The sequence below is a fragment of the Nioella ostreopsis genome (assembly GCF_004000255.1).
In the GTDB taxonomy this organism is placed as follows: Bacteria; Pseudomonadota; Alphaproteobacteria; order Rhodobacterales; family Rhodobacteraceae; genus Nioella; species Nioella ostreopsis.
Genome location: NZ_RCIQ01000008.1, coordinates 1 through 163806, shown reverse-complemented (window position 1 = coordinate 163806; position 163806 = coordinate 1). Strand labels below are relative to the sequence as shown.

Genomic DNA, 163806 nt, shown 5'->3' with positions numbered 1-163806 from the left:
TTCCGAGATGTTCTGCACGATCATGTCCACGTTCACCCCCGCCTCGGCCAGCGGGCCGAAGATGGCGGCGGAGACGCCGGGGCGGTCGGCGACCGAGACCAGGGTGACTTTCGCTTCATCCTTGGAATAGGCGACACCTGCAACTGCGTTGGCTTCCATGACGTCCTCCTCATCGCAGACGAGGGTTCCGGCCTCGTCCGACTGCTCCTCAAAGGAGCTCAGCACCCGAAGGCGCACCTTGTATTTCATTGCCAGCTCGACCGAGCGGGTCTGCAAGACCTTGGCCCCGAGCGAGGCCAGTTCCAGCATTTCCTCGAAAGCAATGCGGTCGAGCTTGCGGGCCTTGTCGCAGATGCGCGGGTCGGTGGTGTAGACCCCGTCCACATCGGTATAGATGTCGCAGCGCTCCGCGCCAAAGGCGGCGGCGAAAGCGACGGCGGTGGTGTCCGATCCGCCCCGGCCAAGCGTGGTGATCCGGCCCTCGGGGCTGATGCCCTGAAAGCCCGCGACCACGGCCACTTTCATGCCCTCGCCGAACTTGGCGTTGATATTGTCGGTCGGGATTTCCTCGATCCGAGCGGAGGCATGGGCCGAGGTGGTAATGAGCGGCACCTGCCAGCCCTGCCAGCTGCGCGCGGGCACGTCCATTTCCTGCAAGGTCAGCGCCATGAGGCCCGCGGTCACGTTCTCGCCCGAGCTGACCACGGCATCATATTCGCGGGCGTCGTAGAGATGCGAGGTTTCCTCGACAAAGCCCACAAGCTTGTTGGTTTCGCCGGACATGGCCGAGACGATGACGATCACGTCATAGCCATTGGCAACCTCGCGCCCCACGCGCTTGGCGGCGCGGCGGATGCGGTCGAGCGTGGCGACGGAAGTGCCGCCGAATTTCATCACGAGAATGGGCATGGGTTTCCAGCCGTCCCCCTTTGAGTATCGCGCGCTTATTACGGGTGCGCGGGGGGCCTGACAAGGGCCGGAAGCGGGGCTAGGGTGCGGCCAAACACACATGCGGAGGGTGAGCGATGCGGTTTACACGGGACGAGCTGGAGTCAGCGGCGGCACTGGTGCATGGGCAGATGTCGCCGACGCCACAATATCACTGGCCGGGGCTGTCTGCCGCAACCGGGGCGGAGGTCTGGGTCAAGCATGAGAATCACGCGCCCACGGGGGCCTTCAAGGTGCGCGGCGGGATCACCTTCATGGACTGGCTGCGGCGGGAGCATCCCGACAGCCCCGGCATCTGCACCGCGACGCGCGGCAATCATGGGCAAAGCCAGGCGCGGGCGGCGACGGCGGCGGGATTGAGGGCGCTGGTTTACGTGCCGCATGGCAATTCGGTGGAAAAGAACGCGGCGATGCGGGGCTATGGCGCGGAACTGGTGGAGTTCGGAGAGGATTTCGACACCGCCAAGGTGGAGGCGATGCGGGTGGCCGAGGCCGAGGGGCTGAGCGTTGTGCCGCCCTTCCACAAGGAGCTGGTGCGGGGCGTGGCGACCTATGGGTATGAGCTCTTTTCCGCCCTGAAGGATCTCGACACGGTCTATGTGCCCATTGGTTGCGGGTCCGGCATCTGCGGGACCATCCTGGCGCGCGATGCGTTTGGGTTGAAAACCGAGGTCGTGGGCGTCGTGTCGGACCACGCGCAGACGGCGAAACTGTCCTATGAGGCGGGAGCCATGGTGGAAACGAACTCGGCCCGGACCTTTGCCGACGGAATGGCGGTGCGGGTGCCGGTGAAAGAGGCGTTCGACATCTATGGGCGCGGGGCGGCGCGGATCGTGAGCGTCAGCGAGGAAGATATCGCGGACGCCATGCGGCTTTACTACACCGCCACGCATAACCTGGCCGAAGGGGCCGGGGCCGCGCCTCTGGCCGCCCTGATGCAGGAGCGGGAGCGGATGGCGGGCAAGAAGGTGGGGGTGATCCTGTCGGGGGGCAATATCGACATGGGCTGGTTCCGCACCGTGCTGGAGGGGGGTGTGCCGGTCGTGTGACTTGCGCCGGCTTGCGCCGTCGCGGCGGGAGCGCCCCTCCTCAAGCCCCTTCGGGGCCCTCGTCGGGCCGCGTTGCCACGGGATATCTGAGAGGTGCGGTCTGCAGGTTGTGAACGGGTCGCGGGCTGAGAGGCGGCACCTGTCTGCTGAGAGGTCCTGTTGCCGGGATCTGTCCCGTCACAGGACCTTTTCGAGGCTGTGTGCGAGTCGGGTCCGCGTCAAGGCCAAGCCGCCTTCGGCGGGCGCATTCGCGCGCCTTGACCCGGACCCGACTCGCGGTCCTGGTCCCGTTAGGTCAGGTATTTGGCGGCTTCCCTGGCTGCGAAGGGTTTCATCTTTTCCCCGTTCTCGGCGAGGAAAGCCCGTGTGCGCGCGGGGTCTTTCTTCGAGAGGTCCCGCAGCCACCAGGCCACGGCCTTCTGGATGAACCACTCCGGGTCTTCGGTATAGGTGGCGGCCCAGGTGAGGATGCGCTCGCGCGCGGCGGTCTCCTCGGGCTTGGGGTGGCGCTGTTTCGTCCAGGGCAGGGTGAAGACGAGGGCGGCGCGGCGCGTCCAGAGGTGATCGGAGGTGGTCCAGCTTTCGACCGTATCAAGGCGGGTGGGGTCGGCGGTGAGCCTGCGCTGACCGGCCATGGCAACCGCATCGGCGATGGCCCAACTGTCGAAATCGGGGAGCCGCGACTGGATCAGTTGCCAGGTGCTGTCGTCCTCGGGCCTGATCCGCGCCTGTACAAGCAGTTTCGCCGCCGTGATCCGGGCCTCGAAGATGTTCGTCTGCCAGAGCGCATCGGCGAGCGACAGGCGATCTTCCAGCGGGAGGGTTTTGCGCCACTCCGCCGCCAGCGCGTTGCAGACCTCGTTCGACAGGCCCAGGTATGGCCGGTCGATCTTGTGATAAGCGTGCATCTGCGCCGCCCGGTCCTGGTCGGCCTGCGCCTCAAGCGCGGCGAGCGCGTCTTCCGGCGTCATTCGACCGTCACGGATTTTGCGAGGTTCCTCGGCTGGTCCACATCGGTGCCCTTATGCACGGCGGTGTGATATGCGATGAGCTGCGCCGGGATGGAATAGAGGATGGGGGCGAAGATCGGGTCCACATTGGGCATCACCAGCGTCTGCCAGACGCCTTCGCGCGCCATGGAAGACCCCGCCGCATCGGTCACCAGCCAGACCTGACCTTCGCGCGCCATGACCTCCTGCATGTTGCTGACGGTCTTGTCGAAAAGCGCGTCGGTGGGGGCCATGACCACCACGGGTACCGTCTTGTCGACAAGCGCAATGGGCCCGTGTTTTAGCTCTCCGCTCGCGTAGCCCTCGGCGTGGATATAGCTGATTTCCTTGAGTTTCAGCGCGCCTTCCAGCGCTAGCGGGAACATCGCGCCGCGACCGAGGAACAGGACGGTCTGCGCGCGGGAGAGGGCGCCGGTGTGGCGCTTGATCTGATCCTCCAGCGCCAGCGCCTGGTTGATGAGACCGGGAAGGCCGCGCAGCTGCGCCAGCAATTCCGCCTCGCGCGCGGCATCGATGCGGCCCTTCTGACGGGCGGCGAGGATGGCGAGGTTGGCCAGAACCGCCAGTTGGCAGACGAAGGCTTTGGTGGAGGCGACGCCCACCTCCACCCCCGCCATGATCGGCAGCGCCAGATCGCTTTCGCGGGCGATGGAGCTTTCGGGGACATTGACCACAGAAAGGATGCGCGCGGCCTTGCCCTCGCAGTAGCGCAGCGCCGCCAGCGTGTCGGCGGTTTCGCCCGACTGGCTGACGAAAAGCGCGGTGGCGCGGTCCGAGACGGGCGGTTCGCGGTAGCGGAATTCGCTGGCGATATCGACGTCGCAGGGCAGGCCGGCGAGCTGCTCGAACCAGTATTTGGCGACGAGGCAGGCGTAGTTGGCGGTGCCGCAGGCCACGAGGATCAGCCGGTCGGTGTCGGTGAAATCGACCGCGCCTTCGGGGATCTCTACCGTATCGCCGCTGGAGTAATGCGCGAGGCATTCGGCCAGAACCACGGGCTGTTCAAACACCTCCTTGGCCATGAAATGCTTGTGCCCGCCCTTGTCGATCTGGGCGGCCTGTGCGGCGATCTTGCGGATCTCGCGGTTGGCGGGGCGGTCTTCCTGGTCGAAGATTTCCACACCGGTGCGGGTGACATAGGCGTAGTCGCCTTCCTCCAGATAGGTGACCCGGTCGGTCATGGGTGCCAGAGCGATGGCGTCGGAGCCCACGAACATCTCACCCTCGCCATGGCCCACGGCGAGCGGGCTGCCCCGGCGGGCGGCGACGATCAGATCGTCCTCGCCGTCGAAGAGGAAGGCCAGCGCGAAGGCGCCTTCCAGCCGGCGCAGGGTTTCGCGTGCGGCGGCGCGGGGGGCGAGGCCGGTGTCGAGCAAGTGTTCGCAAAGCAGCGCGATGGTTTCGGTGTCGGTATCGGTGGAAAAGCCGATGCCCTTGGTGGCGAGGTCCTCTCGCAACTCGCGATAATTCTCGATGATGCCGTTGTGCACGACGGCGACGCGGCCCGCCTGATGGGGGTGGGCGTTGGCGACGGTCGGCGCGCCATGGGTGGCCCACCTTGTGTGGCCGATGCCGGATTTGCCGCGCAGGGGCTCGTGCACCAGAAGGTCCGACAGGTTCACCAGCTTGCCCACGGCACGGCGGCGGTCGAGGCGGCCGTCGTTCACCGTGGCGATCCCGGCGCTGTCATAGCCGCGATATTCCAGCCGTTTGAGGGATTCGACCAGAATGGGCGCGACCTCGTGGTCGCCAAGAACTCCGACGATGCCGCACATTGCTATTGCCCCTTCTTTTCTGCCTTCATCGCGCGCAACCGCGCCATGAGCCGGGCGCCGAGCCCCGTTTTATTGACCTGCTTGGCGCGCCCAAGGGCCATGTCGCCTGCGGGCACGTCACGTGTGATGACGGAGCCGGAACCGGTCATCGCGCCATTGCCGACAGTCACGGGCGCGACCAGCATCGTGTTCGACCCGATGAAGACATCGCGGCCTACGGTGGTGCGGTGCTTGAAGACGCCGTCATAATTGCAGGTGATGGTGCCCGCGCCGATATTGCTGCCCTCGCCGATCTCGGCGTCGCCGATATAGCTGAGGTGGTTGACCTTGGCGCCCTCGCCGATCTCGGCGGCTTTCACTTCCACGAAATTGCCGATCCTTGCGTCATTGCCCAGTTCCGCGCCGGGGCGCAGGCGGGCATAAGGCCCGACGATGGTGCGTGCGCCAAGGTGGCAGCCTTCGAGATGAGAGAACGCCCTGATGGTGGCCTCGTTTTCCACGGTCACGCCGGGGCCGAAGACCACATGCGGTTCGATCACCACATCGCGCCCGATCCAGCTGTCATAGGCGAAAAAGACCGTGTCGGGCGCGGTCATTGTGACGCCGCCGTCCAGCACCTCGGCCCGTTTGCGGCGCTGGAAGAGCGCCTCGGCCCCGGCCAGTTCCGCGCGCGTGTTGATGCCGAGCGTTTCCGCTTCGTCGCAGGTGACGGCGGTGGCGGTCAGGCCCTTGGTGGCGGCGATGGCGGGCACATCCGTCAGGTAGTATTCGCCCGAGGCGTTGTCGTTGCCGACCTTTGCCAGCAGCGCTATCAGCGTCGTGGCATCGGCGGCCATCAGGCCGGAGTTGCAGAGCGTTATGGCCAGTTCGTCCGGTGTCGCGTCCTTGGCCTCGACGATGCGGGCCAGCCGATCGCCTTCCATCACCAGCCGCCCGTAACGGCCCGGTTCGGCGGCCTCGAAGCCAAGCACCACGATGTCATGATCCGCGCGGGCGGCCAGCATCCGGGCCAGCGTGTCTTCGCAGATGAAAGGCGTGTCGCCGTAAAGCACGATGACATCGCCCTCGAACCCGTCCAATGCCGGGGCGGCCTGAAGAACCGCGTGGCCGGTGCCGAGCTGCTCGCTCTGCGTGACGCAGATGGCATCCTCGTCATGGGCGCGAACGGCTTTCTCCACTAGTGCGCCGCCATGACCCACCACGACCACGGTGCGTTCTGCCGCCAGCGCTGCGCCAGCGTCCATCGCATGCACCACAAGCGGCGCACCCCCAAGCGGGTGCAGCACCTTCGGCAGATCGGAGTTCATCCGGGTGCCCTGTCCCGCCGCAAGGATCACAAGGGCGCAAGGCCGTTCATCTGACTGCATGTCACCTGCTTTCGTTTTCTCGCCCCCGGTATTAAGCAAGCGGGGAAAGGGCGCAAGGCGGGCTGTCGTCAAAAACCCTTACGGATCGTTTCAACCGCAGGCGGAAACCTGCCAAGAATGACGGGAAAAGGGGCAGGCATGCGCACGGTGATCTTCGATCTGGACGGAACGCTGGCCGATACCAGCGGCGATCTGATCGCGGCGGGGAACGCGGCGATGGTGGCCATGGGCTATGCGCCGCAGCTGGAACGGGGGCGCGATGACCCCACGGCGCTGCGTGGCGGGCGGGCGATGCTGACGCTGAGCTTCGAGCGGCTCGGCCATGACGCGCCGGGGCCAGAGATTGACCGGGGCTATCCCATTTTGCTGGAGGCTTATGGGCAGGCGATCGACGTGCACACGGTGATGTATCCCGGTGCGGTGGCGGCGGTCGAGGCCTTGCGGGCGGACGGTATCCGCGTGGGCGTCTGCACCAACAAGCCCGAAGGCTTGGCCGAGACCTTGCTGACGCGGCTCGGAGTGCGGGACCTTTTCGGGTCGCTGATCGGGGCGGATACCCTGCCCACCCGCAAGCCGGACCCGGCGCCCTTCGTGGCGTCGGTCGAGAGGGCCGGGGGGGATGTGGCCCGGTCGCTGCTGGTTGGCGATACGGTCACCGACCGGGAAACCGCCCGCGCTGCCGGGGTGCCCTCGGTTCTGGTGACCTTCGGACCGCTTGGGCAAGGGGTGGTCGCCTTGTCGCCCGAGGCATTGCTGCATCGTTACGAGGACATGCCGGGGCTGGCCCGCCAGCTTCTGGATTGACGAACGCCGCCTCAGACCCCACAACATTCCCCATGAGCACAGTCTTCAAAGGCAGTTTCACCCAGCAGGAGCCGATCCCGGAAGCGGGCATCGAGGCGGCGCTGCGCGTGATGCAGGGCGGGCGTCTGCACCGCTATAACGTGGCGGATGGCGAGGTGGCCGAGACGGCCCTGCTGGAAGAGGAATTCGCAGCCTTCACCGGGGCGAAATATGCGCTGGCCGTGGCCTCTGGCGGCTATGCCATCGGCTGTGCGCTGCGCGCCCTTGGGGTGCAATCCGGCGACAAGGTGCTGACCAACGGTTTCACGCTCGCCCCGGTTCCCGGTGCGATTGCGGCGGTGAATGCGGACCCTGTGTTCGTGGAAGTTACCGATGATCTGACAATAGACCTTGATCACCTTGCGAGGCTGGTGGCCGAAACGGACGCCAAGGTTCTGCTTCTCTCGCATATGCGCGGGCATATCTGCGATATGGAGCTGTTGATGCAGATCTGTGACGGGGCCGGGGTGAAGGTGGTCGAGGATTGCGCCCACACGATGGGTGCGGCCTGGAAGGGCGTGCCCTCTGGCCGTCATGGCACCATGGCCGCCTATTCGACTCAGACCTACAAGCACATGAACTCCGGCGAGGGTGGCATCCTGACCTCCGACGATCCGGACCTGATGGCCCGCGCGATCATGCTGTCGGGCAGCTACATGCTTTATGCCCGGCACCGCGCCGCGCCGCCGCCTGAGGCGTTCGAGCAGATCAAATGGGTGACGCCCAATGTCTCGGGCCGCATGGACAACCTGCGGGCGGCGATCCTGCGCCCGCAACTGGCCGACCTGCCGCGTCAGGTTGACCGCTGGAATGCGCTCTATCGTGCTGTCGAGGACGGGTTGCGCAACACGCCCGGGCTGAAGGTGATCGACCGGCCCGAGGAGGAATGCATCGTGGGCTCGTCGATCCAGTTTCTGTTGCCGGAACTGTCGCCCGTACAGATCGACGAAGTGCTGAAACGCTGCGGCTCTAGGGGTGTAGAGCTGAAATGGTTTGGCGGGGCCGAACCGGTGGCCTTCACCTCTCGCTACGACAGTTGGCGCTATGCCAGCCCGCAAAGCCTGCCCAATACGGATCGTATCCTGTCCGGTCTGATGGATATGCGTCTGCCGCTGACATTCACGGTAGAGGATGCGCGTCTGATTGCCGAGATTGTCGCCGACGAAGTGAAGACAGCAAGCCTGACAGAACAGGTGTGATGCCTGAATAATCTTCCAGAAGATTATTCCGCGGACGAAAACCTGAAAAATCTTCTGGAAGATTTTTTGGACCCTGAAAACTTTTCCGGAAAAGTTTTCCCGTGCCGTTGCGTCGCGGAGGACAGGATTCCTTTGACTCGCGGCATGTGCAGGCGTATTAACTGAACAATCGTTCAATTAAGGAGGAGGGCTGCGCATGTTCATGGCCAGCATGACGTTCGACCTGGGCGAAGACGTAAATGCGTTGCGCGACATGGTGCATCGGTGGGCGCAGGAGCGTATCCGCCCGATGGCACAGGACATCGACAAGCAGAACCTCTTCCCGGCCGACCTGTGGACAGAGATGGGTGAGCTTGGGCTTCTCGGCATCACCGTGCCGGAGGAATATGGCGGCGCGGGCATGTCCTATCTGGCGCATGTGATCGCGGTGGAGGAAATCGCGCGGGCATCGGCCTCGGTCTCGCTTTCCTATGGTGCGCATTCCAATCTCTGCGTGAACCAGATCAAGCTCAATGGCACCGACGAACAGCGGGCCAAGTACCTTCCGCGGCTGGTGTCGGGGGAACATGTCGGCGCGCTGGCCATGTCCGAAGCGGGTGCCGGGTCTGACGTGGTCTCAATGAAACTGCGCGCCGAAAAGCGCAATGATCGCTTTGTTTTGAACGGCACCAAATACTGGATCACCAATGGCTGCGACGCCGACACGCTGGTCGTCTATGCCAAGACCGACCCCGATGCGGGCAGCAAAGGGATGACGGCCTTCCTGATCGAGAAGGACATGGTAGGCTTCAGCACGTCGGAGCATTTCGACAAGCTCGGTATGCGCGGCTCGAACACGGCGGAGCTGATCTTCGAGGATGTGGAAGTGCCCTTCGAGAACATCCTGGGCGAAGAGGGCAGGGGCGTGCGCGTGCTGATGTCGGGGCTCGACTATGAACGCGTGGTTCTGGCTGGCATCGGCACCGGCATCATGGCGGCCTGCCTGGATGAGATCATGCCTTACATGCGCGATCGCAAGCAGTTCGGGCAGCCGATCGGCAGTTTCCAGCTGATGCAGGGCAAGATCGCCGACATGTACACGGCGATGAATTCCGCCCGCGCCTATGTCTACGAGGTGGCCAAGGCCTGCGACCGGGGCGACGTGACCCGGCAGGACGCGGCGGCCTGCTGTCTCTATGCCTCGGAAGAGGCGATGAAGCAGGCGCATCAGGCGGTGCAGGCCATGGGGGGCGCAGGCTTCCTGACTGACAGCCCCGTAAGCCGCATCTTCCGCGACGCCAAGCTGATGGAGATCGGGGCGGGCACGTCCGAGATTCGGCGGATGCTGGTCGGACGCGAGTTGATGGGGACTATGGGGTGAGTCTAGGCGTCCCGAATAAGTCGTGTGCCTCTTTCAAGGGTTTCACGAGCAGCCTTCGTCAATGTGGAGTCCATCCACTGATTGATGGAAATCGCGTTTGCCGCAGCAGCGTCGGAAATCAGTCGATGATGCTCGGGTGTAGTGCGGAACGCCAGTTTGCCAGAGTATGGTTTCTCCGGTTCGATGCCATCTTCCGCACACCATTCCAAGTAGTCGTCCAAGCTTTCATGGAAAGCTGCGGGCAAGTCTTCAGCCGTACGAGCCTGAAAGGTGATCACGTCTTTAATCCCCAGGATCTCGCCATGAAACATCAAGCCGTCTTCATCGAACGAAACGGTGGCACTGTATCCCTTGTAAGGTTTCATGGGCTTATACCTGCTTCTGAAAGGAAGCGGCGTATTGATCGCACCGCGTCCTTTAAGATCGTTGGGCGTGGATGCGGTTCATGGAAAACCATGCGCCGTCCGTTGAGTGAGACACGGATGCGGGAACCCGCGCCTTGTGTTATCTCCGCACCAAGGGCGCGAAGGAGGTTTTCAACGTCGGTCCAGCGGATGTCTGCGCGAACCGGGTTGGCGAAGATCGCCGCGAGGGTGCGGGTGTGTTTCGAAGAAACCATTAAAGTTACTCCCGATTGGGTGGCTTCAGTTGGTTCCCAAGCACACGCCGCACATCGGGGCATGGGTTTCAGGTTTGATTTGGATCTGATTAATAGTATCAAAAAACGATATCGTCAAGAGGTCGCCCAATGAAGCTCAAATCTAGCGTCTTGACCCGTTCCGAAGACTTCGCGGCCAACCGTGCTGCGCATCTCGACGCCTTGGCCGTGGTGCGCGAGGCGGCGGAGGCCGCGGCGCTCGGTGGCGGTGAAAAATCCCGCGCCCGGCACCTCAGCCGGGGCAAGATGCTGCCAAGGGACCGGGTGGCGAACCTGCTCGATCCCGGATCCCCTTTCCTGGAGGTCGGCGCGACCGCAGGCCACGGCATGTATGACGGCGCGGCGCCTTGTGGCGGGGCCATCGCGGGCATCGGCCGGGTGCACGGGCAGGAGATCATGGTCGTCTGCAACGACGCCACCGTGAAGGGCGGCACCTACTACCCGATCACCGTCAAGAAACACCTGCGCGCGCAGGAGATTGCGGAGCAGAACAACCTGCCTTGTGTCTACCTCGTCGACTCGGGCGGCGCGAACCTGCCGCAGCAGGACGAGGTCTTCCCCGACCGCGAGCATTTCGGGCGCATCTTCTACAACCAGGCCAATATGTCGGCCAAGGGCATCCCTCAGATTGCCGTGGTGATGGGAAGCTGCACGGCAGGCGGCGCTTACGTTCCGGCCATGTCGGATGTCACCATCATCGTGAAGGAACAGGGTACGATCTTCCTCGCAGGTCCGCCGCTGGTGAAGGCCGCCATCGGCGAGATCGTCAGCGCCGAGGAGCTTGGCGGGGGCGATGTGCACACGCGCCTGTCGGGTGTGGCCGATTACCTGGCCGAGGACGACGCCCACGCGCTGGCCCTTGCGCGGCAGGCGGTTGCGGGGCTCAATCGCCGCAAACCGCAGACGGTCGACTGGCAGAGCCCGGAAGACCCCGCCTACGACCCCGAGGAAATCCTCGGTGTGGTCCCGTCCAGCCTGACCACGCCCTATGACATCCGCGAGGTCATCGCCCGTGTTGTCGACGGCTCGCGGCTTGATGAGTTCAAGGCGCGGTTCGGGGAAACCATCATTTGCGGCTTTGCCCATGTGATGGGCTGCCCGGTCGGGATCGTGGCCAATAACGGCGTGCTCTACAGTGAAAGCGCCGCCAAGGCCGCCCATTTCATCGAGCTCTGCAGCCAGAGGAACATCCCGCTTGTCTTCCTGCAGAATATCACCGGGTTCATGGTCGGGCGGAAGTACGAAGCCGAGGGGATCGCACGCCACGGCGCCAAGATGGTGACGGCGGTGGCAACCACGAAAGTGCCGAAGATCACGATGCTGGTTGGCGGCAGTTTTGGGGCCGGGAATTACGGCATGGCGGGGAGGGCCTATTCGCCCCGGTTCCTGTGGACCTGGCCCAATTCCCGCATCTCGGTCATGGGTGGCCCGCAGGCGGCGGGCGTGCTGGCGACGGTGAAGCGCGACGCGATCGAGAGGGCGGGCGGCAGCTGGTCGGCCGAGGAAGAGGCGGAATTCAAGCGGCCGACGCTGGAGATGTTCGAACATCAGTCGCACCCGCTCTATGCCTCGGCCCGGCTCTGGGATGACGGGGTGATCGACCCACGCAAGACGCGCGAGACGCTGTTCCTGTCGCTCTCGGCGTCCCTGAATGCCCCGATCGAAGAAACGCGCTTCGGCGTGTTCCGGATGTGACGCGCCATGAAGAATTTTCGGGAAAATTCTTCGGTGCGGCAAAATCCTTCCAGAAGGATTTTGGGAGGTCGGAAAAATCTTCAGGAAGATTTTTCGGGGGCCGGGTGCCCGAAAGAAAGGGGGCAGCCATGACCGGACAAAGCTTGCAACAGATCATCGACGCGAATCCCGAGGCTGAGACGTTTCGTTTCGGGGACAGTGCCCGGCTTTGCGCCGACATCCTCGCGCTCGTGCGGGCGGGAAAGAAGACCGCCACCTGCGAGGCCATGCGCGCCTATACACAAGAAGGCGACGCCCTGCCGGTGGTGGGGCGCCGCGACGTGGCGTTGAACTGGGACGGAACACCGGCACTGATGCTGGAAACGGTCGAGGTGACCACGCGCCGCTTCGACGAGATGGACGAAGAGTTCGTGGCCGCCCAAGGGGAATTCCGCGACCTCGCTCACTGGCGCGAGGGTTACCGCGCCTATTTCACCCGCAACGGTGGTTTCTCGGAAGACATGGACCTCATGTGCGAACGGTTCCGCGTGGTGGAGGATTACGCATGATGTTCTCGAAGATCCTGATTGCCAATCGCGGCGAAATCGCCTGCCGGGTGATCGACACCGCGCGTGCCATGGGCGTCGGAACGGTCGCTGTCTATTCGGATGCCGATGCGGGCGCACGTCATGTGGAGATGGCCGATGAGGCCGTCCATATTGGCGGGCCCGCACCGGCCGACAGTTATCTGAAAGGCGATGTGATCATCGCGGCGGCTCAGGCCACGGGGGCGGAAGCGATCCATCCGGGCTATGGCTTCCTGTCGGAGAACCCCGATTTCGTGGAGGCGGTGGAGGCCGCGGGGCTGACCTTTATCGGGCCTTCCGCCGATGCCATCCGCAAGATGGGCCTCAAGGATGCCGCCAAGAAGCTGATGGAAGAGGCGGGGGTGCCTGTCGTGCCCGGCTATCACGGCAGCAATCAGGACCCTGAGCACCTGTCCGGGGCCGCCGATGCCATTGGTTACCCGGTGCTGATCAAGGCCGTTGCAGGTGGCGGCGGCAAGGGGATGCGCAAGGTCGACCGGCCTGATGACTTCATGAACGCGCTCGCCAGCGCCAAGGGCGAGGCGAAGACCGCCTTTGGCAATGACGCGGTGCTGATCGAGAAATTCGTTCTTCAGCCGCGCCATATCGAGGTGCAGATTTTTGGTGATGGCACCCACGCTGTGCATCTCTTCGAACGCGACTGCTCCCTGCAACGCCGCCACCAGAAGGTGATCGAAGAGGCTCCGGCACCGGGCATGACGACCGAGATGCGGGAGGCCATGGGGCTGGCAGGTGTCCGGGCCGCCGAGGCCATCGGCTACAAGGGCGCGGGCACGGTCGAGTTCATCGTGGACGGGTCCAAGGGCCTGCGCCCTGACGGGTTCTGGTTCATGGAAATGAACACGCGCCTGCAGGTGGAACACCCGGTGACCGAAGCGATCACGGGCGTCGATCTGGTGGAATGGCAGCTGCGCGTGGCCGCAGGGGAACGCCTGCCAAAGCAGCAAGACGAGCTGACAATCACCGGCCATGCCTTCGAGGCGCGGCTCTATGCAGAGGATGTGCCCAAGGGCTTCCTGCCCGCGACGGGGACACTCGCCCATCTGAAATTCCCAGAAGGCGCGCGCTGTGACACCGGGGTCCGGGCAGGCGATACGATCAGCCCGTGGTACGACCCGATGATCTCCAAGGTGATTGTGCATGGCCCCACGCGGGCGGTTGCGCTGAAGCGGCTGGATCAGGCACTTGCGGGCACGCAGGTGGCGGGCTCGGTCACGAATCTCGCTTTTCTCCGGGCCCTTGCCCGGCACGACGACTTTGCGGCGGGCGAGGTGGATACCGGCCTGATTGACCGCGATCTGGAAAGCCTCGCCGCCGATCCTGTGGCCTGCAGCCGGGTGCGGTCGCTGGCTGCTCTGGCGGCGCTTGGGTTGCATCGGGAGAGCCCGGCACTTCAGGGCTTCAGCCTTTGGGCGCCGCTGCGTCAGACTGTGGTCTTCGACGATCGAGACGACCGGGTGAGCGCGGCGGTGGAAACGTTGGCAGCGGGCCGTTTCCGGGTCGAGATCGGTGATGCGGTGCATGACATCACGCGCCAGGCGGGCCGTTGGAGCGTCGATGGGGCGCCCACGCCGGCCGAGGTCGTGACACATACGGCGGGTATCTCGGTGTTCTGGGGCAATGGCTATGGCTTCGATCCGGTCGATCCGCTGGACGTGGCAGCCGAGGGTGCGGTTGCCCTCGGTTTGATCGTCGCGCCGATGCCGGGGTTGGTGAAAGCGGTGTTCGTGGAACCGGGGCAGGAGGTTGCCGCTGGCGACCGGCTGGCCATTCTGGAAGCCATGAAGATGGAGCACACGCTGACGGCGGGCCGGGATGGAACGGTGGCAGAGGTTCTGGCCAGCGCGGGCCAGCAGGTCGAGGAAGGTGCTGCGCTCATTCGTCTGGACGAAGAGGATGAGGCATGAGCGGGGGAAATTTCTTCGAAGAAATTTGGCAAGAATTTTCGAAAATTCTTGTCCCAGGCGGAAAGGTCGCGCGATGATCCGGCTTCACCACGTCCCGCAAAGCCGGTCGATGCGCACCTTGTGGCTGCTCAACGAACTGGGGGTGGCATACGAATTGCAGGTCTGGCCCTTCGACAAGTCGCTGCGCTCTGCCGATTACCTGGCCAAGAACCCCGCAGGCCGGGTTCCCGCGCTTGAAATTGACGGGGAGTGCTGGTGGGAAACCGGCGCGATCACCGAGCTTCTGTGCGAACGGTTCCCCGAGGCAGGCATGGGCCGCGCGCCGGGAGATCCCGAGCGGGCACAATGGCTGATTTGGGTGCATTTTTCAGAAACGATCAGCCAGCATTGCGCGATCCTGACGCAGCAGCACATCATGCTGTATGACGATTCCATGCGCAGCCCGGTGCTGATGAAGCTGGAGGCAAAGCGGCTGGAAAAATGCTATGAGGCGCTTGAAAACCGGCTTCAGGGGCGGGACTACTTGCTGGACAGTGGGTTTTCGGCGGCGGATGTCTCGGTCGGACAGGCCGTTTACATGGCGCGCCACTTCGCTCATCTTGACCCGTTCAAATCCCTGACCGCATGGTGGGACCGTATCACGGCTCGCCCCGGTTTCGCGCTGTCACGCCCCAATGAAGCGCAACAGAAGCTGTACAAACAGCCGTTTTACCCGCCCTGGGAACTCAAGGAAGGTGCCTGACATGGACGACAAATTGCACGTGATCGCACGGATCAGGGCGCATCGCGAAACCCTGGATGAGCTTCTGGAATCGATGCGGGTTCTGGTGGCGGAGGTCCGGGAGGAACCGGGGTGCCTGCGCTATGATCTGGCACAGTCTCAGGACGATCCGTCGGTGCTGATCTTCATCGAGGAATGGGCCTCCCGCGCCGAATGGGAGGACCATATGCAGGCCGAGGCCTTGCAGCGTCACGGGGCGCGGACCCGGCCAGAGATGGTGCTGGATATAGAAGTCCATGCGCTTGACCGGATTGTGTGACGACAATGCCCAACACCGTTGAGATTTTCGAGGTCGGCCCGCGCGACGGGCTGCAGAACGAAAAGCGCCAGATTCCGACGGCAGAGAAGATTGCCCTGATCGATTGCCTGTCCCGCGCGGGCTTTCGCAGGATCGAGGTGGCCAGCTTTGTCAGCCCCAAATGGGTGCCGCAGATGGCGGATTCGGGTGCGGTTCTGGCGGGGATCACCCGCGCGCCGGGCGTGTCCTACGCGGCTCTGACGCCCAACATGAAGGGCTATGAGGGCGCCAAGGCTGCGCGCGCCGACGAAATCGCCATTTTCGCTTCGGCGAGCGAGGGCTTTTCCAAGGCCAATATCAACGCCACGATCGAGGAAAGCATCACCCGCTTCGTGCCGGTGGCGCAGGCTGCCAAGGCCGATGGCATCCCGGTGCGCGGCTATATCTCTTGCGTGACCGATTGCCCCTTCGACGGGCCGACGCCGCCTGCCGAGGTGGCGCGGGTGGCGGCAACGCTGCGCAATATCGGCTGCTACGAGATCTCGCTTGGCGACACGATCGGGCAGGGCCGTCCGGAGACCGTGGACGCGATGCTGGCCGCGGTGCTGGAGGAGGTCGCGCCGGAGGAACTGGCGGGCCATTTTCATGACACCGCGGGCCGGGCGCTGGACAATATCGAGGTGTCTTTGGCGCGGGGGCTGCGGGTCTTCGACGCCGCTGTCGGCGGGCTTGGCGGCTGCCCCTATGCGCCGGGGGCCGAGGGCAATGTCGCCACAGAAGCCGTCGCCGCGCGGGTGGCAGAGCTTGGCTATGAGACCGGGCTGGATATGGGCGTGATTGCCGAGGCCGCGCAGATGGCGCGGGCCATGCGGGAGGGATAAGCCATGGAAACGATTGATATCGCGGTGGATGATCGCGGCGTTGCGGTGCTGATGCTGGACATGCCGGAGCGTCACAACGCACTGGCCCCGCAGATGATCGCGGAACTGACCGAAGCGGCAGAGCGGCTCGGGGCGGATCCCGCCGTTCGGGTCGTGGTGCTGACCGGCAATGGCAAGACCTTCTGCGCCGGGGGGGATCTGGCCTGGATGAAGGACCAGATGGCCGCCGGTGCCGCGACCCGGGCGCGTGAGGCGCGCAAGCTGGCAGCGATGCTGGGGGCGCTGGACCGGATGCCCAAGCCGCTGATTGGCCGGGTGCAGGGGCAGGCCTTTGGCGGCGGGATCGGCATGATGTCGGTCTGCGATGTGGCCGTGGGGGTCGAGGGCGCGAAATTCGGCCTGACGGAAACGCGGCTCGGGCTGATCCCGGCAACGATCGGGCCTTACGTGGTGGCGCGCATGGGCGCGAGCCGGGCGCGGCGGGTCTTCATGTCGGCGCGGATCTTCGGGGCTGCTGAGGCGGTTGATCTGGGGCTGCTGGCCAAGGCCGTTACGGCCGAGGATCTGGATGCGGCGGTGGAGGCCGAGGTCGCGCCCTATCTGGCCTGCGCGCCGGGCGCGGTGGCCAAGGCCAAGGCGCTTGTCGCGGCGCTGGAGCCTCGGGTGAATGATGCCGTGGTGGACATGACCATCGCCGCATTGGTCGATGCCTGGGAAAGCGAGGAGGGGCCGGAAGGCGTGTCGGCCTTTTTCGAGAAGCGCAAGCCAAGCTGGCAACAAAGCTAAGCACTTGCATCAGCGGGCGGGCTGGCGTTTGCTCTGCCCGGTCAACTGGGAGGAGCGTTCATGGCTGTCACCGTCACGCAAGAACAGATCGCGGAGTTCGCCCGCGATGGCGCGGTCTTGATCAAGGGGCTCTTTGCCGATCACGTGGACACGCTGCGCAAGGGCGTGGAGCGGAACATGACGGAGCCGGGGCCTTATGCGGCGGAGAACCTGTTGCCGGGCGAGGGCGGGCGCTTCTTTGACGACTATTGCAACTGGACGCGGATTCCCGAATTCGAGAAGGTCATCCGGCACTCGGATGCGGCGCGGGTGGCGGGCGAGCTGATGCGCTCGGACAGGGTGCAGATTTTCCACGACCACGTGCTGGTGAAAGAGCCGGGGACGTCGAAGCCGACGCCCTGGCATCAGGATGGACCCTATTATTTTGTCGAGGGTGAGCAGACCATCAGCTTCTGGTCGCCGCTCGATCCGGTGACGGATGCGACGCTGCGGCTGGTGGCGGGAAGTCACAAGTGGCCAAAGCCGGTTCTGCCGACCAGGTGGTTGAAAGAAGACGCTTTTTTCCCCGATGAGGGCGCCTATATCCCGGTGCCGGACCCGGATGCGGAGGGTCTGACGGTGCTGGAATGGACGATGGAGCCCGGCGATGCGGTGGCCTTCGACTACCGCACCTTGCATGGCGCGCGGGGCAATACCAGCACGAGCCGCCGGCGGGCGTTTTCCGTGCGGTTTCTTGGGGATGATGCGCGTTACGTGGAACGGCCGGGGCGGACGTCTCCGCCGTTTCCGGGGCATGACATGGTGCCGGGGCAGCGGCTGCGCGAGGATTGGTTTCCGGTCGTCTGGCAGCGCTGAGAAGGCGCGCCGCCTGCTGCGCGCGCGGTGATATCCGGAGCGAAAACAGGCTGTCACTCCCCGTACACCGGGCGTACACCCCCGTGCACCCCCTGTGCATCTCTTTGGCAGGTTTTGGGTTGACCGGGATTTCGCCGTGCCTGCGGCACGTCGATCCGCGCGGCCCGTGCCGGGCCGCGACGAACGCTCTTGAAAGGGCGTTCAAGGGGGGCTCTGCCCCCGTCGCCTTCCAGGCGACTCCCCCGAGGTATTTTGGCCAAGATGAAACGGCAATCGACGCGCGGGAGGACGATGGCGCGCGCGTGGCTGCGCGTCCACGAGGGGGGACGCGCAGATCTGTGGCAGGCCCTGCGGTGATTTTTCCTGCCTTGGAGGCCCCTGTTGCGCTTTGCTTCGGTTGACCCCCGCGCGGTGCGGGCATAAACAGCGGACAGTCCCCGCGCGCAGATGCGTATTGCGGGGGATGACCCTGCGCCGCTTCGCCGTGGCGCCCGCGAGCCGAAGGAGCCAGCCTTGGAAGACCTGCTCAGGGATTATGCGCCCGTTCTGATCTTTCTCGCCCTTGCCATCGGGCTTGGGATTGTCCTCATCCTTGCCGCCGTCATTCTGGCGGTCCGCAACCCGGACCCCGAAAAGGTGTCGGCCTATGAATGCGGGTTCAACGCCTTCGACGATGCGCGGATGAAATTCGACGTGCGATTCTACCTCGTCTCGATCCTGTTTATCATCTTCGACCTGGAGATCGCCTTCCTGTTCCCATGGGGCGTGGCCTTCCCGGAGATGTCGATGCTGGGGTTCTGGTCGATGATGATTTTCCTGGCCGTGCTGACCATCGGCTTTGCCTATGAATGGAAGAAGGGGGCCCTCGAATGGGAGTGATGACCAGCGCCAACACCGCCGGTGTGGACAAGGACGTTGCCACCCGCGCCCTGAACGCGGAGCTGCAGGACAAGGGCTTTCTGCTGACCACCGCCGATGACCTGATCAACTGGGCGCGCACCGGGTCGCTGCATTGGATGACCTTCGGTCTGGCCTGCTGCGCGGTCGAGATGATGCATACCTCGATGCCGCGCTATGACGCCGAGCGGTTCGGGATCGCACCGCGCGCCTCCCCGCGCCAGTCGGATGTGATGATCGTGGCGGGCACGCTGACCAACAAGATGGCGCCGGCGCTGCGCAAGGTCTACGACCAGATGCCGGAGCCGCGCTACGTGATCTCCATGGGGTCCTGCGCCAATGGCGGTGGCTATTACCACTACAGCTATTCCGTGGTGCGCGGCTGTGACCGGATCGTGCCCGTGGATCTTTACGTTCCCGGCTGCCCGCCGACGGCAGAGGCGCTGCTTTACGGCCTGCTTCAGCTGCAGCGCAAAATCCGCCGCACCGGCACCATTACCCGCTAAGCGCCGCCCGCGCTGACCGAGGAGACGACGCATGAGTGAAGATGCCCTTCGCGAATTGGCCGACCTGATTACCCTCAAGCAGGGGGACGCGGTCATCGGCACAGAGATCGCCCATGGCGAGTTGACGGTGGAGATCACGCTGGCCTCGATCCCGGCCTTCATGGACTTCCTGAAGACCGACACCGCCTGCCGTTTTTCCACGCTGGTGGACATCACCGCCGTGGATTACCCGAGCCGCGACAAGCGCTTCGACATGGTGTGGCATTTCCTGTCGATGTACCAGAACCACCGCATCCGGGTGAAAACCCAGATCCGCGAGGACGAGATGGTGCCCTCGATCACCGGTGTCTATCCGGCGGCCAACTGGTTCGAGCGGGAAGTGTTCGACATGTATGGCGTGCTGTTTTCCGGCCACCCGGACCTGCGCCGCATCCTGACGGATTATGGCTTCCGCGGCTATCCGCTACGCAAGGATTTCCCGACCACGGGCTACACCGAGGTTCGCTATGACGAGGCGTTGAAGCGCGTGGTCTATGAGCCGGTGAAGCTGGTGCAGGAATACCGCCAGTTCGATTTCATGAGCCCCTGGGAAGGTGCCGAGTATATCCTGCCGGGGGATGAAAAACCCGAGGCCGCGAAAGGCTGATCAGGCGCATGGCACAGGCGACACTCCTTTTCGGGATCGGCGCGGCAAAGGCGGGGACGACCTGGCTTTACCGCTATCTTGCCGCACATCCCGAGGTGCGGCTGCCCGCCGTCAAGGAATTGCATTATTTCGACACCTGCGAGACCAGCAAGTTCGACCGGCAGGTCACCCGCATGCTGCGCGAGCGCAAGCGCCGCAAGGACCGCCTGCCGACGGGGGACGCGCGGCTGGACAAGCGGCTGCAACGCGAGGTCTGGGCCTATACCGGCTGGCTGAACGTCATCCGCGAGGGGCAGAACGATGCGGGCTATCTGGCGTTCCTGAACCACAATGCCGAAGCGGCGCGGGTGGTGGGGGACATCACCCCGGCCTATGCGACGCTGTCCGAGGCCAGCCTGTCGCGTATGGCGGGCTTGGCCCCGGTGACGCGCTTCGTCTTCCTGATGCGCGACCCGCTGGACCGGTTGTGGTCCAACATCCGCATGGCCGCGACCCGCAAGGGTGGCGATCTGGCGGCGACCGCAGGGGCGCTTCTGGACAAGGTGCTTGGCGGCGAGGATCAGACCATGGCGGCGCGCTGCGATTACGCGGGGACGCTGACGAGGCTGAATGCGGCGGTGGACCCGGCGAAGCTGTTCACGGCCTTTTACGAGACACTCTTCCAGCCCGACACGCTGGCCCGGCTCTGCGGCTGTCTCGGCATTGCCGAGCGGCCTGCGAATACCGAGGCGCGGGTTCTGGCGGGGGAAGACCTGACGATGACCGAGGCGCAGCGCGCCCGCGCGATGGCGTGGCTTGCCCCTCAGTATGATGCGGTGCGCGGGCACATGGGTGCCCTGCCGCAACGCTGGACGGATAACATGGAGGCGCTGGCATGATGGATGGCGGCAAAGGCTTCGAAGACGCCCTGACAGGCGAACAGAAGATCCGGAATTTCAACATCAACTTCGGGCCTCAGCACCCGGCGGCGCACGGCGTGCTGCGTCTGGTGCTGGAGCTGGATGGCGAGATCGTCGAACGCTGCGATCCGCATATCGGCCTGCTGCATCGCGGCACCGAAAAGCTGATGGAAAGCCGGACCTATCTGCAGAACCTGCCCTATTTCGACCGGCTGGATTACGTGGCGCCGATGAACCAGGAACATGCCTGGTGCCTGGCCATCGAAAAGCTGACCGGCGTGGAAGTGCCGCGCCGTGCGTCGCTGATCCGGGTGCTTTATTCCGAGATCGGCCGGGTTCTGAACCACCTGCTGAACGTGACCACACAGGCCATGGATGTGGGCGCGCTGACGCCGCCGCTCTGGGGCTTCGAGGAACGCGAGAAGCTGATGGTCTTCTATGAACGGGCCTGTGGCGCGCGTCTGCACGCGGCCTATTTCCGCCCCGGTGGCGTCCATCAGGACCTGCCGCCGGAGCTGCTGGACGATATCGAGACCTGGGCCAATGAATTTCCGGCCAAGCTGGACGATATCGACGGGCTGCTGACCGAAAACCGCATCTTCAAGCAGCGCAACGCCGATATCGGTGTGGTGAGCGAGCAGGAAGTGCTGGATTGGGGCTTTTCCGGTGTGATGGTCCGCGGGTCCGGCATGGCCTGGGATTTGCGCCGCGCGCAGCCCTATGAATGCTATGACGAGTTCGAGTTCCAGATCCCCGTGGGCAAGAACGGCGACTGCTATGACCGCTACCTCGTGCGCATGGAAGAGATGCGCCAGTCGGTCCATATCATCCATCAGGCGATTGCCAAGCTGCGCGCGCCGGAAGGGCAGGGCGACATCCTGGCCCGTGGCAAGATCACGCCGCCAAAGCGGGGCGACATGAAGACCTCGATGGAGGCTCTGATCCACCACTTCAAGCTCTATACCGAAGGCTTCCACGTGCCTGCCGGTGAGGTTTACGCGGCGGTCGAGGCCCCCAAAGGGGAGTTTGGCGTCTACCTTGTCGCGGATGGGTCGAACAAACCCTACAAGGCCAAGATCCGCGCGCCGGGCTATCTGCACCTGCAGGCCATGGACCATGTCGCGGGTGGCCACCAGCTGGCAGACGTCGCGGCCATCATCGGCACGATGGACGTGGTGTTCGGTGAGATCGACAGGTGAGCCTCACCCTTCTCACGACGATCTGCGGGGGCGTCACCGTTCTGATCCTGGCCTTGCTGGCCTGGGCGTTCTGGACCGACCCCGACAAGGGGTTGGAGCAGACCACGCATCGTCTTGAGAAGTTACCGCTCGTGATGGCCGACCGCTATACGGCCTTCGCCTTTCTGGCGCTCGTCTTCACGATCTATGGGGATCTCAACGTCCTTATCGCCCTTTTCGCCGTCTGCGCCTTCATGGGCTTTGCAGATGGCCTGATCTACGCCCGTGCCGGGTATCCGCATTGGAAGCATACTATTTCGGGTGTGCTGTCGACCGTCGCATTGTGCATCGCGGTTCTGGCGCGGCTCGGGCAGGGTGCTGCTGCCTGACGCGGGACTTGCCAACATGCGGCGGACCGGTCCATCCTTGCCAACAAGGAAGGAGAGCCGTTCATGCCCGCCCTGTTTCACCGTATTTTGGCTGTGCTATTCCTGACCGGTCTTGGCTCTGCCGCGACGGCCCAGGAGGCGCTTTCGCCTGATGACTGGGATCAGGTCCTTGAGACCACCTTGGCAGAGAACTTTCCGTTTTGTTCAACCGGTCCCGGCGGCATGGTCGAAGGGCTGGAGGCGCGCGTTGCAATTCAGGTGATGCTGCAAGATCCGGATGCGTCGGATATGCCGGTGTTGCTGTCCGAAGGAGCGGCAGCCGTGCAGCGCCAGATCGCGGCAGGTGTAGTGATCGCCGATGCTGATGGTGTTCGGCTGGCCAACTGCCCGACCCACGCCACACAGCTGACCCTGCAGTTCCGGCACCAGGCCAATGAACTGCTGCTGTTGGAGGACGGAGATCGGGCCGCTTTGCTGTCCGATATCATCGCGGACTATGGCTGCGTTGTTTTGCCAGAGCAGGAGCAGCCGTTTTTCGTCTTCGCCCTGACCCACATCGCCGCGCACTTCGACCTGCCGCCGCCTGCTGCCCTCGGTGAGGTTGCTGGCATTGGCGATTTCTTCGAGGCGGTCGACATCTTTCTGGCTGGAACACAACGCCGGATGATCGAAAGCGGTGCCTTGGTTTCCGAAGCGAGCGGAACAATCCGCCTGGCTAACTGCGAGGTCAGCCAGTGAGACCCGCCATTGGGACAATTCAGGTCCGGAAGTAAAAAGAGACGCATGGACATTTTGGCGACACTCTGGCAGCAAGCGCAACAACGATATTCGACGGGACCGACCTGATGCTGAGACGCCTCTACCACGACCAGCCCGAAAGCTTTGCCTTCACCCCCGCCAATCAGGCATGGGCCGAGGCGCAGATCACCAAATATCCCGAAGGCCGCGCGCAATCGGCGGTGATCCCCCTGCTGTGGCGGGCGCAGGAACAGGAAGGCTGGCTAACGCGGCCCGCGATCGAAGCGGTGTCCGACATGCTGGGCATGACCTATATCCGCACGCTGGAAGTGGCGACCTTCTATTTCATGTTCCAGTTGCAGCCCGTGGGCGCGATTGCCCATGTTCAGGTCTGCGGCACCACGTCCTGCATGATCTGCGGCGCCGAAGACCTGATTGCCGTCTGCAAGGACAAGATCGCCGCCAACGCGCATGAGCTGTCGGCGGATGGCAATTTCAGCTGGGAAGAGGTGGAATGCCTGGGCGCCTGCGCGAACGCGCCGATGGTGCAGATCGGCAAGGATTACTACGAGGATCTGACCGCCGAGAAATTCGGCTGGATCCTCGATGAACTGGCCGCGGGTCGCGTGCCCACCCCTGGCCCGCAAAACGGGCGCTATGCGTCGGAGCCGCTGTCGGGTCTGACCTCGCTCAAGGATCACGAGGCCGGGCGCGACAGCCTGAACGCCTCGGCCCGTTTGGCCACCGATATCGGCGACACCGTCAAGCGGATCGACGGCACCGAAGTGCCGCTGCTGGCGCCCTGGGGCAAGCAGTCGGGCGGCGACGTCGCTGCACCTGCCGCCGCGACGCCCGCCCCGGCAGCGGAGCCTGCACCCGCACCGCAACCTGCCGCGACCCCGCAAACCCAGGCCGAGACCCCGGCGGAGGTCGAGGAGTCTGAGCCCGAACTGCTGAGCGCCCCGCGCGAAGGCCGCGAGGCGGATGACCTGAAAAAGATTTCCGGCGTTGGTCCGAAGCTTGAAGAACTGCTCAATTCCATGGGCTTCTGGCATTTCGACCAGATCGCCGCCTGGGGTCCGTCCGAGATCGCCTGGGTCGATGCGCGCCTCAAGTTCAAGGGCCGGATCGAGCGTGACAATTGGGTCGCACAGGCGAGCGAACTGGCCGGGTCCTGATCCTCTGCCCTTTGACGAGCGGCCGGAACCCGGCACCCTTGCGGCGCGCGCTGTAGGGGGATGTGCCCTGTCGCGGGCGTCGGGATGGATGGCAGTCACAGGAGGCCGACGTGATTCATGACTATGAAACCATGTTCAAGGGCCATGTGGAGCAGTCGGAACGGCGTCAGGCCAATGCCGATCTCATGGCTGAAATCCTCTGGACCTATGTGCAGCCGAAATCGGTCATCGACCTTGGCTGCGGGCTTGGGTTCTTTCTGAAATCCTGCAAGGCGCGGGGCGCGACGATCAAGGGCGTGGATGGCGATTGGCTGGCCCCGGAAGATAGCGTCATTGCGAAATCCTACCGGCAGACAGCCGACCTCAATCAGCCCTATGCGGCCCGCAAGCGCTATGACCTCGCGGCCACGATCGAAGTGGCGGAGCATTTGTCGCCGGACCGGTCGGAGGGATTTGTCGACGATCTTTGCGCGCTGTCGGACGTGGTGCTGTTCTCGGCGGGCATTCCCGGACAGGGTGGGGCCGGGCATATCAATCTGCGGTTTCAGGGCGAATGGGCGGCGATGTTCCAGGATCGCGGCTATGGGTGCTACGATCCGATCCGCCGCCGCATGGGAGCATTCGAGTTCGTCTTGCCGTGGCTGATGCAGAATGTGCTGCTCTATGTGAAGGATGGGGTAGAGGTCAGCCCGGCCCTGGCCGAGCATCGCATCCATCCCCGTGCGGCCTCTTACGTGTGCGATTGGCACTACAACAAGCGGGTCAAAACGTTTCAGCGCCGCTTGCGGGCCGCAAAACGCAAGTCGTAACCCCTTTTCCAAGAAAATCCTTCACAGATTGGGGGCGGCTGGTGTCTACTTGCCCCAATTTGGGAAACAGGGGAATTGTTATGTCTGCACAGAATGACAGCACCAGCTGCCATACGAACTGCCTGATTGCCGGGGTCGTCCTTGGGGTCTTGCTGTTCCTGATCCTTAAATTCGCCGCCGGGTGGGGCCTCTTGATGGCGCTGATCCTCGGTCTTGTCGTGGCCGTGCTTTTGACCATCGTGCTGCGCATGGTCTTGTGTGTCGAGAGCGGGGCAGGGGCGTCTGCCTCGGCGCCTGCATCTTCGCCCGCGCCAACCCCGACAGCGCCGCCCGCACCGGCACCGGCTGCCGCACCGGAGCCGGAAGCCGCGCCGGAACCGGTCGCGGAAAGCGTTCCAGAGCCGGAACCCGCAGCCGCGCCCGAACCCGAAGTGGCGTCTGAACCGGAACCGGAGGCAGAGCCCGAACCGGAACCGGAGGCGACCCCAGAACCCGAGGCTACGCCGACCCCTGTCGCATCCGCGCCGGAACCGGTTGAGGAAGACGGCACCGCCGCACAGCCCGTCGCCATGGAGGCCGCGCGCGAGGGCGGGCCGGATGACCTGAAGAAGATCAAGGGCGTGGGGCCGAAGCTGGAGCAATTGCTGCACACGCTCGGTATCTATCACTTCGACCAGATCGCCGCCTGGGGACCTGCCGAAGTGGCCTGGATGGATGACAATCTGCAAGGCTTCCGGGGCCGCGTGACCCGCGATGACTGGGTCGCGCAGGCAGGGCTATTGGCCGCAGGTGGAGAGACGGATTTCTCAAGAAAAGTTGACGAAGGGGATGTATACTGACCTCTGGGAGGATGTGTTTGATCATCCAAGAGGACAACCGACATGAAACTTGCAGAAGACATCTGGCTGGGATCTGTCGCGGCCCGTAACAACCTGATTGCGGCCGCGAACTACTCGGCCGCCTTCTACGGAAATGCTGCAGTGCAGAGCTGGTCTTTGGGCCTGACCGCACCGCAGGTTTTCTGGTCCGCCATGGCCCGCGCCTTTGACGACACGCCCGACAATCGCGACGCGGCCCCATCCGCCAGCCCGGTGGCCGAAGCGCCCGTGCTGAGTGTTGTGGACCCCGTGCAGCCCGAGGCCGCGCCGGAGCCTGAGGTGGTCGAGGCTGTTGCAGCCCCCGCGCCGGAGGCTGTTGCGGATGACGTTGCGGAGGTCGTTGCAGAACTACCCGAGACAGACACCCCGAACCCGCTGCTGCTGGACGAGGCGCGCGGCGGCGTCGCGGACGACCTAAAGCTGATCAAGGGCATCGGCGCCAAGCTGGAGGCGGGCCTGAACGAGATCGGGATCTACCATTTCGATCAGATCGCCGGTCTGGATGACGCCGGAATCGACTGGCTGGACGAGCACCTGCCGGGCTTCAAGCGCAGCTGTGCCCGCTTTGATCTGGTCACGGGGGCGGGCGAATTCGTCTGATCGCGGGCCACTCGGTACGAAAAACCAAACGCGTCGGCCCGTCCGGCGCGTTTTTCCGTTCCGGTCGTGTGTTTTGCGCCGCCGAACAGTGGACATTCCCCGTCGCTCTGCCGTAAACCGGGCCAAACCGCTAGCGACCCGAGGCCAGGCCCAATGCCCGACGCCCCCCGGACAGTTCCTCCCCAGGCCCGCAAGGCCCGTATCGCTGCTGCCGTGATGGCGGCGACGATGGTGTTGTGGATGGGGGCGCAGCTTCTGGGTGGACAGCTTGGCCTGCCCGTGCGCTATGTGTTTCTGTTCGACCTTGCGGCAATTGCGGCTCTGGTCTGGGCCCTGATCGTGACGTATCAGGTCTGGCAAGCCCGCCGCGCAGAAAGGGACTGAGAATGCTTCAGGACAAAGACCGGATCTTTACGAATATCTATGGCATGCATGACCGCACCCTTGCGGGCGCCAAGGCGCGCGGCCATTGGGACGGCACCAAGGACCTGATCGGTCTGGGGCGTGACAAGATCGTGGAGATCATGAAGGCCTCCGGCCTGCGCGGTCGTGGCGGGGCGGGTTTCCCGACCGGTCTGAAATGGTCCTTCATGCCCAAGGAATCGGATGGCCGCCCGTCCTACCTGGTGATCAACGCGGATGAATCCGAGCCCGGCACCTGCAAGGACCGGGAGATCATGCGCAACGATCCCCATACGTTGATCGAAGGTGCGCTGATCGCCAGTTTCGCCATGGGTGCGCATGTCAGCTACATCTATATCCGCGGTGAATATATCCGCGAGCGCGAGGCGCTGCAGGCCGCGATCGACGAGGCCTATGAGGCCGGGATGCTTGGCAAGAACGCGGCCGGATCGGGTTGGGATTTCGACCTCTACCTGCATCATGGGGCAGGGGCCTATATCTGCGGCGAGGAAACCGCGCTGATTGAAAGCCTTGAAGGCAAGAAGGGCATGCCCCGGATGAAGCCGCCCTTCCCGGCGGGCGCGGGTCTTTATGGATGCCCCTCGACCGTGAACAACGTGGAATCCATCGCCGTGGTGCCGACCATCCTGCGCCGGGGCGCGGATTGGTTCGCGGGCTTTGGCCGCCCCAACAATGCGGGCACCAAGCTCTTTGCGATCTCGGGTCATGTGAACAATCCTTGCGTGGTGGAAGAGGCGATGTCGATCAGCTTCGAGGAGCTGATTGAAAAGCATTGCGGTGGCATCCGCGGTGGCTGGGACAACCTGCTGGCGGTGATCCCCGGCGGCTCCTCCGTTCCGTGCGTGCGCGGCGAGAACATGCGCGACGCGATCATGGATTTCGACTACCTGCGCAACGACCTGCAATCGGGCCTCGGCACCGCTGCCGTGATCGTCATGGACAAGTCCACCGACATCGTGAAGGCGATCTGGCGCCTGTCGAAATTCTACAAGCACGAAAGCTGCGGTCAGTGCACGCCCTGCCGCGAAGGCACCGGCTGGATGATGCGGGTTATGGATCGTCTGGTGCGTGGTGAGGCGGAGCTGGAAGAGATCGACATGCTGTTCCAGGTCACCAAACAGGTGGAAGGCCACACGATCTGCGCCCTTGGCGACGCGGCGGCCTGGCCGATCCAGGGCCTCATTCGCAACTTCCGCGATGAGATCGAGGACCGGATCAAGGCGCAGAAAGCCGGACGCGTCAGCGCGGTCGCTGCCGAATAAGGATGCATCTGGCCCAGTTCAATATCGGCCGCATGGCCTATGAGCTGGACGATCCCCGCATGGCCGATTTCAACCGCGGGATCGACATGTTGAACAGCATCGCCGAACGGTCCGACGGGTTTGTCTGGAAATACGAAACCGCCTTTGGGGGCGTCGTCCCCGAAGAGGTGGACGGCGATCCCCGCATCCTGGTGAACCTGACCGTGTGGGACAGCGTTGACAGCTTGCGCTTTTATGTCTGGAACACGCTGCACAAGCATTTCGTGACCCGCCGGGCGGACTGGTTCACACCGATGGACGAGGCCCATTTGGTGATGTGGTGGGTGCCGGAAGGGCACCGCCCGGATCTGGCGGAGGCTTTGGCCAAGCTGGAACATCTGCGCCAGAACGGGGAGTCCGAAGACGCGTTCGGGTGGAATACCTTTTCGAAGGCGTGACCGGAAATTGGGGCCATCCCGTCCGATAGGCGGCGGCCAAAAAACTTGTAACTGAAGATAATTGCGCCTAGCATTTAATTCAGATCGGGCCACTGCCCCGATTTGGAATTCGGAGGGCATTTCATGAAATCTCTTACCTTGGCGATGAGCGTCTTTCTCGCAGTCTTCGGTGTGGCGCACGCTCAGGGCATGGATCCTGATGTTGTCTTTGAACGCACCGTACGTGACGATGACCGTGGCGTGCGCGCGGTCATTCGGTATCGGCCAGAGGTGTTCTTTGGTGGACAGGACGAGATTGTGAACGACGATGGCACGGTTTCCATCCTCTTTTGGGATGGGTTCACTGGCGAGTTCACCGCAGAGGTCATCGAGGGCAGTCTGGCCGAGGACGACGCAGGTGCCTTCTTGCGCGAAGCGGTGATTGCCGTCTGTCCCTCGGTCGAGCGGGCGCGGTTGGAAAATGAGTGGGTGAATATCAGGCCGCCTTATTACTCGATCTATTCGCAATGCCCCGAGGTGGACGACCGGCTGGAGTGATCTGGTCGCGGCTGTCGCGTGTGCCGGTGGGTTTGTTGACTTTTTTCGACCGGTAGCTTTGAGTCGTATGGCAGGCGCACGACTAGCCACGGTGAATGCAGTTTGGATCCTGATTCTGACACCAAGTCCCGCAAGGGCTGGCTGACCCGGGAACGCAATGGAATTGCGTCTTTCGCGGATCTGTCGCGCATCCTTCTGGCGGTGATCGCCGGTCTGGTGGCGTTCTGGCAGTTCAACCAGCAATGGCGGATCGAGAATGAACGCGGCGCGAGGGCGGCCTATCGCGAGTTCCTGATCATCTCGATGAACAACCCCGAGCTGTCGCGGCCCGATCTTCTGGACCAGGACGCGACCCCGATCGAGAACGAGCGCTATTTCTGGTATGTCAACCTCATGAGCCAGACCTTCGAAGAGGTCTTCGCCCATGTCCCCGAGGTCGACGCGTGGGTGGCCATCGCGGAAGTCCAGATCGCCTTTCACTGCGGGTTCTACCTTGGCGACGACTATGATCCGGCGCTGTACTCCACGCGTTTCCGGGACACGGTGAACCGGATCATTGACGAGGATCCCCTCGGGTTCTGCTACTGACCTGTGTCCCATCTGCCCAGGAAGCGTTCTGCGGCCCTTTGAAAGCGTTGATGAATCCTATCCGAAAGGGTAGACTGTTTCCAAATGAGCACCCGAAAACGGGGCGAGTGGGTTCCTCTGTGGAGGCGGCAGTGACAGATCAACGTGCATATGACGGCGGCAGGCCGGTTTTGGTCGGTGTCTACCGGGTATGGGTAGTCGCCGTATTCGTGTCCTTCGCGGCGCTTGGCATCTGGCTGGGATATACATGGGGCATAGGCGGTTCCATCCTCGGCACGGTGATCGGGGTGATGCTGGCGGGCATGGTCATGATGGTGCTGAACACGCCGGAAAAACTGGAAGCGGCGATTTACACGACGCTCGGGATCGCGTTCGTGGCGCTGATCATCTACCTGATCATCGCCTATTGGGGCGTGCGGATCTGACCGGGGTGAACCGGCGGGAACGGGCCGATTCACGCGGATAGCAATCGCCTGATATTGAATGTCAGACCGCAATGACCCCATTTTGGCGCAGGGTCCGACTACGCCAGCCAAGGATTTTGCCATATGTACCGATTTTTCCCCCTGTTCGTAATGTGCCTGCTTGTGGCGCAACCGGCCCGCGCCGATGATTGGGATGTGCTGCGCAATGACCCGGTGCTGAGCGAGGGGTTGGTGGCCTTTGCCATCGCACGCCACATCCATAATCGCTGCGACTCGATTTCCGCCCGGCGGTTGCGTGCGCTCGGATTCATCAACAGCCTTGTCGGGCGGGCGACCGAACTTGGCTTCACCCGCTCGGAAATCGAGGATTTCGTCTTCAACGAAGACGAGCAGCAGCGTGTGCGCGCGATTGCCGATGCGCGACTGGCCGAACGCAATGCATCGCCCGATCAACGCGAAGGCTATTGCACCGTCGGCGAAGAAGAAATCAGCGCGAACAGCCAGATCGGCCGCCTTTTGCGGTAACCTTTTCTTTCCAATTTCATGCTCCAAGCCCATGCCCGCCCACAAATGGCGGGCATGCGCGCTTTGGGCGCGGTCATATACCGTTGTATACCGGGTTATCGGCTTGAAAAATGCTGCCATCACGTTGCAAAAGCGCGCCAATCGCGGCACTAGGGTGGCACGGCAATTTTCCGCGTGAATCCGGGCGGGGCTTGCGGTAGACACGCCGCCAACCGGAGCCAAGCGACGCGCAAGGGTGAAGCATGACCGATCTACGCAAAATCATCATCGACGACAAAGAGATCGAGGTGGATCCCGCGATGACATTGATTCAGGCCTGTGAAGAGGCCGGAGTCGAGGTTCCGCGGTTCTGTTATCACGAACGCCTGTCGATCGCCGGCAATTGCCGCATGTGTCTGGTCGAAGTCGTCGGCGGCCCGCCGAAACCCGCTGCCTCCTGCGCCATGCAGGTGCGCGACCTTCGCCCCGGCCCCGAAGGCCAGCCGCCGGTGGTGAAAACCAACTCGCCCATGGTCAAGAAGGCCCGCGAAGGGGTGATGGAGTTCCTGCTGATCAACCATCCGCTGGATTGCCCGATCTGCGACCAGGGTGGCGAATGCGACCTGCAGGATCAGGCGATGGCCTATGGCGTCGATTTCAGCCGCTACCGCGAACCCAAACGCGCGAGCGAGGAACTGAACCTCGGCCCGCTCGTGTCCACCGCGATGACCCGCTGCATTTCCTGCACCCGCTGCGTGCGCTTCACGACCGAGGTCGCGGGCATCTGGCAGATGGGCCAGACCGGGCGCGGCGAGGATTCGGAAATCACCAGCTACCTCAATGAGACGCTCGATTCGAACCTTCAGGGCAATATCATCGACCTGTGCCCGGTCGGCGCGCTGACGTCGAAGCCCTATGCCTTCACCGCCCGTCCGTGGGAACTGACCAAGACCGAGACCATCGACGTGATGGACGCGCTTGGATCGAACATCCGCGTGGATACCAAGGGACGCGAAGTCATGCGCATCCTGCCGCGCAACCATGACGGCGTGAACGAGGAATGGATTTCCGACAAGACCCGGTTCATCTGGGACGGGTTGCGCCGCCAGCGTCTGGACACGCCCTATATTCGTGAAAACGGCAAGCTGCGCAAAGCCAGCTGGCCCGAGGCGCTCTCTGCTGCTGCCAGTGCCATGAAAGGCAAGAAGGTCGCGGGCCTCGTGGGCGATCTGGCCCCGGTCGAGGCGGCGTTTGCGCTGAAAGGGCTGATCGAAGGGCAGGGCGGGACTGTCGAATGCCGCACCGATGGGGCGAAACTGCCCGCCGGCAACCGCGGCGCCTATGCGGGCACCGCGATGATCGAGGATATCGACAGCGCCAAGACCATCCTGCTGATCGGCACCAACCCGCGGGATGAAGCGCCGGTTCTGAATGCGCGCATCCGCAAGGCGTGGATCAATGGCGCGCGGATCGGGCTGATCGGTCCCAAGGCGGACCTGACCTATGATTACTACCATTTCGGCGCATCGCGGAAGGCGCTGACCGATCTGGTCGCCAAGGTCGAGGCCAAGCCCGACACGATCGTGATCCTCGGTCAGGGCGCGCTGCGCGAGGCCGATGGCGAAGCGGTTCTGAGCCAGGCGCTGGCCTATGTCGAAGGCTGCGGTGCGAAGCTGATGGTGCTGCACACCGCTGCCTCCCGCGTGGGCGCGATGGATGTGGGCGCGGTGACCGAGGGCGGTCTGCCTGCGGCAATCGACGGCGCAGAGGTGATCTACAACCTCGGTGCCGATGAAGTGGACATCGCCGATGGCCCCTTTGTGATCTATCAGGGCAGCCATGGCGACCGGGGCGCGCATCGCGCCGATGTGATCCTGCCGGGCGCGGCCTATACCGAGGAACAGGGCCTCTTCGTCAACACCGAAGGTCGTCCGCAACTGGCGCTTCGCGCGGGCTTTGCGCCCGGTGAGGCCAAGGAAAACTGGGCGATCCTGCGCGCACTGTCAGCAGAACTTGGCGCGGCGCTGCCCTACGACTCGCTGGTGCAGTTGCGCAACGCGATGGTGGCCGAGGTTCCGCATCTGGCGATGATCGACGAAGTGCCGATGAACGAGATCGCACCGCTGGAATTGCGTGCACCGGCCGAGGCCGATTTCGTGCCTGCGGTGAAGGACTTCTATCTGACCAACCCGATTGCCCGCGCATCGGCCGTGATGGCCGAGCTGAGCGCGATGGCGAAGGCGCGGTCTGAGGCCGCGATTGCGGCGGAATAGGCGGGGTGCCGGGCGGCGGAACGCTCCGGCCCTTCGTGGGCGGTGGTGCCATGGTTCTGGCGCTGGCGGGCTGTACACCCGACCCGGCGGCCACGCAGGACCGGCATCCGGCGCTGTTTGAGTATCTTGGGGTCGAGACCCGGCTTCTGGATGATGATCTGGTGAATTTCCGCGTAGAGATGCGCGGTGCAAGGGGGCGAGAGGACGTGGCGGCCTATGCCGAATGTGCAGCAGCTCAGTACACGCTGATCCGGGGCTACGGATTTGCGCGACATGTCCGCACAAATGTGGACGAAGAGGCTGGCCTTTGGCACGCAGATGCGGTTTACACCGTGTCACCGGCGCTCCCCCGGGGGGTGCAGACGATAGACGCCGAAGTGGTGGTCGCCGACTGCGCCGAGCAAGGCATACCGACGGTGTGAGGACAGATGGCTGAATTCTTTACAACCACTCCCGGCATCGCGCTGATTATTATCGCGCAGTGTCTTGCAGTGATCGCATTCGTGATGATCTCGCTGCTCTTCCTGGTCTATGGCGACCGGAAGATCTGGGCGGCGGTCCAGATGCGCAAGGGCCCCAACGTGGTGGGGGTCTTCGGTCTTCTGCAATCCGTGGCGGACGCTCTGAAATACGTCATCAAGGAAGTGGTGATCCCGGCGGGCGCTGACAAGCCCGTCTTCATCCTGGCGCCTCTGACCAGCTTCGTTCTGGCGATGATTGCCTGGGCGGTGATCCCCTTCAACGATGGTTGGGTTCTGGCGGATCTGAACGTCGCCATCCTCTATGTCTTCGCTGTTTCCTCTTTGGAAGTGTACGGTGTGATCATGGGCGGATGGGCCTCGAACTCCAAGTATCCGTTCCTCGGCTCGCTCCGCTCTGCCGCGCAGATGATTTCCTACGAAGTGTCCATCGGCCTGATCATCATCGGTGTGGTGATCACCACAGGGTCGCTGAACTTCGGTGACATCGTGCGCGCGCAGGATGGGTCCTACGGCTTCTTCAGCTGGTACTGGCTGCCGCATTTCCCGATGGTGTTCCTTTTCTTCATCTCGGCCCTTGCCGAAACCAACCGCCCGCCCTTCGACCTGCCAGAGGCGGAATCGGAACTGGTGGCGGGCTACCAGGTGGAATATTCGGCCACGCCCTTCCTGCTGTTCATGGCGGGCGAATACATCGCCATCTTCCTGATGTGTGCGCTTGTCACGCTGCTGTTCTTCGGCGGTTGGCTCAGCCCCATTCCGGGCCTGCCCGATGGCGTGCTGTGGATGGTCGGCAAGATGGCCTTCTTCTTCTTCATCTTCGCCATGGTGAAGGCGATCACGCCGCGCTACCGCTATGACCAGCTGATGCGGATCGGTTGGAAAGTGTTCCTGCCGCTGTCGCTCGGTTGGGTCGTGATCGTGGCCTTCCTGGCGAAATTCGAACTCTTTGGCGGTGCCTATGCCCGCTGGATGATCGGGGGCTGATGATGACGCAGATCGACTACACCCGCGCCGCGAAATATTTCCTGCTGGCGGATTTCGTCAAAGGCTTCCAACTGGGGCTGAAGTATTTCTTCGCCCCCAAGGCCACGGTGAACTATCCGCACGAAAAGGGCCCGCTTTCGGTCCGTTTCCGGGGTGAACACGCGCTGCGCCGCTACCCCAATGGCGAAGAACGCTGCATCGCCTGCAAGCTCTGCGAGGCGATCTGCCCGGCGCAGGCCATCACCATCGACGCCGAACCGCGCGAAGACGGCAGCCGCCGGACCACCCGCTATGACATCGACATGACCAAATGCATCTATTGCGGCTTCTGCCAGGAAGCCTGCCCTGTGGATGCGATTGTCGAAGGCCCCAACTTCGAATTTGCCACCGAGACCCGTGAAGAGCTGTTCTACAACAAGGAAAAGCTTCTCGAAAACGGCGCAAGGTGGGAAGCCGAGATCGCCCGCAACCTTGAACTGGATGCCCCCTACAGATGACCAAAGCCCCGCAAAACCCCTTCGCGGCGCTGATGGCGCAGACGCAGGACATGGCCAAGGATTGGGTCAAGCAGGTCAACCCTGCGATGGCGCAATTCACTCCCCAGGGCTTTGAAAAGCTGTGGCCGACCATGCCTGCCGAGATGATGGAGGCGTTCATGGGCAAGCAGTTCAACCCCGATGGGCTGGACGCAAAGACCCGTCTGCTGCTGACGCTGCAGGGGCTGACCATTCAGGGCGCCGTGGCCGAACCGCAGATCCGTCTGACCGTGCGCCATGCGCTGGAGGCCGGGGCCACCAAACAGGAAATTGCCGAAACCATCGCACAGGCCGCCATGTTCGGCGGCGTTCCTGCCATGAACAAGGCGATGGAGCTTGCCCGTCAGGCCATCGACGGAACCGAGGAGTAACCCCATGGGTATCGCCGATTTCACCTTTTACCTTTTTGCCTGCACCACGGTGCTGGCCGGTCTGCTTGTGGTCATCAGCCGCAACCCGGTCCACTCGGTCCTGTGGCTGATCCTTGCCTTTCTCAGCACCTCGGGGCTCTTCGTCCTGATCGGGGCGGAGTTCGTCGCGATGCTGCTGGTCATCGTCTATGTGGGCGCGGTTGCGGTGCTGTTCCTGTTCGTCGTGATGATGCTGGACGTGGATTTCGCCGAGCTGAAGGCGGAAATGGCCAAGTATATCCCCATGGCGGGGTTGATCGGTGTGGTCATCCTGATGCAGCTGTCGATTGCCTTCGGGCCGTGGGCCACCGCTGAAGGGGTGGAATTGCTGGCCACGCCGAATGCCACGCCCGAGGGCGCCGCGCATAACACCGCCGCATTGGGCGCCGTAATCTATGACCAATACTTCCTGCTCTTCCAACTGGCGGGCCTGATCCTGCTGGTTGCCATGATCGGCGCCATCGTGCTGACGCTGCGCCACCGCACCGACGTCAAGCGTCAGAACGTGCTGGCCCAGATGTACCGCGATCCGGCCAAGGCGATGGAACTGAAGGATGTGAAGCCGGGGCAGGGCCTCTGATGGCCTGGTGGGGTTGGGTGGCGATTGCCGTCGCCCTTGCCGCCGCAGTTTATACGACGTCCCGCAAGCGGGGCGGAACCGACCGGAGCTGAGACCGGTCACAAAGAACTCTGGCCGCACCCGTATCGGGGCGGGCGCGATTGAATAACCAAGGGGTGATAGGCCCCGGAGGGACGAGATGAGTATCGCACTGGAACATTACCTGACGGTGGCGGCAGCGCTGTTCGTCATCGGGATTTTCGGGATCTTCCTGAACCGCAAGAACGTGATCGTCATCCTGATGTCGATCGAACTGATGCTGCTTGCGGTCAATATCAACCTCGTCGCCTTCTCCGCCTATCTGGGCGATCTCACGGGGCAGATCTTCACGCTCTTCGTGCTGACCGTCGCCGCCGCCGAGGCCGCGATTGGCCTCGCCATCCTCGTCTGCTTCTTCCGGAACCGCGGCACCATCGCCGTGGAAGACGTCAACGTTATGAAGGGCTGAGCCGACATGGAAACCTTCCTTCTCTTCCTCCCGCTCGTCGGCGCAATCATCTGCGGCTTTTCCTGGCGCCTGATCGGGGAAACGGCGGCCTGTTGGGTGGCAACCGGCGCTCTGTTCCTGTCCTGTATCCTCAGCTGGTTCGTGTTCCTGGGCTTTGATGGCGAAACCTATACGCGCGACCTGTTCACGTGGATCGCCTCGGGCACGCTGGACACCAGCTGGTCGGTGCGCATCGACCGGATGACCGCGATCATGCTGATCGTGATCACCACGGTCTCGGCGCTCGTGCATCTCTATTCCTTTGGCTACATGGCCCATGACGACCATTTCCGCGAGGGCGAGAGCTACCGCCCCCGCTTCTTCGCCTACCTGTCCTTCTTCACCTTTGCGATGCTGTCGCTGGTGACCGCCGACAACCTGCTGCAACTGTTCTTCGGGTGGGAAGGCGTGGGCGTCGCGTCCTACCTGCTGATCGGCTTCTACTTCCGTAAGCCGAGCGCGGGCGCTGCCGCGATGAAGGCCTTCATCGTCAACCGGGTGGGTGACTTTGCCTTCCTGCTTGGCATCTTCGCGATCTACAAGCTGACCGACAGCATCAACTTCTCCGTGATCCTCGCGGAAGGCCCGCATCTGGCAGAACAGACCATCAGCTTCATGGGGCGCGAGCTCAATGCAGCCAACACCATCGGCATGCTGCTCTTCATCGGGGCCATGGGGAAATCGGCGCAGCTGTTCCTGCACACCTGGCTGCCGGACGCAATGGAAGGCCCGACGCCGGTGTCGGCGCTGATCCACGCCGCGACCATGGTGACGGCGGGTGTCTTTCTGGTCTGCCGCATGTCGCCGATCATGGAATACGCGCCCTATGCCACTAATTTCATCGTGATCATCGGGGCCGCCACCGCGTTTTTCGCGGCGACCGTGGGTCTGGTGCAGAACGACATCAAGCGCGTCATCGCCTATTCGACCTGTTCGCAGCTTGGCTACATGTTTGTGGCCGCGGGCGTCGGCGTCTATTCGGTGGCGATGTTCCACCTCTTCACCCACGCCTTCTTCAAGGCGATGCTGTTCCTTGGCGCAGGCTCGGTCATTCACGCGATGCATCACGAGCAGGACATGCGCAACTATGGCGGGCTGAGGAAAAAGATCCCCTTCACCTTCGCCGCGATGATGATCGGCACGCTGGCCATCACCGGCGTCGGCATCCCGCTGACCGGCTGGATCGGCTTTGCGGGCTTCGCCTCCAAGGATGCGGTGATCGAGAGCGCCTTCGCCTTCGGCGGCGGACTGGGCACCTATGCGTTCTGGATGCTGGTCGTCGCGGCCTGCTTCACCAGCTTCTATTCCTGGCGTCTGATCTACCTGACCTTCTATGGCAAGCCGCGCGGCGACAAGCATGCGCATGAGCATGCCCATGAAAGCCCCAAGACCATGCTGATCCCGCTGGCGGTTCTGGCACTTGGCGCGGTCTTCTCCGGCGCGATCTGGTACAACCAGTTCTTCGGCCATACCGATACCGTGGGCCGCTTCTTCGGCGTGCCCTATGCAGTGGAAGGTCATGCGGATGAGGCCGGTCATGGCGAGGAAGCGATGGCCACGGATGGTCATGGTGAAGCGGCAACCGACGGGCACGGCGACAACGCTGCCCCTGCCGACAGCCACGCCACCGAGGATACCCACGCGGCCGCTGATGACGACGGCCATGGCGAGGCGCATTATGTCTTCACCGGCCACGCGGGCGAGGGCGCCATCCATATGGCCCCGGACAACACCGTGATGAATGACGCGCATAGCGTGCCGAAATGGGTCAAGCTGGCGCCCTTCGTCGCCATGGTGATCGGCTTTGTCACCGCGACGCTGTTCTACATCGTTAATCCCAAGCTGCCTGCACGCACGGCCGAGCTCTTCCAGCCCGCCTATCAGTTCCTGCTGAACAAGTGGTATTTCGACGAGATCTACAACTGGATCTTCGTCATGCCCGCCCAGTGGATCGGGCGGACCCTGTGGAAGCGCGGCGATGGCAATATCATCGACGGCGGCATCAACGGGCTGGCCATGGGGATCATCCCCTTCTTCACCCGGCTCGCGGGCCGGGCGCAGTCCGGTTACCTCTTCCACTATGCCTTCGCGATGGTCCTGGGCATCGCGGTGCTGATCACCATCGCAACCTTGAGCTTCGGGGGCTGAGAGCAGAGACATGCAAGACAATCTTCTCTCCATCGTTACCTTTCTTCCCCTGGTGGCTGCGCTCTTTGCGTTGATCCCGGACGGCAAGTCTGAAAGCGGCAAGAAGAACGCGAAATACCTGGCGCTGGCCGCGACGATCGCGACCTTCGTCATTTCGCTGTTCATCCTGGTTGAATTCGACGCTTCGAACCCCGGTTTCCAGTTGCAGGAAGAGGGCGAATGGATGCTCGGCCTGACCTATAGGGTCGGCGTTGACGGCATCTCGGTTCTCTTCGTGATGCTGACCACCTTCCTGATGCCGCTGGTCATCTGGTCGTGCTGGGAGGTGGAGCATCGCGTCAAGGAATACATGATCGCGCTTCTGGTTCTGGAAAGCCTGATGATCGGCGTCTTCGTGGCGCTGGACCTGGTTCTCTTCTACCTGTTCTTCGAGGCGGGCCTTATCCCGATGTTCCTGATCATCGGCATCTGGGGCGGCAAGAACCGCATCTATGCTGCGTTCAAGTTCTTCCTCTACACCTTCCTCGGCTCGGTGCTGATGCTGGTCGCGATGATCGCGATGTATGTGGATGCGGGCACGACGGATATTCCGACGCTGCTGACGCACCAGTTCAGCTCTGACACCATCTCGATCCTGGGCTGGCATGTCGTGGGCGGCTTGCAGACGATCCTCTGGATCGCCTTCTTCGCCAGCTTCGCGGTGAAAATGCCGATGTGGCCGGTCCATACCTGGTTGCCCGACGCGCACGTTCAGGCGCCTACGGCAGGCTCGGTCGTTCTGGCCGCGATCCTGCTGAAGATGGGCGGCTACGGCTTCCTGCGCTTCTCCCTGCCGATGTTCCCCGTCGCCTCCGACCTGATGGGCGAATTCGTGATGTGGCTGTCGGTCATTGCCATCATCTACACCTCGCTCGTTGCGATGGTGCAGGAGGACATGAAGAAGCTCATTGCCTATTCCTCCGTCGCCCATATGGGCTATGTGACCATGGGCATCTTCGCGGCAAACCAGCAAGGCATTGACGGGGCGATCTTCCAGATGATCAGCCACGGGTTTGTGTCCGGCGCGCTCTTCCTCTGCGTTGGCGTCATCTATGATCGGATGCACACCCGCGAGATTGACGCCTATGGCGGCCTCGTGAACCGGATGCCCGCCTATGCACTGGTCTTCATGCTGTTCACCATGGCCAATGTCGGCCTGCCGGGCACCAGCGGGTTTGTTGGCGAATTCCTGACGCTGATGGGCGTCTTCCAGGTCAACACCTGGATCGCGGTCTTCGCCGCGACCGGTGTGATCCTGTCAGCGGCCTATGCGCTGTGGCTGTACCGCCGGGTGGTCTTTGGCGACCTGATCAAGGAAAGCCTGAAGTCCATCACCGACATGACCCCGCGCGAACGCATGATCTTCGCGCCGCTCATCGTGATGACCCTGCTTCTGGGCGTCTACCCGAGCCTCGCCCTCGACGTGATCGGCCCTTCGGTCGAGAACCTTGTCCACCATTACGACCTGGCCGTTGGACAGACCCTGTCCGACACCGCCATCGCCGCCAGCCACTGAGGTCCCGAGATGTTTGCGTCCGATATCGCCATTCTCCTGCCCGAGATCATCCTGTCCGTCTTCGCGATGGCGGGGCTGATCGCTGCGGTCTACACCTCCAAGGACGGGATGGCCCCGGCCCTTGTCTGGATAACCGCCGCGCTTCTGGCGCTGATGGGCATCTATATCGGCCTGACGGGCGAGGGCACCCAGGTGGCCTTCGACGGCATGTTCATCAATGACGGCTTCGCGCGCTTCGCCAAGGTGGTGATCCTTCTGTCGGCGGCGGCGATTCTGCTCATCGGCAAGGATTTCATGCAGCGCGACGACTTGTTGCGGTTCGAGTATCCGGTGCTGATCGTTCTGGCGACGGTCGGCATGATGGTCATGGTGTCCTCGGGCAACCTGATGACGCTCTACATGGGGCTGGAGCTTCAATCCCTATCGCTCTACGTCGTGGCCGCCATGCGCCGGGACAGCGTCCGGTCGACGGAAGCGGGCCTGAAATACTTCGTCCTTGGGGCGCTCTCCTCGGGCATCCTGCTTTACGGTGCCTCGCTGACCTATGGGTTTGCTGGCACCGCCGATTTCGCGGGCATCGTCGCAGCGCTCGAAGGCGGGGCATCGCTCGGCCTGATCTTCGGCCTCGCCTTCATGGTCGCCGGGCTCGCCTTCAAGGTCTCCGCTGCGCCCTTCCACATGTGGACGCCGGATGTCTACGAGGGCTCGCCCACCCCGGTCACCGCCTTCTTTGCCACTGCGCCCAAGATGGCGGCCATGGCCCTCTTGGCCCGGCTCGCCCATGACGCGTTCGGCAGCGTGGTTGGCGACTGGCAGCAGATCGTTGCGCTTCTGGCGGTGCTGTCCATGTTCCTGGGTGCCATCGCCGCGATCGGCCAGACCGATATCAAGCGCCTGATGGCCTATTCCTCGATCTCTCACATGGGCTTTGCCCTGATGGGTCTGGCGGCCGGCACCGAACAGGGTGTCAGCGCCATGCTGATCTACATGGCGATCTACGTGACCATGAACGTGGGCACCTTCGCCTTCATCCTGTCGATGCAGAAGGATGGGCGCCACATCACCAATATCTCGTCGCTGAACGCCTTCTCGACCAAGGAACCGATCAAGGCCATGGCGCTGCTGGTGCTGATGTTCAGCCTTGCCGGTGTGCCGCCGATGGTGGGCTTCTTCGGCAAATACGCGGTGCTTCTGGCCGCTGTGGATGCGGGCCTGAACCTGGTCGCGATCCTGGGTGTCGTGGCCTCGGTGATCGGCGCCTTCTACTACCTGCGCATCGTCTACTTCATGTATTTCGGTGAGGAACGCGAAGGCATCGACGGCAAGATGAGCCCGCTGGCCTATGCCGGTCTGATGGCCGCCGCCGCGATCATGCTGCTTGGGGTGTTCAACCTCTTTGGTGTGGACGGTCTGGCAGAGGCTGCCGCCGCGACGCTGGTCCGCTAAGCGATGCAAGACTGGCCCGAGGGCGTCGGCCGCAGGGTTCTGCAAACGGTCGATAGCACCATGGCTGAGGGCGCGCGCATTGCGCCCTCACTGGCCGGGCCGGAATGGGTGCTGGCGCTGGACCAGACCGCAGGCCATGGCCGCAGGGGCCGGGCCTGGGCCTCGCCCAAGGGCAATTTCTTCGCCTCACTGGTGTTGCAACCGAAGGAAGCCCCCAATCAGGTGGCGCTGCGCAGCTTCGTGGCCGCACTTGCCCTGCGCGATGCCTTCGTGGCGGCGACAGGCCGGGCGGAGGCGTTCAAGCTCAAATGGCCCAATGACGTGCTGCTGAATGGCGGAAAGGTCGCGGGTATCCTTCTGGAAAGCGTCGGTGCGGGGCAGGGGGTGATGCATCTGATCATCGGGATCGGCGTGAACCTTGTGGCCGCCCCCGGGGCCGATCAGGTGGAAGAGGGCGCGGTGCCGCCTGTCAGCCTGCTGTCGGAAACCGGCATTCGTGTCAGCCCGCAGGCGTTCCTCGACCTGCTGGCCGTCGCCTATGCCCGGTATGAGCAACAATTCACCACCTATGGATTTGCCCCCATCCGCGCTGCCTGGTTGCAGGAAGCCGCGCGCTTGGGCGAGACCATCACCGCCCGTACCTCCGCCGAGACCATGATAGGGCGCTTTGAGACCATCGACGACACCGGTAACCTGATCCTGACCACCGCCAAGGGGCAGCGGGCGATTCCGGCTGCCGACATTTTCTTCTGACCACGAGGGGGCGACGCCCATGCTTCTGGCCATCGACACCGGCAACACCAACACGGTTTTTTCCATCTGGGACGGACGACAGATCGTCGCCACCTTCCGCACCACGACGGAACATCAGCGCACGGCGGACCAGTATTTCGTCTGGCTGTCGACCCTGATGGCGCACAAGAAACTGGATGTAACGATCACCGATTGCATCATTTCGTCCACCGTGCCGCGCGTGGTGTTCAACCTGCGCGTCCTGTGCGACCGCTATTTCGACTGCCGCCCGCTGGTGGTGGGCAAGCCCGATTGCCTGTTGCCGATGGCCCCGCGCGTCGATGCGGGTACGCAGGTGGGGCCCGACAGGCTGGTCAATACCGCCGCGGCCTTCGACCGGCATGGGGGCGACCTGATCGTTGTCGATTTCGGCACCGCCACCACCTTTGACGTGGTCGCCAATGACGGGGCCTATGTGGGCGGGGTCATTGCCCCCGGCGTGAACCTGAGCCTTGAGGCGCTGCACCACGCCGCCGCTGCACTGCCCCATGTGGACGTGACCAAGCCGCAGAGCGTCATCGGCACCAACACCGTGGCCTGTATGCAATCGGGCATTTTCTGGGGCTATGTGGGCCTTGTGCGCGGCATCTGTGACCGGATTTGCGCGGAATACGAGAAACCCATGCGGATCATCGGCACCGGCGGGCTTGCGCCATTGTTCTCTCAGGGGGATGTGCTATTTGACCTGATCGAAGACGACCTGACGATCCACGGGCTGACCGTGATCCACAAATACAACAAGGATAACGGGCAAATATGACCTCCTCCCCTCGACTGATCTACCTTCCCCTCGGCGGCGCGGGGGAGATCGGGATGAACTGCTACCTCTATGGCTATGGGCCGCAGGGGGATGAGCGCTTCATCCTCGTCGATCTGGGCGTCAGCTTTCCCGATATGGATGGCACCCCCGGGGTGGATCTGATCCTGCCCGATATCGCCTGGATCGCGGAGCGTGCGGACCGGCTAGATGCCATCTTCATCACACATGCCCACGAAGACCATGTCGGTGCGCTTGGTCATCTTTATCGCCATTTCCGCAAGGTGCCGGTCTTTGCGCGGCCCTTCACCGCCGCCATCGCCACCCGCAAGATGGAAGAGGCGGGGCAGGATCCGGCCATGGTGCAGGTTGCCCCGGTCTGGCCGGAAACCGTGACTGCCGGTCCCTTCACCGTGGGCTTCGCGCCCACTTCGCATTCCATCCCCGAGGCCTCCGCGCTTGTCATCGACAGCCCCGAGGGCCGTGTCGTGCATTCGGGCGACTTCAAGATCGACCCTGATCCGCGCGTGGGAGAGCCCTTTGACCCCGCGATGTGGGAAGAGATCGGCAAGACCGGCGTCCGGGCACTGATCTGCGATTCCACCAACGTGTTCTCGCGCCATGCGGGCCGCAGCGAAAGCGACCTGCCGGAACCGATCACGAAACTCGTGGCCGACGCGCGCGGGATGGTCGTGGCGACGACCTTCGCCTCCAACATCGCGCGGGTGAAGACCCTGGCCGAGGCGGGCCGTGCCGCTGGCCGGTCTGTCTGCCTGATGGGCCGGGCGATGAAGCGGATGGTGAGTGTGGCGGTGGAAACAGGTGTGCTGACCGACTTCCCCTCGACCATCAGCCCCGAGGAGGCCACGCAGGTGCCGCGTGAAAACCTGATGCTGATCGTGACCGGCAGCCAGGGCGAACGGCGGGCGGCGTCGGCGGCCTTGTCACGCGGCAAGTATCTGGGGCATGAACTGAAGGAGGGCGACACGTTCCTCTTCTCCTCCAAGACCATTCCGGGCAACGAGGTCTCGGTCGGGCGCATCCAGAATGCGCTGTCTGAAATCGGCGTCGATATTGTCGATGAACAATCCGGGTTCTACCACGTCTCGGGCCACGCCAACCGGCCCGATCTGGAACGGATGCACGGGCTGCTGAAGCCGCAAATCCTTGTGCCCAACCACGGCGAACATCGCCACCTGCGCGAACACTGCAAGGTGGGCGCTGCGGGCGGCATGACCCCGGTTCTGGCGCCCAATGGGTCCATGGTGGAACTGTCGGGCAACAAACCCGGCATCGTCGAACATGTGGATGTGAGCCGCGCCTATCTCGACGGCTCTCGCGTGATCGGAGCGCTTGATGGCGTGGTGCGTGACCGGATGAAACTGGCGCTCAACGGTCTGGTGATCGTCGCGCTGATCATCGACGAGGAAGACGAGCCGCTGGAGGATTGCTGGGTCGAACTGCGGGGCTTGCCCGAGATGGTGGGCAACGAAAGCCTGTCGGAGATGATCGAGGACCAATTGGCCGAGATGTTCCCGCGCCTGACCCACAAGATGGTGATGCATGACGACAAGCTGCAGGACGAGGTGAAACGCGTCGTCCGGCAGGTCTGCGTGTCCGAGATCGGGCGCAAGCCCGAGGTCACGACCATCATTTCGCGGCTGATGGCGGGCTGATGGCCCTCAGGGTGGAGCACCTTCCCGGCCTGTCCGGGTGGGCGCCCGCCCTGCTGCATGAAACCGCAAACAGCTGGCTCAGCCTGCCGGTGGCCAGCGGCCATGCGGAGTTTTCCATTCGCTTGCCCCTGACCGAACCCGACGTCGCGGCCCTGCGTGCCGACCCGGCGCGCGCCTGGATCATCTTCGGGGCGCTTCACGCACGGCTGCAAACGCTCGGTCCCCGCGTGGGGCAGAGCCTCGCGCCGGACATTGCCGCGGCCATGCTGCCCCGTATTCTCGGGGCCGAGGACCTTGGCCGTCTCTGCGCCGAACTGCGCGCGGAGGTGCCGGATTTCGACAATGCCATCGCCCAGGCGTCCGGCCACGGCTACCATGCGCCCTGACGGCGGGAACGCGACCTTCTGCCGGTCGGAAAAGCGTTAGACCGCGCGCTGTCCCCGGCGTTTCCTGACCGAAACGGCTACGGGAGGACGCCATGTGGACTGCAGATGATCTGATCGACCGGGAACGCTATCCGATCCACGAGGATGGCCCGGCCCGCGATGCGGTGCTGGCCAAGGTGCGCGCCGATCTTGCGCAGGACGGTTGCGCGGTCATCAAGGGGTTCCTGACGCCTGCGGGCGTGGCGGCCCTGGCGGAAGAGGCCGAAGGCGTCGCTGACAAGGGCCACCGCAGCTACAACCGCACCAATGCCTATTTCACCGCCGATGACCCGAGCCTGCCCGAGGATGATCCGCGCCGGCAGTTCTTCGATCGGTCCAATGCCTTCATCCCGGCGGATAATTTCGCCAAGACCGGGTCGTTGCGCACCATCCATGACAGCGCGGGGTTTGACGATTTCATCCGCGACTGCCTGCAGGAAACCCGGTTTTATCGCTATGCCGATCCGCTTGCTGATGTGATCGTGAACGCGGCGGGCGAGGGCAACGGCTTCCCCTGGCATTTTGACACCAACAATTTCACCGTGACGCTGGCCATCCAGAATGCCGAGGCAGGCGGGGCCTTTGAATACGCCCCGATGATCCGCGAGACGGATGAGAATTTCGACGAGGTGTCCCGCGTGCTGGACGGCACGTCAGACCGGGTGACGGTGCTGAACCTCGAACCCGGTGACCTGCAACTGTTCAAGGGGCGCTATTCCCTGCACCGGGTCGCGCCGCTGAAGGGCCATCGCCCACGCTATGTGGCGATCTTTTCCTATGTGGATCAGCCCGACATGGTGGGCGCGCCGGAACGCACCCGCCAGCTCTATGGCCGTACCCTGCCCATCCATCACGAACGGGCCGGGCAGCGCGGGGATGCGTTGATCGACTGAGAGGCGCCTCAGGCGGCGGATTCGCTTTCGTCGCCGTCATTGTCGTCGGCGCTGTCTTGTGGGGTCTCAGTGGACCTTGCAGGGCCTCCGCGACGCTCGTCGAAGCTGAGCGCGATGAAGTCGGGCATGTGGTCGCCCATGCCGACGACCTGATTGCCGCCGCGCCGACCACCGCCGCCGGACCGCTGCCGGGGCTCGGGAGTGCGGCGCGGTTCGCTGCGCTCTGGTTTCGGTGCGGGTTCTGCCTGCGCCTCTTCCACGGGCTGCTCCTTGGCCACGTCGTCGGCCTTGCGGCTGCGGGGCCGGCTGCGGCTGCGCTTGGGCTTGTCATCCTCCGCCGTCTCTTCCCTGGACGTTCTTTGGCGGCTGGCAGCGCCCGCTTCGGGTTGCCAGGGCGCTTCGACACGGGGAACGGGCTGGCCGATCAGCGTTTCGATGGCATTGAGCAGCTTGTCGTCGGATGGCACGGCCATCATGATCGTGGTGCCCTTGCGGCCCGCGCGGCCGGTACGGCCAATCCGGTGGACGTAGTCCTCTGCATGGCCGGGGACGTCGTAGTTCAGCACATGGCTGACATTGGGGATGTCGAGGCCACGGGCCGCCACATCGGAGGCCACAAGAAACTTGATCGAGCCATCGCGGAACCCGTCCAGCGTGCGTGTCCGGTGCGACTGGTCCAGGTCGCCATGAATGGGCTCGGCGTTATAGCCATGCTTTTTCAGCGACTTGGCGACGATATCCACATCGACCTTGCGATTGCAGAAGATGATCGCGTTGGTGCAGGCTTCGCCTTCGCCATTGATGATGGCGCGCAGCATCTCGCGTTTCTGCTTGGCGGTCTGGTCGCGGCGGGTGGGTTTGAACTCCACCAGTTTCTGGGTGATCGTGTCCGAGGTCGTGGACTGGCGCGCGACCTCAATTCGGGCCGGGCCGGACAGGAACGTATTGGTGATCCGCTCGATCTCGGGCGCCATGGTGGCCGAGAAGAACAGGGTCTGCCGGGTGAAGGGCGTCAGGCCGAAGATGCGTTCGATATCGGGGATGAAACCCATGTCGAGCATCCGGTCGGCCTCGTCGACCACCATCACTTTCACATCCGACAAGATCAGCTTGCCACGCTCGAAATGGTCGAGCAGGCGGCCGGGCGTGGCGATCAGTACGTCGACGCCCTTGTCGATCAGCTGGTCCTGTTCCTTGAAGCTGACACCGCCAATGAGCAGCGCCTTGGTCAGCTTTACATATTTGGCATAGGTGTCGAAGTTTTCGGCCACCTGAGCGGCCAGTTCGCGCGTGGGGCACAGCACCAGGCTGCGCGGCATCCGGGCGCGGGCGCGGCCACGGGCCAGCGCAGTGATCATCGGCAGGGTAAAACTGGCCGTCTTGCCGGTGCCGGTCTGCGCGATCCCCAACACGTCGCGGCCTTCGAGGGCGGGGGGGATGGCGCCCGCCTGAATCGGGGTGGGCTCGGTATAGCCTGCCTCTTCAACGGCCTTGAGAACCTTGGGATTAAGGTTGAGATCAGAGAATTTCGTCATATGCGTCCAGTCTGGCGGGGTCATTTGCCCGCGTCATGTGAATGGAGCGCATCTGCCACATCGCGCTCCGCGGTTCGGACATCGCGCGTGTCGCGATGCTGCGAATGCACATAAAACAAAACGCGGAAATGGTCAAATCCAAGCCGATTCGCGGGATTATGGCGTGTCCGATTGTTGCGAACGGGTCGTCATATCGCGGAACAACGCGGCCGGGGCGTGGATCCTGATGCGGCCATACGGGCCGAGAAGCTGTGCGCTGAACCCTTCGCGCGTGGCACGCTCGATTATGCCGGGACCAAGCGCGATGAAGCCGAGCGCGTCGTTTCGGCAATGCCCGTGTGTGCAGCCGAGCCGGTGATCGAGCCGCCGAAAGGGCAGTTCGCGGCCCGAGTGATACGCCTCGGAAATGCGCAATCGGTGCACCCCGTTGCGCCTGTGGCTGATCACCAATGCCCGAACCGGCGCATCGCTGTCATCGGTCAGCGCGACCACATGACCATAAAGGACATGGTGCGGGTGGTCCGAAATCACGACCTGTTGGGAGTATGTACCGGTAATCCCTGTGACTGGTGACGCGAACTCGCCGCCCGCGGATACGCAGGCGGCGAGGCCCACGCAAATCACTAGATACCGGTACATCCGGCCAAGATGCGCATCAAAAGGTAAACAGAAGATTAACAGGGGTTTAGCGGTTACTCTTCACCCCAGTCAGACCATCATTTCCTTTGTCGCGGTCAGCTTCACATCCGGGTAGTCACGGGCCACGCGGTCGATGTCCCATTGCAGGCGGGTCAGGAAGACCGGGTCGCCATCATTGTCCGTCGCCATGTGCTGCTTGTTGGCGGCGGCGAATTTCTCCACCGCCGGGCGGTCGCCCTGCACCCACCGGGCCGAGGTGAACTGGCTGGCCTCGAACCGTACCGGCAGCCCGTATTCCAGCTCGATCCGGCTGGCCAGCACTTCGAATTGCAGCGCCCCCACGACGCCGACGATGAAGCCCGATCCGAAGGTCGGTTTGAAGACCTTTGCGGCCCCTTCTTCGGCGAACTGCATCAGCGCCTTGTCCAGATGCTTGGCCTTCAGCGGGTCGCCCGCGCGGCAGGTCTGCAGCAGTTCCGGCGCGAAAGAGGGGATGCCGGTGAAGCGCAGGGCCTCGCCCTCGGTCAGCGCGTCCCCGATTCGCAGCTGTCCATGGTTGGGGATGCCGATGATGTCGCCCGCCCAGGCCTCCTCCGCCAGTTCCCGGTCGCTTGCCAGGAACAGAACCGGGCTGGAAATGGCCATCGGTTTCTTGGACCGCACATGGGTCATCTTCATGCCACGCTGGAAATGGCCCGAGGCAAGCCGCACGAAGGCCACCCGGTCGCGGTGCTTGGGGTCCATATTGGCCTGCACCTTGAAGACGAAACCGGTGACCTTCTTTTCCTCCGGCGCGACTTCGCGCGGGGTGGCGGTCTGGACCTGGGGTTCGGGGCCGTAGCCCGCGATACCGTCCATCAGCTCCTTGACGCCGAAGCTGTTGATGGCCGAGCCGAACCAGATGGGCGTCAGGTGGCCTTCAAGGAAGCTCTGCTTGTCCAGCGGTGGCAGCAGCTCGCGCGCCATCTCCACCTCTTCGCGCAGCTTGTCCAGCAGGTCGGCGGGGATGTGTTCTTCCAGCAGCGGATCGTCCAGCCCCTCGATCTTGATCGACTCCGCCACCTTGTTGCGGTCGGCGCGGTCCATCAGCTCCAGCCGGTCACGCAGCAGATCGTAGCAGCCGAGGAAATCGCGACCCATGCCAATCGGCCAGCTGGCGGGGGTCACGTCGATCGCCAGGTTTTCCTGGATCTCGTCAATGATATCAAAGACGTCGCGGCTTTCACGGTCCATCTTGTTGCAGAAGGTCAGGATCGGCAGGTCTCGCAGGCGGCAGACCTCGAACAGTTTCTGGGTCTGGCTTTCCACACCCTTCGCCCCGTCGATCACCATGATCGCGGCGTCAACGGCGGTGAGGGTCCGGTAGGTGTCCTCGGAAAAGTCCGAGTGACCGGGCGTGTCCACAAGGTTGAAGCGGTATTTGCCGTAGTCAAAGGACATGGCCGAGGCCGAGACCGAAATGCCCCGGTCCTTTTCCATCTGCATGAAGTCCGACCGCGTCCGCCGCGCCTCGCCCTTGGCGCGCACCTGCCCGGCCATCTGGATGGCACCCCCGTAAAGGAGGAATTTTTCCGTCAACGTGGTCTTGCCCGCGTCGGGATGCGAGATGATCGCAAAGGTCCGGCGGCGGGCGATTTCGGGCGGAAGCTCGGGGCGGTTCGTGGGCGTGTCCAGCATGGCCGCGCGTATAGGCGCAGCCATGAGGATTGGCAAGGAAATCCGGGGGATCAGGCCGGGTGCCCTCGGGTGTTGTCCGTCGTGATCACAGGTCTTTGGCAGGCGGACGTGACGCCAGGGCCTTGTCCACCCACAGGCAACGCCACCCGATAAAGGCACACGGCCACCGGACCATCCTAATCCGTCTGTCCGCGGCTGGCCCGGGTCAGGCGTTCGGCGGGGTCCCCGGCCTCTGTCAGGGCCTTGTCATCGACCTCGATATCGGCCGCCAGCAGGCGGTCGGCATCGGTCTGTTCAATCTCCACATCGTCGGGCAGGGCGGCGCGGGTCTGGGGGGTGACCAGCAGGCTTTCGACCGCCACTCCTTCGGCATAGATGATCTCATGCGCGCCGAAGAGGATCTGGTAGCTTTCGATGAAGCCCCCTTCTTCGCGCCGCACCGTGTCGCCATTGACCAGATGCGCGGCCTTGACCAGCACCTCGGCCCGCCCCGTCCCAAGTTCATCGCTGCGCTGCCAGATGAACAGCCGGTGATGCGGGAACAGCCGCAGGTCATTGGCGGTGTTGAGCGTGCCTTCGCGGATTCGGATCGGGGCCAACGCGCCGGTGGCCCGCTGCACCTGCTGGCCGATCCAGCGAATCTCCTGCGGGCCGTGATCTCGGGTCAGCAGCCGGTCGCCCGCCTGCAATTCCTCCACCGGCACCTGCCGCCCGTTGGCCATCGTCAACCGCGTCCCCGCGATGAAACTGACGCTGGCGATATCGGCCAGCCGCTGCGCGGTCAATGCGGGTTCCGAGGCGACAAGCTCGTATTCCCCGCGCGGGGTCATCGGGGCCAGTGGCAGGAAATGGCGGGCGGTGTCTTCGTCGCCGGTCACGGTCAGGATCAGCAGTTCTACGAAGGTGCCTTCCGGGGCCATCATGCTGTGGCAGACCTCCAGCAGAACCTTGTCGCCGGGTTGCCCGACCTCGGTGCCGTCGGCCACTTCGGTGCCCTCCGGCCCGTCCCAGATCGCCAGAGCCCGTGGCTGCGCGTCACGGGACAGCCGATAGCTGTCACCGGCCACGACGTCCTGCAGGCCACCAATCGGATCGCCCTCATTGGCCCCCCAATGCACGATCAGGTCGCTGGCGGTATAGGTGGGAAAGCTGAACTGGGCGGTACGACGGGACATCACGAATTCCTTTGCGCCTTGGCTAGTCCCGAGGGGGGCGAACCGTCAAGCGGTCAGAAGGTGGCAGGGCTGGCAACAGCATGGTAAGGCACTGGTTAACGAAACATGAACGACGGGGAAGAGGATCATGGATCTGGGAATTTCTGGCAAGCGCGCATTGGTCTGCGCCTCGTCCAAGGGGCTTGGACGAGGCTGTGCCGAGATGCTGGCGGCTAATGGCGTCAACCTGGTGATGAACGCGCGCGGGGCCGAGGCGCTGGAAAAGGCGGCTGAGGATATTCGCGCAGCCCATGGGGTGGAGGTGATCGCCATCGCCGCTGACATCACCACCGAAGAGGGCCGCGCCAAGGTGCTGGCAGCTGCCGGTGACGTCGATATTCTCGTCAACAACGCAGGCGGTCCGCCGCCGGGCAGCTGGCAGGACTGGGAGCGTGAGGATTTCATCAAGGCGCTCGACGCCAACATGCTGACCCCGATTGCCCTGATGAAGGCGCTGATGCCGGGGATGATGGCGCGCGGATGGGGCAGGGTGGTGAACATCACCTCCCAATCCGTGAAGGCTCCGATCGCGGTTCTGGGCCTGTCGAACTCGGCCCGCGCCGGGCTGACCGGCTATGTTGCGGGGACGTCCCGGCAGGTGGCCGGCAAAGGCGTGATCATCAACAACCTTCTACCGGGCATCCATGCGACCGACCGGGCCGTATCGCTCGATACGGCGGCCGCCGCGCAGAATGGCATCACGCTGGAAGAGGCCATGGACCGCCGCGCCGCGACGATCCCGGCCGGGCGCTATGGCACGGCAGAGGAGTTCGGGGCCACCTGCGCATTCCTGTGCTCTCAATACGCAGGCTATATGGTCGGTCAGAACATCCTTCTGGACGGCGGTTCGACGAATGCGACGCTGTAGAGGCGTCTAATTCGACGACTCTGGACAGCGGCGGATGTGAGAGTCCGCTCATAACATCCTGACTCCAAACAAGACTCACTCGTGTCTGCGAGACGGGTGGGCTTGTCTTTCCCGATCAGATCAATGCGGTGATCCCCCCAAGGCGCCAGGGGCTGCCTTGGGGGGCCTTCCGGTATGTGTAAAATTGACTCAAATTAGTGCCAAAAGGTGAGCTGAAGCCATGAGATCAGGTTTCAGGACATGCCATAGCAGTCAAACCGTCGTAAAATGGATTCCAGATTCACGGACTCCAGCAGCGAAATCGAAGCCAACTTACGCAAGAAGATTCCAGAATCGCGATATTCTGCACTGGATGGGGTGATTTTGTAGCCTGTCGCCGTCCAAGAATCTGAGATCAGAAAGTTTTTTTGATCATAAAGGGGATTCTCTGGGTGAAATCCATGAAATCCGAACCACTCAGCTGCTCTGGTCGGTCTTCAAGCGCCAGCAGGACCTCGCCGCGCAGAAAGAGAGGACTGGGTGCCGCTTCACTACATTGATTTCCTGTGGATAACCCTGTGCATTGTTTGGATTCAGTTCTGGATTCCATGATGATACACAAGAAAGCTGAAACAGCACCTTAACACCTCTTGCAGCACAGATTCCTGGACAAGGCGTCAACATGCCCGGATGACAGGAGCTTGAAACATGCGTGCGGGGCTGATAGCTGCGAAATCCGAGACAATTGATCGGATTTGCGCCCGTGCAACAGCCCCCCAGACTGGCCGTTCAGAACCTGTCCTGTGATTTCGCGGGGCGGACGGTCTTGCGGGATGTCTCTTTGCAAGTGGCGCCGGGTGAAGTCATGTGCCTGCTCGGGCCGTCAGGTTGCGGCAAGACGACAACGCTCCGGGTCATTGCCGGGATCGAACGGCAGAGCTCTGGCAGCGTTTCCGTCGATGGACGGGTACTCGCGGATGGCGCTTTGCACCTGCCGCCAGAGGCGCGGGGGGTTGGGCTGATCTTTCAGGACTTCGCGCTCTTCCCGCATCTCAGCGTGGCGCAGAACATCGCTTTCGGCCTGACCGGCACGAAAACCGACAAGGCCAAGCGGGTCGAGGAGCTGTTGACCCGTGTCGATCTGAAAGGCTACGGCGACAAGGCCCCGCATATGTTGTCGGGAGGCGAGCAGCAGCGCGTTGCCCTGGCCCGCGCCCTCGCCCCGCGTCCTGGTGTGATGCTGATGGACGAGCCCTTTTCCGGCCTCGACAACCGGCTGCGCGATGGCATCCGTGACGAAACGCTGGAACTCCTGAAAGAGGAAGGCACGGCCGTGGTTCTGGTCACCCACGAGCCGGAAGAGGCGATGCGCATGGCCGACCAGATCGCGCTGATGCGCGGCGGGCGGATCGTGCAGCAGGGCGCCCCCTACAATATCTACAACGCCCCCTGCGACCGCGACGCGGCGGCGTTTTTCTCTGACATCAACGTGATCAACGGCACCGTTCAGGGCGCCCTGACCGACACTGCCTTCGGCCAGTTCCTCGCCCCCGGTCACCCTGATGGCACCGAGGTCGAGATCATCTTCCGCCCGCAACACGTCAAGATCGACTTCGACCGGGGCGGGCGCGGCCCGAATCCGACGCCGCTCGATGGGGCGCCCGCGCGCGGGGTGGTGGAGCGGGCCCGCTTCATGGGTCATGAAAGCCTTGTGGAATTCCGCATGGATTTCAACAACCAGATCCTCAAGGCGACCGTCCCCGCGGTGTTCCTGCCCAAGCCCGGAATGGCTCTATGGCTGACCATCCGGCGCGACCGCTGCTTCGTTTTTTCCAAGTGAAGACAGTCCCGGTCGAAAAAATCGGCCGTTTTCTGCCTGCATGCGTCAGATTGGGGCTTTGATCCCGCCAGTAGAATCCATACGTATAGACGGTGAAACTCACGGAGGTGGCCGAGACGCCGCCCCGGACAAGGGAGACTGACATGCTCAACAATATTGGCCTGCCGGGCCTTCTGCTTATTGCGGTTGTTGTCCTCGTGCTGTTCGGCCGGGGCAAGATCGCAGGCCTCATGGGCGAAGTGGGCAAGGGTATTACCGCATTCAAGCGCGGCGTCCGCGACGGCACCGAGGAAATCGAGAACGCGGCCAATGAAGATGGCGAAGCGGCCCGCGACGTGACCCCCGAACGTGATCGTGAAAACGCCTGATCCCCGGCGTGGGGTCGGCATAGCCGGGCTGAGGGGCTGCCATGTTTGACATCGGCATGTGGGAACTGATGGTCGTGGGCATCGTGGCGTTGATCGTCGTGGGGCCCAAGGACCTGCCCAAGATGTTCCGGACGCTCGGTCAGGTGACCGGGCGGATCAAGGCCATGGCGCGAGAGTTCCAGACCACGATGAACGCGGCCGCCAGCGAAACGGGCCTCGATGAGCTTTCGAAGGATCTCAAGAAGGCGACCGACATCACCCGCGACCTGCGCAACGTGACCAGCCCGCGCAAGATGGGGATGGAGGCCATGAAGAGGGCCACGTCCTCTGCTCTGACCGGGGATGACGAGGCGGAGGCCGACCGGCCCCTGTCCGAAACCGAGAAACTGGCGCAGCAGCGTCACAAGGAAGCGGAACAGCGCGTGGCCGCCGCCAAGGACCGGGTCGCGGCTCGGACCAACGGAACCGCGGAAGCCGCTCAGGATCCGGCTGCCGTCGCCGAAGATGACCTGCCGCCGCGAGAGCCCCGTACCGGAACCGCCGACACATGAAAAAAGACGAGATCGAAGACAGCTCCGCCCCGCTGATCGAGCATCTGGCAGAGCTTCGGACCCGGCTGATCTGGTCGGTGCTGGCCTTCGTCATCGCCATGGTGGCTTGCTTCACCGTGGCGGAACCGATCCTGGAGTTTCTGTTCCAGCCCATTCGCACCATCCTGCTGGAGCGGGGCGAAGACCCGCGACTGATCTTCACGGCCCCACAGGAAAAGTTCTTTACCCTGATCCGCGTGTCCGTGGTGGTCGGGTTTGGTCTGGCCTTCCCGGTGATCGCCTACCAGATGTGGCGCTTCGTGGCGCCGGGGCTCTACAAGACGGAAAAGAATGCGTTTCTTCCGTTTCTGATTGCCTCACCCCTGCTGTTCCTCGCAGGCGCGTCCTTTGCCCATTTCGTGGTGACGCCGCTGGCGATGCGGTTCTTCATCGGCTTCTCTGACGTGATTCCGGCGCTGACCTCGCTGATCACGGGCATGGAGGCTGGGGTCGAACCCGGCACGAACGAGGAATTGCAGACCATCTTCCTCGGCTCGGTCAAGGAATCGCTGGATCTGGAGCTGAAGTTCATCTTCGCCTTCGGCATCTGTTTCCAGCTGCCCGTTCTGCTGACCCTGATGGGCAAGGCCGGGCTGGTCTCGGCCGAGGGCCTTGGAAACGTTCGGAAATACGCCGTTGTGGGCATTCTGGTGCTGGCCGCCCTTGTGACGCCGCCCGATGTCATCACGCAGCTGATCCTGTTCGTCGTGGTCTATGGGCTGTACGAGATCTCGATCCAACTGGTGAAGCTGGTGGAACGCAAGCGCGAGAAGGACCTGCGGGCCGAGGGGCTTTGGGTGGACGACGAAGAGGATGCCGAGTCCGCTACAGAGACCGAGGCCGAGGACAACGCGAAATGAGCGATGACGGCGACCTGAAACGGATCGCCGAGGCGCTGGAACGCCTGCGTCCAGCGCCCGCTGCGGCCCCGGACTGGAAGGCAGCCTCGGCCTTTGTCTGGCATGCGGATCCCGACCGCTTGGATCCGGTCGAGCAGGTCAATCGCGTGGACCTGTCGCTGCTTCTGGGCATCAACCGGGCGCGCGATATCCTGATGGAAAACACCCGCCAGTTTGCGCAGGGCCTTCCAGCCAACAACGCCCTTCTCTGGGGCTCTCGCGGGATGGGAAAATCCTCTCTCGTCAAAGCGGTGCACGGCGCGCTTGAAGCGCATTTCCCGGAGCTGAAACTGGTCGAGGTTCAGCGCGAAGATCTGCCCTCCATCGGGCGGCTTTTGGCCATCCTGCGCAGGGCACCGGTGCGAATTATTCTCTATTGCGACGATCTCAGCTTCAGCCATGACGACCAGCACTACAAATCACTGAAAGCGGTGCTGGATGGCGGGGTCGAGGGGCGGCCCGACAATGTGATCTTCTACGCCACGTCCAACCGCCGCCACCTGATGCCCCGCGACATGATCGAGAATGAACGCTCCAGCGCCATCAACCCGTCCGAGGCGGTGGAAGAAAAGGTGTCGCTGTCGGATCGGTTCGGTCTGTGGCTTGGCTTCCACCCCTGCGATCAGGATGCCTATCTGGCAATGATCCGGGGCTATTGCGACGCTTATGGGGTGGAGATCGACGACGACACATTGCGCGCCGAGGCCATCGAATGGCAGGCCACGCGCGGCGCGCGGTCTGGCCGGGTGGCCTGGCAGTATTTCACCGATCTCGCCGGGCGTCGGGGCGTGAAGATCTGACGCCAACTGCCTGACCGGAAAAGAAAAGGGCGCCCACTGGGCGCCCGATTTCGTTATTCGATATAGGGTGTCGGATCGACCGACTCGAAGCCCTGGCGCACCTCGAAATGCAGGAAGGCCGGATCGCCTTCCCCCACATCCGCAATGGTCTGGCCGCGCGCAACGGTGTCGCCCCGTTCCACCCGGATATTGTCGATATTGGCATAGACCGTCAGCAGGTTGCCGGGGTGACGCAGCACGAGGATCGGCACCTGATCGGTGTCGCGGGTGATGGCGGCGACTTCACCAGCCGCGGCGGCGCGAACCGACGTACCGGCCGTGGCCGACAGGTCGATGCCTTCGTTGCGGGCGCTGTAGGGGCGCAGGATCTGGCCAGGAACCGGGCGTTGCATCTGCGGTTCCGAATTGGCTGCCGCCGTTTCCTCGGGCGTCGGGGTGGGCGCATCCAATGCCGGGGCCTCGGGCAGTTCCGCGGTGGAAATCGCCTCTGGCAGCGGCTCTGACGCCGATGGCGGCACAGGCGTGGCGGAATTGCCGGGGCCATTGCCGTCCGGGGAGGTCGATGCCTCTTCCAGAACGATCGGGATGATCAGGAACTGACCCTCACGCACCGTCAGCTCCGGCCCCAGCCCGTTCCAATCCGCAAGGGACCGCACAGACACGCCATACAGCCGCGATACGGAATAGGCGGTTTCCCCGCGCGCCACGCGGTGGCGGACGGGTTCGGCCCCGCCCTGAACCTGCAGCACGGGGGCAGAGGACGCCGCTGGTGCATCCGCATCCGCCCGGTCGATGGCCGCCGAGGCGATGGAGGTGATGTCCGTGGTGCTGGCGGACGCCCCCGGCGGGGTGATCCGGCGGGGCAGGGCCAAGACCTCGCCATCGCGCAGGATGTCGGTCTCGTTGCGGCCATTGAAGCGTGCCAGTTCGCTGGCATCCATGCCGATCCGGTTTGCGACCGTGCTCAGGCTGTCGCCCCTGTTGGCGACGACCACCTGATAGGTGGGATAGGTGATCAGCCCGAACTGATCGGGTTCCGGGCGCGCGGCGGTGGCCGCCTCGCTGGCGGGCGTGGCGGCGTTGATGCCGTTGTTTCGGAAATCGAAGTCGAAGCCACCCGGCGTGTTGCAGGCCGCCAAAAGCGGCAGGGTCAGGCCCAGGGCGAGCATGGGAAATCTGGTCATCGGTACTGCAACCTCAATTCTATCTGGTTCAAAAGCCCCTTGGAAACGGGGTCTTGCCGCGGCAATGGTCCCGCAGCTTTTGCAGGGTTTTACACGCGAATCGCCTTGGGTTTCCAGCCCCTAGGCCGTTCAGTCCTGCGCCATGCCCTCGATCAGCGGAACGAAGCGCACCGGGCAAAGCTCGTCATAATGCAGACCTTGCGCGGTCTTGGTGACCTTGATCAGGCTTTGCACCGCGTCCGACTGGCCCACGGGCAGCACCATGATGCCGCCCTCTTTCAGTTGCGCCAGTAGCGGCCCCGGCGGGTCCTCGGCCGCAGCGGTCACGATGATCCGGTCAAAGGGCGCCTGTTCGGGCAGGCCGAAACTGCCATCGCCGGTAATCACGGTGATGTTGTGCAAGCCCAGGGAATGAAACAGCTTTTCCGATTCCCGCGTCAGGCGGCGGTGGCGATCCACCGTGTAGACCCGGCGCGCAAGATGGCTGAGGATTGCGGCCTGATAGCCGGAGCCCGTGCCGACCTCCAGCACCTTGTCGCGCGGTTCGACCTTCAGCGCCTGCGTCATCATCCCAACAACCGAGGGCTGGCTGATCGTCTGGCCGGAACTGATCGGCAGGGGCATGTCGTCATAGGCGCGATCTTCGAAATGGCCCTTCACGAACAGACCACGATCGACCTTCTCCATGGCACCGAGCGTGCGCGAGTCCGTGACCCCCTTCTGACGAAGGTGGAACAGGAATTGCATCTTCTGCTCGGCATCCCAGGTCATTCGAGCCGCGCCTTCAGATCGGCCAGCACGTCATGGGCCGTCAGGTCGGCGCGCAGCGGCGTGACCGAGATATAGCCGTCCAGATTGGCCTGCGCGTCGCTGTCCGGCGCGGTCGGGTTGTGCTGGCTGCCACCCGTGATCCACAGGAAGCGGCGGCCATTCGGGGCGGTGTGCGGCTGTGCGGAAAAATGCGTGCCCCGGCGAAAGCCCTGCCGCACCACGCGGCGGCCCTTGACCTGGCTGGCCGGGACGGGCGGGAAATTGACATTGTAGAAGACGCGATAGTCTTCCTCGTCCCAGTGCCCATGATCCAGAAGCGCGCGAATGGTGGCGGCCCCGTGCTGCAACGCTGCCTCGAACGGGTCATCCAGTTGCAGGTTGTCGGGCCCGAAATACTGCGACAGCGCGACCGATGGCACGCCTTGCAAGGCCGCTTCCATTGCGGCGCCTATGGTGCCGGAATACAAGACGTTTTCAGCGGCGTTGTTCCCCCGGTTGACGCCCGACAGCACCAGGTCGGGGCGGCTGTCCTTCATCACGTCATGAAGTCCCGCCAGAACACAGTCTGCGGGCGTGCCTTCCGCCGCGTAGCGGTTGGCCCCGAGGCGGGAAATCATCGTGGGATGCACATAGCTGATGCAATGGCCGACGCCCGATTGTTCAAATGCAGGCGCGACAGTCCAGACCTCTCCATCCGGGCCTGCGATCTCGCGCGCGATAGCCTCCATCACCTTGAGGCCGGGGGCGTTGATGCCGTCGTCATTGGTGATGAGAATGCGCATGAAACCGCCTTTGAAAACCTGCCGATACGCCCTGTTAGCCGAGGGGGCAGGTCCGGTAAAGGGGCGCAAAGGGGTTCAGGCTATCCGGATGCCCCGCAGGGCCTCCCACACCAGCAGGGCCGCGCCTGCGCCGGTGGCTGCAACAAACGCTGTAGAGCCGCCCAGATTGGCAACGATCACGCCGACCAAAGCCCAGATGGCCGCGACCGCGTAGGCGGGTTGCGGCATCACGCGTAGCATGGCCAAGGCCGTCAGCAGCGCGCCCGCCAGACCGATCCAACTGCCCACCACCGGGGTCAGGGCGGTGAAGCCCACGACAGTGGTCGTCAGCGCCACCCAGGACGCCGCCGTCAGCCAGCCTGCCAGCAGGGCCAGCGGGACGTGCATCCACCATGTCTCTGCCGTTTTCAGGCCGGCACGCAAGGCCAGCAGCGCGCCGCCAAGCATGATCCAGATGGTGATGGTGGCCATGACGGGAGAGACCTGCGCGATCCCGATCCAGGCTGCGCCAATGGCTTGCGTGACGAAGAGCGGCCAGCGCGTGGCGTCCCATTCCAGGTTGGTGTCACGCTTGAGCAGCCCATAAAAGGCGTTCGCAATCAAAGCGATAAAGATCACCCCCCAGATCGAGAACGCATAGCCCGCAGGGGTGAGCGGCAGGTCTTCGACCGGATAGGGGAAAGCCGCCGGATCGAACCCGCCAAAGCCCGAAGACATGGCCGACCCCGCCGCGAAGGCCAGCGCGCCGCAGACGACCGCAATGGCCTTCATCTGACGTTGGCCGCCGTCGTCGCTTTGCACATCAGACAAGGGTGCCATCCTTTGCCAGCCGGGTCTTGCCGCCCAGATAGGGGTGCAGGGCCTCGGGCAGATCGACCGATCCGTCCTCTTGCTGGCCGTTTTCCAACACCGCGATCAGGCAGCGCCCCACGGCCACGCCCGAGCCATTCAGCGTATGGACGAACTCCGGCTTGCCGCCGCCCGTGGGCCGGAACCGTGCATTCATCCGCCGTGCCTGGAAGTCGCCGCAGACGGAACAGGAGCTGATCTCGCGATAGGTGTTCTGCCCCGGCAGCCAGACCTCGATGTCATGGGTTCGCCGCGCGCCCGCGCCCATATCGCCGGTACACAGCACCACGGTACGGTAGGGAAGCCCCAGTTTTTCAAGGATTCCCTGCGCGCATTCAGTCATCCGGTCCAGTTCCGCGCGGGAGTGGTCGGGATGGGTGATCGACACCATCTCCACCTTCTCGAATTGGTGCTGGCGCAGCATGCCTGCGGTGTCGCGGCCCGCGCTGCCGGCTTCCGAGCGGAAACACAGCGAATGCGCGGTGTAGCGGCGGGGCAGGTAGCTTTCTTCGACGATATGCCCGGCAACGATATTGGTCAGCGGCACTTCGGAGGTCGGAATGAGCCACCAGCCTTCGCGGGTCTGGTAGCTGTCTTCGCCGAATTTGGGCAGCTGGCCGGTGCCATACATGGTTTCCGACAGCACCAGAACGGGCGGGTTCACTTCGGTCAATCCGTTCTCAACCGTATGAATATCCAGCATAAATTGCGCAAGGGCCCGGTGCAGGCGGGCGACGCCGCCCGACAGCATCACGAAGCGGGAGCCGGACAGCTTGGCGGCCGTTTCGAAATCCATGCCGTCCTGCGTGGCGGCGAGGTCATAGTGTTCCTTGGGCGCGAAGGCGAAATCCTTGGGCGTGCCCCAACGATGGATTTCCACATTGTCGGCCTCGTCCGTCCCGTCCGGCACATCGTCATGGGGGATGTTCGGCAGCGCTTCCAACAGCTCCTTCAGAGCGGCGTCCTTGGCCTTGGCGTCTTCCTCCAGCCGCGCGATTTCGTCTTTCTTTTCAGAGACTAACGCGCGGAGCCGTTCGAATTCCACCTCATCGCCAGAGGCCTTGGCCCGGCCCACATCCTTGGAGGCCGCATTGCGATCGGCCTGTGCGGATTCCGCCGCCGAGATGCAGGCGCGGCGGGCTTCGTCGAGCGCCAGAATGGCGGGCGATTGCGGCGACAGGCCCCGGAGGGCCATGGCGGCGTCGAAGGCGGCGGGGTTGTCTCGGATGGCGCGGATATCGTGCATTCTGGGCCTCTTTCGGCGGGCGTTTCGCAGGTTCTATGCCCGAATCCGGGGCGGGTTTGAACCCTGAAATGAGGGGGGCGCCCCCCGTACACCCCCCGTACACCCCCTGTGCACCCCCCGTACAGACAAATGACGGTTTTCGGGGCAAGCTGCCCTGCCCGCGAAAGGTGTCATGCCCGCCCCACGGCCCTGCCCGCGAAGGCGGATATCTCTCACCGTCACGCGAACGGCAGGAGGCCCCCGCCTGCGCGGGGGTGACAGGGGGAGCGGCATGGACGACGCGCGTGGGGGGTGAGCAGGCGTCCCGGAAACGCTCCGGGGGAGCTACGCCCACGACCGGGCGGAGCCCCGGGGCCAGACAAGCCGCGCCATCGACGACGCGCGCGGGGGCGATGCTGCCTCTCTTCGGAGCGCTTTATCCCGGCCAAGCCTGGGCGACCTCAGCCGTCTTGTGAGACCTCAGCCAAATCGCCTCCGCGTGGGGGCACGTCATGCCAGAGGCATGCTTCCAGCATGACGATGGCGCGGCGGCTTCGCCTTGATTCCGCGCGGGGTGGGGATTGAGGGATTGTAGGGTGGGCAGTTTGCCCACCATGGTCGGATCGGAGGGTGGTGGGCAGAACTGCCCACCCTACACTTGCTATAAATCAGCAATCTGATCGTGGTGGACTAGGTGTACATTATTCAAGTTGGCTAGTTCAATAGCACTCCTTGTAAATCCGTTGGGCGCAATAACTACACCGACATTCGCGTCGTAAACTGCCATTCCAGAAACAACTTCCTGCACAGCCTTATTTCCAACAGGCCGGGCATATTTTTTGCACTGCGCGACAAGCTTTATAGCACCTTTTTCAGCTACCACATCGACGCCTTGATCAGACGATGCCTTTGTAGCTCTTGCAGTCCATCCACACTTCTGAAACATAGCGGCACAAAAAAGCTCATACTCTCGTGGAGACTTGAAGCTCTTCTGTCGCCTATCTAGCTCTTTAGCGTATAATTCTTCAATATCGCAACGCACTTCGGTAATAAATCCATTTCTAACAACCGTTCTCCAACTGCCGCCATACGCCTCAAAATCATCTATGTGGTTCTTCAGTTCAGAATGCAAAAAGCCTTCTAGGCTTTTTTCAAACGCACGATACTGCTTTACGCCAAACGAGTCTTCTGAAACCTGCAGACGATAAGAGTTAATTACCTCTCTTTTTTTGGTTCTCAATATGGAATCGACGGCCTCCTCAAGGTTTCTTGTAGATAATTCTAGAAGCCTTGAAACTTCAACAGATATTCTCCACGCCCAAATTCTAATCAATATTACTGCGACAATGACTGCAACTGCGGCTATTTGTAATATCGTCACCTTTCCTCCTCCAGTTCAGCACGCCTTAGTTATTTCGCAAACACTTCCTTCTTAACCCACTACCCAAACACCTCCACAAACTCCCGCCATTCGCCCTTGCTCATGCCGGAGCTTTCCTGCGTCACCGCTTCGCCAGCGAGCCGCCGTTTCAACACCTCGACGCCCTTGCCCGACAGCTGCACGCCGCCCATCCGGTAATCCTCGAACGCGCCATAGGCGGCGGGGACCCAGTCCTTCACCATCTCGGCAATCGCCTCCGCATAGACGCGAATCTCATACTGAGCATGAGAATCCGCGCGCAGGCGGAGGAAGTGGAAGAGGTTGTGCAGGTCGGTCTTCCAGTACCATTGCGTGTAGATATTGGCGGGCAGGTTCATGCGGGCGAGCTCTCGCGCCAGACCCTGCTGGCCGTCCTGGCTCAGCATCGACTGATAGTGGTCATAGGCGCGGCCCGCATCGGTCTTCAGCAGTTCCAGCACGCGGGCGGCTTCTTCGCCCTGCAACACCTCGCCCCGGCCCTGATTGTTGACGGTCGACTGCGCGGCCAGCTGTTCGGGGGCGGGGATGTAGAATTCCCGATCCAGGATCGAATAGCGGGCGGAGTATTCGTTGACATTGGCGGTGCGGTGGCGAATCCACTGGCGCGCGACGAAGACCGGCAGTTTGACGTGCAGCTTGATCTCGCACATCTCGAACGGGGTCGAGTGCCAGTGGCGCATGAGATAGCGAATGAGCCCCTCGTCGCTTTGCACATGTTTGGTGCCCGCCCCGTAGCTGACCCGCGCGGCCTGCACGATGGCGCTGTCATCGCCCATGTAGTCGATGACCCGGACGAAGCCGTGATCCAGAACGGGCTGCGCGGTATAGAGGTGCTGTTCCATCCCCGGCGCCACCGCGCGCAAAGTGGGTTGCGCATTTTCGCGGGCTGCGGTGATATCTGCCAATTGATCGTCGCTGAGCGGCATCGTTTTTCTTTCTTCTTCGGGGAATCGCACGGTTCCCCAATATTTTGCCCCACCGGGGCGCAGGACCGCAAGATAAAGGGGCATTTTGAGCATGGCTGATCGCGGAACCGCCTTTCTGGAACGCCGCATGGGGGATTGGGCGCGGACGCGGCTGCACCCTTACGTGGCGGAATTCATCATGTTCGTGCTGAAACAGGGATGGGCCGCGATGTTCGGCATCCTGTTTCTGGTCGCCATCATCGGCACCAAGGCGGTCTGGCAGGAGGATTGGGCGCTGGCGCGGTATGACGCGCTGTTTCTGTTTGCGGTGGCGGTGCAGGTGGCGTTCGTCTGGATGCGGCTGGAGGAATGGGAGGAGGTGAAGGTGATCGCGCTTTTCCACCTGACGGGCACGGTGATGGAGATCTTCAAGCTGGCACAGGGGTCTTGGGATTACCCGGAGCAGGGGATTTTCGAACTGGGCGGCGTGCCGCTGTTCTCAGGCTTCATGTATGCCAGCGTGGGCAGCTACATCGCCCGCGTGATCCGGATTTTCCACATGGAATTCGCGCCTTACCCGCCGTTCTGGACGACGCTGCTGCTGGCCGGCGCGATCTATGGCAATTTCTTCGCCCATCATTTCCTGCCCGACATCCGCATGGGGCTGTTCCTGGCCACGGTTCTGATCTTCTGGCGCACCCGCATCTGGTTCTTTCCGGGGACAGAGCCGCGCTGGCTGCCTTTGCCGGTGGCGGCGGGGCTGGCGGCGGTGTTCATCTGGATCGCCGAGAATGTGGGCACCGTGACGCGCACATGGGCCTATGCGGGGCAGGGGCAGTTCGACATGGTGTCGCTCGGGAAGCTGGGGTCGTGGTATCTGCTGCTCTACGTCAGCTTCGTGACCGTGACGCTGATCATGCGCGATGAGCTGAAACCGCACCCGGTGCGCCCCGCCCCACGAGAAATTTATCGCGGTCCCCACGCGACAAGTGAGGGCAGCCGCGCTACCATTCCCTGAAACGAACAGGGATACGGGATAAAATGGCTCTCAAATATCTACACACCATGGTCCGCGTGAAAGACCTGGAGGCCAGCATGGCCTTCTACGAGCTTTTCGGGCTGAGCGAGATACGACGTTGGGAAAGCGAGGAAGGCCGGTTCACCAATGTGTTCATGGCGGCGCCGGGACAGCCCGAGTGTCCGCTGGAGCTGACCTATAACTGGGACGGCGATGATGGACTGCCCTCGGACAGCCGCCATTTCGGCCATCTCGCCTATGGGGTCGATAATATCTACGAGATGTGCCAGCACCTGATGGATAATGGCGTGGTGATCAACCGCCCGCCCCGCGATGGACGCATGGCCTTCGTGCGGTCCCCTGACAATGTGTCGGTGGAGCTGCTGCAGAACGGCGAGGCGCTGCCCCCGGCGGAACCTTGGGCCAGCATGGGCAATACCGGGCATTGGTGATCCGCGCCGCCCTCCTGGCGCTTGCCACGGCGCTGCTTTCGGGCCCGGCTGCCGCGCAGCAGACCTGTCGGCTGGCGTTGTTGCTGGCGCTGGATGTCTCGGCCTCGGTCGATGAGGCCGAGCATCAGATCCAGCGCAACGGGCTGGCGGCGGCGCTTCTGGCGCCTGAAGTGCTGGACCCTCTGCTCAATGGTCCCGGGCCGGTGGCGCTGGCGATCTATGAATGGTCCGGGCGCTTCCAACAGGACGTGATCTCGGACTGGCGGCTGGTGACCTCGCGCACGCAGGTGCTGGAGATCGTGGAGGAGTTGCAGACCACCCCGCGCACGGCGGGGGAGTTTCCGACGGCCATCGGCTACGCGATCGGCTATGCCGCGACCATGTTCGACCGCGCCCCGCCTTGCCTGTTCCAAACCCTGGACGTGGCGGGGGACGGACAGAACAATGACGGCTTCCCCCCGGCGCTGGCCTATCAGCATTTCCCGCTGGATGGCGTCACCGTGAACGGGTTGGCCATTGGCGGGGCCAGCCGCCGGATTGAAGAATATTTCGAGGCCGAGATCATCCGGGGGCCGGGGTCCTTCGTGGAACACGCGCTCAATCACCAGGAATTCGAAGCCGCCATGCGCCGCAAGCTGGAACGCGAACTGCGGGTGATGGTGCTTGGGTCGCTTGACCCCTGAGCCTTTCATCTTGGTCAAAATACCTCGGGGGAGGCGCCGTCAGGCGACGGGGGCAGCGCCCCCCGGAACCGCTGTTGCAAGCGCGCGGCGAAAGATCTCAGACCGGCAGCAATGCCGCCCCGACACGGCGGCCCTCGGCCAGCAACACGTTATAGGTGCGCGCGGCGGAGGGCGATCCCATCGGCTCCAGCGGCAGATCGGCCGCCTCCAGCACGCGGCGCAGATCGGCGGGCAGGGGGGCCATATCGGCCCCGGTCCCGATCAGCAGCACATCAAGCGCCCCGGCCAGCGCCACCAGCGCGCCCGCATCCTCCAGCCCGCCCCAGGCGCGCACCCCGTCGGGCAGGCACAGAACCGGCCCCTCGAACACCTCGCCGCCGACGCGGAAGAACCCCGGCCCATAGCCATCCACCGGCCGCGCCTCGCCAAAGCTGATTTCGTTCATGCGCATTGCGGTCATCCCTATTCCCAGATCGGCAGTCCGGTGACCAGCGCCAGCCCGATCACCCCGTAGGCGGCCCCTCGATACAGCGTCTCGTGGCGGGGATCAAACAGTGCCTGCCCCATGAGCGAGGTCAGGAAATAGGGCAGGGACAGGATCAGCGCCAGTATCATGACGCCAAGCCCCACGGATCCGCGCAGCAGCAGGTTGCCCACCACCACCACGTCGAGCATCGCCAGAAACAGGATCGTGTTGGCGCGCACCGAGGCGACGCCGCTTTGCCCGGCAAGGTAGAACAGGATCACCGCAGGCCCCGTCAGCCCGGTCAGCCCGCCGATGCCTCCGGCCGCCGCGCCGATGCCCAGAAGGCCCGGCACCGCCACCTTGCCGCGATAGCGCCAGCCCGCGATCAGGGCGGTCAGGGTCACCAGCGCCACACCGGCCACGATCCAGCGCACCGTATCGCGGTCCAGAAGCGTCAGCAGCCACAGTCCAAGCGGCACGGTCACCAGTGCCGCCAGCCCCATCGTACCCACCTCGCGCCGATCGGCCTGGCCCCAGGCGCGCGGCAGAAGTGCCGCCGTGCTGGCGACGCCGGTCAGCGTGATCAGCGCGATGACGATCTGCGGTTCAAGAAAGATCCCTGCCACCGGCACGAAGATCAGCGCCGTCCCAAATCCGGTAAAACCGCGCACGATCCCGGCGGCAGAGATGGTCAGCAATAGCCAGACCAGCCCCGGCGTCGCCAGGGCCGTGGCCAGGATATCAGGCATCGATATTGGCGAACTGGGTGCCGCCCGCGCCGCCATCGGTCTTGGTCCAGTCCCGCGTCACCCCGAGGCGCAGCAGGATGGCCGAGGCCACGAAGACCGAGCTGTAGGTGCCCACCACGATGCCCCAGATCATCGCGAAGACGAAGCCACGGATCACGTCGCCCCCCAGCACGAACAGCGCGATCAGTGCGATCAGCGTGGTGAAGGAGGTCATGACCGTACGGCTCAGCGTATCGTTGATGGACAGGTTCAACACCTCTTTCAGCGGACGTTTCTTGAACTTGCGCAGGTTTTCCCGCACCCGGTCGAAGACGATCACGGTGTCGTTCAGGGAATAGCCCACGATGGTCAGAAGCGCCGCGATGATGGCCAGGTCGAAGCGGATTTGCAGAAGGCAGAAGATGCCGATGGTGAGCGTCACGTCATGGATGAGAGCCGCCACGGCGCCAAGCGAGAACTGCCATTCGAAGCGCAGCCAGATATAGATCAGCACCGCCGCGATGGCGAGGGTCACCGCGATGATCGCGGTTTGCACCAGCTCACCGGACACGGTCGGGCCGACGCTTTCGACCGAGGGGAAGGTGATGGTCGGATCAACCTCCTGCAACACCGCTTCAATGGCGGCGATCGTCTCGGCGCTGACCGATTCCTGCCCGTCCTGTGCCTGCACATTGACCAGGGTCACATGTTCGTCTGACGCAAAGGTAGGGTCGAACACCTCGGTGATCGAGATGTCGCCAAGGTCCAGCCCCTGAAGCGCCTGGCGATAGGCCGCCACATCCACCTCGGAATGGGCCTCGGTGCGGATCGTGGTGCCGCCCCGGAAATCAATGCCGAAATTCAGGCCGATGACGAAGAACAGCACGATCGAGGCCACAACGGCCAGCCCCGACGCCGCCAGCGCAACGCTGCTCAGCCGGAAGAAATCCCAATTGGTTTCGGAGGGTACAAGCTTCAGACGCATCGGATTACACCTCGATCTTCTTGGGGCGGCGGCGTTCGAACCAGAGCAGGATCAACAACCGGGTGACGTAAATGGCCGTAAAGACCGACGTGATGATCCCGAGCCCGAGCGTGATCGCGAAGCCGCGCACCGGCCCGGAGCCCATGACATAGAGGATTACCGCCGTGATGAAGGTGGTGATATTGGCGTCATAGATCGCCGAGCGGGCCTTCTCATAGCCGAGCTCGATGGCGCGGGCAGGTCCCTTGGCGGTCTTCAGTTCCTCTCGGATACGCTCGAAGATCAGAACATTGGCATCCACCGCCATCCCGATGGTCAGCACGATCCCGGCGATGCCCGGCAGGGTCAGCGTGGCCCCGATGGCCGAGAGCAGCCCGAAGATGAGACCCACATTGATGATCAGCGCGATATTGGCGAACACCCCGAACAATCCGTAGCTTCCGATCATGAAGATCAGCACGGCGATGCCCGCGACTACGGCCGCCACTTCGCCCGCCGCGATGCTGTCGGCGCCCAGTTCCGGGCCGATGGTGCGTTCTTCGAGGAAGGTCATTTCGGCGGGCAGGGCCCCTGCGCGCAGCAGAACCGCCAGTTCGGTCGAGCCTTCGACGGTGAAGTTGCCGCTGATCTGGCCGGACCCGCCGCAGATCGCCTCGCGGATCGTCGGGGCGGACAGTACCTGTTCATCGAGCACGATGGCAAAGGGCGCGCCGACGTTGTTCTGGCTGTAGTCGCAGAAGGTCCGCGCCCCGGCGGTATTCAGGCGGAAGGTGACGACCGGCTGCCCGTTCTGGTCGAAGGCGGGCTGTGCATCCGTCAGATCCTCGCCCGACAGCACCGGCGATTGTTCCAGCCGGTAGAGCAGGCTCTCATCCGCCACGTCCGGCAACACGATCTCGCGCGCACCGGCCTCCACGTCGCTGCCGCCGCCGCGCCCGGTAACCGGGTGGAAGGTCAGTTGCGCGGTGGTGCCGATCAGGCGCTTGAGCTCTTCGGCGCTGCCAATGCCGGGCACCTGGATCAGGATGCGGCGGTCGCCCTGGCGCTGGATCGTGGGTTCGCGGGTGCCGACCTCGTCGACGCGGCGGCGCACGATCTCGATCGACTGGCGCATGGTGCGGTCGTCGGTGGCAGCGCGTTCGGCCTCGGACAGGGTCACGATGATCGTGTCGCCCTCGGCCCGGATGTCCAGCGTCATGGCGCCAACAGCGGTGACGCTGCTGACCGGCTGCGACAGCGCGCGGACGGCCGCGAGCGCGGCGGTCATGCCATCGGGCTGGGAAATCCGCACATGCAGCTCATCGGCGGGAGAGGCCTGCCGGCGGATCGTGCCGACCGTGTCACGTTCGTCGCGCAACGCATCGCGGACCTGCGGCCACAGCCCGTCCATCCGCGTGGCATAGACATCTTCGACCTGAACCTCGGCCAGCAGATGCGCGCCGCCGCGCAGGTCGAGCCCGAGGTTGACAAGGGTCGAGGGCAGGTAGCCGGGCCAGCCCGACAGATCCTCGGCCACCTCGTCCTCGGTCGCGGTGCCGGCCTCGATGGCGGCAGCGGCGTCGTTATGGCGTTCCACCCGGGGGTAGAACAGATTGGGCATCGCAAACGCGAGCCCGAGGGCGACGAGGCCCCAGATCAGAACCCGGTTCCAGAGGGGGATATTGAGCATCGTCGCGCCTTCAGGTCTGATTATTCGCTTGCGGGTTCGGTCTTGTTCACGACGCGCGCGATGGTGCTGCGCACGACACGGACCTTGACGTTGTCGGCCAGTTCGATCTCGACCTCTTCATCATCCTTGACCTTGGTGATCTTGCCGATGAAGCCGCCCGAGGTGATCACCTGATCGCCCCGGCGAAGGGCAGCGATCATCGCCTCATGGGCCTTGCGCTGCTGCTGCTGCGGGCGGATCATGAGGAAATACATGATCACGAAGATCAGAATGAGCGGGATGAACCCGGCGATACCTTCCATGGGGGCGTCCTTTTTGTTCCGTGGCGCGGGGCCTGTTCTGGGTCTCTTGCCCCCGCGAAATCGGCGGCACGTTACTGGCGCAAAAGGAGAAGCGCAAGGCGCGCTGGCCGCGTTTGCCCCTCCCCAGAGCCGGTTAATGGGGGATATGGTGTGTGGATGGGGAAACGCAACAACCAAAGGGGCGAATTCGCCCGCGACGAATAGGCCGTTCCATCAGCGGTGGCGCGTCGGATCAGGCCACCACCTGATCGGACGGCATCATGCCCTCAGGGGGCCCAGGCCGCGCATTGGGACAGAAAAACGTTGCTCAATTCCACGCCCGAACTGCTGCGCAGGCTGATCCGCGTCGCAAAGTCGGGATTGATCGCGGTAATCGCCCCGCTGATCCCGGCGCAGGTCACTTCGGTCCCGATCCCCCAGTTATAGGCGCGAACCTCTGACGATTGGGCATAGCCATGGTCGGATTGCATGGTGACATCGATCGTCGTCCGGCTGCCATTGTCGGAAATGAAAAAGCCGGGGCAGTAGTAGCCCTCCTGAAAATCCGAGCGGCGCCCGTCTGATGCACAGGGGAACAGGATCAGTTCGCCTCTTGTAAACGCCGAGGCGTCGGACGCGCCGACAAGCAGTAGCACAGCCGCACAAGCGGCAATCGTGAAGTGTTTCATATCAAGTCTCCTGAAACGGATCCACCCTGCAATAGATGCCGGCGGTCAAACTGCCCCTGCACCAGCCCCGTCAGCTCGTGCCAAGCATCCCTTTCTGCACCCCTCTTTAGGGTACCAATTCTTCGGGTACCAAAAGGTGTAGCAAGCAATTTTTGGCATAGCTAGCTCTTTCACGCCAGCACGCCTTGGGCGTTCGGACCGAACAGCTTCGTCAGATCAGATCCAGTCTGGCCCAGCAGAAACCCACCAAACCGGTGTGTGGAGAGTGCACAGGGGGCGTGCGCATCGCACCGCTCTGTTTTCGGGGCGTGAACCCGCTTTCGCCGCCCCATGAAAAACGCCGCGAGCGGTGTCCCCCTCGCGGCGTCTTTCGTTTTCCGGATCACCGGATGGTTCAGAGCTTTTGCAGCTCCACCGCCGAGGCGCGGCCGTCGCGGCCTTCGCGCAGCTCGTAGCCGATTTTCTCGTTATCGGCGAGGCCGGTCAGTCCCGATCGTTCCACGGCCGAGATGTGCACAAACACATCCTTGCCGCCGTCGTCGGGCGCGATGAAGCCATAACCTTTGGTGGTGTTGAACCATTTTACGGTGCCAGTGGGCATGTCCGTTATTCCTTCTCAAGTCTTCCTTGGTGCCACCCACGAGATGCGGCGGCGCGGTGCCGACAGACACCCCCTGTCTGACGTCCTTGAGAGAGCGGGACAGCGAAAACCTGTTGTCACGGCAGAAAAGATGAGGTGATTTCAGAAAAACGCAAGAATTTTCGTGCGGCTGTCATGGGAATGTCATGGGGCTGCACATGAAGGAGGGTGAAATGGAGCTTTATGGGCTGAAGACCTGCGATACCTGCCGAAAAGCGCTGAAAACGCTGGAGGCGGCGGGGCGTCCGGTGCGCTTCGTGGATGTGCGGGCGGAGCCTTTGGGGGCGGATCAGCTGGCGGCGTTTCTGGCTGCGTTCGGGGATGCGCTGGTGAACACAAGGTCGACCACATGGCGGGGCCTGTCGGAGGAGGAGCGCAAGGGCGCGCCCGCCGATCTGCTGGCCGCGCACCCCGCCCTGATGAAGCGCCCCGTGATCCGGGCGGAGGACGGGACGCTCTACCTGGGCTGGGGCAAGGAGGTTCAGGCGGCGCTGGTCTGAGGCATTGCGCGGGCGCGCAGGGCAGCATCGACCGAGACCGGCCCCGCACCCCGGAAGACCATATAGGCCAGCAGGAATACCCAGAAGGTGCGCTGATCGAGGATCAGGCTGTCGGAGCCCGCATCGAACCACGCGCCGATCACATCCGCGCTGACGCCGTGGCCGACGATATCGACATAGCTTTGCACAAGGACAAAGCCGATCATTCCAAGGGACGCCAGCCGGGTGAAAAGGCCAAGCACAATGAGGGCGGGCAGGATGAACTCGGCCCAGGTGCCCGCGACCACCACCAGCCGCCAGAATGCCCCAAGCTGGCTGGCGTCATAGCCCACAGCCTCTGACATGCGGGGCAGGATCTGCACATAGGCGTTGAAATTGGGCTGGAAGAGACCGGTGAGGCCCTCACCCAGCTTGGTCATCCCGGAATTCCAGTAATAGACCATCAGGGTTGCGGCGAAGACGAAGCGCGCGAGCGTCGGCATCAGGATCGGCGCAAGGGTGGTTTCCAGCGCGGCAAAGAGGCGGTTGTGCAGGGAAACGAGGGTCCTCATTGGTCGGGTCCTTTCTGGAATGTCAGCGCGCCGGAGGTCAGGAACAGCGTCAGAAGCGGCGCGAGGTCGATCCCCGGTGTGGCCTCTATCGAGCGCTCCAAAGCAAGGGCGATTGTCGTGCGGCCATCGAGCGCGCCCGCGAAGGTCGCGCCGCCTGCGGGCAGCAGATGGGGGATCGGGTCGAACTCGGGCCGGGTGATCATGACCGTTTCGGCCACGGGCTGCGGTTTGGGGGCATCGGGCTGCGTATTGCGCCGCCATATGCCGTGGATCGGGTAGGGCGAGGCGACGATCTGCGTGGCGGGGGCAAGGACCGGCGTCTGTTCCATCAGCGTGGCCGGGTCCATGCCCGCTGCGTTCAGCGGGTCCGCATCTGCGGCGTGGTAGGAGCGGCGGATCGCCAGTTCCAGCCGGGCGATATCGGCGAGGTAAGGATAGGCCGCAAGCGGTTCAAATCCTTCCAGAAACGCGGGCATCGCCGCCCCATATTGAGACAGGGCGCGGCTGGTGGGGGGATGGGCGCGGGAGAAGATCAGGGACAGCGTCTTGAAGCTGTCCGCGCCCAGAAGCCTGGCCAATACCGGAAAGCCGGTTTCCAGAGCGTCAGTGAGCGAGGCGGCGAGGTTGTTGCGATAGACGTTGAAGCGTTTGCCCGCTGGGCGGCCTTCCGGGTCCAGCAGTCCGGGGGGCACCGGGGCATTGGGATCGAGGATCGCAGCGGTGAAATCGGATTGCTGCATCGGATCAAACCTGTGCCGGTTGCAGGATCGCATCGGCGCGGGCGGCCTCGGCCTCCAGCACCGGGAAGTCCGGCACGTTGTTGTCCCATTCAATCAGCGTGGGCTTGGCGCCGCCGCGGGCGATGGTGTGGGCATAGAGTGCCCAGACAGGGTCCACCACTTCGCGCCCGTGGCTGTCGATCAGCAGGGGGGCACCATGCTCATCCTCGTCCTCGTCATGGCCGCCCAGATGAATCTCCCCCACCTGCGCCAGCGGAAAGGCGTCGATATAGGCGACGGGATCCCAGGTCTGGTTGGTGGCAGAGACAAAGACGTTGTTCACATCGAGCAGCAGCCCGCAGCCTGTGCGCTTTGCGATTTCCGAAAGGAATGTGACTTCATCCATCGTGGACTCGGCGAAGGCGAGATAGGTGGAGGGGTTTTCCAGCAGCATCGGACGGGAGAGAGCCTCCTGCACCTCGTCGATATGGGCGCAGACGCGGGTCAAAGTGGCCTCGGTATAGGGCAGGGGCAGCAGGTCGTTCAGGTAGGTGTCGCCATGGGTGGACCAGGCGAGATGTTCCGAGAAGCTGGCGGGGTTCAGCCAGTCGCAGAGATGCTTGAGGCGGGCAAGATGGTCTGGGTCGAGCGGGCCTTCGCCGCCGATGGAGAGGCCCACACCATGGACCGAGATCGGAAAGCGATCCGCAAGCGCACGCAGCTGCGCCAGCGGGCGGCCGCCGTCGCCCATGTAGTTTTCGGCATGGATCTCCAGCCAGCGGACCGCGCCGGGTGCGCTGATAAGCGATTGGAAATGCTGGGGTTTGTAGCCGATGCCCGCAAAGTGGGGCAGACGGTTATCCTGCGCGAGGTCATACATGGCGTGTCCCTTGGGTCTTTGGCAGAACCCCCCGGCCCTCTGGGGACCGGGGGTGAAGGTCAGCGCGATCAGCTGTCCATTTCTTCTTCTTCCATCATCTCGTCCATCATCGAGACGTCGCGGTACTGGGCCAGAACATCCTCGGCCAGATCATCGGGAAGATCGCGGGCCAGACCGATATAACCGTCGGCTTCCAGCGAGGCCTCAGATTCGCCCATGCGGCCGTCGGGAAGCTCGATCTCGGCGCAGGTGCCGGCGGGGACCAGCGTCCAGGCGTTGCCCTGATAGTCGATGGTGGAGGACCCGGCGCAGGTGGTGCCGGGACCAGCGGCGCAGCCGTTTTCACCGGCCAGCGATACGCCGTAGCACTTTTCCATGGCCTGCGCCGAAACGGAGGTGGTGGTGACTGCGCCCAGTGCGGCGGCAACGGCGCCCATCAGGGCCAGTGATTTGAATTGAGTCGACATGGGGTAGCTCCCTAAAACTGATATTTTCCGTGTCCCACCCGTCGAGCGGGTGATGGGGAAGTGGTAAGTCGCCGGGTCGATCACTGGCCAGTCACAGGCCCGTCAAGCACGCGTGCGTGACCCGTTGTCAGCGCGGTGTGAGGCGGGCCGGTTGGGTTGGGAGGCGTGATTGTCGAATGAATTCAAATGATTGAGAAAAAGGCTCCACCCAGGGGAAGGTGACGGGTTTCTGCCTGCCGCCATGTGCTGTCCGGGAAATGTTTCAACCGAAAGTGGTGCTTCGGGCTTGGCTGTCCGGCAGATCGTGCCTATCTCGGGGTCCGAACAGGCACGAAGTCAACGGAGAGCCCTCATGCGCAACGCAGCCCTCGTTCTGGGAATCATCGGCGGCATTCTGGGAATGATCGTCGGGTTCTTCGGCTATGGATACGTGACCTTCATCGACACGTTCGGCGAGGTGCCGGATATCGCCAGCCAGGTGGAGAACCCCGATCTGATCAAGGCGGCCAGCATCATATCGCCCATTCTGGCCCTGGCGGGCGGGGCCATGGCGCGGGCGCGGGCGCTGTGGGGCGGGATCTTCCTGCTGATGTCGGCGGCGGGGATGTATTACGCCTTCGGCTTCGGCGTCTTCACCATGTTCCCGATCGCGCTTTGTGGTCTGGGTGGCCTGCTGGCCATCGCGGCAGGGCGGCCGGATGAGGAAGTGAGCCACTTCTGAGGGGTTACAGCACCGCGCGCAGCACCGACAGCGCACCGCGTTTCCATGGCACCCTGTGGGTCACGCCTGCGCCCTTGGCAATCCGGTCTCGGTTCGCCAGATACCAGTCGAAATTCCTCAGCAGGGCGTCGACATTGGAATGGCGCGGCACGAAGCCCAGTTTCTCTCGGGCACGGTCGATGCTGACGAAACTGTCTTTCGACGCGGTCTCGTAGATCCATTTGTAAAGCGGCGAAAGGTGGACGGCTTCCAGCGCCCGCAGGGTCCAGATGGCGGGGGCGGCGGGGATACCGATGACATGTTTGCCATGGCCTGCGCGGTCCAGGACCGATTGAAAGCTGTCGCGCATCGTGCCGAATTCCGCCGCGCCGATATTGAACGTGTCGTTGACGGTGTCAGCCTCGCCAAAGGCGGTCAGGCAGATCGCTTCGTTCAGATCATCCACGTCCAGGAGCTGATAGCGGTTCTGGCCCGATCCCAGAACCGGGAAGTTGTGGCCGGTCGCTGCGAAATCATAGAGCAGTTCGAAGGCTCCGAGCCGTTCGGGGCCGACAAAGCTTTTCGGACGAAGGACCGGCAGGACCAGCCCGTCGGAGCGGAACTGCCGGCAGAGCTGTTCAGCCGCCACCTTGGACTCCCCGTAAGGCCCCACGCCCTGCATCGGATCGGTCTCGATCAGCGGGTGGTGATCGGGAATGCCGTAGACCGCGGTCGAGGAGATATGAATGAAACGCCTGATGCCCTTGCGCAGGGCGGATGCCAGCAGCAGTCGGGTGCCGTCCACATTGGTGGAATGGATCTCTTCAGAGCTGGCCAGCGGCAGGGCGGCGGCGCAATGCACGATGATATCAACCCCGTCGAAGGCGCGGTCATGAAGCGTGCGGTCGCGGATATCGCCTTGCAGAACGTCGATCCGGTCCGCCTCCGGGTAGGTGAAGGGCGCGATGTCCCAACTGCGCAAGCTGTGCCCGCGCGCCAGAAGATAGCGGATCAGGTTGATGCCCAGAAACCCGGCCCCGCCGGTGACGAGGATGGATTTGGGGGTATCGGTGGAAAAGATTGGCGATGTCATTCATTGACTTAAGCCGGGTCTTCGACAGCAGGGAATGACATGGATCAACTGAAAAGGCCGGCCCCTTTCGGAACCGGCCCTGAGTTGCATTGCGCGGATGGTTCAGCGCTGATCAGGCGCGACCGCGTCTGCGGCGAGGCTTGCAACGACCTCGTCCAGTGTCACGACCGAGGTCTGCTTTTCCCCAAGGCGGCGGACGGTTACCGTGCGGTCCTCGACCTCCTTGCGGCCGATGGCGAGGATCACCGGCACCTTGCCCACGGAATGTTCGCGGACCTTGTAGTTGATCTTCTCGTTGCGGATATCGGCCTCGGCCCGCACGCCCTGCGCGGTCAGGGCGGCCACGACCTCCTGCACATAGTCATCCGCCTCGGACACGATAGAGGCCACAACCACCTGACGCGGGGCCAGCCAGAAGGGCAGTTTGCCTTCCCAGTTCTCGATCAGGATGCCGATGAACCGCTCGAAGGACCCAAGACAGGCGCGGTGCAGCATGAAGGGCCGGTGCTTGGCCCCGTCCTCGCCGGTATAGTTCGCATCCAGCCGCTCGGGCAGATTCGGGTCCACCTGGAAGGTGCCGCATTGCCAGACCCGGCCAATGGCGTCGGTCAGGTAGAAGTCGAGCTTCGGCCCGTAGAACGCCCCGTCGCCCGGTTCCAGCGTGTAATCGCGGCCCACGGCCTTGATCGCGTTTTCAAGAGCGGCTTCGACATAGTCCCAGCTTTCATCGCTGCCGACGCGCTTTTCGGGGCGGGTGGCGAAGCGGATTTCAAACTCCGGGAAGCCAAGTTCCGCATAGACATTGGCGAGGAAGTCGATGAACCGCGCGCATTCTTCCTGAATCTGATCCTCGGTGCAGAAGATATGCGCGTCATCCTGGGTAAAGCCGCGCACCCGCATGATGCCATGCAGTGCGCCCGAGGGTTCGAACCGCGCGCAGGAGCCGAATTCCGCCAGCCGCAAGGGCAGGTCGCGATAGCTTTTCTGGCCCTGGTTGAACACCTGCACATGACAGGGGCAGTTCATCGGCTTCAGCGCGTTGATCCGAGTCTCGGCCCGGTTCTTGGCGGACGCATCGTCATTCTCGCCATCGCGGCTTTCATCCACTTCGACGATGAACATGTGATGCTGGTACTTTTCCCAGTGGCCCGAGGCCTCCCACAGCTTGCGGTCCACGACCTGCGGGGTGTTGATCTCGCGGTAGCCCCCGGCGCGCTGCTTGCGGCGCATGTAGTCCTGAAGCGTGGTGTAGATCGTCCAGCCATTGGGGTGCCAGAAGACCTGACCGGGGGCCTCCTCCTGCATGTGGAAGAGGTTCATCTCGCGGCCAAGCTTGCGGTGATCGCGCTTGGCGGCCTCTTCCAGCATCGTCAGATGCGCCTTGAGGTCGTTCTTGTTGCGGAAGGCGACGCCGTAGATCCGCTGCAGCATGGCGCGATTGCTGTCGCCGCGCCAATAGGCGCCCGCGACGCTCATCAGTTTGAACGCATCAGCCGGAACCTGCCCGGTATGCTGAAGATGCGGGCCACGGCAGAGATCCTGCCAATGCCCGTGCCAATACATGCGCAGGGGTTCACTGCCAGGAATGGCCTCGATCAGCTCCACCTTGTAGGGTTCGTTATTGGCCTCGTAGAACTTCACGGCGCGGTCACGCTCCCAGATCTCGGTGGTCACGGGATCGCGGCGGTTGATGATTTCGCGCATCTTGGCTTCGATCTGGCCGAGGTCTTCGGGGGTGAAGGGCTCTGACCGGTCGAAATCGTAATACCAGCCGTTTTCGATCACCGGGCCAATGGTGACCTTTACGTCGGGCCAGATCTCCTGCACGGCGCGGGCCATGATATGGGCGCAGTCATGGCGGATCAGCTCCAACGCATGCGCGTCGTCCTGCATGGTGTGAATGGCGATGGAGGCGTCTTGCTCGATCGGCCATTGCAGGTCCCAATGGGCACCGTTCACGGTGGCGGAAATGGCCTTCTTGGCCAGCGAGTTGGAAATGCCGGCCGCCACATCGGCAGGCGTCACGCCAGCCGCGTAGTCACGGGAATTGCCATCGGGGAAAGTCAGGGAAATCTGGGCCATCTGGCACAAGCTCCTCGTCGGTTTGGCGCCCACGGAACGCCCGGTTGCGGGTATATGGTTTCGGGCGTCAGAGGTGACGCCTGAGGCGACGGCTGTCAAGGGTGGATGCAACGGGTTGCCGGGATGCAAGGGGCATAGCGTTAACCTTGACACGCCCGGTTGACGTTAATGCGCTTTGCTTGACGCTATGTCACCCTCCTGGATCGGCCCCGTTTTTCCGGGGCAGAGCCATAATTTCTTGTTCCCATGGCCCGGCACGGGCAAAACCGGACAAACGACAGGGAGAACGCCGTCAGATGACCCCACAGACGCTGAAGACCAGACAGAACCGCACCATCGCCTTTCACCAGACCCCCGGCGCGGGGCCGGGGGTGGTGTTTCTGGGCGGGCTCAAATCCGACATGCAGGGCAGCAAGGCGCTGCATCTGGAGGCCTGGGCCAAACGCACTGGCCGCGCCTTCCTGCGCTTCGACTATTCGGGGCATGGCGAAAGCTCTGGCACCTTCACCGAGGGCTGTATCGGCGATTGGGCCGAGGATGCGGAGGCCGCGATCATCACCCTGACCGAAGGCCCGCAAATCCTTGTGGGGTCCTCCATGGGCGGCTGGCAGGCGTTGTTGTTTGCCCGCAAGCATCCCGATCTGGTCGCCGGTCTGGTGGGCATCGCCGCCGCACCTGACTTCACCGAGGATGGCATGTGGGGCAGCTGGTCCGATGCCCAGAAGGAGGAGATGGCAGAGACCGGGCAGGTGGCGCTGCCCTCGGACTATGGTGAGCCCTATATCATCACCAAACGCATGATCGAGGACGGTCGTCAGCAACTGGTCCTGCGCAGCCCGCAGACCGTGAATGCCCCCGTGCGGCTGTTGCAAGGCACGGCGGATGAGGATGTGGACATGTCCGTCGCGCTGCGCCTGCTGGATCATATCGAAGGCCCTGATATCCGGCTGGAACTGGTCAAGGGGGCCGACCATCGCTTCTCCGATGACTACTGCCTGTCGCGGATCGAAACGGCGATCGAGGATGTGCTGACCCATGTTTAGGTTTCTCAAACGGCTCGTCCTTGTCCTTGTCGCCGTGGCCGTTGTCGCCTCGGGTCTGCTGTTCCTCGGCCCGCGCGAAAGGATCGAGCGCGGCGCGGCGGTGTCCATCGAGGGCAGGGGGATTGCCGAGGTTCTGGCCGCGCGCGAAGGCGCGTTTGACGACATCACACCGGGCGTCGAGGCGCGGGTGATCTGGGCTGATGAACCGGGCACCCAAACCCCGCTGTCGATCCTCTACCTGCATGGCTTCTCCGCAACCTCGGAAGAAATCCGACCGGTGCCCGACAATGTGGCCGCAGCGCTTGGCGCGAATCTGATCTATGCGCGACTGACCGGGCATGGGCGTGGCGGGGATGCGCTGGCGGCGGCAACGGCCAGTCAGTGGGCCGATGATGCGGCGCTGTTCCTCGATCTGGCCCGCGCGGCGGGCGAACGGGTGTTGATCATGGGCACTTCGACCGGTGCGACGCTGGCCAGCTATGCCATGACCGAGCCCGACATGGCCGAGGCTGTCGCCGGTATCGTGATGGTGTCGCCGAATTTCCGGGTCGTGAACCCGTCGGCAGTGATCACCGAGCTGGCCTTCGCCCGCCAGATCGTGCCGCTGCTGGCAGGCGAGGAACGGGCGTGGGACGCCCTGAACGAAGGACATGGGCGGTACTGGACCACGCGTTATGGCACCGGGGTGCTGACCAGTCTCGGCACCCTGATGAGAGAGACAAAGGTGCGCGACTACAGCGGCGTTTCAGCCCCGGTTCTGGCGGTTTTTTCCGACAATGACCGCGTGGTATCGGCTGCGGCCACACGCGACTTTCTGGCTGGATGGGGCGGCGCGGTGACCTTGGCCCCGCAAGACCTGCCGGAAACAGGAGCGGACCCGTTCTTTCATGTCATTGCGGGCGATATCCTAAGCCCCGCGATGACCGGGCCGGTGACAGACGTCATCCTTGAATGGGCTGACGCAACGCTTCCCTGAGCCGCCACCTGCGATTGGGCGTCGCAAAACGGTTGCCCAAAGGCGGGGGCTCTGCAACTCTGTCGGAAAGTGTTTTCAGACAGGGGTGTTTCATGGGGTTTTTCAAACTGATTTTTGCGGGCCTGACCGCGCTTGCGCTGGCCGGACCTGCCATGGCGCAGGATTGGGGGCTGCGGTCGAATTTCGAGCAACGATGGTTCTTTGCCGGAACCGGCACCGAGGGCGGGCCGATCAGCTTCAATTGCGCGGGCCATTATCCGGATGCGGACTGGTCCTATGGCGAGGGCGGCGGGCCCTATGACCCCTATATCATCCATGTGTCGATGACCGAGGCGCTTGGCCCCATTGATTGGAGCCAGCCGGACGCCGGACGCCGGTCGGACGTCATCTACTCCATCGGCGGGCTTGGCTACCAGTTTCCGCAGATCCAGTGGAACGAGATGGTCGGCGATTGGGGGGTTGTGATCTCCATGGGCGATCCGTTGATCACGGCGCTGCTGGCGGGCGGGCCGAGCGAGCTTTGGGCCGGGGATCAGCGAATCGCGCAACTGTCCGGGACCGGTCTTGCGGAAAACCTTGCACAGGCGATCCGGTTCTGTGACGGCCATTGGGCCGCCATGGGCGTAGGGGTGCCCCAGCATGCGGCCCAGACTGTCATGACGTTGAGAGGTCAGGGCGGATAAACCCAATTCGGTGAGTTTGTAACGATGGATCCTGTTGTTTTCATTCCGGGTTTCATGTCCGACGCGCGGGCGTTCCGGCATCAGATCGAAGCCTTGTCGTTGGATCGTCCGGTTCAGGTCGGCTCGCTTGCCGGGTCGGACTCGGTGCGTGATTTGGCCAGCCTTGCCTTGCAGGGGTTGCCGCAACGCTGTGCGCTGGTCGGCCATTCCCTTGGCGGCATGGTGGCGATGGAACTGGCCCGCCTTGCGCCGGATAGGGTTACGCGGCTGGTGCTGATCTCGACCGATGCGTTGTCGGAATTGCCGGGCGTCGCGGCGGCGCGCGATACGATGATTGCCCGGGCGCGGGCCGGGCGGCTTGCCGACGCGATGGCCGAGGCGTTGCCTTCGGGCGCTTTGGCACCGGGGGTCGGTCGCGCCGGGGTTCTGGACATTGTCCGGCACATGGCGGAACGGGCTGGCGTGGATGCCTTTCACGCCCAATCCCGCGCGATGCAGCGCCGCCCCGACCAGCAAGGAACGCTGCGCCGCTTGCCAGTGCCGACGCTTGTCGTCTGCGGAGCGCATGATCGTCTGTTTCCAGCCCGCAGGCACGAGGTGATGGCCGGTTTGCTGCCGCAGGGACGGCTGGTGGTGCTGGAGGAGGCGGGGCATCTGCCGATGCTGGAGCAGCCCGAGCAGGTCACCGATCTGCTGGATCGGGTGCTGAGGGCCTGAGCGCTAGTCCGCCCTCGGGGCAAGCACCGGCGCATTGATCGGGCTGCCATCGGCGTTGAAGAACGGGGTCTGTTTGCCCGCGCGTCCCAGCTTTGCAGCAACAGTGCGTTTCACAAAGCGCCAGATGACCCGGCCGCCATTCTGGTGGCGCTGCTTGCCATTGGGGCCCGTGACGAAGCCATGGGCGATGACAGGGCCAAGTGGCGCGGGATCGGACAGGTTGCCCGTCAGAATGCCCGCGAAGGGCAGCGCAGGGGAGCCGAAAGTGTTGATCATCGGCGTATCGCAACATTGCGCCGTCCAGCGAAACAGGCCCTTTGGCGACAGCTGAACCGGGACCAGCCGGTCGGCGCCCGTGGCGATCTCGATCCGGTCCGGGGTGGTTTGCCACAGATCGACACCGCCCGCAGCCGTGTCGCCCAGACCGGAAAGCTGCATCGCGCGGGCGCAGGAATTGCAGTGGCAGACGACATGCGTGCCCTCTTTCGGGCGCACATCGTGCAGGATGCCGGTGACGGTGCCGCAGCGGCAGGCGAAGGGGATATCTGCGCCTGCCGTCATGGGATTATTCGGCAGCCGTGGTGACGGCGCTGACCGGGGTCTTGGGGACATCGCAATTGGCGTCGATGAAGTTCAGCACGAGAGGCCGAATATTGGTGCGCCAGCTTTTCCCGGCGAAGATGCCGTAGTGCCCGGCGTTCGGTTCGAGGTAGTTGGCCTTCTTCGACTCCGGCAGGCCGGTGCAAAGCCGCAGCGCAGCGACACATTGACCGGGGGCCGAGATATCGTCCTTGCCACCCTCGACCGTTTTGACGGCGACGGTGGTGATTTTGCCCAGATCGACTTGTTTGCCCGCCACGGTGAAGCGATTCTGTGCAATCTCCAGCCCTTTGAAGATGCGTTCGACGGTGGACAGGTAGAATTCCGCCGTCATGTCCATCACGGCGAGATATTCGTCGTAGAAGCGGTTGTGCTTGTCATGGTCCGACGCTTCGCCCTTGGCGACGGCGAGGATCTGGTTCGAGAACGCCTTGGCGTGTTTCTCCGCGTTCATCGCCATGAAGGAGCTGAGCTGCTGAAGCCCCGGATAGACCATCCGGCCCGCGCCCATGTATTTGAAGCCGACGCGCTGAACGACATGGCGTTCCAGCGTGCCCATGGTGATGCGGTTGCCGAAATCGGTGACGTCGGTCGCGGCGGCATCGGGGTCGATCGGGCCACCGATCAGCGTCAGGGTGCGGGGCTGTGCGTCGGGATCTTCCTCGGCCAGATAGGCGGTGGCGGCCAGCGCCAGCGGGGCCGGCTGACAGACTGCGATCACATGGGTGTCAGGCCCCATTTCGCGCAGGAAATCAACGAGGTAGAGCGTATAATCCTCGATATCGAACTTGCCTTCCGAGACCGGAATGTCGCGGGCGTTGTGCCAGTCGGTGATATAGACGTCACAATCGGGAAGCAGGCTGACCACGGTCGAGCGGAGCAGGGTAGCATAGTGGCCCGACATCGGCGCAACCAGCAGAACCTTGCGGCCCGTCGGGGCGCGGCCCTGCACCTTGAACCGGATCAGGTCGCCAAAGGCGCGCGGCATCACGCATTCGATGTCGACCAGATGGTCGCGGCCATCGGCACCGGGAATGGAATGGATGTTCCAGTCGGGCTTGGCGATCATCCGTTCAAAGCTGCGTTCCATGACCTCGCCCCAGGCGGCGGTCAGTTTGATCATCGGATTCGGGATCAACCCAAGCTGGGGATAGCCGCACATTGCGCGCGCCGTTGACCCGAGCCACTGGTTGGTCACACGGATCGATTCCATCATGTCGTAAGTAAGAAGATGTTTCATCGCGCTGTGACTCCTGCAAAACTGGACAATGACCGGTCCATCTGGACCCGGATCATTTCGTCGCTTTGCCCCCTCACCCTGGCAAGGCTTATATGCACATGCAGCATTGAGAGGGCAAAATCAAGTCATGGCACAGCACGCAGACGGAGGAGACAGCGACATGGGGGACAATCTTGAACGCCTCAATGCGAATCTCGCGAAGATGGAGGAGCTGTCCAAACGGATGGTGGCCGCCCTCGGACAGAAGGATCTGACAGCCGACGCGGGCATGTCCGGGCCGGGGCAGGAGCTTTACGTAAAGGCAGGTTCCGCACTGTTCAACGAGATGCTGACAAACCCCACCAAGCTGATGGGCCATCAGGTGGCCTATTGGTCGAAGGCGGTGGAGAATTTCATCGAAACGCAGAAGGCGCTTGCTGCCGGGCAGTTTGCAATGCCCGAAGACGACGATGCCCCGAAGGACAAGCGCTTTGCCAACCCGATGTGGCGCACGCATCCCTATTTCCGCTTCGTGCGCAAGCAGTACGAGCTGAATTCGCAAGCGATCGAACAATCCATGGCCGAGCTTGAAGGGCTGGACGAAAAGGAAAAGAGCCGGGTGGAATTCTTTTCCCGCCAGATCATCGACCTGTTCGCGCCCACCAACTACCTCGCCACGAATCCTGACGCGTTGCAAAAGGCCATCGACACGGATGGGCAGAGCCTTGTGGACGGGCTGGAAAACCTGGTGCGCGATATCGAGGCCAACAAGGGCGAGTTGCTGCCGACCCTCTCGGACCCCAATGCCTTCAAGGTGGGCCAGAACATTGGCACCGCAGAAGGCAAGGTCGTGTTCCGCAACCGGATGATGGAGGTGATCCAGTATGCGCCCAAGACCGACACGGTCTATCGCACGCCGTTGGTGATCTTCCCGCCCTGGATCAACAAGTTCTACATCATGGACCTCAAGCCCCAGAACTCGCTGATCCGCTGGATCGTCGAGCAGGGCTATACGCTGTTTGTCGTGAGCTGGGTGAACCCCGATGCCAGCTATGCCGAGGTCGGGCTGGAGGACTATATCGAGGAGGGCTATCTGGAGGCCGTGCGCGTCGCCAAGGAGATCACTGGCGAAAAGCAGGTCAATGCCGTGGGCTACTGCATCGCGGGCACGACCCTGTCGGCGACGCTGGCCTTGCTGCAAAAGCGCGGCGACAAGTCGATCAAATCTGCCACCTTCTTTACTACGCTCACCGATTTCAGCGATCAGGGGGAATTCACCGTTTTCCTGCAGGATGATTTCGTCGACGCCATCGAGCGGCAAGTCACCGAAAAGGGCATCCTCGACAGTTTCTTCATGTCCAAGACGATGAGCTTCCTGCGGTCGAACGATCTGGTCTACGGCCCTGCCGTGCGCAGCTACATGATGGGCGAGGCGCCTCCCGCCTTCGACCTGCTCTACTGGAATGGCGACAGTACCAATCTGCCCGGCCGGATGGTCAAACAGTACCTGCGCCAGCTTTGCCAGGGCAATGAACTGGCCGAGGGAGGCTTCAAGGTTCTGGGCGAAACGGTCAGCATCCGCGACATCAAACTGCCGGTCTGCTCCGTCGGCACCAAGACCGACCATATTGCGCCGTGGAAGAACTGCTATCGCGGCTTTTCCCAGTTCGGCAGCCGCGACAAGACCTTCATCATGTCCGAGTCGGGTCATATCGCCGGGATCATCAACCCGCCCTCCAAGAAGAAATACGGCCATTTCCTGAACCCCAAGGTCAAGGGCACCGCAGATGAGTGGCTGGAAGGTGCGGAATTCCATGAGGGGTCGTGGTGGCCCGTGTGGGAAGAATGGTTGCAGCGCCGGTCTGGGGCACAGGTTTCCGCCCGCGAACCGGGTGAGTCGGGCTATGAAATCCTGGGCGACGCGCCCGGAACCTATGTTCTGGCGACGACAAAGGGCTGATTTCCAAAGGGTTTGTGAAAATATTGCTGCAGTGCAGAAAAAGACTTGATTTGCTGCGCTGCAGCATGCATATTCTTTCGCAGACGCAGAATTCAAACCCTACCGTCCCAGAGCGGGACAAACAGGAGATAGACAGATGGCCAAGACCAACGATTTCACCAAGTACATCAACGAAGCAATGGCTGCTTTCCCGGTTGACATGTCCGCCTATAACGACGCCTTCAAGACCTCCGCAGCAATGGGCGAGAAGTTCTCCAAGGTTGCTCTGGAAGCCGCTGAAAAGTCGACCGAGATTTCGACCCAGTGGACCAAGGACACCCTGGCCAAGCTGGGCGATGTTGCCAAGGTCAAGGACGAGCCGACCGCCTACACCAAGTCGATGACCGATTTCGCATCGGCACAGGCTGAAATGACCGCTGAAACCCTGGCCGCCTTCGCCGAGGTTGCCAAGAAAGTGCAGATGGAAACCGTCGAGCTGATGATGGCTGCCGGCAAGGAAGCTTCGGAAGAAGCAACCGCAGCCGTCAAGAAAGCCACCGCCGAGGTGACCACCGCTGCCAAGAAAGCTGCTGCCGCCTAAGGCGCCAGACAGCCCTGATTTCGCCCGGATTTCCTCCCACTCCGCGCGAATTTCAGAAGGACGGACCCGCACCCCGGGCCCGTCCTTTTCTTTTGTGCGGTCAGGTGATTGCTTTTTGTGCGCAAAGGACTAGGCTCTCCATGCTGCAATGCAGTGTAAGGGATAAGGGAGGTGGCTATGGCTGACACCAATGCACCGTTGCTGATCAAGCGCTATGCCAGCCGCAGGCTCTACAATACCGAGACGTCGGACTATGTGACGCTCGAGGATATCGCAGGCTTCATTCGCGAAGGCCGCGAGGTGAAGATCGTCGATCTGAAATCGGGCGACGACCTGACCAGACAGTATCTGCTGCAGATCATCGCCGAACATGAAAGCCGCGGTGAAAGCGTGCTGCCCATCGGGGTGCTCACCGATCTGGTGCGCAGCTATACGACGCAGGCGCACAGCGTCGTGCCGGAGTTCCTGGCGATGTCGTTCGACATGCTGCGGGACGGGCAGTCGAAGATGGTCGAGAACATGACCGCGCTGAACCCGCTTGCCAGCATGCCGGGGTTTGAAGCGATGCGCGCGCAGCAAGAGGCGTTCATGAAGGCCATGACCGGAGGGATTGCCGGGCAGTGGTCGGGGCCGGCTGCAGAAGGCACCGAAGAGGACAGCGCGTCGGACGAGCTCTCCGAAATCAAGAAACAACTGGCCGAGCTTCAGTCGAAACTGTCCAGGATGTGATCCGCGCCGAAGAAGGATTTTCCCGAAAATCCTTCAGGCGTGAAGGCAGGAAGATTTTTCTGGAAAAATCTTCTTTGCGTAAAAACTCTTCCTGAAGAGTTTTCGTTAGGTCCCGTAGGCGCGGGTCTGGGATTTCACGTCTTCGGCCGCAGCCAGAAGAGCCGAGGCGATGAAATCGAGATCATCCGTCTGAAGTCGCGCTGGCAGGCGCACGTCGCAGGCCCGCATCAGCATCGCGCGGGTCCGCGGCAGATCGGGCTGATCGCCGGGAATGAACTGCCAGTTCCAGAAAGCGCGGGCGTTGTCCGTTGACAGGCCGAAGACCTGCACCTTGACCCCTCTGGCCGCCGCCGCATCTGCAAAGGCGCGGGCCTCGGCATCATCAGCGAAATCGACCAGATTGAACTGGATCGAGTCCGGCGCGCGCTCTTCCGGGGGGAGGGACGGGGGCACCGACAACCAGGGCGAGCCGTTCAGAAGTCCGGCCACATAATCGTGGTTGCGTCGGCCATCGCGCACGCGGCGGGCGACTTCGGGCAGTTGCGAGCGGATGATGGCGGCCGACAGATTCGACAGGCGCAGATTGTAGAGCGGCAGCTGGTTCTGCCAGCGGGCGAAGGCTGCGGCGAGCGCGCCGGTATTGTCGCCCTCGGGCGCCTTGTGCTTGGCCCAGTTATGCTCATAGGCGCCGGACATGATCACCGCGCGCGCCACCAGATCCGCGTCATCGGTCACCAGAATGCCGCCCTCGCCGGAATTGACCAGCTTGTAGGACTGGAAGCTGAAACAGCCCACGCGCCCGATGGTGCCGATCTTGCGCCCATGCCATTTGGTGCCGAGCGAATGGGCCGCGTCTTCGACCACCGGGATGCCGCGCGCGTCACAGAGCGCCATGATCGCATCCATGTCAGAGGTGTGTCCGCGCATATGGCTGATGATCACCGCGCCGATGTCGTCGGTCAGTTTGGTGGCGAAGTCCTCCATATCGACGCGATAGTTCTCGCCTACCTCGACCAGAACCGGCTGGCAGTTGGCATGGACCACGGCGGACGGCACTGCGGCGAAGGTGAAGGCGGGGATCAGCACGCGGGTGCCGGGTTTCAGGCCAAGGCCAAGCAATGACAGAAACAGCGCGGCAGAGCAGGAAGACACCGCCAGCGCGTATTTCATCCCCATCATATCCGCGAATTCGCGTTCCAGCAGGCTGACCGGCGCATCTTCGGGCGCGGTGTAGCGAAAGAGATCGCCTGTCGTGAGCAACCGCTCCACCTCGGCGCGGGCGCTTTCAGGGATCGGCTCGGCGTCATAGACATTGGGGGCGAGCGCCATGATTTCACCTTTTCGAAAATCAGTATTTCGATTTTCTTTACATCGGAATCGTAACAGGTCAAAGACAGAACCCGCCTTACGGGTCGAAATCTTCAGCCTGTGTGAGAGATCATCCCCGGTTGCGCAGGAAATGCGCCGCGATCTGCTGACCGATCCAAGCGCCTTCAGTCGGCAGGTGAAGGGCGGCCTTTGCCGCATCCAATGCGGCGTCCGGGACCTTGCCTGCAAGGGTGTCGGCGAAATACCCGGTCACCTTGGTGTCGAACTCCGGGTGCGGCTGATAGGTCAGGACCGTTTCGCCATAGGCCAGCACGGCGTTCTCGCAAAACGGGGACTGGCCCAACCGCCGAGCTGAGGGGGGCAGGGCGACAACCTGATCCTGATGCCAGGCGTTGAGCGGCACCTCTCGCCCCTCGATCTGGTAGACATGGCGGCCCACGCACCAGCCGCCCGCGTGCTTTTCGACCCGACCGCCGAGCGCCTGCGCGATGATCTGGTGACCGAAACAGATGCCCACAAGCGGCTTGCCGCTGGCATGAATGGCGCGGATCGTGTTTTCCAGCGGCGCAATCCACGGATGGTCTTCATAGGCCCCGGCGGTGGACCCGGTGATCAGCCAGCCCCCGGCCTCGTCCATGTGATCAGGCAGATCCATCGCCTCGACATTCCAGGCCCGGTAGCTGAACCCGTGCCCCTCAAGCAACCGCTCAAAGAGCCCCTGATAGGGGCCAAGCGCAGCTTGTGTGGGGGCGTCGAACTCCTCCGCCTGAAGGATGCCGATCCGCATTGGCCTACCGGATCAGGTTCGGCCGATACCGCACGCGGGCGCGGCGTTCGGCGGGCAGGTGGCGGTTGAGGTGCCGGTTGATCAGGCTGAAGACAGTGATCACGATCAGGGTCAGGATGATGAAGAACATGGCCACGATCGGGTAAGGCACGAAGGGGTTGAAGGTGCGGTCGGCGAAATAGCTGGCGTAGTAGAGCGCATCGCCCTGCTGGCGGAAGGCGGGAAAGCCCGAGAAATAGACCAGCGTCGTGGCGTGGAACAGAAAGATCGCCTCATTCGTGTAGGCGGGCCACGCGAGCCGCAGCATCGTCGGGTAGACGACCCGGCGAAAGCGCTTGAACCCCGACATGCCATAGGCATCGGCGGCATCAAGATCGCCCTTCGGGATCGAGCGGAGCGCGCCATAGAAGATCTCGCCCGCATAGGCGGCGGTGTTCAGGAAAAGCACGATGAGCGCCCCGAGCCATGCTTTCGCGAAGGGGTCGGTCAGCCAGCTGATGTCGAGCGTGCCGATTTCCTCTGGCAGGCGCACCAGCGCGAAATAGGCCAGGAAGAACTGGATGAAGAGCGGTGAGCCACGGAAGACGAAGATGAACCATTCGGCCGGTTTGCGAACCCATTTCGCGTGGCTGTTCTTGGCCACGGCCAGCGTCACGGCAAAGAAGAAGCCGAAGAACAGCGCCAGCACCCCGAAATAGATGTTCCAGATCATGCCGGACCCGATCAGGGTGACCTGCTCGCACAGGCTGATCTCGCCGCGCGGCAGCAGGCGTTCGCCATACCCGAGCGAGCGGAAGGCATAGGCCTGGACGGTTTCCCAGCAACTCATGCCGCGGCCTTTCTTTGGGTGTCGCCACCGGCGGTGGCCTGTCCGTGGCTGAGGCGCCGGGTGATGCGGGCAAGGACGACTTCCGACACGCGGGTGAAGCCGAGGTAGAAGACGAGGAGCGCCAGGAAATACCACAGCCGCCAGTCAGGATGCGGATAGGCATATTGCGAGGTGCGGCTGCCGCCGAGTTCCCGCGCCCAGTAGACGATATCCTCGACCCCGAGAAGGAACAGCAGCGGCGTGGCCTTGATCAGGATCATCCAAAGGTTGGATAGCCCCGGCAGCGCGTAAATCCACATTTGCGGCACCAAGATGCGCCAGAAGGTCTGGCGACGGGTCATGCCATAGGCCTCGGCTGTTTCCAGCTGCGCGCGCGGCACGGCGCGCATGGCACCGAACAGCACATTCGCGGCGAAGGCTCCGAAGACGATCGAGAAGGTGAAGACCGCGATGAAATAGTTATAGACCTCGTGCACCCATTGCGGGGCGGAACTGAGCGGTATCTTCGCCGCCTGGCAAACGACGAAATTCGCACCCTGCCGAATGGGCTCATCCCAGTCGGGGCACTGGATCTGGTGGTTGACCCATTCCAGCGCCTGATCGAGCGCGATGACGAAGAAGAGGAAGAAGGCGATGTCGGGCACGCCGCGCACCATCGAGGTATAAAGCTTGCCCATCCAGCTGATCGGCAGGATATGCGACCGGCTGGCTGCCGCCCCGACGAAACCGAAGGCCAGCGCCACGGGGGCGGTGATGGCCAGCAGCGTCAACACGGTCAGGAAGCTCTGATAAAACAGCATATGAACGCCGTTCGTCAGGTAGCAGGCGAACCATGGAAACGTGTCCAGCGTGGATGGGTCGGCGCAAAACTCGAACATCGGACCTCGCAGGGGTTGGCGCGCGGCGGGACGGACCCGCCGCGCACCGGGGTCGGATTATTCGTAGGTCGGAACGTCGTCGCCGAACCACTCGACGAGCAGCGCGTTCAGCGTGCCGTCTTCCTTCATCGAGGTGATGGCGGCGTTGAACATCTCCAGAAGTTCGCCGTCGGTTTCGCGCAGGCCCATGCCCACACCACCGCCAAGCGGCACCGGATCGCCCACGACCATCAGTTCGTCATCTTCGTCGGTGATGTCGGTGAGGAAGTCGATATCGGCGAACACGGCGTCGGCCTCGCCATTGCGGACGGCGGCGACGGTTTCATCAGGGGTCGCGTATTCCAGCAGGGTAGCACCGGATTCGGCGATATAGCCCGACTGGATGGTGTTGGCCTGCGCCGCGATCACGCCGCCCATCAGGTCCGCGTCTTCCGACAGGGCCACATAGATCGACGGGGTCGGCGGGATGTAGTCCTGGGTAAAGTCGATGACCTCATCGCGCTCATCGGTGATCGACATGCCGGCGATGATGGTGTCGTAGTTGCCCGAGGTCAGGTTGGGGATGATCGAATCCCAGTCATTGGTGACCCATTCGCAGGTCAGACCGGCACGGGCGCACAGCTCGTCGCCCAGAACCCGCTCGAACCCGTCCACTTCGCCATCGTCATTGATGAAGTTATACGGAGGGTAGGCGCCCTCGGTGCCCATGCGGATCGTGCGGCCATGGCTGTCGGCAAAGGCGGCACCAGCCGTCAGCGCCAGAATGGCGGCGGAAAATGCTAGTTTCTTCATTGTTTCACTCCCAGTTGGTTGTTGGTTGTCGTCATTTCGACGTGGTGTGGCTGAGGAATTGTTGCAGGCGTTCCGTTTGCGGATTGCCGAACAGGTCCTCAGGATTGCCTTCTTCCTCGACACGGCCCTGATGCAGGAAGGTGACGTGATCGGACACGTCGCGGGCCAGCCGCATGTCATGTGTCACAAGGATCATGGTCCGGCCTTCTGCCGCAAGGTCCTTGATGACCTTGACCACCTCCTGTTCCAGTTCCGGGTCGAGCGCCGAGGTTGGTTCGTCGAACAGAAGCGCGCGGGGTTTCATGCACAGCGCCCGGGCAATCGCCGCCCGCTGCTGTTGCCCGCCCGACAGCTGCGCGGGCCAGGCATCGCATTTGTCGCCGATACCCACCTTGTCGAGATACATGCGCGCGTCTTTCTCCACCTCGGCCTTGTCGCGGCCAAGCACGGTGAGCGGCGCCTCCATCACGTTTTGCAGGATGGTCATATGCGCCCACAGGTTGAACTGCTGGAACACCATGCTGAGGTTGGTGCGGATTCGGCGGATCTGGTCGCGGTCCGCCGGGTGGCGGCCATGGCCGGAGCCTTTCCAATGCACCTCCTCACCTTCGAAGAGAATGCGGCCCTCCTGACTGTCTTCCAGCAGGTTGGCGCAACGCAGAAGCGTGGACTTGCCCGACCCCGATGACCCGATCAGAGACACCACGTCACCCGCGCGGGCCCGCATGTCGACGCCCCTCAGAACGTGCAGATTTCCGAAACTCTTGTGTAGTCCCGTGATTTCGATGACGGGCGGTGCTTGGTCTGTCACTCTATCGTTCCCTGTGGACCTCAGCGATTTCTGCGCAAAAATGGCGTAAATGCAATGCGCATCTGTCGGGTGACCTAAGGTCCACCCGTGGATTTGCCCGTCATTGCGGCAGATCGTCGGGATTTGGCGGCACCGGCAGCGCCATGTAATCGGCAAGCGGAATGGGGGCGAACCCGGCCAGTCCGAGCGTTTGGCGGTCAGGATCGGGCAGCGCGGCAAGTGCCGTGTTCAGCGCAAGGATCAGCGGTTCCGGGTCGCGGCCCTTGGCGGTGATCAGCGGCAGTGCCGGGGTGGGGGTGGTGCGGTCGCGTTCGACAAGCGCCATGAGGTCGGGTTCATAGCGCAGCAGCAGCCGCCAGGTTTGTGCGTCGATGGCGGCCAGGTCGGCCCGTCCCTCCAGCACCGCGCGGGCAGACTGGGCGTGGCCGCCCGACAGGATCGGCCGTGCGGGGGTGAGGCCCAGATCGGCTGCATATCGGCAGAGCGCCCCCCACCCGGACTGGCTCAGCCCCTCATTGATCGCGATACGGCCCTTCAGAAGCGCTGTCATCGGGGCATCTGAATGCCCTGCCCGGGTGATCAGGACCGAGTTGTAGTAGCCCGGCGCACAACCGGGCAGCGCGAAATCGGGCGTGGTGACAAGTTGCACCTTGTCATGGAGCCGCGCCCTCAGAGGCAGCCCGCAGGTCTGCGACAGCAGCAGGTCGGGCGATTGCCACAGGTCCCAGGGGCTTGCGAAGTCCCGCGTCAGCGCGTCGGGCGCATCAATGCCAAGGTCGCGAAGCGCATCGCGGATCAAAGCCCAGAAGCGGTCCGTCTGGTCCCGCATTTCCGGGCGGTCATACATCGGCAGCGAAGCGTGCATCAAGGTTATCCAAGGGTCTGGGCGCAGGGGCCAAAGGCAAGATCGTCAATCGCGATGCCGCCGGGATCGGTGTTTTCGATTGTCAGCCCGGCGATGGTGGACCGGCTGTCGGCGCTGCGCAAGCCATGGGCCGACATGCCAAGCGGCAGGTGAAACGAGAGCTGGCCCAAAAGGGTTCCCTCGCGGCCATAAGCGGTCAGCAGCACGTTTCCGCCAACTGTCATGTCGGCGCCAAGCGGGTCCGGATAATCGCTGTGCACCCGCATTCCGACCTGACAGATATCCTCGTCGAACAGCACCGCAATGCTGCCCTCGCCCCGTGCCTCAAGGGCGGGAAAGCCTGCGGGGCCAAGGGGATAGACCGCCATCGAGCCGAAGCCGCGATGCGTTGCCACGGATAGCCCCCTGCGTGCAGGGCCGGTGACCAACACCAGCGGCCCGGAGGGCAGCCCCCCGAGCCGATCGAACCCGTTCTCGGCCCACATGCGCTGCCCGGCAAAGCCGGTTCCCATGCGTCCCCCTGCAAAGGCAATCCCGTAATCGACGGAATAGCCGGGTTCCGCGCGGGGCGGCAGGATCTCGAAATCGACGATGGTGAGCGCGTCTCTCAGGACGGTGGGATAATCGGCGGGCTCTATGCCTTGCGCCGGTGCGGGCGTGGCCAGAGCCAGACTGGCCAGCAGCGCCCGCAGCATGGCCTACCCCCGCGCTTCGACCCGTTGGCGGGCCAGCGCGCTGTCGCGGTCATTGACGCCCAGAAGGTTGGTGGTCATGCGCATCAACGCATCCTCCTCGTGGTCGCGCACCCCATCGGCAAGCACCACGGCCCAGAGCGCCTCGATCACCGCTTCGCGGTCCTCGTAGGGCACGGCGTCCTTGATCGCGCGGGTGAAGCGCACGGTATCCGGGGCTTCGTCCTCCAGCCGCTCGGCCTGCGCGCGCAACTTGGCTGCTTCGACCGGGTTCAACCCGTGGCGTTCAGCAAGGATCTTGTCGATGCGGGCCAGTTCCCGTTCATCATAGTGACCGTCGCTCTTGGCAATGCGCACCAGCAGGGCGGCAAGCGCGAGCCGTGCGTCCAGCTCTGGCAAGGGGGCGGGTTCCGGGGCCGTCAGGCGTCTTATGAGATCTCCGAACATGTTTCCCAGATAAGCGGATGTCTCGCGACTGCCAAGTCCAAAGGTTCAATCGAGCGGCGGCATGATGTGGCCGGACATGACCGGAACAGCGCTGCCGGCGACCCGGATGGCGGTGATCTTGCCGCCCGAACACGCGACGTTCAGCCCGATTTCCGAGGGGCGCCCCATCTCCACGCCCTGGATCAGGGTGAAGGCGGTGCTGCCCTCCGGCTCCAGATCGCCCCCCGCCAGAAGCTGCGCCGCGAAAATGGCCGAGGCCGATCCGGTGGCGGGATCTTCCGGGACGCCATGATCGGGGGCGAACATGCGGGTGCGGAACGTGCGGTCGCCCGCGGGGGTATACAGGAACACCGATTCGTTGGTGTTGCGGGCCAGTTCGGCCCAGGCTGTGCCCGTGGGCTTGGCAGCGGCCAGCGCATGGGGACCGGCCAGGGGTACGAACAGGAAATCGGGCCCGGCCTTCCAGACCCGTGGCACATGGCTGCCATAGCCGATCTGCCCCGCCGACAGGCCAAGCGCCTTGCCGATCAGCTCGGGGCTTGTGTCGCCACCAAGCGGGGCGGGCAGCTGCGGCGCGGTGAATTCCGCCCGGATCTGCCCGTCACGGCTGCTGACGGTTACGGGGACCAGTCCGGCCACTTCCTCCAGCGTGATCAGATCGTCCCAATCCGCACCCTCGTTGCGCTGCCTGGCCAGATGGATGGCGCAGCCGATGGTGGGGTGACCGGCAAAGGGGATCTCTGCCGTCGGGAAGAAGATACGCACCTTGGCAGTGTGATCGGGATCGTCGGGGGGCTGCACGAAGATGGTCTCGGACAGGTTGAACTCCCGCGCGATGGTTTGCATCTGCGCCGTGGTCAGCGTCTCTGCCTGTTCGACGATGGCCAACGGGTTGCCGCAATAGGGCTGGTCCGTGAAAACATCGCAGGTGAAAAAGGGCAGGGCGGTCATCTTGCGGGCCTTTCGAGGGGGAACTGCCCGGCCAGTTGGCGCTGAAAGCGGCGCGGGATGCAAGCCAAAGAAAACGGGCGGGGCATTGCTGCACCCGCCCGCCGGTTCGAGGGAAAACCGGGATCAGAAGTGATATGCGATGCCGAGCGAAACGGTATCAGTCTCGAACTCGAACATGGTGGGATAGATGAGTCCACCAGTTTCATACTGCGTATGGGTGTAGTCGATCCTCAGCGAGACAGACTCGGTGAGGAGCGTTTCAAGGCCCAGGCCATAGCTGACGCCTTCAAAGCTATCGGAAAAGCCGACGCCGGTCTGGGTATAGTCGGCCCAGGTGTAGCCAAGGGCGCCATAGATCATGGTGTTGCCGGTTACATATCCGAGACGGGCGCGAAGTTCCGTCGGACCTTCGATGGTAAAATCGACACCCGGTGCAATCTGGTGATCACTGTCCGTGACGTAGGACAATTCTCCACCGATGATGAAATCGCTGTTCAGAGCGTGGTTGTATCCCGCGAACAGGCCGAAGGAATTGCCCGAGCCGAGCGGCATGGGGATCGAAGAATCGAGGCTGCTGATGCCGAGCTCGACACCACCATAGAAGCCCTGGAAATCATATGCGTCCGCATGGGCCGAGGAGGCGGCCAGAGCGGCGGCAAGGGCAATGGCGGAGGCAAGGGGGGTAAAGGTTTTGGTCATGGTAAAAGTCCTTGGTCGTTTATGGCCTATGGCGGTGATGAGAAGCTGCTGAAATAGCTTTCAAGGATAGGTCGTGGGGGCTGCCGGGGCGGTTCAAAGAAAAACCCCGCACACCGGAAAAAGTGAGAGGGGTTTGAAGTTATTGGATATTTTCCCTTGAAAGGTCAGAAATGGATCGTCAGGCCAAGGCTGAACTGACCGCCCGACGTATCGGTATCGACCGGAACCACTTGCGGCTGCGGTTGCAGATTGACGCGCGCAAGTGGCTGGCGGGCATTGACCTGCGGCGTGATCGGATCACCGGTCAGGTTGCGATGCACATACTCAAAACGCAGCGTCATCCGGTTGGTCACAAGATATTCCACGCCGACACCGGCCAGCAGCCCGGAAACCTCGCCGGAATCCGCCGGGTTCAGTTGCGAGTTCACATCGGCCATCGCATAGCCGAGAGTGCCGTAGAAAAAGCTGCGCCCGGTGGCGTAACCGATCCGCGCCCTGACAGATCGTTCGCTGTCCAGCGTAAATGTGTTGCCGAAGTCGGTTTCCTGCGCCGCAAAGTGCAACTCTCCCCCGACAAACCAGTTGCCGGACAGGTGATGATTGTAGCCCACAGCCAGCCCAAGGCCCGTCTGGGATGCACTCGCTGTACTGCCTGTCATTGTCAGGTCAGTACTGGTCGAGCCGATGACCAGGCTCGTGTAGAACCCCTGCCAGTCTTCTATCGTCTGCGCCTGGCCGCTGGTCGCCGCAACAACTGCCAGCGCAGACAAGGTAAGCATCTTTTTCATGAATCGCCCCACATGGTTACATACCCCTGTCTGTCGGGTGACAGGCGACAGTGGTTCAAAAAAACTTTCGGGCTCTGACGGGGCGATGTCAGGCCGAGCGGTTTTCCGCCTCAAGAGGCGGGCTCAATGGGGTCAGTCCTAATGGCACATGATGGCGATCATCATGCCAATGGGTCGTGGCCACGCGGCAAAGAGTTCAAAAAAGAAGCCCCCACATCTGCTGCGGAGGGCAATGAACGTCAGCACGCGCCCTCAGACGAGGCGCGAGTTTTCCTTCGCGGCGCGCACGAAGTCGCGGAACAACGGGTGCGGATCAAACGGTTTCGACTTCAGTTCCGGGTGGAACTGGACGCCGATGAACCACGGATGGCCTTCATGTTCGACAATCTCGGGCAGGGCCCCGTCCGGCGACATGCCGGAAAAGATCAGCCCCTTCGCCTCCAGCGCCTCTCGATACTTGATATCGACCTCGTAGCGGTGGCGGTGGCGTTCCTCGATGGCACAGGTGCCATAGACCTTGGAGACCAGAGAGCCCTCTTTCAGCGTCGCGTCATAAGCGCCAAGCCGCATGGTGCCGCCCTTGTCGTCATCCACCTTGCGCTTGACGGTGTAGTTGCCCTGCACCCATTCCTTCAGGTGATAGACCACCGGGGTGAAGCGTTTCTTGCCGGATTCGTGGTCGAACTCTTCCGAGCCGGCATCGCCCAGATCGGCGAGGTTCCGCGCCGCCTCGATCACTGCCATCTGCATGCCCAGGCAGATGCCCAGATAGGGCACCTTGTGTTCGCGGGCGAATTGCGCGGCCTTGATCTTGCCCTCGGTGCCCCGCTCGCCAAAGCCGCCGGGCACGAGGATCGCGTCGAACTCTTCCAGATAGGGCACCGGGTCTTCGCGGTCGAAGATCTCTGCGTCGATCCATTCCGCCTTGACCTTCACCCGGTTGGCCATGCCGCCATGGGTCAGCGCCTCCTTGATCGACTTGTAGGCGTCTTCAAGCTGCACGTATTTACCGACAATGGCGACACGCACTTCACCATCTGTGTTGTGGATGCGGTCCGCCACATCGTGCCACACCGTCAGATCGGGGCGCGGCGCGGGGGAAATGCCGAACGCGTCCAGCACCGCCTGATCCAGCCCCTCGCGGTGATAGGCCAGCGGCGCCTCGTAGATGGAATTCAGGTCATAGGCGGCGACAACCGCCTCTTTGCGGACGTTACAGAACAGCGCGATCTTCTCGCGTTCCTTGTCCGGGATCGGGTGTTCCGACCGGCAGACCAGAACATCGGGCGCGATGCCGATGGATTGCAATTCCTTGACGCTGTGCTGCGTCGGCTTGGTCTTCAACTCGCCTGAGGCCGCCAGATAGGGCAGCAGGGTCAGATGCATGAAGATGCATTGCCCGCGCGGCTGGTCATGGCTGAACTGGCGGATGGCTTCGAAAAACGGCAGGCCCTCGATATCGCCCACGGTGCCGCCGATTTCGCACAGCATGAAATCGACATCGTCTTCGCCGATGGCGAGGAATTCCTTGATCTCATTCGTGACATGCGGAACCACCTGGATGGTCTTGCCCAGATACTCGCCGCGCCGCTCTTTCTCCAGCACGTTGGAATAGATTCGGCCCGAGCTGACGGAATCGGTCTTGCAGGCGGGCACCCCGGTGAAGCGTTCGTAGTGGCCAAGGTCGAGATCGGTTTCCGCCCCGTCATCGGTCACGAACACCTCACCATGTTCAAAGGGCGACATGGTGCCGGGATCGACGTTCAGATAGGGGTCGAGCTTGCGCAGCCGGACCGTGAAGCCACGGGCTTGCAACAGCGACCCCAGAGCCGCGGATGCCAGACCTTTCCCGAGCGAGGATACAACCCCGCCGGTGATGAAGATGTATCGCGCCATGTGGTGCAATCCCCCGTGCCGGACCGGTTCAGCCAAATACGGCAAATCCCGGTCGCTCAATCCCTATTTCACGGGATTTGAGGATAACAGGATTCGCACGGTCAGGGCAAGCCGGCCGCTAGATGATGTTTGAATAAGGGCCGTAACCCCAAGATTTATTGAGGTCAGTCAGCGCGCGGCGGAACCAGCGGCGCATCGGTTTCAGCGGGCGGAAGCAACGGACCGTCACCCGGAAGGGCCGGAACCGCGGTATCTTCCGAAGATTCGGCAGGCGCTGCCCCGATGCGGTCGAGCACCGAGCCGCCAGAGGAATTCTGGGCGGCAATGACGGTAAGGGTCAGCGAGGTGGCCAGGAATGCAATCGCGAAGATCCACGTGATCTTGCCAAGTGCCGTTGCTGCCTGGCGCCCGGTCATCGCACCGCCTCCGCCACCCATGCCGAGACCGCCACCTTCGGACCGCTGTAGCAGAACCACACCAATCAGACAGATGGCCAGGATCAGGTGGACGACGAGGATGACGTTTTCCATGTGGGCAGCTTCCCGGGCCTTGCATTCTTTGAAGCCTACTTATGGGATGCGTCAGGCCGCCGCAAGAGCCTTCACCATGCAGTTGCAGCACGAATTGCCCGGATTGTGCGCTCGACCGAGCTTTGCCGCGCGGGGCTGCGTCCATTCGGGCCACACTTTCCGGTTTCGCAGGCGCAAGGCCATCGCTATACACGGCCCGGTTTGATCAGGAAGGAACCTCGGACATGGCCAATGTGGTTGTCGTGGGCGCCCAGTGGGGCGACGAAGGCAAGGGCAAGATCGTCGACTGGCTGAGCGAGCGTGCAGACGTCATCGCGCGGTTCCAGGGCGGGCACAATGCCGGCCATACGCTGGTCATCGACGGCAAGGTTTACAAGCTGCACGCGCTGCCCTCGGGCGTGGTGCGCGGCGGAAAGCTGTCGGTCATTGGCAACGGTGTGGTGCTGGACCCCTGGCACCTGATGAACGAGATCGCCACAGTGCGCGAACAGGGGGTGGAGATCACGCCCGAGACCCTGATGATCGCGGAAAACACGCCGCTCATTCTGCCCATTCATGGCGAACTGGATCGCGCCCGAGAAGAGGCCGCCAGCAAGGGCACCAAGATCGGCACCACCGGGCGCGGCATCGGCCCCGCCTATGAAGACAAGGTCGGCCGCCGATCCATCCGCGTGGCGGATCTGGCCGATGAGGCGACCCTGATCGCCCGCGTCGATCGTGCGCTGCAACATCACGACCCGCTGCGCCGGGGGCTGGGGATCGACCCGGTCGACCGCGACGCGCTGATTGCTGCGCTGAAAGCGATCGCGCCGCAGATCCTGCCTTTCGCCGCGCCGGTCTGGAAGGTACTGAACGAAAAGCGCCGCGCGGGCAAACGTATCCTGTTCGAAGGCGCTCAGGGCGCGCTGCTGGATATCGACTTCGGCACCTATCCCTTCGTGACCTCCTCGAACGTGATTGCAGGTCAAGCGGCAACGGGCGTCGGCATCGGCCCCAATGCAATTGATTTCGTGCTTGGCATCGTCAAGGCCTACACCACACGCGTCGGTGAAGGCCCGTTCCCGACCGAGCTGGAGGACGAAGACGGCCAGCGCCTTGGCGAACGCGGCCATGAATTCGGCACCACCACGGGGCGCAAGCGCCGCTGCGGCTGGTTCGATGCCTGCCTTGTGCGCCAGACCTGCGCGACCAGCGGCATCAACGGCATCTCGCTGACCAAGCTGGATGTTCTGGACGGGTTCGAGACGCTGAAAATCTGCGTGGCCTATGATCTGGATGGGCAGCGGCTGGACTATCTGCCGACCGCCGCCGATCAGCAGGCGCGCTGCGTGCCCATCTACGAGGAAATGCCCGGCTGGTCGGAATCGACCGAAGGCGCGCGGTCCTGGGCAGAGCTGCCCGCCAATGCGATCAAATATGTGCGCCGGGTCGAGGAGCTGATCCAATGCCCCGTCGCGCTTTTGTCCACCAGCCCGGAGAGGGACGACACGATTCTCGTGACCGACCCGTTTGCCGACTGATGGCGCTGTCCTACAAGGCGCGGCGCCGCTGGTCGCTTGTTATCCTGCTGGTGGGGCTGCCGGTCTATATCGGACTGGCATGGTTCCTGCTGAGCCTGTTTGACCGGCCCTCCATCCTGCTGGAACTGGGCATCTATGTTGCCCTCGGCATTCTCTGGGCGCTGCCCTTCCGCGCCATCTTCAAGGGCGTGGGGCAGGCCGATCCCGATGCCGAGCACGACGAGACCCCAGGCGACTAAGCCCGGGCGCGGTTCCGCATGTGATGCGGCCGGATCAATCGTTCGAATAGGGCGAGCGTGCCGAGAGCCGGAACTGACCGCGCCGGATCTTCTCGATCTGACCGTCATTGAGAACCCTGCCGAAGGCGCGGATCGCCTCTTCGCGGGTGACGCTGTCTCCGGGGCGGTCCTGCACCATGCGGATGACTTCCGAGCGGCCGAAGACCTGCTGTCCACGCTGCACGGCCAGAAAGCCGCAGGCGGCTGAGGCCACTTCGGTGAGGTCCTCGATGCCCTGCTCCTGCAGGAAGGCGTGAAAGCTCTGGTCCGCGTCGAACAGGTTTTCCTCGGGCTCGGGCATGCGCGTCACGCGATCATTCGCGGCGAGCGTCAGCGGTGCGGCCTGGTTTTCGTCCTCGTCCCGGTCCTCCTGCTGCGCATGGGCCAGCGCGGCCCCACCACGGGTCACGCGGCGCGGGCGCACGATGCTGGCCTGCGGGGCAGGGCGGTTGTTGCCCTCGTCAACGCGCTGTTCGGACACCAGAACCAGCGGTGTCTGGCGTGGCTGTTCGCTGGCCGGGCGGTCGGACCGGCGACGGCCGTTGTTCTGAACCCGGCGCGGGCGCATGACCTGCGCCAGATCTTCGCGATACTGGGCGGTGTCGTCACGCGGCTCCTGCGGACCGGTCAGCTGTTCTTCGGCGGCACGGGCCGCAACGGCGGCTTTCAGGTGTTCGATATTGGCCCGGCGGCGGGTGTTTTCATCGGTGGACAGGTGGTTGTCGGTCGCGTCGAACAGACGGCTGACATTGGCCTCGGCCACATCGCCACCGCTCATGTGCTGGCGGCGGGCTTCGCGTTCGGCGCGGCGGGCTTCGCGTTCGGCTTCGATCTGCGCCAGCTCGCGCTGCAACTCGGCTTCTGCATCCGGTGCCAGGGTGGCGTCTTCCTCGGCGGCAATGTCCGCCGCAGCCGTTTCCTCCGCTGCGGCCGGGCTGGCGTCAGCGGTTTCGGTCACGTTCTGAGCTTCGGGGGCGCGGCCACGGATCACCCAGACACGCGGAGCGCGAGCGGGCGTTTGGGCAGGCGCGGCTTCGGCCTCGGGGGCGTCCTGTTCGGCGGCGACAGGTTGGGGTTCGGTCACGGCCTCCGGGGCGGTATCTTCTGCCGCTTCAGCGGCCGGACCATCGGAAAAAGGGTCGCTATCGTCTTCGTCCTCGCTGTATCCGGTCGCGGGGGCGGCATCTTCATCCTCTTCCATGGCCACGACGCGACGGATGCGGGCCAGCTTGGCGGCCACGCTGTCGGGGTCGGGGTAGCTGTCCTCGGCGGGTTCAGGTGCCGCCTCGGCCTGTTCTTCAACGACCTCTTGCGCCTGATCCGAGATCTCTTCCGCCACGGTGGCGGCGGTGTCTTGGATTTCCTCGGCGGTCTCTTCGATTTCCTCGGCGGCGTCTTCGATCACGTCATCGGTGGCAGCGATGCTGTCCGCCAGTGCGGCGGCGATATCGTCTGCGGCGTCATCTGCGTCGTCTTCGGTCTCGGCAATGGCTTGCGGGGCTTCGGCGGCATCATCTTCCAGATCGTCGTCCGAGACCGTTGCCATGGCCTGCATCACGGCGGACAGCGTGTCCTCTCCGGCTTCGCCGGGTGCGGCAGCTTCGGGAAGTGCGTCTTCGGCCGCGGACTCCGCAGCGTCCACATTGGCCTCTTCTTCGGGCTCTTCGCTGGCAGCGGCCTCGGCAGGATCTGCCATGGCAGCGGCAAAGGCGGCACCGGCCATTGCGGCGGCTGCGGCAATGGAATCGCTGCGGGGGGCTTCTGCCTGCGGCTCTTCCGTGGCCTCATCGGCCTCTACTTCTGCAACCGCTTCGGGCTGGTCGTCCATGGCGGCGACAGCGTCTGCCTCGGCTGCTGCGTCAGCCGATTCCCCGGTTTCCGCTTCGGCGGCGGTTTCTTCCTCGGCCGGGGTGCTGTCCGCGATGTCCGATTCCGTCGCATCCTCTGCGGCGGGTTCTTCTGTGGACTCGGCCTGCTCATCTTCCGCAGCGTCATCTTCCGAAACCGGCGCGTCCCCGGCTTCAGCAGCCTCTTCGTGCACTGCCTCCGGCTCTGCTTCAGCGTCTGGGGCTTCCATCTCGGGCGCAGCATCAGTATCGGCGTCTTCCGCGTCAGAGATTTCCGCAGCCACTTGCGGAGACGCAGCTTCCGTCACGTCGCCTGCATCCAGCGGTTCCGCGTCATCTGCATCACGATAGGCCGAGGGGCGCAGCAGCAGTCCGCTTTCCATGATCCGCGCATCGACGCGGGCCTGGATGGCGTCCTCGGTGATCCGGTGCAGCGTTTCGGTGTCGGGGGTCGGGGGTTCCGCCCCGAAGAACCTGTCACCGGCGGCGAGGTCACGGAAGTATTCCGCAATGGCCTTCATGGCCTCGAACGGATTGTCGAACCCTTCCAAGGTGCAGGAAAATGTCCCGTAGGATACTGTAAGGATCTTGTTTTCGTCGCTCATGGCTCAATCTCTGCTCGTCCGAGTTCGATCCCGGAATTTACCATCTTGAGAAAAGGTGTAACAAACCTATTCCAGCCAAACGGGACGGCATTGGGGCCATTCAGTGATTTCTGACGCGAAAAACGGCGAGAATTTGGAAAGCGCATCTGGGTCCTTCCGATATGACACTTTGGTGACAATATTGGGCGGTGGCGACGTTAACACAGGTGATCTTGCCGATTCCTTGAGAAAAGCGCCAGTGCTGGTGGCGGCTGACGGGGCGGCGGACCGGGCGTTGGAACTGGGCCTTGTGCCCGATCTGGTGGTCGGCGATTTCGATTCCCTATCGGCAAGGGCCCGCGCAGACCTGCCAGCGGACAGGTTGATTCACGTGTCGGAGCAGGAAAGCACCGATTTCGAAAAGGCACTGGCCCGAATCGATGCGCCAGGTGTGCTGGCGCTCGGGATGACTGGACGGCGCACGGATCATGAGCTGGCCGCCTGGCACACGCTGATGCGCTGCCCTGTCCCTCGCTGCATTGTCGTGGCCGAGGAGGATATCGTCTTTCTCTGCCCGCCGGTCCTGCGGCTGGCGCTGCCCGTCGGGACGCGGCTGTCCTTGTTTCCCATGGCTGCGGTCAGTGGCAGCTCGGACGGGCTGCAATGGCCCATTGACGGCATTGCTTTCTCTCCGGGTCGGGCCATCGGCACCTCGAACCGGGTGGTGGCCGAGGAGGTGCACCTTGAGGTTGATCAGCCGGCGATGCTGGTGATCCTGCCCAAAGAGCACCTGCCCGCGGCGGTTTCGGCGCTGTTCTGAGGGGTTTTTCCCTCGCACCGCGCGGCCTGCTTGTGTAATAGCCTCATGACGGAACCAAAACGGGCAAGCCGATGACCGCAGAGCTCTCTCCTATTGATAAAGCCAAGTTCGTGGCCGCCAAGCGGGCGGTGGATTATGTCGAGGACGGCATGCGGGTTGGGCTTGGAACCGGATCGACCGCCGCATGGATGGTGCGCTGTCTGGGCGAGATGGTGCGCGAAGAGGGCATTCGGGTGACCGGCGTCGCCACCTCGACCCGCACTGCCGACCTGGCGCGGCAGGTGGGTGTGCCGATTTCCACCCTCGATGAGGTCAAGTGGCTGGACCTGACCATCGACGGGGCGGATGAATACGACCCGCATCTGAATCTGATCAAGGGCGGCGGCGGGGCGCTGTTGCAGGAAAAGATCGTCGCGACCGCGTCCGATCAAATGATTGTCATTGCCGACGCCACCAAGCAGGTCGAAACGCTTGGCGCTTTCCCGCTGCCGGTCGAGGTGATCCCTTTTGGCTGGCAGACCACCAAGGCGCTGATCGAGGAAATGCTTGGCAATCTCGATGTGCTGGGAACCACGACCTCGCTGCGTCTGGCCAATGACCAGCCCTTCCGCACGGATGAGGGCAATTTCATCCTCGATCTGCATCTGCGCCATATTCCCAACCCGCAGCAGGTGTCTCTGGTGCTCAACCAGATCCCCGGCGTGGTGGAGAACGGGTTGTTCCTGGATATCTGCGATATCGTGATCATCGGCGCGGGCGATGGCAGTGTCGAAGTGCGCGACATCAACAACGGCACCGTGGAACATGAACAGATCGACATCATCGACACTGATAACCTGTTCTTGGACGTCTCGGACTGATGCACGGGGGCCTGTGCGCTGATGCGCATGGCCCTTTTGCAGACCAGCCAATAGCTGCGGCACGTCACAAACAGCGATTGAGGAGCAGGCCATGAGCCAGTTTGATTATGATCTTTTCGTCATCGGCGGCGGCTCTGGCGGTGTTCGCGCGGGCAGGATCGCGGCGGAACATGGCGCGCGGGTCGGTCTGGCCGAGGAATATCGCATGGGCGGTACCTGTGTCATTCGCGGCTGCGTGCCGAAAAAGCTGATGGTCTATGCGTCGGGCTATCCCGGTCAGGTGCATGACGCTGCCGCCTATGGCTGGGATGCCGAGGTGCACGGGTTCAACTGGACCAAGTTCCGCGCCAAGCTGGATGCAGAGCTCGACCGGCTGGAAGCGGCCTATCGCGGCAATCTGGACCGGTCCGGCGTGGTGACGCATAACGCCCGCGCGGTGCTGAAGGATCCCCATACGGTAGAACTGTCCGACGGGCAAAGCTTTACCGCTGCGCATATCCTTGTGGCCACTGGCGGCTGGCCTTTCGTGCCGGATTTTCCCGGCTCGGATCTGGTGATGACCTCGAACGAGGTGTTCAAGCTGGACCAGCAGCCCGAAAGCATCCTGATCGTGGGCGGCGGCTATATCGCCTGCGAATTCGCGGGGATCTTCAACGGTCTCGGCACCGAGGTGACGCAATTCTATCGCGGTGCGCAGGTGTTGCGTGGCTTTGATGACGAGGCGCGCGGGCATGTGGCCGACGCCATGCAGGCGCGCGGCGTTGAGCTGCATCTCGGCTGCAACGTGATGGAAATGCGCCAGGTCGAGGACGGGATCTGGGTCAAGGCCTCGAACGGGATGGAACAGGTCTTTGACAAGGTGCTCTATGCCACGGGGCGCAAACCCAACAGTGCCGGGCTGGGGCTGGAGGAGACCGGCGTCGAGATGGGCCGCAATGGCGAGATCAAGGTCGACGATTACAGCCAGACCAATATCCCCTCGATCTTCGCCGTGGGCGACGTGACCGACCGCGTGAACCTGACACCGGTGGCGATCCGGGAAGGCCACGCCTTTGCCGACACCGTCTTCGGCGGCACCCCGCGCAAGGCCGATCATGACCTGATCCCCTCCGCCGTCTTCACGCAGCCGGAACTGGGCACCGTGGGCCTGACCGAGGAACAGGCGCGCGACGAAGGCCCGATCGAGGTCTATTGTGCCTCCTTCCGGCCCATGCAGGCGCTCTTTGCCGGGCATGAGGAACGGGTGCTGATGAAACTGATCGTCTGTGCCGATACACGCAAGGTTCTGGGCGTGCATCTGGTGGGCGACCACGCGGGTGAACTGATCCAGCTGGCGGGCATCGCGGTGAAGATGGGGGCCACCAAAGAGGACTTCGACCGGACCATGGCGGTGCACCCGACCATGGCCGAGGAACTGGTGACAATGAAAACACCTGTGCGCACGGCTTGATTTTCCGGGCCAAGGGACACAGGTAGCGTATGGAACAGGGTGCGCCTTCCGGGGCGTGCCTTATGGAACAACAAGGGGTAGAAACCGGCATGGCTGGAAATTCTGGCGGACCCTGGGGCGGCGGTGGCGGCTCTGGTGGCGGAGGAAACAGGGGAAATGACGATGACAATCGCGGCGGGCGACGTCCGGGCGAAGGTCAGCAGATTCCCGAGATTGATGAGATCGTCCGCAAGGGCCAGGAACAGCTGCGCGTCCTGATGGGCGGCCGTGGCGGTGGCAGCGGTGGCTCCGGCGGCGGTGAAGGTCCGCAATTCGGACGCGGTACTGTCGTCATCGGCCTCGTCGCGGCTGCGGCGCTTTGGGCCTATGCCTCGGTCTATACCGTCGCGCCGGAAGAACGCTCGGTGGAACTCTTCCTCGGGGAACGCTTCGCGGTGCGCGATCCGGGCCTGAACTTCGCCCCCTGGCCGCTGGTCCGGGCCGAGATCGTCGAAGTCACGACCAACCGGACGGAATCCATCGGCATTGCCCGCTCGGGCGGTGGTGACACCGGATTGATGCTGACCACGGACGAAAACATCGTCGATATCGACTTCGAAGTGGTCTGGAACATCTCCAACCCGGAAGACTACCTGTTCAACCTCGCGGAACCGGAAGCCACCGTGCGCGCCGTGTCCGAGGCCGCCATGCGCGAGATCATCGCCGCATCGCAACTGGCGCCGATCCTCAACCGTGACCGCCAGATCATTGCCGATACGGTGCAGCAGCTGATCCAGCAGACGCTGAACAGCTACGAATCCGGCATCAACGTGGTGCGTCTCAACCTCGACCGCGCCGACCCGCCGGTCGAAGTGATCGACGCCTTCCGCGACGTGCAGGCCGCCGAACAGGAACGTGACCGGCTGGAACGTCAGGCCGACGCCTATGCCAACCAGGTTCTTGCAGGCGCCCGCGGTGAAGCCGCGCAGCTTTTGGAAGAATCGGAAGGCTATCGCGCCCGCGTGGTGAACGAGGCCGAAGGTGAAGCCAGCCGCTTTGCTGCCGTGCTGGAGGAATATCTGCAAGCGCCGGACGTGACCCGGACCCGTCTCTATCTGGAAACGATGGAGCGCGTTCTGGGCGGGATGGAAACGATCATCCTCGACACGGATGCCTCTGGCGGAATGGGGGGCGTCGTGCCCTACCTGCCGCTGAACGAACTTCGGAACCGGGGGAACTGATCCATGCGCAAGGCAACCTTCATAATCCCCGCCATCGTGATCGTTCTGGCGATCCTCATGAGCTCGGTCTTCATCGTCGATGAACGCCAGCGCGCGCTGGTGCTGCGCTTTGGTGACATCCGCAGCGAGATCGAGGAACCGGGCCTGAACTTCCGTATCCCGATCTTCGAGCAGGTCGTGCTCTATGACAGCCGCATCCAGTCGCTGGACACGGCGCCGATCGAAGTCACGCCCTCGGACGACCGGCGTCTGGTCGTCGACGCCTTCGCCCGCTACCGCATCATCGACACGCGCCAGTTCCGGCTGGCCGTCGGCAATGGTGGCCTGCGCGAGGCGGACCGGCTGCTGGAAGACATCCTGAACCCGCAGATCCGCGCCGTCCTGGGTGCTGATGGGGTGACGTCGAACACCATCCTGTCCTCGGACCGGGCCGAACTGATGCAGCGGATCACCGCACAAGCGCGGGCGCTGGCGGAACCGCTCGGCCTCGACGTGCTGGACGTGCGTCTGAAACAGACCGCGCTGCCGCTTCAGAACCTCGAAGCCACCTTCGCCCGGATGCGGGCAGAGCGGGAACGCGAAGCCACCGACGAACGCGCCCGGGGTGAGGAAGCCGCGCAGCGGGTTCGCGCCCAGGCCGACCGGACCGTGGTCGAACTGGTGTCGGACGCAGCACGCGAGGCCGAAATCATTCGCGGTGAGGCCGATGCCGAACGGAACCGGATCTTTGCGGAAGCCTTCGGACAGGACCCGGATTTCTTCGAGTTCTACCGGTCCATGACCGCCTATGAACGGGCGCTGACCAGCGAGAATTCGTCGATTGTCCTGAGCCCGGACAGCGCGTTCTTCGACTTCTTCGGGCAGCCCGGTGGCCGTGCTCCGGTGGTTGCGCCCGCACCTGCGGAGTAAGCGATGATCCAGACGATCCTCTGGGGGCTCGGACTGGTGCTTGTGATCGAGGGGCTGGCCTATGCGCTGGCCCCTTCGCTCATGAAGGACCTGATGCGACGCATGCAGCACGAACCGGAAGAGACCCTGCGGATTGCGGGGTTCGGCGCGCTGGTGATCGGCACCGGGCTCGCGGTGCTGAGCAACCTTCTGGGCGGCTGAAGCGCGGCTTCGCCACGTCGCCCGCGCGGGCCGGTTCGGGCCGTGCCGAACGCGCATGCAGGTCCATCGCAATAATGATTGCCATGAAGGCGCTAGGGGTTGTGTTCGCGGCCCGATGCCGGTTTCTGTAAGCAGTGGCAAGAGGTGGATCCGCATATGCAGACGCGGCAGGATGTGGCGGAGATGATCCGCGTGTTCGGGCGGATCGGGCTTCTGTCCTTCGGCGGACCGGCTGCACAGATCGCGCTGATGCATCGCGAGCTGGTCGAGCGGCGGGACTGGCTGAGCGAGCGGCAATTCCTCGGGGCCCTGTCCTTCACCATGCTGTTGCCCGGGCCAGAGGCGATGCAATTGGCGACCTATGCGGGCTGGCGGCGGGATGGCACGCGGGGCGGGCTGATCGCGGGCGGGCTGTTCGTGGCGCCGGGGGCGCTGGTGGTGATGCTGCTGGCGGCGCTCTATGTCAGTTTCGGGCAGGTGCCGCTGGTCGCGGCGCTGTTCCTTGGCATCAAGGCCACCGTGATCATCGTCGTCATCGAAGCGCTGCTGCGGGTCAGCCGCAAGGCCCTTAAGGGTCGGTTGGCCTATGGGTTGGCGGCGGTGGCTTTTCTCGGGCTGTTTGCCTTCAGCTTGCCATTTCCGCTGATCATCGCGGTCGCGGCCCTGGTCGGGGCATTGTCGATGGGTCGCGAGGCAGAGGACGCAGCAGCGCCGCCCGTCTCTCTTATGCGCAGTCTGCGGACTGTCCTGATCTGGGGCGCGCTCTGGCTGGGGCCGCTGGCCCTGCTTTGGGGGATCGCGCCGGGCAGCCTGTTGACTGAGGTGGGGCTTTTCTTTTCCAAGCTGGCCGTTGTCACCTTCGGCGGGGCCTATGCGGTGCTGGCCTATATGGTGCAGCAGGTGGTGGGCGATTTCGGCTGGCTGACCACGGGGCAGATGATGGATGCGCTCGGGCTGGCGGAAACCACGCCGGGGCCTCTGATTCTCGTGACGGAGTTCGTGGGGTTCCTGGCCGGGGCCGGGCAGGGGGGGCTGGGGCTTGGCCTGCTGGCGGCCTGCGTGACGCTGTGGGTGACCTTCGTGCCCTGTTTTCTGTGGATCTTCGCCTTTGCGCCCTACGTGGAGTGGATCACGGCGCAGCCGCGTCTCAACGGGGCGCTGTCGGGGATCACGGCCGCCGTGGTCGGGGTGATTCTGAACCTGTCGATCTGGTTCGCGCTGCACGTCTTTTTCACGGATGTCACGGCAACAGCGCTTGGCCCAGCCACGCTCTGGTTGCCCGATCTGTCGACAATCGACCCCGGCGCGATTCTGTTGGCGGGGCTGGCGGCTTGGCTGCTGATGCTGCGCAAATGGGACCTTCTGGCGGTTCTGGGCACCATGGCAGCGGCGGGAGCGGTCTGGAGCCTCGGATTTCTGCCCCTTTTCGGTTGACACCACATGGCGCAAGGGTAAAAGACGCGCTCAACCAGAGATACGAGCGCATGGGCCCTCTGCCCCCCGCGCCCCGCTTTGCAGGAGTTTGACATGGCGAAGCCGACCACCATCAAGATCCGCCTGAATTCCACGGCGGGCACCGGCCACTTCTATGTGACCAAGAAAAATGCACGCACGATGACCGAGAAAATGACCGTACGGAAATATGACCCGGTCGTGCGCAAGCACGTGGAATACAAGGAAGGCAAGATCAAGTGATCTGACCCTTTCCAGGTTAGTCTGCAACCGGGCCGCGCTGTCACCAGCTGCGGCCCGGTTTCTTTTTCGGAGACGGCCATGGCCAAGAACATGCGAATCCGCAGGACGATTGCGACCGATCTGGAGCCGCTGAACCGCCTGTTTGCGGAAAGCTACCCGGTGTTTCTGGCGGCGGATTATGCGCCCGAGGTGTTGGAATGCGCCCTACCGCTGATCACGCGGGCCAACCCGGTGCTTCTGGAATCGGGCAGCTACTATCTTGTCGAGCGGCAGAAAGGTGGTGCGCCGCTGGCAGCGGGCGGCTGGACAGCGCAAAGCCCGCATCAGCCGGAACCGGCCGGCACGGGCCATGTCCGTCATCTCGTGACTCACCCGCAGGCAGCGCGGCAGGGGCTGGCGGCGGCGATCATGCGTCACTCGTTCGAGGAAGCGCGGGCCGCAGGGCTGACGCATCTGGTGGCCCTGTCCACGCTCACCGCCGTGCCGTTCTATGCCGCCATGGGGTTCGCAGCGGAACGAGAGGAGATCGTCGCCATGGCCCCCGAAGTCAGCTTTCCGGCGGTCAGGATGGTTCGGGCTCTGTAGGGCAATGGTCCAGCAGATGGGGCAGCAGCGCCGTTGCCCAATGCATATAGGCGAGGGGAGAGGGGTGAAATCCGTCTTCCGCCATCAGCTCCCGCTGCATCGGCATGGTAAAGGGCAGGTAAGGATGCCCCGCGCTTTCAGCCTGTGCGGCAAGCATCCGCTCCAGCCGCGTGGCGCGATGCCCAAGGATCCAGCGCAGGGGATCGGGCAGCAGGGGGAACTGTCCGAGCGGCGGGATGCCGGTGATGATCAGCCTTGGGGACATGAACCGCTCGGCAACCGTCCGCGCAATCCGGTCCCGATCCGCCAGAATCCGCTGCAGGGGCGCAAAGCTCGTCACGTCATTGACGCCAAGGATCAGCAGGACAGCGTCATATCTCTGGTGGGGCAGGGTCTCCAACCGGGCCAACGTGCTGCGGCTGGTGGCGCCGGTCCGGGCCTCCAGCCGCCAGTCCAGCCGTCGATGCGGGGCCAGTGTCGCGGCGATCTGGCCGCTGAGCGCCTCATCCTGATGCGCCGCCCCCACCCCCGCGGCAGAGCTGTCCCCCAGGATCAGCAGGCGCAGGGAGGGGCCATTGCCCCCTGTGCCGCGTCGGGGTCCCGGCGGTTCCGGCAGCCGCAGGGCGCGGGCCCGCAGGCGCAGGGCCTGAGCGATCAGCAGGGGCGACAGAAGCGGGGCAAGCAGGCGGTCCATGGATCCCAAGATAGTGGTGTCGCGGGGCAAGGGAACCGGCGACATCGCGTCAGCACGCAAAGAAAAAGGCCGGGGATGATCCCCGGCCTCAAATCGCGTCGTCAGGATTGGCGTTATTCCTGAGAGCCCATGAACATCAACAGGAACTGGAACATGTTCAGGAAGCTGATGTAGAGGCTGAGCGCGCCGTCGATGGCGGCTTTCTCCAGCCATTCCTGGTCGCCATGCGCGGCATGGGCGACATAGGTGTTCTTGATGTCCTGCGTGTAGAAGGCGGTCAGGCCCGCGAAGATCAACACACCGATGGCCGAGATGGCGAACATCATTGCAGGCGACTGCAGGAAGATGTTCACGATCATCGCGATCAGAAGACCGATCACACCCATCATCAGGAAGGTGCCCATGCCCGACAGGTTGCGCTTCGTCGTGTAGCCGTAGAGGCTGAGCGAGGCGAAGGCGATTGCGGTCACGAGGAAGGTCTGCACGATCGAGTAATCGGTGTAGACGAGGAAGATCGAGCTCATCGACACGCCGATCGCAGCGGCGAAGACGAAGAAGCCGAGCGATACGGCAGCCGCCGAACCACGGCTCATCAAGGCGCCCCAGCCGAAGAACAGGAAGGCCAGCGGGCCGAACATCACCACCCATTTCAGCGGGCTGAGATAGATCGCCTCACCCACGCCAGAGAGGTATTCGCCTTCACGCAGCATGTAGGTTGCGCCAACGGGATCGGTGGTCACGGCAAGGCCTGCGATGGCCCAAGCAGCAAGCGCTGTAATGAGCATGCCGATGGACATGGTCGCGTAGACCTTGTTCATGTGGGCGCGCAGGCCCGCGTCGATCTGTGCGGCGCTGACGCCACCGGCTCCGGCGCGGATCGTGTCGAATTGTGCCATCTGGTCCTCCGAAGAAAGGCATATGTTTCGTGGCGGGTACGCCAAACGCCCCGCCTTACCTGACAATATCGGTAAGGCAGGGGCGCATTTCAAGCATTGCCGGACAGGGAGAGTCGTCTTTTTTCGGCAAATGGGCCGGGTAGGGTCTCAGACCAGCCAGCTTTGCGGCACGTCCCAGACCGGGCGCGCGGATTCGCGGGCCACATCGGCGCTGGTCAGGCCAAGATCGCGGCGGGCATTGGCATCCAGACGTTCCAGCGCGCGGCGCTGGCGCCATGCGGCAACGGCGGCCCGGAAGAATGCGATGCCGGAGGTGCGGCGCGGTGCGGAGACGGCGAAGCGGGCGAGCGTGTGGGCCATGGGATGTTCCATTTCGTGATAGGCGGCGTTTGTCATATTTCGATGGTTGATAGATAGCCGCGCTATATGCATTATGAAAATGAATGTTTTTGAATGTTAGCATCACAAGGCTTGATGGAATGCGAAACCTCGACATGACCGCCCTGCGCGCCTTCGTCACCGTGGCCGACGCGGGGGGCGTCACCAAGGCCAGTGGATTGCTGAATCTGACACAATCTGCGGTGTCGATGCAGCTCAAGCGATTGGAGGAAAGCGTCGGCCTGTCCCTTCTGGACAGGTCGGCGCGCAAGATGGCGCTGACCAATTCCGGGGAACAGATGCTCAGCTATGCGCGCCGGATGCTCGCCCTCAATGACGAAGTCCTGGCGCGGCTAACATCGCGGGACTACGAGGGTGAGCTGTTTCTCGGGGTGCCCCACGACATCGTCTATCCCGCCATTCCGCAGGTGCTGCACCGCTTCAACGCGGCCTTCCCAAGGATGAAGGTGCAGCTTGTCAGCTCCTATACCTCGCGGCTGCGCCGGATGCTGGAACGCGGCGAGGTGCATCTTGCCCTGACCACGGAAGGGGCGCTGGACAGCGGCGGCGAGACCTTGCAGGAACGCCCGCTGGTCTGGGTGGGGGCGATCAACGGCAATGAATGGCGGCAACGTCCCCTGCGGCTGGCCTTCGAGCAACTGTGCATCTTCCGCAAACCGGTACAGGAGGCACTGGATAGCGCGGGGATCAGCTGGGAGATGGCGGTGGAAAGCGACAATTCCCGCACGGTAGAGGCGTCGATCAGCGCCGATCTGGCGGTGCATGCCTGTGTGGAAGGGGCCGAGCCACCATATGTGGAGCGCATCCATCACCACGGTGCCCTGCCGGATCTGCCATCGATCAAGATCAATATGTATGGCGCGGAAATGGCCAAGGAAGAACCCGTTCAGGCGCTGGCGGACATGGTGCGGCAGGCCTATCGGGCGATGTGACGTCTCTAGCGCGGTGCGATGCCGAGCGTTTCGCGGTCGCAAAGATATGTGTCCAGCCGAATGCTTGCCATGGGGCCCTTGCCGTTGAGTTGCTGCACCAGCAGTTTCGCCGCCATGCGCCCCATGTCGCGATGCGGGACGTGGACGGTGGTCAGGGGCGGATCGACCAGTTGCGCAAGCTCAATATCGTCGAACCCGGTGATCGACACGTCGCCGGGCACTGACAGCCCCATCCGACGCGCCGCGCGCAGGGCGCCCACGGCCAGAACGTCATTGCCGCACATCACGGCGGTCGGCGGATCCGAATTGTCCATCACCTGCCGAAAGGCGGCCGCGCCGTTCTCGATGGAATAGGGGGTTTCGTGCAGCGCCATCGCGTCGGCGGGCAGACCATGCGCCGCCATCGCCTCGCGGATGCCAAGAAGCCGTTCGCTGGCTCGGTCGTTGGAATCGCAAGGGGCCGAAATGACGCCGATCCGGCGGTGCCCCTTGGCGATCACCAATTCCGCCATCTCGCGCATGGCGGCCCGGTTGTCGAAACCGATGGAGGGTTGCGGCTTGGCGGGGTCATAGACCCATGCCACCAGCACCGGCACCGACCGCGCTTCCAGAAAATCCAGCGTCCCCTGACTGCGGTGGTGACCGATCAGCAAAAGCGCGTCGGCCCCTCGTGCGCACAGGGTGCGGATCTGTTCGCGTTCCACATCCTCGCTATAGGAGGAACTGGCGACCAGCAGGGTCATGCCGTGCAGCCCAAGCTCCTCCTGAAAGGCCTGAAGCCCGCGCGCAAAGATCGCGTTTTCCATCGTCGGAATGATCGCGCCAATGGTGTTGGTGCGTTTCGCGGCCAGGGCCCGTGCCCCGAAATTGGGCGCGTATCCCAACTGCTCCACCGCTGACATCACCCTGTCGCGCGTGCTTTTCACCACCCGGTCGGGCGTGTTCAGGCAGCGCGAGACCGTCGCCGTCGACACACCTGCCAGTCGGGCGACATCCTCCAGCGTGGGAACGGGGCGCGGGGCCTTGGCGGTCATGTCCGTGCTATCGCCTTTGTTGTGGTCAATTGGCTGTCCTTAACGCCTACGTTAAGGGCGGGCGAGGGCAAAGCACAAGTGTAAGCGCTTGCATGGTATCGTGTAAGCGCTTACACTTTCCTCGAATCGGCACAAAAAGCCGAGTTCGGGAGGAACCATGGTCTTCGCAGCTTCAGCCGTCTTGTTTCTGATCTTCTTGACCAATGTGGTGCTTGGCGCTTTCGCCGATGCCGCGTTCATGGGTGATGTGTCTGAAATGATCGTTCTCTTCCTGACATCCGTAACGTTCGTGTCCGGCATTCTCAAAGCAGAAGCCCGGCGCAACGCCGACGAATAAGACCGCGAAACTAAGGGAGGAAGCGGAATGGACTTCAAAGACAAGCAGGAGCTGGCATCAGCCGAGCGCCGGAACTTTCTGAAACTGGCCGGAACCGGCGGGTTCACGGCGGCGATGGTCGCCGGTGCCGGGGGCATGCTCTGGTCCGAACAGGCCTCCGCGCAGACCGCACAGGAAGAGCGCGAGCGCGAAGACGCTGCCGATCACATCATGACGCTGGCCACCGCATATGTGCTTGGCGCGTCGCGCAGCTACCCGATCATGCAGCTGGACCTGAAGGAAAACATCCAGAACATGACCAACGGCAAGGTCTATGTGCGTCTGGCCCCCGGTGGTCAGCTCGGCGCGGGCGGTGCTCTGGTTCAGGCGGTGCAGGGCGGCACCATCCAGTGTGCGCAGCACTCGCTGTCCAACTTCGCCCCCTTCGCCAGCGTGGTCGACCTGATCAACCTGCCGTATTTCTGTGGCTCCAACCAGCGGTTCACCAACCTGACCAGCTCCGAGGCGTGGAAGGCCGAAGTGGACCCGCGTATCGCGCAGGCCGGCTTCAAGTCGCTGTTCTACATCGTGATCGACCCGCGCGTTGTCGCTGTCCGTCGCGGCGGCGATGCGATCATCACCCCCGCCGATATGGAAGGCGTCAAGTTCCGCGTTCCCGGCTCCGCCATGCTGCAACAGTATTACCGCATGGTCGGCGCCAACCCAACCCCGGTCGCCTGGGGCGAAACCCCGTCGGCGATCCGTCAGGGCGTGGCCGATGCGCTCGACCCGTCGGTCGGCGCGCTGCATGTCTTCGGCTTCGGCGAGATCCTCAGCCACGTGACCTTCACCCAGGCGGTGCCGGACAGTCAGGTCTATTCGATCAACCTCGAATGGTTCAACTCGCTGCCTGCCGATGTGCAGGAAGGCATTGAATTCGCAGGTGAAATCACCCAAGCTCAGAACCTTGCCAAGGTTCCGGCAGCCCGGTCCTACGCCATGGCGCAGCTGATTGCCAACGGTGTGGAATTCCACTCGCTCAGCGATGATCAGCTGGCCGAATGGCAGGCCGTCGGTGGCTACCAGCGCAGCGAATGGGACGAGTTCAAGATGGAACTCGCCGGATCCATGGAAACCTTCGCGCGTCTCGAAGAGGCAGCGGGCACCATGGGCCGCTACTACGTGCACGACGCGTAAACGCGATGACGACAGGACCGGCGCGCCACCCGTGTGCCGGTCTGAAATCCAATTCCCACAAGACGTGACGGGATGGAGCCGGTGACCCGGGGCGGAGGGGCCATGTCCAGACTCTACTATGCAATCGACAAATACGCGGAACGCTGGCTGCTGCTGGTCTTCTACGTGATGCTGGTCGTCACCATGGGCATCGAGGTGCTGAGGCGGGAAATCCTGTCCTATTCCTCGATCTGGGGCGAAGAGATCGTCCGCTATTCCTTTATCTATCTAGCCTGGATCGGGGCCGCCGCCGCCGTGCGCGAGCGGGGCCATATCCGCATCGACGTGATCATGAACTATGTCGGGCCACGGGTGAAGGCGCTGCTCTACATCTTCGGCGATATCGTCATGTTCGGCGTTTCCGTGATCGCGCTCTACTGGTCATGGGAGGCGGTGCACGTGTCCTGGACCTTCGGGTCGGTCACCCATGGTCTCAGGATCGGATACTACTTCTTCCTTTTCGCCGTTCCCTTCGGCTTTGCCCTGGTCATCTTCCGGCTGGTGCAATCCTTCCTTCGTGACATCTCCGACCTTCGCAACGGCAGGCCCGTTTACGAAGGCGACAAGCTCTTCGATTAAGGGAGGATCTGCACAATGATGTGGCAAGCCCTGCAAGAAACCTCCCTTCAGCTTGGATGGGATTTCTACGGCCCCGTACTCATCTTCGTCATTCTGGTCGCTCTGGCGGTGCCTGTTTGGGCCTCCATCGGCGTCTCGACGATCCTCATGCTGGTCTGGTCCGGCGCGCTGCCGCTCAGCCTGTTGGGCGAGAAGCTCTTCAGCGGCATCGACGCCTTCGCGCTGACGGCCGTGCCGCTCTTCATCCTGACCGGCGACGTGCTGGTGCGCACCGGGCTGTCCCGAAAATTCCTCGACGTGGCCGAGGCGCTGACCTGTTGGGCCAGGGGCGGCTTCGGCTCTGCCACCGTTCTGGTCTGCGGCATGTTCGCGGCGATCTCGGGCTCTGACGCGGCGGGGGCCGCCGCCGTGGGACGGATGACCATCGACCGGCTGGTTGAAAGCGGCTACCCGCGCCCCTATGCCTGTGCGCTTGTCGCGGCGGGGGCCTGTACCGGCATCCTCATTCCGCCCTCGATCGCCTATATCATCATCGGCCTTGTCCTGGGCATAGCGGTCTCGACCCTGTTCCTTGCGGCGCTGATCCCCGGCATCCTGATCCTGCTGTCGATCCTCGCCACCAACGTCGTCATGAACCGTCTGAACGCCTGGGAAGGCGGCGGCATCATGACCGCCGCGGAATGGCGTGCGAACCTGTGGCGGACGATCAAATCTGGCTGGTACGCCTTCCTCGTGCCCGGCATCATCTTCTACGGCATCTTTTCGGGCCGCCTGACCCCGACCGAGGCGGGTGCCGTGGCCGTGGTTGTCACCATCATCATGGGCTTCATCCTCGGCACGCTGAGACTGTCGGACTTCCCGGCCATGCTGGTCAGCTCCGCCAAGGTCAACGGGGTGATCCTGCCCATCATCGCCTTCTCGATCCCGCTGGCCGAGGCGCTGGCCATCATCGGCGTGCCACAAGGCTTCGTGGGGGCGCTGACCTCGCTTTCCGACAATGAATACGTGCTGATCGGCATGATGGTGCTGATCCTGATCGCGGCGGGCTGCGTCATGGAAACCACGCCCAATATCGTGATCCTCGCGCCGATCCTGAAGCCGCTCGCCGACAATATCGGCATGAACGAAGTGCAGTTCTGCATCATGATGATCACCGCGCTTGGTGTGGGTTTCATCACCCCGCCGCTCGGGCTCAACCTCTTCGTGGTGTCGGGCATCACCGGCGAGTCGATCCTCAGGATTGCGCACCGGGCCATCCCCTTCGTCTTCTTCATGCTGATCGTGACACTGCTGATCGCCTACGTGCCCGCGATCTCCACCTCTCTTCTTCCAGAACTATACAGGTAATCGAAATGCCGAGAGAATATCTCAAGAAAGCAACCCTGACCTCGAAAAGCGACGCTTCCGAGACGCATAAGATCGTGCAGGGTATCCTTGACGATATCGAAGCGGGCGGCGACGCGAAGGCGCTGGAATATGCCGCGAAGTTCGACAAATACGAGGGCAGCATCATCCTCAGCCCCGAGGAGATCGAGGCCGCCTGCGCGCTGGTGCCCGAAAAGCTGAAGGCCGACATCCGCTTTGCCCATGACAACGTGAAGCGCTTCGCCGAGCGGCAGAAGGAAACCGTCGCCAACGTGGAATACGAGGTGGTGCCGGGCCTGATTGCCGGGCAGAAGGCGATTCCGGTGGATGCTGCGGGCTGTTACGTGCCCGGCGGGCGTTACAGCCATGTGGCCAGCGCCATCATGACCGTGACCACTGCCAAGGTCGCGGGCTGCCGCCACATCACTGCCTGTTCGCCTCCGCATCCCGGCGTGGGCGTGGCGCCCGCCATCATCTACGCGGCCCATATCTGCGGTGCCGACAAGATCATGGCCATGGGCGGCGTACAGGGCGTGGCGGCGATGACCTTTGGCCTCTTCGGTCTGCCCAAGGCCAACATCCTTGTGGGTCCCGGCAACCAGTTCGTGGCGGAGGCAAAGCGCATCCTCTTCGGTCGTGTCGGCATCGACATGATCGCGGGCCCGACCGACAGCCTGATCCTGGCCGACGCGACCGCCGATCCGCTTGTCGTGGCAACCGATCTCGTGGGGCAAGCGGAGCATGGCTACAACTCGCCCGTCTGGCTGGTGACCGATACGCGCGCCATCGCGGAAGAGGTCATGCGGCTGGTGCCCGACCTCATCGCAGATCTGCCCGAGGTGAACCGCGACAATGCCGCCGCCGCCTGGCGCGATTATGCCGAGGTGATCCTGTGCACGGATCGCGAGGAAATGGCTGCCTGTTCTGATGACTACGCGCCGGAACACCTGACGGTGCAGGCCGAGGATCTGGATTGGTGGCTCGACCGGCTGACCTGCTATGGCTCGCTCTTCCTTGGAGAAGAGACCACCGTGGCCTTTGGCGACAAGGCGTCTGGCACCAATCACGTGCTGCCGACTTCCGGGGCCGCGAACTACACCGGCGGGCTTTCGGTCCATAAATACATGAAGATCGTGACCTGGCAGCGCGCAACGCGCGAGGGCGCCAAGCCGGTTGCCGAGGCCACCGCGCGCATCGCCCGGCTGGAGGGGATGGAGGGCCACGCCCGCACCGCCGACATCCGGTTGCACAAGTATTTCCCAGACGAGGTCTTCGACCTCAGCGCCGAGGGCTGACATGGATAACCCATCCGGCCTCTTCGACCTCACGGGCCGCGTGGCCTGCGTCACCGGGGCCAGTTCCGGCCTCGGGCGTCGGGCGGCGTCGGTGCTGGCTGCGGCGGGGGCTGAGGTCGTGGGTGTTGCCCGCCGGGCCGAAGCCTTGGCCGACTGGCAGGCGGAAACCGGAAAGCGGGCCGCCGTGGTGGCCTGTGATCTGGCCGACCGCGCGGCGCGCGAGGGGCTGGCGGAGCGTCTCTCCGCCCCTTTCGGCGCGCCTGACATCCTCGTGACGGCGGCAGGGATCAACACCCGCCAGCCCGCTGAGGAGGTGACGGAAGAGGGGTGGGACGTCACGCTGGAGTTGAACCTGTCGGTGCCCTTCTTCCTCGCGCAGATGCTTGCGCCGGGGATGAAGGACAAAGGCTGGGGCCGGATCGTCAACTTCGCCTCGCTGCAATCGACGCGGGCGTTCCCGGGCGGCATCGCCTACGGCGCCAGCAAGGGCGGCATCGCGCAGCTGACCCGCGCCATGGCCGAGGCCTGGTCGCCCCATGGCATCACCGCAAACGCCATCGGGCCGGGGTTCTTCCCGACCGAGCTGACGGGGGCCGTGTTCAGCGACCCCGAGCGTGCCGCCCGCAACGCGGCGCAGACCTGCATCGGTCGCAACGGGGAACTCAGCGACATTGACGGGCCGCTCCTGTTCCTGGCGTCCGACGCCTCGGCCTACGTGACCGGGCAGATCCTGATGGTGGACGGAGGGTTCACGGCGAAATGAAAGCACTTGTCTATACCGGCCCCGAGGCCCTCGTGGTCACCGATTGCCCCGACCCGGTTGCTGGCGCGGGCGAGGTTCTGATCCGTGTCGACAGCGTCGGCATCTGCGGGTCCGACATGCATGCCTTCCTTGGCCATGACGACCGCCGCCCCGCCCCGCTCATTCTCGGTCATGAGGCGGCGGGCGTTATCATTGACGGGCCGCGCGATGGCGAGCGGGTGACGATCAACCCGCTTGTCACCTGCGGCACCTGCAAGCCCTGCACCACGGGGCGCGAGAACCTTTGCGCCAGCCGCCAGATCATCTCCATGCCGCCGCGTGAAGGCGCGTTCGCGCAGCTTGTGGCGATGCCTGAGGGCAACCTCGTGACGGTGCCCGACCACGTGACGCTGGACCAGGCGTCGCTGGCCGAACCCATTGCCTGCGGCTGGCACACGGTGCGCCTCTCGCTCGACGTTCTGCGCGAGGAGCCGCGCGAAGACCTGACGGCCCTTGTCATCGGCGGCGGCCCCATCGGCGTCGGTGCCGCGCTCAGCCTGAAAGCACAGGGCGTCACACAGGTGCAGCTGATCGAACCCAACCCGATCCGCGCCGAATACCTGAACAAACGCGGCTTTGACGTGATCGCGCCCGACGATCTGGCCGAAAGCCACATGGTCGACCTGGTGATCGACGGGGTGGGCTACCCCGCCACCCGCGCCACGGCCTCGGCCCACACCCGCCCCGGCGGCGTGATCGGTCATATCGGCCTCGGCGCCTCCGAAGGCGGGCTCGATATCCGGCGGATGACCTTGCAGGAGGTCACCTTCATCGGCACCTACACCTACACCGCGCAGGATTTCCGCGACACTTGCGCAGCCATGTTCTCTGGCGCGCTCGGCCCCCTCGACTGGACCGAAACGCGCCACCTGGCAGAGGGCCAGCAGGCCTTCGCCGATATCCGGGGCGGCAGCGTCCCGGCCCCGAAAATCATTCTCAAACCCTGACACGAGGAAAGAAGACCAATGTCAAACATCCCGCATCTTCTGGTGCATGATCACGAAGACAATGTCGGCGTGGTCGTGGTCGAGGGGCTCACCGCAGGCACCGAGATGTTCTGCTGCGTGACCCATGACAACTCCACCTTCACCCTGACCGCCGGGGCCGATGTGCCGATCGGGCACAAGATCGCGCTCAAGGATCTCAAGGCAGGCGACACCGCTATCAAATACGGCGAGGACATCGGCAAGATCATCGCCGACATCCCCAAGGGCGCGCATGTGCACACCCACAACTGCAAAACCAAGCGCTGGTAAGGAGCCAAGAACATGGCATCGAAATATTCCAACATCACCTTCATGGGATACCGGCGCGAAAATGGCCGTGTGGGGGTGCGTAACCACGTGATCATCCTGCCCGTCGACGACATCTCGAACGCCGCCTGCGAGGCGGTGGCCAACAACGTCAAGGGCACCATGGCGCTGCCCCACGCCTATGGCCGCCTTCAGTTCGGTGAAGATCTTGAGACGCATTTCCGCACCATGATCGGCACCGGGGCCAACCCGAACGTGCATTCGGTCGTGGTGATCGGGATCGAGCCGGAATGGACCAAGCGCATTGCCGACGGCATCCGCACCACGGGCAAGGAAGTGGCCGAATTCTCGATCGAACAGAAGGGCGATTTCGAGACCATCCGCGCCGCCAGTTGGGCCGCCAAGGACTTCGTCCACAAGGCCACCGAAGTGCAGCGTGAGGAATGCTCGATCTCGGAGCTTTGGGTTTCCACCAAATGCGGCGAGAGCGACACCACTACCGGTCTCGGGTCCTGCCCGACGGTCGGCAACATGTATGACAAGCTGCTGCCCGAAGGCATCACCGGCTTCTTCGGTGAAACCTCCGAAATCACCGGGGCGGAACACATCTGCCAGAAGCGCGCCATCAATGAAGAGGTTGGCGAACGCTGGTACAAGATGTGGAAGGCCTATCAGGACGAGGTGATTTTCGCCCACCAGACCGATGACCTTTCGGACAGCCAGCCCACCAAGGGCAACATCCTGGGCGGTCTGACCACCATCGAGGAAAAGGCGCTTGGCAACCTCGAAAAGATCGGCCGCACGTCGCAATATATCGACATTCTCGATCCGGCAGAGCAGCCGACTTCGGGCGCGGGGCTCTACTTCATGGACAGCTCCTCGGCCGCTGCCGAATGCGTGACCCTGATGGCCGCCGGTGGCGCGGTGATCCACACCTTCCCCACGGGGCAGGGCAACGTGGTGGGCAACCCGATCGTTCCCGTGATCAAGATCACCGCCAACCCGCGCACCGTGCGCACCATGGGCGAGCATGTGGATCTGGACGTGTCGGGCATCCTGCGCCGGGATCAGACCATCGAAGAGGCGGGCGACGCGCTGATCGAGATGATCCGCAGGACTGCCAATGGCCGCCACACGGCGGCAGAAGCGCTCGGACACCGGGAATTCTCGATGACCAAGCTTTACCGCAGCGCGTAAACGCACTCGTTTCCGGGCGGCAGATCCTCCTGCCGCCCGAAAGCGCAACAGGATATGACCATGACCCAGACCCGACGCATTGGCCTTGCCGATGCGACAGATCTTTTGTTGCGTGCGTTCCGCGCCTCTGGCTTGTCCGAGGACGCGGCCCGGTCCGTTTCCACGGCGCTTGTCGCGGCAGAGGCGGAAGGGCAGGTGGGGCACGGGTTTTCCCGGCTGGCGGACTACGCGGCGCAGATCCGGTCGGGCAAGGTCAACCCACGCGCCATGCCCCGCAGCTGGAACCTGTCGGCGACGCAACTGGCGGTGGACGCGGATCATGGTTTTGCCTATCCGGCCCTCGACCTTGCCCTCGATCGCGGGCTGGAGGTCGCGCGGGATTTTGGCATGGCCTCCATGGCGGTCACCCGGTCCCACCACGCGGGCGCGCTGTCGGTGCAGGTGGACCGCATCGCGCGGGCAGGCTTCATCGGGCTGATGATGGCCAATACACCCAAGGCGATTGCGCCATGGGGCGGGGCCATGCCGGTCTATGGCACCAACCCGATTGCCTTCGCGGTGCCCCGTGAAAACGCCGATCCGTTGGTGATCGACCTGTCCCTGTCACAAGTGGCACGCGGCAAGGTGATGCATGCAAAAAAGACCGGGGCGATGATCCCGGAAGGATGGGCGCTGGATGCATCCGGGCAGCCCACCACAGACCCCGAGGCCGCGCTGAATGGCTCCATGCTGCCCATTGGCGGGGCCAAGGGCACGGCATTGGCGCTGATGGTGGAAATCCTGTCCGCCGTGATGACAAGCGCCCGGTTCAGCGCCGAGGCTTCGTCTTTCTTTGCTGCGGACGGCCCGCCGCCCGGTGTCGGTCAGTTCCTGCTGGCGATCAAACCTGCAACCCCGCAGGATGATTTTGCAACCCGGTTGCAGGACTTGCTGACAAGGGTTGCGGCGGAAGCGGGAACCCGTCTGCCCGGCGACCGGCGGTTGAGCCAGCTGTATCGCGCACAGGCGCATGGGATCGACGTGGCGCTATCCTATCTCGACATTGCCGCAGACCTTGCTGCAGATTGCATCCTCTAGGGCAGGCACCCAAACAAGAAGGAGACGACCCATGTACAGGAAAATCATCGTGTCCCTGGCGCTTGATCAGGGCTTTGCACCCAAGGCGCTGGAGCTCGCGCGCGCCTTGAAGGACGAGGGCGGCGAGATCATCGCGCTGCATGTTTTCGAACCGCTGCACGGGTCTGTCCGGGCCTATGTGCCCGATGACGTGGTCCGGCAGGCGCTGGAAAAGGTGCGCGCCGGCCTTGCAGAACGCATTGGCGATGCCGAGGATGTCACCTCGGTGATCATCAAGGGCCACTCGGGCCGCGACGTGACGGATTACGCCGCGAAAGAGGGCGCGGACCTGATCATCGTCGGCTCGCACAAGCCCGGCATTGGCGACTACCTGCTTGGCTCCACCTCGGCCCGGATCGTGCGCCACGCGCCCTGCGCCGTGCATGTGCTGCGCTGATCAGGGCGTGACGACGACCTTTCCCGTGGACTTGCGGGACTTAAGCAGCGCCATGGCGTTGGCGGCCTGATCCAGTTTGTAGGTCGCGCCGATATGAGGCGTCAGGCCGCCCGCCTCGAACATGGCGAAGAGCTCTGCAAGGCTGGCGGTCAGGATCTCTGGCGCAAAGCTCATGTAGCCCCCCCAATAAAGCCCGATCACGTCGAGATTCTTCACCAGAAGGATATTGGCCGGGATCTGGGGCACCTCGCCGCTGGCAAAGCCGATGGGGATAAGCCGCCCGCCGGGATTGGTCGCGCGCAGCGCCGCCTTGAACTGCTCTCCCCCCACGGCGTCATAGACCACATCCGCCCCGCCAAGCGCCTTCACCTCGGCGCGGATATCCTGGGTTTCACTGTCGATCAGATGCGTGGCGCCTGCGGCCTTTGCCACTTCCAGCTTGGCGGCGCCGCGCGCACACGCGATCACCTCCGCCCCCATCCGCGCGCCAATTTCCACCGCCGTCAGCCCGACGCCGCCCGCCGCGCCTAGAACCAGCAGCCGCTCACCCTTCTGCAACCGCGCCCGGTGCCCGAGCGCTAGATGCGAGGTGCCGTAGGCCACGAGGAACCCTGCCGCTTCTTCGAACGACATCGAGTTGGGAATAGGAGTCATCCTGTCGACCGGAAAGCATCCCGCCTCGGCCAGCCCGCCCTGGCCTGCAAATACCGCGACGCGCGTACCGGGGGCGGGGCCATCCGTGTCAGGCCCGAGCGCCTCGACCGTGCCCGCGATTTCCATCCCCATGGTGAAGGGCGGCTCCGGCGTGTCCTGATAGCTGCCTTTCAGCATCAAAAGATCCGCGAAATTGAGCCCGCAGGCCGCGATCCGCACCAGGGCTTCACCCTGTCCTGGGATGGGCCTGTCGATATCCTCCACGGTGGGGGCGGTGTCGAAACTGGTCAGTCGAAAGGCGCGCATTCCGGGTCCTCCTGCGGGAAATTCAACGCAAGCTAGCGCCCCTGCGCCGCGATGCAACCGGGACAATGCGTCCTAATGCATTCCGCCTCGAAGGATTTTATTGTGAGTGACAAATACATCGGGCGACGTGACATCCGAACGTGCGACCCTATCTAAATCCAGAACCCTGCCAGAGTGCAGGACCCGCCAGCCGCTGCGACAGGAGACAGCCATGAAACACCCGGTAGATATCCATGTTGGCAAACGTGTGCGCCACCGCCGCTGGATGGTGGGGATGACGCAACAGCAACTGGCCGAGCGGGTCGGCATCAAGTTCCAGCAGATCCAGAAATACGAGACCGGCATGAACCGTGTCAGCGCATCCCGCATGTGGGAAATCGCCGCCGCGCTGGAGGTGCCTGTCAGCTTCTTCTTCGAGGGGCTCGAAGGCGGGGTAGAGGCGGGCACAGCCCTGCCCGGCGACGTGCTGGCCGACAAGGAAGCGCAGGAACTGGTGCGGTCCTATTACGCGATTCCGGAAAACCAGCGCCGCCAGCTGTTCGAACTGGCCCGCGTGCTGTCAGGTGCCGCTGCCTGAGCCTTGGCTTGACGGGGCGCGTGCCTCGTGCCACCCGAGTCGGGAGCTTTCCGCAAGACAGGCCCGCCCATGCTGACCCGTTCCACGATTTCCCCCGCGCTGGCCGCCGAGCTGCTGGCCACGGCCCATGCCATGGCCGATGCCGCCCGCAACGCCACCCTGCCGCATTTCCGCGCGGCGGGCCTCGCGGCGGACAACAAGCTGTCCGGCGGGTTCGATCCCGTCACCATCGCTGACCGTGACGCCGAAACCGCCATGCGCGCGGTGCTGGCGGAGCGTCGGCCCGAGGATGCGATCCTTGGCGAAGAACACGGGGTGACCGAGGGGCAAAGCGGCCTGACCTGGGTGCTCGACCCGATCGACGGCACCCGTGGTTTCATCTCCGGCACGCCCACCTGGGGCGTTCTGATCGGCTTGCAGGACCGGGACGGGCCGTTTTACGGGATCGTTGACCAGCCCTATATCGGCGAACGCTTCGAGGGCGGGTTGGGGCGGGCGACTGTGAGCGGCCCCCATGGGGTCATGCCGCTTGCCGTGCATCCCTCCGGGTCGCTGGCGCAGGCGACCCTGTTCACGACTTTCCCCGAGGTCGGGACCGAGGCCGAAAGGCTGGCCTTCGAGCGGGTCCGCGACAGGGTGCGGCTCACCCGCTACGGCATGGATTGCTACGCTTACGCGCTGCTGGCGGCGGGGCAGGTGGATCTGGTGATCGAGGCGGGGCTGAACGCCTATGACATTTCCGCGCCGATTGCAGTGATCGAGGCGGCGGGTGGCATTGTCACCGATTGGACGGGCGGTCCGGTGCATGAGGGCGGGCAGGTTCTGGCAGCCTCAAGCGCGGGATTGCATGGCGCAGCCCTGAAACTGCTTCAGCCTGTCTGATACTTGAGGCGCGGCAGGAGACTGGCCTAGTCTGGCCGCGCGCGGTGTCCCGAGTCCTTTGCCCGTCTTCTGTCGGCCCGCCCTGATCCTCTCACCGAAACGGGCTTCGGAACCTTGAGGGCTGACATGACAGACATCATCATCAAATCCGCGTCCCATATCCTGACCATGGATGACGCGGGAACCGAGCTTGCCGGGGTCGATATCCGCATTCGGGGCGGCGTCATTGCCGAGATCGGCCATGGGCTGGAGGGTGGAGAGCTCCACCATGCGGAGGGCTGCCTTGTCACCCCTGGCCTGGTGAATACCCATCATCACCTTTATCAAAGCCTGACCCGCGCCGTGCCCGCCGCGCAGGATGCGCTGCTCTTCGGCTGGTTGCAGACGCTCTACCCGATCTGGTCGCGGTTTGGCCCGGAAGAGATGTTCGTCTCGGCCCAGACAGGTCTTGCGGAACTGGCGCTGTCGGGCTGCACGCTGTCCTCTGACCACCTTTACCTCTACCCCAATGGCGCGCGGCTGGATGACACCATCGCCGCTGCGGCCGAGATCGGCATGAGGTTTCATCCGACCCGAGGCGCGATGAGCATCGGGGAAAGCGATGGCGGCTTGCCCCCTGACAGCCTGGTGGAGCGCGAAAGCGCCATTCTGGAGGATTGTATCCGTGTCGTCGACGCCTTCCACGATCCGGCCGAAGGGTCCATGTGCCGGGTCGGGATCGCGCCATGTTCTCCTTTCTCCGTCAGTCGCGAGCTGATGCGGGATGCGGCGTTGCTGGCCCGCGACAAGGGGGTGATGCTGCACACCCATCTGGCCGAAAATGATGAAGATATTGCTTACAGTCTGGAAAAATTCGGCTGCCGACCCGGTCAGTATGCCGAGGATCTGGGCTGGACGGGTGACGATGTCTGGCATGCCCATTGCGTGAAACTTGACGGGCAAGAGATTGATCTGTTTGCGAAAACCGGAACAGGCGTGGCCCATTGCCCATGCTCCAACTGCCGCCTTGGCTCGGGCATCGCGCCGGTGCGGAAGATGCGGGATGCGGGTGTCAAGGTTGGGCTTGGAGTCGATGGCTCGGCCTCGAACGATTCGGGCAATCTGGTGGCCGAGGCCCGTCAGGCGATGCTGCTGCAGCGGGTCTCGCAAGGGGCCGACGCGATGAGTGCGCGGGAAGCCCTGCGCATTGCCACACGGGGCGGGGCCGAGGTGCTGGGGCGGCCCGATTGCGGGCAGATCGCCGTCGGCAAACGCGCCGATATCGCGATCTGGGACATGTCGGGCATCGAGGCCGCGGGCAGTTGGGACATGGCCGCGATCCTGCTGGCAGGGCCGATGAAAACCCGTGACCTTTTCGTGGAAGGTCGCAAAATCGTCTCAAAGGGAACACTTTTGAGCGTGGATTTACCTGTTCTTATCGAAAAGCAGCGCAAGCTTGCCTTGGCCCTTGCGATGTGAGTCTGTGATAGCCGTGGGGGCGGAACAGGATAGTGACCATGCGTTTTCAGATTGTCTCCCTTTTGGCGGCGGCCCTTATGACAGCGGGCTGCATGGGCGGCACCACCGCACCTTCCGCGACGCGGGCGGTTCCGGTCAGTGCGCCGCTTGGCTCCCACGGGGGGGTTGTCGCCATGTTGAACCAACAGCGCAGCTCTGCCGGGCTTCCCCCTGTCAGCCGCTCGCAGCAGCTGGATCGCGTGGCCATGACCCATGCACAGGACCAGATGCAGGGCGGGTTCTTCGGGCATCGTGGGTCGAACGGGTCCAATGTGCACGCCCGGATGCAGATGGCGGGGTACAATGCTTGCCTGTCAGCGGAAAACATCGCCATGGGTCAGACCAGTGAAGCGGCTGTCATGGGCGATTGGATGGCTTCCTCCGGCCACCGTGCCAATATCCTGCACCCGCGCGCCGAACAGGTCGGCTTTGCGCGGGCAGGGGAGCATTGGGTGATGGTGCTGGCACGGCCCTGCTAGGCCACGCCCGGACCCTTTGAAACGGGCCGCTCAGACCTTGCGGCCCGCCACCCGAACCTCTGCAATCGCGCGATCATCTCCCATCATGATGGTGGGAAAAAGCGCCTCCCAGATCGTCTCCGCCCGGGCCGACCGCTGCGCGATGGCGGGGGTTGAGGCGAGGTCCAGCACCACCAGATCGGCCTCCATCCCGACGGCCACGCGACCGACCTTGTCGTCGATCCGCAATGCACGGGCGGAACCTTCGGTGGCCAGCCAGATCAACTCAGCCGGATGCAGGGCACGTCCGCGCAACTGGCCGATTTCATAGGCGGCGGCCATGGTGCGCAGCATCGAAAAGCTGGACCCGCCGCCGGTATCGGTCGCCAGACCCACCCGGATCGACCCGCCGGCCAGCCCCATGTCGAACAGTCCCGAGCCGATGAAGGTATTCGAGGTCGGGCAGTGAATGAGCGCCGCGCCAACCTCGCGCAGCCGGTCGATCTCGCGCGGCTCCAGATGGATTGCGTGGCCATAAAGCCCGCCCGCCCCAAGCAGCCCATGCGCCTCGTAGGTGTCGAGGTAGTCGCGCGCGTCTGGATACAGCCCCTTGACCCATTCGATCTCATCGGTCTGCTCGCTCAGATGCGTCTGCATCAGGCAATCGGGATGCTCGGCCCACAGCGCCCCGAGCGCAGTCAGCTGACCGGGCGTCGACGTAGGCGAGAAACGCGGCGTGATGATGTAGCCCAAACGGTCCACCCCGTGCCATTTTTCCAGCAGGGCCTTGCTGTCGTCATAAGCCGCCTGCGCACTGTCGCGCAGCCCCTCGGGCGCGTTGCGGTCCATGCAGGTCTTGCCCGCCAGTGCCCGCAACCCGCGCCGCTGCGCTTCCTCGAAATAAGCGTCGACGCTTTCGGGGTGGATGGTGCAGTAGCTGGCGACCGTCGTGGTGCCATTGGACAGGGTCAGGTCGAAATAGCGCGATGCGATCTCGGCCGCATAGGCGGGATCTGCAAAGCGCATTTCCTCGGGGAAGGTATAGGTGTTCAGCCAGTCGATCAGCCGCTTGCCCCAGGAGGCGATCATCGCCGTCTGCGGGTAATGGGCATGGGCATCGACGAAACCGGGCAGGATCAGCCCTTTGCCATGATCAACCACCTCTGCACCGGGATGGGCGGCGCGCAGGGTATCGGCTTGACCCACATCGGCGATCTTGCCCTCGCGGATCAGCACCGCGCCGTGGCTGTCATGGCGGGCGGCCCCGATTCCAGTCACGAAAGGATCGGCGTCAAACCGCAGAAGCTGCCCAAGAAGGAGTGTGTCTTTCATAATCTGTCCTTTTCCCGGCCCGGTCCCTGTCATATCCAAGGGTGCAGGGGTATGTTATCCGAAAAAGCGTTAAAGACTTTCAAGGCGGGGGCGAATGGCGAAAGACGAATTCCAGAAGTCGGACCTGTCGGAAGACGCCTATGCGTTGGATGCCTCCCTCTATGATGATGTTCTGGATGCGATAGAGGCTCAGGATCCCGACCGTATCGCCGCGCTGTTCGACCCGCTGCACCCTGCCGACATCGCCGACCTGCTGGAACAGATGTCGCATGCGGAACGGGCCTCGCTGCTTCTGTTCTGGAGCGAGGGGATCGACGGCGAGGTCCTGTCGGAACTGGATGAAGGCATCCGCGAGGATGTGATCGACCTTCTGCCGGACGCCGTGCTGGCCGAGGCCGTCCGGGACATGGAAAGCGACGATGTCGTCGACCTGCTGGAAGACGTCGAAGACGCGGACCAGCAGGCGGCGATCCTTGGCGCTCTGGACGACGCAGACCGGGCCGCCGTCGAAGAGGCGCTGACCTATCCGGAATATTCCGCAGGCCGCCTGATGCAGCGCGAGGTCGTGCGGGTGCCGGAATTCTGGACCGTGGGCGAGGCCATCGACTTCCTGCGCGCCGAAACGACGGAACTGCCGGAACAGTTTTACCACCTGATCCTGGTCGATCCGCGCATGAAACCCGTGGGCAATGTGACGCTCGGGCGGCTTCTGTCGACACAGCGCAAGGTGGCGCTTCGCGACATTGTCGAGGACACGTTCGTACTGATCCCGGTCAGTCAGCCGGAGGCCGATGTGGCCTATGCGTTCAACCAGTATCACCTGATTTCCGCGCCGGTGGTCGATGATGACGGGCGGCTGGTCGGTGTCATCACCATTGATGATGCCATGATCGTGTTGGAAGACGAGGCCGAGGAGGATATCCTGCGCCTGGCCGGTGTCGGTGAGGGCAGCCTGTCCGACCGCGTGTTTGAAACGACCCGTCAGCGCTTCCCCTGGCTCTTTGTGAACCTGATCACGGCGATCTTCGCGTCGCTGGTCATTGCGCAGTTCGAGGATACGATTGCGCAATTCGTGGCGCTGGCGGTGCTGATGCCCATCGTGGCCTCGATGGGGGGTAATGCGGGCACGCAAAGCCTGACCGTCGCCGTGCGCGCCATCGCAACACGCGACCTGACCGGGTCGAACCTGATGCGCGTGGTGATGAGAGAGGCCGGGGTGGGCCTGATCAACGGGGTGATCTTTGCCGTGGTCATGGGGGCCGTGGGGCTGTTCTGGTTCGGATCGGCGGCACTGGGCGGTATCATCGCGGTCGCCATGGTGATCAATCTGGTGATCGCGGGGCTGGCGGGCATCCTGATCCCGGTGGCGCTCGACAAGCTGGAGATCGACCCGGCGCTGGCCTCTGGCGCCTTCGTGACGACCGTCACCGATGTGGTGGGGTTCTTCGCGTTTCTGGGGCTGGCGGCGGTGGTGCTGCTGTAACCCCTCGGCGGATCAGCCCGCAGGCACTTCTAGCGTGATGGTGCGCCCGCGCTTCACATATTGCAAAGAGCTTTCGCCAATCGCGGCGACCTGACCGCCATCCAGCCTGTCCCCCACTTCCACGGTCACGAAACGACCGGAGGGCAGGCGCACCAGCGCCCGGCGTGACCCGGAGGAGCCGCTGACACCGATGAGGTTGAGATTGCGCAGGTTGATGCTGCCATCCTCTGCCGCCGCGCGGGTGACCGAGGCTGAACTGGGAATGTCAGGCTCGATCGTGTCCGAGGCACTGGCGGCCACCGGCGGGGCCGGGCCGCTATTGCCAGCCGCGCGCGCCTGTTCGACCAGAGTGTCGATATTGGCGGGCCGCTGATTGGGCAGGTATGACACGGCAACCGCAAGCTCGCTGGCCGAGGCCAGATCGCCGGGAGAGGCGTCCGCTGCCGCTTCTTCGGCCGCAGCAGCGGCTTCTTCCTGAAGCGACAGGGGACGGCTCTCTGGCCGGATGGAGGCAAGCTCGTCGAAGGTGATGCCGCCAAGAACCGCACGTTCACGCTGTTCCTGAAGGTCATCGGGGCGGGCTTCGGGGCGGAACGCCTCCAGCAATGCGGTATCGACCGCACCGGGCGGGATGGTGTCCGTGTCCTCTGGGTCGGGCTCGGCTGTGTCCTCCAGCGCGGCCACCGATTCCGCGGCGGCGGCGGCCAGAACTTCCGGCGCATCACGGGGGCGCGGCACGGCGCTGACAGGGGGGCTGCCCGCATAGACGAGAATGCCATAGGGGGTCATGGCCCCTTCGGGCGTCGGGGCCACCATGGTATCGCGGTCAAGCGCCAGAAGCGGCCCGGACAGCCCGGAATCGGCGGGGGCCGTGGGCATGTCGCGCGAGGGCCGGAAATCGGGCACCGGCAGCGCATAGGCGTCGTGGGCGGCCACCGCCGGATCCAGACCCGCGAAGATCAGCTCTTCCAGCACGGGTTCAGGATCGGGCAGGGTGATGACCGGAGGGCGTTGCCAGATGCCGGTGCGGGCATAGAAATTGGCGTTCTCCTCTTCCGAGGGCAGCACGGTTTCGGGGTCGATCACCGGAGAGGCGACGGGCGCCGGGCCAAGATCGAGGTCTTCGGCATCAATATCGGGCAACAGCTCTGGCGCGACTGGAGCGATGACCGGCGGGGCAGGGGCGTCCTCTGGCGTCAGGCTTGCCATGACCTCAGGCGCGTCTTCGGCAGAGGGCGAGGGCGTGGCCAGCAGAGGTGTGTCCAGGACCTCGGGTTCGGTATCGGCGATGATGATTTCATCTTCGCTGCCCATGCCCATCCAGCGGCCAAGCGCGGTTTCCGGCAGGTAGAAGGCGGCCCAGATCCCCACCAGCCCCAGAACCGCCAGCAGGATCAGCGTCAGGATCAGCCCGGTCTTGACCGACGGCCCGTTGCGGCCTGTGGCCACCGATCCACGCGCCAGCAGGCCGCCCATGATCGGGGCATCGGCATCGGCGATCTTCGGGGCATTCCGATTGCGTTTGGGCGGCGAAAAGCGGCGTCGCGGCGTGTCTTCGGGCGGCGGCGGCGCAATCGTGTCGGTCGCGGCCATGGTTTGCGCCGCGGCGGCGGGGTCCGGTTTCTTCTTTCGGCCAAGCTTGCCCAGACCCTTGCGGGGTTTCGGATCCGCTGCGGGGGGCGCCAGATCAGTCGTGGTGTCGGGCTTGGCCTGCGGCGTCGGTGCTGCTGCCGCCTTGTCCGCCACGGGCGCAAGCGGTGCAGCCTCTTCCGTCTCGCCCTTGCCAAGCGCGCGGAGCCGGTTGCCAATCGACGAGCGTCCGCCGGACAGGCGACCGGTCAGGCCCGAGGCCGCATCCCGCGCCTTCCCCGTGCCTTCGGTCAGCTGGCGGCCGATCCCGGCCATCCGGTCCTTCAGCGAGGTCTTGTCGCCGCGCAGGCTCGGCGGCGGCCCGGCAAAGGGATTGTGGCCGGGGGCAGGCGGGTCATCGGGGGCGCGGGAGGCAATCTGCGACTTGAGGCGCGCCAGAGGCGGCAATTGCGGCTCCGGTCCCGCGCGGGGGGGGCGTGCCGGGGCCTGTTTCGCATTGCCCTCAGCGCCGGGCGTCGGGGCCTCCGTCTTTTTGCCTGCCTTGCGCGCGGCCCGGCCGAACACCGGTTCCGTCTTGTCGTCGGCTTCGTCCTTGCGCTCTCTTGGCAGGGCGGGTTCCTTGGCGGTGGCCGCATCGGTGGCCGTCTCCGCCCCGGGGCCAAAGCGCGACTTGCGGGTCCGAACCAGACTGCCCGCCGCCTCCGGCTCCGCATGTTTGCGCCGCGATCCGAACCCGGCTGGCATCTGCAGCGGTTCCGCCTCAGAGGATGCGACCGCGTCAGGGGTCGGGTCGCTTTCGGAGGCCTCATCATCTCCGGGCGGGGCGCTGGCAGGTGCGGTTTCCTCTTCCGCGGCGGCCTCGCTTTCCAGTTCCAGCGGCGTGGGCTGCGCCGGTTCAGCAAGAGACCCGGAAATATCGGGTGTCTCGGGCTGCTCTGATCTGGCCGTTCGCAGGTCTTCATTCGGATCTGCGGGGGTGTCCGCACCCTCGGGATGCTCTTCATCGGGCGCCGGGATATCGGGCGTGGCGTCCGCGTCGGGCGCAACAGGGGCTGCTGCCGCGTCGGACGCACTGATCTCGTCGTCCTGGGGGTCTGCCGAGGCGGGAGCTTCCGAACCCGGTTCCGGCGAAGCCTCCGTTTCCGCGGGCTCGTCCGACGCGTCCGCAGCCTTCCGGGGTTTGTGCCATGTATCATGACCGAACTCGATATCGGCGATATCGGCGGTCCAGTCAATCGTCCGGTCGAAATGTGCCACGCCGCGATAGCGGTTGTCCAGCGGCCGCGCGCCGAAGCCCGCAGGCGCGAATCCGTGACCGGTCGCGAATTCACGGGCCTCTTCCAGTGTTTCCCGCGCCACGACGGCCAGCTTGACGCGGCCATCCTCCAGCGGGAACCAGTCGAAAACGAGATCGTCGACCGGGTAGGGCGTCAGCCCGTCAAGCCCGGCGCGGATCTGGTCCAGCCGGTCCTCTTCATCCGGGCCGGGGGCGGTCAGCGAGGTATAGAGAATCTGATCATCGGGCAGGATCAGAAGTGTTTCGAACTCCTTGCCTGCCCGCTGCTCGGCCAGTTTGCGCAAGACCAGAAGGGACGCCCCCAGATCGGGTACATCCAAAGCGGTATCGCCCAGAACGGCCCAGTGGCCTCCGGGCTGACGATGCGCCAGGGCAATGCCCTCGGGCGAAAGGAACAGCGCGAAATTTGGTGCCATTCAGGTCCTCTGAAGATCGGGGCCGCACAATTTACCGGGCCCCCTGCCTAACCCTCGCTCTGTATCGCAGAACGTGCGCAAGCAAAACCCGATGCCCGCGCGCCATGGGCGGGTGGGCGGAATTCATCCTAAGCTGTTCACGCATAAGATCAAAGGAAAGTTAACAGATAAGCCTTCCTGCCCCGAAAATCTGAAATTTCTGGCTTTTTGGACAGGCCGCACCCCGCCCGTTGCACCGGTTTCCGAAAGGGAAAGGGCGCGCCGTTAACCTTAACGCGCGCGCCCTCTCTTTCATCTTGGCTCAAGTCCCTCGGGGGAGTCGCCGCAAGGCGACGGGGGCAGAGCCCCCTCCACCCTCTCCGCTCAGGCGGTGGCCCTGGTCAGGGCCTGATCCAGATCGGCAATCAGATCCTCGGCATTCTCGATGCCGATCGACACGCGCACCACATTGGGCGCAGCCCCGGCGGCTTCCTGCTGTTCCGGCGTCAACTGCCGGTGCGTGGTCGAGGCCGAATGGATGATCAGCGACCTTGTATCGCCCAGATTGGCGACATGGCTGAAGATCTCCAGGCTGTCGACCAGCTTCACGCAGGCCTCGTAGCCGCCCTTTACGGCGAAGGTGAACAGCGCGCCCGCGCCCTTGGGGCAGACCGCCGGAATGCGCGCCGAATAGGGCGAGGAGGCCAGACCCGCATAGGTCACGTAGTCGACGCGAGGATCGTTCTCCAGCCAGGTGGCGACGGTCATGGCGTTTTCCACGTGGCGTTCCATGCGCAGCGACAGGGTTTCGATCCCCATCAGCGTGTAATGCGCCGCCTGCGGGTTCATGGTCATCCCCAGATCTCGCAACCCGATGGCAATGGAATGGAAGGTGAAGGCCAGGGGCCCGAACGTCTCGGCGAATTTCAGACCGTGATAGGCGGGCTCGGGCTGTGACAGCGACGGGAACTTGTCGGAGGCGGACCAGTCGAACTGGCCGGAATCGACGATGGCCCCGCCGGTGACGGTGCCGTTGCCGGTCAGGTATTTGGTGGTCGAATGCACCACCAGAGTGGCCCCGAGCGAGATCGGGTTGCACAGGTACGGCGTGGCCGAAGTGTTGTCGATGATCAGCGGCACGCCGGCGGCATCGGTGATATCGGCAATGGCGCGGATATCGGTGATGTAGCCGCCGGGGTTGGCGATGGATTCACCAAAGACCGCGCGGGTGTTGTCGTCAATCGCATCGCGCACCGCGTCCAGATCGTCGAAATCGACGAATTTCGCGGACCAGCCGAAGCGCTTGATGGTCTGGCTGAACTGGGTGACGGTGCCGCCGTAAAGCCGGGTCGAGGCCACCACGTTGCAACCGGGTTGCATCAGCGGAAAGAGCGCCATGATCTGCGCCGCGTGGCCAGAGGAACAGCACACCGCGCCAACGCCGCCCTCCAGCGTCGCGATACGTTCCTGCAGAACCGCGACAGTGGGGTTTGTCAGGCGGGAATAGATGTAGCCCACTTCCTGAAGGTTGAAGAGCGCTGCGGCATGTTCCGCATCGCGGAAGACATAGGCGGTGGTCTGGTAGATCGGCGTCTGCCGCGCACCGGTGGCCGGATCGGGCCGGGCGCCTGCGTGGATCTGAAGTGTATCGAAGCCGTAGCTGGGGCCGTCTGACATGGTGGAAACCTCCCAAAAGCAGAATTCCCGCAATCAATAGGCGAAGGTCAAAGGGCGAACAACCACTCCGGTGATGTGAAGAACAAATGTCATGACAGGCGGTGAAGTCGCGGATTGGACGTTCTCGATCCTGCCGCAAAACAGGACGTAATTCGCACCCTCTCGCTCCGCGCGGCCCAAGGGCTTTGGAAAGCCCTTCAGAAAGGCGTTTCGAAACGCCTTCCCCGCCCTATTCCTCTGGCAGCGCCAACTCGTACCCCGCTTCGGCCAGTGCCGGAATCACCTGGTTGCGCAGGCTGCGCTGTACGATCGGGCCGCGGAAATGCAGGACCACGATGCCCTCGTCGTTGATGAAGAAGGTCTCGGGCATCGCTACAACGCCCCAATCGCGGCCATTGCGGGCCTCGGGGTCGGCGCCGATCCGGTCATAGGGGTTGCCCAGATCGGAAAGGAACGAAAGCGCCTGAGACGGCTGATCGCGGTAGTTGATGCCGAAAAGCGGGTTGCCCGCCTCGGCCAGCGCCGTCAGCGTCGGGTGTTCGGCCCGGCAGGGGGGGCACCAGCTGGCCCAGAAGTTCAGGATAATCAGCCCATTGCCGCGCAGATCCGCGTCCGACAGTCCCTCGAACTGGGCCAGCGGGCCAAGGTCCAGCGGCGGGGCCGGGTTGCCCTCACGCGTGGAGGGTAGCGAATCCGTGTCGACGCCTTGCCGCTGATCGTCCTGATTATTCATCAGCTGCGTTGCGGCCACCCCGAAGAAGCCGAGGGTCAGGACCAGCGGCAGCACCATGAGCCAGTTGAATTTCATGCGGAGCTATCCCTGCGGTTTTCGGCCTCGCGCAGCTGGCGCAGGACCTTGCGGGCCTTCCAGACCGAGGCGGCAATCAGCAGCGCCAGCAGCACCAACGTGCCGGCATAGGCGGAGAGGATTTCGGTGGCGTAGCGACCAAGATCAGGCATCAGGCCATCCTTTCGCGCTGAATGAGTGCGCGCAGGCGGCGGGCGCGGATCTCGGTTCTGGTGCGGTAGAGCACAAGCGCCACGAAAAGGAACACGAAGCCGATGATGCAGGTCCAGAGCGGATAGGCGAAGACATCGGCCACGTTTTCCTCCGCATCCATGGACAGCGACGCGCCCTGGTGCAGCCCCTGGTTCCAAAAGAGCAGCGCATAGCGGGAGATCACGGCGAAGACCGTGCCCACGAGGCACAGCACGCTGGTCAGGTCGGCGGCCGCATCCGGGTTTTCCACCGCTTCCCACAGGGCCATGTAGCCCAGATAGAAGAGGAAGAGGATCAGGAACGCGGTCAGGCGCGGGTCCCATTCCCACCAGGTGCCCCACATCGGCTGGCCCCAGATCGCCCCGGTGATCAACCCGATGAGGGTGAACACCATGCCCACGGGCGCGGCGGCCTTCGCGGCAAGCGCACTGACATGATGGCGGCGAATGAGCCAGATCAGCGAGGTCACCAGCATCATGAACCACGCGCTTGACCCCATGATCGCGGCGGGCACATGGATATAGATGATCTTGACGGTCGATCCCTGGCGGAAATCGTCGGGGGTGAAGAAGAAGCCCCAGATCAGGCCACCCACGACCAGAATGGCCGCAATGACAGACACCCAGGGCAGCAGCGCGCCCGAGGTGGCCATGAACTTGCGTGGATTTGCATATTCCCAGATCGACATGGGGCGGAACTTACGGTGCGATCATTGCGCTAACAATGGGTTCGGTTGCCGCGCCCCTAGCGCAGATTGACGCGGAGGGCGGCCGCAGCGGCAAAGGGCATGGCGGCGGCGGCCAAAAAGGTGATTCCGGCCAGCAAAGCAAGGGGTGTGGCGGCGTCCATGCCCTCGGCTCCCCGGCGGGCGGCTTCGGCCCCGAACAGCAGGGTCGGCACGTAAAGCGGCAATACAAGAAGGGATAGAAGAAGTCCGCCGCGTTTCAGCCCCACGGTCAGCGCCGCGCCAAAGGTGCCGATGGCCGACAGGGCCGGGGTGCCGAGCGCAAGCGAGGCGATGAGCCAGGGAAAGCCTTCTGGCGGCAGATTCAGCAGCACGGCCAGCACCGGCGCGGCAGCGACAAGCGGCAGACCGGTGGTGATCCAGTGGGCCAGCGCCTTGATGCCCGCGACCGCCTCCAGCGGCAGGGGCGAGGTGGCAAGGAGTTCTAGCGACCCGTCCTCCCAGTCGAGCGCGAAGATCCTGTCGAGCGACAGAAGGCAGGCCAGCAGCGCGCCGATCCACAGGATGCCGGGGGCGATGCGGGTGATCATGCCGGTTTCGGGGCCAATGCCGAAGGGCATCAGGACGATGACAATGAGGAAGAACGCAAGGCCAAGCCCGAACCCGCCGCCTGCACGGATCGCAAGCCGAAGATCTCGTATAAGAAGTCCGATCACAACGCGCCCTCCGACAGGAAGGGGTCGACCTCATCCGCCGTCACCGGCTGGTTGCGCCGGGTGAAGGGGCTGATGTCGAGACTGCGAGCGGTTGGCAGGCCGAGGTCGATATGAGTGGCGATGATGGCGCTGCCGCCGTTTGACAGATGGGTTTCGACCGCACGGGCAAAGCGGGCGACGTTGTCCACATCGAGCGATACGGTCGGCTCATCGAGGCACCAGACGGGCCGCCCGGTGACCAGCAGCCGCGCCAGCGAGAGGCGGCGTTTTTGCCCTGCTGAAAGGTTCCCCGCGCGCCGGTCCAGCAGCTCGCCCAGATCGAAGGCGTCCACCGCCGCGTCGATGCCGGTGGCCGCGAACACCCCGGCCCAGAAGCGCAGGTTTTCAGCCACCGACAATTGCGCCTTCAACCCGTCGGAATGGCCCGCATAGGCAATGGCATCGTCGGGCGCGTCGATGCGGCCCTCCAGTGGCGGGGTCAGCCCGGCCAGGGTGCGCAAAAGCGTCGTCTTGCCCGCGCCGTTCGGGCCGCGCAGGATCAGGGCCTCACCCGGCGCAACCGTGAAGTCGACACCGGTCAGCACCTGAATGCCGCCGCGGGCGCAGGACAGGGAATGGACGCTCAGACTCATGCCCTCAGCCCTAGCCGAAACCGGACCGGTGGGGAAGCGCCGCGACAGGTCCAAATCGGCGCATGGGGCAGGGGGAGTGGAAAAAGCGCCTTTTTAGGTATGCAACGGCATACAAAATCGCCGCACCCCCCTTGAACGACTCCTGTTATGCTGGCATAGCCCGGGCCAGCACGTACCCACATCGTCTGGAACGAGGGAGGCTCTCCATGCCCATCACTGTCGGTCAGGACACCGCAAAGACCCGCAAAACGCTTACGGTCGGCGATCAGTCCATTGCCTATTACTCCATCCCCGCCGCCGAGGCCGCCGGGCTTGGCACATTCTCCAAACTGCCCGCCGCGCTGAAGGTGGTGCTGGAAAACATGCTCCGCTACGAGGACGGCAAGACCGTCTCGGTGGATGACATCAAGGCGTTCTCCGATTGGGCCGACAATGGCGGCAAGGGCGACCGGGAACTGGCCTATCGCCCGGCCCGCGTTCTGATGCAGGACTTCACCGGCGTTCCCGCCGTGGTCGACCTGGCCGCGATGCGCGACGGCATCAAGGCGCTTGGCGGCGACCCGCAGAAGATCAACCCGCTGGCCCCCGTCGATCTGGTCATCGACCACTCGGTCATGATCGACTATTTCGGCAATCCGCGCGCCTTCCAGATGAATGTGGACCGCGAATATGAGCGGAACATGGAGCGTTACACCTTCCTCAAATGGGGTCAGAACGCCTTCAACAACTTCCGCGTTGTGCCGCCGGGCACCGGCATCTGCCATCAGGTGAACCTGGAATATCTGGCCCAGACCGTCTGGACCGATGTGGACCAGAACGGCGAGACCGTCGCCTACCCGGATACGCTCGTTGGCACCGACAGCCACACCACCATGGTCAACGGCGCCGCCGTTCTGGGCTGGGGCGTTGGCGGGATCGAGGCCGAGGCCGCGATGCTGGGGCAGCCGATTTCCATGCTGATCCCCGAAGTCATCGGCTTCGAGCTGACCGGCGAGATGGTCGAAGGCACCACCGGCACCGACCTGGTGCTGAAAGTCGTCGAAATGCTGCGCGCCAAGGGCGTTGTCGGCAAGTTCGTCGAATTCTATGGCGCGGGTCTTGATCACCTGCCGCTGGCCGACCGCGCGACCATCGCCAACATGGCGCCTGAATACGGCGCCACCTGTGGCTTCTTCCCGATCGACGACGAAACGCTGCGCTACCTGCGCACCACCGGCCGTGACGAGGACCGGATCGCGCTGGTCGAGGCCTATGCCAAGGAAAATGGCTTCTGGCGCGGCGCCGATTACGCGCCGGTCTATACCGACACGCTGCATCTCGACATGGGCTCCATCGTGCCCGCCATTTCCGGCCCCAAGCGCCCGCAGGACTATGTGGCCCTGACCGACGCGAAAGCCGCCTTCGCCAAGGAAATGGCCGAGACCTTCAAGCGCCCCATGGGCAAGGAGGTGCCCGTCGAGGGCGAAGACTACACGATGGAATCGGGCAAGGTCGTGATCGCGTCGATCACCTCCTGCACCAACACCTCGAACCCCTATGTGATGATCGGCGCGGGTCTGGTGGCCCGCAAGGCGGCGGCCCTTGGCCTCGACCGCAAGCCCTGGGTGAAAACCTCTCTGGCGCCGGGCTCGCAGGTCGTATCCGCCTATCTGGAGGCCGCTGGCCTGCAGGAGGATCTGGACAAGATCGGCTTCAACCTCGTGGGTTATGGCTGCACCACCTGTATCGGCAACTCCGGCCCGATCCAGCCGGAACTGTCCAAGGCGATTGCCGAGGGCGATCTGGTGGCCACCTCTGTCCTGTCGGGCAACCGCAACTTCGAGGGCCGCATCAGCCCCGACGTGCGCGCCAACTACCTGGCCTCGCCGCCGCTCGTCGTGGCCTACGCGCTGGCCGGCACCATGGATATCAACCTGGCGACCGACCCGATCGCTCAGACCCCCGAGGGCAAGGATGTCTACCTGAAGGACATCTGGCCAACCACGCGGGAGGTTGCCGATCTGGTCGCCCAGACCGTCACCCGCGAGGCGTTCCAGGAGAAATATGCCGACGTCTTCAAGGGCGATGAGAAGTGGCAGGGCGTGGAAGTCACCGAGGCCGAGACCTATGACTGGCCCGCCTCCTCGACCTATATCCAGAACCCGCCCTATTTCCAGGGCATGTCCAAGGACCCGGGCACCATCTCGAATATCGAGGGCGCCAAGGTTCTGGCCCTTCTGGGCGACATGATCACCACCGACCACATCAGCCCGGCAGGTTCCTTCAAGGACACCACCCCCGCCGGTCAGTATCTGATCGAGCGTCAGGTTCCGGTGCGCGAGTTCAACTCCTACGGCTCGCGCCGCGGCAACCACGAGGTCATGATGCGTGGCACCTTCGCGAATATCCGCATCAAGAACGAGATGCTGGACGGGGTCGAGGGCGGCTACACCAAGGGCCCCGATGGTCAGCAGACCTCGATCTTCGACGCCTCGATGGCCTATCAGGAGGCAGGCACGCCTCTGGTGATCTTCGGGGGTGAACAGTACGGCGCGGGGTCGTCCCGTGACTGGGCTGCCAAGGGCACCGCGCTTCTGGGCGTCAAGGCCGTGATCGCCGAAAGCTTTGAGCGTATCCACCGCTCGAACCTCGTCGGCATGGGCGTGATCCCCTTCGAGTTCACCGGCGGCGACACCCGCAAATCGCTCGGCCTGACCGGCGAGGAAACGGTGGCGATCTCGGGTCTGGACACCATCCAGCCGCTTCAGGAAGTGCCCTGCGCCATTACCATGGCGGACGGTACGGTGAAGAACATCCTGCTGAAATGCCGGATCGATACCGCGATCGAGATCGAATATATCGAACATGGCGGCGTCCTGCACTACGTGCTGCGGAATTTGGCGAAGTCGCAACTCCCGTAGGTTGGGCAGTTTGCCCACCTTGCCTGTCAACATCCCGAAACCCCGGCCATCGCGCCGGGGTTTTGTCGTTCTTGGCCTGAAGGCTGGATGGTAGGCAAACTGCCCACCCTACGCTTGCAGTCCTTCGGCAAGCTCCGACGTCCCGAGATCCCGTTCCAGGTTGACTTTTCCAAGGCCGCAGGGACTACTTCCGGCATTATTTTTCCGGGGGCAAGGACAAGAACATGCCGACAAGTATGACGTTCAACAACCAGTATGGCGGGTCGACTGCCGGCACATCGGGGGCGGGCATCGACGTGACCATCACGGCGTCGGTCGATGACGGGCTGATCTCTGTGGGAGACGAGGTCACGGTGGACGGGCTTACCTCGAGCACGGCCACTTACTCGGGCATCGCAAATGGTGGAACGGCGACATACGTGGGCATCGGCGTGTTCAACGGCCAGCCGGGCTATGTCTTCACCGTCGACGGGGCCCTGACCAATCCGGATAACGTGCTCGTCCTGACGAACGAGGCCACGACAGCAATCAACACCGGCATCGCCGTCAGCGGATACGCCAACAACACGGCCTCGCAGAGCCTGACGCTGGATCCGGCCTGTTTCCTGGCCGGGACAACAGTTGCCGCGCCTGGTGGGGCACGGGCCGTGGAGGAACTGGTGCCGGGCGACATGATCTGCGCCGCCGACGGCCGCGCGGTGCCGGTCAAATGGATCGGACGCCAGACCGTGTCCACCCGCTTCGGCCCCGCCGAGCGCCAGATGCCGGTGCGCTTAGCCGCCGGGTCTCTGGGCAATGGACTGCCCCACACCGATCTGACGGTCACCGCCGACCACGGGATGCTGGTGGATGGGGTCATCTGCCATGCGGGCGCCTTGGTGAACGGGACGACGATCACGCGGGTGCCGCTGACCGAGATGGGCGACACCTACACCGTTTATCACATCGAGACCGAGGAACACGAAATCATCCTCGCCAACGGTGCCCCTGCCGAGACCTTCATCGACAACGTGTCCCGCCGCGCCTTCGACAACTTTGCAGAGTTCGAGGCCCTCTATGGCGACGTGCCCGAGATGGAAGAGTTGCCCTATCCCCGCGCGATGTCCTCTCGGCAGGTGCCTTCCAGGATCAAGGGTTTTCTGAACAAAGGCGTCGCGGCCTGATACGACTTGCGGGACATATGCTGCATCGCCATGTGCTCAACGCATGAAAATCTCAGCCGCCTGTGCGGCCGAGAGACTGGGCGAGATCAGGTCTGTTCCAAATGGAAAATCCTCGGGTTCGTGTGTTGCATTTTTGGTTCAATCCCATGAAAGGCCACCCGAGGACGTAAAGGGTTCATGGATTCCACATAAACCGGTTACGTAGGACTTAGCGCCGGGCACAATCTGGTCATGACACCTGAATGCGTGCGCGTGGAGCATTGGAGCCACTTTTGGCCGAGTCCATCCTTATCGACGGAGACAACCCTGGCGCGGAACGCCTGCGTCAAATGGGGGAGCTGACCTATCTCTTCTTCCGCAATCCCATCTTTGCCAACCTCCCTCTTCATCAGGCGCGGCGGCAGATTCAACCGCCCGTCGATCTCGATCAGTTCGTGATCTTCCGCGACGGTGAACGCCCCCGCGCTGCGATCACCTGGGCGTTTCTGTCAGAAGCGGCCGAGGCACGGTTTCTGGCCGCAAAGCCGCTGGAGCCCAGGGAATGGCGGTCGGGCACGCGCATGTGGGTGATGGACATGATTTCGACCTTTCCCAATTCCGGCGGTGCCAAGGCGGCGCGGTGGTTCCTCAACAGCATACCGGGACATGTCCAACGCCTCAGCTGGATTCGCGCAGGCGGAGATTCCGGCAGCCGCAAGCGTCTGGATCTGACACGGGAAGACGGGTGCTGGCATCTTGCCGCGATCTGCAAAATTGACCTTAAGGAACAATGATATGAGCGGATTTCCAGGAATATATCTGAACGCAATGTCCGGGGCAGATTCCACGAGTTCGTATGATCCCGCTGATGCGAACACAGATGGTTACTATGCATACAACGTGGATGTCTCTCCCGGCGAAACAATTACCCTCACGGGGTTTTTCAGCAACGCCTCACTTTATTACGACGGTCCGCATGACAATGGTAACGGGGAATACGTTGCATTTGGGCAGCCGGGTTGGGGCACATTCTCGCTGGATTCAGCGAATGGTGCATTCAGCTTTTCCTTTACCGCGGCAGAGTTGGCCGCGAATGGAGGCAATCAAACTCTGAACTTTGTCGTCAGCGGATTGGGCGACGACTACGACCGGGACTATGACACGATCCTCATAACAATGACCTGCTTTGCGACGGGCACCCTGATTGCAGGGCCGGACGGGCCGATGCGGGTCGAAGACCTGGTGATCGGCGCGCAGGTGCTGACGGATTTTGACAAGTCTGTTGCGGTCAAATGGATCGGTCGCCAGACCGTCGCGACCCGCTTCGGCCCCGTCGAGCGCCTGATGCCGGTGCGGTTTGCTGTCGGAGCGCTTGGCGATGGCATCCCCCATACCGATCTAACCGTCACCGCCGACCACGGGATGCTGTTGGATGGGGTCATCTGCCACGCGGGTGCCCTGGTGAATGGCGAGACGATCACGCGCGTGCCTCTGGCCGAGTTGGGCGAGACCTACACCGTCTATCACATCGAAACCGAGGAACATGAAATCATCCTCGCCAACGGTGCCCCGGCGGAGACGTTCATCGACAACGTGTCCCGCCGCGCCTTCGACAACTTCGCCGAGTTCGAGACGCTCTATGGCGACGTGCCGGAGATGGAAGAGCTGCCCTTCCCCCGCGCGATGAGTGCACGGCAGGTGCCCGCCGTGATCCGGCGTAAGCTTGGAACCTCCGACGCGGCCTGAGCCGGATCGATACCGCGATCGAGATCGAATACATCGAACACGGCGGCGTCCCGCACGACGTGCTGCGCAACCTGGCGAAATCGTAAGGGCGGCAACCGCCCCTTTCAGACGAAACGAGATCGGGCGCCTTCTGGCGCCCTTTCCATACGAGGCTCGTTCAGATCATCCTAATGAGCTTTCGTTGCAGTTCGGCTTCCTTTGAACTATTATCCTGAAGATAATCCAAATTGCAGGGGTCGTAGCTAAGCTATGCGGTCGTTTGCTCGACCGGAGAGACTGTGATGGCGTCCCAAACCTTTCTTTATGCATATGTGGTTACAGCTGGAGCGGGAACGCCTACGGTGACAGTCGACCCGCCAAGCGGGCCCGGAGCTGTCACGATCACTGAGCGGTCCGATGATGCAGATGGCATCAATGGCAGCACAAGCTTTGGCAACACGGTTGATTTTAGCTACGGCATTGGCCCCGCGATTGAACTGACCTTTGTGGCGCTCACGGATGCAGGTGACCCAATCCTGTTCTCTGGCGGCACCAGCATTCTCTACAGCAACAACCCGTCCCTTGGGCCAACGGTGGATTTGACCTCAGGTCCGGCGATCTTTCTCTATTGCTTTGCCAGCGACACCCAGATCTCAACAGATCGCGGGGACATTGCGGTCCAGTCTCTTGCGATCGGCGATACGGTCGTGACGGCAGAGGGGCGATCCACGCTCGTCAAATGGATCGGACGCCAGACCGTGTCCACCCGCTTCGGCCCCGCCGAGCGGCTGATGCCGGTGCGCTTTGCTGTCGGATCCCTTGGCGATGGCATCCCCCATACCGATCTAACCGTCACGGCCGATCATGGGATGCTGGTGGAGGGCGTCATCTGCCACGCGGGCGCGTTGGTGAATGGCACGACCATCACGCGGGTGCCGCTCTCCGAGATGGGTGAGACCTACACCGTCTACCACATCGAGACCGAGGCCCACGAAATCATCCTCGCCAATGGTGTCCCTGCCGAGACCTTCATCGACAATGTCTCCCGCCGGGTGTTCGACAATTATGCGGAGTTCGAGGCGCTCTATGGCGACGTGCCCGAAATGCAGGAACTGCCTTACCCCCGCGCCATGAGCGCCCGGCAGGTGCCGGGGCGGATCCGCCGGAAGGTCATGGGCTTTCAAGCCGCCTGATCCCCCCAATTCGCAGGGCCCCGAGCGGACCTGCTGTCGCGGATATATCCTTGCAGAGCTATTGAGCTCGACCGCGCGTCAAGGCGCAGTCGACGCCGTGGTGTGACCTTTGATCTGGCCAAGCCGTCGCGGGCGCGCGTAAATTATTGACGAATCAAACAGTATCACCTGAAATCACCCTCGGACCCAGTCTCAAGGCGCTTCGGCCTGCGACAGCCCAGGCACCCGGCCGCGTCCGCTACTGAGCTGCAACAGGAGGTGGTGCCTTGGCGGATCTCTTCTTTTCAACAGGTGCTCCGTTCATTGCCCATGACGGACCCTTCGGCGCCTTTCCGGTCCCGCCGTTGACGGTTCTCCCATGCAGGTTGCCGCGCTCGCTGAGCCTCTGGCCAACCCGTTCAGACTTGCAAAGAGGTAAATTTTATGGCTGATCTCGTCTTCCCGGTGTCCACCTTCATCACGGCCTACAGCAGTGCCGGGTCGGTTTCATGGTGGGCAGCATCGATTTCCCAGCCCTTCGAGACGATCTTCCGCGAGACGACATCGGCGAATTCGATCTTCGATACGACCGAGATCCTTGAAATGATCGAAGGCGGAATTTCGAAGGGGAACGCGACATATGCCGGGACCGTCACCCATTTGGGCGTCGAGTACCCCGCCTTCAACATTTGGAACGGACAACTCCTGGTCTACGGCGTGTCGCTCACGCAACTGGACTACCCCGACATCGCATCCCTGAACCTCGATACGTCCGACTACCCGTTCTGCTTTCTCGCCGGAACGGCCATTGTCACACCGGAAGGCCCGGTCGCAGTTGAGACGCTGCGCATCGGCGATCTGGTCTTCACGTTCGATGGCTACAGGGTGCCAGTGAAATGGATCGGTCGTCAGACCATTTCCACCCGGTTCGGCCCGGCGGAACGGCTGATGCCGGTGCGGTTTGCGGCAGGGTCTCTGGGCGAGGGGCTGCCGCATACCGACCTGACCGTCACCGCTGACCATGGGATGCTGGTCGATGGCGTGATCTGCCACGCAGGCGCTTTGGTGAACGGCACCACGATCACGCGCGTGCCCTTGGACGAGATGGGTGAGACCTACACCGTTTATCACATCGAGACTGAGGCGCATGAGATCATCCTCGCCAATGGTGCGCCCGCTGAGACCTTCATCGACAATGTCTCCCGCCGCGCCTTCGGCAATTTCGCCGAGTTCGAGGCGCTTTACGGTGACGTGCCGGAGATGGAGGAGCTGCCATACCCCCGCGCGATGTCCACCCGACAGGTGCCCGGGCGGATTCGCGCCCTTTTGAACGGGCGAAAGGCCGCCTGATCGAGGCGCAGTCAATCGCCGTGGCAGTCGCGGCGCCGGAGAAACAACACCGGGACGGTCAAGGGAGACGCCCCCAAAGGCCAGCCCCGGTTCTGAGATGAAAATCGTCCCGCTCCAATGCGCGTGGCCGGGACCAAGGGAGACACGACGGAGGGCACGACCATGGCGGATCTTTATGGAACTACGACCTACTTGCGGCTGGAGGGCAGTATCAACAGCGGCACGTTCACCTGGACGTCGAAGACGGTGCTGGCCGCGCCATTCCCCGGCAACGTTGTCGATCGCGGCGAAGACGGCAATCTGGATATCGGGGTTGATGACTATCTGTTCGTCACCAACAAGTTCAGCGGCTACTACTACACCACCCCAGATGGCACGGATTACCCGATCTTCTCGGATGGCGGGTTCTACTACGTCCCCTTCGTGATCGGGGAATACAACCTGACCCCGGATTCGGTCTTCCCGGCCTCTGGCAGCACGTCGAGTTTCAGCGACAATGCCGAGATCTGGATGTGTTTCGCCGCGGGCACGCGGATCGCAACGCCAACCGGTGAGGCCCCGGTGGAGACCCTGGGGATCGGGGACCGGGTTTTGACCCGGGAGGGACGTGCCGTCACCGTCAAGTGGATCGGCCGCCAGACCGTGTCGACCCGGTTCGGCCCCGCCGAGCGGCTGATGCCGGTACGCTTTGCTATCGGATCATTGGGCGAGGGCCTGCCGCATGCCGACCTGACCGTCACCGCTGATCACGGGATGCTGGTCGACGGCGTCATCTGCCATGCGGGCGCCTTGGTGAACGGAACGACGATCACGCGGGTGCCGCTGAGCGAGATGGGTGAGACCTACACGGTCTACCACATCGAAACCGAGGACCACGAAATCATCCTCGCAAATGGCGCGCCCGCTGAGACTTTCATCGACAACGTCAGCCGCTGCGCCTTCGACAACTATGCAGAGTTCGAGGCGCTCTACGGCGACGTGCCGGAGATGGAGGAGCTGCCTTACCCCCGTGCAATGAGCGCGCGGCAGGTGCCAGAGCGCATCAGGGCCAAGCTGCGCATATTGAAAACTGCCTGACATCCCGCCAGGAACAGATATGAAAATGAGGAATTGAACAATGGCTGTCTACACGTTCGACTATAGTCTCAGCTACAACCCGCAAGACTTGACACCGTCCAATACCGGCTTTGCGGTGCCGGCTCCGGGCACCTTGAGCGATGGCGATGCTGATCTGCCGGGTACCGGGGAATTTCAGGTTGGTGAAAGCATCACCTATACCTATGGCACCGGGACAACCGAAACCCTGTTGATGAGGGGCACGGTGGAGATCAACGGGGTGACATTCGTCGTTCTCGAAAAAAGCCCGATCTCGTATTATGCCTTCGGGATGACGGGGGAACCGTCGACTTTCGGTCCCATCAGTTTTGTGCCTCCATCTTCCTTGTCGTCTTTGAGCTTCCCCGTCTGCTTTTGTGAGGGCACTCAGATTGCCACGCCAGAGCGCGAATGCGCGGTTGAAGACTTGCAGATCGGCGATATGGTCCTGACCGCCAAGGGGGATGCGACCCCCGTCAAGTGGATCGGCCGCCAGACCGTAGCCACCCGCTTCGGGCCCGCCGAACGGCTGATGCCCGTGCGCTTCGCGGCGGGATCTCTGGGCGAGGGCCTGCCCCACGCCGACCTGACCGTGACGGCGGATCACGGCATGCTGGTGGATGGCGTCATCTGCCACGCGGGCGCCTTGGTGAACGGAACGACGATCACGCGGGTGCCGCTCTCAGAGATGGGGGAGACCTACACGGTCTACCACATCGAAACCGAGGACCACGAAATCATCCTCGCAAATGGCGCGCCCGCCGAGACTTTCATAGACAACGTCAGCCGCCGCGCCTTCGACAACTATGCAGAGTTCGAGGCGCTCTACGGCGACGTGCCGGAGATGGAGGAGCTGCCCTATCCCCGAGCGATGAGCGCCAGGCAGGTACCGGGGCGGATCCGCCACAAGCTTTCGACGGCAAACGCCGCCTGACCCGCGCAATCGGTTTGTTGCAAATCTGCGCCCCGTCCGACGTTTGCAAGCTGTGCGAGACTGCCGAGTAACCTGATCTTTCCCACCGATCCCGGTGCGGCAATCTGAACAGCCCATTACATTAACGCCGTCAATCAGTGTGATTTACTGCCACTAGGGCAGGAGAAGGAGAAGGATCTACAGTTCAATGGCTGACTACGCGACGACCCAGTACATCCGCATTTCAAACGCGACACTCGACCCCGGCACTTCGACTCTGACCTTTTCCGGGCGAGCAGACGAAACGGAAAACTTAACCGTTTTTGACGATGACAACTCTGGCACAGCATCCACCGGTGACTACTTGGGAGTCCCCGGAATTTCCTTCGCAGGCTTCACGATGGAATTGAACGGGCAGCAATACGCGGTCTTCGAGGATTCGTCCGACGGTGCCTTGCTCATTCCCCACAATGGTGAGGTCTGGCGTGGAAACGTACCGCCATCGCCCGCGCCGGTCACGTTGACATCCAACGCGACGGTGGTGAATTGCTTTCTAACCGAAACGCAGATCGCGACCCCATCCGGTGACACGCCCGTTGAAGCGCTCCGAGCAGGAGAGCCAATCCTAACCGCCGATGGTCGCATCGCGTTGGTCAAATGGGTGGGCCGCCAGACAGTCATGACCCGCTTCGGCCCGGCAGAACGCCTGATGCCCGTGCGTTTCGCCGCCGGGTCTCTGGGGGATGGGCTGCCGCATTCTGACCTGACCGTTACCGCCGATCACGGAATGCTGGTCGATGGTGTGATCTGCCACGCGGGCGCCTTGGTGAACGGGACGACGATCACGCGGGTGCCGCTCTCAGAGATGGGCGAGACCTACACCGTCTATCACATCGAAACCGAGGCGCATGAGATCATCCTCGCCAATGGTGCCCCGGCAGAGACCTTCATCGACAATGTCTCCCGCCGCGCCTTCGACAACTTCGCGGAATTCGAGGCGCTCTACGGCGACGTGCCCGAGATGGAGGAGCTTCCATATCCCCGCGCGATGTCTGCCCGACAGGTGCCTGTTTCGATCAAGTCGAGGTTGGACGGAAAAGCCGTGGCCTGACGCGTGGGCCGGACTGTTTGCCCCACGCTTGCGTCGCTGCGGGCGCAACGTTTTATGGGGAGGTGACCGGGAGGGAGGAATTCCCCTATCTGCGGGCGATGCTGGCGTGATGGGTGCCGGTTGCAGCCCGAAGCGCAGGCTTTCGGCGTTGCGGCATGGCAGGCGCGGCCACCGGGGACACATGAGAAAGGCGGAAGACGTGCTGGCGACAGATTGTGCCGCGAACCGCTTCTGCATCGCGGTCCGGAGCGGATTTCTGCGTCCTGCGATACGCCCGGTGTGGCTTCAGGGGGCCGACGTCGGAAAAGCGTGCGCTTCGTGGTTGGCACAACAGCCTTTGTCCCATAGTGTCAGCGACATATGGCGAATGCGCGTCCGCGTTTTTATGACGAGGGCCGGAGATTTGGGGGGCTTCTTTGAAGAATATGAACGCGGCCCTTGCGAAAGCAATATGTTCGACAATGGTAGCCGCCGCCGCAACCCTTGGAGGAGCATCCGCCATGGCACAGACCGCTACGGCCGAGGCGCTGTCCCTTACCTGCGAGACAGCTTCAGGGGCTCCGTCTTCTCATATCGACGCGCTTTGTGCGGAACTGACACGGCAGCTGCGTGAACAGGATCCGCCATGGGATGTCAGGCTGTCGGAGGATCCGGACCAAAACGGCGCGGATGCGGCGGCCAGCATGACGCTTACGCTTCTTTCCGCAGGCAAGCACGACCTGCGCGCACAGCTGTCATGGCGGCGCGGAGATCTCGGCGGGACCAGCCCGGACTACACGTTTTCCGTCGTCGATGCACCGCTTGGGGCCGCGCCCTATGACAGGTTTGTCGACACCCTTCTGAACAGCGCGGGCTGGCCCGATGCCAATTGACGGACCCGCCTGCAAGACCCTTCGTTTTCCTGGAAGCACCTTTGCTTCACGATCATTTAATCTCTCCCGGAGAAACGCGCCATGTGTCTGATATGCTCGACATTTCAACCCTTTAAGGAAACCTGTGACTATGAGGATCTGGCAGCGATATCGGTAGATGATGCCGCGCTGCTGGAGGATTCAGGTGACGCGGTGGCCTCGATCTCGACGACCTATTCCATGTCGGTCGGGGATACTTTTGCAGGCACCCTGGATTCCCTGGGCGACCGGGATTGGGTCGAATTGAACGTGGTTGCCGGTGAAAGCTATGACATCAATCTGACAGGCGTTGGCGGCAGTGCCGTTGGCGACACCTATATGCGTCTGTACGATTCAACCGGCACCTACCTGGGCTTCGATGATGATGGCGGGGTGGGGGTGGCGTCTCATGCGTGGTTCACAGCTGACACGACCGGCACGATCTACATTTCCGCCGGATCATGGAATGACACCGAGGCAGGCGACTACCAGATCTCGGTCACCGCGGCTGGCGACAGAACGACCTTCACGAACGACCAGATCGCCGATCAGCTGACCGACGGCTACTGGACCAGCCTGACCAATGAAACCACCCCGCGCGAGTTCAACGTGTCCGCGGGCGATACGCTGGATGTGCATATTGGTGGACTAACCGCAGAGGGTCAGCAGCTGGCATCCTGGGCGTTCGAAGCATGGACAGCCGTGTCGGGCCTGAACTTCAACCTGGTCACGACGGGCGTGGCGGATGCGTCGCATGAAATCGTCATGGATGACAACGCGTCGGGTGCCTATAACTCCTCGACCCATAGCGGCGGGTTCATCACTCAATCGACGGTGAATGTCTCAACCGACTGGTTGGCGACCTATGGCACCACGATCGACAGTTATTCCTTCCAGACCTACATGCACGAGATCGGCCACGCTCTCGGGCTGGGGCATGCCGGCAACTACAATGGCTCCGCAGCCTGGAACATCGATAACGAGTATCTGAACGACAGCTGGCAAGCGACGGTGATGTCGTATTTCAGCCAGAACGAAAATCCGACGATCAGTTCGAACTTTGCATTCGCTTCGACGCTGATGATGGCAGACATTCTCGCGATTCAGGATCTGTACGGAACGGGCGTCACCACCAATGCCGGCGACACGGTCTACGGGTTCAATTCGAACGTTTCGGGCTATCTTGGCGATCTCTTCGGTCAGATCACCGGGGAGGATGCTCTCGACACGTCAATCTATGCTGGCAACTATGTGATGTACACGATGTACGACACTGGCGGCGAAGATACGCTTGATATGAGCGGGTCCAGTCTGAACCAGCGGGTCAACATGAATGACGAGACCTATTCGGACCTGTCCGGGCGGATTGGCAACTTCTCCATCGCGCGCGGCACCGGGCTTGAGAACTACATCGGCAGTTCCGGGTCCGACGATGTCACCGGCAACGAGCTTGCCAATGAAATCTCTGGCAATGACGGCAATGACTCCTTGTCCGGCGGCGCGGGTGCTGACACGCTCGATGGCGGCGACGGCAATGACACCCTGACGGGCGGCGCGGATGCAGACCTGTTTGCCAGCACCGGTTTCGGCACGGGCGACACGGACAGGATCACGGATTTCAACGGCGCCGAGGACGTGGTCGACCTGTCCAGCTTCTTTGCCGACATCTCGGATGTTGCCGCTGCGGCCACCGATGTTTCGGGTGATCTGCATATAGACCTCGGAGGAGGCGCGACGCTGATCCTCGAGAATACGGCGGTCGGTGATCTGACCTTCACCAATACCAATACCTTGTGCTTCTGCGCGGGAACCCTGATTGCAACCCCGGAAGGGGACCGACTGGTTGAAGAGCTTTCGATCGGCGACCGCGTGTTGAACGCTCAAGGCCGGGCCATTCCGGTCAAATGGATCGGTTACCAGACCGTCTCCACCCGGTTCGGCCCGGCGGAACGGCTGATGCCGGTGCGCTTTGCGGCGGGATCGCTTGGGGCTGGCCTGCCTTATGAGCCGCTGACTGTCACCGCCGATCACGGGATGCTGGTAGATGGCGTGATCTGCCACGCGGGCGCGCTGGTGAATGGAACGACCATCACGCAGGTGCCCCTGGCCGAGATGGGGGCGAGCTACACCGTCTTCCATATCGAGACCGAGGCGCACGAGATCATCCTTGCGAATGGCGCGCTGACAGAGACGTTTATCGACAACGTGTCCCGTCGGGTCTTCGACAACTTCGCCGAGTTCGAAGCGCTCTATGGCGACGTGCCCGAGATGGAAGAGCTGCCTTACCCCCGCGCCATGAGTGCACGGCAGGTGCCAAACATGATCAAGGGAAGATTGGCGGCATGAAGCGGTCGGTTTGGACCGTGTCTTTTCGAACAGCAAGTTGAACAATCAGAGTATTTGATTTGACGTGCGCGTCAGAGCAGGAAACTCTTTCGCCAACTTATTGGGGGAAGACGAACAGTGGCAGAATATGCATTTGTGGCAAGCGCGATATACTTGTCCGACGGGTCGTTTGCGACGCAGCTGATCGCCCCAAGCACCATCACTGATGAAGAAGAGACCGGCGCGGGGTCTACCACGTTCGAAGTCGGTGATACCTTAACCTATGGTACGGGTTTCAGCGGCGCGGGCGATGTCACATTCGTTGGGACAGCCACATTCGAAGGGCATATCTACTTTTATGCAGAGTTACAGTTCGGAGATACTCAGATTTTCGGCAATCACTTTCCGCCGTTAGGATTCCCTTCGAACCTAAGTGATTTCACCTTGTCGCCGGGGGTTTCCTTTCCGGTGTGTTTCCATGAAGGCAGCGGGATTGCCACAGCAGAGGGGCAGGTCGCTGTCGAGAGGCTGACGATAGGCGATGCTGTGCTGACATCAGAAGGAGACGCCGTTGTGGTCAAGTGGATCGGCCGCCAGACGGTCTCTACCCGCTTCGGCCCTGCCGAGCGGCTGATGCCGGTGCGCTTTGCTGCCGGGTCTCTGGGCGAGGGCCTGCCGCATACGGAGCTGACCGTCACTGCCGATCACGGGATGCTGGTGGACGGGGTGATCTGCCATGCTGGCGCGCTGGTAAACGGCACGATGATCACGCAGGTGCCGCTTGCTGAGATGGGCCAGACCTACACCGTCTATCACGTCGAGACCGAGGCGCACGAAATCATCCTTGCGAATGGCGCACCCGCGGAGACCTTCATCGACAACGTCTCCCGCCGGGTCTTCGACAATTATGCGGAGTTCGAAGCGCTCTACGGCGACGTGCCCGAGATGGAAGAACTGTCGTACCCTCGGGCGATGTCCGCGCGGCAGGTGCCTGCGCTGATCCGCGAACGCTTGAAGGCAGTCGACGCGGCCTGATCAGCCGGCCCCTTCATGCCCTGCGGCCTGCTCCGGTGGGCTGCAGACCCTTCGCGTCTCGGTGCCTTACCTCTAGGGGGCAAGCCCCGGCCATTTCCTAGAAGGGCCGGTCATGTCGAGCCAAAAAGGCTCGCCCGAAACCCTGCTATCGGATAGCTATAAAGGGCTGACCCGTTAAAGGAACTCAAAATATGGCTGACACCGATATTCAGATCACTGAAATTCACTATGACAGCAGCTCTGCTCATCCCTATTCTGACGTTGTCCTTGAATGGGTCGAACTTCGAAATGATGGCACGACCGCAGTCAGCCTGGATGGTTGGACGATCACCGATGCGGGTGGCGGCGTAACGAGCTTCGATGCCGGGTTCACCTTGCAGGCGGGACAGTACGGGATCGTCTACAACTCACAACGCATTACCGAGTCTGACTTTCTGTCGATCTACGGCCCACTTCCGCCAAATACCGTGCTCATTACTCGCAGCGGGCTATCCTCGGACTGGGCCGCGATGAGCAATTCAGGCGATCAGATCATCCTGAGAAACGACAGCGGCACAGTCATCGAGGATCTCACTTATCCTGACATTGCCACCGATGGGCAAACAGTGTCCGTTGGAGGCACGGATGGGGCCGAGACCTTTACGTTGCAGAACGACCCAACCCCCGGGGCCCCGGTCTGCTTTGCTGCCGAAACCTTGATCGAGACAAGCAACGGGCCTGTCATGGTCGAAGACCTGCAAATCGGTACAAACCTTGCGACCGCAGAAGGCGGGATCGTCCCGGTCAAATGGATTGGTCGCCAAACCGTCTCCACCCGCTTCGGTCCCGCCGAACGGCTGATGCCAGTGCGCTTTGCTACCGGGTCGCTTGGCGATGGCATCCCCCGTACCGACCTGACGGTGACCGCCGATCACGGGATGCTGGTCGATGGGGTGATCTGCCATGCTGGCGCGCTGGTTAATGGAACGACCATCACGCAGGTGCCCCTGGCCGAGATGGGGGCGAGCTACACCGTCTACCACATCGAGACCGAGGAACATGAGATCATCCTTGCCAATGGGGCGCTGACAGAGACGTTCATCGACAACGTCTCGCGCCGGGTCTTCGACAATTATGCGGAGTTCGAGGCGCTCTATGGCGACGTGCCCGAAATGCAGGAACTGCCCTATCCGCGTGTAATGTCTGCGCGGCAGGTGCCTGAGCGGCTCAAGGCAAAGCTGGCCGGACAACGCGCAGCATAGGTCCTGCCTTTTCGGCTGGCACAAGACCGGGAATGGCGGCACAGTGACCGTCATGACCGATCATTCCTTCCGCTTCACCCATGCCTTGTGCCGCCGTCCCGCGCGGTCCTGCACTCAAGGTTTGCGCGCCTTTGACATGGGCGCGCCCGACCCGGACCTCTTCGATGCCGAGCACGCTACCTATATGGACGCCCTGCGCCATGCGGGGGCGATGGTGACGGTGCTGGAACCGCTGGAAGATTACCCTGACAGCTGCTTCATCGAGGACCCGGCCCTGTGTCTGAAGGGCACCGCCATCGTGCTGCGCCCCGGCGCGCCTACCCGGCTTGGCGAGGCGCAGGCACTGAAACCCGTGTTGGAGGGGATGTTCCCCGAGGTGCGGGATCTGCCCGGCACAGGCTTCGTCGATGGGGGCGATATCCTCTGCTCCGACACGGAGGTCATGGTGGGCCTGTCGGCGCGGACCGATTTGGCAGGGGTAGAGGCGCTGCGCCCGCTGGTCGAGGATCTGGGCTATACCCTGCGCATTGTCGAAACGCCCGCCGATATCCTGCATTTCAAGACCGAAAGCAGTCTTCTGGATGCGGAAACCATCCTTGCCACGCCGAAGCTTGCGGCAACCGGCTGTTTCGACGGCTACCGGGTGATCGAGACGGCGCCGCTTGAACATGCGGCGGCCAATGCGATCCGCTTCAACGATCATGTCTTTGTCAGCGCCGGTCACCCGCGCACCGTGGAGCGGTTGGACAAGGCGGGCTACACCGTGGCGGAGCTGCCGATGACGCAGGCGGCGTTGCTGGATGGCGGGCTGTCCTGCCTGTCGCTGCGGTTCTCGCTGGCCGGCGGGCTGACATGAGGGATACGGGCGGGATCACAGGCTATCACGCCCATGTCTATTTCGATGAGGGCACGGTGGCGCAGGCGCGTGCCCTGTGCGCGGCCGCGCGTGACCGTTTCGGCGTGGTCATGGGGCGGGTGCACGAGACCTGCGTGGGACCGCATCCGCACTGGTCCTGTCAACTGGCGGCGACGCCTGCGCAATTCGCCGAGCTGTTGCCGTGGCTGGCGCTGAACCGACGGGGCCTGATCGTCTTCGCCCATCCCGAAAGCGGGGATGACCTGGCCGATCATCGAGATCACGGGATCTGGCTGGGATGCGGGTTGCCGCTGGACCTGTCGATTTTCGCGAAAGGGTAGGGGCGCGATGTTCAAGGGATTCCCCGACTGGCCGCCGATCTGGTTTGCAGGCTTTTGTGCGGCGGCGTGGCTTTTGGCGCGGGAATTGCCGCTTGTTGTGGCGTTCGGCCCGCTGTTCTGGGGGGTGGGCCTGTTGATGATTGCGGGCGGGCTGGCGCTGATCGGCTGGTCGGCCATCTGGTTCTGGCGCAAGAAGACCCCGATCGAGCCTCATCACACCCCCAAGGCGCTGATCGTGGAAGGCCCCTATCGCTGGTCGCGCAACCCGATCTACCTCGCCATGGTGGCGATGCTGACGGGCTATGTGCTGTGGCTGGGGGTGCTGAGCCCGATCCTGCTGCCGGGTCTTTTCGTATCGGTTCTGACCCTGCGGTTCATCGTGCCGGAAGAGGAAACCTTGGTCGATACCTTCGGGCTGGAGGCGCGGCGCTATCTTCAACAAACCCGGCGTTGGCTGTAACGCGAACTCGCAAAGGCTTGATTGGCGTCCCCGGACCGGGTTCACTACCTATCAGGGGACAGAAGGGAATACTGACGGACATCATGCGCAGCTTCATCGCCTCCATTGCCCTAGGTCTGCTTTCGCTGACTGCCCCCGCGGCCCGTGCCGACAGCCCGGTCGTGGTGGAGCTGTTCACCTCGCAAGGCTGCTCGGCCTGTCCGCCTGCCGATGCGTTGCTGACGCAACTGGCCGGGCGGGAGGACGTGATCGCATTGGCGCTGCATGTGGACTACTGGGATTATATCGGATGGGCCGATACCTTTGCCTCCGGTCAGTTCACCCGCCGCCAGCACGCCTATGCCCGCCATGCCGGTCAGCGGATGGTCTATACGCCGCAGATGATCGTGGGCGGTGTGGAACGGGTGGTGGGCTACGAGCCGATGGATGTGGCGGAACTGATCGCCCAATACCGGGTTGTGGATTATCCGGTGGAGGTCAGCCTGTCGCGTGTCGAGGGGGGCATCGTGCTGCGCGCCGTGGCCTCGATGGCGCTGGAGGAACCCGGCATGATCGTTCAGATCGTGCGCTATATGCCCAGTGAAATGGTGGAGATCCGGCGCGGAGAGAATGCGGGCCGCACCGTGGAATACAGCAATATCGTCACCGAATGGATGCGGGTCGGCACTTGGTCTGGCGCCGAACCTTACGAGCTTCAGCTGGTCGACGACTCGGCCCTGCCCATTGCTGCGATTGTCCAGATGGCGGGACCGGGCCAGATCCTTGGTGCAGCGCGGCTGGACTGATCGGCTTGGACGCCTTTCTCGCCGTCAGGCGAGGAAAACACCCATCACCACAGACATCAGGCCAAGCGCCGAGATCAACAGCGCCCCCATGTTGAGAAACACGATGCGCTGCAGCCGGGCGCGGGTTTCCACATCGGGCAGGTCCGCCCGGCGCACCCGGACGGCCGAGGCGATGCAATAGGCGATGATGATGAGCCCCACAGCTGTGAGCGCCGCGCCGAGCCAAACAAGCCATTCCATGTGCAGAGATCCCTTCGTTCCGTCCCTGATAGTCGCCTAGCCGAGCCGGCCGTGCTTCGCAAGTCTTGCAGGGGGCGGGCAGGGGGGCTAGACCGGGGCTCTGGTGAGATCCGGCAATGAGAGGCAGGCCCGATGGACGACACGAACTCCCCCCCTGACAGCTACCGCGTGACCGCAGATGAGCTGCGCCAGTTCATCGAACGGGTGGAACGACTGGAGATGGAAAAGAAGGACATCGCCGACCAGATCAAGGAGGTGATGGCCGAGGCCAAGGGCCGTGGCTATGACACCAAGGTGATGCGCAAGGTGATCGCGCTGCGCAAGCGCGAACCGGATGATATCGCCGAGGAAGAGGCGGTGATGGAGATGTACAAGGAAGCGCTTGGCATGCGGTGATGTCGCCGCGCATCGCGCGTCGATCCGGGGAGCGCCCCTCGTCAGGCGCCTCTGGCGCCCTCCTCGGGTCGCGTTGCCACGGACGTGTTGCAGGGTGTGTCGGTCCGTCAGACGTCGGCGCCCGTGGCGCGGGCAGGATGCCTCCGGCGGGAGTATTTGGGCCAAGAAGAAGGGCTCAGGGCGTGATCAGGGTAACACCCGGAATATGCGAGACCGCGTCCATGTCTTCCTCATAGGAGGAGGTCATGTCGTCGAGCATCTCGGCGGACCAGCCCGGCGTGTCGAGCTCTTCCTCCAGCGCGTCGTCGAGCGCGTATTTGTCAAGGAAAGCAGCCACGACCCGGCGGCGCAGCATTTCGTTTTCCGGCGGGTTTTCCGACAGGTAACGCTGCATCCGGCGGAAACCGGCAGGGTCCATCAGATCCTCGATCAGGTCATCCACGCCATCGAGCGGGGCCAGCGGGTCGCAGCCTGCCAGCTCGCGCATCACCTCGCCCCAGATCAGGGGCGTGTCCTCGTTGCACCAGGCTGACACCGGGCAGTCGGGCACCGCCACACGCATGCGCGCCAGCATTTCGGACCAGGCCAAGGCGTGCGGCTGCATGTCTTCGGTGAATTCCTCGAACTGGCGGAAACGCGAGGTCTTGAAAAGCGCCGGGATCAGCGTCGCGGGATCGCGCATCCCGAGCATGAATTCCACCTCTGCCGTGGGAAAGAGGTTGCGCAAGCTGCGCGAGACCCGGTCGATCATCGGCCAGATCTGTGCCCCGATCACCACCAGCCGGTTGATCGACACCATGCGCGGATCGGAGAAGATAATGCGTTCCGTGCCTTCGGGGATCTTGGCAGAAGTCAGGATATTGCGCTGCAACTCTTCCGGGGCGGGGGCGCCATCAAGCGCGCGCAGCGTGTCCTTCAGGACATCGCGATAAAGCGCCGGGGTCGGCACCGCGATGCCCTGCTTGGCCAGTGTGGCCCGGTTCTTCAACAGCGAGCGGATCAGTCTGTCGTCATCGGTGCACGGTGCCCCCATGTGAAAGACGACCTGCATGTGTTCTGCCCCTTCGCTGTGACTGGTTCCGCCCGACCCTAACCGGGGCCGGGGCCGAGGCAAAGCCCCAAGATATCAACGCACCGGGTAGCCCTGCCAGAACTTGATCGGACGCAGCGCGAAAGTGGTGTGCATGGAGGAGACATCGGGCAGCGCGGCCAGGCAATCGCGGTGGATGCGGTCGTAATCGTCCATGTCGCGGGCGACCACGCGCAGGGTGTAGTCGGCCTGGCCGCTGGTCAGGTGGCATTCGAGGATGTCGGGCGAGGCGCGGACCGCGGCTTCGAACCCGTCCAGCACACTGCGTTCCTGGCTGCGGAGCGTGATTTCGACGAACACCAGCAGGCTGAAGCCCATCTTGCGGCGGCTGAGCCGGGCAGAGTAGCCCGCAATGATGCCCGAGGCCTCCAGTGACTTGATGCGGCGATGGCAGGCAGAGGCGGAGAGCCCAAGCTCATTGGCGAGATCGGCGACCGGGCGGCTCGAATCGCGTTGAAGGGCATGCAGGATACGGGCGTCGATGTTGTCCATTTTTTCCCGGCGTTTGATGTTTTTGCGCAAGATTGCTGCGCTGATATCGTCAAAATGCGGGAAGAAATCAAGAAAATTGCGCTCACCCGCGCGTATTCTGACGCAAAGGAAACGCCGCGATGGAGGAGGTCGTCATGATCGTCGGGTGCCCCAAGGAAATCAAGAACCACGAATACCGCGTTGGCCTGACGCCGGAAAGCGCGGGCGAACTGGTGGCCCATGGCCATAGCGTCCTGATCGAGACCAATGCCGGATCCGGCATCGGCGCGATGGATGAGGATTACGTGGCTGCCGGTGCTATCATCATCGACACCCCGGAAGAAATCTTCGCCAAGGCCGACATGGTCGTGAAGGTCAAGGAACCGCAGGCCGGTGAGCGCGCCATGCTGCGCGAGGGGCAGATCCTCTACACCTATCTCCACCTCGCCCCCGATCCGGAGCAGACCAAGGACCTCGTGGCGTCCGGCGCGACCTGCATCGCCTATGAAACCGTGACCGGCGCGGGCGGCGGTCTGCCGCTGCTGAAACCGATGAGCCAGGTGGCCGGTCGGATGTCGATCCAGGCGGGCGCGACGGCGCTGGAAAAATCCCATGGCGGCCGCGGCGTTCTGCTTGGCGGCGTGCCCGGCGTGGTGCCTGCGAAAGTGGCCGTGATCGGTGGCGGCGTCGTCGGTTTCAACGCCGCGCAGATGGCCGTTGGTCTGGGCGCGGATGTGACCATTCTCGATCGCAGCCCCGACGTTCTGGAACGCCTGTCGATGCATTTTGAATCCTCGGCCAAGACCCGGTTCTCGAACCTCGCGAACCTCGCGGAATGCGTGGCCGAGGCCGATCTGGTCATCGGGGCGGTTCTGGTGCCGGGTGCTGCCGCGCCCAAGCTGGTGACCCGCGCCATGCTGTCCACCATGAAGCCCGGCGCGGTGATGGTGGATGTGGCCATCGACCAGGGCGGCTGCTTCGAGACCTCGAAGGCCACCACGCACGCGGACCCGATCTATACCGTTGACGGGATCGTGCACTACTGCGTGGCCAACATGCCCGGCGGGGTCGCGCGCACCTCGACCTATGCGCTGAACAACGTGACCCTGCCGCATGCTCTGCGCATCGCCGATCTCGGCTGGAAAGAGGCGCTGTCGCGCGATCCGCATCTGGCGAACGGGCTCAATGTCTGGAACCACCAGGTGACCTATGAGGCCGTGGCCCGTGATCTCGGCTACGACTACACGGCTGCCGCCGCCGCGCTGGCCGCCTGATCCAAGCGATCCTCCCCCGTCCGGTGTTGTTGGCCGGAGGGATTGCACCCCGGACGGTCTACCCTTCCCGTCCGGGGTGCATTTTCATGCGGGTCCGCAGTTCTTGGGAAGACAGTATTGTCATTCATCTTTAGGAATTGATCGCTCGCCCACCATTTCAGAGAATAACTCAATAGTCGGGGTCAATTCGTTAATAAATGTTAATGTAAAATAGTCGCTTGGCAGGTAGCCAATTAACGCGTAGAATTGTGTTGTAGTTGTTTTTGTAACGAGTGGGGCTTGAGATGGCTGCTGAGTCTTTTGCGTTTTCCTATGTTGTGTCATCGGGATCAGTCGGGGGATCCTTGACGCTTTTGGGCCCCTTCGGAAATACCGCTGACATTTTAGAACAGGACACCAACCCAAACGACGGAACCGTTGCCGTTGGGGATGATGTGTTCTGGGACGGGGGCACCTACAAGGTTCTTGGGATTACGTCCGATGGCGATCCGATCATTCAGCCCGGAGGCGGCGGTATTATCCGTGTGCTATCAAATAATGGCGCGCTCTCGTCGGTCGGAAGCTCGGTCAGTGCCTATGCTTTGTGCTTTCTGGCGGGAACAGAGATTTCCACCCCTGTCGGTCGCCGCGCGGTGGAAGCCTTGGAAATCGGAGATCGAATCCTGACAACATCGGGCGGGACGGTGCCTGTCAAATGGATCGGCCGGCAGACGGTTTTTGCCCGCTTCGGTCCCGCCGAGCGCCTGATGCCGGTGCGCTTTGCCGCCGGGTCCCTGGGCGAGGGCCTGCCGCATTCCGACCTGACCGTTACCGCCGATCATGGCATGCTGGTCGATGGTGTCATCTGCCACGCGGGGGCTCTTGTGAACGGCACGACGATCACCCGCGTGCCGCTCTCCGAGATGGGCGAGCGTTACACCGTCTACCACATCGAGACCGAAGCGCATGAGATCATCCTGGCGAATGGGGCTCCGTCCGAGACCTTCATCGACAACGCCAGCCGCCGCGCCTTCGACAACTTCGCGGAGTTTGACGCGCTCTATGGCGATGTGCCCGAGATGGAGGAAC

Annotated in this window: 173 protein-coding genes and 1 pseudogene; 111 read left to right on the top strand and 63 right to left on the bottom strand. The window is 63.2% G+C overall.

Annotated elements, in window-relative coordinates; translation table 11 throughout:
• The coding region (locus EP237_RS10810) for an aspartate kinase (protein ID WP_127560903.1) at window positions 1–909 on the bottom strand (909 nt) is incomplete at its 3' end.
• 116 nt (window positions 910–1025) lie between these two features.
• Between EP237_RS10810 and EP237_RS10805 the strand changes: the two genes are divergently transcribed.
• Entirely contained in the window at window positions 1026–1997 is a 972-nt protein-coding gene (locus EP237_RS10805) for a threonine dehydratase (RefSeq protein ID WP_127560902.1), read from the top strand.
• A gap of 290 nt (window positions 1998–2287) precedes the next feature.
• Here EP237_RS10805 and EP237_RS10800 read toward each other — a convergent pair whose 3' ends face one another.
• Genes EP237_RS10800 through glmU form a run of 3 tightly spaced genes read right to left on the bottom strand, consistent with a single transcriptional unit; the run spans window position 2288 to window position 6149 of the window.
• Window positions 2288–2968 (bottom strand): DNA alkylation repair protein, encoded by a 681-nt coding sequence (locus tag EP237_RS10800; RefSeq protein ID WP_127560901.1) that lies wholly within the window; start codon window positions 2966–2968, stop codon window positions 2288–2290.
• The gene (gene glmS, locus EP237_RS10795; protein ID WP_127560900.1) at window positions 2965–4782 is read right to left on the bottom strand and encodes a glutamine--fructose-6-phosphate transaminase (isomerizing); all 1818 of its coding nucleotides are present in this window, start codon (window positions 4780–4782) and stop codon (window positions 2965–2967) included. The genes EP237_RS10800 and glmS overlap by 4 nt, the downstream gene beginning before the upstream one ends.
• A 2-nt stretch (window positions 4783–4784) precedes the next feature.
• Window positions 4785–6149, bottom strand: a complete 1365-nt coding sequence (gene glmU / locus EP237_RS10790) for a bifunctional UDP-N-acetylglucosamine diphosphorylase/glucosamine-1-phosphate N-acetyltransferase GlmU (protein WP_127560899.1) — start codon at window positions 6147–6149, stop codon at window positions 4785–4787.
• Between the two features lie 138 nt (window positions 6150–6287).
• Between glmU and EP237_RS10785 the strand changes: the two genes are divergently transcribed.
• The 3 genes from EP237_RS10785 (at window position 6288) to EP237_RS10775 (ending at window position 9551) form a co-directional block, all read left to right on the top strand.
• Window positions 6288–6953 carry an HAD-IA family hydrolase gene (locus EP237_RS10785; protein ID WP_127560898.1) on the top strand — a complete coding sequence of 222 codons (666 nt, stop codon included), beginning with the start codon at window positions 6288–6290 and terminating at the stop codon, window positions 6951–6953.
• 32 nt (window positions 6954–6985) lie between these two features.
• A complete protein-coding gene (locus EP237_RS10780) occupies window positions 6986–8191 on the top strand; it encodes a DegT/DnrJ/EryC1/StrS family aminotransferase (RefSeq protein WP_127560897.1) in 1206 nt (401 codons plus the stop codon).
• A 196-nt stretch (window positions 8192–8387) separates the two neighbouring features.
• Window positions 8388–9551, top strand: a complete 1164-nt coding sequence (locus EP237_RS10775) for an isovaleryl-CoA dehydrogenase (protein ID WP_127560896.1) — start codon at window positions 8388–8390, stop codon at window positions 9549–9551.
• Between the two features lie 2 nt (window positions 9552–9553).
• Here EP237_RS10775 and EP237_RS10770 read toward each other — a convergent pair whose 3' ends face one another.
• Window positions 9554–9916 carry a type II toxin-antitoxin system HicB family antitoxin gene (locus EP237_RS10770; protein ID WP_127560895.1) on the bottom strand — a complete coding sequence of 121 codons (363 nt, stop codon included), beginning with the start codon at window positions 9914–9916 and terminating at the stop codon, window positions 9554–9556.
• Entirely contained in the window at window positions 9913–10170 is a 258-nt protein-coding gene (locus EP237_RS23815; protein ID WP_206052278.1) for a type II toxin-antitoxin system HicA family toxin, read from the bottom strand. Before EP237_RS23815 ends, EP237_RS10770 begins: the two co-directional genes overlap by 4 nt.
• A 129-nt stretch (window positions 10171–10299) precedes the next feature.
• On the opposite strand from EP237_RS23815, the gene EP237_RS10760 reads away from it, so the two are divergent.
• From EP237_RS10760 to EP237_RS10560, 41 genes are all read left to right on the top strand, one after another.
• Window positions 10300–11904, top strand: a complete 1605-nt coding sequence (locus EP237_RS10760; RefSeq protein WP_127560894.1) for a carboxyl transferase domain-containing protein — start codon at window positions 10300–10302, stop codon at window positions 11902–11904.
• Between the two features lie 128 nt (window positions 11905–12032).
• Entirely contained in the window at window positions 12033–12452 is a 420-nt protein-coding gene (locus EP237_RS10755; protein WP_127560893.1) for an ASCH domain-containing protein, read from the top strand.
• The gene (locus EP237_RS10750; RefSeq protein ID WP_127560917.1) at window positions 12452–14398 is read left to right on the top strand and encodes an acetyl-CoA carboxylase biotin carboxylase subunit; all 1947 of its coding nucleotides are present in this window, start codon (window positions 12452–12454) and stop codon (window positions 14396–14398) included. The genes EP237_RS10755 and EP237_RS10750 overlap by 1 nt, the downstream gene beginning before the upstream one ends.
• 73 nt (window positions 14399–14471) lie before the next feature.
• Complete coding sequence (locus EP237_RS10745) at window positions 14472–15140, top strand: glutathione S-transferase family protein (protein ID WP_127560892.1); 669 nt, start codon at window positions 14472–14474, stop codon at window positions 15138–15140.
• 1 nt (window position 15141) lies between these two features.
• On the top strand, window positions 15142–15438 hold the full coding sequence (locus EP237_RS10740; RefSeq protein WP_127560891.1) for a putative quinol monooxygenase: 297 nt from the start codon (window positions 15142–15144) through the stop codon (window positions 15436–15438).
• 5 nt (window positions 15439–15443) lie between these two features.
• A complete protein-coding gene (locus tag EP237_RS10735; RefSeq protein ID WP_127560890.1) occupies window positions 15444–16298 on the top strand; it encodes a hydroxymethylglutaryl-CoA lyase in 855 nt (284 codons plus the stop codon).
• A gap of 3 nt (window positions 16299–16301) precedes the next feature.
• Window positions 16302–17084 carry a crotonase/enoyl-CoA hydratase family protein gene (locus EP237_RS10730; RefSeq protein WP_127560889.1) on the top strand — a complete coding sequence of 261 codons (783 nt, stop codon included), beginning with the start codon at window positions 16302–16304 and terminating at the stop codon, window positions 17082–17084.
• A 60-nt stretch (window positions 17085–17144) separates the two neighbouring features.
• The gene (locus EP237_RS10725; RefSeq protein ID WP_127560888.1) at window positions 17145–17939 is read left to right on the top strand and encodes a phytanoyl-CoA dioxygenase family protein; all 795 of its coding nucleotides are present in this window, start codon (window positions 17145–17147) and stop codon (window positions 17937–17939) included.
• Between the two features lie 513 nt (window positions 17940–18452).
• A complete protein-coding gene (locus EP237_RS10720; protein ID WP_071688470.1) occupies window positions 18453–18818 on the top strand; it encodes an NADH-quinone oxidoreductase subunit A in 366 nt (121 codons plus the stop codon).
• Window positions 18818–19342 carry a NuoB/complex I 20 kDa subunit family protein gene (locus EP237_RS10715; protein WP_071688479.1) on the top strand — a complete coding sequence of 175 codons (525 nt, stop codon included), beginning with the start codon at window positions 18818–18820 and terminating at the stop codon, window positions 19340–19342. The genes EP237_RS10720 and EP237_RS10715 overlap by 1 nt, the downstream gene beginning before the upstream one ends.
• A 31-nt stretch (window positions 19343–19373) precedes the next feature.
• A complete protein-coding gene (locus EP237_RS10710; RefSeq protein ID WP_127560887.1) occupies window positions 19374–19988 on the top strand; it encodes an NADH-quinone oxidoreductase subunit C in 615 nt (204 codons plus the stop codon).
• 8 nt (window positions 19989–19996) lie between these two features.
• Window positions 19997–20866 carry a sulfotransferase gene (locus tag EP237_RS10705; RefSeq protein WP_127560886.1) on the top strand — a complete coding sequence of 290 codons (870 nt, stop codon included), beginning with the start codon at window positions 19997–19999 and terminating at the stop codon, window positions 20864–20866.
• Window positions 20863–22086 (top strand): NADH-quinone oxidoreductase subunit D, encoded by a 1224-nt coding sequence (locus EP237_RS10700; protein ID WP_127560885.1) that lies wholly within the window; start codon window positions 20863–20865, stop codon window positions 22084–22086. Before EP237_RS10705 ends, EP237_RS10700 begins: the two co-directional genes overlap by 4 nt.
• Window positions 22083–22454, top strand: coding sequence for a hypothetical protein (locus tag EP237_RS10695; protein WP_127560884.1), 372 nt, complete (start codon window positions 22083–22085; stop codon window positions 22452–22454). Before EP237_RS10700 ends, EP237_RS10695 begins: the two co-directional genes overlap by 4 nt.
• A 63-nt stretch (window positions 22455–22517) precedes the next feature.
• Window positions 22518–23192, top strand: a complete 675-nt coding sequence (locus EP237_RS10690) for a hypothetical protein (protein ID WP_127560883.1) — start codon at window positions 22518–22520, stop codon at window positions 23190–23192.
• A 107-nt stretch (window positions 23193–23299) separates the two neighbouring features.
• Complete coding sequence (gene nuoE / locus EP237_RS10685; RefSeq protein WP_127560882.1) at window positions 23300–24370, top strand: NADH-quinone oxidoreductase subunit NuoE; 1071 nt, start codon at window positions 23300–23302, stop codon at window positions 24368–24370.
• Window positions 24371–24480: 110 nt separating this feature from the next.
• Complete coding sequence (locus EP237_RS10680) at window positions 24481–25179, top strand: methyltransferase domain-containing protein (RefSeq protein ID WP_127560881.1); 699 nt, start codon at window positions 24481–24483, stop codon at window positions 25177–25179.
• Between the two features lie 80 nt (window positions 25180–25259).
• Window positions 25260–26018 (top strand): hypothetical protein, encoded by a 759-nt coding sequence (locus EP237_RS10675; protein WP_127560880.1) that lies wholly within the window; start codon window positions 25260–25262, stop codon window positions 26016–26018.
• Between the two features lie 42 nt (window positions 26019–26060).
• A complete protein-coding gene (locus tag EP237_RS10670; RefSeq protein WP_127560879.1) occupies window positions 26061–26657 on the top strand; it encodes a hypothetical protein in 597 nt (198 codons plus the stop codon).
• 153 nt (window positions 26658–26810) lie between these two features.
• Window positions 26811–27041: a DUF5337 domain-containing protein gene (locus EP237_RS10665; protein ID WP_127560878.1), complete on the top strand. Its 231-nt coding sequence runs from the start codon at window positions 26811–26813 to the stop codon at window positions 27039–27041.
• Window positions 27042–27043: 2 nt separating this feature from the next.
• Entirely contained in the window at window positions 27044–28342 is a 1299-nt protein-coding gene (gene nuoF / locus EP237_RS10660; RefSeq protein WP_127560877.1) for an NADH-quinone oxidoreductase subunit NuoF, read from the top strand.
• Between the two features lie 2 nt (window positions 28343–28344).
• Window positions 28345–28779: a DUF3291 domain-containing protein gene (locus tag EP237_RS10655; RefSeq protein WP_127560876.1), complete on the top strand. Its 435-nt coding sequence runs from the start codon at window positions 28345–28347 to the stop codon at window positions 28777–28779.
• Window positions 28780–28902: 123 nt separating this feature from the next.
• The gene (locus EP237_RS10650; protein ID WP_127560875.1) at window positions 28903–29316 is read left to right on the top strand and encodes a hypothetical protein; all 414 of its coding nucleotides are present in this window, start codon (window positions 28903–28905) and stop codon (window positions 29314–29316) included.
• A gap of 102 nt (window positions 29317–29418) precedes the next feature.
• Entirely contained in the window at window positions 29419–29904 is a 486-nt protein-coding gene (locus EP237_RS10645; protein WP_127560874.1) for a hypothetical protein, read from the top strand.
• 131 nt (window positions 29905–30035) lie between these two features.
• Window positions 30036–30329, top strand: a complete 294-nt coding sequence (locus EP237_RS10640; RefSeq protein ID WP_127560873.1) for a hypothetical protein — start codon at window positions 30036–30038, stop codon at window positions 30327–30329.
• Between the two features lie 123 nt (window positions 30330–30452).
• Entirely contained in the window at window positions 30453–30854 is a 402-nt protein-coding gene (locus EP237_RS10635) for a DUF5333 domain-containing protein (RefSeq protein WP_127560872.1), read from the top strand.
• Window positions 30855–31096: 242 nt separating this feature from the next.
• Window positions 31097–33106: an NADH-quinone oxidoreductase subunit NuoG gene (gene nuoG, locus EP237_RS10630; protein ID WP_127560871.1), complete on the top strand. Its 2010-nt coding sequence runs from the start codon at window positions 31097–31099 to the stop codon at window positions 33104–33106.
• A 50-nt stretch (window positions 33107–33156) separates the two neighbouring features.
• On the top strand, window positions 33157–33528 hold the full coding sequence (locus tag EP237_RS10625) for a hypothetical protein (protein WP_127560916.1): 372 nt from the start codon (window positions 33157–33159) through the stop codon (window positions 33526–33528).
• Between the two features lie 6 nt (window positions 33529–33534).
• A complete protein-coding gene (nuoH, locus tag EP237_RS10620; RefSeq protein WP_127560870.1) occupies window positions 33535–34572 on the top strand; it encodes an NADH-quinone oxidoreductase subunit NuoH in 1038 nt (345 codons plus the stop codon).
• 2 nt (window positions 34573–34574) lie between these two features.
• A complete protein-coding gene (nuoI, locus tag EP237_RS10615) occupies window positions 34575–35069 on the top strand; it encodes an NADH-quinone oxidoreductase subunit NuoI (protein WP_071688452.1) in 495 nt (164 codons plus the stop codon).
• On the top strand, window positions 35066–35479 hold the full coding sequence (locus tag EP237_RS10610) for a carboxymuconolactone decarboxylase family protein (protein ID WP_127560869.1): 414 nt from the start codon (window positions 35066–35068) through the stop codon (window positions 35477–35479). Before nuoI ends, EP237_RS10610 begins: the two co-directional genes overlap by 4 nt.
• Before the next feature lie 10 nt (window positions 35480–35489).
• The gene (locus EP237_RS10605) at window positions 35490–36098 is read left to right on the top strand and encodes an NADH-quinone oxidoreductase subunit J (RefSeq protein WP_127560915.1); all 609 of its coding nucleotides are present in this window, start codon (window positions 35490–35492) and stop codon (window positions 36096–36098) included.
• A 178-nt stretch (window positions 36099–36276) separates the two neighbouring features.
• Window positions 36277–36585 (top strand): NADH-quinone oxidoreductase subunit NuoK, encoded by a 309-nt coding sequence (gene nuoK, locus EP237_RS10600; RefSeq protein WP_071688450.1) that lies wholly within the window; start codon window positions 36277–36279, stop codon window positions 36583–36585.
• 6 nt (window positions 36586–36591) lie between these two features.
• Window positions 36592–38772: an NADH-quinone oxidoreductase subunit L gene (nuoL, locus tag EP237_RS10595; RefSeq protein ID WP_127560868.1), complete on the top strand. Its 2181-nt coding sequence runs from the start codon at window positions 36592–36594 to the stop codon at window positions 38770–38772.
• Between the two features lie 10 nt (window positions 38773–38782).
• Entirely contained in the window at window positions 38783–40327 is a 1545-nt protein-coding gene (locus EP237_RS10590) for an NADH-quinone oxidoreductase subunit M (RefSeq protein WP_127560867.1), read from the top strand.
• 9 nt (window positions 40328–40336) lie between these two features.
• A complete protein-coding gene (nuoN, locus tag EP237_RS10585; RefSeq protein ID WP_127560866.1) occupies window positions 40337–41773 on the top strand; it encodes an NADH-quinone oxidoreductase subunit NuoN in 1437 nt (478 codons plus the stop codon).
• Window positions 41774–41776: 3 nt separating this feature from the next.
• Window positions 41777–42526: a biotin--[acetyl-CoA-carboxylase] ligase gene (locus tag EP237_RS10580; protein ID WP_127560865.1), complete on the top strand. Its 750-nt coding sequence runs from the start codon at window positions 41777–41779 to the stop codon at window positions 42524–42526.
• Window positions 42527–42545: 19 nt separating this feature from the next.
• Window positions 42546–43325 (top strand): type III pantothenate kinase, encoded by a 780-nt coding sequence (locus EP237_RS10575; protein ID WP_127560864.1) that lies wholly within the window; start codon window positions 42546–42548, stop codon window positions 43323–43325.
• The gene (locus EP237_RS10570; protein WP_127560863.1) at window positions 43322–44998 is read left to right on the top strand and encodes a ribonuclease J; all 1677 of its coding nucleotides are present in this window, start codon (window positions 43322–43324) and stop codon (window positions 44996–44998) included. The genes EP237_RS10575 and EP237_RS10570 overlap by 4 nt, the downstream gene beginning before the upstream one ends.
• Window positions 44998–45384: a hypothetical protein gene (locus EP237_RS10565; RefSeq protein WP_127560862.1), complete on the top strand. Its 387-nt coding sequence runs from the start codon at window positions 44998–45000 to the stop codon at window positions 45382–45384. The genes EP237_RS10570 and EP237_RS10565 overlap by 1 nt, the downstream gene beginning before the upstream one ends.
• A gap of 92 nt (window positions 45385–45476) precedes the next feature.
• Window positions 45477–46316 carry a HalD/BesD family halogenase gene (locus EP237_RS10560; RefSeq protein WP_127560861.1) on the top strand — a complete coding sequence of 280 codons (840 nt, stop codon included), beginning with the start codon at window positions 45477–45479 and terminating at the stop codon, window positions 46314–46316.
• Window positions 46317–46324: 8 nt separating this feature from the next.
• Here the strand turns inward: EP237_RS10560 and EP237_RS10555 are convergent, their stop codons facing one another.
• The 4 genes from EP237_RS10555 to EP237_RS10540 all read right to left on the bottom strand — a co-directional run bounded on the left by EP237_RS10555 (window position 46325) and on the right by EP237_RS10540 (window position 51342).
• Window positions 46325–47851 carry a DEAD/DEAH box helicase gene (locus EP237_RS10555; RefSeq protein ID WP_127560914.1) on the bottom strand — a complete coding sequence of 509 codons (1527 nt, stop codon included), beginning with the start codon at window positions 47849–47851 and terminating at the stop codon, window positions 46325–46327.
• Window positions 47852–48007: 156 nt separating this feature from the next.
• A complete protein-coding gene (locus tag EP237_RS10550) occupies window positions 48008–48490 on the bottom strand; it encodes a hypothetical protein (RefSeq protein WP_127560860.1) in 483 nt (160 codons plus the stop codon).
• A 69-nt stretch (window positions 48491–48559) separates the two neighbouring features.
• Window positions 48560–50167, bottom strand: coding sequence for a peptide chain release factor 3 (locus EP237_RS10545; protein ID WP_127560913.1), 1608 nt, complete (start codon window positions 50165–50167; stop codon window positions 48560–48562).
• A 176-nt stretch (window positions 50168–50343) separates the two neighbouring features.
• Window positions 50344–51342 carry a Hint domain-containing protein gene (locus EP237_RS10540; protein ID WP_127560859.1) on the bottom strand — a complete coding sequence of 333 codons (999 nt, stop codon included), beginning with the start codon at window positions 51340–51342 and terminating at the stop codon, window positions 50344–50346.
• Window positions 51343–51469: 127 nt separating this feature from the next.
• On the opposite strand from EP237_RS10540, the gene EP237_RS10535 reads away from it, so the two are divergent.
• The 6 genes from EP237_RS10535 to EP237_RS10510 all read left to right on the top strand — a co-directional run bounded on the left by EP237_RS10535 (window position 51470) and on the right by EP237_RS10510 (window position 56725).
• Complete coding sequence (locus EP237_RS10535; protein WP_127560858.1) at window positions 51470–52249, top strand: SDR family oxidoreductase; 780 nt, start codon at window positions 51470–51472, stop codon at window positions 52247–52249.
• Between the two features lie 742 nt (window positions 52250–52991).
• Window positions 52992–54068: an ABC transporter ATP-binding protein gene (locus EP237_RS10530; protein ID WP_240661604.1), complete on the top strand. Its 1077-nt coding sequence runs from the start codon at window positions 52992–52994 to the stop codon at window positions 54066–54068.
• Between the two features lie 143 nt (window positions 54069–54211).
• The gene (locus EP237_RS10525; RefSeq protein WP_071688437.1) at window positions 54212–54436 is read left to right on the top strand and encodes a twin-arginine translocase TatA/TatE family subunit; all 225 of its coding nucleotides are present in this window, start codon (window positions 54212–54214) and stop codon (window positions 54434–54436) included.
• A gap of 41 nt (window positions 54437–54477) precedes the next feature.
• The gene (gene tatB / locus EP237_RS10520) at window positions 54478–54987 is read left to right on the top strand and encodes a Sec-independent protein translocase protein TatB (protein WP_127560857.1); all 510 of its coding nucleotides are present in this window, start codon (window positions 54478–54480) and stop codon (window positions 54985–54987) included.
• Window positions 54984–55886 carry a twin-arginine translocase subunit TatC gene (gene tatC / locus EP237_RS10515; protein ID WP_127560856.1) on the top strand — a complete coding sequence of 301 codons (903 nt, stop codon included), beginning with the start codon at window positions 54984–54986 and terminating at the stop codon, window positions 55884–55886. The genes tatB and tatC overlap by 4 nt, the downstream gene beginning before the upstream one ends.
• A complete protein-coding gene (locus EP237_RS10510; protein ID WP_127560855.1) occupies window positions 55883–56725 on the top strand; it encodes an ATP-binding protein in 843 nt (280 codons plus the stop codon). Before tatC ends, EP237_RS10510 begins: the two co-directional genes overlap by 4 nt.
• 53 nt (window positions 56726–56778) lie before the next feature.
• On the opposite strand, the gene EP237_RS10505 is transcribed toward EP237_RS10510, so the two are convergent.
• The 7 genes from EP237_RS10505 to thyX form a co-directional block, all read right to left on the bottom strand.
• Window positions 56779–57909, bottom strand: a complete 1131-nt coding sequence (locus tag EP237_RS10505) for a peptidoglycan DD-metalloendopeptidase family protein (RefSeq protein ID WP_127560854.1) — start codon at window positions 57907–57909, stop codon at window positions 56779–56781.
• A gap of 129 nt (window positions 57910–58038) precedes the next feature.
• Entirely contained in the window at window positions 58039–58680 is a 642-nt protein-coding gene (locus tag EP237_RS10500; protein WP_127560853.1) for a protein-L-isoaspartate(D-aspartate) O-methyltransferase, read from the bottom strand.
• Entirely contained in the window at window positions 58677–59462 is a 786-nt protein-coding gene (gene surE, locus EP237_RS10495; protein ID WP_127560852.1) for a 5'/3'-nucleotidase SurE, read from the bottom strand. Before surE ends, EP237_RS10500 begins: the two co-directional genes overlap by 4 nt.
• Before the next feature lie 75 nt (window positions 59463–59537).
• The gene (locus EP237_RS10490) at window positions 59538–60272 is read right to left on the bottom strand and encodes a hypothetical protein (RefSeq protein ID WP_127560851.1); all 735 of its coding nucleotides are present in this window, start codon (window positions 60270–60272) and stop codon (window positions 59538–59540) included.
• Window positions 60265–61557, bottom strand: a complete 1293-nt coding sequence (gene serS / locus EP237_RS10485) for a serine--tRNA ligase (protein WP_127560850.1) — start codon at window positions 61555–61557, stop codon at window positions 60265–60267. The genes EP237_RS10490 and serS overlap by 8 nt, the downstream gene beginning before the upstream one ends.
• Window positions 61558–62197: 640 nt before the next feature.
• Window positions 62198–62917, bottom strand: a complete 720-nt coding sequence (locus tag EP237_RS10480) for a restriction endonuclease (RefSeq protein ID WP_127560849.1) — start codon at window positions 62915–62917, stop codon at window positions 62198–62200.
• Window positions 62918–62976: 59 nt separating this feature from the next.
• Complete coding sequence (gene thyX / locus EP237_RS10475) at window positions 62977–63882, bottom strand: FAD-dependent thymidylate synthase (RefSeq protein ID WP_127560848.1); 906 nt, start codon at window positions 63880–63882, stop codon at window positions 62977–62979.
• A gap of 91 nt (window positions 63883–63973) precedes the next feature.
• On the opposite strand from thyX, the gene EP237_RS10470 reads away from it, so the two are divergent.
• From EP237_RS10470 to EP237_RS10460, 3 genes are read left to right on the top strand one after another with little or no spacing between them, the layout of a single operon-like run.
• Window positions 63974–64879, top strand: coding sequence for a DUF817 domain-containing protein (locus EP237_RS10470; RefSeq protein WP_240661603.1), 906 nt, complete (start codon window positions 63974–63976; stop codon window positions 64877–64879).
• Window positions 64880–64902: 23 nt separating this feature from the next.
• A complete protein-coding gene (locus tag EP237_RS10465; protein ID WP_127560847.1) occupies window positions 64903–65331 on the top strand; it encodes a VOC family protein in 429 nt (142 codons plus the stop codon).
• Window positions 65298–66014: a DUF1194 domain-containing protein gene (locus EP237_RS10460; RefSeq protein WP_240661602.1), complete on the top strand. Its 717-nt coding sequence runs from the start codon at window positions 65298–65300 to the stop codon at window positions 66012–66014. The genes EP237_RS10465 and EP237_RS10460 overlap by 34 nt, the downstream gene beginning before the upstream one ends.
• 97 nt (window positions 66015–66111) lie before the next feature.
• Here the strand turns inward: EP237_RS10460 and EP237_RS10455 are convergent, their stop codons facing one another.
• From EP237_RS10455 to EP237_RS10425, 7 genes are all read right to left on the bottom strand, one after another.
• Window positions 66112–66465 carry an Mth938-like domain-containing protein gene (locus EP237_RS10455; RefSeq protein WP_127560909.1) on the bottom strand — a complete coding sequence of 118 codons (354 nt, stop codon included), beginning with the start codon at window positions 66463–66465 and terminating at the stop codon, window positions 66112–66114.
• Between the two features lie 11 nt (window positions 66466–66476).
• Window positions 66477–67229 carry a TSUP family transporter gene (locus EP237_RS10450; protein ID WP_127560846.1) on the bottom strand — a complete coding sequence of 251 codons (753 nt, stop codon included), beginning with the start codon at window positions 67227–67229 and terminating at the stop codon, window positions 66477–66479.
• Window positions 67222–68193, bottom strand: coding sequence for a protein translocase subunit SecF (gene secF / locus EP237_RS10445; RefSeq protein ID WP_127560845.1), 972 nt, complete (start codon window positions 68191–68193; stop codon window positions 67222–67224). The genes EP237_RS10450 and secF overlap by 8 nt, the downstream gene beginning before the upstream one ends.
• 4 nt (window positions 68194–68197) lie before the next feature.
• Window positions 68198–69862 (bottom strand): protein translocase subunit SecD, encoded by a 1665-nt coding sequence (secD, locus tag EP237_RS10440; RefSeq protein WP_127560844.1) that lies wholly within the window; start codon window positions 69860–69862, stop codon window positions 68198–68200.
• A gap of 20 nt (window positions 69863–69882) precedes the next feature.
• Window positions 69883–70164 carry a preprotein translocase subunit YajC gene (yajC, locus tag EP237_RS10435; RefSeq protein ID WP_127560843.1) on the bottom strand — a complete coding sequence of 94 codons (282 nt, stop codon included), beginning with the start codon at window positions 70162–70164 and terminating at the stop codon, window positions 69883–69885.
• A 266-nt stretch (window positions 70165–70430) separates the two neighbouring features.
• On the bottom strand, window positions 70431–70832 hold the full coding sequence (locus tag EP237_RS10430; RefSeq protein WP_127560842.1) for a hypothetical protein: 402 nt from the start codon (window positions 70830–70832) through the stop codon (window positions 70431–70433).
• A gap of 394 nt (window positions 70833–71226) precedes the next feature.
• A complete protein-coding gene (locus EP237_RS10425; protein WP_071688420.1) occupies window positions 71227–71433 on the bottom strand; it encodes a cold-shock protein in 207 nt (68 codons plus the stop codon).
• Window positions 71434–71645: 212 nt separating this feature from the next.
• Here EP237_RS10425 and EP237_RS10420 point away from each other — a divergent pair, with 212 nt between their 5' ends.
• Window positions 71646–71972, top strand: a complete 327-nt coding sequence (locus tag EP237_RS10420; RefSeq protein WP_127560908.1) for an arsenate reductase family protein — start codon at window positions 71646–71648, stop codon at window positions 71970–71972.
• On the opposite strand, the gene EP237_RS10415 is transcribed toward EP237_RS10420, so the two are convergent.
• The 4 genes and pseudogenes from EP237_RS10415 to EP237_RS23490 form a co-directional block, all read right to left on the bottom strand.
• A complete protein-coding gene (locus tag EP237_RS10415; RefSeq protein WP_127560841.1) occupies window positions 71954–72523 on the bottom strand; it encodes a DoxX family protein in 570 nt (189 codons plus the stop codon). The genes EP237_RS10420 and EP237_RS10415 overlap by 19 nt on opposite strands.
• Window positions 72520–73263, bottom strand: coding sequence for an HvfC/BufC N-terminal domain-containing protein (locus tag EP237_RS10410; RefSeq protein WP_127560840.1), 744 nt, complete (start codon window positions 73261–73263; stop codon window positions 72520–72522). Before EP237_RS10410 ends, EP237_RS10415 begins: the two co-directional genes overlap by 4 nt.
• 4 nt (window positions 73264–73267) lie before the next feature.
• Window positions 73268–74122: an MNIO family bufferin maturase gene (bufB, locus tag EP237_RS10405; RefSeq protein ID WP_127560839.1), complete on the bottom strand. Its 855-nt coding sequence runs from the start codon at window positions 74120–74122 to the stop codon at window positions 73268–73270.
• Between the two features lie 155 nt (window positions 74123–74277).
• Window positions 74278–74589 (bottom strand): annotated as a pseudogene (locus tag EP237_RS23490) (BufA1 family periplasmic bufferin-type metallophore); the annotation flags it as partial.
• A 352-nt stretch (window positions 74590–74941) separates the two neighbouring features.
• Here EP237_RS23490 and EP237_RS10395 point away from each other — a divergent pair.
• Complete coding sequence (locus EP237_RS10395) at window positions 74942–75310, top strand: hypothetical protein (RefSeq protein ID WP_127560837.1); 369 nt, start codon at window positions 74942–74944, stop codon at window positions 75308–75310.
• A 4-nt stretch (window positions 75311–75314) separates the two neighbouring features.
• Here the strand turns inward: EP237_RS10395 and EP237_RS10390 are convergent, their stop codons facing one another.
• Window positions 75315–76382 (bottom strand): NAD-dependent epimerase/dehydratase family protein, encoded by a 1068-nt coding sequence (locus EP237_RS10390; protein WP_127560836.1) that lies wholly within the window; start codon window positions 76380–76382, stop codon window positions 75315–75317.
• A 102-nt stretch (window positions 76383–76484) separates the two neighbouring features.
• On the bottom strand, window positions 76485–78464 hold the full coding sequence (gene thrS, locus EP237_RS10385; RefSeq protein ID WP_127560835.1) for a threonine--tRNA ligase: 1980 nt from the start codon (window positions 78462–78464) through the stop codon (window positions 76485–76487).
• A gap of 296 nt (window positions 78465–78760) precedes the next feature.
• Here thrS and EP237_RS10380 point away from each other — a divergent pair, with 296 nt between their 5' ends.
• The 4 genes from EP237_RS10380 to EP237_RS10365 all read left to right on the top strand — a co-directional run bounded on the left by EP237_RS10380 (window position 78761) and on the right by EP237_RS10365 (window position 81883).
• Window positions 78761–79507 (top strand): alpha/beta hydrolase, encoded by a 747-nt coding sequence (locus tag EP237_RS10380; protein WP_127560834.1) that lies wholly within the window; start codon window positions 78761–78763, stop codon window positions 79505–79507.
• Window positions 79500–80483, top strand: coding sequence for an alpha/beta hydrolase (locus EP237_RS10375; protein ID WP_127560833.1), 984 nt, complete (start codon window positions 79500–79502; stop codon window positions 80481–80483). Before EP237_RS10380 ends, EP237_RS10375 begins: the two co-directional genes overlap by 8 nt.
• Before the next feature lie 92 nt (window positions 80484–80575).
• Window positions 80576–81166: a hypothetical protein gene (locus tag EP237_RS10370; RefSeq protein ID WP_127560832.1), complete on the top strand. Its 591-nt coding sequence runs from the start codon at window positions 80576–80578 to the stop codon at window positions 81164–81166.
• A gap of 24 nt (window positions 81167–81190) precedes the next feature.
• The gene (locus EP237_RS10365) at window positions 81191–81883 is read left to right on the top strand and encodes an alpha/beta fold hydrolase (protein WP_127560831.1); all 693 of its coding nucleotides are present in this window, start codon (window positions 81191–81193) and stop codon (window positions 81881–81883) included.
• 3 nt (window positions 81884–81886) lie between these two features.
• Here EP237_RS10365 and EP237_RS10360 read toward each other — a convergent pair whose 3' ends face one another.
• A complete protein-coding gene (locus EP237_RS10360; protein WP_127560829.1) occupies window positions 81887–82444 on the bottom strand; it encodes a DUF6151 family protein in 558 nt (185 codons plus the stop codon).
• 4 nt (window positions 82445–82448) lie between these two features.
• Window positions 82449–83723, bottom strand: coding sequence for a polyhydroxyalkanoate depolymerase (gene phaZ, locus EP237_RS10355; RefSeq protein ID WP_127560827.1), 1275 nt, complete (start codon window positions 83721–83723; stop codon window positions 82449–82451).
• 160 nt (window positions 83724–83883) lie between these two features.
• Here phaZ and EP237_RS10350 point away from each other — a divergent pair, with 160 nt between their 5' ends.
• The 3 genes from EP237_RS10350 (at window position 83884) to phaR (ending at window position 86971) form a co-directional block, all read left to right on the top strand.
• Window positions 83884–85662 carry a PHA/PHB synthase family protein gene (locus tag EP237_RS10350; protein ID WP_127560825.1) on the top strand — a complete coding sequence of 593 codons (1779 nt, stop codon included), beginning with the start codon at window positions 83884–83886 and terminating at the stop codon, window positions 85660–85662.
• A gap of 136 nt (window positions 85663–85798) precedes the next feature.
• Entirely contained in the window at window positions 85799–86242 is a 444-nt protein-coding gene (locus EP237_RS10345; protein WP_127560823.1) for a Phasin, read from the top strand.
• Between the two features lie 177 nt (window positions 86243–86419).
• The gene (phaR, locus tag EP237_RS10340) at window positions 86420–86971 is read left to right on the top strand and encodes a polyhydroxyalkanoate synthesis repressor PhaR (RefSeq protein ID WP_127560821.1); all 552 of its coding nucleotides are present in this window, start codon (window positions 86420–86422) and stop codon (window positions 86969–86971) included.
• Between the two features lie 105 nt (window positions 86972–87076).
• On the opposite strand, the gene EP237_RS10335 is transcribed toward phaR, so the two are convergent.
• From EP237_RS10335 to secG, 14 genes are all read right to left on the bottom strand, one after another.
• On the bottom strand, window positions 87077–88300 hold the full coding sequence (locus tag EP237_RS10335; RefSeq protein ID WP_127560819.1) for a DegT/DnrJ/EryC1/StrS family aminotransferase: 1224 nt from the start codon (window positions 88298–88300) through the stop codon (window positions 87077–87079).
• A gap of 109 nt (window positions 88301–88409) precedes the next feature.
• A complete protein-coding gene (locus EP237_RS10330) occupies window positions 88410–89087 on the bottom strand; it encodes a type 1 glutamine amidotransferase (protein ID WP_127560817.1) in 678 nt (225 codons plus the stop codon).
• A gap of 4 nt (window positions 89088–89091) precedes the next feature.
• Window positions 89092–89916 carry an ABC transporter permease gene (locus EP237_RS10325; RefSeq protein ID WP_127560815.1) on the bottom strand — a complete coding sequence of 275 codons (825 nt, stop codon included), beginning with the start codon at window positions 89914–89916 and terminating at the stop codon, window positions 89092–89094.
• Complete coding sequence (locus EP237_RS10320; protein ID WP_127560813.1) at window positions 89913–90794, bottom strand: ABC transporter permease; 882 nt, start codon at window positions 90792–90794, stop codon at window positions 89913–89915. Before EP237_RS10320 ends, EP237_RS10325 begins: the two co-directional genes overlap by 4 nt.
• A 57-nt stretch (window positions 90795–90851) precedes the next feature.
• Window positions 90852–91586: a transporter substrate-binding domain-containing protein gene (locus tag EP237_RS10315; RefSeq protein ID WP_127560811.1), complete on the bottom strand. Its 735-nt coding sequence runs from the start codon at window positions 91584–91586 to the stop codon at window positions 90852–90854.
• 31 nt (window positions 91587–91617) lie between these two features.
• Window positions 91618–92397 (bottom strand): ABC transporter ATP-binding protein, encoded by a 780-nt coding sequence (locus tag EP237_RS10310; RefSeq protein WP_164744684.1) that lies wholly within the window; start codon window positions 92395–92397, stop codon window positions 91618–91620.
• Window positions 92398–92497: 100 nt separating this feature from the next.
• Complete coding sequence (locus EP237_RS10305; protein WP_240661601.1) at window positions 92498–93244, bottom strand: phosphate/phosphite/phosphonate ABC transporter substrate-binding protein; 747 nt, start codon at window positions 93242–93244, stop codon at window positions 92498–92500.
• A gap of 23 nt (window positions 93245–93267) precedes the next feature.
• Window positions 93268–93957, bottom strand: coding sequence for a hypothetical protein (locus EP237_RS10300; RefSeq protein WP_127560807.1), 690 nt, complete (start codon window positions 93955–93957; stop codon window positions 93268–93270).
• A 3-nt stretch (window positions 93958–93960) separates the two neighbouring features.
• On the bottom strand, window positions 93961–94401 hold the full coding sequence (locus EP237_RS10295; RefSeq protein WP_127560805.1) for a tellurite resistance TerB family protein: 441 nt from the start codon (window positions 94399–94401) through the stop codon (window positions 93961–93963).
• A gap of 45 nt (window positions 94402–94446) precedes the next feature.
• A complete protein-coding gene (locus EP237_RS10290) occupies window positions 94447–95352 on the bottom strand; it encodes a PhzF family phenazine biosynthesis protein (RefSeq protein WP_127560802.1) in 906 nt (301 codons plus the stop codon).
• A gap of 123 nt (window positions 95353–95475) precedes the next feature.
• On the bottom strand, window positions 95476–96051 hold the full coding sequence (locus EP237_RS10285; protein ID WP_127560800.1) for an outer membrane protein: 576 nt from the start codon (window positions 96049–96051) through the stop codon (window positions 95476–95478).
• A 164-nt stretch (window positions 96052–96215) separates the two neighbouring features.
• The gene (locus tag EP237_RS10280) at window positions 96216–96839 is read right to left on the bottom strand and encodes an outer membrane protein (protein ID WP_127560798.1); all 624 of its coding nucleotides are present in this window, start codon (window positions 96837–96839) and stop codon (window positions 96216–96218) included.
• Between the two features lie 252 nt (window positions 96840–97091).
• On the bottom strand, window positions 97092–98735 hold the full coding sequence (locus tag EP237_RS10275) for a CTP synthase (RefSeq protein ID WP_127560796.1): 1644 nt from the start codon (window positions 98733–98735) through the stop codon (window positions 97092–97094).
• Window positions 98736–98899: 164 nt separating this feature from the next.
• On the bottom strand, window positions 98900–99265 hold the full coding sequence (gene secG, locus EP237_RS10270; RefSeq protein WP_127560794.1) for a preprotein translocase subunit SecG: 366 nt from the start codon (window positions 99263–99265) through the stop codon (window positions 98900–98902).
• Window positions 99266–99489: 224 nt separating this feature from the next.
• On the opposite strand from secG, the gene EP237_RS10265 reads away from it, so the two are divergent.
• Window positions 99490–100785, top strand: a complete 1296-nt coding sequence (locus EP237_RS10265; RefSeq protein ID WP_127560792.1) for an adenylosuccinate synthase — start codon at window positions 99490–99492, stop codon at window positions 100783–100785.
• Window positions 100785–101024, top strand: a complete 240-nt coding sequence (locus EP237_RS10260; protein ID WP_127560790.1) for a DUF2842 domain-containing protein — start codon at window positions 100785–100787, stop codon at window positions 101022–101024. The genes EP237_RS10265 and EP237_RS10260 overlap by 1 nt, the downstream gene beginning before the upstream one ends.
• A gap of 34 nt (window positions 101025–101058) precedes the next feature.
• On the opposite strand, the gene EP237_RS10255 is transcribed toward EP237_RS10260, so the two are convergent.
• Complete coding sequence (locus EP237_RS10255) at window positions 101059–103515, bottom strand: hypothetical protein (protein WP_127560788.1); 2457 nt, start codon at window positions 103513–103515, stop codon at window positions 101059–101061.
• A gap of 103 nt (window positions 103516–103618) precedes the next feature.
• Here EP237_RS10255 and EP237_RS10250 point away from each other — a divergent pair, with 103 nt between their 5' ends.
• The 9 genes from EP237_RS10250 (at window position 103619) to EP237_RS10210 (ending at window position 111234) form a co-directional block, all read left to right on the top strand.
• A complete protein-coding gene (locus EP237_RS10250; RefSeq protein ID WP_420812515.1) occupies window positions 103619–104314 on the top strand; it encodes a thiamine diphosphokinase in 696 nt (231 codons plus the stop codon).
• Between the two features lie 71 nt (window positions 104315–104385).
• Window positions 104386–105174 carry a ribose-5-phosphate isomerase RpiA gene (gene rpiA / locus EP237_RS10245; protein ID WP_127560784.1) on the top strand — a complete coding sequence of 263 codons (789 nt, stop codon included), beginning with the start codon at window positions 104386–104388 and terminating at the stop codon, window positions 105172–105174.
• A 91-nt stretch (window positions 105175–105265) separates the two neighbouring features.
• Entirely contained in the window at window positions 105266–106624 is a 1359-nt protein-coding gene (gor, locus tag EP237_RS10240) for a glutathione-disulfide reductase (RefSeq protein WP_127560782.1), read from the top strand.
• 89 nt (window positions 106625–106713) lie between these two features.
• On the top strand, window positions 106714–107844 hold the full coding sequence (gene hflK / locus EP237_RS10235; RefSeq protein WP_127560780.1) for an FtsH protease activity modulator HflK: 1131 nt from the start codon (window positions 106714–106716) through the stop codon (window positions 107842–107844).
• Window positions 107845–107847: 3 nt separating this feature from the next.
• Entirely contained in the window at window positions 107848–108753 is a 906-nt protein-coding gene (gene hflC / locus EP237_RS10230; protein ID WP_127560778.1) for a protease modulator HflC, read from the top strand.
• A gap of 3 nt (window positions 108754–108756) precedes the next feature.
• The gene (locus EP237_RS10225) at window positions 108757–108954 is read left to right on the top strand and encodes a DUF2065 domain-containing protein (protein WP_071688381.1); all 198 of its coding nucleotides are present in this window, start codon (window positions 108757–108759) and stop codon (window positions 108952–108954) included.
• Between the two features lie 156 nt (window positions 108955–109110).
• On the top strand, window positions 109111–110388 hold the full coding sequence (gene chrA, locus EP237_RS10220; protein ID WP_127560776.1) for a chromate efflux transporter: 1278 nt from the start codon (window positions 109111–109113) through the stop codon (window positions 110386–110388).
• Between the two features lie 93 nt (window positions 110389–110481).
• Window positions 110482–110649 (top strand): 50S ribosomal protein L33, encoded by a 168-nt coding sequence (gene rpmG, locus EP237_RS10215; RefSeq protein ID WP_007799108.1) that lies wholly within the window; start codon window positions 110482–110484, stop codon window positions 110647–110649.
• Between the two features lie 78 nt (window positions 110650–110727).
• Window positions 110728–111234 carry a GNAT family N-acetyltransferase gene (locus EP237_RS10210; RefSeq protein WP_127560774.1) on the top strand — a complete coding sequence of 169 codons (507 nt, stop codon included), beginning with the start codon at window positions 110728–110730 and terminating at the stop codon, window positions 111232–111234.
• On the opposite strand, the gene EP237_RS10205 is transcribed toward EP237_RS10210, so the two are convergent.
• The 3 genes from EP237_RS10205 to EP237_RS10195 all read right to left on the bottom strand — a co-directional run bounded on the left by EP237_RS10205 (window position 111212) and on the right by EP237_RS10195 (window position 113220).
• Window positions 111212–111928, bottom strand: a complete 717-nt coding sequence (locus tag EP237_RS10205; RefSeq protein ID WP_164744683.1) for an SGNH/GDSL hydrolase family protein — start codon at window positions 111926–111928, stop codon at window positions 111212–111214. The genes EP237_RS10210 and EP237_RS10205 overlap by 23 nt on opposite strands.
• A gap of 113 nt (window positions 111929–112041) precedes the next feature.
• The gene (locus EP237_RS10200; RefSeq protein WP_127560770.1) at window positions 112042–112824 is read right to left on the bottom strand and encodes a Bax inhibitor-1/YccA family protein; all 783 of its coding nucleotides are present in this window, start codon (window positions 112822–112824) and stop codon (window positions 112042–112044) included.
• A 147-nt stretch (window positions 112825–112971) separates the two neighbouring features.
• Window positions 112972–113220, bottom strand: a complete 249-nt coding sequence (locus tag EP237_RS10195) for a DUF1127 domain-containing protein (RefSeq protein WP_240661599.1) — start codon at window positions 113218–113220, stop codon at window positions 112972–112974.
• Between the two features lie 83 nt (window positions 113221–113303).
• On the opposite strand from EP237_RS10195, the gene EP237_RS10190 reads away from it, so the two are divergent.
• Window positions 113304–114155, top strand: coding sequence for a LysR family transcriptional regulator (locus EP237_RS10190; RefSeq protein WP_127560768.1), 852 nt, complete (start codon window positions 113304–113306; stop codon window positions 114153–114155).
• Window positions 114156–114160: 5 nt separating this feature from the next.
• Here EP237_RS10190 and EP237_RS10185 read toward each other — a convergent pair whose 3' ends face one another.
• Complete coding sequence (locus tag EP237_RS10185; protein WP_127560765.1) at window positions 114161–115189, bottom strand: LacI family DNA-binding transcriptional regulator; 1029 nt, start codon at window positions 115187–115189, stop codon at window positions 114161–114163.
• A 157-nt stretch (window positions 115190–115346) separates the two neighbouring features.
• On the opposite strand from EP237_RS10185, the gene EP237_RS10180 reads away from it, so the two are divergent.
• From EP237_RS10180 to EP237_RS10130, 11 genes are all read left to right on the top strand, one after another.
• Window positions 115347–115526 (top strand): hypothetical protein, encoded by a 180-nt coding sequence (locus EP237_RS10180; RefSeq protein WP_127560763.1) that lies wholly within the window; start codon window positions 115347–115349, stop codon window positions 115524–115526.
• Between the two features lie 27 nt (window positions 115527–115553).
• Window positions 115554–116702, top strand: coding sequence for a TRAP transporter substrate-binding protein (locus EP237_RS10175; RefSeq protein WP_127560761.1), 1149 nt, complete (start codon window positions 115554–115556; stop codon window positions 116700–116702).
• Between the two features lie 102 nt (window positions 116703–116804).
• Complete coding sequence (locus tag EP237_RS10170; protein ID WP_127560759.1) at window positions 116805–117320, top strand: TRAP transporter small permease; 516 nt, start codon at window positions 116805–116807, stop codon at window positions 117318–117320.
• 18 nt (window positions 117321–117338) lie between these two features.
• Entirely contained in the window at window positions 117339–118667 is a 1329-nt protein-coding gene (locus EP237_RS10165; RefSeq protein ID WP_416935421.1) for a TRAP transporter large permease, read from the top strand.
• A 5-nt stretch (window positions 118668–118672) separates the two neighbouring features.
• Entirely contained in the window at window positions 118673–119980 is a 1308-nt protein-coding gene (gene hisD / locus EP237_RS10160; protein ID WP_127560755.1) for a histidinol dehydrogenase, read from the top strand.
• Window position 119981: 1 nt separating this feature from the next.
• The gene (locus EP237_RS10155; RefSeq protein ID WP_127560753.1) at window positions 119982–120743 is read left to right on the top strand and encodes an SDR family NAD(P)-dependent oxidoreductase; all 762 of its coding nucleotides are present in this window, start codon (window positions 119982–119984) and stop codon (window positions 120741–120743) included.
• On the top strand, window positions 120740–121729 hold the full coding sequence (locus tag EP237_RS10150) for an alcohol dehydrogenase catalytic domain-containing protein (RefSeq protein ID WP_127560751.1): 990 nt from the start codon (window positions 120740–120742) through the stop codon (window positions 121727–121729). Before EP237_RS10155 ends, EP237_RS10150 begins: the two co-directional genes overlap by 4 nt.
• A gap of 18 nt (window positions 121730–121747) precedes the next feature.
• Complete coding sequence (locus EP237_RS10145; protein ID WP_127560749.1) at window positions 121748–122038, top strand: UxaA family hydrolase; 291 nt, start codon at window positions 121748–121750, stop codon at window positions 122036–122038.
• 12 nt (window positions 122039–122050) lie between these two features.
• Complete coding sequence (locus tag EP237_RS10140) at window positions 122051–123232, top strand: UxaA family hydrolase (protein WP_127560747.1); 1182 nt, start codon at window positions 122051–122053, stop codon at window positions 123230–123232.
• Between the two features lie 60 nt (window positions 123233–123292).
• Window positions 123293–124309: an Ldh family oxidoreductase gene (locus EP237_RS10135; protein ID WP_240661598.1), complete on the top strand. Its 1017-nt coding sequence runs from the start codon at window positions 123293–123295 to the stop codon at window positions 124307–124309.
• A gap of 31 nt (window positions 124310–124340) precedes the next feature.
• The gene (locus tag EP237_RS10130; RefSeq protein ID WP_127560744.1) at window positions 124341–124745 is read left to right on the top strand and encodes a universal stress protein; all 405 of its coding nucleotides are present in this window, start codon (window positions 124341–124343) and stop codon (window positions 124743–124745) included.
• Here the strand turns inward: EP237_RS10130 and EP237_RS10125 are convergent, their stop codons facing one another.
• Window positions 124746–125705 carry an NADPH:quinone oxidoreductase family protein gene (locus EP237_RS10125; RefSeq protein WP_127560742.1) on the bottom strand — a complete coding sequence of 320 codons (960 nt, stop codon included), beginning with the start codon at window positions 125703–125705 and terminating at the stop codon, window positions 124746–124748. It lies immediately after the preceding gene.
• A gap of 211 nt (window positions 125706–125916) precedes the next feature.
• Between EP237_RS10125 and EP237_RS10120 the strand changes: the two genes are divergently transcribed.
• The 4 genes from EP237_RS10120 (at window position 125917) to EP237_RS10105 (ending at window position 129140) form a co-directional block, all read left to right on the top strand.
• On the top strand, window positions 125917–126282 hold the full coding sequence (locus EP237_RS10120; protein ID WP_127560740.1) for a helix-turn-helix domain-containing protein: 366 nt from the start codon (window positions 125917–125919) through the stop codon (window positions 126280–126282).
• 69 nt (window positions 126283–126351) lie between these two features.
• Window positions 126352–127164 carry an inositol monophosphatase family protein gene (locus tag EP237_RS10115; RefSeq protein WP_127560738.1) on the top strand — a complete coding sequence of 271 codons (813 nt, stop codon included), beginning with the start codon at window positions 126352–126354 and terminating at the stop codon, window positions 127162–127164.
• A 126-nt stretch (window positions 127165–127290) separates the two neighbouring features.
• Entirely contained in the window at window positions 127291–128622 is a 1332-nt protein-coding gene (locus EP237_RS10110; protein ID WP_127560736.1) for an 8-oxoguanine deaminase, read from the top strand.
• Between the two features lie 38 nt (window positions 128623–128660).
• Window positions 128661–129140 carry a CAP domain-containing protein gene (locus tag EP237_RS10105; protein ID WP_127560734.1) on the top strand — a complete coding sequence of 160 codons (480 nt, stop codon included), beginning with the start codon at window positions 128661–128663 and terminating at the stop codon, window positions 129138–129140.
• A gap of 30 nt (window positions 129141–129170) precedes the next feature.
• Here the strand turns inward: EP237_RS10105 and guaD are convergent, their stop codons facing one another.
• Window positions 129171–130451, bottom strand: a complete 1281-nt coding sequence (gene guaD, locus EP237_RS10100; protein ID WP_127560732.1) for a guanine deaminase — start codon at window positions 130449–130451, stop codon at window positions 129171–129173.
• A 94-nt stretch (window positions 130452–130545) separates the two neighbouring features.
• Between guaD and mgtE the strand changes: the two genes are divergently transcribed.
• Window positions 130546–131934 (top strand): magnesium transporter, encoded by a 1389-nt coding sequence (mgtE, locus tag EP237_RS10095; protein ID WP_127560730.1) that lies wholly within the window; start codon window positions 130546–130548, stop codon window positions 131932–131934.
• A gap of 12 nt (window positions 131935–131946) precedes the next feature.
• Here mgtE and EP237_RS10090 read toward each other — a convergent pair whose 3' ends face one another.
• The 7 genes from EP237_RS10090 to ccmA all read right to left on the bottom strand — a co-directional run bounded on the left by EP237_RS10090 (window position 131947) and on the right by ccmA (window position 139926).
• A complete protein-coding gene (locus EP237_RS10090; protein ID WP_127560728.1) occupies window positions 131947–135237 on the bottom strand; it encodes a hypothetical protein in 3291 nt (1096 codons plus the stop codon).
• A 363-nt stretch (window positions 135238–135600) separates the two neighbouring features.
• Window positions 135601–136893 carry an O-acetylhomoserine aminocarboxypropyltransferase/cysteine synthase family protein gene (locus EP237_RS10085; protein ID WP_127560726.1) on the bottom strand — a complete coding sequence of 431 codons (1293 nt, stop codon included), beginning with the start codon at window positions 136891–136893 and terminating at the stop codon, window positions 135601–135603.
• 229 nt (window positions 136894–137122) lie between these two features.
• On the bottom strand, window positions 137123–137701 hold the full coding sequence (locus EP237_RS10080; protein WP_127560724.1) for a DsbE family thiol:disulfide interchange protein: 579 nt from the start codon (window positions 137699–137701) through the stop codon (window positions 137123–137125).
• Window positions 137698–137853, bottom strand: a complete 156-nt coding sequence (ccmD, locus tag EP237_RS10075) for a heme exporter protein CcmD (protein WP_338068162.1) — start codon at window positions 137851–137853, stop codon at window positions 137698–137700. The genes EP237_RS10080 and ccmD overlap by 4 nt, the downstream gene beginning before the upstream one ends.
• The gene (locus EP237_RS10070; protein ID WP_071688350.1) at window positions 137853–138581 is read right to left on the bottom strand and encodes a heme ABC transporter permease; all 729 of its coding nucleotides are present in this window, start codon (window positions 138579–138581) and stop codon (window positions 137853–137855) included. Before EP237_RS10070 ends, ccmD begins: the two co-directional genes overlap by 1 nt.
• Window positions 138582–138637: 56 nt before the next feature.
• Entirely contained in the window at window positions 138638–139294 is a 657-nt protein-coding gene (gene ccmB, locus EP237_RS10065) for a heme exporter protein CcmB (protein ID WP_127560722.1), read from the bottom strand.
• The gene (ccmA, locus tag EP237_RS10060) at window positions 139291–139926 is read right to left on the bottom strand and encodes a heme ABC exporter ATP-binding protein CcmA (RefSeq protein ID WP_127560720.1); all 636 of its coding nucleotides are present in this window, start codon (window positions 139924–139926) and stop codon (window positions 139291–139293) included. The genes ccmB and ccmA overlap by 4 nt, the downstream gene beginning before the upstream one ends.
• Before the next feature lie 206 nt (window positions 139927–140132).
• Between ccmA and acnA the strand changes: the two genes are divergently transcribed.
• The 17 genes from acnA to EP237_RS09975 all read left to right on the top strand — a co-directional run bounded on the left by acnA (window position 140133) and on the right by EP237_RS09975 (window position 159267).
• Window positions 140133–142826, top strand: a complete 2694-nt coding sequence (gene acnA, locus EP237_RS10055; protein WP_127560718.1) for an aconitate hydratase AcnA — start codon at window positions 140133–140135, stop codon at window positions 142824–142826.
• A 224-nt stretch (window positions 142827–143050) separates the two neighbouring features.
• Window positions 143051–143989 (top strand): Hint domain-containing protein, encoded by a 939-nt coding sequence (locus tag EP237_RS10050; RefSeq protein ID WP_127560716.1) that lies wholly within the window; start codon window positions 143051–143053, stop codon window positions 143987–143989.
• 242 nt (window positions 143990–144231) lie between these two features.
• On the top strand, window positions 144232–144762 hold the full coding sequence (locus EP237_RS10045; RefSeq protein WP_127560714.1) for a toxin-activating lysine-acyltransferase: 531 nt from the start codon (window positions 144232–144234) through the stop codon (window positions 144760–144762).
• Between the two features lie 337 nt (window positions 144763–145099).
• The gene (locus EP237_RS23125; protein ID WP_164744682.1) at window positions 145100–145714 is read left to right on the top strand and encodes a Hint domain-containing protein; all 615 of its coding nucleotides are present in this window, start codon (window positions 145100–145102) and stop codon (window positions 145712–145714) included.
• Window positions 145715–146055: 341 nt separating this feature from the next.
• Entirely contained in the window at window positions 146056–146886 is an 831-nt protein-coding gene (locus tag EP237_RS10035; RefSeq protein WP_164744681.1) for a Hint domain-containing protein, read from the top strand.
• Between the two features lie 423 nt (window positions 146887–147309).
• Window positions 147310–148215, top strand: coding sequence for a Hint domain-containing protein (locus tag EP237_RS10030; protein WP_127560708.1), 906 nt, complete (start codon window positions 147310–147312; stop codon window positions 148213–148215).
• Window positions 148216–148332: 117 nt separating this feature from the next.
• Window positions 148333–149292 (top strand): Hint domain-containing protein, encoded by a 960-nt coding sequence (locus EP237_RS10025; RefSeq protein WP_127560706.1) that lies wholly within the window; start codon window positions 148333–148335, stop codon window positions 149290–149292.
• A gap of 40 nt (window positions 149293–149332) precedes the next feature.
• The gene (locus EP237_RS10020) at window positions 149333–150244 is read left to right on the top strand and encodes a Hint domain-containing protein (protein WP_127560704.1); all 912 of its coding nucleotides are present in this window, start codon (window positions 149333–149335) and stop codon (window positions 150242–150244) included.
• 187 nt (window positions 150245–150431) lie between these two features.
• Window positions 150432–151334, top strand: coding sequence for a Hint domain-containing protein (locus EP237_RS10015; RefSeq protein WP_127560702.1), 903 nt, complete (start codon window positions 150432–150434; stop codon window positions 151332–151334).
• A gap of 500 nt (window positions 151335–151834) precedes the next feature.
• Window positions 151835–152206 (top strand): hypothetical protein, encoded by a 372-nt coding sequence (locus EP237_RS10010; protein WP_127560700.1) that lies wholly within the window; start codon window positions 151835–151837, stop codon window positions 152204–152206.
• Window positions 152207–152287: 81 nt separating this feature from the next.
• Entirely contained in the window at window positions 152288–154570 is a 2283-nt protein-coding gene (locus EP237_RS10005; protein WP_127560698.1) for a Hint domain-containing protein, read from the top strand.
• A gap of 117 nt (window positions 154571–154687) precedes the next feature.
• Window positions 154688–155584 (top strand): Hint domain-containing protein, encoded by an 897-nt coding sequence (locus EP237_RS23770; RefSeq protein WP_164744680.1) that lies wholly within the window; start codon window positions 154688–154690, stop codon window positions 155582–155584.
• Window positions 155585–155775: 191 nt separating this feature from the next.
• On the top strand, window positions 155776–156825 hold the full coding sequence (locus EP237_RS09995) for a Hint domain-containing protein (protein WP_127560694.1): 1050 nt from the start codon (window positions 155776–155778) through the stop codon (window positions 156823–156825).
• Between the two features lie 52 nt (window positions 156826–156877).
• A complete protein-coding gene (locus tag EP237_RS09990) occupies window positions 156878–157681 on the top strand; it encodes a dimethylarginine dimethylaminohydrolase family protein (protein ID WP_127560692.1) in 804 nt (267 codons plus the stop codon).
• Entirely contained in the window at window positions 157678–158022 is a 345-nt protein-coding gene (locus tag EP237_RS09985) for a DOPA 4,5-dioxygenase family protein (protein WP_127560690.1), read from the top strand. Before EP237_RS09990 ends, EP237_RS09985 begins: the two co-directional genes overlap by 4 nt.
• A gap of 7 nt (window positions 158023–158029) precedes the next feature.
• Window positions 158030–158482: a methyltransferase family protein gene (locus tag EP237_RS09980; RefSeq protein WP_127560688.1), complete on the top strand. Its 453-nt coding sequence runs from the start codon at window positions 158030–158032 to the stop codon at window positions 158480–158482.
• A gap of 83 nt (window positions 158483–158565) precedes the next feature.
• Window positions 158566–159267: a DUF1223 domain-containing protein gene (locus tag EP237_RS09975; protein WP_127560686.1), complete on the top strand. Its 702-nt coding sequence runs from the start codon at window positions 158566–158568 to the stop codon at window positions 159265–159267.
• Between the two features lie 24 nt (window positions 159268–159291).
• Here EP237_RS09975 and EP237_RS09970 read toward each other — a convergent pair whose 3' ends face one another.
• On the bottom strand, window positions 159292–159507 hold the full coding sequence (locus EP237_RS09970; protein ID WP_127560684.1) for a hypothetical protein: 216 nt from the start codon (window positions 159505–159507) through the stop codon (window positions 159292–159294).
• A gap of 132 nt (window positions 159508–159639) precedes the next feature.
• On the opposite strand from EP237_RS09970, the gene EP237_RS09965 reads away from it, so the two are divergent.
• The gene (locus EP237_RS09965) at window positions 159640–159903 is read left to right on the top strand and encodes a DUF2312 domain-containing protein (protein WP_127560682.1); all 264 of its coding nucleotides are present in this window, start codon (window positions 159640–159642) and stop codon (window positions 159901–159903) included.
• A gap of 175 nt (window positions 159904–160078) precedes the next feature.
• Here EP237_RS09965 and EP237_RS09960 read toward each other — a convergent pair whose 3' ends face one another.
• A complete protein-coding gene (locus EP237_RS09960) occupies window positions 160079–160954 on the bottom strand; it encodes a hypothetical protein (protein ID WP_127560680.1) in 876 nt (291 codons plus the stop codon).
• A 75-nt stretch (window positions 160955–161029) separates the two neighbouring features.
• Window positions 161030–161485, bottom strand: a complete 456-nt coding sequence (locus tag EP237_RS09955) for an Lrp/AsnC family transcriptional regulator (protein ID WP_127560678.1) — start codon at window positions 161483–161485, stop codon at window positions 161030–161032.
• Window positions 161486–161619: 134 nt separating this feature from the next.
• Between EP237_RS09955 and ald the strand changes: the two genes are divergently transcribed.
• Both ald and EP237_RS09945 read left to right on the top strand, forming a co-directional pair.
• Complete coding sequence (ald, locus tag EP237_RS09950) at window positions 161620–162738, top strand: alanine dehydrogenase (RefSeq protein WP_127560904.1); 1119 nt, start codon at window positions 161620–161622, stop codon at window positions 162736–162738.
• A 434-nt stretch (window positions 162739–163172) separates the two neighbouring features.
• The coding region (locus EP237_RS09945) for a Hint domain-containing protein (protein ID WP_240661597.1) at window positions 163173–163806 on the top strand (634 nt) is incomplete at its 3' end.

Excerpts from the sequence above, each read along its gene's own strand:
- EP237_RS10805 (WP_127560902.1), top strand. The coding sequence starts at position 1,026 with ATGCGGTTTACACGGGACGAGCTGGAGTCAGCGGCGGCACTGGTGCAT.
- EP237_RS10800 (WP_127560901.1), bottom strand. The coding sequence starts at position 2,968 with ATGACGCCGGAAGACGCGCTCGCCGCGCTTGAGGCGCAGGCCGACCAG.
- glmS (WP_127560900.1), bottom strand. The coding sequence starts at position 4,782 with ATGTGCGGCATCGTCGGAGTTCTTGGCGACCACGAGGTCGCGCCCATT.
- glmU (WP_127560899.1), bottom strand. The coding sequence starts at position 6,149 with ATGCAGTCAGATGAACGGCCTTGCGCCCTTGTGATCCTTGCGGCGGGA.
- EP237_RS10785 (WP_127560898.1), top strand. The coding sequence starts at position 6,288 with ATGCGCACGGTGATCTTCGATCTGGACGGAACGCTGGCCGATACCAGC.
- EP237_RS10780 (WP_127560897.1), top strand. The coding sequence starts at position 6,986 with ATGAGCACAGTCTTCAAAGGCAGTTTCACCCAGCAGGAGCCGATCCCG.
- EP237_RS10775 (WP_127560896.1), top strand. The coding sequence starts at position 8,388 with ATGTTCATGGCCAGCATGACGTTCGACCTGGGCGAAGACGTAAATGCG.
- EP237_RS10770 (WP_127560895.1), bottom strand. The coding sequence starts at position 9,916 with ATGAAACCTTACAAGGGATACAGTGCCACCGTTTCGTTCGATGAAGAC.
- EP237_RS23815 (WP_206052278.1), bottom strand. The coding sequence starts at position 10,170 with ATGGTTTCTTCGAAACACACCCGCACCCTCGCGGCGATCTTCGCCAAC.
- EP237_RS10760 (WP_127560894.1), top strand. The coding sequence starts at position 10,300 with ATGAAGCTCAAATCTAGCGTCTTGACCCGTTCCGAAGACTTCGCGGCC.
- EP237_RS10755 (WP_127560893.1), top strand. The coding sequence starts at position 12,033 with ATGACCGGACAAAGCTTGCAACAGATCATCGACGCGAATCCCGAGGCT.
- EP237_RS10750 (WP_127560917.1), top strand. The coding sequence starts at position 12,452 with ATGTTCTCGAAGATCCTGATTGCCAATCGCGGCGAAATCGCCTGCCGG.
- EP237_RS10745 (WP_127560892.1), top strand. The coding sequence starts at position 14,472 with ATGATCCGGCTTCACCACGTCCCGCAAAGCCGGTCGATGCGCACCTTG.
- EP237_RS10740 (WP_127560891.1), top strand. The coding sequence starts at position 15,142 with ATGGACGACAAATTGCACGTGATCGCACGGATCAGGGCGCATCGCGAA.
- EP237_RS10735 (WP_127560890.1), top strand. The coding sequence starts at position 15,444 with ATGCCCAACACCGTTGAGATTTTCGAGGTCGGCCCGCGCGACGGGCTG.
- EP237_RS10730 (WP_127560889.1), top strand. The coding sequence starts at position 16,302 with ATGGAAACGATTGATATCGCGGTGGATGATCGCGGCGTTGCGGTGCTG.
- EP237_RS10725 (WP_127560888.1), top strand. The coding sequence starts at position 17,145 with ATGGCTGTCACCGTCACGCAAGAACAGATCGCGGAGTTCGCCCGCGAT.
- EP237_RS10715 (WP_071688479.1), top strand. The coding sequence starts at position 18,818 with ATGACCAGCGCCAACACCGCCGGTGTGGACAAGGACGTTGCCACCCGC.
- EP237_RS10710 (WP_127560887.1), top strand. The coding sequence starts at position 19,374 with ATGAGTGAAGATGCCCTTCGCGAATTGGCCGACCTGATTACCCTCAAG.
- EP237_RS10705 (WP_127560886.1), top strand. The coding sequence starts at position 19,997 with ATGGCACAGGCGACACTCCTTTTCGGGATCGGCGCGGCAAAGGCGGGG.
- EP237_RS10700 (WP_127560885.1), top strand. The coding sequence starts at position 20,863 with ATGATGGATGGCGGCAAAGGCTTCGAAGACGCCCTGACAGGCGAACAG.
- EP237_RS10690 (WP_127560883.1), top strand. The coding sequence starts at position 22,518 with ATGCCCGCCCTGTTTCACCGTATTTTGGCTGTGCTATTCCTGACCGGT.
- nuoE (WP_127560882.1), top strand. The coding sequence starts at position 23,300 with ATGCTGAGACGCCTCTACCACGACCAGCCCGAAAGCTTTGCCTTCACC.
- EP237_RS10675 (WP_127560880.1), top strand. The coding sequence starts at position 25,260 with ATGTCTGCACAGAATGACAGCACCAGCTGCCATACGAACTGCCTGATT.
- EP237_RS10670 (WP_127560879.1), top strand. The coding sequence starts at position 26,061 with ATGAAACTTGCAGAAGACATCTGGCTGGGATCTGTCGCGGCCCGTAAC.
- EP237_RS10665 (WP_127560878.1), top strand. The coding sequence starts at position 26,811 with ATGCCCGACGCCCCCCGGACAGTTCCTCCCCAGGCCCGCAAGGCCCGT.
- nuoF (WP_127560877.1), top strand. The coding sequence starts at position 27,044 with ATGCTTCAGGACAAAGACCGGATCTTTACGAATATCTATGGCATGCAT.
- EP237_RS10655 (WP_127560876.1), top strand. The coding sequence starts at position 28,345 with ATGCATCTGGCCCAGTTCAATATCGGCCGCATGGCCTATGAGCTGGAC.
- EP237_RS10650 (WP_127560875.1), top strand. The coding sequence starts at position 28,903 with ATGAAATCTCTTACCTTGGCGATGAGCGTCTTTCTCGCAGTCTTCGGT.
- EP237_RS10635 (WP_127560872.1), top strand. The coding sequence starts at position 30,453 with ATGTACCGATTTTTCCCCCTGTTCGTAATGTGCCTGCTTGTGGCGCAA.
- nuoG (WP_127560871.1), top strand. The coding sequence starts at position 31,097 with ATGACCGATCTACGCAAAATCATCATCGACGACAAAGAGATCGAGGTG.
- EP237_RS10625 (WP_127560916.1), top strand. The coding sequence starts at position 33,157 with ATGGTTCTGGCGCTGGCGGGCTGTACACCCGACCCGGCGGCCACGCAG.
- nuoH (WP_127560870.1), top strand. The coding sequence starts at position 33,535 with ATGGCTGAATTCTTTACAACCACTCCCGGCATCGCGCTGATTATTATC.
- nuoI (WP_071688452.1), top strand. The coding sequence starts at position 34,575 with ATGACGCAGATCGACTACACCCGCGCCGCGAAATATTTCCTGCTGGCG.
- EP237_RS10610 (WP_127560869.1), top strand. The coding sequence starts at position 35,066 with ATGACCAAAGCCCCGCAAAACCCCTTCGCGGCGCTGATGGCGCAGACG.
- nuoK (WP_071688450.1), top strand. The coding sequence starts at position 36,277 with ATGAGTATCGCACTGGAACATTACCTGACGGTGGCGGCAGCGCTGTTC.
- nuoL (WP_127560868.1), top strand. The coding sequence starts at position 36,592 with ATGGAAACCTTCCTTCTCTTCCTCCCGCTCGTCGGCGCAATCATCTGC.
- EP237_RS10590 (WP_127560867.1), top strand. The coding sequence starts at position 38,783 with ATGCAAGACAATCTTCTCTCCATCGTTACCTTTCTTCCCCTGGTGGCT.
- nuoN (WP_127560866.1), top strand. The coding sequence starts at position 40,337 with ATGTTTGCGTCCGATATCGCCATTCTCCTGCCCGAGATCATCCTGTCC.
- EP237_RS10580 (WP_127560865.1), top strand. The coding sequence starts at position 41,777 with ATGCAAGACTGGCCCGAGGGCGTCGGCCGCAGGGTTCTGCAAACGGTC.
- EP237_RS10575 (WP_127560864.1), top strand. The coding sequence starts at position 42,546 with ATGCTTCTGGCCATCGACACCGGCAACACCAACACGGTTTTTTCCATC.
- EP237_RS10570 (WP_127560863.1), top strand. The coding sequence starts at position 43,322 with ATGACCTCCTCCCCTCGACTGATCTACCTTCCCCTCGGCGGCGCGGGG.
- EP237_RS10565 (WP_127560862.1), top strand. The coding sequence starts at position 44,998 with ATGGCCCTCAGGGTGGAGCACCTTCCCGGCCTGTCCGGGTGGGCGCCC.
- EP237_RS10560 (WP_127560861.1), top strand. The coding sequence starts at position 45,477 with ATGTGGACTGCAGATGATCTGATCGACCGGGAACGCTATCCGATCCAC.
- EP237_RS10555 (WP_127560914.1), bottom strand. The coding sequence starts at position 47,851 with ATGACGAAATTCTCTGATCTCAACCTTAATCCCAAGGTTCTCAAGGCC.
- EP237_RS10550 (WP_127560860.1), bottom strand. The coding sequence starts at position 48,490 with ATGTACCGGTATCTAGTGATTTGCGTGGGCCTCGCCGCCTGCGTATCC.
- EP237_RS10545 (WP_127560913.1), bottom strand. The coding sequence starts at position 50,167 with ATGCTGGACACGCCCACGAACCGCCCCGAGCTTCCGCCCGAAATCGCC.
- EP237_RS10540 (WP_127560859.1), bottom strand. The coding sequence starts at position 51,342 with ATGTCCCGTCGTACCGCCCAGTTCAGCTTTCCCACCTATACCGCCAGC.
- EP237_RS10535 (WP_127560858.1), top strand. The coding sequence starts at position 51,470 with ATGGATCTGGGAATTTCTGGCAAGCGCGCATTGGTCTGCGCCTCGTCC.
- EP237_RS10525 (WP_071688437.1), top strand. The coding sequence starts at position 54,212 with ATGCTCAACAATATTGGCCTGCCGGGCCTTCTGCTTATTGCGGTTGTT.
- tatB (WP_127560857.1), top strand. The coding sequence starts at position 54,478 with ATGTTTGACATCGGCATGTGGGAACTGATGGTCGTGGGCATCGTGGCG.
- tatC (WP_127560856.1), top strand. The coding sequence starts at position 54,984 with ATGAAAAAAGACGAGATCGAAGACAGCTCCGCCCCGCTGATCGAGCAT.
- EP237_RS10510 (WP_127560855.1), top strand. The coding sequence starts at position 55,883 with ATGAGCGATGACGGCGACCTGAAACGGATCGCCGAGGCGCTGGAACGC.
- EP237_RS10505 (WP_127560854.1), bottom strand. The coding sequence starts at position 57,909 with ATGACCAGATTTCCCATGCTCGCCCTGGGCCTGACCCTGCCGCTTTTG.
- EP237_RS10500 (WP_127560853.1), bottom strand. The coding sequence starts at position 58,680 with ATGACCTGGGATGCCGAGCAGAAGATGCAATTCCTGTTCCACCTTCGT.
- surE (WP_127560852.1), bottom strand. The coding sequence starts at position 59,462 with ATGCGCATTCTCATCACCAATGACGACGGCATCAACGCCCCCGGCCTC.
- serS (WP_127560850.1), bottom strand. The coding sequence starts at position 61,557 with ATGCACGATATCCGCGCCATCCGAGACAACCCCGCCGCCTTCGACGCC.
- thyX (WP_127560848.1), bottom strand. The coding sequence starts at position 63,882 with ATGCCGCTCAGCGACGATCAATTGGCAGATATCACCGCAGCCCGCGAA.
- EP237_RS10470 (WP_240661603.1), top strand. The coding sequence starts at position 63,974 with ATGGCTGATCGCGGAACCGCCTTTCTGGAACGCCGCATGGGGGATTGG.
- EP237_RS10465 (WP_127560847.1), top strand. The coding sequence starts at position 64,903 with ATGGCTCTCAAATATCTACACACCATGGTCCGCGTGAAAGACCTGGAG.
- EP237_RS10455 (WP_127560909.1), bottom strand. The coding sequence starts at position 66,465 with ATGCGCATGAACGAAATCAGCTTTGGCGAGGCGCGGCCGGTGGATGGC.
- EP237_RS10450 (WP_127560846.1), bottom strand. The coding sequence starts at position 67,229 with ATGCCTGATATCCTGGCCACGGCCCTGGCGACGCCGGGGCTGGTCTGG.
- secF (WP_127560845.1), bottom strand. The coding sequence starts at position 68,193 with ATGCGTCTGAAGCTTGTACCCTCCGAAACCAATTGGGATTTCTTCCGG.
- secD (WP_127560844.1), bottom strand. The coding sequence starts at position 69,862 with ATGCTCAATATCCCCCTCTGGAACCGGGTTCTGATCTGGGGCCTCGTC.
- yajC (WP_127560843.1), bottom strand. The coding sequence starts at position 70,164 with ATGGAAGGTATCGCCGGGTTCATCCCGCTCATTCTGATCTTCGTGATC.
- EP237_RS10430 (WP_127560842.1), bottom strand. The coding sequence starts at position 70,832 with ATGAAACACTTCACGATTGCCGCTTGTGCGGCTGTGCTACTGCTTGTC.
- EP237_RS10425 (WP_071688420.1), bottom strand. The coding sequence starts at position 71,433 with ATGCCCACTGGCACCGTAAAATGGTTCAACACCACCAAAGGTTATGGC.
- EP237_RS10420 (WP_127560908.1), top strand. The coding sequence starts at position 71,646 with ATGGAGCTTTATGGGCTGAAGACCTGCGATACCTGCCGAAAAGCGCTG.
- EP237_RS10415 (WP_127560841.1), bottom strand. The coding sequence starts at position 72,523 with ATGAGGACCCTCGTTTCCCTGCACAACCGCCTCTTTGCCGCGCTGGAA.
- EP237_RS10410 (WP_127560840.1), bottom strand. The coding sequence starts at position 73,263 with ATGCAGCAATCCGATTTCACCGCTGCGATCCTCGATCCCAATGCCCCG.
- bufB (WP_127560839.1), bottom strand. The coding sequence starts at position 74,122 with ATGTATGACCTCGCGCAGGATAACCGTCTGCCCCACTTTGCGGGCATC.
- EP237_RS10395 (WP_127560837.1), top strand. The coding sequence starts at position 74,942 with ATGCGCAACGCAGCCCTCGTTCTGGGAATCATCGGCGGCATTCTGGGA.
- EP237_RS10390 (WP_127560836.1), bottom strand. The coding sequence starts at position 76,382 with ATGACATCGCCAATCTTTTCCACCGATACCCCCAAATCCATCCTCGTC.
- thrS (WP_127560835.1), bottom strand. The coding sequence starts at position 78,464 with ATGGCCCAGATTTCCCTGACTTTCCCCGATGGCAATTCCCGTGACTAC.
- EP237_RS10380 (WP_127560834.1), top strand. The coding sequence starts at position 78,761 with ATGACCCCACAGACGCTGAAGACCAGACAGAACCGCACCATCGCCTTT.
- EP237_RS10375 (WP_127560833.1), top strand. The coding sequence starts at position 79,500 with ATGTTTAGGTTTCTCAAACGGCTCGTCCTTGTCCTTGTCGCCGTGGCC.
- EP237_RS10370 (WP_127560832.1), top strand. The coding sequence starts at position 80,576 with ATGGGGTTTTTCAAACTGATTTTTGCGGGCCTGACCGCGCTTGCGCTG.
- EP237_RS10365 (WP_127560831.1), top strand. The coding sequence starts at position 81,191 with ATGGATCCTGTTGTTTTCATTCCGGGTTTCATGTCCGACGCGCGGGCG.
- EP237_RS10360 (WP_127560829.1), bottom strand. The coding sequence starts at position 82,444 with ATGACGGCAGGCGCAGATATCCCCTTCGCCTGCCGCTGCGGCACCGTC.
- phaZ (WP_127560827.1), bottom strand. The coding sequence starts at position 83,723 with ATGAAACATCTTCTTACTTACGACATGATGGAATCGATCCGTGTGACC.
- EP237_RS10350 (WP_127560825.1), top strand. The coding sequence starts at position 83,884 with ATGGGGGACAATCTTGAACGCCTCAATGCGAATCTCGCGAAGATGGAG.
- EP237_RS10345 (WP_127560823.1), top strand. The coding sequence starts at position 85,799 with ATGGCCAAGACCAACGATTTCACCAAGTACATCAACGAAGCAATGGCT.
- phaR (WP_127560821.1), top strand. The coding sequence starts at position 86,420 with ATGGCTGACACCAATGCACCGTTGCTGATCAAGCGCTATGCCAGCCGC.
- EP237_RS10335 (WP_127560819.1), bottom strand. The coding sequence starts at position 88,300 with ATGGCGCTCGCCCCCAATGTCTATGACGCCGAGCCGATCCCTGAAAGC.
- EP237_RS10330 (WP_127560817.1), bottom strand. The coding sequence starts at position 89,087 with ATGCGGATCGGCATCCTTCAGGCGGAGGAGTTCGACGCCCCCACACAA.
- EP237_RS10325 (WP_127560815.1), bottom strand. The coding sequence starts at position 89,916 with ATGAGTTGCTGGGAAACCGTCCAGGCCTATGCCTTCCGCTCGCTCGGG.
- EP237_RS10320 (WP_127560813.1), bottom strand. The coding sequence starts at position 90,794 with ATGTTCGAGTTTTGCGCCGACCCATCCACGCTGGACACGTTTCCATGG.
- EP237_RS10315 (WP_127560811.1), bottom strand. The coding sequence starts at position 91,586 with ATGAAGAAACTAGCATTTTCCGCCGCCATTCTGGCGCTGACGGCTGGT.
- EP237_RS10305 (WP_240661601.1), bottom strand. The coding sequence starts at position 93,244 with ATGTATGACCGCCCGGAAATGCGGGACCAGACGGACCGCTTCTGGGCT.
- EP237_RS10300 (WP_127560807.1), bottom strand. The coding sequence starts at position 93,957 with ATGCTGCGGGCGCTGCTGGCCAGTCTGGCTCTGGCCACGCCCGCACCG.
- EP237_RS10295 (WP_127560805.1), bottom strand. The coding sequence starts at position 94,401 with ATGTTCGGAGATCTCATAAGACGCCTGACGGCCCCGGAACCCGCCCCC.
- EP237_RS10290 (WP_127560802.1), bottom strand. The coding sequence starts at position 95,352 with ATGACCGCCCTGCCCTTTTTCACCTGCGATGTTTTCACGGACCAGCCC.
- EP237_RS10285 (WP_127560800.1), bottom strand. The coding sequence starts at position 96,051 with ATGACCAAAACCTTTACCCCCCTTGCCTCCGCCATTGCCCTTGCCGCC.
- EP237_RS10280 (WP_127560798.1), bottom strand. The coding sequence starts at position 96,839 with ATGAAAAAGATGCTTACCTTGTCTGCGCTGGCAGTTGTTGCGGCGACC.
- EP237_RS10275 (WP_127560796.1), bottom strand. The coding sequence starts at position 98,735 with ATGGCGCGATACATCTTCATCACCGGCGGGGTTGTATCCTCGCTCGGG.
- secG (WP_127560794.1), bottom strand. The coding sequence starts at position 99,265 with ATGGAAAACGTCATCCTCGTCGTCCACCTGATCCTGGCCATCTGTCTG.
- EP237_RS10265 (WP_127560792.1), top strand. The coding sequence starts at position 99,490 with ATGGCCAATGTGGTTGTCGTGGGCGCCCAGTGGGGCGACGAAGGCAAG.
- EP237_RS10260 (WP_127560790.1), top strand. The coding sequence starts at position 100,785 with ATGGCGCTGTCCTACAAGGCGCGGCGCCGCTGGTCGCTTGTTATCCTG.
- EP237_RS10255 (WP_127560788.1), bottom strand. The coding sequence starts at position 103,515 with ATGAGCGACGAAAACAAGATCCTTACAGTATCCTACGGGACATTTTCC.
- rpiA (WP_127560784.1), top strand. The coding sequence starts at position 104,386 with ATGACCGCAGAGCTCTCTCCTATTGATAAAGCCAAGTTCGTGGCCGCC.
- gor (WP_127560782.1), top strand. The coding sequence starts at position 105,266 with ATGAGCCAGTTTGATTATGATCTTTTCGTCATCGGCGGCGGCTCTGGC.
- hflK (WP_127560780.1), top strand. The coding sequence starts at position 106,714 with ATGGCTGGAAATTCTGGCGGACCCTGGGGCGGCGGTGGCGGCTCTGGT.
- hflC (WP_127560778.1), top strand. The coding sequence starts at position 107,848 with ATGCGCAAGGCAACCTTCATAATCCCCGCCATCGTGATCGTTCTGGCG.
- EP237_RS10225 (WP_071688381.1), top strand. The coding sequence starts at position 108,757 with ATGATCCAGACGATCCTCTGGGGGCTCGGACTGGTGCTTGTGATCGAG.
- chrA (WP_127560776.1), top strand. The coding sequence starts at position 109,111 with ATGCAGACGCGGCAGGATGTGGCGGAGATGATCCGCGTGTTCGGGCGG.
- rpmG (WP_007799108.1), top strand. The coding sequence starts at position 110,482 with ATGGCGAAGCCGACCACCATCAAGATCCGCCTGAATTCCACGGCGGGC.
- EP237_RS10210 (WP_127560774.1), top strand. The coding sequence starts at position 110,728 with ATGGCCAAGAACATGCGAATCCGCAGGACGATTGCGACCGATCTGGAG.
- EP237_RS10205 (WP_164744683.1), bottom strand. The coding sequence starts at position 111,928 with ATGGACCGCCTGCTTGCCCCGCTTCTGTCGCCCCTGCTGATCGCTCAG.
- EP237_RS10200 (WP_127560770.1), bottom strand. The coding sequence starts at position 112,824 with ATGGCACAATTCGACACGATCCGCGCCGGAGCCGGTGGCGTCAGCGCC.
- EP237_RS10195 (WP_240661599.1), bottom strand. The coding sequence starts at position 113,220 with ATGACAAACGCCGCCTATCACGAAATGGAACATCCCATGGCCCACACG.
- EP237_RS10190 (WP_127560768.1), top strand. The coding sequence starts at position 113,304 with ATGCGAAACCTCGACATGACCGCCCTGCGCGCCTTCGTCACCGTGGCC.
- EP237_RS10185 (WP_127560765.1), bottom strand. The coding sequence starts at position 115,189 with ATGACCGCCAAGGCCCCGCGCCCCGTTCCCACGCTGGAGGATGTCGCC.
- EP237_RS10180 (WP_127560763.1), top strand. The coding sequence starts at position 115,347 with ATGGTCTTCGCAGCTTCAGCCGTCTTGTTTCTGATCTTCTTGACCAAT.
- EP237_RS10175 (WP_127560761.1), top strand. The coding sequence starts at position 115,554 with ATGGACTTCAAAGACAAGCAGGAGCTGGCATCAGCCGAGCGCCGGAAC.
- EP237_RS10170 (WP_127560759.1), top strand. The coding sequence starts at position 116,805 with ATGTCCAGACTCTACTATGCAATCGACAAATACGCGGAACGCTGGCTG.
- EP237_RS10165 (WP_416935421.1), top strand. The coding sequence starts at position 117,339 with ATGTGGCAAGCCCTGCAAGAAACCTCCCTTCAGCTTGGATGGGATTTC.
- hisD (WP_127560755.1), top strand. The coding sequence starts at position 118,673 with ATGCCGAGAGAATATCTCAAGAAAGCAACCCTGACCTCGAAAAGCGAC.
- EP237_RS10155 (WP_127560753.1), top strand. The coding sequence starts at position 119,982 with ATGGATAACCCATCCGGCCTCTTCGACCTCACGGGCCGCGTGGCCTGC.
- EP237_RS10150 (WP_127560751.1), top strand. The coding sequence starts at position 120,740 with ATGAAAGCACTTGTCTATACCGGCCCCGAGGCCCTCGTGGTCACCGAT.
- EP237_RS10145 (WP_127560749.1), top strand. The coding sequence starts at position 121,748 with ATGTCAAACATCCCGCATCTTCTGGTGCATGATCACGAAGACAATGTC.
- EP237_RS10140 (WP_127560747.1), top strand. The coding sequence starts at position 122,051 with ATGGCATCGAAATATTCCAACATCACCTTCATGGGATACCGGCGCGAA.
- EP237_RS10135 (WP_240661598.1), top strand. The coding sequence starts at position 123,293 with ATGACCCAGACCCGACGCATTGGCCTTGCCGATGCGACAGATCTTTTG.
- EP237_RS10130 (WP_127560744.1), top strand. The coding sequence starts at position 124,341 with ATGTACAGGAAAATCATCGTGTCCCTGGCGCTTGATCAGGGCTTTGCA.
- EP237_RS10125 (WP_127560742.1), bottom strand. The coding sequence starts at position 125,705 with ATGCGCGCCTTTCGACTGACCAGTTTCGACACCGCCCCCACCGTGGAG.
- EP237_RS10120 (WP_127560740.1), top strand. The coding sequence starts at position 125,917 with ATGAAACACCCGGTAGATATCCATGTTGGCAAACGTGTGCGCCACCGC.
- EP237_RS10115 (WP_127560738.1), top strand. The coding sequence starts at position 126,352 with ATGCTGACCCGTTCCACGATTTCCCCCGCGCTGGCCGCCGAGCTGCTG.
- EP237_RS10110 (WP_127560736.1), top strand. The coding sequence starts at position 127,291 with ATGACAGACATCATCATCAAATCCGCGTCCCATATCCTGACCATGGAT.
- EP237_RS10105 (WP_127560734.1), top strand. The coding sequence starts at position 128,661 with ATGCGTTTTCAGATTGTCTCCCTTTTGGCGGCGGCCCTTATGACAGCG.
- guaD (WP_127560732.1), bottom strand. The coding sequence starts at position 130,451 with ATGAAAGACACACTCCTTCTTGGGCAGCTTCTGCGGTTTGACGCCGAT.
- mgtE (WP_127560730.1), top strand. The coding sequence starts at position 130,546 with ATGGCGAAAGACGAATTCCAGAAGTCGGACCTGTCGGAAGACGCCTAT.
- EP237_RS10090 (WP_127560728.1), bottom strand. The coding sequence starts at position 135,237 with ATGGCACCAAATTTCGCGCTGTTCCTTTCGCCCGAGGGCATTGCCCTG.
- EP237_RS10085 (WP_127560726.1), bottom strand. The coding sequence starts at position 136,893 with ATGTCAGACGGCCCCAGCTACGGCTTCGATACACTTCAGATCCACGCA.
- EP237_RS10080 (WP_127560724.1), bottom strand. The coding sequence starts at position 137,701 with ATGAAATTCAACTGGCTCATGGTGCTGCCGCTGGTCCTGACCCTCGGC.
- ccmD (WP_338068162.1), bottom strand. The coding sequence starts at position 137,853 with ATGCCTGATCTTGGTCGCTACGCCACCGAAATCCTCTCCGCCTATGCC.
- EP237_RS10070 (WP_071688350.1), bottom strand. The coding sequence starts at position 138,581 with ATGTCGATCTGGGAATATGCAAATCCACGCAAGTTCATGGCCACCTCG.
- ccmA (WP_127560720.1), bottom strand. The coding sequence starts at position 139,926 with ATGAGTCTGAGCGTCCATTCCCTGTCCTGCGCCCGCGGCGGCATTCAG.
- acnA (WP_127560718.1), top strand. The coding sequence starts at position 140,133 with ATGCCCATCACTGTCGGTCAGGACACCGCAAAGACCCGCAAAACGCTT.
- EP237_RS10050 (WP_127560716.1), top strand. The coding sequence starts at position 143,051 with ATGCCGACAAGTATGACGTTCAACAACCAGTATGGCGGGTCGACTGCC.
- EP237_RS10045 (WP_127560714.1), top strand. The coding sequence starts at position 144,232 with ATGCGTGCGCGTGGAGCATTGGAGCCACTTTTGGCCGAGTCCATCCTT.
- EP237_RS10030 (WP_127560708.1), top strand. The coding sequence starts at position 147,310 with ATGGCTGATCTCGTCTTCCCGGTGTCCACCTTCATCACGGCCTACAGC.
- EP237_RS10025 (WP_127560706.1), top strand. The coding sequence starts at position 148,333 with ATGCGCGTGGCCGGGACCAAGGGAGACACGACGGAGGGCACGACCATG.
- EP237_RS10020 (WP_127560704.1), top strand. The coding sequence starts at position 149,333 with ATGGCTGTCTACACGTTCGACTATAGTCTCAGCTACAACCCGCAAGAC.
- EP237_RS10015 (WP_127560702.1), top strand. The coding sequence starts at position 150,432 with ATGGCTGACTACGCGACGACCCAGTACATCCGCATTTCAAACGCGACA.
- EP237_RS10010 (WP_127560700.1), top strand. The coding sequence starts at position 151,835 with ATGGCACAGACCGCTACGGCCGAGGCGCTGTCCCTTACCTGCGAGACA.
- EP237_RS10005 (WP_127560698.1), top strand. The coding sequence starts at position 152,288 with ATGTGTCTGATATGCTCGACATTTCAACCCTTTAAGGAAACCTGTGAC.
- EP237_RS09995 (WP_127560694.1), top strand. The coding sequence starts at position 155,776 with ATGGCTGACACCGATATTCAGATCACTGAAATTCACTATGACAGCAGC.
- EP237_RS09990 (WP_127560692.1), top strand. The coding sequence starts at position 156,878 with ATGACCGATCATTCCTTCCGCTTCACCCATGCCTTGTGCCGCCGTCCC.
- EP237_RS09985 (WP_127560690.1), top strand. The coding sequence starts at position 157,678 with ATGAGGGATACGGGCGGGATCACAGGCTATCACGCCCATGTCTATTTC.
- EP237_RS09980 (WP_127560688.1), top strand. The coding sequence starts at position 158,030 with ATGTTCAAGGGATTCCCCGACTGGCCGCCGATCTGGTTTGCAGGCTTT.
- EP237_RS09975 (WP_127560686.1), top strand. The coding sequence starts at position 158,566 with ATGCGCAGCTTCATCGCCTCCATTGCCCTAGGTCTGCTTTCGCTGACT.
- EP237_RS09970 (WP_127560684.1), bottom strand. The coding sequence starts at position 159,507 with ATGGAATGGCTTGTTTGGCTCGGCGCGGCGCTCACAGCTGTGGGGCTC.
- EP237_RS09965 (WP_127560682.1), top strand. The coding sequence starts at position 159,640 with ATGGACGACACGAACTCCCCCCCTGACAGCTACCGCGTGACCGCAGAT.
- EP237_RS09960 (WP_127560680.1), bottom strand. The coding sequence starts at position 160,954 with ATGCAGGTCGTCTTTCACATGGGGGCACCGTGCACCGATGACGACAGA.
- EP237_RS09955 (WP_127560678.1), bottom strand. The coding sequence starts at position 161,485 with ATGGACAACATCGACGCCCGTATCCTGCATGCCCTTCAACGCGATTCG.
- ald (WP_127560904.1), top strand. The coding sequence starts at position 161,620 with ATGATCGTCGGGTGCCCCAAGGAAATCAAGAACCACGAATACCGCGTT.